Annotated in this window: 205 protein-coding genes and 7 pseudogenes (1 of these 212 cut by a window edge); 132 read left to right on the top strand and 80 right to left on the bottom strand. The window is 57.0% G+C overall.

What is annotated here, in order from left to right; genetic code table 11:
* The 4 genes from F6Y09_RS16815 to F6Y09_RS16800 all read left to right on the top strand — a co-directional run.
* Positions 1 to 1459, top strand: partial view of a TRAP transporter permease gene (locus F6Y09_RS16815; RefSeq protein ID WP_152208100.1) — the 3' portion only. 728 nt of this gene lie to the left of the window's left edge; the window shows 1459 of its 2187 coding nt (coding positions 729-2187); its start codon lies off the left edge, out of view; the stop codon is at positions 1457 to 1459.
* Positions 1460 to 1555: 96 nt separating this feature from the next.
* A complete protein-coding gene (locus tag F6Y09_RS16810; protein WP_152208099.1) occupies positions 1556 to 3373 on the top strand; it encodes a sensor histidine kinase in 1818 nt (605 codons plus the stop codon).
* Positions 3370 to 4722 (top strand): sigma-54-dependent transcriptional regulator, encoded by a 1353-nt coding sequence (locus F6Y09_RS16805; RefSeq protein WP_152208098.1) that lies wholly within the window; start codon positions 3370 to 3372, stop codon positions 4720 to 4722. Before F6Y09_RS16810 ends, F6Y09_RS16805 begins: the two co-directional genes overlap by 4 nt.
* 52 nt (positions 4723 to 4774) lie before the next feature.
* Positions 4775 to 5644, top strand: coding sequence for a diacylglycerol/lipid kinase family protein (locus F6Y09_RS16800; protein ID WP_152208097.1), 870 nt, complete (start codon positions 4775 to 4777; stop codon positions 5642 to 5644).
* Between the two features lie 18 nt (positions 5645 to 5662).
* Here the strand turns inward: F6Y09_RS16800 and F6Y09_RS16795 are convergent, their stop codons facing one another.
* The gene (locus F6Y09_RS16795) at positions 5663 to 5890 is read right to left on the bottom strand and encodes a hypothetical protein (RefSeq protein WP_152208096.1); all 228 of its coding nucleotides are present in this window, start codon (positions 5888 to 5890) and stop codon (positions 5663 to 5665) included.
* A 244-nt stretch (positions 5891 to 6134) separates the two neighbouring features.
* On the opposite strand from F6Y09_RS16795, the gene F6Y09_RS16790 reads away from it, so the two are divergent.
* Positions 6135 to 7811 carry a methyl-accepting chemotaxis protein gene (locus F6Y09_RS16790; protein WP_152208095.1) on the top strand — a complete coding sequence of 559 codons (1677 nt, stop codon included), beginning with the start codon at positions 6135 to 6137 and terminating at the stop codon, positions 7809 to 7811.
* A gap of 18 nt (positions 7812 to 7829) precedes the next feature.
* Here F6Y09_RS16790 and F6Y09_RS16785 read toward each other — a convergent pair whose 3' ends face one another.
* Positions 7830 to 9599: an ABC transporter transmembrane domain-containing protein gene (locus tag F6Y09_RS16785; RefSeq protein ID WP_152208094.1), complete on the bottom strand. Its 1770-nt coding sequence runs from the start codon at positions 9597 to 9599 to the stop codon at positions 7830 to 7832.
* A 189-nt stretch (positions 9600 to 9788) separates the two neighbouring features.
* Here F6Y09_RS16785 and F6Y09_RS16780 point away from each other — a divergent pair, with 189 nt between their 5' ends.
* Positions 9789 to 11885, top strand: coding sequence for a NosR/NirI family protein (locus F6Y09_RS16780; RefSeq protein ID WP_152208093.1), 2097 nt, complete (start codon positions 9789 to 9791; stop codon positions 11883 to 11885).
* A gap of 26 nt (positions 11886 to 11911) precedes the next feature.
* Here the strand turns inward: F6Y09_RS16780 and F6Y09_RS16775 are convergent, their stop codons facing one another.
* A complete protein-coding gene (locus tag F6Y09_RS16775) occupies positions 11912 to 12655 on the bottom strand; it encodes a sulfite exporter TauE/SafE family protein (protein ID WP_152208092.1) in 744 nt (247 codons plus the stop codon).
* A gap of 96 nt (positions 12656 to 12751) precedes the next feature.
* Here F6Y09_RS16775 and F6Y09_RS16770 point away from each other — a divergent pair, with 96 nt between their 5' ends.
* Complete coding sequence (locus F6Y09_RS16770) at positions 12752 to 13264, top strand: acyl-CoA thioesterase (RefSeq protein WP_246180575.1); 513 nt, start codon at positions 12752 to 12754, stop codon at positions 13262 to 13264.
* 95 nt (positions 13265 to 13359) lie between these two features.
* On the top strand, positions 13360 to 15600 hold the full coding sequence (locus tag F6Y09_RS16765) for a YgiQ family radical SAM protein (RefSeq protein ID WP_152208091.1): 2241 nt from the start codon (positions 13360 to 13362) through the stop codon (positions 15598 to 15600).
* Between the two features lie 308 nt (positions 15601 to 15908).
* On the opposite strand, the gene F6Y09_RS16760 is transcribed toward F6Y09_RS16765, so the two are convergent.
* The gene (locus tag F6Y09_RS16760) at positions 15909 to 17378 is read right to left on the bottom strand and encodes a DUF3336 domain-containing protein (RefSeq protein WP_152208090.1); all 1470 of its coding nucleotides are present in this window, start codon (positions 17376 to 17378) and stop codon (positions 15909 to 15911) included.
* Between the two features lie 313 nt (positions 17379 to 17691).
* On the opposite strand from F6Y09_RS16760, the gene F6Y09_RS16755 reads away from it, so the two are divergent.
* Positions 17692 to 18144: a YchJ family protein gene (locus F6Y09_RS16755; protein ID WP_152208089.1), complete on the top strand. Its 453-nt coding sequence runs from the start codon at positions 17692 to 17694 to the stop codon at positions 18142 to 18144.
* A gap of 11 nt (positions 18145 to 18155) precedes the next feature.
* Here the strand turns inward: F6Y09_RS16755 and F6Y09_RS16750 are convergent, their stop codons facing one another.
* Positions 18156 to 18623, bottom strand: a complete 468-nt coding sequence (locus F6Y09_RS16750; protein WP_152208088.1) for a universal stress protein — start codon at positions 18621 to 18623, stop codon at positions 18156 to 18158.
* A 147-nt stretch (positions 18624 to 18770) separates the two neighbouring features.
* On the bottom strand, positions 18771 to 20156 hold the full coding sequence (locus tag F6Y09_RS16745; RefSeq protein WP_152208087.1) for a CHAD domain-containing protein: 1386 nt from the start codon (positions 20154 to 20156) through the stop codon (positions 18771 to 18773).
* 153 nt (positions 20157 to 20309) lie between these two features.
* On the opposite strand from F6Y09_RS16745, the gene F6Y09_RS16740 reads away from it, so the two are divergent.
* Positions 20310 to 21224, top strand: coding sequence for a chemotaxis protein (locus F6Y09_RS16740; protein WP_152208086.1), 915 nt, complete (start codon positions 20310 to 20312; stop codon positions 21222 to 21224).
* Complete coding sequence (locus F6Y09_RS16735) at positions 21221 to 21439, top strand: hypothetical protein (RefSeq protein ID WP_152208085.1); 219 nt, start codon at positions 21221 to 21223, stop codon at positions 21437 to 21439. Before F6Y09_RS16740 ends, F6Y09_RS16735 begins: the two co-directional genes overlap by 4 nt.
* A 229-nt stretch (positions 21440 to 21668) precedes the next feature.
* Here the strand turns inward: F6Y09_RS16735 and F6Y09_RS16730 are convergent, their stop codons facing one another.
* From F6Y09_RS16730 to F6Y09_RS16710, 5 genes are all read right to left on the bottom strand, one after another.
* The gene (locus tag F6Y09_RS16730) at positions 21669 to 23576 is read right to left on the bottom strand and encodes a PHA/PHB synthase family protein (RefSeq protein WP_152208084.1); all 1908 of its coding nucleotides are present in this window, start codon (positions 23574 to 23576) and stop codon (positions 21669 to 21671) included.
* 16 nt (positions 23577 to 23592) lie between these two features.
* Positions 23593 to 24336 carry a 3-oxoacyl-[acyl-carrier-protein] reductase gene (gene fabG, locus F6Y09_RS16725; protein ID WP_152208083.1) on the bottom strand — a complete coding sequence of 248 codons (744 nt, stop codon included), beginning with the start codon at positions 24334 to 24336 and terminating at the stop codon, positions 23593 to 23595.
* A 121-nt stretch (positions 24337 to 24457) separates the two neighbouring features.
* Positions 24458 to 25675 carry a polyhydroxyalkanoate depolymerase gene (locus F6Y09_RS16720; RefSeq protein WP_152208082.1) on the bottom strand — a complete coding sequence of 406 codons (1218 nt, stop codon included), beginning with the start codon at positions 25673 to 25675 and terminating at the stop codon, positions 24458 to 24460.
* Between the two features lie 118 nt (positions 25676 to 25793).
* The gene (locus F6Y09_RS16715) at positions 25794 to 28061 is read right to left on the bottom strand and encodes an ATP-dependent DNA helicase (RefSeq protein ID WP_152208303.1); all 2268 of its coding nucleotides are present in this window, start codon (positions 28059 to 28061) and stop codon (positions 25794 to 25796) included.
* Positions 28062 to 28102: 41 nt separating this feature from the next.
* Positions 28103 to 29776: a VRR-NUC domain-containing protein gene (locus F6Y09_RS16710; RefSeq protein ID WP_246180574.1), complete on the bottom strand. Its 1674-nt coding sequence runs from the start codon at positions 29774 to 29776 to the stop codon at positions 28103 to 28105.
* A gap of 279 nt (positions 29777 to 30055) precedes the next feature.
* On the opposite strand from F6Y09_RS16710, the gene F6Y09_RS16705 reads away from it, so the two are divergent.
* Positions 30056 to 31165: a hypothetical protein gene (locus F6Y09_RS16705; RefSeq protein WP_152208080.1), complete on the top strand. Its 1110-nt coding sequence runs from the start codon at positions 30056 to 30058 to the stop codon at positions 31163 to 31165.
* Positions 31166 to 31201: 36 nt separating this feature from the next.
* Here F6Y09_RS16705 and F6Y09_RS16700 read toward each other — a convergent pair whose 3' ends face one another.
* Positions 31202 to 32119 carry a pirin family protein gene (locus F6Y09_RS16700; protein WP_152208079.1) on the bottom strand — a complete coding sequence of 306 codons (918 nt, stop codon included), beginning with the start codon at positions 32117 to 32119 and terminating at the stop codon, positions 31202 to 31204.
* A 166-nt stretch (positions 32120 to 32285) separates the two neighbouring features.
* Here F6Y09_RS16700 and F6Y09_RS16695 point away from each other — a divergent pair, with 166 nt between their 5' ends.
* Positions 32286 to 32528 carry a hypothetical protein gene (locus tag F6Y09_RS16695; protein ID WP_152208078.1) on the top strand — a complete coding sequence of 81 codons (243 nt, stop codon included), beginning with the start codon at positions 32286 to 32288 and terminating at the stop codon, positions 32526 to 32528.
* A 34-nt stretch (positions 32529 to 32562) separates the two neighbouring features.
* Here the strand turns inward: F6Y09_RS16695 and F6Y09_RS16690 are convergent, their stop codons facing one another.
* Positions 32563 to 34653: a catalase gene (locus F6Y09_RS16690; RefSeq protein WP_152208077.1), complete on the bottom strand. Its 2091-nt coding sequence runs from the start codon at positions 34651 to 34653 to the stop codon at positions 32563 to 32565.
* Between the two features lie 60 nt (positions 34654 to 34713).
* Positions 34714 to 35598: an SDR family oxidoreductase gene (locus tag F6Y09_RS16685; RefSeq protein ID WP_218944193.1), complete on the bottom strand. Its 885-nt coding sequence runs from the start codon at positions 35596 to 35598 to the stop codon at positions 34714 to 34716.
* 156 nt (positions 35599 to 35754) lie between these two features.
* Here F6Y09_RS16685 and F6Y09_RS16680 point away from each other — a divergent pair, with 156 nt between their 5' ends.
* A complete protein-coding gene (locus tag F6Y09_RS16680; protein WP_152208076.1) occupies positions 35755 to 36399 on the top strand; it encodes a hypothetical protein in 645 nt (214 codons plus the stop codon).
* 576 nt (positions 36400 to 36975) lie between these two features.
* Here the strand turns inward: F6Y09_RS16680 and F6Y09_RS16675 are convergent.
* Positions 36976 to 37581: pseudogene (locus tag F6Y09_RS16675) on the bottom strand (membrane-bound PQQ-dependent dehydrogenase, glucose/quinate/shikimate family); the annotation flags it as partial.
* Between the two features lie 102 nt (positions 37582 to 37683).
* Here F6Y09_RS16675 and F6Y09_RS16670 point away from each other — a divergent pair.
* The 4 genes from F6Y09_RS16670 (at position 37684) to F6Y09_RS16655 (ending at position 42962) form a co-directional block, all read left to right on the top strand.
* On the top strand, positions 37684 to 39063 hold the full coding sequence (locus F6Y09_RS16670) for an NAD-dependent succinate-semialdehyde dehydrogenase (protein WP_152208075.1): 1380 nt from the start codon (positions 37684 to 37686) through the stop codon (positions 39061 to 39063).
* Between the two features lie 479 nt (positions 39064 to 39542).
* Complete coding sequence (locus tag F6Y09_RS16665) at positions 39543 to 39773, top strand: ChaB family protein (RefSeq protein ID WP_152208074.1); 231 nt, start codon at positions 39543 to 39545, stop codon at positions 39771 to 39773.
* 933 nt (positions 39774 to 40706) lie between these two features.
* Entirely contained in the window at positions 40707 to 42122 is a 1416-nt protein-coding gene (locus F6Y09_RS16660) for a sigma-54-dependent transcriptional regulator (protein ID WP_152208073.1), read from the top strand.
* Positions 42123 to 42218: 96 nt separating this feature from the next.
* A complete protein-coding gene (locus F6Y09_RS16655; RefSeq protein ID WP_179959448.1) occupies positions 42219 to 42962 on the top strand; it encodes a Crp/Fnr family transcriptional regulator in 744 nt (247 codons plus the stop codon).
* Positions 42963 to 42972: 10 nt separating this feature from the next.
* Here F6Y09_RS16655 and F6Y09_RS16650 read toward each other — a convergent pair whose 3' ends face one another.
* The gene (locus F6Y09_RS16650; protein WP_152208071.1) at positions 42973 to 44649 is read right to left on the bottom strand and encodes a GMC family oxidoreductase; all 1677 of its coding nucleotides are present in this window, start codon (positions 44647 to 44649) and stop codon (positions 42973 to 42975) included.
* A gap of 61 nt (positions 44650 to 44710) precedes the next feature.
* Positions 44711 to 45709 (bottom strand): LysR family transcriptional regulator, encoded by a 999-nt coding sequence (locus F6Y09_RS16645; RefSeq protein WP_152208070.1) that lies wholly within the window; start codon positions 45707 to 45709, stop codon positions 44711 to 44713.
* A gap of 238 nt (positions 45710 to 45947) precedes the next feature.
* On the opposite strand from F6Y09_RS16645, the gene F6Y09_RS16640 reads away from it, so the two are divergent.
* The 15 genes from F6Y09_RS16640 to F6Y09_RS16570 all read left to right on the top strand — a co-directional run bounded on the left by F6Y09_RS16640 (position 45948) and on the right by F6Y09_RS16570 (position 63471).
* The gene (locus F6Y09_RS16640) at positions 45948 to 47087 is read left to right on the top strand and encodes an acyl-CoA dehydrogenase family protein (RefSeq protein WP_152208069.1); all 1140 of its coding nucleotides are present in this window, start codon (positions 45948 to 45950) and stop codon (positions 47085 to 47087) included.
* A 34-nt stretch (positions 47088 to 47121) separates the two neighbouring features.
* The gene (locus tag F6Y09_RS16635; RefSeq protein WP_152208068.1) at positions 47122 to 48570 is read left to right on the top strand and encodes a 3-oxoacyl-[acyl-carrier-protein] synthase III C-terminal domain-containing protein; all 1449 of its coding nucleotides are present in this window, start codon (positions 47122 to 47124) and stop codon (positions 48568 to 48570) included.
* Between the two features lie 29 nt (positions 48571 to 48599).
* Positions 48600 to 49799, top strand: coding sequence for an acetyl-CoA acetyltransferase (locus F6Y09_RS16630; RefSeq protein WP_152208067.1), 1200 nt, complete (start codon positions 48600 to 48602; stop codon positions 49797 to 49799).
* A gap of 23 nt (positions 49800 to 49822) precedes the next feature.
* On the top strand, positions 49823 to 51520 hold the full coding sequence (locus tag F6Y09_RS16625) for an acyl-CoA dehydrogenase family protein (RefSeq protein WP_218944192.1): 1698 nt from the start codon (positions 49823 to 49825) through the stop codon (positions 51518 to 51520).
* Positions 51521 to 51572: 52 nt separating this feature from the next.
* On the top strand, positions 51573 to 52478 hold the full coding sequence (locus F6Y09_RS16620) for an SDR family NAD(P)-dependent oxidoreductase (RefSeq protein ID WP_152208300.1): 906 nt from the start codon (positions 51573 to 51575) through the stop codon (positions 52476 to 52478).
* Positions 52479 to 52550: 72 nt separating this feature from the next.
* Positions 52551 to 53408, top strand: coding sequence for a MaoC family dehydratase (locus F6Y09_RS16615; RefSeq protein WP_152208066.1), 858 nt, complete (start codon positions 52551 to 52553; stop codon positions 53406 to 53408).
* A 2-nt stretch (positions 53409 to 53410) separates the two neighbouring features.
* On the top strand, positions 53411 to 54637 hold the full coding sequence (locus tag F6Y09_RS16610; protein ID WP_152208065.1) for a CoA transferase: 1227 nt from the start codon (positions 53411 to 53413) through the stop codon (positions 54635 to 54637).
* A 71-nt stretch (positions 54638 to 54708) separates the two neighbouring features.
* Complete coding sequence (locus F6Y09_RS16605; RefSeq protein WP_152208064.1) at positions 54709 to 55839, top strand: CaiB/BaiF CoA transferase family protein; 1131 nt, start codon at positions 54709 to 54711, stop codon at positions 55837 to 55839.
* A gap of 36 nt (positions 55840 to 55875) precedes the next feature.
* Positions 55876 to 56670 (top strand): enoyl-CoA hydratase/isomerase family protein, encoded by a 795-nt coding sequence (locus F6Y09_RS16600; protein WP_152208063.1) that lies wholly within the window; start codon positions 55876 to 55878, stop codon positions 56668 to 56670.
* A 38-nt stretch (positions 56671 to 56708) separates the two neighbouring features.
* The gene (locus F6Y09_RS16595) at positions 56709 to 58262 is read left to right on the top strand and encodes an acyl-CoA synthetase (RefSeq protein WP_218944190.1); all 1554 of its coding nucleotides are present in this window, start codon (positions 56709 to 56711) and stop codon (positions 58260 to 58262) included.
* Positions 58263 to 58709 (top strand): PaaI family thioesterase, encoded by a 447-nt coding sequence (locus F6Y09_RS16590; protein WP_152208062.1) that lies wholly within the window; start codon positions 58263 to 58265, stop codon positions 58707 to 58709.
* Positions 58710 to 58818: 109 nt separating this feature from the next.
* Positions 58819 to 60402, top strand: a complete 1584-nt coding sequence (locus F6Y09_RS16585; RefSeq protein ID WP_152208061.1) for a class I adenylate-forming enzyme family protein — start codon at positions 58819 to 58821, stop codon at positions 60400 to 60402.
* Entirely contained in the window at positions 60402 to 61565 is a 1164-nt protein-coding gene (locus F6Y09_RS16580; protein WP_152208060.1) for an acyl-CoA dehydrogenase family protein, read from the top strand. Before F6Y09_RS16585 ends, F6Y09_RS16580 begins: the two co-directional genes overlap by 1 nt.
* Before the next feature lie 18 nt (positions 61566 to 61583).
* A complete protein-coding gene (locus F6Y09_RS16575; RefSeq protein ID WP_179959447.1) occupies positions 61584 to 62672 on the top strand; it encodes an acyl-CoA dehydrogenase family protein in 1089 nt (362 codons plus the stop codon).
* 16 nt (positions 62673 to 62688) lie between these two features.
* On the top strand, positions 62689 to 63471 hold the full coding sequence (locus F6Y09_RS16570) for an enoyl-CoA hydratase/isomerase family protein (protein ID WP_152208058.1): 783 nt from the start codon (positions 62689 to 62691) through the stop codon (positions 63469 to 63471).
* Positions 63472 to 63545: 74 nt separating this feature from the next.
* Here the strand turns inward: F6Y09_RS16570 and F6Y09_RS16565 are convergent, their stop codons facing one another.
* From F6Y09_RS16565 to F6Y09_RS16555, 3 genes are read right to left on the bottom strand one after another with little or no spacing between them, the layout of a single operon-like run.
* The gene (locus F6Y09_RS16565; protein ID WP_152208057.1) at positions 63546 to 64508 is read right to left on the bottom strand and encodes an NAD(P)H-dependent flavin oxidoreductase; all 963 of its coding nucleotides are present in this window, start codon (positions 64506 to 64508) and stop codon (positions 63546 to 63548) included.
* Positions 64509 to 64547: 39 nt separating this feature from the next.
* Entirely contained in the window at positions 64548 to 65927 is a 1380-nt protein-coding gene (locus F6Y09_RS16560) for a hypothetical protein (protein ID WP_152208056.1), read from the bottom strand.
* 9 nt (positions 65928 to 65936) lie between these two features.
* Positions 65937 to 66617, bottom strand: a complete 681-nt coding sequence (locus F6Y09_RS16555; RefSeq protein WP_152208055.1) for a nitroreductase — start codon at positions 66615 to 66617, stop codon at positions 65937 to 65939.
* A gap of 261 nt (positions 66618 to 66878) precedes the next feature.
* On the opposite strand from F6Y09_RS16555, the gene F6Y09_RS16550 reads away from it, so the two are divergent.
* Entirely contained in the window at positions 66879 to 67082 is a 204-nt protein-coding gene (locus tag F6Y09_RS16550; protein WP_218944189.1) for a TRAP transporter large permease subunit, read from the top strand.
* Between the two features lie 77 nt (positions 67083 to 67159).
* Here the strand turns inward: F6Y09_RS16550 and F6Y09_RS16545 are convergent, their stop codons facing one another.
* Positions 67160 to 68929 (bottom strand): acyl-CoA dehydrogenase family protein, encoded by a 1770-nt coding sequence (locus F6Y09_RS16545; protein WP_152208054.1) that lies wholly within the window; start codon positions 68927 to 68929, stop codon positions 67160 to 67162.
* A gap of 163 nt (positions 68930 to 69092) precedes the next feature.
* Between F6Y09_RS16545 and F6Y09_RS20885 the strand changes: the two genes are divergently transcribed.
* The 6 genes from F6Y09_RS20885 (at position 69093) to F6Y09_RS16515 (ending at position 75574) form a co-directional block, all read left to right on the top strand.
* Positions 69093 to 69356, top strand: coding sequence for a type 2 periplasmic-binding domain-containing protein (locus F6Y09_RS20885; protein ID WP_152208053.1), 264 nt, complete (start codon positions 69093 to 69095; stop codon positions 69354 to 69356).
* A 296-nt stretch (positions 69357 to 69652) separates the two neighbouring features.
* A complete protein-coding gene (locus F6Y09_RS16535; RefSeq protein ID WP_152208052.1) occupies positions 69653 to 70804 on the top strand; it encodes a TAXI family TRAP transporter solute-binding subunit in 1152 nt (383 codons plus the stop codon).
* Between the two features lie 76 nt (positions 70805 to 70880).
* Positions 70881 to 72833: a TRAP transporter permease gene (locus tag F6Y09_RS16530; RefSeq protein ID WP_152208051.1), complete on the top strand. Its 1953-nt coding sequence runs from the start codon at positions 70881 to 70883 to the stop codon at positions 72831 to 72833.
* Positions 72834 to 72862: 29 nt separating this feature from the next.
* Positions 72863 to 73543, top strand: a complete 681-nt coding sequence (locus F6Y09_RS16525) for a 3-oxoacid CoA-transferase subunit A (protein WP_152208050.1) — start codon at positions 72863 to 72865, stop codon at positions 73541 to 73543.
* On the top strand, positions 73530 to 74171 hold the full coding sequence (locus tag F6Y09_RS16520; protein WP_152208049.1) for a 3-oxoacid CoA-transferase subunit B: 642 nt from the start codon (positions 73530 to 73532) through the stop codon (positions 74169 to 74171). The genes F6Y09_RS16525 and F6Y09_RS16520 overlap by 14 nt, the downstream gene beginning before the upstream one ends.
* Before the next feature lie 65 nt (positions 74172 to 74236).
* Positions 74237 to 75574 carry a hypothetical protein gene (locus F6Y09_RS16515; protein WP_152208048.1) on the top strand — a complete coding sequence of 446 codons (1338 nt, stop codon included), beginning with the start codon at positions 74237 to 74239 and terminating at the stop codon, positions 75572 to 75574.
* Between the two features lie 28 nt (positions 75575 to 75602).
* On the opposite strand, the gene F6Y09_RS16510 is transcribed toward F6Y09_RS16515, so the two are convergent.
* Positions 75603 to 76586 carry an aldo/keto reductase gene (locus F6Y09_RS16510; protein WP_152208047.1) on the bottom strand — a complete coding sequence of 328 codons (984 nt, stop codon included), beginning with the start codon at positions 76584 to 76586 and terminating at the stop codon, positions 75603 to 75605.
* Between the two features lie 168 nt (positions 76587 to 76754).
* Between F6Y09_RS16510 and F6Y09_RS16505 the strand changes: the two genes are divergently transcribed.
* The 8 genes from F6Y09_RS16505 to F6Y09_RS16470 are packed head-to-tail and all read left to right on the top strand — an operon-like array spanning position 76755 to position 84486.
* Positions 76755 to 77885 (top strand): ABC transporter substrate-binding protein, encoded by a 1131-nt coding sequence (locus F6Y09_RS16505; RefSeq protein WP_152208046.1) that lies wholly within the window; start codon positions 76755 to 76757, stop codon positions 77883 to 77885.
* A gap of 9 nt (positions 77886 to 77894) precedes the next feature.
* A complete protein-coding gene (locus tag F6Y09_RS16500; protein WP_152208045.1) occupies positions 77895 to 78767 on the top strand; it encodes a branched-chain amino acid ABC transporter permease in 873 nt (290 codons plus the stop codon).
* 9 nt (positions 78768 to 78776) lie between these two features.
* Entirely contained in the window at positions 78777 to 79658 is an 882-nt protein-coding gene (locus tag F6Y09_RS16495; protein ID WP_152208044.1) for a branched-chain amino acid ABC transporter permease, read from the top strand.
* The gene (locus tag F6Y09_RS16490; RefSeq protein WP_218944188.1) at positions 79655 to 80473 is read left to right on the top strand and encodes an ABC transporter ATP-binding protein; all 819 of its coding nucleotides are present in this window, start codon (positions 79655 to 79657) and stop codon (positions 80471 to 80473) included. Before F6Y09_RS16495 ends, F6Y09_RS16490 begins: the two co-directional genes overlap by 4 nt.
* A gap of 2 nt (positions 80474 to 80475) precedes the next feature.
* Positions 80476 to 81186 (top strand): ABC transporter ATP-binding protein, encoded by a 711-nt coding sequence (locus tag F6Y09_RS16485; RefSeq protein ID WP_152208043.1) that lies wholly within the window; start codon positions 80476 to 80478, stop codon positions 81184 to 81186.
* Positions 81186 to 82793, top strand: coding sequence for an AMP-binding protein (locus F6Y09_RS16480; protein WP_152208042.1), 1608 nt, complete (start codon positions 81186 to 81188; stop codon positions 82791 to 82793). Before F6Y09_RS16485 ends, F6Y09_RS16480 begins: the two co-directional genes overlap by 1 nt.
* A 9-nt stretch (positions 82794 to 82802) precedes the next feature.
* Entirely contained in the window at positions 82803 to 84005 is a 1203-nt protein-coding gene (locus F6Y09_RS16475) for an acetyl-CoA C-acetyltransferase (RefSeq protein WP_152208041.1), read from the top strand.
* Between the two features lie 16 nt (positions 84006 to 84021).
* Complete coding sequence (locus tag F6Y09_RS16470; protein WP_152208040.1) at positions 84022 to 84486, top strand: MaoC/PaaZ C-terminal domain-containing protein; 465 nt, start codon at positions 84022 to 84024, stop codon at positions 84484 to 84486.
* Between the two features lie 34 nt (positions 84487 to 84520).
* On the opposite strand, the gene F6Y09_RS16465 is transcribed toward F6Y09_RS16470, so the two are convergent.
* Entirely contained in the window at positions 84521 to 85438 is a 918-nt protein-coding gene (locus tag F6Y09_RS16465; protein ID WP_152208039.1) for a LysR family transcriptional regulator, read from the bottom strand.
* A 167-nt stretch (positions 85439 to 85605) separates the two neighbouring features.
* Between F6Y09_RS16465 and F6Y09_RS16460 the strand changes: the two genes are divergently transcribed.
* From F6Y09_RS16460 to F6Y09_RS16435, 6 genes are all read left to right on the top strand, one after another.
* A complete protein-coding gene (locus F6Y09_RS16460; protein WP_152208038.1) occupies positions 85606 to 86439 on the top strand; it encodes an HTD2 family dehydratase in 834 nt (277 codons plus the stop codon).
* Positions 86440 to 87603, top strand: coding sequence for an acyl-CoA dehydrogenase family protein (locus tag F6Y09_RS16455; protein ID WP_152208037.1), 1164 nt, complete (start codon positions 86440 to 86442; stop codon positions 87601 to 87603).
* A gap of 77 nt (positions 87604 to 87680) precedes the next feature.
* Entirely contained in the window at positions 87681 to 88838 is a 1158-nt protein-coding gene (locus tag F6Y09_RS16450) for a CaiB/BaiF CoA transferase family protein (protein WP_152208297.1), read from the top strand.
* A gap of 34 nt (positions 88839 to 88872) precedes the next feature.
* Entirely contained in the window at positions 88873 to 89730 is an 858-nt protein-coding gene (locus F6Y09_RS16445) for an HpcH/HpaI aldolase/citrate lyase family protein (protein ID WP_152208296.1), read from the top strand.
* The gene (locus F6Y09_RS16440; protein ID WP_152208036.1) at positions 89727 to 91397 is read left to right on the top strand and encodes a long-chain fatty acid--CoA ligase; all 1671 of its coding nucleotides are present in this window, start codon (positions 89727 to 89729) and stop codon (positions 91395 to 91397) included. Before F6Y09_RS16445 ends, F6Y09_RS16440 begins: the two co-directional genes overlap by 4 nt.
* Positions 91398 to 91629: 232 nt before the next feature.
* Positions 91630 to 92586, top strand: coding sequence for an AraC family transcriptional regulator (locus F6Y09_RS16435; RefSeq protein ID WP_152208035.1), 957 nt, complete (start codon positions 91630 to 91632; stop codon positions 92584 to 92586).
* On the opposite strand, the gene F6Y09_RS16430 is transcribed toward F6Y09_RS16435, so the two are convergent.
* The 7 genes from F6Y09_RS16430 to F6Y09_RS16400 all read right to left on the bottom strand — a co-directional run bounded on the left by F6Y09_RS16430 (position 92583) and on the right by F6Y09_RS16400 (position 99287).
* A complete protein-coding gene (locus F6Y09_RS16430; protein WP_246180571.1) occupies positions 92583 to 93548 on the bottom strand; it encodes an IclR family transcriptional regulator in 966 nt (321 codons plus the stop codon). The two genes, F6Y09_RS16435 and F6Y09_RS16430, sit on opposite strands and share 4 nt — an antisense overlap.
* Positions 93549 to 94262, bottom strand: coding sequence for an ABC transporter ATP-binding protein (locus F6Y09_RS16425; protein ID WP_152208034.1), 714 nt, complete (start codon positions 94260 to 94262; stop codon positions 93549 to 93551).
* Positions 94259 to 95026: an ABC transporter ATP-binding protein gene (locus F6Y09_RS16420; protein WP_152208033.1), complete on the bottom strand. Its 768-nt coding sequence runs from the start codon at positions 95024 to 95026 to the stop codon at positions 94259 to 94261. Before F6Y09_RS16420 ends, F6Y09_RS16425 begins: the two co-directional genes overlap by 4 nt.
* Positions 95027 to 95028: 2 nt before the next feature.
* Positions 95029 to 95985: a branched-chain amino acid ABC transporter permease gene (locus tag F6Y09_RS16415; protein ID WP_152208032.1), complete on the bottom strand. Its 957-nt coding sequence runs from the start codon at positions 95983 to 95985 to the stop codon at positions 95029 to 95031.
* A 12-nt stretch (positions 95986 to 95997) separates the two neighbouring features.
* The gene (locus F6Y09_RS16410) at positions 95998 to 96861 is read right to left on the bottom strand and encodes a branched-chain amino acid ABC transporter permease (protein WP_152208031.1); all 864 of its coding nucleotides are present in this window, start codon (positions 96859 to 96861) and stop codon (positions 95998 to 96000) included.
* 98 nt (positions 96862 to 96959) lie between these two features.
* Positions 96960 to 98135 carry an ABC transporter substrate-binding protein gene (locus tag F6Y09_RS16405; protein ID WP_152208030.1) on the bottom strand — a complete coding sequence of 392 codons (1176 nt, stop codon included), beginning with the start codon at positions 98133 to 98135 and terminating at the stop codon, positions 96960 to 96962.
* A 243-nt stretch (positions 98136 to 98378) separates the two neighbouring features.
* Positions 98379 to 99287 (bottom strand): LysR family transcriptional regulator, encoded by a 909-nt coding sequence (locus F6Y09_RS16400; RefSeq protein WP_152208029.1) that lies wholly within the window; start codon positions 99285 to 99287, stop codon positions 98379 to 98381.
* A gap of 164 nt (positions 99288 to 99451) precedes the next feature.
* Between F6Y09_RS16400 and F6Y09_RS16395 the strand changes: the two genes are divergently transcribed.
* The 4 genes from F6Y09_RS16395 to F6Y09_RS16380 all read left to right on the top strand — a co-directional run bounded on the left by F6Y09_RS16395 (position 99452) and on the right by F6Y09_RS16380 (position 103394).
* Complete coding sequence (locus tag F6Y09_RS16395) at positions 99452 to 99928, top strand: DoxX family protein (protein ID WP_152208028.1); 477 nt, start codon at positions 99452 to 99454, stop codon at positions 99926 to 99928.
* An 88-nt stretch (positions 99929 to 100016) separates the two neighbouring features.
* The gene (locus F6Y09_RS16390) at positions 100017 to 100982 is read left to right on the top strand and encodes a glutathione S-transferase family protein (RefSeq protein ID WP_152208027.1); all 966 of its coding nucleotides are present in this window, start codon (positions 100017 to 100019) and stop codon (positions 100980 to 100982) included.
* Between the two features lie 2 nt (positions 100983 to 100984).
* A complete protein-coding gene (locus tag F6Y09_RS16385; RefSeq protein ID WP_152208026.1) occupies positions 100985 to 101770 on the top strand; it encodes a dioxygenase family protein in 786 nt (261 codons plus the stop codon).
* A 400-nt stretch (positions 101771 to 102170) separates the two neighbouring features.
* Positions 102171 to 103394: a CaiB/BaiF CoA transferase family protein gene (locus tag F6Y09_RS16380; protein ID WP_152208025.1), complete on the top strand. Its 1224-nt coding sequence runs from the start codon at positions 102171 to 102173 to the stop codon at positions 103392 to 103394.
* A 226-nt stretch (positions 103395 to 103620) separates the two neighbouring features.
* On the opposite strand, the gene F6Y09_RS16375 is transcribed toward F6Y09_RS16380, so the two are convergent.
* The 4 genes from F6Y09_RS16375 to F6Y09_RS16360 are packed head-to-tail and all read right to left on the bottom strand — an operon-like array spanning position 103621 to position 107227.
* Positions 103621 to 104409 (bottom strand): alpha/beta fold hydrolase, encoded by a 789-nt coding sequence (locus F6Y09_RS16375; protein ID WP_152208024.1) that lies wholly within the window; start codon positions 104407 to 104409, stop codon positions 103621 to 103623.
* A gap of 15 nt (positions 104410 to 104424) precedes the next feature.
* Positions 104425 to 105630 carry a 3-oxoadipyl-CoA thiolase gene (pcaF, locus tag F6Y09_RS16370; RefSeq protein WP_281348229.1) on the bottom strand — a complete coding sequence of 402 codons (1206 nt, stop codon included), beginning with the start codon at positions 105628 to 105630 and terminating at the stop codon, positions 104425 to 104427.
* 5 nt (positions 105631 to 105635) lie between these two features.
* A complete protein-coding gene (locus F6Y09_RS16365; RefSeq protein ID WP_152208022.1) occupies positions 105636 to 106412 on the bottom strand; it encodes a CoA-transferase subunit beta in 777 nt (258 codons plus the stop codon).
* Positions 106412 to 107227 carry a CoA transferase subunit A gene (locus F6Y09_RS16360; RefSeq protein WP_152208021.1) on the bottom strand — a complete coding sequence of 272 codons (816 nt, stop codon included), beginning with the start codon at positions 107225 to 107227 and terminating at the stop codon, positions 106412 to 106414. Before F6Y09_RS16360 ends, F6Y09_RS16365 begins: the two co-directional genes overlap by 1 nt.
* A 197-nt stretch (positions 107228 to 107424) precedes the next feature.
* On the opposite strand from F6Y09_RS16360, the gene F6Y09_RS16355 reads away from it, so the two are divergent.
* Positions 107425 to 108204, top strand: coding sequence for an IclR family transcriptional regulator domain-containing protein (locus tag F6Y09_RS16355; protein ID WP_152208020.1), 780 nt, complete (start codon positions 107425 to 107427; stop codon positions 108202 to 108204).
* A gap of 42 nt (positions 108205 to 108246) precedes the next feature.
* Here the strand turns inward: F6Y09_RS16355 and F6Y09_RS16350 are convergent, their stop codons facing one another.
* Entirely contained in the window at positions 108247 to 109149 is a 903-nt protein-coding gene (locus F6Y09_RS16350) for a LysR family transcriptional regulator (protein ID WP_152208019.1), read from the bottom strand.
* A 106-nt stretch (positions 109150 to 109255) separates the two neighbouring features.
* On the opposite strand from F6Y09_RS16350, the gene F6Y09_RS16345 reads away from it, so the two are divergent.
* From F6Y09_RS16345 to F6Y09_RS16305, 9 genes are all read left to right on the top strand, one after another.
* On the top strand, positions 109256 to 110377 hold the full coding sequence (locus F6Y09_RS16345; protein ID WP_152208018.1) for a muconate/chloromuconate family cycloisomerase: 1122 nt from the start codon (positions 109256 to 109258) through the stop codon (positions 110375 to 110377).
* Positions 110378 to 110426: 49 nt separating this feature from the next.
* Positions 110427 to 110717 carry a muconolactone Delta-isomerase gene (gene catC, locus F6Y09_RS16340; RefSeq protein ID WP_152208017.1) on the top strand — a complete coding sequence of 97 codons (291 nt, stop codon included), beginning with the start codon at positions 110427 to 110429 and terminating at the stop codon, positions 110715 to 110717.
* A gap of 114 nt (positions 110718 to 110831) precedes the next feature.
* Positions 110832 to 111773: a catechol 1,2-dioxygenase gene (gene catA / locus F6Y09_RS16335; RefSeq protein ID WP_152208016.1), complete on the top strand. Its 942-nt coding sequence runs from the start codon at positions 110832 to 110834 to the stop codon at positions 111771 to 111773.
* A 32-nt stretch (positions 111774 to 111805) separates the two neighbouring features.
* Positions 111806 to 113197 (top strand): Rieske 2Fe-2S domain-containing protein, encoded by a 1392-nt coding sequence (locus tag F6Y09_RS16330; RefSeq protein ID WP_152208015.1) that lies wholly within the window; start codon positions 111806 to 111808, stop codon positions 113195 to 113197.
* On the top strand, positions 113194 to 113685 hold the full coding sequence (gene benB, locus F6Y09_RS16325) for a benzoate 1,2-dioxygenase small subunit (protein ID WP_152208014.1): 492 nt from the start codon (positions 113194 to 113196) through the stop codon (positions 113683 to 113685). The genes F6Y09_RS16330 and benB overlap by 4 nt, the downstream gene beginning before the upstream one ends.
* Before the next feature lie 20 nt (positions 113686 to 113705).
* Positions 113706 to 114734 carry a benzoate 1,2-dioxygenase electron transfer component BenC gene (benC, locus tag F6Y09_RS16320; protein WP_152208013.1) on the top strand — a complete coding sequence of 343 codons (1029 nt, stop codon included), beginning with the start codon at positions 113706 to 113708 and terminating at the stop codon, positions 114732 to 114734.
* The gene (gene benD / locus F6Y09_RS16315) at positions 114731 to 115510 is read left to right on the top strand and encodes a benzoate diol dehydrogenase BenD (protein WP_152208012.1); all 780 of its coding nucleotides are present in this window, start codon (positions 114731 to 114733) and stop codon (positions 115508 to 115510) included. Before benC ends, benD begins: the two co-directional genes overlap by 4 nt.
* 93 nt (positions 115511 to 115603) lie before the next feature.
* Positions 115604 to 116950, top strand: coding sequence for an MFS transporter (locus F6Y09_RS16310; RefSeq protein ID WP_152208011.1), 1347 nt, complete (start codon positions 115604 to 115606; stop codon positions 116948 to 116950).
* Between the two features lie 119 nt (positions 116951 to 117069).
* Positions 117070 to 118245 carry a benzoate/H(+) symporter BenE family transporter gene (locus tag F6Y09_RS16305; protein WP_152208010.1) on the top strand — a complete coding sequence of 392 codons (1176 nt, stop codon included), beginning with the start codon at positions 117070 to 117072 and terminating at the stop codon, positions 118243 to 118245.
* Positions 118246 to 118328: 83 nt separating this feature from the next.
* Here F6Y09_RS16305 and F6Y09_RS16300 read toward each other — a convergent pair whose 3' ends face one another.
* The 4 genes and pseudogenes from F6Y09_RS16300 to F6Y09_RS16285 form a co-directional block, all read right to left on the bottom strand.
* Positions 118329 to 119012 (bottom strand): type 1 glutamine amidotransferase domain-containing protein, encoded by a 684-nt coding sequence (locus F6Y09_RS16300; RefSeq protein ID WP_152208009.1) that lies wholly within the window; start codon positions 119010 to 119012, stop codon positions 118329 to 118331.
* A 119-nt stretch (positions 119013 to 119131) separates the two neighbouring features.
* Positions 119132 to 120448 carry a DUF3422 family protein gene (locus F6Y09_RS16295; protein ID WP_152208008.1) on the bottom strand — a complete coding sequence of 439 codons (1317 nt, stop codon included), beginning with the start codon at positions 120446 to 120448 and terminating at the stop codon, positions 119132 to 119134.
* 54 nt (positions 120449 to 120502) lie between these two features.
* On the bottom strand, positions 120503 to 121573 hold the full coding sequence (gene arsB / locus F6Y09_RS16290) for an ACR3 family arsenite efflux transporter (protein ID WP_152208007.1): 1071 nt from the start codon (positions 121571 to 121573) through the stop codon (positions 120503 to 120505).
* A gap of 10 nt (positions 121574 to 121583) precedes the next feature.
* Positions 121584 to 122080: pseudogene (locus F6Y09_RS16285) on the bottom strand (NADPH-dependent FMN reductase).
* Between the two features lie 240 nt (positions 122081 to 122320).
* Between F6Y09_RS16285 and F6Y09_RS16280 the strand changes: the two are divergent.
* The 3 genes and pseudogenes from F6Y09_RS16280 to arsJ form a co-directional block, all read left to right on the top strand.
* Positions 122321 to 122644 (top strand): annotated as a pseudogene (locus tag F6Y09_RS16280) (metalloregulator ArsR/SmtB family transcription factor); the annotation flags it as partial.
* A gap of 47 nt (positions 122645 to 122691) precedes the next feature.
* Positions 122692 to 123696: an ArsJ-associated glyceraldehyde-3-phosphate dehydrogenase gene (locus tag F6Y09_RS16275; RefSeq protein WP_152208005.1), complete on the top strand. Its 1005-nt coding sequence runs from the start codon at positions 122692 to 122694 to the stop codon at positions 123694 to 123696.
* Position 123697: 1 nt separating this feature from the next.
* Positions 123698 to 124891 carry an organoarsenical effux MFS transporter ArsJ gene (gene arsJ / locus F6Y09_RS16270; protein WP_152208004.1) on the top strand — a complete coding sequence of 398 codons (1194 nt, stop codon included), beginning with the start codon at positions 123698 to 123700 and terminating at the stop codon, positions 124889 to 124891.
* Between the two features lie 7 nt (positions 124892 to 124898).
* Here arsJ and F6Y09_RS16265 read toward each other — a convergent pair whose 3' ends face one another.
* The gene (locus tag F6Y09_RS16265; protein ID WP_152208003.1) at positions 124899 to 125525 is read right to left on the bottom strand and encodes a porin family protein; all 627 of its coding nucleotides are present in this window, start codon (positions 125523 to 125525) and stop codon (positions 124899 to 124901) included.
* A gap of 365 nt (positions 125526 to 125890) precedes the next feature.
* Between F6Y09_RS16265 and F6Y09_RS16260 the strand changes: the two genes are divergently transcribed.
* On the top strand, positions 125891 to 126205 hold the full coding sequence (locus F6Y09_RS16260) for a sigma factor (protein ID WP_152208002.1): 315 nt from the start codon (positions 125891 to 125893) through the stop codon (positions 126203 to 126205).
* Positions 126199 to 127104: a cation diffusion facilitator family transporter gene (locus F6Y09_RS16255; protein ID WP_152208001.1), complete on the top strand. Its 906-nt coding sequence runs from the start codon at positions 126199 to 126201 to the stop codon at positions 127102 to 127104. Before F6Y09_RS16260 ends, F6Y09_RS16255 begins: the two co-directional genes overlap by 7 nt.
* A gap of 168 nt (positions 127105 to 127272) precedes the next feature.
* On the opposite strand, the gene F6Y09_RS16250 is transcribed toward F6Y09_RS16255, so the two are convergent.
* The 5 genes from F6Y09_RS16250 to F6Y09_RS16230 are packed head-to-tail and all read right to left on the bottom strand — an operon-like array spanning position 127273 to position 131474.
* A complete protein-coding gene (locus F6Y09_RS16250; protein ID WP_152208000.1) occupies positions 127273 to 127965 on the bottom strand; it encodes a VIT1/CCC1 transporter family protein in 693 nt (230 codons plus the stop codon).
* An 18-nt stretch (positions 127966 to 127983) separates the two neighbouring features.
* Positions 127984 to 128214, bottom strand: coding sequence for a hypothetical protein (locus tag F6Y09_RS16245; RefSeq protein ID WP_152207999.1), 231 nt, complete (start codon positions 128212 to 128214; stop codon positions 127984 to 127986).
* Positions 128215 to 128263: 49 nt separating this feature from the next.
* Positions 128264 to 130012 carry an ArnT family glycosyltransferase gene (locus F6Y09_RS16240; protein WP_152207998.1) on the bottom strand — a complete coding sequence of 583 codons (1749 nt, stop codon included), beginning with the start codon at positions 130010 to 130012 and terminating at the stop codon, positions 128264 to 128266.
* A gap of 9 nt (positions 130013 to 130021) precedes the next feature.
* Positions 130022 to 130690, bottom strand: a complete 669-nt coding sequence (locus tag F6Y09_RS16235; protein WP_152207997.1) for a TVP38/TMEM64 family protein — start codon at positions 130688 to 130690, stop codon at positions 130022 to 130024.
* Position 130691: 1 nt separating this feature from the next.
* Positions 130692 to 131474, bottom strand: a complete 783-nt coding sequence (locus F6Y09_RS16230) for a glycosyltransferase family 2 protein (protein WP_152207996.1) — start codon at positions 131472 to 131474, stop codon at positions 130692 to 130694.
* A gap of 183 nt (positions 131475 to 131657) precedes the next feature.
* Between F6Y09_RS16230 and F6Y09_RS16225 the strand changes: the two genes are divergently transcribed.
* Positions 131658 to 132317 (top strand): energy-coupling factor ABC transporter permease, encoded by a 660-nt coding sequence (locus tag F6Y09_RS16225; RefSeq protein WP_152207995.1) that lies wholly within the window; start codon positions 131658 to 131660, stop codon positions 132315 to 132317.
* 27 nt (positions 132318 to 132344) lie between these two features.
* Here F6Y09_RS16225 and F6Y09_RS16220 read toward each other — a convergent pair whose 3' ends face one another.
* Complete coding sequence (locus F6Y09_RS16220) at positions 132345 to 133139, bottom strand: enoyl-CoA hydratase-related protein (protein WP_152207994.1); 795 nt, start codon at positions 133137 to 133139, stop codon at positions 132345 to 132347.
* 248 nt (positions 133140 to 133387) lie between these two features.
* On the opposite strand from F6Y09_RS16220, the gene F6Y09_RS16215 reads away from it, so the two are divergent.
* From F6Y09_RS16215 to F6Y09_RS16190, 6 genes are all read left to right on the top strand, one after another.
* On the top strand, positions 133388 to 134203 hold the full coding sequence (locus F6Y09_RS16215; protein WP_152207993.1) for an ABC transporter ATP-binding protein: 816 nt from the start codon (positions 133388 to 133390) through the stop codon (positions 134201 to 134203).
* Positions 134203 to 135081 (top strand): branched-chain amino acid ABC transporter permease, encoded by an 879-nt coding sequence (locus F6Y09_RS16210; RefSeq protein ID WP_152207992.1) that lies wholly within the window; start codon positions 134203 to 134205, stop codon positions 135079 to 135081. Before F6Y09_RS16215 ends, F6Y09_RS16210 begins: the two co-directional genes overlap by 1 nt.
* Before the next feature lies 1 nt (position 135082).
* On the top strand, positions 135083 to 136126 hold the full coding sequence (locus F6Y09_RS16205; RefSeq protein WP_152207991.1) for a branched-chain amino acid ABC transporter permease: 1044 nt from the start codon (positions 135083 to 135085) through the stop codon (positions 136124 to 136126).
* 83 nt (positions 136127 to 136209) lie between these two features.
* Positions 136210 to 137418, top strand: a complete 1209-nt coding sequence (locus F6Y09_RS16200; RefSeq protein WP_152207990.1) for an ABC transporter substrate-binding protein — start codon at positions 136210 to 136212, stop codon at positions 137416 to 137418.
* An 8-nt stretch (positions 137419 to 137426) separates the two neighbouring features.
* The gene (locus F6Y09_RS16195) at positions 137427 to 138236 is read left to right on the top strand and encodes an ABC transporter ATP-binding protein (RefSeq protein WP_152207989.1); all 810 of its coding nucleotides are present in this window, start codon (positions 137427 to 137429) and stop codon (positions 138234 to 138236) included.
* On the top strand, positions 138233 to 140035 hold the full coding sequence (locus F6Y09_RS16190) for an AMP-dependent synthetase/ligase (RefSeq protein WP_152207988.1): 1803 nt from the start codon (positions 138233 to 138235) through the stop codon (positions 140033 to 140035). The genes F6Y09_RS16195 and F6Y09_RS16190 overlap by 4 nt, the downstream gene beginning before the upstream one ends.
* A gap of 193 nt (positions 140036 to 140228) precedes the next feature.
* On the opposite strand, the gene F6Y09_RS16185 is transcribed toward F6Y09_RS16190, so the two are convergent.
* The 3 genes from F6Y09_RS16185 to F6Y09_RS16175 are packed head-to-tail and all read right to left on the bottom strand — an operon-like array spanning position 140229 to position 143006.
* Positions 140229 to 140522, bottom strand: coding sequence for a hypothetical protein (locus F6Y09_RS16185; protein ID WP_152207987.1), 294 nt, complete (start codon positions 140520 to 140522; stop codon positions 140229 to 140231).
* 19 nt (positions 140523 to 140541) lie between these two features.
* Entirely contained in the window at positions 140542 to 141627 is a 1086-nt protein-coding gene (locus F6Y09_RS16180) for a DMT family transporter (protein ID WP_152207986.1), read from the bottom strand.
* Positions 141624 to 143006, bottom strand: a complete 1383-nt coding sequence (locus F6Y09_RS16175; protein WP_152207985.1) for an NAD(P)-binding domain-containing protein — start codon at positions 143004 to 143006, stop codon at positions 141624 to 141626. The genes F6Y09_RS16180 and F6Y09_RS16175 overlap by 4 nt, the downstream gene beginning before the upstream one ends.
* A 628-nt stretch (positions 143007 to 143634) precedes the next feature.
* Here F6Y09_RS16175 and F6Y09_RS16170 point away from each other — a divergent pair.
* The 4 genes from F6Y09_RS16170 to F6Y09_RS20730 all read left to right on the top strand — a co-directional run bounded on the left by F6Y09_RS16170 (position 143635) and on the right by F6Y09_RS20730 (position 146021).
* Complete coding sequence (locus F6Y09_RS16170; RefSeq protein ID WP_152207984.1) at positions 143635 to 144228, top strand: outer membrane beta-barrel protein; 594 nt, start codon at positions 143635 to 143637, stop codon at positions 144226 to 144228.
* A 10-nt stretch (positions 144229 to 144238) separates the two neighbouring features.
* Complete coding sequence (locus F6Y09_RS16165; RefSeq protein WP_152207983.1) at positions 144239 to 144448, top strand: DUF3565 domain-containing protein; 210 nt, start codon at positions 144239 to 144241, stop codon at positions 144446 to 144448.
* 146 nt (positions 144449 to 144594) lie between these two features.
* Positions 144595 to 144897, top strand: coding sequence for a hypothetical protein (locus tag F6Y09_RS16160; RefSeq protein WP_152207982.1), 303 nt, complete (start codon positions 144595 to 144597; stop codon positions 144895 to 144897).
* A complete protein-coding gene (locus F6Y09_RS20730) occupies positions 144876 to 146021 on the top strand; it encodes a methyl-accepting chemotaxis protein (protein ID WP_152207981.1) in 1146 nt (381 codons plus the stop codon). Before F6Y09_RS16160 ends, F6Y09_RS20730 begins: the two co-directional genes overlap by 22 nt.
* 56 nt (positions 146022 to 146077) lie before the next feature.
* Here F6Y09_RS20730 and F6Y09_RS16150 read toward each other — a convergent pair whose 3' ends face one another.
* On the bottom strand, positions 146078 to 146965 hold the full coding sequence (locus tag F6Y09_RS16150) for a LysR family transcriptional regulator (protein WP_152207980.1): 888 nt from the start codon (positions 146963 to 146965) through the stop codon (positions 146078 to 146080).
* Between the two features lie 124 nt (positions 146966 to 147089).
* On the opposite strand from F6Y09_RS16150, the gene F6Y09_RS16145 reads away from it, so the two are divergent.
* The 24 genes and pseudogenes from F6Y09_RS16145 (at position 147090) to F6Y09_RS16035 (ending at position 171546) form a co-directional block, all read left to right on the top strand.
* Complete coding sequence (locus tag F6Y09_RS16145; protein ID WP_152207979.1) at positions 147090 to 148532, top strand: aldehyde dehydrogenase family protein; 1443 nt, start codon at positions 147090 to 147092, stop codon at positions 148530 to 148532.
* A gap of 10 nt (positions 148533 to 148542) precedes the next feature.
* Positions 148543 to 149544, top strand: coding sequence for a membrane dipeptidase (locus F6Y09_RS16140; RefSeq protein WP_152207978.1), 1002 nt, complete (start codon positions 148543 to 148545; stop codon positions 149542 to 149544).
* Between the two features lie 37 nt (positions 149545 to 149581).
* A complete protein-coding gene (locus tag F6Y09_RS16135; protein ID WP_152207977.1) occupies positions 149582 to 151204 on the top strand; it encodes a BCCT family transporter in 1623 nt (540 codons plus the stop codon).
* 3 nt (positions 151205 to 151207) lie between these two features.
* Positions 151208 to 152938: a hypothetical protein gene (locus F6Y09_RS16130; RefSeq protein ID WP_152207976.1), complete on the top strand. Its 1731-nt coding sequence runs from the start codon at positions 151208 to 151210 to the stop codon at positions 152936 to 152938.
* The gene (locus tag F6Y09_RS16125) at positions 152935 to 153702 is read left to right on the top strand and encodes a DUF3726 domain-containing protein (RefSeq protein WP_152207975.1); all 768 of its coding nucleotides are present in this window, start codon (positions 152935 to 152937) and stop codon (positions 153700 to 153702) included. Before F6Y09_RS16130 ends, F6Y09_RS16125 begins: the two co-directional genes overlap by 4 nt.
* A gap of 14 nt (positions 153703 to 153716) precedes the next feature.
* Complete coding sequence (locus F6Y09_RS16120; protein WP_152207974.1) at positions 153717 to 154106, top strand: RidA family protein; 390 nt, start codon at positions 153717 to 153719, stop codon at positions 154104 to 154106.
* Positions 154107 to 154672: 566 nt separating this feature from the next.
* Positions 154673 to 155725, top strand: coding sequence for a TRAP transporter substrate-binding protein (locus tag F6Y09_RS16115; RefSeq protein WP_152207973.1), 1053 nt, complete (start codon positions 154673 to 154675; stop codon positions 155723 to 155725).
* A 92-nt stretch (positions 155726 to 155817) separates the two neighbouring features.
* Positions 155818 to 156459, top strand: a complete 642-nt coding sequence (locus tag F6Y09_RS16110; RefSeq protein ID WP_152207972.1) for a TRAP transporter small permease subunit — start codon at positions 155818 to 155820, stop codon at positions 156457 to 156459.
* Positions 156449 to 157804 (top strand): TRAP transporter large permease, encoded by a 1356-nt coding sequence (locus F6Y09_RS16105; RefSeq protein WP_152207971.1) that lies wholly within the window; start codon positions 156449 to 156451, stop codon positions 157802 to 157804. Before F6Y09_RS16110 ends, F6Y09_RS16105 begins: the two co-directional genes overlap by 11 nt.
* Positions 157805 to 158040: 236 nt before the next feature.
* Entirely contained in the window at positions 158041 to 159429 is a 1389-nt protein-coding gene (gene atpD / locus F6Y09_RS16100) for a F0F1 ATP synthase subunit beta (RefSeq protein WP_152207970.1), read from the top strand.
* Positions 159426 to 159836: an ATPase gene (locus F6Y09_RS16095; protein WP_152207969.1), complete on the top strand. Its 411-nt coding sequence runs from the start codon at positions 159426 to 159428 to the stop codon at positions 159834 to 159836. Before atpD ends, F6Y09_RS16095 begins: the two co-directional genes overlap by 4 nt.
* On the top strand, positions 159833 to 160144 hold the full coding sequence (locus tag F6Y09_RS16090) for an AtpZ/AtpI family protein (RefSeq protein ID WP_152207968.1): 312 nt from the start codon (positions 159833 to 159835) through the stop codon (positions 160142 to 160144). The genes F6Y09_RS16095 and F6Y09_RS16090 overlap by 4 nt, the downstream gene beginning before the upstream one ends.
* Positions 160131 to 160427: an ATP synthase subunit I gene (locus F6Y09_RS16085; RefSeq protein WP_246180569.1), complete on the top strand. Its 297-nt coding sequence runs from the start codon at positions 160131 to 160133 to the stop codon at positions 160425 to 160427. Before F6Y09_RS16090 ends, F6Y09_RS16085 begins: the two co-directional genes overlap by 14 nt.
* Complete coding sequence (locus tag F6Y09_RS16080; protein WP_152207967.1) at positions 160427 to 161128, top strand: F0F1 ATP synthase subunit A; 702 nt, start codon at positions 160427 to 160429, stop codon at positions 161126 to 161128. The genes F6Y09_RS16085 and F6Y09_RS16080 overlap by 1 nt, the downstream gene beginning before the upstream one ends.
* Positions 161125 to 161412 (top strand): F0F1 ATP synthase subunit C, encoded by a 288-nt coding sequence (locus F6Y09_RS16075; RefSeq protein ID WP_152207966.1) that lies wholly within the window; start codon positions 161125 to 161127, stop codon positions 161410 to 161412. The genes F6Y09_RS16080 and F6Y09_RS16075 overlap by 4 nt, the downstream gene beginning before the upstream one ends.
* A 3-nt stretch (positions 161413 to 161415) precedes the next feature.
* Positions 161416 to 162183, top strand: a complete 768-nt coding sequence (locus F6Y09_RS16070; RefSeq protein WP_152207965.1) for a F0F1 ATP synthase subunit B family protein — start codon at positions 161416 to 161418, stop codon at positions 162181 to 162183.
* Positions 162176 to 163711, top strand: coding sequence for a F0F1 ATP synthase subunit alpha (locus F6Y09_RS16065; protein WP_152207964.1), 1536 nt, complete (start codon positions 162176 to 162178; stop codon positions 163709 to 163711). Before F6Y09_RS16070 ends, F6Y09_RS16065 begins: the two co-directional genes overlap by 8 nt.
* Entirely contained in the window at positions 163695 to 164585 is an 891-nt protein-coding gene (locus tag F6Y09_RS16060) for a F0F1 ATP synthase subunit gamma (RefSeq protein ID WP_152207963.1), read from the top strand. The genes F6Y09_RS16065 and F6Y09_RS16060 overlap by 17 nt, the downstream gene beginning before the upstream one ends.
* 84 nt (positions 164586 to 164669) lie before the next feature.
* On the top strand, positions 164670 to 165737 hold the full coding sequence (locus tag F6Y09_RS16055; RefSeq protein ID WP_152207962.1) for an efflux RND transporter periplasmic adaptor subunit: 1068 nt from the start codon (positions 164670 to 164672) through the stop codon (positions 165735 to 165737).
* On the top strand, positions 165734 to 168964 hold the full coding sequence (locus F6Y09_RS16050) for an efflux RND transporter permease subunit (protein WP_152207961.1): 3231 nt from the start codon (positions 165734 to 165736) through the stop codon (positions 168962 to 168964). The genes F6Y09_RS16055 and F6Y09_RS16050 overlap by 4 nt, the downstream gene beginning before the upstream one ends.
* 30 nt (positions 168965 to 168994) lie before the next feature.
* A pseudogene (locus F6Y09_RS20725) lies at positions 168995 to 169237 on the top strand (diguanylate cyclase domain-containing protein); the annotation flags it as partial.
* Positions 169211 to 170476, top strand: a complete 1266-nt coding sequence (locus F6Y09_RS16045; RefSeq protein ID WP_281348228.1) for an EAL domain-containing protein — start codon at positions 169211 to 169213, stop codon at positions 170474 to 170476. The pseudogene F6Y09_RS20725 and the gene F6Y09_RS16045, both read left to right, overlap by 27 nt.
* Before the next feature lie 86 nt (positions 170477 to 170562).
* Positions 170563 to 171381 (top strand): acyl-CoA thioesterase, encoded by an 819-nt coding sequence (locus F6Y09_RS16040; protein ID WP_152207959.1) that lies wholly within the window; start codon positions 170563 to 170565, stop codon positions 171379 to 171381.
* 3 nt (positions 171382 to 171384) lie between these two features.
* The gene (locus F6Y09_RS16035) at positions 171385 to 171546 is read left to right on the top strand and encodes a hypothetical protein (RefSeq protein WP_179959445.1); all 162 of its coding nucleotides are present in this window, start codon (positions 171385 to 171387) and stop codon (positions 171544 to 171546) included.
* A gap of 22 nt (positions 171547 to 171568) precedes the next feature.
* Here F6Y09_RS16035 and F6Y09_RS16030 read toward each other — a convergent pair whose 3' ends face one another.
* Both F6Y09_RS16030 and F6Y09_RS16025 read right to left on the bottom strand, forming a co-directional pair.
* Positions 171569 to 172306: an RNA methyltransferase gene (locus tag F6Y09_RS16030; protein WP_152207958.1), complete on the bottom strand. Its 738-nt coding sequence runs from the start codon at positions 172304 to 172306 to the stop codon at positions 171569 to 171571.
* On the bottom strand, positions 172303 to 173952 hold the full coding sequence (locus F6Y09_RS16025; RefSeq protein WP_152207957.1) for an NAD(P)/FAD-dependent oxidoreductase: 1650 nt from the start codon (positions 173950 to 173952) through the stop codon (positions 172303 to 172305). The genes F6Y09_RS16030 and F6Y09_RS16025 overlap by 4 nt, the downstream gene beginning before the upstream one ends.
* A 162-nt stretch (positions 173953 to 174114) precedes the next feature.
* Between F6Y09_RS16025 and rlmE the strand changes: the two genes are divergently transcribed.
* From rlmE to F6Y09_RS16010, 3 genes are all read left to right on the top strand, one after another.
* Positions 174115 to 174759 carry a 23S rRNA (uridine(2552)-2'-O)-methyltransferase RlmE gene (gene rlmE, locus F6Y09_RS16020; RefSeq protein WP_152207956.1) on the top strand — a complete coding sequence of 215 codons (645 nt, stop codon included), beginning with the start codon at positions 174115 to 174117 and terminating at the stop codon, positions 174757 to 174759.
* A 31-nt stretch (positions 174760 to 174790) separates the two neighbouring features.
* Entirely contained in the window at positions 174791 to 175552 is a 762-nt protein-coding gene (locus F6Y09_RS16015; RefSeq protein WP_152207955.1) for an FkbM family methyltransferase, read from the top strand.
* 191 nt (positions 175553 to 175743) lie between these two features.
* Positions 175744 to 176283, top strand: coding sequence for a cytochrome b (locus F6Y09_RS16010; protein WP_152207954.1), 540 nt, complete (start codon positions 175744 to 175746; stop codon positions 176281 to 176283).
* Positions 176284 to 176374: 91 nt separating this feature from the next.
* On the opposite strand, the gene F6Y09_RS16005 is transcribed toward F6Y09_RS16010, so the two are convergent.
* From F6Y09_RS16005 to F6Y09_RS15965, 9 genes are all read right to left on the bottom strand, one after another.
* On the bottom strand, positions 176375 to 177997 hold the full coding sequence (locus tag F6Y09_RS16005; protein WP_152207953.1) for an SLC13 family permease: 1623 nt from the start codon (positions 177995 to 177997) through the stop codon (positions 176375 to 176377).
* A 295-nt stretch (positions 177998 to 178292) separates the two neighbouring features.
* Complete coding sequence (locus tag F6Y09_RS16000; RefSeq protein WP_152207952.1) at positions 178293 to 178556, bottom strand: sulfurtransferase TusA family protein; 264 nt, start codon at positions 178554 to 178556, stop codon at positions 178293 to 178295.
* Positions 178549 to 178674, bottom strand: a complete 126-nt coding sequence (locus tag F6Y09_RS20720; RefSeq protein ID WP_281348224.1) for a hypothetical protein — start codon at positions 178672 to 178674, stop codon at positions 178549 to 178551. Before F6Y09_RS20720 ends, F6Y09_RS16000 begins: the two co-directional genes overlap by 8 nt.
* Entirely contained in the window at positions 178671 to 179843 is a 1173-nt protein-coding gene (locus F6Y09_RS15995; protein WP_152207951.1) for a formate dehydrogenase subunit gamma, read from the bottom strand. Before F6Y09_RS15995 ends, F6Y09_RS20720 begins: the two co-directional genes overlap by 4 nt.
* Positions 179844 to 179936: 93 nt before the next feature.
* On the bottom strand, positions 179937 to 180545 hold the full coding sequence (gene fdh3B, locus F6Y09_RS15990) for a formate dehydrogenase FDH3 subunit beta (protein ID WP_099617849.1): 609 nt from the start codon (positions 180543 to 180545) through the stop codon (positions 179937 to 179939).
* Positions 180546 to 180563: 18 nt separating this feature from the next.
* Entirely contained in the window at positions 180564 to 183449 is a 2886-nt protein-coding gene (locus F6Y09_RS15985; protein ID WP_152207950.1) for a formate dehydrogenase subunit alpha, read from the bottom strand.
* A 323-nt stretch (positions 183450 to 183772) separates the two neighbouring features.
* Positions 183773 to 184489 carry a TorD/DmsD family molecular chaperone gene (locus F6Y09_RS15975; protein WP_246180568.1) on the bottom strand — a complete coding sequence of 239 codons (717 nt, stop codon included), beginning with the start codon at positions 184487 to 184489 and terminating at the stop codon, positions 183773 to 183775.
* Positions 184490 to 184504: 15 nt separating this feature from the next.
* Complete coding sequence (locus tag F6Y09_RS15970) at positions 184505 to 185140, bottom strand: DUF3306 domain-containing protein (RefSeq protein ID WP_152207948.1); 636 nt, start codon at positions 185138 to 185140, stop codon at positions 184505 to 184507.
* Positions 185140 to 185718 (bottom strand): DUF3305 domain-containing protein, encoded by a 579-nt coding sequence (locus F6Y09_RS15965; RefSeq protein ID WP_152207947.1) that lies wholly within the window; start codon positions 185716 to 185718, stop codon positions 185140 to 185142. The genes F6Y09_RS15970 and F6Y09_RS15965 overlap by 1 nt, the downstream gene beginning before the upstream one ends.
* A gap of 137 nt (positions 185719 to 185855) precedes the next feature.
* Between F6Y09_RS15965 and F6Y09_RS15960 the strand changes: the two genes are divergently transcribed.
* From F6Y09_RS15960 to F6Y09_RS15945, 4 genes are read left to right on the top strand one after another with little or no spacing between them, the layout of a single operon-like run.
* Entirely contained in the window at positions 185856 to 187835 is a 1980-nt protein-coding gene (locus F6Y09_RS15960; protein WP_152207946.1) for a 4Fe-4S binding protein, read from the top strand.
* A 19-nt stretch (positions 187836 to 187854) separates the two neighbouring features.
* Positions 187855 to 188700, top strand: a complete 846-nt coding sequence (locus F6Y09_RS15955) for an Mrp/NBP35 family ATP-binding protein (RefSeq protein ID WP_152207945.1) — start codon at positions 187855 to 187857, stop codon at positions 188698 to 188700.
* Entirely contained in the window at positions 188697 to 189401 is a 705-nt protein-coding gene (locus F6Y09_RS15950; RefSeq protein ID WP_152207944.1) for a biotin/lipoate--protein ligase family protein, read from the top strand. The genes F6Y09_RS15955 and F6Y09_RS15950 overlap by 4 nt, the downstream gene beginning before the upstream one ends.
* A complete protein-coding gene (locus F6Y09_RS15945) occupies positions 189398 to 189874 on the top strand; it encodes a DUF6505 family protein (RefSeq protein ID WP_152207943.1) in 477 nt (158 codons plus the stop codon). The genes F6Y09_RS15950 and F6Y09_RS15945 overlap by 4 nt, the downstream gene beginning before the upstream one ends.
* Here the strand turns inward: F6Y09_RS15945 and F6Y09_RS15940 are convergent, their stop codons facing one another.
* From F6Y09_RS15940 to F6Y09_RS15900, 9 genes are all read right to left on the bottom strand, one after another.
* On the bottom strand, positions 189875 to 191122 hold the full coding sequence (locus tag F6Y09_RS15940; RefSeq protein ID WP_152207942.1) for a molybdopterin-binding protein: 1248 nt from the start codon (positions 191120 to 191122) through the stop codon (positions 189875 to 189877). It abuts the gene before it with no gap.
* Complete coding sequence (gene mobB / locus F6Y09_RS15935) at positions 191119 to 191610, bottom strand: molybdopterin-guanine dinucleotide biosynthesis protein B (protein WP_152207941.1); 492 nt, start codon at positions 191608 to 191610, stop codon at positions 191119 to 191121. The genes F6Y09_RS15940 and mobB overlap by 4 nt, the downstream gene beginning before the upstream one ends.
* Positions 191607 to 192194, bottom strand: coding sequence for a molybdenum cofactor guanylyltransferase MobA (gene mobA, locus F6Y09_RS15930; protein WP_152207940.1), 588 nt, complete (start codon positions 192192 to 192194; stop codon positions 191607 to 191609). The genes mobB and mobA overlap by 4 nt, the downstream gene beginning before the upstream one ends.
* 52 nt (positions 192195 to 192246) lie before the next feature.
* On the bottom strand, positions 192247 to 193116 hold the full coding sequence (locus F6Y09_RS15925; RefSeq protein ID WP_152207939.1) for a formate dehydrogenase accessory sulfurtransferase FdhD: 870 nt from the start codon (positions 193114 to 193116) through the stop codon (positions 192247 to 192249).
* On the bottom strand, positions 193113 to 193940 hold the full coding sequence (locus F6Y09_RS15920; RefSeq protein WP_152207938.1) for an ABC transporter substrate-binding protein: 828 nt from the start codon (positions 193938 to 193940) through the stop codon (positions 193113 to 193115). The genes F6Y09_RS15925 and F6Y09_RS15920 overlap by 4 nt, the downstream gene beginning before the upstream one ends.
* Positions 193941 to 193951: 11 nt before the next feature.
* Entirely contained in the window at positions 193952 to 194662 is a 711-nt protein-coding gene (locus tag F6Y09_RS15915) for an ATP-binding cassette domain-containing protein (protein WP_152207937.1), read from the bottom strand.
* Positions 194655 to 195350, bottom strand: coding sequence for an ABC transporter permease (locus F6Y09_RS15910; protein WP_152207936.1), 696 nt, complete (start codon positions 195348 to 195350; stop codon positions 194655 to 194657). The genes F6Y09_RS15915 and F6Y09_RS15910 overlap by 8 nt, the downstream gene beginning before the upstream one ends.
* A gap of 117 nt (positions 195351 to 195467) precedes the next feature.
* On the bottom strand, positions 195468 to 195689 hold the full coding sequence (locus F6Y09_RS15905; protein WP_152207935.1) for a hypothetical protein: 222 nt from the start codon (positions 195687 to 195689) through the stop codon (positions 195468 to 195470).
* Between the two features lie 713 nt (positions 195690 to 196402).
* Positions 196403 to 197083 (bottom strand): TetR/AcrR family transcriptional regulator, encoded by a 681-nt coding sequence (locus F6Y09_RS15900; RefSeq protein ID WP_152207934.1) that lies wholly within the window; start codon positions 197081 to 197083, stop codon positions 196403 to 196405.
* A 127-nt stretch (positions 197084 to 197210) separates the two neighbouring features.
* Here F6Y09_RS15900 and F6Y09_RS15895 point away from each other — a divergent pair, with 127 nt between their 5' ends.
* The 9 genes from F6Y09_RS15895 (at position 197211) to F6Y09_RS15855 (ending at position 206780) form a co-directional block, all read left to right on the top strand.
* Positions 197211 to 198761: a class I adenylate-forming enzyme family protein gene (locus F6Y09_RS15895; RefSeq protein ID WP_218944187.1), complete on the top strand. Its 1551-nt coding sequence runs from the start codon at positions 197211 to 197213 to the stop codon at positions 198759 to 198761.
* Positions 198758 to 199924, top strand: coding sequence for a thiolase C-terminal domain-containing protein (locus F6Y09_RS15890; RefSeq protein WP_152207933.1), 1167 nt, complete (start codon positions 198758 to 198760; stop codon positions 199922 to 199924). The genes F6Y09_RS15895 and F6Y09_RS15890 overlap by 4 nt, the downstream gene beginning before the upstream one ends.
* The gene (locus F6Y09_RS20880) at positions 199917 to 200264 is read left to right on the top strand and encodes a Zn-ribbon domain-containing OB-fold protein (RefSeq protein ID WP_152207932.1); all 348 of its coding nucleotides are present in this window, start codon (positions 199917 to 199919) and stop codon (positions 200262 to 200264) included. The genes F6Y09_RS15890 and F6Y09_RS20880 overlap by 8 nt, the downstream gene beginning before the upstream one ends.
* The gene (locus F6Y09_RS15880) at positions 200261 to 201058 is read left to right on the top strand and encodes an enoyl-CoA hydratase/isomerase family protein (RefSeq protein ID WP_152207931.1); all 798 of its coding nucleotides are present in this window, start codon (positions 200261 to 200263) and stop codon (positions 201056 to 201058) included. Before F6Y09_RS20880 ends, F6Y09_RS15880 begins: the two co-directional genes overlap by 4 nt.
* Positions 201055 to 202275 (top strand): ABC transporter substrate-binding protein, encoded by a 1221-nt coding sequence (locus F6Y09_RS15875; protein ID WP_152207930.1) that lies wholly within the window; start codon positions 201055 to 201057, stop codon positions 202273 to 202275. Before F6Y09_RS15880 ends, F6Y09_RS15875 begins: the two co-directional genes overlap by 4 nt.
* Positions 202276 to 202318: 43 nt before the next feature.
* Entirely contained in the window at positions 202319 to 203266 is a 948-nt protein-coding gene (locus tag F6Y09_RS15870) for an ABC transporter permease subunit (RefSeq protein WP_152207929.1), read from the top strand.
* A gap of 11 nt (positions 203267 to 203277) precedes the next feature.
* Positions 203278 to 205044, top strand: a complete 1767-nt coding sequence (locus F6Y09_RS15865; RefSeq protein ID WP_152207928.1) for a branched-chain amino acid ABC transporter ATP-binding protein/permease — start codon at positions 203278 to 203280, stop codon at positions 205042 to 205044.
* Complete coding sequence (locus F6Y09_RS15860; protein ID WP_152207927.1) at positions 205041 to 205763, top strand: ABC transporter ATP-binding protein; 723 nt, start codon at positions 205041 to 205043, stop codon at positions 205761 to 205763. The genes F6Y09_RS15865 and F6Y09_RS15860 overlap by 4 nt, the downstream gene beginning before the upstream one ends.
* A 72-nt stretch (positions 205764 to 205835) precedes the next feature.
* Positions 205836 to 206780: an NADPH:quinone oxidoreductase family protein gene (locus tag F6Y09_RS15855; protein WP_179959443.1), complete on the top strand. Its 945-nt coding sequence runs from the start codon at positions 205836 to 205838 to the stop codon at positions 206778 to 206780.
* A gap of 47 nt (positions 206781 to 206827) precedes the next feature.
* Here the strand turns inward: F6Y09_RS15855 and F6Y09_RS15850 are convergent.
* The 8 genes and pseudogenes from F6Y09_RS15850 to F6Y09_RS15810 all read right to left on the bottom strand — a co-directional run.
* A pseudogene (locus tag F6Y09_RS15850) lies at positions 206828 to 207268 on the bottom strand (IS30 family transposase); the annotation flags it as partial.
* Positions 207269 to 208637: 1369 nt separating this feature from the next.
* Positions 208638 to 208847 (bottom strand): type II toxin-antitoxin system HicA family toxin, encoded by a 210-nt coding sequence (locus F6Y09_RS20875; protein ID WP_152207924.1) that lies wholly within the window; start codon positions 208845 to 208847, stop codon positions 208638 to 208640.
* Complete coding sequence (locus tag F6Y09_RS15835) at positions 208834 to 209811, bottom strand: viperin family antiviral radical SAM protein (RefSeq protein WP_152207923.1); 978 nt, start codon at positions 209809 to 209811, stop codon at positions 208834 to 208836. The genes F6Y09_RS20875 and F6Y09_RS15835 overlap by 14 nt, the downstream gene beginning before the upstream one ends.
* Positions 209812 to 209936: 125 nt before the next feature.
* Entirely contained in the window at positions 209937 to 212153 is a 2217-nt protein-coding gene (locus F6Y09_RS15830; RefSeq protein ID WP_152207922.1) for a hypothetical protein, read from the bottom strand.
* Between the two features lie 256 nt (positions 212154 to 212409).
* On the bottom strand, positions 212410 to 213225 hold the full coding sequence (locus F6Y09_RS15825) for a hypothetical protein (RefSeq protein ID WP_152207921.1): 816 nt from the start codon (positions 213223 to 213225) through the stop codon (positions 212410 to 212412).
* 17 nt (positions 213226 to 213242) lie between these two features.
* The gene (locus F6Y09_RS15820) at positions 213243 to 213869 is read right to left on the bottom strand and encodes a helix-turn-helix domain-containing protein (RefSeq protein WP_152207920.1); all 627 of its coding nucleotides are present in this window, start codon (positions 213867 to 213869) and stop codon (positions 213243 to 213245) included.
* Positions 213866 to 214684 (bottom strand): TIGR04255 family protein, encoded by an 819-nt coding sequence (locus tag F6Y09_RS15815; RefSeq protein WP_152207919.1) that lies wholly within the window; start codon positions 214682 to 214684, stop codon positions 213866 to 213868. Before F6Y09_RS15815 ends, F6Y09_RS15820 begins: the two co-directional genes overlap by 4 nt.
* Before the next feature lie 788 nt (positions 214685 to 215472).
* The gene (locus tag F6Y09_RS15810; RefSeq protein WP_152207918.1) at positions 215473 to 216249 is read right to left on the bottom strand and encodes a hypothetical protein; all 777 of its coding nucleotides are present in this window, start codon (positions 216247 to 216249) and stop codon (positions 215473 to 215475) included.
* Between the two features lie 309 nt (positions 216250 to 216558).
* Here F6Y09_RS15810 and F6Y09_RS15805 point away from each other — a divergent pair, with 309 nt between their 5' ends.
* The 5 genes from F6Y09_RS15805 to F6Y09_RS15790 all read left to right on the top strand — a co-directional run bounded on the left by F6Y09_RS15805 (position 216559) and on the right by F6Y09_RS15790 (position 220345).
* On the top strand, positions 216559 to 217164 hold the full coding sequence (locus tag F6Y09_RS15805; RefSeq protein WP_152207917.1) for a DUF6088 family protein: 606 nt from the start codon (positions 216559 to 216561) through the stop codon (positions 217162 to 217164).
* On the top strand, positions 217151 to 218167 hold the full coding sequence (locus F6Y09_RS15800) for a nucleotidyl transferase AbiEii/AbiGii toxin family protein (protein ID WP_246180567.1): 1017 nt from the start codon (positions 217151 to 217153) through the stop codon (positions 218165 to 218167). Before F6Y09_RS15805 ends, F6Y09_RS15800 begins: the two co-directional genes overlap by 14 nt.
* A 173-nt stretch (positions 218168 to 218340) precedes the next feature.
* Positions 218341 to 218586: an AbrB/MazE/SpoVT family DNA-binding domain-containing protein gene (locus F6Y09_RS15795; protein ID WP_152207915.1), complete on the top strand. Its 246-nt coding sequence runs from the start codon at positions 218341 to 218343 to the stop codon at positions 218584 to 218586.
* Between the two features lie 323 nt (positions 218587 to 218909).
* Positions 218910 to 219500 (top strand): Nmad2 family putative nucleotide modification protein, encoded by a 591-nt coding sequence (locus F6Y09_RS20870; protein ID WP_179959442.1) that lies wholly within the window; start codon positions 218910 to 218912, stop codon positions 219498 to 219500.
* Positions 219497 to 220345, top strand: a complete 849-nt coding sequence (locus F6Y09_RS15790; RefSeq protein WP_152207914.1) for an Nmad3 family putative nucleotide modification protein — start codon at positions 219497 to 219499, stop codon at positions 220343 to 220345. Before F6Y09_RS20870 ends, F6Y09_RS15790 begins: the two co-directional genes overlap by 4 nt.
* A gap of 772 nt (positions 220346 to 221117) precedes the next feature.
* Here the strand turns inward: F6Y09_RS15790 and F6Y09_RS20605 are convergent.
* The gene (locus tag F6Y09_RS20605) at positions 221118 to 221261 is read right to left on the bottom strand and encodes a hypothetical protein (protein WP_246180566.1); all 144 of its coding nucleotides are present in this window, start codon (positions 221259 to 221261) and stop codon (positions 221118 to 221120) included.
* Between the two features lie 343 nt (positions 221262 to 221604).
* On the opposite strand from F6Y09_RS20605, the gene F6Y09_RS15770 reads away from it, so the two are divergent.
* Both F6Y09_RS15770 and F6Y09_RS15765 read left to right on the top strand, forming a co-directional pair.
* Positions 221605 to 222168 carry a hypothetical protein gene (locus F6Y09_RS15770; protein ID WP_152207912.1) on the top strand — a complete coding sequence of 188 codons (564 nt, stop codon included), beginning with the start codon at positions 221605 to 221607 and terminating at the stop codon, positions 222166 to 222168.
* 188 nt (positions 222169 to 222356) lie between these two features.
* Positions 222357 to 229637 (top strand): NHL domain-containing protein, encoded by a 7281-nt coding sequence (locus F6Y09_RS15765; protein ID WP_152207911.1) that lies wholly within the window; start codon positions 222357 to 222359, stop codon positions 229635 to 229637.
* Positions 229638 to 229788: 151 nt separating this feature from the next.
* Here the strand turns inward: F6Y09_RS15765 and F6Y09_RS15760 are convergent.
* Positions 229789 to 230201: pseudogene (locus tag F6Y09_RS15760) on the bottom strand (IS1595 family transposase); the annotation flags it as partial.
* Positions 230202 to 230408: 207 nt separating this feature from the next.
* Here F6Y09_RS15760 and F6Y09_RS15755 point away from each other — a divergent pair.
* Positions 230409 to 230564: pseudogene (locus tag F6Y09_RS15755) on the top strand (transposase domain-containing protein); the annotation flags it as partial.
* Positions 230565 to 230686: the final 122 nt, after the last annotated feature.

The raw sequence follows: 230686 nt of genomic DNA, 5'->3' as shown, positions 1-230686 counted from the left end.
TTTCGCAGGGCCCTATCTGCCGGGCTTCCTGGGGTATCCGGGCCTGTCGGTCCAGCGCTTCTTCAGCCAGGTCTACACAGATGCAGGCGTGCTCGGGCCAACCACAGCCGTGTCTTCCACCTACATTATTCTTTTCATTATTTTTGCTGCTTTTCTGCAGGCGTCGAAAGTGGGTGATTACTTCGTAAACTTCGCGTTTGCGGTAGCGGGCCGCTCCCGGGGTGGCCCGGCGAAGGTGTCGATCTTTGCGTCCGGCCTGATGGGTATGATCAACGGCACCAGCGCCGGTAACGTGGTGTCTACGGGTTCGCTGACCATTCCCCTGATGAAGAAAGTAGGTTACTCCAAGAAGTCCGCGGGTGCGGTTGAAGCGGCGGCTTCTACCGGCGGCCAGATCATGCCCCCGATCATGGGCGCGGGCGCTTTTATCATGGCCGAGATCACCGGTATTCCCTATACCGAGATTGCCATTGCAGCCATTATTCCGGCCATTCTGTACTTCGCCTCGGTCTACTTCATGGTGGATTTCGAAGCAGCCCGTACTGGCATGCGTGGGATGCGCAGGGATGAGCTGCCTTCGTTCCGACGCCTGATCAAACAGGTTTACCTGTTTGCACCGATCATCATCCTGATTGTTGCCCTGTTCATGGGCTACTCGGTAATCCGCGCGGGTACGCTGGCCACCGTCTCGGCGGTGGTGGTGAGCTGGTTGTCGCCCAACAAGATGGGCATCATGTCGATCCTCAGGGCGTTGAACCTCGCCAGTGTAATGTCGATCCAGATTATCGTGGTGTGTGCCTGTGCCGGTGTCATCGTGGGCGTTATATCGCTGACCGGTGTAGGTGCGCGATTCTCATCCCTGCTGCTCGGGGTGGCGGAAACCAGCCAGTTGCTGGCGCTGATCTTCGCCATGTGTATCTCGATTCTGCTTGGTATGGGAATGCCGACCACGGCGGCCTATGCAGTGGCTGCCTCGGTGGTGGCGCCTGGCCTGGTACAACTGGGTATCGAGCCGCTGACGGCGCATTTCTTTGTATTCTACTTTGCGGTAGTGTCGGCGATCACGCCCCCGGTAGCACTGGCGTCCTATGCGGCGGCAGGCATCTCCGGGGCCAATGCCATGGAAACCTCGGTGGCGTCCTTCCGGATCGGTCTGGCCGCATTCATTGTGCCGTTCATGTTCTTCTACAACAGCGCGTTGTTGATGGACGCCTCGGTCATGGAGATTGCACGGGCGCTGATCACCGCGACCTTCGGGGTTTATCTGTTGTCGGGATCGGTGCAGGCCTGGATATTCAATCAGCCGGCCGGCGCAGTCACCCGCCTGTTGTTGTTGCTTGCGGCCTTACTGATGATCGAAGGTGGGTTGATCACTGATGTAGCGGGTATTGCTGCGGCAATCGTTGCTTACCTGCTGCAAAAGCAGCGGGGTAAGCGCGAACCGCTGGCCCAGTCGTAGCCGGGGGCCAGGGCAGCCCGCGGGTTCTGAACTTGCGGGTTGTCCTGCCACCGATCCATGATTACCCTTGCGGCTGTTCTTTGTGAATGATTCAACATGACGTATCGGATCTGGACAGCCATCCTCTTTGTTACCACGGCCTTTCTGTCCTGGCAATCGGGCGGCTGGGCTGGATTCCGTCTGGTAGAACAGGAAGGTATCGAGGAGTCGTTCCGCTACAGTCAGTTGGTGGCCAACGAGCTCAAGCGCTATAGCCCGATTCCAGAGTTGATGGCGGAACATCCACTGATGCAACAGACGTTGGAATTTCCCTCCAGTGATAACCTGATTTTGCTTGCCAACGAAGAAATGAAGAGTATGGCAACGATTGTCGGCAGCTCTGATGTCTACCTGATGGATGCCGCCGGCCTGACCATTGCGGCCAGTAACTACGATCGCGAAAGCAGCTTTATCGGCCGCAATTTTGATTTTCGTCCCTACTTCTATGAGGCCCTGAATACCGGACGGTCCTCTTTATACTTCGCGCTTGGCACGACCTCTGACCTGCGCGGTCTGTATTTTTCACACCCGATCAGAGGCCAGGACGGGTTGGTCCTAGGGGTGATTGCGGTCAAGGTTCAGGTTGACGAGCTGGAATTGCAGTGGCAACGCCCTGCAAAATTCAACGAAGCCGAGATGGTGGTGCTCGACGGTGATGGCATCAGTTTTCTCGCCAGCAAGGAGCGTTGGCTCTACCGCAACTTTGAACCCGGTAGCGGCGAGCCGCCCGTCGACATTCGCATTCGGCAGCGCTACCCGTCCCGTACCCTGACCGCCATGGACATCAAAGATTTGGGTCACCCCCTGGGCAGCTCTGAAAAATCGAGGCGGATCCGCATCCTCGATGAGGGTGTCAGCCGGGAGTATCTGAGTATTCTTACACCCTTGCCCAAACTCGACTGGAGTTTGCAGGTCATGATCAGCATCCGGTCAGTGTTCTGGACCCAGGTGCGGTTTCTGATAGCCGGACTTGTCATCTTTCTGGGTTGCTTCCAGACCTGGCTTTACCTCCGCGAACGCTATCGCCGTGAGGCCGAACTGGCGGAACGGGGGGAGCAACTTGAGCGCCGGGTGACAGAACGCACGGCGGATCTTGAAGCGTCCAACCGCCAGCTGGTGGATCAGATCCAGCAACGGGAAAAAGCCCAGAACGAGCTCAAGGAAACCCAGCGAGAACTGATCCAGGCCGCCAAACTGGCGGTGTTGGGGCAAATGTCGGCGGGCCTGAACCATGAGATGAATCAGCCGCTGACCGCCATCCAGACTTATGCCCGCAACAGTCGACGTTTCCTGGAGCGGGGTGACACCGCAACGGTGGATGCCAATCTCGGGGAAATCACCAGTTTGTGTAACAAAATGGCCGAGCTGACTCGCCAGTTCAAGGTGTTCGCTCGCAAATCGGAAGGCCCGCCAAGCAGTGTTGATCTGCGCCTTGCGGTGGATGCCGCGCTGAAAATCATCACTGCCCAGGACAACAGCGAAGCAATCCGTTTTGAATGGCCGCGACCGGCAACGCCGGTGATGTGCCATGGTGACCTGATTCGTGTGGAGCAGGTCCTGGTAAACCTTATAGCCAATGCCATGCAGGCGGTTGAAGAGGTCGACAACCCGGTTATCCGGATCGAAGTGACCGAGAGTGCCCAGTGCTGGTCCTGCCTGGTTCGGGACAACGGCTCCGGGCTGCCCTCGGATACGGAGCAGATTTTCGAGCCGTTTTTTACCACCAAATCCATGAAACAGGGCCTCGGGCTTGGCCTGTCGATTTCGCGGCAGATCGTCGATGCGCTGGGAGGTCGCCTCACCGGCCGTAACCGACGTGATGGACCCGGAGCCGACTTTGTTTTGATGCTGAACAAACGAGGGACAGTGGAATGAGCCGATCCGATGTGATGTTTATCGATGATGATCCGGACATCCGGCAGGCCATCGCACAGACCATGGTCCTGGAGGATATCAGGGTCGAATGCTTTGCCGACGGCCGGTCCTGTCTTAACGCAGTCTCGCCAGATTTTGCCGGTGTGGTGCTGTCGGATTACAACATGCCGGGCATGGACGGGTTGGAAGTCCTGCAGGCGGTCCGGCAGGTGGATGACAGTATCCCGGTGATCATCCTCACCGGGCAGGGTGACATCAGTACTGCGGTAACCGCCATGCAACAGGGCGCTTACGATTTTATCGAGAAGCCGTTTGACCACGACGAGTTAATCGAACTGCTCCGGCGGGCTCTTGAGAAGCGCCAACTGGCCCTGGAAAACCGCCGCCTGAAAACACAGCTTCGTCTGATGGCCCGCCCGGGGCCGAGGTTATTGGGTGATTCACCGCCAATGCAGCGTTTGATGTCGACGATTGAGCCGCTGCTGGATATTTCCGCCAACATGCTGTTGCGGGGGGAAACCGGGGCGGGCAAAGACGCCATCGCCCGTTACATCCATGAGAACAGCCCCCGGGGCAAACATAACTTTGTCGCCATCAACTGCGGTGCCGTGCCGGAAAATCTGATCGAAAGTGAGCTGTTTGGCCATGAATCCGGCGCGTTTACCGGCGCCGAGAAGCGCCGCATTGGCAAGTTCGAGCATGCCCATCAGGGCACGCTGTTTCTTGACGAAGTCGAAAGCATGCCCTTGCCCCTGCAGGTAAAATTGCTACGGGTACTGGAAGAATTCAAAGTGGAACGGCTGGGCAGTAATACCCCGATTGATGTGGACGTGCGGGTGATCGCCGCCACCAAGGCGAATTTGAAGGACCTCAGCGACAAAGGTGAGTTCCGGCCGGATCTCTATTACCGCCTGAATGTAGTCCAGCTGGATATTCCGCCGTTACGGGAGCGCAAGGAAGACATCGCCATGCTGTTCCATCACTTTGTGCTGATTGCCGCCGCGCGCTACGAGCGCGAAAGCATTCCTCTCACCGCCGGTCAGGCGGCACGTCTGGTCCAGCATAGCTGGCCTGGCAACGTCCGGGAATTGCGCAACCAGGCGGAACGATATGTACTGTTGGGCCCGATGGCGCTGGCTGACAATCACGATTCGGAATCCTCGGACATTTCCGGTCGCCAGACGCTCACCGAGATGATGGACGCCTTCGAAAGGTCAGCAGTCGTTGCTGCATTAAATGCCTGTCAGGGAAGCATCAAGGATACGATGATACAGTTGGGGCTTGCCCGTAAAACGCTTTACGACAAAATGAAAAAGCACGGCCTCGACAAGTCCGAATTCAAGGACTGAATCAGAATCGGGGCCGAAGGGGCACTTCGCAAATAAAGGTAATGGAAAACCAATGACGGTCTGGTTGATAGCAAATCCAAAAGCAGGCGCTGGCGATCGAGGAGACGCTTTCTGGCGTTCTCATCTTGAAGTCTCGGGGCTCAGCGAACTGATCTCCTGCGATCTTGACAATGATAGCTGGATTGAGCGCATTGAGCCGGGAGACTGGCTGCTGGCCGCCGGTGGAGACGGCACCGTCAGCCGGACGGCGGAAATCTGTGTCGGCAAACAGGCAGTGTTGGGAGTGTTGCCTTCTGGCACCGCCAATGATTTTTGCCGCAACCTGGATTTGCCAGACGACCCCCAGGCGCTGTGCGACTTGATCGCAAGTGGTATACAGCAATCGGTGGATGTGGGCTGGATGAACGGGCAATTGTTTCTGAACGTCAGCCATATCGGGGTGGGTACCTGGCCGGTGCGGGGTGCGACCAGCGACGTAAAAAAACGTTGGGGTCAACTCGGTTACGCGCGGGTCCTGATCAGCAAGCTGTGGGCTTATCGTGGTTTTCAGGCAACCATCCGGTGCGATGGCGAGACCGCCCAGGGCCGCTGGTTGTCCATCGCCATAGCCTGCGGTGCTTTCTACGGCGGCGGCAATCCGATTCCCCGGGCCGCTGCCAATGACGGGCAGCTCGATGTGGTGGCGGTGCGGCCGCGGTCATTTGTGCATCTCTTGATGGCGTATACGCTGGTGAGGGTTTTTGGGCGGGAGGTTCGGAAAAACGCCACCATGGTCCATTTCAAGGGCAGCCATTGCAATGTTGCCACCCGGCGCCCGAAAACCATTACCGCCGATGGCGAAGTGGTCAGTGCCACACCATTGGAGGCACGCTGTGAAGCGGGGCGGCTTCAGGTGCTTTGCGAATCGGTGGTAAGCACCTGAAGGGCTCCCCTGAGGCCATTATGGCTGCCAGAAGTATTTGTCCATCTCTCGCCCGAGCGAGTCTCTGGGCACTCCGATGTCCAGCTCCAGGCGTTGAATCCGGTCCGCATCGCGGCCGACCTCTCGCCGCAGACGGCTACGCTCCTGCGACCGCCGCAGCCAGATACCGGGGAGACGCAGCAGTGGCTTAAGGCCGCCGGTCAGCCCCCTTATGTCGGTGCTCTGGTGTCTGGTGATTGAGCTCATATCATGTCCCTCCCGGGTCTGTTCTCTGTCTGACCAATGTTGCGCCCCCCGCTGAAACCGAAACAGACTCAGCTGCCCTGCAATTTCGTCAGTACAGATTGATCAGAATCTGTACTGTGCCGGTGCCGCTCCGGGGTATCTGTACCGCTCGTATCGCAACCTGCCTTTACAAAATGGAACTGCACCGGCTGCATTAATGAGGATAATAGCGACGATCTATCATGCTCATGGAGTCTCCCTGGAAATGCACCTGCTCAACCGCTTACGCATCCGCACCCGCCTTTTACTGGCGGTCATTATTCCCGTGCTGATCACGGCGGGCACCATCGCCTGGATTGCCCTGGCGCAGGTCGAGCAGAACGGCGAGCGAGAACTGGAGCGCCTTGAGGTGAACCTTCTCGATGCCCGCAAGGAAGGCCTCAAAAACGTGGTCGAAGTGGCAAGGTCCGTAATCCGGGAGGCGATGGAGAAGCGGGGCCTGAGTGAGCGGGAAGCGCAGACAGAGGCAAAAAACCGTATTCGTTCGATGAGTTTTGGCAGCAACAACTACGTGTTTTTATATGACCGGGAGCTGATGAATCTGGCGTACCGTCCCAAACCTTCCGCGGAAGGCCCCACCACAAACCCTGCGGTGCAGAAACTGGTCCGGGATTTGTTTGATGCTGCCGCCACAGGTGGCTTCTACGGGTACAATTGGCCGAATCCGGGCACCGGTCAGGAAGAGCCAAAAGTATCCTTTTCCGTTCTGATTCCCGAGTGGGACTGGATGCTGGGTGCCGGTGTGTACACCACGGATATTGACCTGGTGGTTGCGGCTGCCCGTGAAAAAGTAGATGAACAGGTCGCTGCCACCCTGGGTTTCATCCTGATGGTGACCCTTGTGGTTGTGCTGATTGCTCTTGGGCTAGGGATACTGGTTGGCCGAACGGTGACGGTACCGCTAAAACGGGTCAGCAGCATGATGCGGGAAATCGCCGATGGCGAAGGCGACTTGCGCCAGCGCTTGCCGGATGAGGGCGAGGATGAGCTGGCGGAGCTTGGGCGCCGTTTCAATGCTTTTGTGGTGAAGATCCAGACCACCATCCAGCAAGTCGGCACCACCACCGAACAGGTGGCCTCTGCCGCGGAAGAGCTCAGCCGGGTAGCCACTGAAACCCGGCATTCCGTGCAAACCCAGGGTTCGGAGACTGACCAGATTGCCTCCGCCATCAATGAAATGGCCGCCACCATTCAACAGATTGCCGGCAATGCCAACCACGTCGAGAGCGCGGCTTCAGACGCCGACCGACTGGCGCGAGAGGGCGGGCAGACTATCTCCAGTGCCCAGGCTTCGGTCAATGAACTGTCTGAAGAGATTGCCGGGAGTGCCAGCAGTATTGAAAAGCTTGCGGAGAAATCCGATGACATCCAGCAGGTACTGGACGTGATTCATGCGGTCACCGATCAGACCAACCTGCTGGCCCTGAACGCTGCCATCGAGGCAGCCCGGGCCGGCGAGCACGGCCGCGGTTTTGCGGTTGTGGCGGACGAGGTGCGCCAATTGGCCCGTCGCAGTGCGGAATCGGCCACGCAGATTCGGGAGATGATCGATGGCTTTGTATCCGAGAGTCGTGCCGCAACAGAGCGCATGCAGGCTTCCCGCAAACGCTCGGGCGAGACCGTTGATCGCATCAATCATGCCACCGATACCCTGCGTACCATCGAGAAGTCTGTTGGCACCATTCACGAGCAGGTCACCCAGATTGCGACTGCGGCAGAACAGCAAGGCCAGGTAGCAGAAGAGATCAACAAGAACGTGGTGCGCATTGTCGAAGCCGCGCAACACAGTGATACCGGTGTAACCCAGACCAACGAAGCCAGCGAAGAACTGGCCCGCCTGGGTGAGAACCTGCGGGACCTGGTGTCGCAGTTCAAAGTCTGAGGTTAGCCTGACGGGACACTAGGCCGCCGGTTCCCCGGTGACAACCCGGAACTGCAGCTCGGCCAGGCGAGCGTAGAGCGGGTTGTCCTGAATCAGCTCATCGTGGGTACCGACGGCCTCCAGTATCCCGTGGTTGATCACCGCGATACGATCGGCGTCGCGCACCGTCGCCAGGCGGTGCGCGATCACCAGAGTAGTCCGGCCCGCCATCAGCTCCGGCATGGCTTGTTGTATCAAATGCTCGCTCTCGGCATCCAGCGCGCTGGTGGCCTCGTCCAGCAGCAGAATGGGGGCATCCGCCAGCAGCGCCCGCGCAATGGCCAGTCGTTGCCGCTGGCCCCCTGACAGCCCCAGTCCGTTATCCCCTAACGGCGTGTCATAGCCCTGGGGCAAAGCCCGGATGAACTCGTCTGCGTGGGCAATGGCGGCGGCCTGTTTGACCTCCGCCAGGGTCGCTTCAGGCCGGCCGTAGCGAATGTTGTCTGCGATGCTGGCGAAGAACAGCGCCGGATTCTGCGAGACCAGGGCGAAACACCGCCGGAGATCCGCGGGGGCTATTTGTCGGCTGTCGATGCCATCAATCAGGATTTGGCCGGCCAGCGGGTCGTAGAATCGCAGCAACAGATCGAACAGCGTTGACTTGCCCGCCCCCGACGGTCCGACCAGTGCCAGTGTTTCGCCGGGTTCGACCCTCAGGTTGAAGCTCTGGATGGCAGGAATGTCTGGACGGGAAGGGTAGCAAAACTGCAGATTACGGAGTTCGATGCGCCCGGCAACCCGCTCTGGCAGTTGCTGGAGGTTGTCTTCTGGCGTGGTGATTTCATTCTCGGTACGGAGCAGTTCGAATATCCGGGCAGCGGCCCCGGCCGCTCTCTGTAGCTCACCAATCACCTCGCTCAAGGCCCCCGCGGACAGCCCGATCAGCAGGCTGTAGAACACAAAGGCGGCAAGCTCGCCGGCACTGATGCGGCCGGAGATCACATCCAGCCCACCAACCCAGAGCACCACGCCAATGGCCCCCATCACCAGGGTGATGGCGATGGTGGTGAGCCAGGCACGCTGACGAATCCTCACCCTTGCCACTGAGAAAGCTTCCTCGGCCACGTCCGCGAACCGGTTCCGGTCATGGGCCTGGTGGTTATAGGCCTGCACGGTTTTTATCTGGGTCAGGCTTTCGCCCACGTAACTGCCGACATCGGCAATCCGGTCCTGGCTCAGCCGGGACAGTTTGCGCACCCGACGCCCGAAAATCAGAATCGGCGCCACCACCAGTGGAAAGCCTAGAATAATAATGCCTGCCAGCTTGGCGTTAGTGACAAACAGCAGCACCACCCCGCCAATTAACATCAGGGCATTGCGCAGGGCGATGGACACGGTTGAGCCAATCACCGATTGCAGCACCGTGGTATCCGCCGTAAACCGGGACTGAATTTCCAGGCTGCGATTCTGCTCGTAGAAGCCCGGGTGCAGATCAATCAGATGATTGAATACCTGCTTGCGAATATCTGCCACCACCCTCTCACCAATCCAGGACACCAGGTAAAAGCGGGCAAACGAGCCGATTGCCAGGCCCAGCACCAAGACAAAAAACAGCCCGATGGACTGTGCCAGCATCTCCGGGGAGCTGGTGGCCAGCCCCTTGTCCACCAGGATACGCAGGCCCTGGCCGAGCGACAGCGTGACGCCCGCAGTAAAAATCAACGCCACCAGGGCACCCGCTACGGCATTTTTATAGGGCGCGATGAAATGTCGGGCGAGGGCAAGAGCCCGGTTCAGTCGGCTGGCGATGGTGAGCTCCTTGAGAGGGTTGGTCCGTCAAGCGGATCGGGGGAATGTGTCTTAAAATGGGGTGGCGATCCAGGGTTTACAAGCCACCACTCCACCTTTGGTAGCAGAAAACCCCGTCACAAGTACCGTTGAGAACCCCCACCGGCTAACGGACACTGACAGGCAATAACAAATCCTGGAGCACAGGCCATGGCCCGGTCTTTCGTGCTCCTGTTTTTTTGTCTGTTGATGGTAACGATGGCGCATGCAGAGCCGGATGAACAGCAGCGGGCATTGATTCAGGAGTTGTTTCCCAAGGCGACCCGTATCGAGAACAAGCTGTCCGATTACCCTGTTTACCCGGTGTATCAGCTCAGTCAACTGCTCGGCTACGCCTATGAAAGCAAATACATCACCAGCCTGACAGGGTACTCCGGCAAGCCCATCGACCTGATGATCGGTATTGATGTGGACGGCCACTTCACTGGCGTCCATGTGATCAACCACCATGAGCCGGTATTTCTCCACGGCCTGGGTGAAGCGCCGTTATTCGAGTTTGTGGATCAGTACAAGGGCCGTTCGCTGACTGAGCATATAGTGGTCAACAGCAGGAAAGCGGGCAGCGATGCGGGCGGAGACAACGGCGTGGTCTATTTTGATGGCGTTACCTCGGCCACCATTTCAGTCATTATCATTAACGACACCATTTTATCGTCCGCCCTGAAAGTGGCCCGCAACAAGCTGGAAGCCTTTGCCCAGGCTCCGGCCGCGCGGCCAAAGGCCGATCTCTATGAGCCCTTGACCTGGCAGCAGATGCTGGATCGGGATTATGTGGGGCGCTGGCGCATGTCTCTTGAGGAAGCAGAAGCGGAAATCGGCAGCAGCCTGGACAATTACCCGGAAGTCCCCCAGCCGGAGCCGGGCGAGGAGTTTACAGATATTCACTTCGCCTACGTCAGCGCACCGATGATCGGGCGTAACCTGCTCGGCGACGAACGCTTTCGATGGTTGACCGACAACCTCAAGCCTGGCGAGCAGATGCTGGCGGTGATGTCGCGGGGGTTGTTCACTCATGTTCCCGATGATTTCAGGCCGGGCACCGTGCCCGGACGACTTCTGCTGGAGCAAAGTGACCTGGTAGTGGAGTTGCGGGACATGAACCGGCTGGACAGCGAAACCCGGCTGATGGCCGAGGGTATGCCGGAGTTCGAAAAAGTCCACCTGTTCAAAATGGGCGGCAGCGGCGGCTTCAATCCGGGTGCGGAGGCGCAACTGGTGCTGACGCTCTCACTGCCCAAGAATCATCTGGTGGTCGACCGGGTGACCTTCAAGAAGTCGCTGCACTTGCCCCAGGAATTGTTCGAGCTTGTAGAGACCGAACAGCCGGTGGTTCGTCAGGCCGCCTGGGTTGGTTTGTGGCTGGACCGATGGGTCCAGATCACGATTCTGGTGATCAGCCTGGTGGTGCTGACGGTCTTTTTTGCGCGCCAGCAGTATTTCAGTCGCTACCCCAAACTGGTGCATCGTTTTCGCTGGGGTTTTCTGTTCTTCACGCTGTTTTTTATTGGCTTTTATGCCCAGGGCCAGCTTTCGGTGGTGAATATCTTCACCCTGTTCCAGTCGATCTGGGACGGCTTCGAAATTGGCGTGTTCCTGCTGGACCCGGTGATTTTCATCCTCTGGATTTACACCTTCATCAGCCTTTTTATCTGGGGGCGAGGTCTGTTCTGTGGCTGGCTGTGTCCGTTTGGCGCGCTGCAGGAAATGGCGTCCTGGCTGGGCAAGAAACTGAACATCAGGCAAAGACATGTGCCTGAGAACTGGCACCGTCGGCTCATCAGCCTGAAATATCTGATCCTGGTCGGCCTGCTGGGTACCTCGTTCTATTCCCTGACACTGGCGGAACAACTGGCGGAAGTGGAGCCTTTCAAAACCAGCATCACCCTGTTCTTCTGGCGCTACTGGCCGTTTGTGGTTTACGCGGTGGGGTTGCTGGTGGTGGGGATGTTCGTGCATAAATTCTTCTGCCGCTACCTGTGCCCGCTGGGCGCTGGTCTGGCGGTACTGGGACGGTTCCGGCTGTTCAGCTGGCTGGAGCGGATCAAACTCTGCGGCTCACCCTGTCAGCTTTGCAAGAAACGCTGCGAGATCAACGCCATCCGCACCGATGGCCGGATCGACTACAACGAATGCATCCAGTGCCTGGAATGTGTCGTGATCCTGAGGGATGACAGCCAGTGCGTGGACGCATTGGTGCGACAGAAACAACAGCGCCGGGGGGAGATTCTGGCGGTTGAAGTGGGGTGATAGTTCGGTGACCCGGTTTCAGGCTGCTAGAAAAACAGGCCTTTTATCACCAGCCCAGTACCGGACACCACCAGCAGCACTCGGCACATTCGGGTGAAGGTCTCGCCATCAAAGCGTTTTTGAATGGTGTGTCCCAACTGAACCCCGACCCAGGCCGCAGGCACCATTGCCAGGGCAATCCACAGCAGGCGCACTTCCCAGAAACCGTTAAGGCTGTAGGGCACCACCTTGACCAGATTCATCACCCCGAACAATACCGCAGCCGTGCCGAGCCATTGCAGTTTGGCCAGCTCCCGGCCCAGAAAATAGACATTGATGGGCGGCCCACCAGCATGGATCAGGGTGCTGGTAAGCCCGGAAACCACGCCCCAGAACCAGCCGGCTTGCTGGAACCGACGCAGGGTCCCGGAAACCTGCTGCCAACTGGCGAACACTATTGAAATTCCACCGGTGATCAGTTCCAGCGCGGAATTGGACAACATCCCCATGACCAGACCACCCAGTATGATGCCTGCCAGCGCGGCCGGTACAATGCGCTTGAGCGTCTCCAGGGACGCGTGTTTGCGATATATGTGGATGGTTTTTACATCCATGAACAACAGTACCGGCAGCATGATTACCGTTGCCATGGGCAGGGGAATCACCAGTGCCATTAATGGCACCGCAAGCACCCCGGCGCCACCGGCAAAGCCCGATTTGGAAATACCGGTAATAATTACCCCAATGACAGCCAGCAACCAGAATAAGAGTGAATCGAAGGGGGCAGACATCGCAGGGAGTCTCCAGGTGAGAGGGCGAAGGCATCGTCAGTCCAAAAGGGCGGTTATCCTGATGGATGGCAGGAGATTTGTCTATTGGAGGTTCTGATGGTTACTCTTGGAGGCAACAACACTCTGACAGGTCAGCAAACGATGACAGAAACCTCGGTCCAGCCGTTTATTTTCCGATTCCGCGTCCGCTATGGGGAATGCGATGCCCAGGGTGTGGTGTTCAATGCCCGCTACGCTGATTTCGTCGATATTACCGTCAACGAGTATATCCGGACCCTGTTCGGGGATTACCAGAATATGCTGGCTCAGGATCTGGATATCCAGGTGGTGAGCCTGACACTGAACTGGAAGGCCCCGGCCAGATTTGATGATGTGCTCGAAGCCCGGCTGTTTCCGGGGCGGGTAGGCAATACCTCGTTTACCTTACATCTTGAATTTTTCCGTTATAGTGAGTCCGATCCGGTGTTGGACGCGGATATAACCTATGTGCTGATCCGGCCTTCCGAGATGGCGAAAACGGCTATTTCAGACCAGGTTCGGGGGCTGCTTGAACAGGGTGGGCCCGGCGTCGTGATCAGTCACGCCGGTGAGGACATAGGTTTTGATTAAAAATTGTGCTATATTCCCCGCCGTTTTTGTGATAAATCAAGCCGCTGTCCCACTCACTCTGACGTCGGATGCGACAAGGAGCCCCGGTCACTACTATGCAGTCAGCCAAGCCGCTTTTTGATTACCCCAAGTACTGGGCCGAATGTTTCGGGCTGTCGACTTTTCTGCCGATGAATCGGGAAGAGATGGACCAGTTGGGCTGGGACAGCTGTGACATCATTATCGTGACCGGTGATGCCTACGTGGACCATCCTTCCTTTGGCATGGCGGTTATCGGTCGGTTGCTGGAAGGCCAGGGCTTTCGGGTGGGTATCATTGCGCAGCCGGACTGGCACTCGGTAGATGACTTCCTGAAACTGGGTAAGCCCAACCTGTTTTTCGGCGTGGCGGCGGGCAACATGGATTCCATGATCAACCGTTACACCGCCGACCGCAAAGTGCGCTCAGACGACGCCTACACGCCCGGCGGTATGGGTGGCAAACGGCCGGACCGTGCCAGCCTGATCTATACCCACCGTTGTAAGGAAGCCTACGGCGATGTGCCGGTGGTCCTGGGCGGCATAGAAGCCTCGCTGCGGCGCATTGCCCATTACGACTACTGGCAGGACAAGGTTCGCAAGTCCATCCTGATCGATTCCGGCGCGGATATCCTGCTCTACGGCAATGCGGAGAGGGCAATCGCTGATGTGGCTAACCGTCTGTCCCTGGGGCATCCGGTGGAAACCATCACCGACGTTCGCGGCACCGCGTTTGTGCGTAAAGACGTGATCGAAGGCTTTTATGAACTGGATTCCACCCGTGTTGACCGTCCGGGCCGGGTCGACAAGATTCTCAGCCCTTATATCAACACCCAGGAACTGGAAAGCTGCGCCTCCACCCAGGCCGACGGCCCGCAGATGGAAAGCGATGAGACCGTTGTGGTGGACTTGCTGCCGAGTTCGAAAGTAACCCGGGGCAATACCGTTATCCGCCTGCCGTCCTTTGAAAAAGTCCGCAATGATCCGGTGCTCTATGCTCATGCGAACCGGGTGCTGCATCAGGAGACCAATCCCGGCAACGCCCGGGCGATGGTGCAGAAGCACGGCGATCAGGACATCTGGTTCAACCCGCCGGCAATTCCGCTGACCACCGAAGAAATGGATTACGTCTTTGATCAGCCTTTTGCCCGGGTGCCGCATCCGTCTTACGGTAAGGCTAAAATTCCGGCTTATGACATGATCCGGTTTTCGGTCAATATCATGCGGGGCTGTTTTGGTGGCTGTACCTTCTGCTCCATCACGGAACACGAAGGCCGGATCATCCAGAACCGTTCGGAAGATTCCATCCTGCGGGAAATCGAAGCCATGCGGGACAAAGTGCCGGGCTTCACTGGCGTGGTCTCTGATCTGGGCGGTCCGACAGCCAATATGTATCGTATTGCCTGCAAATCCCGGGAGATCGAATCCGCCTGCCGCAAGCCGTCCTGCGTTTATCCCGGCATCTGTGAAAACCTGAACACCGACCATTCGGCGCTGATCCAGCTTTACCGCAATGCCCGTGAGTTGCCCGGCGTCAAGAAGGTACTGATTGCCTCCGGCCTGCGCTATGACCTGGCAGTGGAATCACCGGAATACGTCAAGGAACTGGTGACCCACCACGTGGGCGGGTATCTCAAGATTGCGCCGGAGCACACCGAAGAAGGCGTGCTGGATAAAATGATGAAGCCGGGTATCGGCAGTTACGACCGCTTCAAGCAGATGTTCGAGAAATATTCGAAAGAGGCGGGTAAGGAGCAGTACCTGATTCCCTACTTCATTGCCGCCCATCCTGGCACCACCGATGAAGACATGATGAATCTGGCATTGTGGCTTAAAGCCAAAGGCTTCCGGGCAGACCAGGTACAGGCGTTTTACCCGTCGCCGATGGCGACCGCCACTACCATGTATCACACCGCCCGCAATCCGCTGCGCAAGGTAACCTACAAGTCCGAGAAAGTGGGCTCGGTGAAAGATCCCCAGCAACGCCGCTTGCACAAGGCCTTCCTGCGCTACCACGACGCCAAGAACTGGCCAATGTTGCGGGAGGCTCTCATGGCTATGGGCCGGGCGGACCTGATTGGTGACGGCAAGCACCAGCTGATCCCGAAATACCAACCGGCCACCGAGGGTTACCACAGCGCCCGGCGCAAGAACTCTACCCCTGCTGGCGGCGGCAAAGCCGCTAAGCCGTTGCTGACCCAGCACACCGGGCTGCCGCCACGCTCCACCGATGGCAGCGCTCCGAGGCCAGCGCGCGGGCCTGTAAAAGCTCGCGGTAGAACAGGCAAGGTTGCGCGGCAGAAGCCGGTTCGTAGTTAATAACGGATAAACGGACTGGGCAAGGTAAAGTAGCTAAGCAAAGGCCGGTTCGTAGTTAATTGGTTTGAGTATCCAGCGTGCCGGGTTAAGCAGGTGGGTGAGGGTTTCCAAAACACGCTGTAAATACGTCCATGTACGCTTGGGCTCCGCCCCTCAGTGCTTATAGCTCCTGCATCGCACTGAGGGTCCAGGGCTGGCCATCCTTGGCCAGCCCGTGAAGATCTATCGATCTTCACCCATGGCTCCGCACGGTTTTGGAAACCCTCACCCACCTGCTTTTTGTCTTCCAGCTAAGGTGGCATATCTAGTCAGCCTGCAGTATCCAGCCGTTCTTTCCCCGCTTTCACTTTCAGTCTCTCGATACAGTCCGCAAACACCCGGCTGATTCGGGTCTGATCGTGGATCATTGCTATTTGAGGCCAGGTCGCCTGTTCACCCAGTTTGATAAACATGTTGAGGTCTTTCTGATCCGGATTCGACAGTACCTTGCGGTAGAGCATGGGCCGGAACGGAAACTGGATGTTGATGTCGCCCAGATAGGGTTGGGTCGCCATCGCATGCGCCTGCTCGAGAAACGGCCGCAGTACCCCGAGGGACCAGGAGTTGCGGGTCAGTTCCAGTGTTGTGGCGACCGGCGCATGCAGAAGTGACGCCGCCGCTTGCTTGAGAGATGCCTTGGCCCCCCGTTCGTGGTGGTGACTGATGAACGGCAGAATGTGCGGGTTGGCCTGGCTGACGATGGTGCGGTTGACGTTATGCAGTCGCGCCATGCGCATTAATGGTAAATCACCGTGGACACTGCCATCGATCCAGCGCTCGGTGGGCATGTAGGGTTTGCCCTCGCTGATACCCCGGCTGGCATTCCGGGCCTGGAGTGTGACCGGCGGGTACACCCCTGGCACCGCGCAAGACGCCAGAATGGCCGAATCAATCAACACTTCGGGCGACGCCATGTTGTTCAGCAGCCGGGGTTTCTGCCGGGTGCGGGTGGGCGATACCGAGATATTCAGGGTGCGCCCGCTATGCTCGAAAGCCTCCCGAAAGCTGACCTGGCCAATATTGGCATGGATGTGTTCCAGGAGCTGGCGTTGGTCCATCGCATGGCGCTTCTGCCAGATTCGGCCGGGTTCCAGCCAGCGGAACGCATCAAGATGAATGTAGCCGGGCTCGAAAAAGAAGCGTTCCAGCTCGGTGTTGTCACGGGTGCAGATAGCGCCAGCGACAATGGCGCCCATGCTGGAGCCGGCGATTACGTCCGGTAGCAGATTTTGCTGCCAGAGTGCCCGGGTTACACCGATGTGATAGATCCCGAAGGCCGCACCGCCGCTGAGCATCAGTGCGGGCTGGCCATACACCCGCTCGGCATCCCGGAAAAGAGCCAGTTTCTGCGCTTCGGAAACTCCCGGCATCGGATGGTCGCAGATAAAGTTCATGGAGTGTTCGACTTCGTCCAGAAACTCGCCGGCCAGATACTTGGTGCCGGTGCGAGCGACCGCGTACAGGTCGGGGTTGGCCAGCTCCCCCAGATGCCGGTATAGGCTTTCCTGCAGTACCCGAGTCAGAGCCCGGGTGTCTCCCCGTTCGCGACATTGGGCCATGGCCTGCATGTGCTCGCGAATCAGTGTGTCATGCAGTAGTTCTGTGCCGCCCGACTCCCGCCATTCGAGCAGTCCTTCCACCTCATCGAGCGCCTCTGCAGCGGCATACCACTGCTCGTAAGTGAGAGCCTCGGTGAGATGACTTTGTAGTTGCTTATGTTGCTTTTTCGAGTTTTTCATAACCGATACGATACATCAGATTGGGTGCAATCAGATATTAATGACCGCGGGAATACCCCTTTAAAGCTTCGCGACTGAAGTCGCTCCTACAGGGACCCCGCCAAGGTGCTTCGGTTGTGGTAGGAGCGGTTTCAACCGCGATCAGGGCAGCGCCTTCGCACCGATTCGCGACTGGAGTCGCTCCTACAGGGACCCCGCCAAGGTGCTTCGGTTATTGTAGGAGCGGTTTTAACCGCGATAATATGGCAATGCGAACAGATGCAGACGTTGGCCAAAGGCTTAAAAATATGTTGATCAAAAAAGGCGCCAGGCAATGTTAACGAAGGCGTCCGCCTGCATTTGCGGCAGCGGGAAATTGTATGCCGATTGCTGTGAGCGCTATCACCAAGGCGAGCCAGCTCCCACGCCCGAAGCTCTGATGCGCTCACGTTATTGTGCCTTCGGAAATGGGCTGGCGGATTATCTGCTGGCTACCTGGCACCCGGACACCCGTCCGGCGCACCTCGATCTCGCGGATTCACCCGATTGGGCATCGTTACAGATTCTGGCCGCTGATCAGGATGGCGATATTGGCAAAGTTCATTTTCGTGCCATTTACCGAACGGGCACAGGCTGGGGATATCTGGAGGAGCATTCAGACTTCATTCGTGAGAACGGCCGCTGGCTCTATGTAAGCGGCAGCCCTCGCGAAGGTCAGCTCAAACCGGGCCGAAACGACCTGTGTCCCTGTGGCAGCGGTCGGAAGTTCAAGGCGTGTTGCCTGTAAGGCGTCACCGGTTAGCGGGCCAGAAGGACCGGGCACTGTGCCTTGTGGATAACGCGCTGGCTGACGCTGCCGACAAAAATCTCCTTTACTGATGAAAGCCCGCGACGCCCGATGACGATCATGGCACCCGGTTCGCTTTTCGCGTGATCGACTATCGCTTCTGCGGGTTGTCCGGCGAGTACCTTATCTTCAATGGCAATATCGTTGTCGCCAATGGATTTTCGAGCGGCTTCAAACGTTCTTGCTGCGGCTTTATCCCGCAATTTTTCGAACTCGCCCGCAGCGAAATACTTCATTTCCTTGGGATTCATGACTTCGCTGGGTACGCCAAACATATCCATGGGTGTCGCAGGAAAGACGAAAAGCAGCCGCAGGGGGATATTCAATTTACGGGCAAAGCTGGCAGCCAACTGGGCAGCAGCGCCAGCCCCATTGGAACCATCCACAGGCACCAATAATAGCTTCGGAATCTCATTCATGATTTCTGATCTCCTATAATCACGGGCAGCTCATATCACGCCGGGAAAGTTCGTAGAGTGCGCTCTCCCGTAAAGTATAGGAAAGCACCTGTCACCGGGTATTGATCTGCAGCAAGTTGAGTCAGGTAGTTCACTTTTATATAGTAGTCAGCCTGCAGTGATAACTTCAAGCATTCGGATCTGGTCCAGAGTTTGCTGTTTTTCACTGCGCCATTGCCTGGAGATGACCTCAAGCTGTTTCATGGCTTCCTCCGGTACAGCTGCTGCCAGATAAGAGCGTGAAAATTCGTCGAGAAAGTTGATCTGGACGCAAAGATCCTGGAAGTGCCCTAGCATCTCCTGGCGCTTTTTCAGCTGTTTGAGAGTGGCTCCGAAGGCAGCTTTGTCGAGTTCCGCCAGATACCGGATTCGCTTGACCAATTTGCGTAGTTTATGGACTTCCCCGTCGGGCGACGTACTGGAAAGCTGCCGGAGAAGGGTATTGTGTTGATTTATCCGTTGCTCCAGCACACCCTGAACGGCGTCGCTGCCGAGATGGCCAAGCAAGTTCCGGAATTTATCTGATGTTATCAGGCTGCGCCATTGGGTCAGATCATCCCGGTAGGCCCGGGTATGCATCTGATCGCTCAGGTGTCTGTGTTCGTCATGAGCCCGGATTCTGAAAAACGTCATCACCCGCCCCTGACGCAGAGCCTCGGCACCACTCGGGTCCTGCTGTTGCCGGGACAGGACACCGAGGAATACATCCAGATCTCTTGACTGGCTGGTGGCCTGACCCCGACGCTTAAGAACTTTGACCGTCTTTTTCAAAGTTTTATCGCCGGTGATTTCAACCAGTGATTCAGCAATCGCCCGGCTGCGACGAATATTTATGCGGTACTGATGCAGGAATTCCGGGTCGTGGCCCGCCTTTACGCCGGCTTCCAGTGCTCTTATCAGGCGGTACTGATACTCCAGCACCAGGGGGATGCGGGACTTCAATGACGGATTATGGATTACTGGCGGCGCTGGCGCTTTGCGCTTGAACAGTGTGTAGCTGGCAACTTTGGGCGTGAGCTGATTCAGGACCTTGCCACTGTGCTTGCGGATTTTCTTCCAGGAGTTTGTCGGTAATTCAAGATGAAGAGCTCCACCGGTGGGTAGCCGTTTGGGGGCATCCCCGGCAAGGTGGCGTGCCAGCTCCAGCAGTGCCGGGTTGTGCCCGATGATGGTGATGCTGTGTCCCAGCTTGCCATGCAGCGCCAGCCATTTCAGCAAATCACTGGCCTCAAAGGTGTACAGGTCGTCTCGCAGGTGCACTCGCTGGGCCAGATTCTCCCCGGGTAACTGTTCCATCAGCCCCTCGATGGTTTCGCGTGCACGGCAGGCCCCACTGGCATAAACCGGACCATCAAGCGCTCCAAGCTTCAACAGGGGTGCTGCGATAGCTGCCACCTGACGGCGTCCGCGGCGGTTGAGTGGACGGTCCCGATCACCGAGGGTCTCGTCCGACCAGCTGGATTTGGCGTGGCGTACCAGGTAGAGGTGCTTCATCAAGGTGCTCGCTTGCAGAGAGTTGGCCCAAATGGACACTAGTGTCAGATGCTATACCCCAAAAGGCATGAACTGCCAGCAGTTGCTTGCGTGGGCGGCCTCTTGGTTTACACTGGAGGCCAGTTGTTAACTTAAACTTTTCAGAAGGGTCTGATTTTGGAGTCCAGCAAAGCGGCGCATTCCCAAAAACTCCTGTTGTTCAATCTTGCAGGCCAGAAATCCTTCGCCATTGGTACCCTGAAGATCCGGGAAATCATGCCTTTCGTCCGGTTGACCAGACTTCCTCACAGCCACTTTGCCGTTATCGGTACCACGTCATTCCGTGGCGCGGCCCTGCCGGTTATTGATATGGCTGCTGCGGTGGGTTACCCCGCGCTCAGCGATGAAGAGAAACGCAAGGGTTCCATCATTGTGACCGACATTCAGCGCAAGGAAATCGGCTTCCTGGTACGTAATGTCCGGAACATCGTGGAGGCCAACTGGAAAAACGTCATGCCCCCGCCTACGGCTCTGGGTAACCGGGCATTCGTCACCGGGCTGATAGATATTGAAGGCGAGATTATCCAGCTATTGGACGTGGAGCTGTTGTTGTCCATGGTTTACCCGGCGTCTGTAGATCTGACGGATGTGGTACTGACGGAGGTGCAAGGCGAGTCGTTGAACGCCCAGAATATCCTGCTGGTGGATGACTCACACGTAGCCCGAAAACAGTTGTCGGATTTGCTGGATAGCCAGAATATCGCCTATCAGGTAACCACCAATGGTCGGGAAGCGCTCAAGATCATGCTGGCCGCTGCCGAAGACAATAAGCCCATCGACATTCTGGTCAGCGACATCGAGATGCCGGAGCTTGACGGCTATGAGCTGGCCTTTAATATCCGTGACAACGCCTCCCTCAAACAGCCCTACGTCATTCTTCACACGTCGCTGAACAGTGAAATGAGCCTGAGCTACGCCAACCAGGTGGGTGCCAATGAGGCACTGACCAAGTTTGACGCAGAGGAGTTATTGCAGGCCATGCTCCGTGGTACACAAACGACGGCCAGGGACACGAGGGTGACGCAATGAATGCGTTGATGAAAACCGTGTTGAGTCTGCTGGCAGGATGTCTATTGGCTTTTCTGGCTTACTGGATCATCTCGCGGCCCGCGTTCGGAGAGCTACTGCCACCAGCGGCGCCGTGGTTGGCCGCTGCATTGCACTTTGTGATCGGGGCACTCTGGGCCCGCCAGAAATTATCTGGCGCACCCCAACCTGCAGAGGGTGGGGATCAAAATCTCTGAGAGCACATCCGTGTCGCCTTATCGCCAGGTTTCGGCCAGGCATCAAGGGAAACCGCTAGGATCAGGTGGGATGTCGTCATTCAGGGGTTCTTGATGAACGTGCCGACACCTTGATTCAAAGTGTCGGCAGTAGCCGTGACATCAGCGAGTCCCTGCGAAAGCAATCGATCTCCATGAGGCAACTGACGTCACGGTTTCACACCTCGGCCGACCAGGCCTGAGAACCCTGTCAGGCACTGGACGTTTTCCCGGTCTGTGCGCTTGGGGCGGTTTTCGTTGTCGCAGGCTTTTTCTGCACCGCTGCCGGTCTGGTTTTGTGTGAGATCGGCGTGGGTGGAGCCGGCTCATTTTTCAGGTAAGCTCCCGGGGCCGGTTCGATGATCGGCAACTCGCCTTCTCCCGGCTGACGGGCATCTACTTCGCCGCCGCCAAACTGCGCCACCCAATTGACCCAGTCCGGCCACCAGGAACCCTCGAATTCCGACGCACCTTTCAGCCAGTCCTCGGGGTATACCTCGGGTGCCTCGTTAATACGATAGCCGTACTTTTTCTGGGCTGGCGGATTGATGATGCCGGCAATGTGTCCTGACCCCCCGAGCACAAAGCGTACCGGCCCGCCCAGGTATCGGGAACCCTGGTAACAGGACACCCAGGGCGCGATATGATCCTCAATGGCAGAAGCAAAATAGCTGGGCACCTCTACCTGCCCCAGATCAATGGGAACGCCCGCCAGCTCAATGCCACCGGGTACTTTCAGCAGGTTATTGAGATACATGTTGCGCAGGTAAAAGCTGTGCATGGCGGCCGGTAGCCGGGTGGAGTCTGAATTCCAGTAGAGCAGGTCGAACGGTGGCGTGTCCCGCCCCAACAGATAGTTGTTCACAAAGAACGACCATATCAGGTTGTTGGCGCGCAGCATGTTAAAGGCAGACGCCATTGAAGAGCCTTCCAGGAAACCCTGTTTCTTCATGGCTTTTTCGAGTTTCTTTATCATGTCTTCGTCAATAAAGACGGACAGGTCACCCACGTCGGAAAAGTCCAGCATGCTATTCAGGAAGGTTGCGCTCTTGACCCGGTCGTCGCCCTTGGCGGCCAACCAGGCCAGAGTGCATGCCAGCAAAGTGCCGCCGATGCAATAACCGACAGTGTTGACCTCACGCTCCCCAGTGGCTTTTTCAATCGCGTCCAGAGCAGCGACTGGCCCCTCCAGCATGTAGTCCTCGAAGTGCTTATGAGCATGCGCTTTGCCCGGATTGACCCAGGAAATCACGAACACAGAATGCCCTTGCTCGACCCAGTAACGGATGAAGGATTTTTTCTCCCCCAGGTCCAGAATGTAGTACTTGTTGATCCAGGGAGGCACCACGAGCAACGGCCTGCGATGGACTTTCTCAGTCGTGGGCCGGTACTGGATCAGTTGCATCATCTCATTCTGGAAAACCACGTCGCCCGGGGTATTGGCGAGATTTTCACCTACCGTAAAGGCATCCGGGTCGGACATGCGGAACGAGACCTGGCCATCGGCTTCGTCCAGATCCCGCAGCAGGTTTGCCAGCCCCCGCAACAGATTGCGGCCCCGGGTGCGGACGGTTGCCCGCAGGACTTCCGGGTTGCTGATAATAAAATTACTCGGGGCCAGGGCATCGGTGACCTGGCCGGTAAAGAAGCGCAGTTTCCGTTTGTCCTGTTCGTCCAGATCCCGAACATCTTCGATGGTATCCATGATCCACCGGTTCGACATCAGGTAGGCTTGTTCGATGAAATTGAACACGCCAGGCTCATGCCAGGCCTGGTCACGGAACCGCCCGTCCCCCCGCTCGGGCGCCGTGATGCGCAAAGGCTCCTTGGCGACCAGGCTGGTGAGGGCTCCGGAACCGAGAATGGTGGCATTCTGAATCAGCCGCATTTGTGCGGCGATCAGAGTGTCGGGCTGGGTGGCCAGTTTTCCGGACAGCCGGAAGAACGGTTTTACAATGCTCTTGAGGCTGGCCGGGTTGGGGCGGCCACCTTTGAGCCGCCGAACTACGGATCGCGCCAGCAACCTGCTGCCATGGCGGCCGGCCCGTACGATGGATTTGCCCACAACGTTGGGTTCAAACCCGTCAGTGGTGGTGGTTTTGACAGCTTTTGCAGACATCGGGGTATGCTCCGCTTTACATGTAAACGCCGCCATTGACGTTAATTTGCTGACCGGTGATGTAATCACCTTCGGCTGCGATAAAGACCACAGCCCGGGCGATTTCCTCAGGTTGACCAAAACGCCCCATCGGCACCCGCTCCATGATCTTTTCACGGATATTTTCCGGCACCTGTCCAAGCATTTCGGTTTCCGTAAAGCCCGGGGCAATAGCGTTGACGGTGATGTTGTACTTGGCTGTTTCCAGCGCAAGGGTTTTGGTGAACGCGATGATACCACCCTTACTGGCGGCATAGTTGGCCTGGCCAAAGTTACCGGCCTGGCCGACGAAGGAGGTGATGTTCACGATACGACCGTATTTCTGCTTCATCATGATTTCCAGCACTTCGGAACAGGTGGCGTAAACGCTTCCCAGGTTGGTGTTGAGAACCTCGTTCCAGTCATCGTCAGTGAGCTTTTTCATGGTCTTGTCGCGGGTGATGCCCGCGTTGTTGACCAGTATGTCAACCCGGCCCCATTCCTCGTGCACTTTGCGAATCAGGTTTCTGGCCGCAGTCATGTCAGACAGGTCGGCCTGAATGGCCATCGCGCGAACACCTAATTCTTCGAGTTCCTTGATGGTAGCGTCCGCTTCTTCCTGGCGGGAGCGGTAGTTAATGGCTACATCCGCACCACGCTTGGCGAGCAGAAGCGAAATGTGCCGGCCGATACCACGGGAACCACCTGTAACAATCGCAACTTTTCCTTTGAGGTCCTGCATTTCATTCTCCCCTTTGTTATTTTTTGACAGCTTGGGGCAACGGCGATTAGTGGCCAGAAGCCCTCATTTCAAGCTAGCAGAGCAAAGGGGCTCTCACAAGGAGGTTGTGTGATATAGGTTGTTACGAAGCTCTAATAAATTTGTGAAGGCGAGGCGCAATCTCATTCCGCCAGCGACGCCCGTTGAAGACCCCGTAGTGACCGACCCCCGGTTGCAGGTGATGTACGCGCCTCGAGTCCGGCACACTGCTGCACAGTGCGTGGGCGGCTTTGGTCTGGCCAGGGCTTGAAATGTCGTCCTTTTCGCCTTCTATGGTCATCAGGGCAGTGTCCTGGATGGCGGCAGGGTTGACCAACCGGCCGCGATATTTAAAGCAGCCGCGGGCCAGATGGAATTCCTGGAAGACCCGCTGGATAGTATCCAGATAATAAGTCTCAGGCAGGTCCATGACCGCCAGGTATTCATCGTAGAAGTCCCGGTGACGGGTGACTTCCTCAACATTGTCATCACGGATGGAACGGAACAGCCCGCGGTAGGCATCCACGTGACGATCAAAGTTCATGTTGATGAACCCGGAAAGTTGCAGAAAGCCCGGGTAGACCCGGCGCATGGCGCCTGCGTAAGGCACGGGTACGGTGTAAATGAGGTTGCGTTTGAACCAGGAGAGCGGGTGTTTGGTTGCCAGCTCACAGGGGGCAGTAGGATCGACACGGCCGTCTACAGGCCCGCTCATCAGCGCCAGTGAACGTGGCGCAGCCGGGTGCTGGTCCTCCGCCATGATGGCGGTCGCAGCCAGCACCGGAACCACCGGCTGACAGACCGCCAGAACGTGGGTGTCCGGCCCCAGATGGGCAATGAAATCAATAACGTAATCGATATAGTCGTCCAGCCCGAAGCTGCCCTCGGTAACCGGCACCAGACAGGCATCGCGCCAGTCGGTAATGTAAACGTCATGCTCTGGCAGCATGGCTTCCACTGTGCCTCTGAGCAGGGAAGCGAAGTGGCCCGAAAGCGGCGCGACAATCAGCAGTTTCGGGTCGTCCGGGCGTTCGGTCTGGCGGTCAAAATGCTTGAGCTGACCGAAGGGCTTGCGCTTGGCAATGCGCTCTTTGACCTGGACGGTTTCGCCGTCACAGATGGTCGTATCGAGGTTAAACGCCGGCTTTGGATAGCGGCGGGTCAGGTCACTGAAAACGCCAAATGCTGACGCCACGCTCCGGCTGCCCGGGATGCGGGAGGCCGGGTTGAGCGGATGACGTAGCAAGGAGCTTTGAGCTTTGGCCATCAGACGCATGGGCGTCAAAGCGGCACGGCTCATTTCGTGGGCGTAATACATCATAGGCAAAATCCTGCTTATAAAATGAACAGTCTACGCTCATTTTCACCCCCTCACCAGAAGGCCCCGGGGTGCTAATGAGCATTTTGTGAAGCAGCCTGACGGTTTTGCGTTGCTTGCGCTAGCCGTCACCCGACGGACGGTCGGGTGCAAACCACCAGGCGGGCAATAGTCCCCGGACCTCCGGTTGCAGAAACCGATCATCAATCAACCAGATAACACCTTTGTCTTCCGGTGTGCGAATTACCCGGCCTGCCGCCTGGGCGACTTTCTGGATGCCGGGAATCAGGTAGGTGTAGGCGTAGCCCTCTCGGAACCGCTTATCGAGTCTCTGCTTGAGCACCTGGTGCCAGGCATCGAACGGCGGCAGGCCGAGGGTCGCAACGAAAGCGCCGATCAGCCGGTCGCCGGGCAAGTCGATGCCCTCACTGAAGATGCCACCCAGGACCGCAAAGGCGACCCCGCGGCTGCCAGTGGAAAACCCCTCCAGGAAGGCAGTCCGGTCCTCAGGGGACATCCCCGGTTGCTGGGCGCGCACCGGAACATCGGGTGCCTGTGCAGTCATTTCACCAAGCACGTCACGGAGGTAGGCAAAACTGCTGAAAAACGCCAGGTAGTTACCGGGCTGCTCACGATACTGCCGGCAGATCAGTTGGGCAACAGGTTCAAGCGATCGCTGACGGTGGGCCTGCCGGGTGCTGATGCCCGGGGTGAAGTTAACCGACAGCTGCTGCGCTGCGAACGGACTGGCAACAGCCTGGAAAAAAGTGTCTTCCGGCATGCCGAGCAGGTCCCGGTAATAGCGTCCGGGGGAGAGGGTGGCAGAGAACAGCAACACACTGGCGGCGGCCTCAAAACGCCCGGTCAGGAAATCCGCCGGTATCAGGTTCTGCAGGGTGAGCCTGGCTTTGCCGCGCGCCCGGCGTTGAAACTCGCACAGCGAGTGATCACCGAAGACATCCGCCAGCCGCCTGAAGGCGAGGCTTTCGAACATCAGCTCCTGCAGGGCCAGATCCGGGGGGTTGTCCGTGAGGTAATCGGTGAGGGCCGACACCAGCCGGTCAAGGCTGTTCAACAAAGCGCCGGGCAGAGCGTCCAGAAAGATCGCCTCGTGGTCTCCGGGTGGCGTCTCCCGGACCAGCGCCTGCCAGGCCCGGGCGGTGGTGTCCATAGGCTTTTTCAGTACCTTTGGCGCGTTGCGTCGGGTTTTCAGCAGCCGGGCCTGGCTGAGCTCCACCGAGTACATACCCCGGGCCCGGTCCACCAGGTTGTGGGCCTCGTCAATCAGTACGCTGGCCCGCCACTCGTTCTGTCTGATCAGGGCGTGGAGCAGGGCGGATTGATCAAACATGCGGTTAACATCGGTAATCACCAGGTCGCACCAGCGGGCCATTTCCTGGGCCAGGAAATAGGGGCACAGCTGATGGAGCCTTGCGATGTCTGCCAGTGCGGTCTGGCTGAGGATGCCGGGATGGCTCGCGGCAGACTGACGCGCGGCCGGCAAGCGGTCAAAAAAGCCTTTGGCCAACGGGCAGGCATCACCGTGGCAGGCTTTGTCCGGATGTTCACAGGCGTCATCCTTGGAGACCAACTCAAGGACCCGCAGAGGTAATGGCTCAGACTGCTTCGAGTTCAGCAGGGTGATGGCGTCGAGCGCCATGTGACGTACGGTATTGCGACTGGTGAGATAGTACAGGCGATCGTGCCCGGCGGTGGGCATGGCCATCAGCGCCGGGAACAGGGTGCCGAGGGTTTTGCCGGAACCGGTGGGCGCTTCCAGTAACAAGCGCTGGTTGCGAACACTGTTCTTGTAGACCGTAGCTGCCAGCTCCCGCTGTTGCGGGCGAAAGTTGGTGAAGGGAAACGTCAGGGTTGCCAGGGCGCAATCTCGCCGGAGTCGATGTTGCTGCTCCTGGGCCGCCCAGTCCCGGTAGCGGGCACACAGCGCTTCCAATTCCTGCCACAGCTCATCTGCCGTCGCGTGTTCTGCTATCGGGCTTTCCTTGTCCTTGCTGAGGTCGTAGTAAATCAGCACCAGTTCGAGCTTTCTGAGCTTTTCCAGGCGGCAGAGCAGCGCCCCATACGCTCTCAGTTGCGCCCGGTGCAATGCTCGCTGGGCGGGCCGCACCCGGGCCAGGTCACCGCGGTGGGTTTTGATCTCTTCCAGCCGTTTTTTATAGGGTTCATAGCCATCGGCCCGCCCGGAGACCAACAGCCCCCCGCACTGACCGGAAAGCGGGACCTCCGCCCGGTAGCCTGCGCCGCGCCGGTTTTGCACGGCGCTGTGGCCGCTGATGCCTTCCTCCGGCGTCGGGGCCGGTGTGTAACGCAAATCGAGATCGCCGCTCCGGGCGGCAAACTCGCACAGGGTGCGGACGGCAACTTTGATGGGTGCATCGATGGGTGCATCGGTCACAGACGATGTATTAGTCACGAGGTGGGTGCCCAGCGCACGTAACAGACGGAGACCGGGATATTCCGAGCCACGCAGAATTCCAGCCATTGTTGCTGGTGATCCTGGAGCCGGTCACCGGGGCCTTTGACTTCAATCATTTCGTAGCGTTGCCCCGGGTCGTCATTGCCGGGATCAAACCGGATCAGGTCGGGCAGGCCGCTGCGGTGTTCCCTCAGGTTGAGGAGCAGACGCTGAAACATCTGTTTCAGATGCGCCGCCGGGATGCAGGCCAGGGCAAGATCAATCAGATCTCGGGACAACACCGGCCAGACCAGAAACGAGCAAGCGATACCCTGTTTCTGCTGCCAGGTGGTCAGGATACGGGTTTGGTAGGCCCCGGAGTCCAGCAAGCCCAGGCAATCGCTGAACAGATCGGCCCTACGAGTGACAAAATCCTCCCGATACAAATCTACCGGCCCGATGTGAAAGGGATGGAAAAACGCTCCTGGCACGGGGGCGAACAGTGCCTCCCAGCACAGCAGCCCGAACAGGCCGTTAATCAGGGTATTTTCAACGTAAGCCACCGGACTGTGTGGGTCCTGGAGGGCTTCTGATACTGCCCATTCCACCGATTGCCCCGGCATGGGCGACAGCCGTAACGAGAACGCGGGTACGGATGGTCGCGCAGGCGGACTGACCAGCGGCTCGTGGAGTTTGGCAGCCAGGCGTTTGATGATCCGCTCCAGCCCGCGCGCTTCCCCGGGCCTGACGGTAGCTGTGGTAATGGCTTGCTGGGCGACTTGCCAGGCCTTTTGGTAAGCCTTCTGTCGCTCCAGCAAGCGCAGATATCGAAGACGGGCCTCGCGATGCCCGCTTGCATCATAGGCCTGCAGCGCCAGCTCGTGAACGTTTGCCCGTTCCGCCAGCTTGCCGAACTCAAAGAGCAGACGGCTGCGGCGACTCTCCAGCCAGGGGTTGTCGGAGTTGGAGGGAATATCCGGCCACACATCTGATGGATGTTCGCCGGCGTCCAGTCGCTCCCGGCAGTGCTGCATACGGAGGTAACAGTCCACATCGGCGCGTTCATCAAAGGCCCTGGATTCCGGCGAGAAGGCCACCGGTTCATAACGCTGGTGGCCGAGCTCAACCAATACAAAGTCCGACCAGGTCTGACGCAGATTGCCGAAAAACATCAGCCGCACCCGGTCAAACAGGGCCATGTCCAACAAGCGCAACACCTCGGTTGCCCGGGACAGTCCCCAGGCGTCAGGTGGTTGGGGATCTGGAACGATCGGAATAAGGGCCGTCCGCATGGCGGATTTATTGGCGTTGCGGGGTATACCGGCCTGTTCCAGCAGCGGTGCCAGGGCCTCGCGAAGCTCGGGCAGGGTAATCAGACGGAACAGCTCGTCGACGCTCAGGGGCGGGTTCTGCTGCAACCACCGGGCAGTGGTCAACTCCTTCGCTGCGCAGGTAACGGGGGCTCCCAGCTCGGGGTAGTTCAGGCGGTCAACACGAAAGTGCTCGCCCGAGCGCATCACCATCCGCGCCAGTAGTGCCCTGGCCGGTTGACTGAGGCTGTCCAGCGAGTCGAGTTTCTTGCGCTCCTCCGGCAATAACAAGTCAGCATGGCGAGAACGGACCCAGCCAATGAGCGTGTCAAAGTTTTCCAGATAGTAGAGCGGGTTGTCGAGATCAGCAGCTTTCAAGATTTTCCTGTCAAATCGTCCCGGTAACCGGTGTCAGTTATTGTCGCCATAGAGCTATTCGCCGCAGACGTGAATGCGCTTATCATGGTAACCATACTATCAGTAATTGCTTACGGTGCCGCTCGGCACCGTGCCTTTACGCCAGGGCAACGGTAGGGTTAATTTGATGGGTCTTTGCTCGCAGGCCAGGCTTGAGGCCTGTATGTTTGGATTCTGATACCCGGTTTGGCAGGGTGAGCGCTATTCAATGGCGGCAGAACAACTTTTGGTGGTGGGAATTTGAAAAAACTGATCCTGATTTGTGGTCTGGCCCTGCTGGTGGCGGCCATTATCAGCATTGTGTCCAGGCCAGTGCCGATTGAGCAGAAGCTGATACAGGTTCACGCCACGGATGTGCTTGAGGACTTCCCCGCCATTGAAGAGGAGCCTGTTGAGGTCCAGGCTGCGTTGCTGGACCTTGCCGATGATCCGGTGATGATGCTGAAAGCGAAGGCTGCTTTCCTGCGGCACCCGGAAATGGCCCGGGTGATTTTCCCGCTTTACGGCGCAGAACCGGAGTTTCAGGACATTCTCAGGCGTTATGGCGACAACATACTGCCGCCGATCCATCATTTTGTCAGCCGGCCTATTGGTTCGATCGAGCTCATGAATAACGTGGCCCAGAGATACCGTGCAGCGAAAGAGTTTTTCAACGAAACCCCGGAGGACTCCGGAACGCGGGCGCCGAACCAGCCGGGTGAGCTCTCCCCGGAAGAGCGTGGCTGGTATGCGGTCAACTTTATCCAGAGTGAAGGCCATGATTTCCTGGGTCAGTTCATTGTTGATGCCCAGGGCGACACGCAATGGGTAGGCACAGAGCGGGTATTGGAGGGTTTGAACCAGTTTTTCGCCAGCGGGGTTCGCAATCTGGAAGTCAACTACCGCTCCGGTGAAGAGATTACCGCCGGGGATATTGGCTGGGCTTCGGTTGATGTGCTGGTGTTTGCCAGCGCACTGAAAGTACTCCGTATGGGAAGGGCTGCTGCGGCGACCACAAAGGGCGCGAGCCGGGGTACCCGGTCAGCTGCCTTCGCCGCCCGTGTGACCCACAGTGGCAGAATGGTGCTAAACAGCGCCCGCTACGCCAAGTGGCCAGTGATTATTGGTGCGGGCTACCTCGTTATCGCTCACCCCAGCCTCATAAATGACGCGCTGGCGGGTATAGCTGACGTGCTCGGTTACCCTGCCTGGGCGATCCAGTTTCTGGGCTGGTTGCTGATCCTGATACCTGTACTCTACATTGGTAGCTGGCTGTTGTGGCTGATTGCCCCGATCGTTATGGCCTTCCTGCGCAGCGTTATTTTTCTGGTGGCCTGGTTGAGTGGCCGCAGCCGCCGCAGCTCGGGGTAGGGGGCCGTTGTGAAGCTGCATACGGACCCGGAATGCTCACCCCGGCAAGGGAATAAAGTCTTCCTCATCGCCCGGCACCTTCGGGAACCGGCCTGCCCGCCAATCTGCTTTGGCTTGCTCGATACGCCCCTCACGGCTGGAAACAAAGTTCCACTCAATGTATCGCTTACCTACAGATTCGCCGCCCACTAACGCGATCCGCGATTCTTCCTGCGCTTCAATGACCGCCTCCTGCCCGGGCGACAGGATCGCCATGGCATGTTCCGGAACCTCGGTGCCGGCGATGCGGATCTTGCCCCCGGCCACGTAGATGGCCCTTTCAGCAGCGTCTGGCAGGCGTAGGGTTTGGCCGGGTTTCAGATCCGCTTCGATATACAATGTGGGTGAGAAAAGCCTTACCGGAGAGGTGACGCCATAGGCGCTCCCCATCATCACGCGCACGGTCAACCCGGCCACGCTGAGTGACGGTATCTGGCCGGAAGGGTAGTGATGGAAGGCCGGATCGGCTTCTTCGTAGGCCTCAGGCAGGGCAAGCCACAATTGCAGGCCGTGGAGGGTATGTGACTCTCGGGTGATCTCCGGTCGTTCCCGCTCCGAATGCACAATACCGCTGCCAGTCACCATCAGGTTGATGTCGCCGGGACGAATGGGCTGGACGCTGCCAAGGGAGTCCCGGTGCAGGATTTCGCCTTCAAACAGGTAGGTCACCGTAGCGATGCCGATATGGGGGTGAGGGCGCACGTTGATGCCTTCACCAGCGGGGAAGCTCGCGGGTCCCATATGGTCAAAGAAAATCCAGGGGCCGACCATTTTGCGACCGGCCGTTGGTAGCAGGCGACGTACCGAAAATCCGCCCAGGTCGCGATCTGTGGGCGTCAGCAGCATCTCGATAACGTCGCAGGGATGCTCAGAGGTGTGGCAGGGTTGTTCGATCTGATCAAGTGTATTGCTCATAACGTGACTCCTCCTCGACAGGACGACTCAGATGGGTCCCTCAGTAAATAATAGGCGGAGCTGGCTGGCTTGAGTAGAGAGCGAAACTCATACTCACCAGCGCTGACGTCATCCATTCCTTCTGGGTGCCCCGACGGCGGCCAACCACACCTCGGTAGGGGCAGCAATGTACCTGGTGGCCACGACGATTGGCACCCGGGATCTGGTCTTCTCCCAGGTGAGCGCCCAGGGCTACTCCTGTTACCTGTTTGGCGGTGTGATTATTCTCTCCAGTCTGGTCCTGCAGGCTGCGACCAGCAAATTGGCGGGGTTGATCATGTGGGTTCTGGGGGCAATACCTTATTTGCTTGCCGCTGGCTGGATAGGTTGGCGGGGTTATTGGCAATGGCAGCGTCGATGGGGCGGCTGACCCCTTGCAGAGCCTGCCGCGTGGATATTGCTGTTTACAGTTTATCGACGGCGCTTTGACGCTCCCAGAAGCGCAGCTGTTTGCATTTCTTCAGGAAGCCGGCCACATCTTTTACCGCGTTGATGGGGATGCAGCCATCGTCCATCTGATCCTCAAGCCCGGTGGACTCGAACAGCGGCATGGCCTCTGTCGAGTAGCCAATGAACTTGCAGTGGGCGAAGGCATCGTTGACAAAATCCCTGGCCGGGCTGTGTGTCGCCAGCACCTTCACCTTGTCGGCGGATGGCATCAGGACCACCGCATCAAACAGCACCGAGGGTCCGCCATCCACTTTTTCATTCGCAGGGATGTGTGTGCCGTCACTGGCCTTGACGCCACCGATGGCGGGGGCAACCACTACCAGTGTTGCACCTTCTGCCTCCACGGCTTTTTTCAGGCCCGCAAACAGCTTGGCATCAACGCCATCCGTGGTCAGAACGCCAATTCTGCGGCCCTTGATACTGTCAGGACCATTTTTCAGAATGCTCAGTTTGTCGGACGCCGGCAGATCCTCCCGCGTCGGCATGGCCGCTTCGGCGGCCGGGGGAAGGTCTTTAATGCCGAGGCCGGTGGCTACAGTACGGGCAAGATCCTTATCCATGTTGAGCAGGTGAGCAACCATCCGGACACGGATATCTTCCCGCTCGACTTTGCTGAGCTCGAAGACAAACGCGTCCGCCATGTGTTCCTGTTCGGTCCTGGTCTGGCTGATGTAGAACTGCCGCCCCTGGCTGTAATGGTCGGAGAAGGTTTCCGAGCGTACTCGTTGTTTCTCGCCCTGGATCTGCTCCGGGTAGCTGTGAAAACCTGTTTCCGGGTTCTCCCTGGGACCGCCTTCATCGCCCCAGCTGTTGGGCTCGTAATTGGCCCGGCCCACCGGGTTATGCATCGCCATATGACCATCCTGCTGGAAATTCCACATGGGGCATTTCGGGGCATTGATGGGAATGTGGGTGAAGTTCGGCCCGCCCAGACGCTTGGTTTGGGTGTCCAGGTAGGAGAAGTTTCGGCCCTGCAGGAGCGGGTCATTGGATTGGTCAATGCCCGGCACCATGTTCTGGGTGCAGAAGGCGACCTGCTCTGTTTCAGCAAAGAAGTTTTCTACCGTCCGGTTAAGCACCATTTTGCCAATAGGCTTGATCGGAACCTGTTCCTCGGGAATCAGCTTGGTGGGGTCGAGGATGTCAAACTCAAATTGCTCGGCAAAGGCATCATCGAATACCTGAACCCCCAGCTCCCACTCCGGGAAGTCGCCACTCTGGATGGCACCCCATAAATCGCGGCGATGGAAATCCGGATCTGCTCCGTTGATTTTCAGAGCTTCGTTCCAGACGACAGATTGCATGCCCAGCTTGGGCTTCCAGTGAAACTTGACGAATTTTGATTCACCAGACTTGTTCACAAAGCGGAAGCTGTGAACGCCGAAGCCTTCCATAAATCTCAGGGAACGGGGAATGGTGCGGTCTGACATCGCCCACATCATCATGTGCATGCTTTCCGGCATCAGAGTCACGAAGTCCCACAAATTATCGTGAGCGGACTGGGCTTGGGGAAATCCCCGGTCGGGCTCCTGCTTGGCGGCGTGCACCAGGTCCGGAAACTTCATGGCGTCCTGGATAAAGAACACGGGAATGTTATTGCCGACCAGGTCCCAGTTGCCCTGTTGGGTATAGAATTTCACGGCAAAACCGCGGACATCCCGCGGGACATCCGCCGAGCCCTTGTTGCCGAGAACGGTGGAAAACCTGGCGAAGACCGGTGTCTGCTCACCGGGGCGCTGAAACAGGTCGGCCCCGGTAAGTTCTGCAAGACACTCGTAGTTCTCAAAGTAACCGTGGGCCCCCACCCCGCGGGCATGGACAACCCGTTCCGGGATGCGCTCGTGGTCAAAATGGAAAATTTTCTCCCGCATGACCTGATCTTCCAGCAGGGTCGGGCCTCTTGCCCCGGCCCGAAGGGAGTTCTGGTCGTCGGCAACGGGGGCACCCTGCTGGGTGGTGAGCGTATCGTCCTGGCCCTTGGCCTGTTGATGTATTTCTCCGCCGGTTCCGATGGCAAAGGGACAGCCGTGTTTTTTGGTCGTCATTGTTTGGCTCCTTGGTACGTTAGATGGCTCTAACTGCAGGATGAAAGCCATGGTTGGGTATTACATTTGCCTCCTGCCGCCAGTGGCGCCGAAGATTTCGCCGGTGACGTAACTGGCTTCTGGCGACGCCAGAAAGACGTACAGCGGGGCAAGCTCTGCGGGTTGGGCGGGACGACCTAGCAGGGTGTTGGCACCAAACTCCGGCACCTTGTCCTCTGGAATGGTTGCCGGGATAAGGGGCGTCCACACTGGGCCGGGCGCCACACCATTAACTCTCACGCCGCGCTTGATGCCTTCAGCAGCGAGGGACAACGTAAAGTTGGCAATGGCTGCCTTGGTGGCGGCATAGGGTGCCAGATGGATGCTGGGCGCGAAGGCCTGAATGGAGGTTGTGTTGATGATGCTTCCCCCCGGCGGAATATGGCCCAGAGCAGCGCGACAAAAATAGAAGAATGCTTCGATATTGGTACTGAAAGCATACCGGAGTTCGTCGTCCGGAATATCTTCCAGCTGGTTGTAGCTTTTCTGATAGGCCGCGTTATTAACCAGAATGTCGAGGTGCTTGAATTGGTTGATTACTGTGTCCACTACCTTGTCGCAAGCGGCTCTCGAGCTCTGGTCGAGTTTGATGGAGAGGGCTTTTGTCCCGGCTTCGCGAATAAGTCTTTCGGTCTCGCGGGCATCGCGATCTTCACTGAGGTAGGTAAATGCAACGTCCGCCCCTTCCCGAGCATAGGCAAGAGCGATAGCGCGGCCTATACCGCTGTCGCCCCCGGTGATCAGGGCGACTTTCCCCGCCAGTTTACCATTGCCTGCATAGCTCTCCTCACCGTGGTCCGGTTGCGGAGACATCTTCGACTCATGGCCAGGAAGGTTCTGGGGCTGGGTGTCAAAATCGGGTCTCGGATAGCGGTAACGGGGGTCATTGTCCATGGTTCTGGTCATGCCTGTTTCTCCCTGCCCAGTGAATTGACTACCGACGAGCAGGTCATTAGATCAGAGTCCCTGCAACCCGGACTTAACCTGTGTTAATTACCGATTGGCGGAAATTGTGTTTATTTCCTAGCTTTAATCTGACTGCCAAAAGGAGACTGGTTGGTCATGCTGGAGTGGCTGGGCGCTAATAAAGACTGGATCACAACGCTTACCAATATCGGAACGCTTCTGGTTTGGCTGTTCTACGCGCAATTGCTCTACAGTGGCTACCGCCGTCAGAGGCAACCCCGAGTATTGATCAATCAAGGTGTAGGTGGTGAAGGTCTGGATTCGCCCTGTCTGATCTGCAACATGAGCGAGGAAGCAGTTTACGTATATTTCATCCTGGTGATTCTCGAAACCTCGAAAGAACCCATCCTGGTGCCGGTGACTGACTGCGAAGTCGATGCCATGGGAGAAGACTCCAGTCCGCTGAGTGCCAGGACCAGGCAGGGGCCTGTCGGGTCGGGGAAATATCTCGAATTGCTGTCCTATCGCCTCCTCCTCGAGCGGGCTGCAAGGGAGGGGGGCATTGAGCTCAAGAACGCAAAGCCGGTAAATACCGATATTGAGCTCCGGGCACTTGAGTTTCACGTGGTGTGTCTCTATGGCTCAGACCGCAAGCCTTTTGGGGCCGTTAGGCGCTTCGAGTTGAGAACAAGTGATTCTGGAGAGGTCTCACTGGTGCCCGACTCAATTGACACCAGTCACAGGACCTCATTGTGGTACAGGCGTCAGATTCGCCAATGGCTGAAACGCTATTCAACGTGAAGTTACACCAGAGTGGGGTTAAAGCCACAGGGGGAGCAGGTGGGACTGATTTTATCCGGTCTTTTTATTATCGCTTTCCTCATGTCGGCAAACCCGCTACTCCCTGGGTCTTCAGGTGGCACGACTGGACGAGGCCTTGAGCCTGTTGGCATTCGGTATGGAGCGCGATTCGGGGTGGCAGTCTTATACTCTATTAAACGTGCGAGAGGTTATCGAGCAGTATCTTCACAGGGCGGCAGGCAGCCAGTCCGGCGCGGGGGCTAGCGTTCCGCCTTTTCCTGAAACAGGCGCCTTGTCAGATCACCGATTATCGGTGTTGCGTGCTGAGGAAATGGGAAATAGGTTCGAGCACATGCGGGACCGAAGGCATAGTTTGCACCGGCTGGTGCTGGGGGAGGGATGGACGTGGCCGATGGTTGAGCGGGGAGAACTGGTGGGCGACAGGATCTGACGCCCGCCCACCTGCGTCATTGGGCCCGGAGCGTGCCTGGCTGGTAGTTTGGGGGCTATCGCTACCCATGGATGCGCTATCTCTTACCCATGACGCCGTCAAAGGTACGTGGGATGGTGATATGTCTATTTCAGTTTGTAGGCCAGCACATATTCTCCGATGGTGGTCCCAATGGAGCCGTGCCCACCGGCAACCTGCACTACTATTTGCTCGCCCTGGCTATTCAGGTACGTCATTGGTGTGGCCTGGCCCCCTGCTGGCAGACGGACCCGCCAGAGTTCCTCGCCATCGGTCAGGTTGTAGGCGCGAAGGTAGTCATCCACGGTGGCGGCAAGGAACACTACACCCCCGCGGGTGATGATGGGGCCGCCGATACCCGGTACACCCAGCTCCAGAGGAATCGGAACTGGGGCTATGTCTTCAACGGTTCCATTCACATCCCCTTGTTTGGTGGGCACCACCAGCGCCGGTTGCAGGCCTTGTGCGGTCTCGATATCCACAAGGCCGGGCTGGGCCGGGGTATCCATATCCCAGAGATCGTGCTGGACGAACTGCTGCACCCATTCTACCTGCCCGGTTTCAAGGCTGAGCGCGACCACCGAAGAGGAGTAGACCTCTTCCTCCGGGGTGCGGTACATGCCCAATTGGTCCGGTGTGCGATATCCCATCGGGAAATAGGCCAGTCCGAGTTCTTCGTCAGCACTGGCCACCGCCCAGTTGTTGGGGGAACTGGTATTGGTGGAGTTATACGGTTATGTAACCTTGCCCTGGAGGGCCAGGCGGCCATGGTACATTCGGCAGGTAGTGCCATTACCCATCAAGGAGGAAGCCTGATGTCAAACACCCATAAGACCATCAATCCCGCCACCGAAGAAGTTCTCGAGACTTATGCCCTGATGTCCCGGCAAGAGGCTGAAGGCATTATCGAGCAGACCCACCATGCCTTTCTTGGCTGGCGCAAAACCGCATTCAGCGAGCGTGCCGATATCCTGCGCAAGACCGCCAAGCTGATTCGGGAGCGTCAGAACGACTACGCCGCACTGATGACCCGCGAGATGGGCAAAACTCTGGCCGAAGGCAAGCAGGAGTGCGAGCTGTGCGCCGCCATTTGTGAGTTCACCGCCGAGCAGGGCCCAAAAGAGCTGGCGGACGAAACACGGGAACTTCAGGGTGGCCGTGCAGTGGTCTCCTATCAGCCCCAGGGTGTGATTTACGGTATACAGCCGTGGAACTTCCCGCTGTACCAGGTCATCCGTTACAGCGCCGCCAACCTGATGGCTGGCAACACGGTGCTCTTGAAGCACGCTGCCAATGTCTGGGGTATGGCGCTGGAAGTCGAAAAGCTGTATCGGGATGCCGGAATGCCGGAGCACGCCTTCCGCACCCTGTTGATTGACCACGACGTCTCGGATGCGATCATCGAGCACAAATTGGTGCGGGGCGTCACGCTGACCGGTAGTCCCAATGCGGGCCGTGCCGTCGCCCAGCGCGCTGCCAAAGTGCTGAAGAAAACCGTGCTTGAACTGGGCAGTAACGATGCGTACCTGGTGCTGGCGGATGCCGACGTGCAGAAGGCGGCCAAGATTTGTGTTCAGGGACGTACCTATAATGCAGGCCAGACCTGTGTGGCAGCGAAGCGCTTTGTTGTGGTGGAATCGGTGTACGAGGAGTTTCGGGATGCTTGTCTGGCCGAGATGAAGAAACTCACCTTTGGTGATCCTACCAGCAGTGAGACCCGAATGGGTCCCATGGCCCGCGAAGATCTCAGAGATGGCCTTCATGAACAGGTAAGAAAGTCACTTGACGCCGGTGCCACCTGTTCTCTGGGTGGTGAAATCCCGGCAGGCAAAGGTTACTTTTACCCGCCAACCGTGCTGGAAAATGTTGCACCGGGGCAGCCGGCCTACGACGACGAGTTATTTGGCCCGGTGGCTGCACTGATCAAGGTAAGGGACGCGGACGAGGCTATGCGGGTGGCGAACGACTCCATCTACGGCCTGGGGGGCGGCATTTTCTCCGCCAACGAAGGTGAGGCTGTGCGCCTGGCCCGGGATGAGTTCGATACCGGTATGGTCAATATCAATGGCTACAATCTGGCCCAGCCCAACCTGCCCTTCGGTGGGGTCAAGGAAAGCGGTTATGGCCGTGAGCATGGCGGTTTTGGCATGCACGAGTTCGTGAACGTGAAGGCGGTAATGGTGACCCAGTCCTGATTCAGGCCTCTGTTTTGAAGGTGCCGGGAAAAGTACCTGGAAAAGCGCCTCGATGAAAAATCAAGAGATGAAAACTGGGGAGGCCGATCCGGCTTCCCCTTTTTGCAGGTAAGACAACCGGTTGGCACCTGTTTATTAAGCGCCCAGATGGGGGAATGATTAAGTAGGTCAGACCCATGCCATCAGTATCCAGGATGGGGCCTGCTGACTGGCTGATACCTCGATTAAGTAGTTCCTTACCCAGCTTTGGAATGGAGTATCCGGGTGCTGGTGAGGTGGTCGAATTTACCGGTCTGATTGTATTTTTTACCGTTCTTCCGGGGTGGAATCAGAAGCTGGGCGCGGGCCTCTTTTTGGCGGGTTCGAAAGGGCGGCGGCGGGGTCACAGAAAGGCTTTGAAGACGTCGAGGAGGGAGCGGCATTGCTTTTGCTTGGCTCTCGGTTGGAGTACGAGCAACCTGGCAACAGAGGAAAACCCTATGCCATACGATCGTAAGTCCGAATTGCCTGACAGTGTGCGGGATAATCTGCCATCCCATGCCCAGGACATTTACCGCAAGGCCTTTAACTCCGCGTGGGATGAATACATGGATCCGGACGACAGACGGGGTAATGCCGGGCGTGAGGAAACTGCCCACAAAGTCGCCTGGGCTGCGGTCAAAAAGCTATATCACAAAGAAGGGGATACATGGGTGAAAGACGAATCCTGAGGTGTGGGCCGTGGCGGGCCAAGCGGCTTGCCGGGCAATCGGTGGCCAGGCGGGTGGACGGTAAACTTGGCCGCGCTGGATTCAAAAGCGCTTCTCTTTGCTTGTAGTCTCTCAGAATGATCGGTCAGATTTACCGGATTGGTGCTGATTCTGGGGGAACCTCGCTTCTACACAGCAGATGGGCTTAATTTAATCCTGCCAGATCAGCTGGGTACCTCTTATTCAAGTACTTATTATTTAAGTATTTCTTGTTCAAGTGTTTTTTGTTTGAGTACCAATTGTAGAATTATCTCGTTTTTTCCTGCCATGGTTAACCCCTGTGATGGTATTTCTCGCTGGTTTCACGCATCGTACATGAATATCGAATGTGGCTTTAGCACGAAAATATCCCAGATACATTAGCTTAAGATAAACACCCCGTATTTTTTTGCTGGTATATTCAAGTAATAGGGTTGAAAGGGTAAAAGTGTGTATGTAGTTATTTTAATCATGATCTGAATAATGACATGTAAAAAACAGTTATATGATTATGTTTTCTTACTTGTCAGTATTTCCAGGTTGATTTTATCCACATCCGATTTCATATTTAAAAGACAGGATCATAGGGGTGTCTTTACGGAATGCTTAACGTAAAGACGAAATGCCATTGGTAAACCCATGGGTAGTAAGAGGTCATGTGTTGTCACGTGGAGTACCCGGACCCAGTTTCACAGGACTCAAACGGGCGGATGTTGTGAGCCCATTTTTTTCATGCGAGTGAACGATTTCGGGCACTGCCTGGCATTGTCTGGAGATCGCTTCTATTGCCTGATGCCCTTCTGAGGGGGGTCTTTGACTGGGTTATCCAGGCACGCATGTTGTCGCCGCGGTAGCCTGAACCAAGCAATTGGACCAGTCGACATTGGGCCGCATTGATGTGGCAAGGAGCTATTTATGACATTGATGAGTGCAAAAAACATTCCACTCTCGATTAACGGCAGCATTGCAGAGCCTGCGCATTTGCTAATTGTCAGTTATAGCGAGAACGGTCAGGCTCTGACCGAAATGCTTGGCAGCCTTCACTTCACCACCACCTATACGGAGGTGGTGAGCCATGCCCAGCAGGTTCTCCGCACTGCACGCCCACCCTGCCTGGTGCTGGATATAGAACGGGAAACCATTGGCCAACTGCAGTTGATTAAACTGGCAGGGGAGTACTCGGCAACGGTAATAGTCATTGGTCCGGCCGAGAGCGACTCTTTTGCCAAGCAGTGCCTGAGCCACGGTGCAACCCACTATCTCGCCAGACCGGTCACCCGTGAGCGGCTTTACCAGGCGCTGGGGGTTAGCGTCCCAGGTACCGGTGACAATAAAGAAAAGGTGGCAGGTCCAGCCCAAGGGGCGTCCACTATTGCGCTTGGCATGGCTTACAGCACCTCAAGCAAAATGCAGGAGATAGCAGCCCAGGTCAGAAGGGTGGCTCCTACGTTAGCTACTGTCTTTATCAGAGGAGAGAGTGGAACGGGTAAAGAGGTTGTTGCCCAGGCCATCCATAGGCTCAGTGATCGGTGTGACAAGCCCTTTGTACCGGTGAATTGCGGCGCGATTTCCCCCCAGTTGATAGAAAGTGAGCTGTTCGGGCATGAAAAAGGCAGTTTTACCGGGGCCGTGAGAGACCACAAAGGCGTTTTTGAGCGTGCCTGTGGCGGCACGTTATTCCTGGATGAAGTCACCGAGATGCCGGTGGATCTTCAGGTAAAGCTGCTGCGAGTCCTGGAAACGCGGCGGTTTTCCCGCGTCGGTGGTGACGGTGAAATGGAGGCCGATGTACGTATCGTGGCGGCCACTAACCAATGCCCGGAAACCGAAGTGAGAGCAGGCCATTTCCGGGCCGATCTGCTCTACCGCCTGCAGGTTTTTCCCATTAATCTGCCTCCGTTGAGAGAGAGGGTAGGGGACGTTCGGGATCTTGCCAGGTACTTCCTGCTGGAACTCAACGAACAGGATGGCAACAAAATAGAGTTTTCCGAAGATGCTTTACGGACGTTGGAGAACTATTCCTGGCCTGGCAACCTTCGCGAGCTGAAAAACGTGGTCCAGCGGGCCTACATCATGGCGGACCGGATAATCACCAAGGCCGAGATTCCGGACGATGTGGTCAATCCCCCGCCTTTCCAGGGCGACCAGAGTTCGGGGCCGTGCGTGACGGTGAGCATTGGCTCATCGGTGGCCGAGGCCGAGAAGACTCTCATCTTTGCTACGCTGAATGAGTGCAAAGGGAAAAAGGAGAAGGCAGCAAACATTCTGGGAGTCAGCATGAAGACTCTCTACAACCGGTTACGCCAGTATGAACGTCGTAAGGATGCCTGACTTCAAGGAGGTAGCCTCATGGCTAGAGCGTTAATCCAGGCACTCTTCGGAAATGCAGAGTTTGGGTCGAGCCTGTCAAACCAGGAGCGGCTCTTGATGAGCAGCCTGCATCCTCAAATGCTGGAATTTGGCAGGAACACCGTGGTCTTCCGTGAGGGAGAGCCAGCGGATCATTTTCTGTTGGTGGAAAAAGGGATCTGTTTCACTCATCGGCACCTCGAGGATGGCTCTCGTCAGATCATTGATTTCTATTTTCCCAGAGAGGTGGTCGCCCTGGGCGAGCTTTCGAAGGCGTATCATATTGCTGGCTTGATGACCCTGTCGGAAACCGTACTGGCAGCCTATGACAAGGACGAGATTACCCAGGAGTTTTCCAGCTCTCCGGAGTTGTCCCACCTGTTCATTAATATGATTTCCGAGGCGCAGGCCAACCTCACCGAGAGATTGGTCGGGCTCACGCGTTACTGTGCCCGCCAGCGGATGGCCCACTTTCTCCTGGAAGTCGATTTCAGGCAAAGGCGAGCCGACGGGACAGAAACCCGCGACTTCTTCGGCAAGCTCAAGCAGGCGGGGCTGTTTGAACGGCCTGGCGGGAGCCGAAGCCAGATCAGGATGCCCCAGGTGATGATCGCCGATTCCCTGGGTTTAAGCATTGTCCACGTGAACCGCATTCTCCGTCAGCTGCGGGAAGAAGGCTGTATAGCAACCAGTGGTCAAGGCATTGACCTCCTGGATATGCAGGCGCTCAAAGAAATTGCCGGCTGGACAGTGGAGAAGTGTTCGCTCCCCACAGGGGCATCAATTCCGGTTCTTTCAACCGCTGCCCTCAATAGTGGCTGACAGCGGAGGTTCAACCCCCGGCCAGAATCCACTGGGCGGCTTTCTCTGCAATCATCAACGTGGGTGAGTTGGTGTTGCCGCTGGTGATGGTGGGCATCACTCCGGCATCGACCACCCGTAATCCATGAACCCCCCTTACCCGAAGATGAGAATCCACGACGGCCATGGTGTCGTCGGCAAGACCCATTCGGGTGGTGCCGACAGGGTGGAAGATAGTGGTTCCGATGTCCCCGGCCAGTCGGGCCAACTCGTCGTCAGTCTCATACTCAAGGCCTGGCTTGAACTCCTCCGGCCGGTATTTGGCAAACGCCTGTTGTTCGGCAATGCGGCGGGTAACCCGTAAAGAGTCTGCTGCTACCTTGCGATCTTCTTCGGTATTCAGGTAGTTGGGGGCAATGGCTGGCGCTTCCCTGGGGTCGCGGCTGCGAATGCGTACCGTGCCCCGGCTGCTGGGGTTGAGGTTGCATACGCTGGCGGTGATCGCGGGGAAACTGTGTAACGGCTGGCCGAATGCATCCAGGCTCAGAGGCTGCACATGATACTGGATGTTAGCGTGATCGTAGGCGTCCGAGCTGCGGGTAAACGCGCACAGTTGCGAGGGTGCCATACTCATGGGGCCTGAGCGTTTGAGCAGGTATTCCAGGCCGATCTGAGCCTTGCCAACCAGCGAGTTGGCCATGGTGTTCAGGGTCTTGGCACCGTGGACCTTGTAGACGGAGCGAATCTGCAGGTGATCCTGCAGGTTTTCACCCACCCCTGGCAAGTCTGCCACAACGGGAATGTCGTGTTGCTGCAGGAGGTCTGCCGGGCCAATGCCGGAGAGCTGCAACAATTGCGGCGAGCCAATCGAACCGGCGGACAGAATCACTTCCTTCGCTGCCAGAGCCTGAACTTCATCTCCGTCTGATCTTGCCACCCGGACGCCAGTGCAGCGGGGCTGCTCGCCCTCAACCGTTACCATGCTCAGACTCAATACCTGGGCGGAATGCCATAGCGTCAGGTTATCGCGTTTTTTGGCACTGCGCAGAAACGCCTTGGAGGTGTTCCAGCGCCAGCCCGAGCGCTGGTTCACTTCGAAGTAATCGACGCCTTCGTTGTCACCGCGATTGAAATCAAGGGTCCGGGGCACACCGGCTTGCACCGCCGCTTCGGCAAAATCCTCCAGCACCTGCCACTTCAGCCGCTGACGCTCGATACGCCATTCTCCACCATGGCCGTGGAATGCCTTATGTTCAGCGTCAGCATCACCTCCGTTGTCGAGTCGGCAATGATCTTCGTGGCGCATGAAATCCGGCAGGCAGTTCTCCCAGTTCCAGGCATCGTCTCCGGTCACCTCTGCCCAGTGGTTATAGTCCCGGGCCTGGCCGCGGATATACAGCATACCGTTGATGCTGGAGCAGCCGCCCAGGGTTTTGCCCCTCGGATAGATCAGCGATCGTCCGTTGAGCCCGGGAATGGCATCGGTGCGAAACCGCCAGTCGGTGCGGGGGTTGTCGATGCAGTACAAGTAGCCCACCGGGATGTGAATCCAGTGGTAATTGTCCTGTCCACCCGCCTCGATCAGTAACACCCGGTTAGCCGGATTGGCGCTGAGACGATTAGCCAGCAAACAGCCGGCGGTGCCGGCGCCGACCACGATGTAGTCAAATTCTGACGCTTGTCCTTGTGCTTTATTGTTTTCGGACATGCTTGATCCTCACTGTTTTCTGGCTACGCTGATCTGGCGGCAGCGGCTACTAGTCGGCCCTTCAGACATCTGCAAGCAGATCAGGGTGCTTGCTGGAGGGAGTGAGTTCTTTGGGGTCAAACAACAATTTGCCTTTCCAGGCGCCCGATCCCACCTGTTCCGCAACTTGCTGCATGATGATTTCTGCCAGTTTCAACGTCGCCACCGAAGACGGCAGATCGGTGGGTGTGACGAGAGAAAGTGTTCTTTTGAGTTCAGGGGAGGTGATGGGTATGGCGATGACCTCTTTTCGGGTCGTCATTTCATGCACCGCGGCGGACGATAGTATGGTGTAGCCGAGGCCCCTGCGGACCATGTCAGTCAGCATTGGCCAGGCACTGACTTCGAGAGCCAGATTCAGGGACTTGTTTCGCTCTGCGGCCTCTTTTTCCATGGCAACCCTCAGCCCGTGCTTCTCTTCCGGCATAACCAGAGGAAGTTCGAGCACCTCATCCAGGGTGATTTCAGAGCGGTTGGACACTTTTGTATTGGTAGGGGAGATCAGATAAAGACGCTCCTCAATCAAGGGGCGGTATCGCAGATTTTTATGGTTACTCTGACTATAAGAAATAGCGAGATTCAATCGATGTTGCATGACCATTTGCTGAAGGGTGCCACTCATGGCGGATTTGACCGCCAGGTTTACCTGCGGAAACCGCTTGCGGTATTCCTCAATAATGGCGCCCGAGAATGTATGTGCCACAGTGGGGAGCAGCCCAAGCACCACCTGCCCGGTCACTTCACCCGCCACTGCGGTGACATCGGCCTGAGTTCGCTCAAGACTCTGAAGCAGGGTTCGAGCGCGTTCATATAGCAATTCCCCTGCCGCTGTCAGCACCACACCACGCCCGTGACGGACGAATACATCTACGTTCAGGGCCTCTTCCAACATCCGGATCTGACGGCTCAGGGCTGGCTGGGCGACAAACAGTTTTTCAGAGGCGCGGCTAAAGCTGCCAGTGTCTGCAACCGTCAGGAAGGTGTTCAACTGGCGCAAGTCGACGTTCAGATTAAAGGGCATTGCAATTCCACCTATAACTTCGAAGTATCCGATTTTTCACTATATACCATTTGCGTCGATAACGGACGAGGGTTCCCTCCTGGAAGATATGCCCAAAAAAGATGGTTGATATAAAAAGTATATAATTGTTGTAGATTTTTCTTGCTGATACGGTTGAAACATAATCGGGAGCCAGCCGAGTTTCGCTCTCTTCTTTACCGGTGTTATCCGGCGTCAGGAATAATAAGGATTAACAAGTATGCAGGGCAGAGCCATCTACAGCAGCGAACACGAGCTTTTCCGGGAAAATGTCCGCCGTTTTTTCCGAACCGAGCTGGAGCCGAATATAGACGAATGGGAAGAACAGAGCGTGGTGCCCCGGTCGCTGTGGGAAAAGGCTGCGGAGAATGGCTTTCTGTGTTGTGGCGTGCCGGAAGAATATGGCGGCCCGGGTGCGGACTTTCTCTACAACATGGTGCTGTCAGAGGAAACCGGCTACGCCATTGGCGGCGCCAGTGTCGGCTTCTCCGTTCAGGCTGACATCGTGGCCTACTACCTGATGAATGCAGGCACCGAAGAACAAAAGAAGTATTGGCTGCCAAAAATGGTTACTGCCGAAAAAATTGCTGCCATCGGTATGACTGAGCCGGGTGTTGGTAGTGATCTCAAGAACTTGCGCACCAGCGCCGTACGCGACGGTGACGAGTATGTGATCAATGGCCAGAAGACCTTTATTACCAACGGCCAGAACTGTGATTTTGTGTTGGTGGCCTGCACCACAGACCCGAGCATGGGTGGTCGCGGTATCAGCATGATCCTTGTCGAATGTGATAGCCCCGGCTTCTCCCGTGGGCGTAATCTGGACAAGATTGGACAGAAAGCGGCGGACACGTCGGAAATGTTTTTTCAGGATGTCCGGGTGCCGGTAGCCAATCTGGTTGGTGAGGCGGGTGAAGGCTTCAAGATCATGATGCGGGAGCTTCCGCGGGAGCGCATTACCATCGCCTGTCGAGCCCAGGCCGAAGCCCAGCGTGCATTTGATCTCACCGTCGCCTACACCAAGGAACGCAAAGCGTTTGGCAAAACCATCGCCGAGTTCCAGAACACCCAGTTTGTGCTGGCGGATATGAAAACCAGTCTGGAGGTTGGCTGGGCCTACCTGGACCAGTGCATGAAAAAGTGTGATGAGGGGACTCTGACGCCTGAGGAAGGCGCGATGGCCAAACTCTGGACGACAGAGAATGAAGGCAAGGTAGTTGACCAGTGCCTGCAGCTGTTCGGCGGGTATGGCTACATGCGCGAGTACCCCATTTCCCGCATCTATGTGGATGCGCGGGTACGTCGGATCTACGGCGGCACGTCGGAAATCATGAAGCTGGTTATCGGTCGCTCCCTTTAGTCTCTCCCTTTAATAGTAAGAGGAAGGAAATCACATGTTTGGTATTACCGCCTACGGTGCCTATATACCGAGAAGCCGACTCTCAAGAGCCGCCATGGCTGACGCCAACGACTGGTTTGATACCAGCCTGCGTGGCCTCGCCAAAGGCGAGCGCAGTGTCTGCAACTGGGATGAAGACACCATCACCATGGCTGTGGAAGCAGGGCAGGACTGTCTTTCCCTGCTGGATGCCAGCTCGGTGGGCGCTCTTTATCTGGCTTCCACTACCATGCCTTTTCTTGATCGCCAGAACTCTGTGGTGGTCAGCCAGGCGCTGAATCTTGGCGACCATCTGCGCACCATGGATGTCAGTGCTTCCCAGCGCGCCGCGACATCGGCACTGATTGCGATGCTGGAAGCGGGCAGCTCGGATAAAGGGTCCGCTATGCTGGTGGCGTCTGAACATCGGCGCAGCAAGTGTGGCTCCCGGGCCGAAATGCTCTGGGGCGACGGTGCTGCTGCCCTGGGTGTGGGCAGTGACGGCGTGATGGCCGAATACCTGGGCTGCGAGACCTACGTCACGGACTTTGTGGACCACTACCGCGGAGAAGACTCCACCCTGGATTACGAATGGGAAGAACGCTGGGTCCGGGACGAGGGTTATCTGAAAAGTGTACCGCTGGCCGTTTCCCGGCTGCTGGAAAAAGCAGGCGTAAAGGCCGGTGAGATTGCTCACTTTGTACTGGCGTCCGATCAGGCTAAAACGCCGCCGGCGGTTGCCGAAGAGCTTGGAATTTCGGCGGAAGCCGTCGTTGACAACCGTATTGCTTCGATGGGTGTTTCCGGTGCAGCGCATCCGATTCTCATGCTGACCTCCGTGCTCGAAGCTGCCCAACCCGGTGATCTGATCATGCTGGCTGGTTTTGGGCAGGGCACCGACGTCGTGCTCTTCAGGGCCACCGACCAGATCAAGGACCGGCGCCCGAAAACCGGCTTTGCCGGCGCGCTGGAGCGCCGTCGACCGGATACCAACTACAACCGTTTCCTCAGCTTCAATAATCTGGTTGAACGTGAAACCGGCAAGCGTGGGGAACTGGACAAGCAGAGTTACCTGGCGGCGATGTACCGCAAAAAGGACCTGTTGACCGGATTTATCGGTGGCAAGTGCAGGGAATGCGGCACCATCCAGATCCCGAAGGAGAACTATTGCGTGAATCCGGACTGTGGCGCGTTGCACAGTCAGGACGATTACCCCATGTCCGGCTTACCCGGCCGGGTGAAAACCTGGACTGCTGATCGTCTGACCTTTGACTGGAACCCGCCCGCCTACTTCGGGCTGGTCGAATTCGAGGGTGGTGGTCGGTTGATGATGGACTTTACGGAAGTGGAGGCGGGCAGTATCGAAACCGGTGTTGCCGTCAGTATGCATTTCCGCATCCGGCAGTTCGATAACCAGCGGGGCTTCCGGAAGTACTTCTGGAAAGCGACACCGTCCGGGCAATAACAGGCGCAGCTGACAACAGGTGATTGAATATGGCTAGTGGAATCAAAGACAAAGTAGTGATCCTGGGAATGGGTTGCAGCAAGTTCGGTGAACGCTGGGATGCCAGCCCCGCTGACCTGATGGTTGAAGCCTTCGAGGAGTGTCTTGCTGACGCGGGTATCGAGAAGAAGGACATCGAAATGGGCTGGTTTGGTGCCGGCATCGACGCCTACAACGTGGGGTCCAGTGCGCTGCCGCTTTCCCTCGCTCTGAGGTTGTCGAATATTCCGGTCACCAAGGTTGAAAACATGTGCGCGACCGGTACCGAAGCGTTCCGGGGTGCGGTCTATGCGGTGGCCTCCGGGGCCTGTGACATTGCCCTGGCCCTGGGTGTGGAAAAGCTGAAGGACGTCGGCTACGGCGGTTTGCCCCAGCGCACCCGCGGTGTGGAAAACGACATGTTCTGGCCCAACCTGTCGGCGCCCGGCTCCTTTGCCCAGCTGGCCAGCGGCTATCGGGCCAAGCACGGTATTGACAGGACTGAACTGAAGCGGGCTATGGCGCATGTGTCAGTAAAAAGCCACGCCAACGGCGCGAAAAATCCGAAAGCCCATCTTCGTCGGGAAATCACTGAAGAGCAGGCCATCAACGCGCCTTACATCGCAGAACCGATCGGGTTGTATGACTGCTGTGGCGTGAGTGATGGTTCTGCCTGTGCCATCGTCACCACGCCCGAGATCGCCCGGCGGTTGGGTAAAACGGATCTGGTGTCGGTCAAGGCTGTGCAACTAGCGGTTTCCAACGGCGATGAGGCCAGTTTCAGTGACTGGGACGGTTCTTACCTGAAGACCACCCGGATTGCGGCCCAGCGTGCCTATAACGAAGCAGGTATCAGGAAGCCCCGGGAAGAAATCAGCATGACGGAAGTTCATGACTGTTTTTCTATTACCGAGCTGGTGACCATGGAAGACCTGCAACTGTCTGACGAGGGACAGGCGGTCCGGGATGTTCTGAATGGCGATTTTGATGCTGATGGCCGAATCCCGTGCCAGATTGATGGCGGACTGAAATGCTTTGGCCATCCCATCGGCGCCTCGGGCCTGCGGATGATTTACGAAAATTATCTGCAGTTTCAGGGCCGGGCCGGTGACCGGCAACTGCCGAATGCACGCCTGGCCCTGAACCACAACCTCGGCGGCTTCCCGCACCAGAATATCTGCAGCATCTCGATTATCGGGCGTTACGAGTGAATGTCGAAGGAACAGGTGACCGGATGAGCCACACACAAGAAGCCGTTATGCCGTCGGGCAGCGACGCCGAGTCGCTGGCACTGGCACTGGCCCAGCGCAGTCTCGAGAAAGTCAGGCAGCAACTGGGGCTGGCCCTCAAGAACCTCAAGGGCTTTTGCACCGTTGATGGCCATCTGAGCGCAGGTTTGCTGGACCGTCACCAGTTGAGCTGTTACGAGGCGGCCTTCTGCGCGGCGGAATTGTCGGCTTGTGATGCGGTTTGTCATTACGCAGCGGAGGCGGGCGTAGAAGATGAGCTTGCCCGGGAAGTAGCGCTGGCGTTCTGCGCAGAGGCGGTACCTTCGGCGATTCAGCGTTTGCTGGCCCGAGCCGGAGATACCGGGCTTGATCGCGCTGCGGTCATTGGTTTGTACAGCGATAATGATATTCAGCAGTTGATTGAGGATTTCGCTAGCAGCGACTTTCTGGCGTCTATCGGAGCCACTGTGGCGGCAAGGGGTAGTGCCCGTCTGCCGTCCATGCTCGGGGAAGAAAAAGAAATGGTGCGGGACATGTTCGCCCGTTTTGCTACCGATGTGGTGATGCCCCTGGCGGGGGAAATCCATCGGCAGGACCTGGATATCCCTGATGAAATTCTCAAGCCGGCGGCAGAACTTGGCTGTTTCGGCATCAGTATTCCGGAGCGCTTCGGTGGCTTGTTGCCCGATGACAAACCGGACAGCCTCGGCATGATCGTCGTGACCGAAGAGCTGTCACGGGCCTCGCTGGGGGCGGCGGGCAGCCTGATTACCCGTCCGGAAATCGCGGCCAAGGCACTGTTGCAAGGTGGTACCGCCGAACAACAGCAGGAATGGTTGCCGCGCATAGCCTCTGGCGAAACCCTGTGTGCGATCGCCATCACCGAGCCCGATTACGGCTCTGACGTGGCTTCGCTCGGGTTGAAGGCGACGCAGGTCAAAGACGGCTGGGTACTCAACGGTAGCAAAACCTGGTGCACCTTCGCGGGCAAGGCGGGCATGTTGCTGACCATGGCCCGGAGTGAACCGGACCCGGCCCTGGGTCACCGGGGGCTCAGTCTGTTCCTGGTTGAGAAACCACCCGCCTCGGGCCATGAGTTCCACCATCAGCAACCGGCCGGAGGCGTAATTTCCGGCAAGGCCATAGCCACCCTGGGCTATAGGGGCATGCACTCCTACGACGTCTTCTTTGAGGATTATTTTGTTCCCGCCGACGGCCTGATTGGTGGTGAGAAAGGCCGTGGTCAGGGGTTTTACTTCACCATGGCCGGGTTTGCGGGCGGGCGAATCCAGACTGCTGCCCGGGCAACCGGTGTGATGCAGGCGGCATTCGAAAAAGCGCTCAGCTACGCCAAAGACCGTAAGGTTTTCGGCAAAGCCGTGGGCGATTACCAACTTACACAGGTGAAGCTGGGCCGAATGATGTCGACCCTGACCGCCTCCCGGCAGTTCAGCTACGCAGTCGCCCGTCTGATGGACGAAGGCGGCGGCCAGGTGGAAGCCAGCCTGGTGAAACTGTTTACCTGCCGTTCAGCAGAGCGGGTAACCCGAGAAGCCATGCAGATCCATGGTGGTATGGGCTACGCCGAAGAAACAGATGTCAGTCGATACTTTGTGGATGCGCGGGTATTGCCGATCTTCGAGGGGGCTGAAGAAACCCTCGCTTTAAAAGTTATTGCCAGAAATCTGGTTGCTCAGGCCTGAAACAATAAATCTACAAGAGACCTTTAAGGAGGATGTTGTGAGCGATAAAAAAATGTTGGATGGAAAAGTCATTGTTGTCACCGGCGGTGGTCGCGGTATCGGCCGCGCAACCTGCCTGATGCTTGCGGAGCACGGCGCCAAAGTGGTGGTCAACGATATTGGTGGCGGTGCTGACGGTGCCGGTAACGATCAGGCCCCGGCTGACGAAGTCGTAGCTGCGATCAAGGAGGCAGGCGGCGAGGCTGTGTCGAGCTTTGACAGCGTGACGGAATGGGACGGTGGTCAAGCCATCATCCAGACCGCCATTGATACCTTTGGTCAGATCGATTGCGTCGTCAACAACGCCGGAAATCTTCGTGACGGCATTTTCCACAAGATGACGGAGGAGGATTTCGAGTCGGTTCTGGCCGTGCATCTCAAGGGTACCTTCAACGTCAGCCGGGCGGCGGCGCCCCACTTTCGCGAGCAGGGCAGTGGTACCTTTGTGAACATGACATCCACCTCCGGCCTGATTGGTAATTTTGGCCAGGCCAACTACGCCGCCGCCAAGATGGGCATTGTGGGTCTGTCCAAATCCATGGCACTGGATATGGATCGATTTGGCGTCACCTCTAACTGTATCGCTCCGTTTGCCTGGAGCCGTCTGATTGGCAGTATCCCGACTGATGATGAGGCCCAAAAAGCGCGCGTGGCCAAGATCCAGAAGATGACTCCGGACAAGATCTCCACCCTGGTGGTGTCATTGTGCAGTGACCAGGCGAAGCATGTGACCGGTCAGATCTTTGGTGTGCGCAATAACGAGATTTTCCTGTTCAGCCAGCCCCGCCCGATTCGCTCGGCTCACACCTCCGATGGCTGGACCCCGGAGACCATACTGAGCAGGGTGATGCCCGCCTTTGAAGCAGATTTCTACCCACTGAGTCGGTCTGCGGACATCTTCAGCTGGGATCCGTTCTGATCGATCCCGGGTAGCAATGAGCCCGCTCGGTATTGCCGGGCGGGTGCTGTTTCCGGACACAGGAGGATGCACATGGCCATCAGTTACGAGAAGCTGCTGAACCGTAAGTTCGAGCGGATCGAGCAGAAATATACCGAGAAAGATACCATCCTTTACGCCCTCGGCGTGGGTATGGGGATTGACCCCCTGGACAGAGACTGCCTGCCGTTTGTTTACGAGAACGGTCTCAAGGCACTTCCCAGCATGGCGGTGGTTATGGCTTATCCGGGATTCTGGGCCAAGGAATCAGATACCGGAATCGACTGGGTGAAGGTCCTGCACGCCGGCCAGGAAGTGGTCATGCACAAACCGTTGCCTGCCTCCGGCCATGTCTATGCCACCACCCAGGTGACTGATGTGATCGACAAAGGGGAAGGTAAGGGTGCGCTGATTCTTTCCGAGCGCACCGTCCGGGATGGGGATACCGATGAGGCCTTGTGCACATTGTCCATGACCACCATGGCCCGGGGCGATGGCGGTTTTGGTGGTTCCGGCGCCCAGTCACCAAAGCCTGACCCGCTCCCCGAACGGGAGCCGGACTTGTTGTGTGAGTTACCGACCCTCCCCCAGCAGGCACTGATTTACCGGCTTTCCGGTGACTACAATCCGCTTCATGCGGATCCGGAGGTGGCCATCAATGCTGGCTTCAAGGCACCCATCCTGCACGGTTTGTGTACGTTCGGTGTCGCCTGTCACGCGCTTCTGAAAACCCTGTGTGACTACGACCCGGCCCGCTTTCACCGGATGCGGGTGCGGTTCTCGGCGCCGGTTTATCCGGGGGAAACCATCCGCACCGAAATCTGGCGCGAAGGCGATTCCGTGGCTTTCCGTTGTCGCTCGGTGGAACGGGATCTGGTGGTCATCAACAACGGCTACGCTGAGGTGAGCTGAACATGCAGAACATTCTTTCCGGACTAAGAGTCGTTGAGGGCAGTGCCTTTGTGGCGGCGCCCTCGGGCGGCATGACCCTGGCGCAACTGGGGGCCGATGTGATCCGTTTCGACCCCATCGGCGGTGGCATCGACTACCGCCGATGGCCGGTGAACAGTGACAACCAGAGTCTCTACTGGCACAGCCTGAACAAGGGCAAGCGATCCATTGCGGTGGACATCCGTCGTGCGGAAGGCCAGGAAATTCTTTCCCGGCTGATTACCCTTCCGGGGGACGATTGCGGCATGTTCCTCACCAACTTCCCGGCCAAGGGCTGGCTGTCCTATGAGCGCCTGAAAGAACTCCGGGAAGACCTGATCTATATGAACCTCACCGGTGACCGCCACGGCAAAAGTGCCCTGGACTACACCGTCAACTGCAAGGTCGGCTTTCCATCGATTACCGGGGTCGGCAAGGCCGGAAAGATTCCGCCCCTGAACAATCCCATGCCGGCCTGGGATGTCATCACCGGCCAGCAGATTGCCCTGGGGTTACTCGCTGCAGAGCGTCATCGTTCCCGTACCGGTAAGGGCCAGTTGGTAAAAATTGCCCTGGCCGATGTGGCCCTCGCCACCCTGGGAAATCTGGGTTACATCGCCGAGGCCATGGTCAACGACGCTGATCGTGAGGCCATTGGCAACGATATCTTTGGTACCTATGGTCACGACTTCGGGTGCAGCGATGGCGAACGGGTCATGGTCGTCGGGGTCAGCCCGAATCAGTGGCAGGCTATTGTTGCGGTGACCGGCACCGAAACCCAGATCCACGAGTTGCAGCAGCGCATGGACCTGGACTTCCGCAAAGAGGGTGACCGCTATAAGGGCCGTGCGGAAATCACCGCCATCCTCCAGCCCTGGTTCATTCAGCGCCCTTACAGCCAGGTCAGCACTGAGCTTGATAATGCCGGAGTTTGTTGGGGTAAGTACCAGACGATCCGTGAAACGGTCAATTCCGATATCGACTGCTCCACCGACAACCCCCTGTTCCAGATGGTAGACCAGCCCGGGATCGGTGAGTACCTGATGCCGGATCATCCCCTTCGGTTTACCGGCATGGACCGGGAACCGGTTCTGCGGGCACCGAAGCTGGGCGAGCACACCGAAGAAATTCTGGCCCAGACCCTCGGGCTGTCCAGCGGTGAGATCGGCAAACTGTTTGACGACAAGATTGTGGCCAGCAGCAATCAGTAGCGCCCCGAAGGACGCCTGAACAACAAAGACAAGAGCGCTGAGTAATCATGCCTCGGCCACAGGAGAGCAAGATGGGACCGTTGAAAGGTATTCGGATTATTGAACTGGCCGGGATTGGCCCGGGGCCATTCTGCGGCATGGTATTGGCGGACCTCGGCGCAGAGGTGATCAGTGTCGAGCGGGTCGGAGCGCAGGCGCCAAAGCCGGAATTGGATTGCAGCCGCCGGGGCAAGCGCTCCATAGCCCTGAATCTGAAAAGTGAGCAGGGTGTCGAAGCGCTGCTTAAACTGGTGGAAACCGCCGACGTTCTGTTTGAAGGTTTCCGTCCGGGGGTGACTGAAAAGCTCGGTGTCGGTCCGGAGCCGTGCATGCAGCGCAACCCGCGGCTGGTGTACGGGCGCATGACCGGCTGGGGCCAATACGGCCCGCTGGCCAAAGTGGCTGGCCATGATATCAATTACATTTCCCTGACCGGTGTTCTTAGCGCTATTGGGCGCGCGGGCGAAAAGCCGGTGCCGCCCCTGAATCTGGTGGGTGATTTCGGGGGTGGCGGTATGTTCCTGGCTTTGGGCATTGTTTCAGCCCTGCTGGAAACCGCAAAATCCGGAAAGGGTCAGGTTATTGATGCCGCTATGACTGACGGTTCCGCTGTGCTCATGTCGATGTTCCATTCGGCCTATGAAATGGGCCTGAACTCCCTGGAGCGTGGCACCAATCGACTGGATACCGGTTCTCACTTCTATGACACCTACGAAACCGGCGACGGTAAATACATATCCATCGGCTCGATAGAGCCCCAGTTTTATACCCAGTTGATGGAGGTGGCGGGCCTCTCCCGGGAGGAGTTCGGCGAGCAGCAGGACCGCAGCCGGTGGCCGGAGCTGAAAAAATCCCTGGAGCAGGTGTTCCGCCAGAAAACCCGGGCCCAATGGTGTGACCTGATGGAAGGCACCGATATCTGCTTTGCACCGGTGCTGGATATCAAAGAAGCTCAGTCTCATCCCCATAACCAGGCCCGACAGACCTATATCGACGTGGGCGGCATGCAGCAACCGGCACCAGCACCCCGCTTCAGTCGCACTGCGCCCGGCATCCGTTTCGCCGCCCGTCAGTATGGAGCGGATACCGCAGAGGTACTGGGTGAGCTGGGTTTTAAACCTGAGCAGCTGGAAGTCATGCGTTCCGCAAAAGTCTGTGGCTAACCACAATCCGCTATTTATCCGACAGGATCAGACACTATGAGTGACTTGAACTATGAGATTGATGGCCAGGTTGCCTACCTGACCATGAACCGCCCGGAAGCCCGCAATGCGCTGTCGCTCGAAATGCGTACCGAGATCCGGGACCGCTTGCAGGAAGCAGAGCTTAACGACAATATTCGCTGCATTGTTTTGCGGGGTGCGGGTGAGCACTTTCTGGCCGGTGGCGACGTCAAGTCCTTCATGGCGTTCACCAAACTGCCACCGGAAGAGCGGCGGCTCACCTTTATCAATCGTATTCACGGTCTCAATACCATCATGTTAGCCATGCGGCGGTTGAACAAACCGGTGATTGCCAGTGTTCGTGGTGCGGCAGCGGGTGCCGGGGTCAGTCTTGCGCTGTGTTGTGACATGGTGGTGGCTTCGGAAGATGCGTTCTTTACTCTGGCCTATTCCAGAATTGCCAGTAGTCCGGATGGGGGCGCTACCTATTATTTGCCGCGCCTGGTGGGCACCAAGAGAGCCATGGAAATTGCCCTTCTGGGGGATCGCTTCAGTGCAACGGAAGCGCTGGGCATGGGCCTGATCAACCGCGTGGTACCTACTGAGGAACTGGCAGCCCGAACCAAGGAACTGGCAGACCGGCTGGCGAGTGGGCCCACCCGTGCCTATGGCAACATCAAGAAGCTGATTCTGGCCGCTTCCGATAATTCCCTGGAAGAACAACTGCAGGCAGAGGCCGAAACCTTTGGTGAAACGGCCATGTCCGAGGACTGGATCGAAGGTGTCGTCGCGTTTAACGAGAAACGCCATCCGGTTTTCAAAGGGCATTGATCCCGGCCGGCCCCGTCTGGTTTAAAAGAGAGGTTGCAGTGACAACTACAACAATCGACAAGACGATGTTTAAAGGCATTGTTTGCGGCTCCCGGCATCTCAGCCATGAAGAGTTTCAGCACGATGTAAAATGTGCTGCCAGCGTGTTCAGTAAAATGGGAGTAGGCGAGGGGGAGTGCGTGGGTATCTTCATGCGTAACGATATCCACTTCCTGATCGCCAACCACGCTGCCAATTACGTCGGGGCTTATGCGGTGCCCATCAACTGGCACCTGGCCGGAGAAGAGCTGACCTACATATTGAACGATTCCGGGGCGAGGGTTCTGGTTATTCATGCGGACCTGTACCGGAATGTGAAGGACGCCATTCCGGCCAGTGTCAGTTGTCTGCTGGTGGAAACCCACGAAGACATTCGCAGGCCTTTTGGCCTGCCGGCTGACCAGTGCGCCGTGCCGGAAGGGGAAGCTGACTGGCAGCGATTGCTGGACGCGGAGCAGCCATTGCAGAGCCCACCGGTTCAGGGCCCATCCTCCATGCTGTATACCTCTGGCACCACCGGACATCCGAAAGGCGTTCGCAGGATTCCGCTGAATGCCGAAGGCGCCGCCACCCTGCGGGACTTCCGTACCCGGGTATACGGCTGTGGTCCGGGCGCCCGCTGTACAGTACCGGGGCCGCTCTATCACAGTGCGCCCAATGGCTATGCCATGCAGGCTTCAAAAATCAGTGACTTGCTGTTGATTATTCCGAAGTTTGATTCCGGGGAGTTTCTCGCGTTAATCGAGGAATACCGGCTGACGGCGGCCATTATGGTGCCGATCATGTTTATCCGGCTGCTGAAGCTGCCAGACGATGTCCGCAATAAATTCGATCCCTCGAGTCTGGAATTTATTATCCACGCAGCGGCGCCATGCCCCGCGGATGTCAAACGCAGGATGATTGAATGGTTCGGTCCGGTGATCCACGAGTTCTATGGCTCCACGGAATCCAGTGCGGTCAGTGCCTGTAATTCTCAGCAGGCCCTGGCCAAGCCCGGCAGTGTCGGTAAGACGGTACCGGAGGCTGATATCCGGATCCTGGACGAGCACGGCAATACCCTGCCAGCCGGGCAAATCGGTGAGATCTATTCGCGGTTTCCGTTGATGGACTTTACCTACAACCGCAAACCGGAGGCCCGTGCCGCCATGGAAAAGGATGGCTACATTACCTCCGGAGACATGGGTTACCTGGACGAGGACGGCTTTCTCTACATAGCCGACCGGATAAAGGACATGGTGATCTCCGGTGGCGTGAATATATATCCCGCCGAGATAGAAGCGGTCCTGCACAACTACCCGGGCATCAAGGATTGCGTCATTTTTGGCATTCCCGATGAGGAATTCGGGGAATCGTTGATGGCGGTGGTGGAAGCACAGGAGAACATTGATCTGGATACCGACCATATAAAAAGTTATCTGCGTGAACATCTCGCCGGGTTCAAGGTTCCCAGGAAAATAGAGATCGGCATAAACCTTCCCAGAGAGGATTCGGGCAAAATCTTCAAGCGCAAACTGCGGGACAAATACTGGCAGCAGGCCGGTCGGAAAATCTGAATGTCTGACTCTGAGAACAGCAATTTCAAGACCGAATCCGAGAACATGGCGGGTTTTCGGGACGCGCTGGGATTTACCGTCACCGAATGGCGAAAAGATTTTTGTGTGCTGACGGTACCCCTGGGCAAGCAACACCTGAATCGCAACGGGTTCGTCCATGGCGGTGTCTTCATGTCGCTGCTGGATTCTGCCAGCGGCCTCTGTGGCACCTGGTGTCCGGTGCCGGGCAATGTCCGTAAGTGTATTACGGTCTCTATGAATACTCACTTTATGAATCCGGCCCGGGACGGGCTGATTCGGGTTGAAGCCCATCTCATCAGCCGCGGCCGCAAAATGTTCTTTGTGGAGGCGCGCATCACCCGGGACGATCAGCTCATCGCCACTGGAGCCGGCACCTTCCGGTATGTATTGGGTGGCGAGAATGAAGAGGGAGTTCCGTCAGTATGAGTCTACCTCCGTGCAGGCCCCTGTTATTTCACTGTTACTCCCCAATGCCATGTCGTGAGCTCTAATAAAGCAGTCCTCTGATGAACAAAACTAAAGAGAGAGGGTATAAATGTCAGTAGCAGGTACCAGGGTAGAAACCCCGGAAATATCCGCCATGGCCTGGCTGGGAAAGGCGGCGGATAGCTGGCCTGAAAAACCCTCGGTTTCCTGGCATGGAAAAACCTACTGCTGGCGTGAGACCTTTACCCGTTGCAAGGCCATGGCGGGAGCTCTGGAGCAGCAGGGAGTCAGCCATGGGGACCGCGTAGCCTACCTGGGCTATAACACCCACTGGGGATTTGAGCTGTTTTTCTCGGTGCCCTGGCTGGGTGCCATCATTGTGCCGGTAAACTTCCGGCTGTCCCTGGGGGAGATGGTGGAGTGCATTGAGGATTCGGAACCACGAATTCTGGTGGTGGATGAACATCACCTCGAGCAGGCTCGTGCGATCCAGCAGGCTTGTCCGTGGCTGGAAACACTGATCTATGCCGGCTCGGGTGAAGTACCCGACGGCATGGCATCCTATGACCGTCTGCTGCAAAAACAAGCAGTGCCTGAGGCAATTCCCGGTGGCAATGACGATACCCTGATTCTGTTCTATACAGGCGGCACTACCGGCCGGTCCAAGGGCGTGATGCTCTCCCATATCAATCAGTTCGCCAACGCCATGGGCGGCATATCCTTGTATCAGCTGCAGGAAGGCGAGACGCATTTGCTGGCTGGCCCGATGTTTCATACCGCTGCAGGTTCCCGGGTTTACACCGCGACGCTGATGGGCATCCACACGGTGATCCTGTCCCGGTTTGATGTGGTCTCGGTGATGGAACTGGTGCACAGGTACCGTATCAATACCACCCAGATCGTGCCCACCATGCTGCAGATGATCCTGGATCATCGCCGCTTTGCGGACTTTGACCTGTCCAGTCTGCGCCTTATCACCTACGGCGGGGCGCCGATGCCTGTCGCCTTGATGGAGCGGGCATTACGGGTATTGCCGGGCACCGGCTTTGGCCAGTCCTATGGCATGACGGAAGCGTCCCCGGTGGTGTCAGTGCTGAACACGGACGACCATTCCCTGGCACCGGAGCGGCGGGCACGGCTGGTTTCCGCCGGTCGCGCCGCCCCACACGTCAATATCCGGGTGGTCGGGCCAGACCGAAAGCGTCTGGGTAACGGTGAGGTCGGGGAGATCGCCGTACGCGGTGCCAATATCATGAAAGGTTACTGGCGCGCTCCGGAGTTAACCCGGGCGGTGTTGGAGGATGGCTGGTACTACACGGGTGACAGCGGGTTCCTGGATGACGACGGTTATCTGTTTCTGGTTGGCCGCATGAAGGACATGATTGTCAGCGGCGGTGAGAACGTTTATCCCATCGAGATCGAAAACATTCTGTCACGGCATCCGGAAATAAAAGAATGCGCCGTGATCGGTGTACCCCATGAAAAATGGGGCGAGGCGGTACACGCTGTTATCAGGGTCGCTGAGGACGCCTGCGTGACAGAACAGGACATTATTGATTATTGCCGGGAGCGGATTGCCCATTATAAATGTCCGTCTGCGGTCACTTTTATGGATCAGCCGTTACCGGTGTCCACGGTCAATAAAATCCTCAAAACAGAACTCAGAAAAATGATTGTCGGGGAGAATAAATAATGTCGGAAACCATCCGTTTCAACTTCCCCGCGCCGGTTATCGACGACAGCGTTGACCGCTTGCGTAAAGAAGTCCGGGCATTTCTGCAGGAAGAGATCCGTAATGGCGGCTTCCGGCCTGTGACCGACTGCTGGTGCTCCGGCATTGATCCGGAATTCAGTCGCAAACTGGGCCAGCGTGGCTGGCTTGGGGTTACCTGGCCCAAAGAGTATGGCGGCCGTGAACTGAGCGCGTTGCACCGCTACGTGATCACGGAAGAATTGCTGGTAGCCGGGGCACCGGTTCACGCCCACTGGATTGCCGACCGCCAGAGCGGCCCTTTGATCCTGGCCACCGGAACGGAAGAAATGAAGCGCACACTGTTGCCTCGCATTGCCGCCGGGGAATGCTTTGTGGCACTGGGACTGAGCGAGCCGGAATCCGGTTCGGACCTGGCTTCCGTGCGGACCAGGGCGTATCCGGTGGAGGGCGGCTGGGAAATTACCGGCACTAAATTGTGGTCATCCGGCGCCCAGATCTGCCAGTACATGACCGTGCTGGCCCGAACCAGTGAGCGGGATGACAAAAAACGTCATGAAGGTCTGACCCAGTTTCTGGTACCGCTGGATTCGCCGGGGGTCAGCGTGCGGGGTATTCGTGATATGAGTGGGGTCGAGCATTTTAACGAAAGCCACTTTGAACAGGTTTTCGTGCCGGAAAATGCGGTCCTGGGTTCGGTGGGGGAAGGCTGGACGCAGATTACCAGTGAGCTGGCTCTGGAGCGTGCTGGCCCGGAACGGCTGCTGAGTACTTTTGTGGTGCTGGAGAAGGCGTTCCTGCAAGCAGCGGCCACCATGAACGGACATCAGGCGACCGTGATGGGCGGCATGCTGGCCCGTATCCGGGCTTTGCGGGCGATGTCTCTGGGCGTAGCGGCGCTGCTGGAGCAGGGGCAGTATCCGGAAGTGGAAGCCTCGCTGGTAAAGGACCTCGGTACCCGGTTCGAGCAGGATATCATCGAGCGCCTGCGTGAATTCTGGCCCATTCAGCTCAAGCAGAGCTTTGGTGATGATCTCCATTACCTGCTCGCCGACAGCCTGTTGCGGCAACCCTCGTTTACCCTGCGCGGGGGAACCAATGAGGTGCTCAAAGGCATTATTGCCCGGGGCATGGGGCTGCGCTAATCAATCATGGGGTTTGAAATGGAGCAGACGGATCAACTGATTCTGGATACCGCACAACGGCTTTTTGCTGATCATTGTGGTGCGGACGTAGTTAACGCGACGGAAAACGGCACAGAGCCGACCAGGCTCCTGAACGCCATTTTCGAGGCGGGACTGCCGCTGGCGTGGGTTCCGGAGGCTGCCGGAGGCGTAGGCGGATCCCTGGCGCTGGGTTTTAACCTGATACGCAAGGCGGCAGGCTTTGCCCTGGCGGCACCCTTGGCAGAGACTATGGTAGCTAACCGGGTGCTGGCGGAAAGCGGCCTTGAGATGGAAGCGTCCTGGACGGTGCTGGTGTTTGATGGTGGCCCCTTGCCAACATTAGCTGACGGCAAGATCACCGGTCTGGTCGAGAACGCACCCGTGTACCCAGGGGTTGCGCGCCTGGTGGTGCCGGTTTCCGATCAGGGGATCATCCGTATTGCAACGTTTGTCCCCGATACCCTAGAGATAGAACACCGCGAAAGCCTGGCCGGGGAATCCAGGGCGCGAATTCAACTGAACAAGGCGTCGCCGCTGGAGCTATCGCCCGTGGTGGATGGCATGAGCGAGCACGGGCTGATGCAGTTCTGCGCCCTGGTGCGAGCCTGCCAGATTGCCGGTGCGATGGAAAAAATGAACGAACTGACCGTTGCTTACGTGAAAGAGCGACAGCAGTTCGGCCGCGCACTGGGCAAGTTCCAGGCCATTCAGCACAAGGTCGCGGATAGTGCCGGTGAAAGCGCGCTGGCAAATGCAGCGGTTGAGCAGGCGGTGCGGGAGTTGTCGGAGCACCCCCGGCCATTCAGTGGTAGTGCCGACTCTTTGCTCTCCGTAGCCACTGCCAAGGTGGTGGCGTCGGAGGCGGCGGGTACGGTATCGCGACTGGCGCACCAGTGCCATGGCGCCATGGGTTTCAGTTATGAATACCCACTGCAACAATACAGCCGGCGGATCTGGAGCTGGCGTGAAGAATATGGCTCGGAATTCTACTGGTCGGAGCGCATCGGGCTGGCAGTGGCCGAAGAGTTAAAACACAGCGCGCCCGGGCAGAATGACGGTCGGGTCTGGGAGATTGTTTCCCGTTAGCAAACAAGGACAACAGATGAATTCATATGATGATGTTGCGGTGCAGTGGCACGAACACGTGGCGGTGGTGGAAATTCAACGCCCGCCACTCAACTTTTTTGATGTGACGTTGATCGAGCATATAGCCGACACATTCGAAGCGCTCGAGCAGGAAGACCAGTGCCGGGCTATTGTGCTGGCGGCCGCAGGCAAGGCGTTTTGTGCCGGCGCCGACTTTTCCTCCAATGGCAGTGATCTGTTCAAGCCGGATGCTGCCAACAATGCCATTAGCCTGTATAAGGCGGCGGTACGATTATACGCCTGCAAAAAGCCGATAGTTGGCGCCATTCACGGTGCCGCCATTGGCGGTGGTTTTGGCTTGTCACTGGTGCCAGATTTCCGGGTGGTGTGTCCGGAAGCCCGTTTTGCGGCCAATTTTGTGCAGCTTGGAATTCACCCCGGATTTGGCATCAGCCTGGTACTGCCCAAGTTGATTGGCCAACAGCGGGCCAGTCTGATGCTGTTAACCGGGCGCCGGATCAAAGGGGAAGAAGCCTATGAGTTTGGCCTGGCCGACAAACTGGTTCCGGCAGAGAAAGTGCGTGAAGAAGCCATCGCCCTGGCGGCTGAAATTGCCCAATGCGCACCGTTTGCGGTTGAATCCACTCGCGCCACACTCCGACAAGGACTGGTGGAGGAGCTGAAACAACGGCTGGATCACGAGTTTGCCGAGCAGGTATGGCTGGCGAAAACCGCTGATCATAAAGAAGGTATGGCAGCGGTTAGTGAGCGACGCCCCGGGCAGTTCAACCGCAGGTAATCATCACTTACGTATCATCCCGAAGAGCACTGCCGCACCCAAAGTTCTGTGACCCTGGGTGCGGGCATCGCTCGTTATGTCATGATCTGTTGTCGTGCAGCTTCATATTCTTCCCGTAATTGGGCCACGGCTGTCGCTACCGGTACCAGTTCTGTAACGCCTCCCACGCCCTGGCCAGCTCCCCAGATATCCTTCCAGGCCTTTGGTTTGCTGCCTCCGGCCGAGCCAAACTTCATTTTGCTCTTGTCTGACACCGGCAGGTCTTCCGGGTCCAGACCGACTTTTTCGATGCTGCCGCGCAGATAGTTGCCATGAACGCCGGTAAACAGGTTGGTGTAAATGATATCGGACGCTGACGACGCCAGAATCATGTCCTTATAGGCCTGGTCGGCATTGGCTTCCTCGGTGGCGATAAAGCGGGTACCCATGTAAGCCAGATCGGCTCCCATGGCCCTGGCAGCGAGCACATGGCTGCCTTTGGTGATGGCGCCGCCCAGGACAACCGGACCGTCAAAGAAGCTGCGTATTTCCGACAACAGCGCGAATGGACTAAGGGTGCCGGCATGGCCGCCGGCGCCCGCGGTCACCAGGATCAGGCCATCAACCCCCATGCTCAAAGCCTTCTTGGCATGGCGGATATTCGTTACATCGTGAAACACCAGCCCGCCATAGCTATGGGCGGCTTCCACGATCATCGGATTGGCCTGCAAACTGGTGATGATGATGGGCACTTTGTGCTCCACACACACCTGCATGTCATGTTCCAGCCGGTCGTTGGTCGAGTGGGCAATCTGATTGACTGCATAGGGCGCGACCCTGGCATCCGGATTCTCGGCCTTATAGGTCGCCAGCGCCTCTTCAATTTCTGTCAACCATTCATCCAGCTTTTCCGCCGGCCGGGCGTTGAGAGCGGGGAAGGATCCGATAACTCCCGCCTTACACTGTTCGATCACCATCTTCGGGTTGGAGATGATGAACATGGGCGAGCACAGCACCGGAAGCGTCAGTTGGTCTTTGAGGTTATCGGGAAGGCTCATGGCAGTTTGCTCCTGCTTGGTGATGAATAAGACTGGGCGTTACAGCACCAGATATAGGGTCACATACATAATCGCCAACACACTGGCGCTGAACCACCCGTTCCACTCGATTCCGAAGCGTAAGGGTGAAATTCCGGAGAAACCGGAAATAAAACGCAATGACGCAGTGAACGGCGAGGCCCCCGCGAAGATCGCCCAGGTGATGGCAATAACCGAGGCCTGAACTTGCGGCTGGATATTGAGATCGGGCAGCTGCTGCAAGACCCCCAGTATCAGTGTCACGGTGATAATCGCATTAACACCAATGAACGCAAACATCAGCATCACCAGAGAAATGGAAACCATCAGGGTGGCGTTGCTGATATTGGCCTGGGCCAGAAACTCGCTGGCTACGACCGGGTCAATAAGTGGAATCAATATCACTCCGATAAACCCGGAAGAGGCGAACAACACAACTTCATTGCGCTGGTCGGTGAAGGTTACGGGGAAGGATCGCCCCATGCGTCTGAGTAGCAGACCTCGTTTTATCCGGGTCGGCCTGCCCTTGTATTGTACCCAGATCCAGGTCAGCCCAATAATCGGAGCACACATGAGCAACGCCGAAAACAGCGCCAGGCCGGTGATCTGTGAAACCACGAAAGCCAGGCTCGGAATCAGCGCTACCAGCGCCACCAGCGGGAGAAGATAGACCAGGTTGCCGCCGTTGACCGTATGTACCTTGGGCCGTTTGTAGGCCAGACGATCCAACACCGAACCCCAGAAAAGGAATAGCAGCGTCCAGAGCAGCCCGAGCGGCGCATATTGCTCCCAGCTCAATTCTGGAATGCCGGATAACACCAACAACATCGTGACGGACGTAGGGGCCCACAACGGCACCCCGCAAAAACCACGGATGGTGGCCGTTAACATTCGCTTACGGCGGATACCGGCGATACGTTGTGATTCCGGATCGGCGCCTGGGCGAATAGCACGGCGTACCATGGTGCCCAATACATTCAGCGCGCCAATATTCAGCATCACACCGAACAGGTGGGAGCCGAAAGACATTAACAGATAGCGACGCCCGGGCGGCTGGTTAACCAGAACTGTCCCGCAGCGACGCACCAGTTGGGACGTTTTTGCAGACTCCCGAAGGACCGCCAGAGAGGTCAGAAACAGGGTAAAAAAAGCTGATCGATCCACCGCGTCTGCCAGTACTTGTACGGAAACTGCATCATTAAACCAGAGCAATAGGCCAAGAGCAGGGGCAAGAATGGCAAAAATGCGATAGGTCAGGCTGATACCCGGCCATTGCAGAATAGCGAACAGCGCCAAAGCGCCGCCGGCCAAGGGACTGAACAGAAGCCAGTCACTGAACTCCCGGGCAAGGGCGCAAAAACAGGCGGTCAGTAAACAGAGTGTCGAGACGGTGCGGGCCACTAAAAGGCCCTACTGGCTCTTGAAAATCACCGTGTCAGACAACGGCTCCCGGGTCGTGCGGGTGCGGTTGGCCGGCACATCGGGATCTTCATAACCAAAGCTGATGCCCAGCAATATTCCGGTCTCCTCATCCAGCCGGAAAGCTTCCCGGACCAGGTCCGGGTAGGCACGCATACTGCCCATGGCACAGGTGCTCACGCCATAGGCATTCATTGCCAGCATCAGGGTCTGGGCATAAATGCCGACATCCAGGGCGATAGTGGAGCTGAACTGGCGGTCCATGCCGAGGAACAGGATATGGGGGGCGTCGAAGAACTCGAAGTTGCGACGCACAGCCCGGAGGCGCCCAGCCTTGTCATCCCGGGCGATACCCATTTCGTTATACAGAGCAACGGCGCATTCAACCTGGCGCTTGCGGTATTCGCCTTCAAACTGAGAGACGTAACCGAAATCGGGAGTACCAGGAACTTTATCTTCCTGTCGCTGCAGGAACTGCTCGCGCAAACGGTTTTTCAGATCACCGGAAGCGACGTAGCAGGTCCAGGGTTGGGTGTTGCAGTTCGATGGCGCTGTCCTGGCCAGCTCAAAAATCGCCTGCAGGACATCATCACTAACCGGGTCGGGAAGAAAGCCTCGTACTGAGCGGCGTGTCGTTATGGCGTCGACCAGTGTCATTGTTGGCGTAGTCATGGATTTCCCGAAGTTATCAGATGCATGGTTAAGACTGACACGGTAACAAGTTTTAGGTCAGTGGAGAAAAGCATATTTTCTATAAAAGCCATGCCGTTTGTGTATGGCTTTATGAGGCCTTCTGGCAGGGGGGGTCAGATACGATCAGTTTTTACCCAACGGCTCTTTGGTTCTTCCTATCGGCCTGATGCTGGTGACATTACCGGTGTTGGCACCATTTGTAATCGCGTTTGATATTAACATCATCTGGTTCGGGTGCAGGTGGTCAAATTCATTGAAATTGGCCTGCTGACACCGCCGATAGGACTCAACCTCTTTGTGGTAAGCGCCGGAGTGGGTGATGCGGTGCTGTTCAGTACCATTGTCCGGGGGACTCTGTGGTTTCTGGCAGCCGAAGCCGTAGTCGTGGCGCTGTTGATGTTCTTCCCCCAGATCGCCCTGTTTCTGCCTTCGCTGATGTATTAGTGCCCCGGGATCGTGGGGCGCCCCAGCGGCGCCCGCCGAGATCTATGATTCTGACACCGCTCAATGCTCCAGTGTGCTTATTCGTGGCTACCCTCCAGTCCATGACCACGAGCCAGTTCTTCTGTATTCACCAGCGCCATTACCTCTTCGTCACTCATCGGGGTTTCGTCGAGCAGCTTCGCAAGCGCTTCCGTCGACTCTCTGCTGACCGACAAAGGATCGGGGGGCAAGAGCTTGTGGCGCACAACCAACCACGCCAGTGCCTGTCGCCGCTTATCTTCCGGTAACCGAGAAGCTTCCCATGCCATCAGAATGGCTGAGGTTATGTGATACAAGCCGCTGGCGATCCGCCTGGCGTCATGCTCACAGGCAGAGTCCTGAGCCAGCGCTTCCGCACTCCCCACCGCCTTGTCAAGCAATGCCTGCAGCAGTCGACTCTCATGAGTCTCAAGTTCTGACTCTTGCAGTCGCTGGTGTAAATACTCAGCAAGCACTGGTAATGTCTTCTCCCGCCGGATCGACCGAAACACATCCAGAGCAACAATATTGCTGGTGCCCTCCCATATTGAGCCAAGATGTGCATCGCGAAGTACTCGGGCGTCCGACCACTCTTCGATGTAGCCGCATCCACCGCGCACTTCCATTCCATCCCCGGCCACCTTGCGTGCATCTCGTGTGGTTCGGAACTTGATCATGGGTGTGAGAATGCGTAATAACCTGGCTGACTGGTCATCACCAGCATCGGCACGCCGCAGGCAATCAGCCGTATGGAGGACCATCGTGCGCCCCTGCTCGGCGGTGACCATCATTTTGCTGAGCTGACGTTGCATAAGTGGCAGCTGGATGAGTTGGCTACTGAAAGCATGACGATGGCGAGCAATGAAAAGCGCCTCGTTGACAGCCCGCCGCATTAACCCCGCAGAACGAACGCCGTTCGAGAGTCGAGACATATTGATCATGTCCGTCATCTGTTTGAATCCCTGCCCGGGCTCACCTACTACATAGGCTTCGGCACCTTCGAGAAAAATCTCACCACTGGCCATCGAGCGCGTACCTAGCTTGTCCTTCAAGCGCACTATGCGATAGTGGTTGAGTTCACCGCTCTCTAAATACCGTGGCAGAAGAAACAACGTAAGACCCCGTGTACCGCTCTCGCCTTGTTCGGGGCGCGCCAGCACCATCGCCAGAGCGGCATCAGGGTTTGAGCAGAACCACTTTTCTCCGTAGAGGCGCCACGTGCCGTCCACCAATTTGGCTTCAGTAGTAATTGCGCCAACATCAGAGCCAGCATCCTGCTCGGTCATGAACATGGCACCCTGATAAGCCTGGTCCATATTCTGAGAGGTCAGAGCTTCAATATAGCGACTAACCAGAGTCTCGTCACCGAACTTGCGAAGTGTGCGGGTAAGTGCGTCCGTCATACTGAGTGGGCAACAGAGACCAAATTCCGCCTGAACGAACAGGTAAGTTAATGCGTACTTAACCACCGGGGGCATGGGCTCCGGCCAGTCAAGCACCCCGCCACGATGCGACATTGCCGCCAGGCCAAACTGGCCATAAGCATAAGCTTCCAGGCGTAGATAGGCAGGGTGCTTGTGAATCTCCTGAATTTCGGCACCATTTCTGCTTCGCAGGACCAGTTCAGGTGGGTTCCTGTCAGCGGCAAGTGCCAGCGTTTCGAGCTCACCACCAGCCAGAGCTCCCATCTCGGTAAAGTGAGTTTCCAGGTGGCGACGTAACGTCGCTGGCAAGTAGATGTCCAGGAGTTGGGATAGAGTCGGGTCGTTATGGTAGCTGTTCTGCCCCCAGGCATCAGGGATATTGCGGTATATATTTTCTTCACTCATTGCAGCGTACCTCTCGGACTTACTATAGGTTTCATCGTCACATTAGGCGGGTATGGGGGCAGCCTCCAATACTGTTTTAGGATTCATTGATACAGTTTTCTATATGATTGAAGGCAGATAGGCAATAAGAGGGGGGTAAAGTTTATGGCGCTGACTATGTTGCTTGCCTACTCACCACCACTTGGCAGCCCGGCGCAGTTTGGCAATTACGGAGCTTGTCAATGAGCCAGTTATCCTGTTTGGTCGCGATCTTGCTCCGCACTACTACGATAGGATTATCAGTCTCTTTCATCACACAGATGTAGAACCAAAAATTTGTCATGAAGTATCCCATTGGCTGATGAACTTCCTGAAAGAACAACATCATGAGCGAAATTGGGCTTTGGACCCCGGCACCTTTTGGCCTCACAGTGAACGATCAACCTGAACTGGATAACAGCTCGACGCATAAAATACCCGTCGCCAACATTACTGGCCCAGACCCCATTTTTGAGAGTCAGGTTTTCAGGGAGTTAGATACAAGCTATATAAAAATAGTATTTCTTATATAAAATAGTTGTTTATTCGATTATAGAAAAGTCATTGACTGGCTGGGATGGCAGGTTTAGTTTGAACAAGCTATCGGTCCAGCCGGTGGCCGTTTGCTCGTCATGACAAGATAAAATTCTGTAGTGAGCTAGGCTCAAGTAGCTACTTACAACAACAATTATCCGGAGAGTCACTATGAGATCCCGAACAGCAAAATTATTCCGCCCTCTAGCCAGTTCCGTATGCGCCGCCGCAATGGTCCTGGGCGTCAGTGCGACAGCCGCTGCCGAAACTGAGCTGCCAGATACGATGACATGGTCTTCCTACGATGTCGGGTCCGCAGGTTACGCTGAAGCCTCGGCCATTGCCGACGCCTTCGGCAAGCAGTATGGCACCCGGGTCCGTATCCAGCCCTCCGGTTCCGCCATCGGGCGGCTGCAGCCTTTGCTCAGTGGTCGCTCGGACTACGCCTTCCTTGCCACAGAAACCTTCTTTGCTGCTGAAGGTATTCATGACTTTTCCACCCGTCGCTGGGGTCCCCAGGATCTCCGGGCCGTCGCTGGTCGTCCGTCCTCGTTTGGTATCTTCACCGCAGCAGACGCAGATATTGAATCCCTCGAAGATCTGAAAGGTGTCCGCTTTGCCTACGTTGCCGGTAATCCCTCCGTCAACGTGAAATGCGATGCCTTTCTGGCGTTTGCCGGCCTAAGCAGGGATGACGTGGAAGCCATCATGTTCCCAACCTATGCCAACACGATGAGCTCACTGGCCCGTGGCGAGGCAGACGCCTCCTGCACCACTACAACGCCGAGTCACGTCTATGAACTGGCCGAATCGCCCCGTGGCATCCGCTGGCTGGAAGTGCCGAAGGACAACGAGGAGGGTTGGAAACGGATCCGCGAAGTGGCGCCTTTCTTCCAGCCCTACACGGAAACCGTGGGTGCCGGCATCAGTGAAGATAATCCGGTTGACATTCTGGCCTACCGCTACCCGGTTCTGACTGTTCGTGCCGACATGGACGAGGAAGCGGTCTACAACTACATCAAGGCGCTGGATGAGACGTTCGACATGTACAAGGACGCCACGGCGGTTATGCATCGCTGGGACCTGAAGGAAGCTGGCACTCCGGCCATTGATGTGCCCTTCCACGCGGGCGCCATCCGTTACCTGGAAGAGAAGGGTATCTGGACCGAGGAACATCAGGCCTGGAACGATGCGCGTACCGAGCGCCTCAACGCGTTGCTGGAAGCCTGGCCGAAAGCGGTGGAAGAAGGTGAAGGTAAAAGCGACGACGAGTTCGCTGAGATCTGGGAAAAACACCGGACCGAAGCGCTCAGCTCGCTGTAACCGTTTCTCAATGGCTTGAAGAAAAAAGTGGTGCAGCTGATGCACCACTTTACTTCGTAATTTTTTGGGGTATGGCATGACTTCTTCTCCGGGCACCTCTGCCCAGACTTCACCACCAGTTCCGGGCGAAACCAGCGGCGGTCGTCTGCACGGCGCCGGCTATTGGGGTGTTCTTATATTAGGCAGTCTGGGTTTGTTGATGGCAATCAACCAGACATTCAATCTGGAGATTCTCGGGTTCAAACCGCTGGGAAACTCCTACCTGTACTATCTGATCGGTATTTTTCTCGCCGCGGCATTCCTGTGTTTTCCGGCCTGGTCCGGCGCCCGCCACAAGGTACCCTGGTATGACTGGGTTCTGGGTTTGATGGCACTGGTGCCTTGTGGGTATCTGGGGTTTTATGGGTTGATCATGATTCAGGAGGGCTGGGAGTTTGAGGCACCGTTGGCGGCAACCATATCTTCAGCGGTTCTGTTGGTAGTGATCCTTGAAGGTGTTCGCCGATGCGGCGGCTGGCCGTTACTGTTCGTTTCACTGTTCTTTGGCACCTACCCGCTGTATGCCGGGAGTATGCCGGGGTTCCTGTGGGGCAATGAATACACCTTAACGGAGATTATCCGCGCCCATGTTATTGGCGTGGAGAGTGTTATCGGCATTCCGATGCAGGTGGTGGCGCAACTGGTCATCGGGTTTGTGGTGTTTGGCGCTGCGCTGACCATCACCGGCGGCGGTGAGTTTTTCATGAAATTTGCCACCGCCCTGATGGGCCGGAGCCGAGGTGGCCCGGCCAAGGTGTCGGTATTGTCCAGCGGTATTCTGGGCAGCCTGTCCGGAAGTGTTATTTCCAACATTCTCACCACTGGCCCGATCACCATTCCTACCATGAAGAAGTCGGGTTACCCGGCTCATTACGCTGCAGCGGTCGAGGCGTGCGCTTCCACCGGTGGTACCTTGATGCCCCCGGTTATGGGTGCGGTGGCATTTATCATGGCGTCGTTCCTGGGGGTGGCTTACGCCGAGATTATGATTGCGGCCTTCCTTCCCGCGCTGTTGTTTTACCTGGCGTTACTTTTCCAGGTCGATAACTACGCCGCAAAACAAGGCCTGAAGGGATTGCCGGACGACGAGATTCCGGGCCTTATAGAAACCCTGAAAGACGGCTGGCCCTACCTGTTTGCCCTCATCATGCTGATCTACATGCTGCTGGTCATGCGGCTTGAGGCCTATGCACCCTATTACGCCTCGCTGGTGCTGCTGGGGGTTTCGCTATTCAAGAAAAAATACCGCATGGATGTTTCCCGGGCCAAGCTGTTCATCCGGGATCTGACCACCAACGTGGCCAACCTGGTGGCGATTCTCGCGGGTATCGGGCTGGTGGTCGGCGGGCTTTCCTACACCGGTGTGGCGGGGGCGTTTTCCCGTGAACTGCTGTTGTATGCCGGTGGCAGTATCCCTCTGATGCTGGCGGCGGGCGCGGTAACCAGCTTCATCCTCGGTATGGGGATGACGGTCAGTGCCTGCTATATCTTCCTGTCCATCCTGCTGGCTCCGGCACTGGTTAATGCCGGGTTGAATCCGCTGGCGAGTCATCTGTTTATTCTGTATTGGGGCATGTTGTCCTACATTACTCCGCCGGTTTCTCTGGCCGCGATAACAGCCGCCGGTGTTGCCGGCGCAAATGCCACGAAGACCGGTCTGTATTCCATGCGTCTGGGAGGCATTCTCTTTGTGCTGCCGTTCCTGTTCGTAGTGAATCCGTCCCTGATCATGCAGGGCGATATAACGCGGATCCTGATATCGACAGTAACTGCCATCACCGCGATCTGGCTGATTGCCTCAGCGATGGAAGGTTATCTCTACCGGGTAGGCATTATTGCCTGGCCCTTGAGAGTGATGGCGTTGATCGCCGGTGGTCTGATGATCTATCCGGATCTGGTCACCGAGCTCGCGGGGTTGGGCGTTATTGTGGTGATGTATGCCGCAAAGGGGCTGCTGAACCGCAATGCCACGCCGGTGCTCCATCGCTAAACCCGGTTTCTTACAAGAGGTGATTTGCCGTGATTGATAAACGGGTTGCATCGTTCAAGGAGGCCGTGGCTGATATTCCCGATGGCGCTAGTGTCATGATTGGGGGCTTTGGCAGTTCTGGCATACCGCTAAAACTGATCGAATCGCTGCGCCAGCATGGAGCAAAGGGACTCACCATTATCTCCAACAACGCCGGTGTGGCAGAGGAGGGTATCGCCTCCCTGTTGAGAGACGGACTGGTGAGCAAGATTGTCTGCTCGTTTCCCCGTTCAGCGGGTTCCAAATGGTTCGAGAAACGCTTTGAAGAGGGCTCTATAGAGCTCGAACTGGTGCCCCAGGGCACTCTGAGTGAGCGCATCCGCATTGCCGGAGCCGGAATCGGGGGTTTCCTCACCCCAACCGGCTATGGCACCAGGCTGGCGGAAGGCAAGGAAACCAAAATCATCGATGGCAAGGGCTATGTCCTGGAGCTGCCTTTGCCTGCGGATTTCGCCCTCGTACGGGCAGAGTGCGGAGACCCCTGGGGCAACCTGATTTACAACACCGCCGGGCGGAATTTTAACCCGATGATGGCGAGTGCGGCCCGTGTAACCATCGTTGAGGTGAACTCCATCGTGGAAGTCGGGGGTCTCAATCCCGAGCATGTGGTGACCCCGGGTATTTTCGTCGATCGGTTGGTAGCCGAGGAGGTGCACCATGCTCAGGCTTAGTCCCGAACAAATGGCGGAACGGGTGGCCCAGGATATACCTGACGGTGCCTACGTAAACCTTGGTATCGGCATGCCCACCAAGGTTTCAAACTACGTGTCCGGTGACAAACAGGTTATCTATCACAGCGAGAACGGCATCCTCGCTGTCGGCCCGGCGCCGGCACCGGGGGAAGAAAATCCCAACCTGATCAACGCGGGCAAGCAATATGTAACCCTGCTTCCGGGTGGCTGCTATTTTGATAACGCGGAATCTTTCGCCATCATGCGCGGAGGGCATCTGGACATCGCCGTACTGGGTGCCTTCCAGGTGTCGGCCCGAGGTGATCTGGCAAACTGGGCGACCAATAACGACAAGTATCCGCCGGCTGTAGGCGGTGCCATGGATCTTGCCGTGGGTGCCCGCAAACTCTTCGTGGTGATGCGGCACACCACCCGGGATGAGGAACCCAAAATTCTCGAGGAGTGTACCTATCCTTTGACCGGAACCGGTGTAGTGCGGCGGATCTTCACCGACCTTGCAGTGATTGATGTGACGCCGGACGGACTCCGGGTGGTGGAGTTATTTGGCGAGAATACCTTTGAGGAAGTACAGGCTTTGACCGGTGCCCGGTTATTGCCGCCTGCCTGAGGGCAGGGATCGGATTAGTCAGAAGATCAACCAGATGGCTCAAGGCGATACGGAATGTCGGTAGTATGAAGTCTTTGTTGCATCCCGACAGCCTGCTACTGCCCCGGTCCATCCTGGCGTATCTTGCTCTGGCGGCCGGGGTCGCCACGTTTGTGCCGGGTCATACGATGGCCGCCACCGTGTTTGCCTGTCTGGCCATTGTGTTGGGCTGGGGTAACCTGCGCCTGGTGGGCAAAGTGATATTTTCACTGATCATACTGCTGACACTGGCGGCGTTGTTTCTCGAGCCTTCCGCCCTGCCCAGAGCAGCGGCTAACATGGCCCGCATTGGCGCTTTGATTATCACCGTCATGCTGTTATCCGCCGTGATGGGTCAATCCAATGATCTCAAAATCATTGCCCGCAGCCTGTTTGCGGGCAAGTCCCTGGTTCGCTATCTGGGTATGACTGTGGGCACCGCCTTGCTGTCGATCCCCCTGAATTTCGGGGCAGTGGGCGTGGTCGCCACCATGATCGGTGTTCAGATCAAGGAGCAAGGCGACAGCGCGCTGGGACGCAATGCCGCCCGGGCGGTGGTGCGCGGCTTCGGTGCCTCGCCCATGGCCTCACCCCTGTCGATCGCCATAGTGATGACGGTAACTTTCCTGCCGGGCCTGTCGAGCTGGAAGCTGATTGCCGTGGGCTTGCCAGTGGCAATTGTGTTTTTGCTGGCGGGTGCTTTTGCGAGGGAGCAGGAGCCTCCCCGTGCTGAAGCGACCGTGCTGCCGGACGATCATCAATCCGCGCTTTTCCCCTGGCTCCGTTTTGTCGCCATTATTGCGCTGATTTGCCTTGGCGCCTTTACCCTGAACGCCCGGGCCGGACTGGTTTACTCCCAGGCGGTCACCCTCAGTTGCCTGTCAGCGGTCATTATCGGTCTGGCTTATCGTCGCTTGGTGGACGGCGTTGTTGCCTTGCCATCACTGGCGCCGATGAATAATGAGCTGGTCATCATGGGCGGGTCTTCCTTTCTGGGCGGCATCATCGGAACTTTCGCATTGACCTGGTTGGGGATGGATTTCAGCTTGCCGGTGTGGGGCTATCCGCTGGTGGCAATTGCAGTGCCATGGTTGTTTTTCGCCGGTGGCGCGGTGGGCGTGAATCCGATTATTTCCGGAACGCTTGCGGGCAGTATCCTCGGGCCGATCTGGCCTGATTACGGTTTGTTGGGGCTCGGTCTCGGTATCACTACCGGCTGGGGCATTACCATTGCGGGCACGCCCTATTCCGCCAACTCGCTGCTACTGGAACGCTGCACCGGCTACAACCCCCACCGGGCCGCCTGGGAATGGAACCTGAGGTACTCGTTGGCCGCTCTGACTTTTTGCAGTCTGCTTTGCGCCCTGCTTACCCTGCCGTTCTGATCCGGGCCGGCAGGGCGTACCCATTAGCTTAACTGTGCCCGGCGATCCTATGCGGAACATAAGCGCTTTCAAGGGCCGATTTTTCCTCATCCGAAAGCGTCAGTTCCAATGCAGCAATAGCCTCTTCTATATGTCCGGGTTTGCTTGCACCAATGATAGGTGCGGTGACCGCAGGATTGGATATCACCCAGGCCAGGGCTACCTGAGCCATACTCGTGCCCCGATCCTTGGCAACCTTGCGGAGGGCGTCGAGTACCGGTTGGTCAAGGTCACTGCCAAGGCGCCATTTGCGGGTGTTCTCATCGGTTTTTGCCCGGGTACTCTCACCTCCTTCACCCTGCACTGTCTTGCCAGCGAGGATGCCCCTCGCCAGCGGGCTCCAGGGAATAACCCCCACTCCTTGATCCGTGCACAGGGGGAACATTTCGCGTTCTTCTTCCCGGTATACAAGGTTGTACATCGGCTGCATGGTGGCGAAGCGGGTCCAGCCGTGCATTTGTGCCGTGTGCTGGGCTTTGGAAAACTGCCAGGCGTACATGGAAGAGGCGCCGATATAGCGGGCTTTGCCGGCCTTCACCACATCGTGCAGGGCTTCCATGGTTTCCTCGATGGGGGTGTGGTAATCCCAGCGGTGGATCTGGTAAAGGTCAACGTGATCGGTACCCAGACGCTGCAGTGAGCTGTCGATGGCTGCCATGATGTGCTTTCTCGACAGGCCCCGGTTGTTGGGGCCATCCCCCATGGGGTTGAACACTTTAGTGGCAATCACCACGTCCTCGCGTAAGGCATAATCCAGCAATGCCTTGCCCACAACACGTTCCGACTCTCCGAGCGAGTACATGTCTGCAGTGTCGAAAAAATTGATGCCGGCATCCAGTGCCTGCTTCAGGAATGGCCGGCTGACCTGTTCGTCCAGTACCCACTCCCGCCACTTCGGCGAGCCGTAGGTCATGGTGCCGAGACACAGGGCGGAGACGTTCATGCCGGTGGTTCCAAGGCGGTGGTAGTTCATGGTTCTGCTCCTTTTATTCGTGGCTCAGACAAGAGTAAACGAAATGGCCATTGCCGGGGCCAGGTCCATATTCACATTGCCTTAACGGGGTCTTAATAAATGGCGAATTGTGCGTTGCTGAATCGGTGCTAGGTTTGAATGAGACAATAACAATACCGAGGATAGCTTATGTTACGTAAGACACTTTCTGCCATCGCTTTTGCCATAGGGCTCGCTTCTGCCGCTTCTGTTCAAGCGGATGACATCGAAATTGGTGCGGTCTTTCCGCTCAGTGGGCCTAACGCCACTTACGGCGACATCTTCATGTCTGGCGCAGAGTTGGCGGCCCGGCATATTAACGAAGACGGAATGCTGTCAGGGGATCTGAAAATTCTCTACGAAGACAGTCAGGCTTTGCCCCAGCAAGGGGTTGTCGCGATGAACAAGCTGGTCAATGTTGAGGGCGTCCCCTACGTGCTCTCGGCGTTCACCGGCGTTTCCAAGGCAATTTCGACGCTGGCTCAGCGCAGCCAGACGGTGGCGGTAAACGGTGGTGGTGTTGGCCCTGATCTGGCGGAACTGGGCGAATATTTCTGGAACGTTATTCCGTTGGCGAACAATGAAGTGGGGGCCTTGGCCAAATATGCTGTGGAAGACCTGGGCCATAAACGGTTTACGCTGGTGTACGTGGATGATCCCCTTGGAGAGTCGATTCTGAACGAGTTGGAGAAAACGTTGCCCCCACTGGGCGCCGAGCTTGTGGAGTCTCACTCCGTTGCTGCGTCAGCCCAGCAGTTTAGCGGGGTGGCTGCCCGGGTGCGTAGCGACAATCCGGATGTGGTCTATGTGGCTTCCTACGGCTCTCAGCAATTGCAGATTGTCAAACAGTTGCGGGATAACGGTGTAAAGGCGCAGATCGCCAGTTACTCGGCATTCTCGGTTCCCGAGCTGCAGGTGCAGGACGAAGCCCAGGGCGCATTGTTTACGACCCAGAGTATTGAGTGGGACTCGGAAGACCCGGTCACCAAGCGTTTTGTGGACGATTACAAGGCCGAGCATGACAAGAACCCGACCTCTTATATTGCCAACTACTACAATGCTGTGAGGGTGTTTGCACTTCTCGCCCAGGCTCTGGAAGCGCAGGACAAAGAGCTTACCGGTGCCAACCTGCTGGCCCAGCGTAAGGCCACAGACACGTTCGATCTGGTCGGTGGCGAGGTTTCGTTCCAGGAGAATGGCACCTTGTTGGCCCCGATCCAGGTGCTCGAGGTGGACGGCTCAGGGAGCGGCAAAGTGGTCTCTGTCAAAGCTTCGGATTAAGGGGCTGTCATGCTGTTCCTGCAACTCCTGGCCAACGGTTTGCAGGTGGGGGCGATTTACGCCCTCACGGCAGCCGGCTTTTCGCTGATCTTTGGCTCTACCAAGATATTCCATTTTGCCCATGGTGCTACGTTCGCCATTGCCGCTTATCTGTTCCACTTTGCACTGGCCGGACTGGGTTTGCACTGGACCTTTGCGGTCGCGGTGTCGGCCACCAGTGCGGTGGTGTTCGGTGTGTTGCTGGACCGTTTCATGTACGCGCCGATCCAGCGTCACGAAGGCTCATTCTTCACTGTATTCGTAGCGTCCTTTGGTATCGGTATTGTGGTGCAAAACCTGTTGGGCAGTGTGTTCGGCCGGGGCTTCATGTCTGTGGCCACACCCTTGAGCAACTCGGTGGAGGTGATGCCAGGGCTCTACCTGTCGCCCCTGAACGGGCTCGCTATCGTGAGTGCCATTATATGCTTCGTGGCGCTGCATTTTTTCCTGACTCATACCTTTGTCGGCAAGGGACTACGGGCCCTGAGTGAAAACCCGGAACTGGTGCGCACCTTCGGGCTCAGCCCCCGGCGACTCTCCACCTACGCATTCGCCCTCGGGTCACTGCTGGTGGTGCCTGGCGCCATTTTTACGGCTGCGGGTACCGGTATCAATCCGGCTGTAGGCCACCACGTTATGCTGATCAGTCTGGCCGCCACCATTGTCGGCGGCATTGGCAGCCTCCGAGGCGCAGCCTGTGCCGGTCTGCTGATCGGTGTGGCAGAGAATCTGGCGATGTGGAAGCTGGGCACTCAGTGGAGCGAAGCTATTACCTTCGCGATCCTGTTCTTCTTTATCATCTTCAAACCGTCCGGGTTCTTTGGGCGGGCGACGGTCTCGTGAGGCGCTGACATGACAGCTTATATACTGAACTTGCTGGTTCTGATCTCGGTTTACGCGATCCTCTCGACCACCCTGAATTTCATCATCGGCTACGCCGGTATCTTCTCGCTGGCCCACGCGGTGTTCTTCGGGATTGGTGGCTATACTGCCGCGTTGGTGGCAATGCATGTGACCCCGGAGTTTTTTGTGGCGGTGCCCGTTGCCATGGCGGCTGCCGCAGTAACCTCCCTGCTGCTGGCGCTACCGGCGCTGCGGGTGCGAGGGGAATATTTCGTGGCGGCTTCTCTCGGGCTGCAGGTGCTGGCAGTAACCCTGTTTTCGGAGTGGAAGAGCTTTACCGGAGGTATTGGTGGCGTAATTGGTATTCCCGCTGTCGAGCTGTTCGGTTATCCGGTTTATAAGCCCTGGCAGTTCCTGCTGATGTCGCTGATTTGCCTGACGATCATTATTGTCATCATCCGGACTCTGGTGCACACCAGCTTTGGCCGCAGTCTCAAAGCGATCCGGGACAGTGAATCGGCCGCGTTGGCGTCCGGCAAGAACATCACGGTGATCAAGACGCTCTCGGTGGTGCTGTCTTCGGCGCTGGCTGCGGTCGCCGGTGCGCTCTATGCCTTTTACATGAGCTTTATCAATGTCCAGAGCTTCATGCTCGACACCTCGGTACTGGTGATGGCGATGGTCATTATCGGAGGCACCGCCACTGTATCAGGCCCGCTGTTGGGTGCCGCCTTATTGATGCTTCTGCCCAGCGCCCTGACGTATTTGTCATTCCTTCCCCAGACCGAAATCGGTTCCATTCAGCAGATCGTGTACGGGATGGCCATGGTGTTGCTGATGATTTTCCGCCCTGGCGGCATCGTGAGTTCTCACCCGGGAGGTAGCAAATGAGCGAGCAGTTAATGACAGCTCAGGAGACCGAAAAGCCAGCTTCCGGTTCGGGTTTTACCGGGTCCACCGATGCCCAGGATGTATTGTTGGAGATCCGCAACCTGAGCAAGAACTTCGGGGGTCTGCAGGCAATCAACGATGTTTCCCTGAATCTCAGGGCGGGCATCATAACCACCCTGGTCGGCCCGAACGGGGCCGGTAAAACCACCCTGTTCAATATGATTACCGGCCATATTCCGCCCTCCGAAGGCGACGTGCGCTGGCAGGGCGAGTCGGTTATTGGCAAGGCGCCCTGGAAGATTGCCAGGGCAGGGATTGCCCGGACCTTCCAGGATCTGCGGCTGTTTACCCATATGACGGTGGAAGAAAATGTCCTGACCATGATGGAGTCCGGCTCCTGGCTCTGGCAGCCTGGCGGGAAATCCCGTAAGGCCAAGCGACTCGACAAAGTGAGTCAGATTCTCGAAAAAACCGGGCTGACCGACAAGCGCCATACCCGTGCCCTAGATCTGGCCTATGCGGAGCGCAAGTTTCTGAGTCTCGCCCGGATCATGGCGACGGACTCCCGCCTGTGGTTGCTGGACGAACCGGCATCGGGGCTTGATCCCAACTCCTATAACCTGTTCCTGCAGTTGCTCCGGGAAGAAGTCAAAGAGGGCATTACCGTCTGCATCATTGAACACAACCTGGACATTGTGGTGAATATTTCGGACCGCATTGCGTTCCTCGATCAGGGCAAACTGCTGGCGGATGGCGAGCCGCAAACCATCCTGAATGACCCGGCCCTGGCCGCCATTTACTTTGGGGAGAGGTGACCATGACAGACAAAATTCTCCAGGTTGAGAATCTGGTGGTCGGTTATGGCGGCCGGCCTGTGCTGACGGACATCAACGTTCACGTTAACAACAATGAGGTGTTGTGCCTGATCGGCCACAACGGTGCCGGTAAATCCACCTTGCTGAAATCCATTTTTGGTCTGGTGCCCCACGAGAGTGGCCGCATTCTGTTCAATGGTAAGGCAGCAGTCAGCGAGCCCCGGGCCATGACCATGGCGGGTATGTCGATGGTGCCGGAAGGCCGTGGTGTTTTCCCCGGCATGACTGTGGAGGAAACCATGAGTCTGGGTATGTGGGCGGCTGGTGTTCCGGAGAAGGAGCGGGCGGACAGAATCGATTGGGTGATGTCCATCTTGCCGATGATGAAAAAGTTCTACCAGACCCGGGCTGGTAACCTGTCGGGGGGCCAACAACAGATGGTCTCCATTGGCCGGGCGCTGCTCAGCCGCCCACGCTGCCTGCTGATGGATGAGCCATCCATCGGTCTGGCGCCTAAATTGTTTCAGGATCTCTGTGGCCCAATCAGGGAACTGCAGCAAAACACCGGGATGTCGATCCTCCTGGTGGAGCAGAACGTCAAGGAGGCCCTGAAAATCTCGGACCGGGTCGTGGTGATGAAATCCGGCCAGATGACCTGGGAAGGTCAGCCATCGGAGCTGAGTGATAACAAGAAACTGATGGAGCTTTACTGATGTCGAAGAAGCTGACTCTGACCGCCTTGGTGACAAGGCATGTGGAGCGGGCTCCGGCTTCCTGTGCCCTGTTAGTGGGTGATCGTCGTATCAGCTTTGCCGAGCTGGATCAGATGGGTCGCGCGGCGGCTGAATGGCTGCAAGAGCAGGGGATTGGCCACGGCGATCGGGTAGCGGTATGGCTGGTCAACCGGCCGGAGTGGCTGGCGCTGATGCTGGGTTTATCCCGCCTCGGGGCGGTACTGGTGGCGGTGAACACCCGTTACCGAACGGCGGAGCTACAACATATTCTGGCAGCTTCCGGCGCCCGTATGCTGATCATGCAGCCCCGTTTCCGGACTATCGACTTTCAGGCCTTGCTGGAAGATCTTGAGCCGGGCACCGTGCCGGATCTCGAGACCATTGCAGTTCTTGACCAGGTAGCAGCGATGCCACTATTGGCCGGGTGTTCATCGCTGCCGTTCCCGGATCTCGTAGCTCTCGATGCCCCTGATGCCCCCGATGTAGCTGACAATTCCAGCGAAAACGATCTGGCGATGCTGTTCACTACCTCAGGCACCACCAAACTGCCAAAACTGGTGATGCACACCCACCGCTCACTTGTCAGCCACGCAGATCGCGTGGCCCGGGCGTTCCGGTTCGAGCAGCCTGGAGCTGGTCTGCTGGCACCGTTACCATTCTGCGGAACCTTTGGGCTGGTGCCAGTGACGACCGCACTGGCGGCGGGCGTGCCCATCGCAATAATGGAGACCTTTGACGGGTGCCCTGCGGTAGAGTTGATCCTGAAGCACAGGCTGACCCACCTGTTTGGCAGTGATGAGATGTATAGGCGAATCCTGGAGGCGATGCCTGAAGAGTTCAGGTTCGATAGTCTCAGGGTGTGTGGTTTTGCGGCGTTCCAGACCGGTGCCGAGGAGCTCGCCAGGCAGGCAGATGCCCGGGGCATACCACTGGCAGGCGTTTACGGCTCCAGTGAGGTGCAGGCCCTTTTTTCGATCCAGTCCGTGCAGGGCGAGGTACGGGAACGCTGCAAGGGCGGCGGTTTTCCCGCTGACCCGGAAGCACAGGTGAGAGTTCGTCATACCGAGTCCGGAGCATTGCTGGAGCCGGAGCAGAGCGGTGTTCTGGAAATTCGCGCAGAGGGTAACTTTTCCGGTTATTTTAATAACCCGGAGGCGACCGCTGAGGCGGTCGATAACGACGGATTCTTCTCCACCGGAGACATCGGATACCTGCGTCGGGACGGCTCGTTCGTCTATCAGACCCGTGCCGGTGATGCGATACGTCTCGGCGGCTTTCTGGTCAACCCGGCAGAGATTGAAGATGTGCTGAGGGACTGCCCGGGTATCGCCGAAGCCCAGGTCATAGGTGCCGATGTGGATGGCAAGCCTGCCTGCGTGGCCTTTGTCATTGCGCAACCGGATACCGATATTGATGCCGAGGGCATACGTGCCTGGCTCAAGAACACCATTGCGCCGTTCAAGGTGCCAGCACGAGTCTGGTTCCTGGATGCATTTCCCGTTACTGAAAGCGCAAATGGCACCAAGATACAGCGCGCAAAGCTGAGGACGATGGCGGCCGAGCGCGACTCAAACACAACCCCTTGAGGTGACATCATGCAACAACGACGAGCAGCCATAGTCACTCCGGTACGTACCGGAGTGGGCGCGTTTGGCAAGGCATTGAGACCGGTATCGGTTGAAGATCTGATCGCCACGGTAGTCAAGGAAACCATCAGGCGCTCAGGGATTGATCCGGCCCTGATTGAGGATGTGGTGGTGGCACAGTCCTACGCCAACAGCGAAGTGCCCTGTGTCGGGCGTTGGGCCGCCTTGCAGGCCGGGTTGCCGGAACATGTGCCGGGTATGCAGCTGGACCGCCGCTGTGGCGGTGGCCTGCAGGCCGTTATCAATGCGGTGATGATGGTGGAGTCTGGCGCCTGTGATGTGGTTATCGCGGGTGGCGTCGAGAGCATGAGCAACATTGAGTACTACTCCACCGATATGCGCTGGGGCAAGAAGGCTGGCTCCTTTACCATGTATGACCGTCTGGACCGCGGACGGGAGCGCTCCCAGCCGGAGGACCGTTTCGGTTATATCTCCGGGATGATAGAAACGGCAGAAAATCTGGCCAAGAAGTACAGTATTTCCCGCGAGGAAGCCGATGCCTATGCAGCTCGCAGCCACCAACGGGCGGCGTCCGCCTGGAATGAAGGGCGCTTTGATGATGAAGTCGTCCAGCTCAACATACCCCAGCGCAAAGCGGACCCACTCCCATTCCTGCGGGACGAAGGCATCCGTCCCGAAACCACGATGGAATCACTCGCAAAACTGAACCCCCTTATCAAGGGCGGAACGGTTACTGCCGGCAATGCCAGTCAGCAAAGCGATGCGGCGGCGGCCTGCCTTATTGTGTCAGAGGACAAACTGGCGGAACTGAACCTTGATCCAATGGCTTTCATGGTGGGCTGGGCCTCGGTAGGTTGTCATCCCGGGATCATGGGTATTGGTCCGGTGCCGGCCGTCGAAAAGCTGTTCCGAAAGACCGGTCTGGGTTTCAATGATATGGGGTTGGTGGAGCTGAACGAAGCGTTTGCCTGTCAGGTGTTGTCGGTGTTGAAAGAGTGGGACTGGGACGATCATGACCGGCTCAACGTGAACGGGTCCGGCATCTCTCTGGGGCACCCAATCGGCGCGACCGGTGTCCGCATCATGACCAGCCTGCTCCATGAGATGAAAAGAAGAGAGTGTCGGTATGGGCTGGAAACCATGTGCGTCGGTGGCGGGCAGGGAGTCGCTGCGATCTTCGAGCGTGCCTGATAGGCAGAGGAAAATTATGGATAACTCATTGTATTTTGAGGACCTGAAAACAGGCGAAGCGTTTGAGAGTACCGGCAGAACCATAACAGAAACGGATATGACCATGTTCTCCATGCTGTCCGGCGACTGGAACCCGGTTCACTGTGATCAGGAATTTGCCAGTAAAACCCGCTACGGAGAGCGTCTTGTCCACGGTGCCTTCGGCATTGCCATCGCTACCGGCATGATGCATACCCTGGGCGTTTTCGAAAAGTCCGCGGTGGCGATGATGTCCATCAGCGAATGGAAATTCGTCAAACCCATTACGATCGGCATGACGCTTCGGCTGAAGCTGTCGATCCTTGATTTCGAAGAGGGCACCAGCAAACGTGTCGGACGGGTCAATCGGCGTTTGCAGTTGGTTAACCAGCACGACGAGGTAGTTCAGGATGGTATTTCCGACATGCTTATCCTGAAGCGAAGCGGAATCTCGGAGAGTTAGGTCGTAGTCCGAACAGAGCCCCTGAGCTGCGCCGCTAGTCGGCGCTCTCAGGCGCCTTCGCAAGGCTGGCTTGGGCGCGAATTTCCTCAACCAGCTCCTTGCCGCATTTCGGTAACGCATCCAGTTCTCTGACGATTAGGCTGCGTTCCCGTTCGGCCCAGCTTTCCTCAAGTTCGATAATCGAAATGTCCATGAACTCCGCGTAGCGGCGGGCGATAGACCCGGGCAGTATCCCGATCCCGACGCCACGGCTGACCATCCGGCAGGCCGACTCAAACCCGAAAACCTGTATCCTCATCTGCAGTTGTGAGTTGATTTCATTGGCCTGGCCCCGCAAAAAATTGAACAGGGTGCTGCCTTCCCGCAGGCCGATATGGGGGTAATTCAGGGTTTCCTGGAAGGTGATGCTTTTGCGCCCCGCCAGGAAATGATCGCTTGGGGTGACCACCACCAGCCGGTCAACGTTGAAGGGAATGATTTCCAGCTTTTTCGCCGTCACTGGTCCGGCGACGACACCAAGGTCGGTGGAGCCATCGATCACGCCCCTTACGATGTCATTGGTGAGGCGTTCCTGAAGGTCAACAGTGACGCCCGGGCGGGACACGAGAAATCGCGCCAGTACATCCGGCATGAAATCGCTCACGGCAGTGGTGTTGGCGAATATTCGGATATGGCCGGACTGACCTTCAGCGTATTGGGAGAACTCATCCTTGATGTAATCCACCTGACGCATGATGGCCCGGGCATGCACCAGCAGGTCGTGGCCTGCGGGTGTCAGCTCAACCCCCTGGCTGTCGCGGTAGAACAGGCGGCTGCCCAATTGGCCTTCCAGAGCCTTGATGCGCATGCTGGCGGCCGCGGTTGACAGGCTGGCTCTTCTGGCACCGCCGGTCAGGCTGTTAGCTTCAGCAACATGGATAAACAGGCGTAAATCAGGAATATCAAAATGCATAGTGGGATATCGGCAGCAAGCTAACTAAGGGATTGTCAGTCTAAACCACGGGGGTGTTCATGGAAACCAAACGCACCCTTGAGGAAAATCGAATTCACTCCGCGGTGATATACCGGCATTCTTACTAAAATTAAAAACCTAGAATACCTGTTGATAGAGGCAGTGTAATGGCACAAAGACCTGAGGACTGGATTGGCAAACAGGAATCCTGCGTAGATGCGCTTGACACCTCGCTCGCCAGCCGTATTGCCGCCATGCTGGCACGACCATTTCCGCGTGAGGGTGATGCTCTGGCCCCGCTTTGGCACTGGGCCTTTTTCCAGATACCCGTACCCCCTTCCGGCACCGGGCCGGATGGACATATAGCACCGGGTGAATTCTTGCCCAAGTCTGAGGGCAATACACGTATGTGGGCCGGTGGCCGGGTGGAGTTCTTTAAACCCCTGTTAACAGGCCAGCGCGCCGAGCGTCAGTCCCGCATCAAAGCGGTCACCGAAAAAACCGGCCGCTCCAGCAAATTGCTGTTTGTGACCGTCGAGCACCATTATCACCAGGATGGTGAGCTGTGTCTGAGTGAAGAGCAGGACATTGTTTACAAAGCGCCAGCCCCCCCGAAGCTGGCGCTGGATAAACCGGTGAACGATGCTCATTGGAGTGTCGCGATAACACCGTCGCCATTGCTCCTGTTCCGCTATTCAGCCGTAACGTTTAATGGTCATCGCATTCATTACGACCATCCTTATGCCACTAAGGTGGAAGGCTACCCGGACCTGGTGGTTCACGGCCCGTTGATTGCCACGCTGATGATGCAGGCTTTTATGGAGGCGAATCCGGGCCGCACACCGGTGCGGCTTTCCTACAGAGGATTAAGACCGTTGACGATGAACAAGCCTTTCAATGTGGAAGGCCGGCTCAGCGGTGACGGTAAAGCCATACTCTGGGCTGCCAACGAAGATGGCCCTGCCCACGAAGCAGAACTTCAATTCAAGGAGACCAGATAGATGACCAGCCCAGCCCTGGAGAAGTATGAGGACATCCGTGAAGGCGTCCGTGGTTTGTGTGCGGAGTTCGATGCCGCCTATTGGCGCGGTGTGGACGAGCGTAGAGCCTTCCCGGAAGAGTTCGTCGAGGCCATGACCCGTGCGGGCTGGCTGGCCGCGATGATTCCCGAGGAATATGGTGGCTCGGGTCTCGGCGTATCGGAAGCCTCGGTCATACTGGAAGAGGTCAATCTTGCGGGTGGTAACTCCGGAACTGTCCATGGCCAGATGTACAACATGTTTACCCTGCTGCGTCACGGCAGTGAGGAACAGAAGCAGAAGTACCTGCCAAAAATTGCCGCTGGTGAATTGCGTCTGCAATCCATGGCGGTCACCGAGCCTACGACGGGTACCGATACCACCAAGATCAAAACCACAGCCGTGCGCAAGGATGACAAGTACATCGTCAATGGCCAGAAAGTGTGGATTTCCCGTGTCCAGCACTCCGACCTGATGATCCTTCTGGCCCGCACCACGCCGCTGGCAGAGGTCAAACGCAAGGCGGAGGGCATGTCGATCTTTATTGTTGATCTGCACGATGCCATTGGTAACGGTCTGACCGTTCAGCCCATCGCCAACATGGTGAACCACGAAACCAACGAGCTGTTCTTCGATAACCTTGAGATTCCTGCCGAGAATCTGATCGGCGAGGAAGGCAAGGGTTTTCGCTATATCCTCGACGGCCTCAATGCCGAGCGTGCGCTGATTGCTGCCGAGTGTATTGGCGATGGTCGCTGGTTTATCGACAAGGCTCGAAAATACGCCTGTGATCGAGAAGTTTTTGGCCGCCCGATTGGCAAGAACCAGGGCATCCAGTTTCCCATCGCGAAGGCGCACATCAACGTCGAAGCAGCTGATCTGATGCGCTGGCGTGCTTGTGAGGAATACGACAACAGTCGCAACGCCGGTGCCAGCGCCAACATGGCCAAGTACCTGGCGGCGGAAGCCTCCTGGGAGGCTGCTAACGTCTGCCTGCAGACCCACGGTGGCTTCGGGTTTGCCAACGAATACGACGTCGAGCGCAAGTTCCGTGAAACCCGGCTGTATCAGGTGGCCCCGATTTCCACCAACCTGATTCTGTCCTATGTGGCGGAGCATTTGCTGGAACTGCCACGCTCGTTTTGAGCCATGCACAAAACAAGAAAAGGCGAGGAACTTTTGTGACCCACAGCAACAACAGGCCGCTGCCTCTGGAGGGCATAATGGTTGTCGCACTGGAGCAGGCGGTGGCAGCTCCGTTGTGCACCCGGCACCTGGCAGAACAGGGCGCCCGGGTGATCAAGATCGAGCGGCCCGGGCAGGGTGATTTTGCGCGCCAGTATGATGAACGGGTGAACGGTCTGTCGTCGCATTTTGTCTGGGTCAACCGCTCCAAGGAAAGCTTGTGCCTTGATCTGAAGACGGCAGAGGGGATGGAAATATTGCATCAGTTGCTGGCGGAGGCGGATGTTCTGGTGCAGAACCTGGCGCCGGGAGCAACGACCCGGATGGGGCTGTCATACGCAGACCTGCATCCGCGTTATCCGCGACTGACGGTCTGTGATATCTCCGGTTATGGCCAGGGTGGCCCCTATGAGAACAAGAAGGCCTATGACCTGATGATCCAGAGTGAAAGCGGTTTTCTTTCTGTCACGGGTACCCCTGAACCTGAGGGCATGGCGAAGGCGGGTTGTTCCGTGGCAGACATTGCAGCAGGTACCTCTGCCCAAGCCAGTATCTTGTCTGCGTTGCTACTGCGTGGACGAACCGGGGAGGGCAGCCAGATTGATATTTCCATGCTGGAAGCCCTGGTTGAATGGATGGGATACCCCCTGTACTACAGCTATAACGGCGCGCCTGCTCCGGTGCGGGCGGGTTCCTCCCATGCCACGATTTATCCATATGGGCCGTTTCCCGTTGGTGACGGTAACACCGTGATGCTGGGCCTTCAGCACGATAGGGAGTGGCGGGGGTTCTGTGAGCTGGTGATGAAGTCGCCCGAGTTGGCGGATGACCCGCGGTTTGCGACCAACCCCAGACGCTCCGCCAACCGGGTCAAGCTCAACGGGCTGATAAGCGATGTGTTTTCACGGCTTGCCCTGGCGGATGTGACCAGCCGCCTCGATGCCGCCGGGATTGCGAACGCTGCCGTTAATGACATGCGCCAGGTCTGGCAGCACCCGCAGTTGAGTGCGCGTGACCGCTGGTTTGACGTGATGACGCCAGCTGGCAAAGTGCCAGCGTTGAAGGCGCCCGGGCTCTGGTTTGCGGAAGCGGCATCGGCAGTACCTGCGGTGGGAGAACACACGCGGCCGATACTGCAGAGCCTGGGTTACAGCGATGAGCAAATTGAACAGTTTGAGCGTGTTGGTGTGGTGTGACCAGCAACAGAATGTCGACAGCAGGTATCTGACAATGACCAACGATAATCTGAAAACGATGTTATTTGTGCCGGCTTCGAGGCCGGAACGGATTGCAAAAGCCCTGGCTAGTGGTGCTGGCGCAGTCATTGTGGATCTGGAAGACGCGGTGCCTGTAAGTGCCAAGGAAAGCGGACGACAAGCGCTGGAGGATTTTCTCAATCAGCATGATGGCCCCGGTATTTATGTGCGCATTAACGCCCGTGACACCGCATTTTTTGATGAAGATCTGGCGCTATGCAGCCGTCAGGACAAGGTCATCGGCATCATGCTGCCGAAAGCGGAGTCGGCGGAAGACATCACCATCGTCGCGAGTGCCGGTAAGCCCGTGCTTCCCCTGATAGAGACGGCCAGGGGCCTGGTAGCAATCCACGCCATTGCCGCCTCGTCCGCGGTTAACCGTTTGAGTTACGGAGCGCTTGATCTCAGTGATGATCTGGGCATTGAGGGCAACACCGTTGGCGCCGAAACCATCCTGGACCAATGCCGGTATCAGATTCTGGTGAGCTCACGGGCGGCCGGGCTTCTACCACCCATCGATACGGTGTTTCCGGTCTTTGATGATTATGAGGCGGTGCTCGCCCGCGCGCGGCGGGCACGGAATATGGGCTTCTCCGGCATGTTGTGCATCCACCCCAAACAGCTTGGCCCTGTGCAGGCCGGCTTTGCGCCCGACGCTGAGCAGGTGCAATGGGCCGAAAAAATTCTGGCGGCGGCGGAATCCGGCGAAGGCGCTTTCAAAGTCGATGGGCAGATGGTGGATGCTCCGGTGATCGCGATGGCAAAAACCATCCTTGAGCGTGCTCAGGGTCACTATCAAAAAGCCAGGTCAGTAACAGGAGTACAGGCATGAGTTCCGCAAGCAAACAATACTGGCCCAAAGGGCTGCCGCAGACGCTTGACCTACCCAAAACCAGCCTATATTACAACCTGGAGGTGGCTGCGACACGCTACCCGGACAAGCCTGCCATCGTGTTTTACGGCTTCACCCTCAGCTACGCTGAATTTTTGCAGCAAGTGGAGGCTATGGCGGGCTACCTGCAGCAGGTCTGTGAAGTTAAACCCGGTGACCGGGTGGCCCTGTACTCCCAGAACTGCCCCCAGTACATGGTGGGGTACTACGCCATCCTCCGTGCCCAGGCCGTGGTAGTACCGATCAATCCGATGAACCTGGAGGATGAGCTGCGTTACTGTGTTGTGGACAGCGGGGCGAGGGCATTACTCGTCGCCCAGGAACTCTTCGAGTACGCCAACCCGTTGCTGCAATCCGGGGAGATTGAACATCTCATTGTGCATGCCTATTCGGATTATCTGCCCGCGACCCTGGAGATGCAGGTGCCCTCTGCGGTGAGTGCGCCCAGGCTAGGGCTGAGTACTACGAGTGTCACCCTCTGGCAGGATGCACTGGCGCAGGAACTGACGCCGGCACGCTTTAATGGCAAACACAATGACCTGTGCGTGATTGCGTATACCTCCGGTACCACCGGCCACCCGAAAGGCTGTGTCCATTCCCACGGCACCGTTATGGCCTCGGTCGCCGCCTCCGCCGTGTGGCGCGGGGGGTCACCCGCGTTTTCGTCCCTTGCAATCGCACCATTGTTTCACTTTCTGGGCATGCAAGGCGGTATGAATGGGCCGATATTCAACGGCTCAACGGTGGTTATCATGCAGCGCTGGGACCGTGAGGCCGCCCTGCTGCTGATTGAGCGTTACCGGGTGAACATGTGGAGTGCGCCGCCGTCGATGATTGTCGATTTCTTCTCCAATCCGGCCCTTGGTGATCACGATATTTCCAGCCTGCTCCGCTTGATGGGCGGCGGCGCCGCCATGCCCGAGGCGATCTCACGCAAGCTCAAGGACGAGTTCGGGATCGCCTACAACGAGGCCTACGGGCTGACCGAAACCGCCGCCTTTATCCTGGGCAACCCCGTGGAACGGGGCAAACGACAGTGCCTGGGCATCGCCAGTTTTGGCGTCGATGCGCGGGTGGTGGATCCGGCCACACTGGAAGACCTGCCAGAAGGCGAAACCGGCGAATTTATCCTCCACGGTCCGCAGGTGATGCTCGAGTACTGGAACAATCCCGACGCCAACACCAAGACATTCCTGGAACGGGATGGCAAACGTTTCCTCAGAACCGGCGATCTCGGCTACGTGGATGAGGAAGGCTATTTTTTCATGGTCGACCGCCTGAAACGCATGATCAATGCCTCGGGCTTCAAGGTCTGGCCTGCCGAGGTGGAAAGCATCATGTACGGGCATCCAGACATCCAGGAAGCCTGCGTGATTGGCGTGCCGGATGAGAAGCGGGGAGAAACGGCCCATGCGCTGGTGGTGTTAAAAGCGGGCGCCAGCAGCGCCCTTCATGGCGACGATATCCTTACCTGGTGTAAGCAGCACATGGCAGCCTACAAGGTGCCGACCGCGGTGGAACTCGTGGACGAGTTGCCGAAGTCCGCGTCCGGCAAAATCATGTGGCTGCAATTGCAGAAACAGGCCCGGGAACATTTTACAGGGTAGTGAACTTTGACCGCCCTGATGTGATGGCTGGACGATACGCATGAAATACACCAGCTGTCACCGCGGGCTTCCCGACTATTTCTCCCTGTTCCCCACTCCCTCCTTGTGCAGCTCCCCCACACTAACCTCCGGATCCGGTTTGTCGGTCTTTTGTTTGGTCTATTTGGTTATTGATTGATCATCTGAATTTATATAAGGTGAACGCATTAATAATAAGTAAATGAGGCGAGAGATGTTTGGTCAATCACTTGTGGGCGCTACCGTCCTTCAGGGGGCTCATCCGGAAGAGGTGTCTTCGTTCGTTAACCAGCATATCGGGCAGCATCGCCTGGAAATGCTCGGAGAGCAGAAACGGAAGTCCAGTCTCAGCTTCAGGGAGTTTGCCGGGTTTGGTTTGTCAAAACTCAGCTACGGCAATCATGTCCGGGTAAAGAGCCCCGAGCTGGAGTCCATCTACCATTTACAGGTTGTCACCCGGGGTGAGTGTGTCTGGCATCAGGCGGGCGAACCCATGAAAGTGAGCCGTGGTCAGGCCGTGATGGTGAATCCCTATGAGAAAATTGACCTGGAATATTCGGAAGAATGCGAAAAGCTGATCATCAAGGTGCCGGAGCATGTACTTAATAACGCCCGCGAGCTGGCCCATGGCCGGTTGCCGGAGGACGGCATTCGTTTCACCCGGGCGCCGGTGGAGCTCCGGTTGTGTCCGGCACTGATCAATATCATGGAGGCCGTACTCTCCGAGCTTGATGATGCAGAAGACGATGATATAAATCCGGTTTGCGCTCCCTATCGGGAAATCATCCTCAAGAAATTGCTGAAAGTGTTTCCCAGCAACTGGTCATGTCAGCAAAAGGGGCCGGCCTGTACGCCCTCGCTGGGTAAAATGCTTCGGTACATTGAACAGAATGTTCAGCGCACTATTGATATCGAGGAGCTTTCCACGGTCTCCAATATGAGCGTAAGGTCCATTTACAATGCCTTCGCCAGAGCTTTCGCGACCACACCCAAGTGTTATATCAAGCAGTTGAAGCTTCAGAAACTGCGGGAGGATCTTCTGCAGGGAAAGTGCCGGAGCGTTACCGAGGTTGCGCTGGACTATGGCTTTAGTCATCTGGGCCGGTTTTCGTCGGACTATCGCAAGACCTTCGGGGAACTGCCTTCTGAAACCCTGCGAATGGCCGGTTAATCCCGGCCATTGCTTTCTCTTTGTTGTCCGCAAATCTGCCTTGTTACCCGATCAGTGCATTCCCTGACCTGCTCGAACAGGAATGAGCCTTCGCTGATATCGGTATCCCGCTCCAGTCCCAGTAAGGTAATGACAGTGACGATGCTCCCATTGATGTCGAATACGGGTCTGCTCAGGACATTGATCTCTGGCAGGTAATCGCTGAAAAAGGCGCAGTAGTTATCCCGTTTAATGGCATCCAGGTGCGGTTGCAACTCTTCCCGGGTAACCGGTTTGCCCCGGTATTTGGGCAGTGTTCGCGAGTTTTTGTAGTATTGGTCCACCAGCGTCTTCCTTCGTTCCGCTGGCAGGTGGGCCAGGTATATTCTTCCGGAAGCGGAGTTCAGGGGCGATAATTCGGCGCCCAAACGAACGTTAACCGAGATCGGCTGGCTTGAATCCAGCCACTTGATAATCAGTGGTCCGGTTCCGTTCCAGACCGTGACGGACACCGTTTTATCGGTTTTCTCATTAAGTCGGTCGACGGCTTCGTAGCTGAGCTGAATAGGATTGATGCGCCGGAGCGCGGAAATACCCAGGGTCAGGCTGGAGTTGCCCAGGGTGTACTGAGTCTGATTGACCTGATTGATGAACCCTTCCCGCAACAGGCTGACCAGATATTTGTGGGCACGGCTGGGGGAGAGGTCCAGAGCCCCGGACAGTTCCTTGAGGGTTGGTGGTTTGGGTGCTGCCGAAATGTAGTTGAGGATATGCAATCCGATCTCTAGCGAGCCGATTCCCTGCCGCTTCGGGCTTTCTTCTGCCATGGAGGTCGCCGTTATAAGGTTGCTGATGGTGCCGTTGGCTACGGGGTAACAGGGGCCATCGGCGTCGGTGGACACTGTATCCGTTTGACGCAAGGTTACCAGTTCCGGGTGCTCAAATATCCGGTTAATGAACATCCCTATCCGTTTTTTGTACATTTAAACACTGAGTGCGGTTTCGACTTTTTCGAGATTCTGGTCCAGCTCTTCGGAGCTGCCGTCGAAGAGAACTTTGCCTTTCACAATAACCACATGGCGGTCACAGAGTTTCTTCAGGGCCTTGATGTTCTTGTCCACGATCAGGGTCGAAATGCCCGATTCTCGGATGCTCGCAATGACATTCCAGATGTCCTTGCGGATAAGTGGCGCCAGGCCTTCTGTGGCTTCATCCAGGATCATCAGGCGTGGATTGGTCACCAGGGCACGACCGATCGCCAGCATCTGCTGTTCACCGCCAGAGAGCTCAGTGCCGAGATTGGACAGCCGTTCCTGCAGGCGTGGAAAGGTCGCCATAACCCGGTCAAACTCCCAGCCGGATTTGCCGTTGCTGTCGGGTCGTGCCGCCATCTGCAGGTGTTCCTTCACCGTCAGGTTGTGGAACATGCCCCGGCCTTCGGGAACATACGCGATATCGCGGCGCATGCGCTTCCAGGTTGGCAGCTTGCTGATGTCCTCGCCGTCGAAATAGACATGGCCACTGCGTGGCGGAACAATGCCCAGGATGGATTTCAGCGTGGTGGTTTTTCCCATCCCGTTACGGCCCATCAGGCTCATGGACTCACCCTTTTCAAGCCGGAACGACAAATCGTGGAGGATATGGCTGCGGCCATACAGGGTGTTGAGGTTCTTCACTTCCAGAAGACTGGTGTTCATGCGGCTTCCTCGTCGTCATCCTTGCCAAGATAAGCCTCTTTTACCCGAGGCTCATTGCGAACTTCATCCACGGTCCCGGTGATCAGGTGGGTGCCGTTATCCAGTACCGTGAGCTGGTCGGACAGCTCGAAAATGGCGTCCATATCGTGCTCGACCAGCACAATAGAGTAAGTCTTCTTGAGCTCGTTCAGCAGTTCAATGATGCGCAGGGACTCTTCATGGCCCATGCCGGCCATGGGCTCATCCAGCAGCAGGATGCAGGGGTCGGTTGCCAGCACCATGGCCAGTTCGAGCTGCCGCTGTTCACCGTAGGAAATCTCCGCCGCGATGGTGTTCATCCGGTCGGCCAGGCCCACCTGGTGAAGCGCTTTTTCCGCGGCGTCCCTGACCGGCTTGTTGGCATGGCGTGATGCAAACAGGTTGAAGCTGCCGGCAAAGCGCCGCTGGGTTGCCACCGCGCAGTTTTCAAGGCAGGTGACATCCGTGTAGATATTGGTTTTCTGGAAGCTGCGCCCGATACCACGGCGCACGAACTTCCAGGGTTTCATGCCCTCGATCCGTTCGCCCTGGTGCAAAATGCAGCCACTGGTGGGCTTCAGCGTGCCACAGAGCATGTTTAGCAAGGTGCTCTTGCCAGCCCCGTTGGGGCCGACCACCCCGTGCAGTTGCCGGTCGTGGAACTGCAGCGAAATATCGTCGAGCGCCTTGATGCCACCCCAGTGCTTGCTGAGGGATTCGGTTTCCAGAAGGATGTTGTTGGCCATCATCATTTCTCCAGCAGCTTTTCAAGATAACCGGCCAGGCCCTTGCGCAGCAGCAGGACCATCAGGATGATGGCGCCACCCATAAACAGCATCCAGTCTTCGCTCATGTGCTCGAACAAATACTGCAGACCTTCGTAGGTGATCGTGCCGAGAATGGCACCGTAGATCGTGCCCAGGCCACCGAGGATCGACATCACCAGCGCGGTACCGGACATTTCCCAGGTCATGAATTGCGGGTTCACGTAGCCGTATTGCAGGGCAAACAACAAACCTGCATAGGCCGCCAGGGTGCTGCCAATGATGTAACTGATCAGGCGGAAAGCGAAGATGTTGTAGCCCAGTGCCTCGGTGCGCTCCGGGTTCAGGCGGCTGGCTTCGATAATACGGCCGAAACGCGAACGCAGGATGATCTTTATGACCAGCAGGGTAATCAGCACGGCCAGCAACGCCAGGTAGTAGAAGTGCGTCGGGTTGTCCAGGTTCAGGAAGCTTAGCCCGAAGATGCTGGTTTCCGGCTTCATGAAAATGAACAAGCCATCGCCACCCCCGAACGCCAGCGAGTCAAAGAAGAAGTAGTAGGCCATCTGTGAAATCGCCAGGGTGATCATGATGAAGTAAATGCCAGAGGTGCGGAGCACCACTGCGCCGATCACCAGCGCGATCAGGGCGCTGATCCCCATGACATAGACCGCGTAGATCCAGAAGTTGACCGCTTCATACTCGGGAGTAATGATAACGAACAGGTAGCCGCCCAGTCCGTAGAAGAGTGCGTGTCCCAGTGTTACCAGGCCAACACGTCCCACCAGGAAATCCAGCGACATCACGAAGACGGCCAGGATCAGAATAGTGGTGATTTTCCCCACGAAGAAGGAATTGTCTTCCAGGAAAAGGGGAATACAGAGGGCAATCAGGAAGAAGATCGCCAGGAAAATGCGTTCAGTGCGCTTTTCAAAAATCATGTTCGGCTCCGCTTACTTGGCGAACAGGCCCTGGGGTTTCACCAGCAGCACCAGGATCATAAAGATGTAGATAATCATGTTGGACATGGTGGGCATCAGTACCGCCGCAAAGGTGCTGACAATCCCGACCAGCAGGGCACCCACGAAGGCACCCTTGATCGAGCCCATGCCACCGATGACCACCACCACGAAACAGGTAATCAGCACACTTTCCCCCATGCCCGGAACAATGGAGCGCATGGGCGCGGCGATAATGCCGGAAATGGCGGCCAGCATTACACCAATGGCGAACACGATGGTGTAGAGGCTTTTGATATTGACGCCCAGGGCTTCCACCATTTCCCGATTGGATTCACCAGCGCGGATCAGCATGCCCAGGCGGGTTTTGCTCACCACAAAATACAGCGCCGCGGCAATGGCAATACAGATCAGGGCCGCGAAGATGCGATACACCGGGTAACTGGAGTTGTCTGTAAATGGCACAGAACCGCTCAGCGCCTCTGGAACCGCGACACCGTAGGGATCGTTGCCCCAGAGTATGCTTTGCAGGGAATTGAATACGAAGATCATGCCGATGGTCAGCAGCACCTGATCCAGGTGGTTGCGGTTATAGAGCCGCTGTATCAACACCCGCTCTATGAGTATGCCCAGTCCAAGAGCGACTACGGCCGAGAGAATGGCGGCTGCGGTAAAGCTGCCGGTGATGGCAACGAAGTACCACGCCAGATACGCACCCACCATATACATGGAACCGTGGGCCAGGTTGAGAATGCCCATGACGCCAAATACCAGAGTCAGGCCGGAGGCGATCAGAAACAGCAGCAACCCATACTGGAGACCATTTATAAGTTGCACAAAAAAAAGTTCGGTAGACATAGTGGTACCCAACGGTTTTACGGATAAGTCAGTTCAGAGGCAGGTAGGCAGCTTCGGGGGCGCCCCCGGCGGTTGCCGGGAGCTAACGGAACCGGTGCTCAGAGCTTGCAGCCGCGAGCCGGATCTTCAAGCGCTTCAGCAGCCACGCTCTGCACCATGTTCACGCCATCTTTCACTTCCCGCAGATAGATGTTCTGGATCGGGTTGTGAGCCTTGGAGAAGGTGAATTCCCCCCTTGGGCTGTCGATGGTCAGTTTCTCCATGGTGCTGATCACGGCCTGTTTGTCCGAAATATCACCCTTGAGCTGGTTGATGGTGCTGGCAATAGCCTGTCCGGCGTCGTATCCCTGGACGGCATAGATATCCGGGTAGTGACCGTATTCGGTATTGAAGGCTTCACGGAATTCCCGGTTCTTGGGAACATCAAGCTCTTCGGCGTAGTGCAAGCCAGTTACCACACCCTCGGCAGCCTCGCCCTGAGCCTGCAGCGTGCCCTCGGTGAGAAAGCCGGAACCCAGCAGCGGGATCTTGCCGCGCAGGCCCATGGCGTCGTAATCCTTCACAAACTTGATTGCACCGCCACCGGCGAAAAAGGTGAACACGGCGTCCGGATTCTGGTCTGCGATGTCACTGACGTGAGACTGGAAATTGGTCGACGGGAAGGGCAGCAACACTTCCTCGACAATCTCGCCGCCCCCGGCGGTAAACGACTCTTTGAAGGCATCCAGACTCTCGCGACCCATGCCATAGTTCCAGCTGATGGCATAAACCTTTTTATAGCCCTTCTCCAATGCCACCTTGCCCATGGGGTAAGAAGGCTGCCAGGACGAGAACGACGTGCGGAATATATTGGGAGAACACAGGGGGCCGGTTGCCGCAGCGGAACCTGCGTTCGGGACAATCATGATGGTGTCCTTGCCGCGCAGCATCTTGATCATGCCCATGGCAACACCGGAATGAACCGGGCCGACTACGAAGTCTGCTTCGTGCTGATTGAGCATCGAGGAGGCCAGCTCCGGCGCACGGGACGGTTTGGCTTCGGTGTCCAGCTCGATGAATTCCACCGGAGAGCCGTGCAGCTCGGAGGCATTTTCCTTCAATGCCAGCTTCAGGCCATCGCGACCGGCTTCACCGAGTTGTGCGTAAATGCCGCTGAAAGGCAGCATGATGCCAATTTTTACCGGGTCACCGGCGGCCGCCAGGGCGGAGGTAGAGAGCCCGGCGGTAAGGGTGGTTGCCAGTACAGCACTGGCAAGAATCTTGATCCTGCTCATTTCAACACCTCAGATTGTTGTTGTGGGTTCTGTCATTAGAGGCCTGAAGGCACTTTGGAAATATCCGTTTTCTGCACAGGGGTGTCCGGTGATTGCAGATGAATTATCCTGGTGTTTAAATTCAGATGGTTGGGAGATAAAAAAACCAAAAGGCTGTGAAAGCCCTTTGAGCGGATAAAAATCGTCCCGGAGACCCTGATCCGCCAAGCGCAGGTCGTTTTACCTCCCCCACGCTCTGTACCGTTATTCAAACTGATCCCAGTACGGGGGATCGCCAAAATAACCTCCCATAAAGTCGATAAAACTACGGACCTTACTCGCCAATAACTGCCGGTGTGCGTAAACCGCATACAGTGCCATGGGCTCTGCTTCATGGTCTGGCAGAACGACTTGCAGCTTTCCCTGCTGGATGGCAGAGCCAGAAATAAACGTAGGCTGCAGGGCGATACCTGCACCGGCTATGGCCGCTGCCACGAGCACATCACCGTTGTTGCTGACCATCTCCCTGTTTTTGTCACGGTCCGTGTTTTGCAGCCATCGGTACACTGTATGGCTGGCGTCCAACTCCATGTAGCTATAGCGCAGGTAACGATGGTCCCTGAGATCTTCCGGTCGTTCGGGTGTGCCGTGTTGTTTCAGATAGTCTGGTGAGGCGCACAGTACCAGTCTTACCGGCGCAATCCGTTTGGCAATGAGTGACGAGCTTTTCAGATGGCCGATCCTCAGGGCTATATCGAACCCCTCCTCCACAATGTCGACTTTGCGGTCGTTCAGTTGCAGATCGATCCCCACGGCGGGATGGACTTTCTGAAATTCGCTCAGCAGTGGCGCCATGTGATGAATGGCAAAGGATACCGGAGCACTGATTCTCAAAACGCCCCGGGCCTGGCCTTGCAGGTCACCTAACTGGTTCTCCATGTTGTCGATATCGTTAAGTACCTGCTGGGCAAGGTGCTGATAGCGAGTGCCTGCCTCCGTCAGATGGATTTTGCGAGTGGTGCGGTTGAGCAAACGGACGCCAAGATGTTGTTCAAGTTGGGAAACGTACTTGCTGACCAACTGTGGAGACATTTCCAGCCGGTCTGCAGCGCGGGTAAAGCTGCCTTCGTTCACCACAGTGACGAAGGCGTGCATGGCATCGATCCGGTCCATGGGACTGTCCTTTTGGCCGCGGGCTTTTCAAATTATCAACGTGGTGTTGGTAATTAAGCAACGCTAGCCATCTTAGTCCTTATAAAAAGTGATAGTACAGTGAACACATGATCTGAAGCGGGGCTTCAGGAAACATCAACCGAGAAAGGTTCAAGGTGATCATTATGAACTCAAAATTTGCACAGACGTTGTTCAACTCCGGCGGCGGTTATGCGGCGCTTATTCTACGGGTACCGGTCGGGCTGATCCTGGCAGCCCACGGTGCACAGAAACTCTTTGGCTGGTTCGGTGGCTATGGTTTGGAAGGGACCGGGCAGTGGCTGGCCAGCATCGGCCTGGAGCCGGGCTACCTGATGGCTCTGCTGGCCGGCGGTGCCGAATTCTTTGGCGGTCTGGCGCTGGTACTGGGCCTGCTGACACGACCGGCCGCCCTGGTTGCGGCCTTTGCAATGCTGGTGGCCATATTCTCCGTTCATATCGGTAACGGTCTGTTCATGGCCAACAACGGTTACGAGTATGCCCTGACCCTGTTTGTGGTCTCGCTGGCCCTCGCTGTACAGGGCGCTGGACGGTTTGCAGTGGACAACGTAGTGCTTGGTCGACTTGGTGGCGCCGGGAACCAGCAGCGCGCTAACGCGTAAATGTCTTTGGAATGAACGCATCCGTCTATTAGCGTTGACACTGGCGCTCCCGATGAGTGGGAGCGCCTCTTTAGCAGGAGAATGGATCATGTTGGTCAACGGTGAGTGGAAAGATAACTGGCAGCCGGTACAGGCGAAAGATGACGAGGGGCGCTTTATCCGCCAGACCTCGTCGTTTCGGAACTGGATTACGCCGGATGGCGCCCCTGGCCCGACCGGGTCTGGGGGATTCAAGGCGGAGACCGGGCGTTACCATCTCTATGTTGCGTATATCTGTCCCTGGGCCTCGCGGGCGCTGATGGCTCGCGAACTGAAAGGGTTGCAGGACGTCATCGGTGTCACGGTTGTCAATCCGCGGCTGACCGATCAGGGCTGGCAATTCGGAGGTTACCCGGGTGCCGATGAGGATGTGCTCAATGGTGCGCGCTACATGTATGAGCTGTACACCCAGGCTGATCCGGCGGTCTCCGGGCGTGCCACCGTACCGGTACTGTGGGACAAGCAGACCGGAACCATTGTCAACAATGAGTCCGCCGATATTCTCCGGATGCTCAATAGTGCTTTTTCAGGGATAGTGAATCAGGGCCCGGATCTTTACCCGGAGGACTTTGCCGCCGATATTGATGCCCTGAACGCCTACCTTTACACGGATCTGAACAACGGCGTGTATCAGGCTGGGTTCGCCTCCAGCCAGGAAGCCTATGAAGAGGCCTATGGCAAGGTGTTTGCCGCATTGGACGAAATGGAGACCCGGTTGGCGGACGGACGTACCTACCTGTTTGGTGACCGACTGACGGAAACCGACGTGCGCCTGTTCGTCACCCTGGTGCGTTTTGATGCCGCTTACCATGGGCTGTTCAAATGTAACCGTAATACCCTGCAGGCCATGCCGAGCCTACACACTTACATGCAACGGATTCTGGCGCTGGAGGGTATTGCAAACACTGTGAGCCTGGACCATATCAAGGCGGGCTATTACTCCATCAAGGCCTTGAACCCTACCGGGATTGTGCCGGCTGGGCCTTCCAGTAATCCGGACCCGCTAGGAGATTGACCATGGCGCATATGCCCACCCTTTTCATATCCCATGGCTCGCCGATGCTGGCGATTCAGGAGAGCCCTGCCCATCGGTTTTTGTTGGGGCTGGGAAAGGCCTTGCCAAAGCCGACAGCGATCCTGGTGGCGTCTGCCCATTGGGAATCTGTGGGCGGGCCAGCACTGTCCCTGACGCCCGATCCTGAAACAATTCATGATTTCGGTGGGTTTCCACGCGCCTTATCTGAGATTCAGTATGGCGCGCCAGGTGCACCCGAAACAGCTGCTCGTGCCACGGATTTTCTGCAACGGGAAGGCCTCACTGTCAAGACCAACGCCACCCGCGGGTTGGATCATGGCGCATGGGTGCCCTTGAGCCTGATGTACCCACAGGCTGACATTCCGGTTGCACAAATTTCTGTGGTGCGAGGCGCGACGCCAGAGGAACATTTGAGGATTGGGCGAGCATTAAGCCAACTTCGTGAGGACGGCGTGCTGGTGATGGGTTCCGGATCGCTTACGCACAATCTGTACGAACTCCGTGGTCACGACATCAATGCCCCCGTGCCGCCCTGGGTGACCGACTTCGCCACGTGGATGAACGAGCGACTGGAACGGAATGACTCGGAATCACTGGTCAATTTCTACGAAAACGCACCCTTCGCCAAACGCAACCATCCCTCCGGGGAGCATATATCCCCGCTGTTCGTGGCCATGGGTGCGGCGGGTGAAGCTCCAACGATCAAGCACTTGCACGGCAGTTATGAATATGGGGTGCTGGCTATGGATATTTACGGGTTCGAATAAAATGCATGGCGTCGTTTGCGATAATTTGTCACGGACAGGAGATCAACTCCTTTACAACGGGGGATGGTGACAAGCTTTCCTATTGGGAGACAGGCAAAGGGGAACCGCTGATCTCAAGGATTTTTTAGAACGCTTGGCATCTGGCAACTGCTTTAGGGATACTGTCTGCATCAAAGGGCTGGTGAGTACAGGATAATTTAAATAGCAATTTTTGGTTACAGGCGATGGTGAAATATAAGGTCTGGCGATTGACGAAAACGGTTTACCCCACTTGACCCCGGTATGTCCGGGAGCGCCTGGTTCCACTGGAAATGCGCCCCCGAGCAAAAAGCGAGCAATTGGTCATTGCGAAGCAGATGATCCGCAACGCTGAAAATTCACTCTGATTCAGGAGTCCGGTATGCCTGGTCCGTTAACAGGAATTCGAGTGCTTGATTTGTCTCGCGTCATGGCTGGGCCCTGGTCCACCCAGATAATGGCTGATCTGGGCGCTGAAGTGATTAAAGTCGAGCGACCTCAGTTGGGGGACGACACTCGTCATTGGGGGCCGCCCTGGCTGAAAGACCGGGAAGGTAATCCAACCACTCAATCAGCGTACTACCTCTCGGCGAATCGCGGAAAATACTCGGTTACCGTGGATATCGGCACGCCTGAGGGACAGGCTCTGGTCCGTGAAATGGCGGTACAGTGCGATGTTCTGGTCGAAAATTTCAAGACCGGAGGGTTGGCGAAGAAAGGCCTGGGTTATGCGGATCTCTCTGCGTTAAATCCGGGGCTTGTCTATTGTTCGATAACCGGGTTTGGGCAAACCGGCCCCATGGCAGATAACGCGGGATACGACTATCTGATTCAGGCGCAGTCCGGGCTGATGAGCATTACCGGCGTGGCTGATGGACAGCCAGGTGCCGGGCCTCAGCGTGTCGGTTTGGCGGTCGCTGATTTGACCACAGGGATGAACGCGACCATCGCAATTCTCGCTGCAATTCATCACCGTTCGAAAACGGGTGAGGGTCAACATATCGATATGGCTTTGCTGGATGTTCAGGTTAGCTGGCTGGCTAATCAGGCACTGAATTACTTTTGCAGTGGCTCGGTTCCGAGCCGAACCGGTGAGTATCACCCGAATCTTGCCCCCTATCAGCCGTTTCCAACCAAGGACGGGGAGGTCATCATTGCTGTTGGCAATGATGCTCAATTCCAGCGGTTATGCGGGATTATGGGATGCAAGGAACTGTCAGAGGACCCCCGTTTCGTCACTAACCCGCAACGAGTTGGTCACCGGCAAGAGCTGGTCGGCAAACTGTGTGAATACACACGCATGAGAACCAGTCGGGAGTGGATGGACTGTCTGGCAACCGTGCACGTGCCCTGTGGTCCCATCCAGAACATTGCCGAAGTGTTTGAGGATCCACAGGTCAAGGCCCGGAACATGAAGCTTGAATTGGAGCATCCGCTTTTGGGTAAGGTCCCGGGAGTCGCAAATCCGATCAAGTTCTCGAAAACCAGGCAGGACTACGAAAAAGCACCGCCTCTGTTGGGTGAGGACACCGTCACCACTCTGCAGAGAGTGCTCGGCAAATCCACCGACGAAATCCGGGATTTACAGGCCCGAGGTGTCATTTGACTCCTCGATGGCTACCGGCACCATCTGAACAGTCTGCAGCTTTAAGGCATATCTACTTTGCGGAGCGCCAGGCACCCAAGGTATCGGGAATGGGCTAATCTGTTGTTCCCCGCCCTATCCAGAGGGTAGGTATTATTGATGCTGGTACTTCTTCACGAATTGTGACAGTGGCCAGGCAGGGTAAATACCAGACCCGGAGGCACCGGGCCTGGCTCAGGACTGGGGTTCAGGCCAGGTTGTCAATCAACAGCTGGCTGAACGTCCCCGGGCATTCCACCGAGGGAACGTGGCCGATTTGCGCCAGAATGACCGGATCCGGGGCGCCACTGCATTGGGCCAGTGCTTTCAGCGTGTCCGGCGGTGTGGCAACGTCGTCGGAGCCACCAACCAAGTGGAGAGGTACGCGGTGTTCGCCGAGTTGCTCCCGGAAGTCCACGCGCCCCAACATTTCACACAGCAGGGCGTAACTGCGGTCATCACCACGCCCCATGATCACGCGCCATCCCTGCACCAGGGCCGGCTGCTGATTGCAGGCGGCAGGGCCGAACCAGCGCGGCACGATATCCACCGCCATGGCACCCAGACCGAGCTCCAGTACGTTGGCCGAGCGGGTATCCCAGGCTTCTGGCGTGCCAATAACCGCACCGGTATTGGTGAGCGTGGCCGAGAGCAACCTGTCGGAATGCTGGCTGATGAGTTGCTGGCCAATCACGCCGCCAATCGACGTGCCGACAAAATGGCAAGTCTCCGCATCCGCAACCGCTGCAAGCGCAAGCGCTTCCTGGGCCAGGTCTTCCGGTGTGATTTCGTCGGACTGGTCCGGCCAGGCAGCGCTGGCACCATGCCCTGGCAGATCCCAGGTCAGTATCCGGAATTTGCCCAGCAGTGCCGGGATCATGTCGTCCCACACGCCCTGGGTCATACCCAGGGGATGCGCCAAAACCAGCAGCGGTTTGGTGGGATCACCCAGCAGGCGGTAACAGATGGTGCGGCCGTTGTGTTTCAGAAACGCCATGCTCTCTCCTTAGTCTCAGACCCGTTCGATGAGTGTAGCAATACCCTGGCCGACACCCACGCACATGGTGCAAAGGGCGTAACGGCCTCCGGTGCGCTGGAGTTGGTGGGCTGCTGTCAGTAACAACCGGGCGCCAGACATGCCCAGAGGGTGACCCAGGGCGATGGCGCCACCGTTCGGATTCACGCGGGGATCATCATCAGCAATGCCCAGCTCGCGCAACACGGCCAGCCCCTGGGCGGCAAAGGCTTCGTTGAGTTCGATCACGTCAATGTCGTCAATGCTGACGCCTTGCTTCTCCAGCAGTTTGCGAACGGCGGGTACCGGGCCAATGCCCATCACGCGCGGCTCTACACCGGCGGTAGCCATACCCAGAATGCGGGCCATGGGCTTCAGACCGTGGGTTTTAACGGCGCTCTCACTGGCGACCAGCATCGCAGCGGCGCCGTCGTTTACGCCGGAGGCATTGCCGGCGGTGACGCTGCCACCGTCCCGGAACGGCGTCGGCAAAGCAGCGAGCTTACCCAGGGTGCTTTCACGGGGATGCTCGTCGGTATCGAATACCAGCGGATCCTGCTTCCGGCGTGCGATGGACACCGGCACGATCTCTTCGGCGAAGATGCCTGCCTGTTGTGCCCGGGCGGTTTTTTCCTGAGAGCGGAAGGCAAACAGATCCTGATCTTCCCGCGACACCTTATATTGTTCGGCCACATTTTCTGCCGTTTCCGGCATCGCATCGATGCCGTACTGCTTTTTCATCAGCGGGTTCACGAGACGCCAGCCGATGGTGGTGTCTTCAATCTTCTGGCCCCGGGAGAAGGCAGAGTCAGCCTTGCCCATGACATAGGGTGCGCGGGACATGGATTCCACACCTCCAGCCAGCACCAGGTCCATCTCACCGGCACGAATGGCACGAAACGCGGTGCCCACGGCATCCATACCGGAACCGCACAGGCGGTTGAGGGTGGTGCCGGGTACGGAGGTGGGCAAACCGGCCAGCAGCGCAGACATGCGGGCCACGTTGCGGTTGTCCTCACCGGCCTGGTTGGCGCAGCCCATCATGACTTCGTCGATGGCGGCGGGGTTCAGGTCCGGAGCTTGCTCCAGCACCGCCTTGAAGATATGGGCCGCCAGGTCGTCGGGTCGAACGCCGGACAGAGTGCCGCCGAAGCGGCCAATGGCGGAACGGCGGGGATGGCAGAGATAAACGTTAGTCATGATAGTCCTCACTTTTGGCCTGAATGATGAGTGTTGGTGCGCGCTTTCAGGTCCCGCAAGACCGCCAGCTCTTTGGTGCTCGGCTCGGGCGTGGTTTGCAACTGATCCGCAAACCGGATCTCCCAACCGGTGGCCTCGATCACCTCTGCCCGGGTGACGTTCGGGTGCAGGGAGGTGACCACCAGTTCTTTGGTGTCCGGGTCGGGCTTGAGAATGCACAGATCGGTAATCACCACGGTGGGGCCACGGCCTATATGGGGGACGTTGTCCCGGGCCTTGCCGTCACGGCCAAAGCCGACGGTGGTCACAAAGTCCACATCCTTAACAAAGGTGCGTTTGGAATGCTTGACGGTGATAAACACTTCCTTTGCACTGGTGGCTATCTCCGGCGCGCCACCACCGCCGGGCAGGCGGACTTTGGGCTCGCGATAATCACCAATCAAAGTGGTATTCAGGTTGGCGTAGCGATCAATCTGGGCGGTACCCAGGAAGCCGACGCTGACGTGGCCACCCTGCAGCCAGTAACGGAACATTTCCGGTACCGACACAGTTGTGAGGGCAGACTCGCACAACTCGCCGTCACCGATGGACAGCGGCAGAACGTCCGGCTTGGTTTGCAGGGTGCCGGACTCGTAAATCAGGGTGACATCCGGCGCGTGGGTCAGACGCGCCAGATTGGCGGCCTCACTGGGCAGGCCGATGCCAACGAAGCAGGTCATGTCATTGGTCAGTGCGCGGGCGGCAGTGACGCTCATCATTTCCGAAGAGGTAAATTCAAGGCTCATCACGCAGCTCCTTTTTCAAATACGTTTTCTTTCAGCCAGGCCTGGAAGGTCTCCCGGTCGCGGGCGATGTTATCCCACTCTTTATAGAAGGCATTGTCCCGGTCGTAATAACCCAGGGCGTAGGACGGGCTGGCGCCTTTTGGTGCCTCGGCAATGGCGGTGATGGCCCAGGACGGCAGCACGCAGGCGTTCACGCTCGCACCCAGATCATCCACGATTTCTTCGACGGTGACGATGCTGCGCTTGGCGGCCAGCACCACTTCCTTCTGGATGCCGACAATGCCCTCAATCAGCACGTTGCCGTTACGGTCGGCGCGCTGGGCATGAATCACAGCCACATCCGGGCGAATCGATGGCACGGCGGCCAGGCGCTCACCGGTGAACGGGCACTCAATGAACTTGATCTGGTCGTTGACCTTGGGCAGATCACTTCCGATATAGCCGCGAAAAATTGCCAGTGGTAAGCCTGCAGCACCGGCTTCATAGGCGTTGGCCATGGCCGCGTGACTGTGTTCGAGGATGTCCAGCTTGTTCGGCCAGCCCTTCTCAACGGCATCCCGCAGGCGGTGCAGCGAACCCACGCCGGGGTTGCCGCCCCAGGAGAAAATCAGCTTTTTGGCGCAGCCGGCGCCGATCATCTGGTCGTAGATCAGATCCGGCGTCATGCGGATCAAGGTCAGGTCACGCTTTTCCTGGCGGATGATTTCATGGCCTGCGGCGAACGGAATCAGATGCGTAAAACCTTCCATGCAGACCGTGTCGCCGTTATTGATGTGGCGACTCACGGCCTCTTTGAGTGAGAGGAATTCAGCCATCACAGTGTCTCCATTGAGGTGATTGTTGAAAAGTTCGATATACGAACATAAGTTTTATATGCGAACATAATGACTCGAAGGTTTTGCCGCCGTCAAGTACAAATTTTCACCAGTTGCCAAAAAATGCACGGATGTTCGGAGACCGAACGAGCTGATACCATGCGCCGAAACAGTTTTATGATGAGGAAGGAGCAGGCATGGACGATCAGATTCTCAAACCGGGCGACCGGGACTATGTAGGCGCCTTGGCCTCGGGGCTGGAGGTGTTGCAAGCTTTCGATGCCGAGCATCCCCGCATGACCCTGAGCGAAGTGGCGGCCTGTACCGGGATGGACCGGGCCAAGGCGAGGCGTTTCCTGCTCACCCTTCATTCGCTGGGCTTCGTGAAACGAAGCGGCCGGCAGTTCGAGCTCACGCCCCGGGTATTGCAGCTCGGCTATGCCTACCAGGCCTCGAACCGGTACCGGGCAGTCATTCAGCAATACCTGGAAGATATCACCGCCGAGTTGGGAGAGTCGTCCTCGCTGGCGGTGCTGGACGGTGATGACGTGGTTTACGTGGTGCGCTCCTCGGCGCGGCATCGGTTGATGGCCATCACATTATCGGTGGGCACCCGCCTGCCGGCAGCCTATACCTCCATGGGGCGGGTGCTGCTGGCGCAGTTGCCGGAAGCCGAGCTGGAAGCCTTCCTTGCCCGGGCGAAACTTGAGGCTTTTACGGCCTCCTCTGTGACCAATCCGGATGTGTTGAGAGACGAAATTCTCAAAGTCCGAGAGCTGGGCTATTCCATTGTGGATCAGGAGCTGGATTCGGGATTGCGTTCGGTCGCGGTGCCGGTGTTTGCCGGCAACGGAGAATTACTGGGGGCGATCAACATCAGCACCAATGCCGCGCGCGTGGATATGGAGACGCTGACGGGCGTGTACCTCCCCCGATTGCAGACAGCGGCTGAAGCGGTGCGTCGGACCACGCGATGAGGTTTCCATGGTCGGAGGAAGGAAATCCGATCCGGCTACGTGCTATGGATATCGCCCGGTCAACCGGTTCTCCACCAGCTCATCCAGAATGGTATTCGCCAGCCGCATCACCGCGTTTGGATTTTCTCCCCGCCGCCGGGAGGCGATGACCGGCGTGCTGATGTTGTCATCTTCCAGTGGCATGTAATCCACACCTTCGCGGTGAAGCTTGCGGACCTGCTCTGGCACCAGGGTGAAGCCCATGTCCGAGGCCACCAGCGACAGCGCAGTCTGTACGTCGTTCACCTGCTGGATGACATTGACCTTTAAGCCCCGGCGGTGGAACAGGCCCAGGGTGATGTCTGCAAAATTCGGCCCCGGCCCGGATGGAAATGTCACCATGGGGCAGCCAGCCAGCTCCGTCATGGATGGTGGCTGGCGGGTGAGCGGGTGCCCGGCGGGCAGGGCGGCAATCAGCGGTTCATCAAACAGCAGTTTCTGTTCAACATCCGGGTCTTCGATTCGCACCCGGCCAAAGCCAATGTCGATTTTGCCATTTTTCAGGGCGTCCACCTGCTCACGGGTTTTCAGTTCATGGAGGATGATTTCCAGGTTTTTGTTGCGGCGCAGGCGCCGGACCATCAGCGGTAGCTGGCCATAGAACACAGACGGCACAAAACCGATAGAGAAAACGGTTTTGCGATGCTGGGCAATACGGCGCGTGTCCTCCACGGTGGCCTCGACCTTGTGCAGGATCTGGCGTGCCTGCTCCAGAAAATATTCCCCCCCAGGCGTCAACTCCAACCCCCTGGGTTTTCGCAAAAACAGTTGGACGTGCAGTTCCTCCTCCAGCTGTTTGATGGCGCGGGTCAGGGGAGGCTGGGCGATAAACAGCTTTTCTGCCGCCCGGGTCAGGTTCAGCTGTTCTGCCACTGCCACGAAGTACCGCAAGTGTCTCAGCTCCATCCATACCTCCAGGGTATCGGTTAGTACTTAATCAATATTGGTTCATGTCCGTGAAACTTCGTACTGTTCGAATCACAGACATTTTAACTTGCGATTCGGAGAGCCCATGTCCGCAACCATTCAGTCCATCGAAGCCATTCTGGTCGACATCCCGACCATCCGGCCACACAAGTTGTCGATGACAACCATGGGGGTTCAGGCCATGGTGATTGTGCGCCTGAGGGATTCCGATGGGGTCGAGGGTCTGGGTGAAGCCACCACCATCGGCGGCCTGGCCTATGGCCCGGAAAGTCCAGAAAGCGTGAAACTTACCATAGACACCTATTTCAAGCCGCAACTGATTGGGCAGCGCTCGGACAACAGCAATACCCTGAGGGTAATGTTAAACCGCTCAACCCGCGGCAACAACCTGGCCAAGTCCGCCATTGAAACCGCGTTGCTGGATCTTCAGGGCAAGCGGCTGAACTGTCCGGTATCCGACCTGTTTGGTGGCGCGGTGCACCAGCATATTCCGGTGCTCTGGACCCTGGCCAGCGGCGATACCGCCCAGGATATCGCGGAAGCCCTCGGTCTGATCGAAACCGGTCGCCACTGTGATTTCAAACTCAAGATCGGCTCTCGTGGGTTGATGGACGACGTTCGCCATGTGGCCGCCATCAAGGATGCCGTGGGTGAAGCCGCCAGCGTACGCGTTGATGTCAATCAGGCGTGGGACGAAGCCACTGCCGCCAGGGGCATGGCTGAATTGCAGGCTGCCGGTATTGATCTGGTGGAGCAGCCCACACCAATGAAGGACTACGCCGCGCTGGTGCGCCTGTCCCGGAAGTTTCATCTGCCCATACTCGCCGATGAGGCGGTAGCCGATGCCAGCGATATATACAACCTGGCGGCCGCCGGCTTCTCGGGCGCCGTTGCCCTCAAGATCGCCAAGGCTGGCGGCCCGGCCCGGGCCCTGGAACAGGCTGCGGTTGCCCGGGCTGCCGGTATCGGCCTGTACGGCGGCACGCTGCTGGAAGGCACGATCGGCACCGTTGCTGCTCTCCACGCCTGGTCGACCCTGGAAACCCTGAGCTGGGGCACCGAGATGTTCGGCCCGTTACTGATGAAGGACGACATAGTGGTCAAACCACTGAGCTTCCATGACAACGGCGTGGACCTGCCGCAAGGCCCTGGTCTTGGCGTCGAGATTGATGAAGACAAGCTCGCGTTCTATCGCAGAAACGCTTGATGGGCCGGAAATTAACCGGCTGCAAAGATCACCAAACGGAGGAAAGCAGATGCTGTTCAAAGTCGAGATGAAGGTAAACATCCCCCACGACATGCCCGCCGACGTCGTTGCGGACATCAAGACCCGGGAAAAAGCCTACGCCCGGGACCTGCAACAACAGGGCAAGTGGCGCCACCTTTGGCGGGTGGCGGGCAGCTACGCCAATGTCAGCATTTTTGATGTCGAGGACAACGCCGAATTACAGGACCTGATCAGCAATCTTCCGCTGTTCCCTTATATGGACATCACCGTTGCACCCCTGTGCTGTCATCCATCCTCAATTCGTGAGGACGATAGCTGAGCAGGACCCGTTACACGATACCGGCCCGGCCAATGGCCAAAGGGCTGAACCTATGATGTTGCCAATTGATGGGATGTCTTGAGCAACAACAACAAAAGACCGAGGAGACCAACAATGACCGTAAAAACCATGCAATCCGCTGATGTGAAGGAACTGCTGGAGAAAGTGGCCGGCTTCAACAAGGACGGTGGCAACGAACGGGTGAAGAAAATCGTTCACCGTGTCATGCACGATATCTTCCAGATCGTGGAAGATTTCGATGTCACGCCCGAAGAGTTCTGGAGCGCTGTCTACTACGTCGGTGAACTGGGTGCCAATGGCGAGGCAGCTCTGTTGGCGCCGGGCCTGGGTATGGACCGCTATCTGGACATTCGCCAGGACGCGGAAGATGAGCAGGCTGGCCTGGCCGGGGGTACACCGCGCACTATCGAAGGTCCGCTGTACGTTGCGGGTGCGCCGGTAAGCGAAAGCTTTGCCCGTATGGACGACGGCTCCGACCAGGCCGCCGAAGTCATCCTGATCAAGGGCCAGATCACCGACGAAAGCGGCGCGCCGCTGGCCAACGCCATCGTGGATATCTGGCACGCTGACACCAAGGGCGCCTACTCCTACTTTGACCAGTCCCAAAGTGAATACAACCTGCGCCGTCGCATCAAGACCGATGCCGAAGGCCGCTATGCCGCCCAGAGCATCATGCCCTCCGGTTACGGTTGCCCGCCAGAAGGTTCCACCCAGCAGTTGCTGAACCACCTGGGTCGCCACGGCCAGCGTCCGGCGCACATTCATTACTTTGTGTCGAAGCCGGGTTACAAGCACCTGACCACCCAGATCAACATTGCCGGGGATGAGTACACCTACGACGATTTCGCCTTTGCAACCCGTGAAGAGCTGGTGGTGGACGCCAACCGCGTTGAGCAGTCCGGGACCGGCGCGAAGCATGGCGTGAGTGGTCCGATTACCGAGGTTGAATTCAACGTCACCCTGGTGACCACGGACAAGCCGGAACTCCAGGAACGCCATGCGCGTCAGCGCGCCCTGGAAACAGACGCTGCGTAAGTGCCACCCAAGAACAAGACGGAGTGAACCACATGAACAGCAAACTCGAAAAGCTCGCAGACAAGGTACGCAACGCGGTAATCGCCGACCCGAACACCGGCCGTTATCAGTGCGATCGTGGTGTCTTCACCGACCAGGATCTGTTCGACCTGGAAATGAAGTACATCTTTGAAGGCAACTGGGTTTACCTGGCCCATGAGAGCCAGATCCCGGAGCCGGGTGACTACTTCACGGTAACCGTGGGTCGCCAGCCGGTGGTCATCACCCGCACCAAGGAAGGTGGCCCCCAGGCCATTCTGAACACCTGTTCCCACCGTGGCGCCACCCTGTGTCGCAAGAAGCGTGGTAACAAGACCTCCTTTACCTGCCCGTTCCATGGCTGGACCTTCCGTAACGACGGTCAGCTGCTGAAGGCGAAGGACCAGAAGAAAGGCGGTTATCCGGAGCAGTTCAATACCGACGGCTCCCACAACCTGAAGCACATGGCCAAGTTCGAAAACTACCGTGGTTTTCTCTTCGGCAGCCTGAACGCTGATGTCCCGCCTTTGGACGAGCATCTGGGTGAAACCACCAAGATCATCGACAACATCGTCGATCAGTCGGAAGACGGCCTGGAGATCCTGCGGGGCAGCTCGACCTACACCTACGAAGGTAACTGGAAGCTGACCGCTGAAAATGGCGCAGACGGTTATCACGTCGGTACCGTGCACTGGAACTACCTGTCCACCATGGGTCAGCGCAACTACGACAAGGGCGGCACCGAAGCGGTTGACGCCAAGAGCTGGTCAGCCGAGGGCGGTTTCTATTCCTTCGAGAACGGTCACATGATGCTGTGGACCCGCCTGCTGAATCCGGAAGTACGTCCGATCTTCAGCCAGCTGGAGCGGCTGAAAGAGACTTACGGCGAGGCTCGTGCGGACTCCATCGTCCGCACCACCAAGAACCTGTGCCTGTACCCCAACGTTTACCTGATGGATCAGTTCTCGACACAGATCCGCGTGACCCGGCCCATTGACGTCAACAAGACCGAAGTGACTATCTATGCTTTCGGTCCGAAGAACGAGCCGGCGGAACTGCGCACCAAGCGTATCCGTCAGTACGAGGATTTCTTTAACGTGACCGGCATGGGCACGCCGGATGATCTGGAAGAATTCCGCGCCTGCCAGAACGGCTACGAAGCCCGTGATATGCGCTGGAACGACATGAGCCGTGGTGCGACGCACTGGATTGACGGCCCGGACGAGCACGCCAAGCAGATCGATATGAAGCCGATCATGAGCGGCGCAAGACCGGACGACGAAGGTCTGTACGTGAACCATCACAAACACTGGCAGGTTGAGATGACCCGTGCCATAGCAACCGAGCAGGCCCGTTTCATCCCCCTGGCTTCGAGTTCAACAGCGTCAGAGGAGGCGTCCGCATGAGCCTGAGTTATCACGACATCGAGCAATTCATCATTCGCGAAGCCCGCTTCCTGGATGACCGAGAGTGGGACAACTGGTTGGCGTGCTATCACGAGGACGTTACCTACTGGATGCCAGCCTGGGATGACGACGATGAGCTGACCGAGGATCCGCAAAGCGAGATCTCGCTCATCTACTATCCCAACAAGGATGGCCTGGAAGACCGGATTTACCGGATCAAGACCGAGCGTTCCGGTGCGAGCTCCATGCCGGAGCCCCGCACCACGCACTTCACCAGCAATCTGGAGATCCTGTCCCAGAGCGGCAGTGAAGTGACGCTGCGGTTTAACTGGCTGACCAAGGCTTACCGTTACAAGAAATCGGCCGAATTCTTCGGAACCTCCTTTTACACCCTGGATATCAGCGGCGAGCAGCCACTGATCCGGGAGAAACGGCTGGTTCTGAACAACGATTGCATCAATCAGGTGCTGGACGTTTACCACCTGTAATTGATGGGGAGAGCATCATCATGAGTTACAACATCGCGCTTAATTTTGAAGACGGCGTTACCCGTTTTGTATCCTGCAACGAAGGCGAAACGGTTCTCGATGCCGCCTACCGTGCGCAGATCAATCTGCCTATGGACTGCTCCGATGGCGTCTGTGGCACCTGCAAGGGTGCTTGCCATCAGGGCGAGTTCGACATGGGTGAGGAGTACCTTGACGAAGCGCTGTCTGACGAGGAAGCCGATCAAGGCATGGTCCTGACCTGCCAGATGGTGCCCTCCAGCGATTGTGTGGTGGAAGTGCCTGTGGCGTCCACTATGTGCAAGACCAGCAGCGCCGAAGTTACGGGTATCGTAGCCGAGGTGAACCTGATCTCGCCCACGTCGATCGAACTGAAAATCACGGCGGCGGCCGACCTGGCCTTCTTGCCTGGGCAGTACGTCAACATTCAGGTACCGGGTAGCGACCAGACGCGGTCCTATTCTTTCAGCTCCAAGCCCGGTAGCCGGGACCTGAGTTTCCTGATTCGCAATGTGCCGGGGGGGCTGATGAGCTCCTGGCTGGTGGGCAATGCCCGCACCGGGGACAAGGTCACCCTGACCGGCCCCATGGGCAGCTTCTACTTGCGCCCGATCGAGCGTCCGGTCCTGATGCTGGCGGGCGGAACCGGTCTGGCGCCGTTCCTGGCAAAACTGGAGCACATGAAGGCCAAGGGCTGTGACCTGCCCACGCATTTGGTGTATGGCGTAAGCAGCGAGGACGACCTGGTGTGCCTGGATAGTCTGGACCGCTTTGCCGCGGAGCTGGACAACTTCAGTTATGTCACCTGTGTGTCCGGCGAAGACAGCGATCATCCACGCAAGGGTTATGTCACACATCACATGGACGAAGCGCCACTGAACAAAGGGGATGTGGATGTCTACCTGTGCGGGCCGCCTCCGATGGTGGATTCCGTGCTCGGGTTCTTCCGGGAGCAGGGCATCAAACCGAACTCATTCCATTATGAGAAGTTCACACCAAGCGCTCCGGAATCCAGGGAGAAAGTCGCATGAAAGCCCGCTTCACCGACAAGATCATGGTGATTACCGGGGCCGCCCAGGGCATCGGAAAGCGTGTCGCCGAGCTGGCGGCCGCCGAAGGCGCCAGGTTGCTGCTGGTCGATATTGCGGATTACGTGCAGGGTGTGGCCGCGGAGCTGCGTGACCAGGGTGCCGATGCCGTCGCGATGCAGGCCGACCTGGAAACCTGGGTCGGGGCCGAAACCATCATGGCGGAGGCCCACAAGCAGTTCGGCCGCATCGACATCCTGATCAACAACGTCGGTGGGACGATCTGGGCGCAGCCGTTCGAACACTACACCCCGGAGCAGATCGAGAAGGAAATCCGGCGCTCGCTGTTTACCACCCTGTGGTGTTGCCGTGCGGTACTGCCCTACATGCTGGAGCAGAAGGGCGGGGTGATCGTGAACGTATCATCCGTGGCAACACGGGGATTGATGAGAGTGCCCTATGGTGCGGCCAAGGGCGGCGTTAACGCCATGACCGTGAATATGGCATACGAGTACGCGCCCCACAATATTCGGGTGAATGCCGCCGCACCGGGTGGTACTGAGGCACCCCCGAGGCTGACGCCACGCAACGCGAAAGCGCAGACCAGGCAGGAAAAAGCGTGGTACCAGACGCTGATCGACCAGACCACGGAAAACAGCCTCATGCATCGTTATGGCACCCTGGACGAGCAGGCTGAACCCATCCTTTTCCTGGCATCGGATGCGTCGTCCTATATGACAGGTACTGTCCTGCCTGTGGCCGGGGGTGATCTGGGTTAGGAATAATCCAGATCAAGAGAAACCCTGATCAAGAGAAACCCGGATTGCCCAATCACGCTGAGTCTTGATAAGAACAACATCGGAAGAGAAATCATGAGAAACATTGACGTAAACGACGTTATTGATAACGCCAAATTCAACCGGTTTCACTGGAAGGTGCTCTTCTGGTGCACCCTGATTATCATTTTCGACGGCTATGATCTGGTGATCTACGGCGTCGTGCTTCCTATCCTGATGGAACAGTGGAACCTGAACCCGTACGTGGCCGGGCTGCTCGGCAGCAGTGCCCTGTTCGGTATGATGTTCGGGGCCATGGGGTTTGGCATGCTGTCGGACCGGCTGGGACGTAAGAAAGTCATTATCGGCTGTGTGGTGCTCTTCAGTGTGACCACGGTAATCAACGGCTTTGCCACCACGCCCTGGCAGTTCGGCATCCTGCGCTTTATCGCTGGCCTCGGGATAGGCGGTGTGATGCCAAACGTAGTCTCACTGATGAGTGAATACGCACCGGCGCGCAAGCGCAGCACGCTGGTGGCCCTGATGTTCAGCGGTTACGCGGTAGGCGGCATGATATCCGCTGGCCTGGGCATCTGGATCGTGCCCAACTATGGCTGGGAGATCATGTTCTATCTGGCCTTTGTGCCGATGCTGATGTTGCCCTTCATGCTCAAGTTCCTGCCGGAATCGGTGGCCTTCCTGATGGCTCAGAAGCGCGAGGACGAAGCCCGTAATATCCTGACGCAAGTGGCTCCGTTCAGACACATCAAGGAGCACGACGTGCTGGTAGTACCGCCAACGACTAATAGCAAAGCCCCCGTGCTGGAGCTGTTCCGCGAGGGCCGTGCCATGAGCACCCTGATGTTCTGGACGGCCTTCTTCTGCTGCCTGCTGATGGTCTACGCTCTCGGTTCCTGGTTACCGAAACTGATGTCCAATGCCGGTTATGCCCTGAGTTCCAGCCTGATGTTCCTGATGGTGCTGAATATTGGTGCGATCATCGGTGCTATCGGCGGTGGCTGGCTGGCGGATCGGCTGTCGCTGCGCTCGGTGCTGGTGTCGTTCTTCATTCTGGGCTCTGGGTCGCTGGTACTGTTGGGCTACGACAACCCGATGTGGGTCCTGTATACGCTGGTGGGTATTGCCGGTGCCACGACTATTGGCTCCCAGATCCTGTTGTACGCTTACGTGGCCCAGTATTATCCCACCAGTATCCGTTCTACGGGCCTTGGCTGGGCATCCGGTATCGGGCGCAACGGTGCCATTGTCGGGCCCATGCTCGGGGGAACACTGCTGGCGCTGGCATTGCCGCACCAACTGAATTTCCTGGCCCTGGCCATTCCCGGTGCCATTGCCACCGTAGCCGTTGCCCTGGTAGGCCGCCGTTTTGGTGAGAAAGGCGTGCAACCGGAAGATGAGACCGTTCTGGCAGCGAGCAGCTGATCACTGGGATAAGGTGCGATCCTTAGGGATTGCAACTCGAATCCTTTATTACCCCGGCACTTGAGCCGGGGTCTTTTTTATTTGCAGTCTTTGGTAATGGTATCCACAAGGAGTCCGCTATGGCGCAATTTCTGAAAGACCTATCTTTGCCTGCAATCGTTGCCGGGTTTCTGGCGGTTCTGGTGTCCTATTCCGGGCCGCTGGCGATCTTTTTCCAGGCCGGCGCCAGTGCCGGTATCTCCACGGAAATGATGACCTCCTGGGTCTGGGCAATTTCCATTGGGGCCGGGATATCCGGCATTATCCTGTCGATCTGGCTCAAAGTGCCGGTGGTTACCGCCTGGTCCGCACCCGGCACCGCGCTGCTGGTAACGCTGTTTCCGGAGCTCTCCCTGAATGAGGCCATAGGCGCCTACATCACGGCTGCGATCATTATCTTTGTAATTGGTGTATCGGGGACCTTTGACACCATTGTCCGTGCCATTCCCAAGGGCATTGCCGCCGGCATGATGGCGGGCATCCTGTTCCAGTTTGGGGTGGGGGCATTTACTGCCATTGAAACCACCCCGGCATTGGCCATCGGCATGCTGGTTTCCTATGTGGTGTTCCGCCGCCTGGTCCCCAAATACACCCTGGTGCTGCTGTTGATTGTCGGCGTGATTCTGGCGGTGGTTCTGGAGGGCGCATCGCTGTCCGGTGTGCGCTGGAGCATAGCCGTTCCGCAATTCATACAGCCGGAATGGACCCTGGCTTCAACCTTGAGCCTGGCGATTCCCCTGGTGCTGGTGAGTCTGACCGGGCAGTTCCTGCCGGGCATGGCGATCCTTCAGGGGGCCGGTTATCGCGTCAGGGCTAAACCGATCATTAGCGTGACCAGCCTGGTGTCGTTGCCCATGGCGTTATTCGGGGGCATCACTACGGTGGTGGCTGCGATCACGGCGGCTATCTGCACCGGCAAGGATGCCCATGAAGATCCGTCCCGCCGGTATGTTGCGGGTGTGTTTAACGGAGTGTTCTATCTGGTCGGAGGCCTGTTTGCCGGCACCATCGTCAGCCTGTTCACGTCACTGCCTGCCGCGTTTGTTGCCGTGCTTGCGGGCCTGGCGTTGCTGGGCGCCATTGCTGGCAACCTGTTTTCCGCACTGGAAGAAGCCAGTCACCGGGAGGCATCGCTGATCACGTTTGTGGTGACTGCGTCTGGCATGTCCCTGTTCGGTTTATCCTCCGCGTTTTGGGGCGTGATTATCGGATACGGCTGCTACCTGGTTCTGAACGGCCGGGCGGGCAAAAAATAATCAGGAGCGGGAGTGGTTGATTTGGGACAGGAGCCCCGGCGTGCTGGTCAGCCACGCCGGGGTACAGCGGATTCAGGAGAGGTTCAGCTTTCCTGAAGAGCCTGAACGACCGCCTTGGCCGCGCCTTCGGAGGAGGCCGGATTCTGGCCGGTGATCAGCTTGCCGTCCACCACAATGTACGGTGCCCAATCATCACCTTTGGAGTAGGTGGCGGCATTCTCCTTCAGCATGTCTTCCAGCAGGAAAGGCACGATGTTGGTCAGGCCAACGGCTTCCTCTTCGCTGTTGCTGAAACCGGTCACTTTGCGGCCGCCGACAATGTTCTGGCCGGGCTTCACTTCCACGTTCCTGAACACGGCGGGCGCGTGACAGACCGCGCAAATGACTTTGTCCTGCTCGTAGGCGGTCTTGATCAGGGCGATGCTTTTTTCATTGTTTGCCAGGTCCCACATCGGGCCGTGGCCACCAGGATAGAAAATGGCGTCGAACTGACTCATGTCGACATCCGCCAGTTTTTTGGTGCTGGCGAGGGATTCCTTGGCGTGGGCGTCTTCCTCGAAACGGCGGGTGGTCGCGGTGAGCGCTTCCTCTGCTTCGCTGGCGGGGTCCACCGGAGGTTGTCCGCCCTTGGGGGAGGCCAGGGTGATGTCCGCACCAGCATCCTTGAACACATAATAGGGCGCGGTAAATTCTTCGAGCCAGAAACCGGTTTTGTTGCCGGAATCCCCCAGTTGGTCGTGGGAAGTCAGAACCATCAGAACTTTCATAGAGTCTTTCCTTGTGATCGATGGATTAGTGGGACTTCGAACAGTTATTGACTGCCTTGTTATAGGACCTTGTGCTTAGTCCCATTAATTTCAACCCACCGAGTCCACCGGCAGCGGGTTTATCGGGCACCAGAGTCTTCAGCATTTATGATCAGCCGTTTGATGCGTCGGGTTGTCCACCAGATGGCGCCAACAACCAAAGGAATGCTGGCCGCCGTCGCCCAGGTAGCATTGAACCCGGGCCAATAGCTTTGTAGCGCGTAAAACAGGTACCGCAACAGGCTGACGCTGTAGTAGCTAATCGCCGCTATGGATAGCCCTTCCACTGTCTGCTGCAGCCGCAATTGCAACAGCGAACGGCGGTTCATTGAGTCGAGCAGGTTGCGGTTCTGGGCTTCGAGCTTTAAATCCACTCGGGTTCGAATCAGGTCACCGGCCCGCTCGATGCGACGCGCAATATCTTCCAGGCGAATGCTGACCGCATCGCAGGTGTTCACCGAGGGGGTCAGACGGCGGTGGAAAAAGTCGTGCAGGGTGAAGTTGCGTCCGGTTTGCACTTCTTCCAGCTCGGTGAGCCTGCGTTGCACCAGTTCATAGTAGGCGCGGGTGGCCCCGAAGCGGGTGGTGGTGTGCGCCCTTTCCTGCTCGATGCGGGCTGCCATAGCGGTCAGCTCGGTCAACAGGGCCTGCTCTTCATTGAGCTCGGCTTCCTGGGACAGGCGGGTGATGATGTCCGCGAGCTGGCTGTCCATGGCACCGAGGACGGGCGCCAGTTCTCTGGCCATACGAGTGCTGAGCAATGCCATCAGCCGATAGGTTTCCAGTTCCAGCACACGTTGCACCAGACGACCCAGATGACTGGGCTTCAAGCCCTCGGAGTGCATCAGGAAACGCCCAAAACCATCGCCGTGCAAACGAAACGCACTGATCAGCGTTGCCGCGCCATTGGCAAGAGGCGCCTGAATCAACCGCTGACCTTCAAACGCGTCGGCCAGTGCTTCGCGACTCCAGTTGGCCTGTTCGGATGCGACCAGATCCAGATTGAAGGCCGCAACCAGCAAACCGGGGAATTGTGTTACCCAGGACTGTGGCAACAGGGCCCAGGCGCTGTTCTCAAACGGGGCGCCACTGGTCTCATCCCGCATGAAAGTGTAAGTGACGAATTCCAGGTGTCGTTCCCAGCGCAGTCGGATATCGCCGAGGGCCTGATTGAAACTGGTCACCCCGGGCTCTGGCGGGTTGACGCCATAATGATGGCACAGGTCGACTAAACGCCTGTAGTCTGCCTCGCGTTCAGACTCGTTAAGTAACAGCGCCAGGTGAGTGATGTGCCCGGTTTGCTCGATGATCGGGAATGGCCTGGCGTGAAGTTCCTGGTACAGGCTGGCCCGCTCAGGATGTAAATTGGCTTCGGGCAGGTTCAATGAATATGCCATGTACACACTCCGGTTAACCTTCTATTGAATTCGGTGGTGTTCAGTTCCGGGCGTTCAAGCCGGAAAATGGTCCCTGGTCTTGTTGGCAATGCGTACCAGCATCAGCATGATCGGCACCTCGACCAACACGCCAACCACCGTTGCCAGTGCGGCCCCGGATTGCAGGCCGAACAGGGCAATGGCTGCGGCAACTGCCAGTTCGAAAAAGTTACTGGCGCCAATCATGGCGCCCGGCGCTGCAATGCAGTGGCGTACTTTCCAGAGCCTTGCCCAGCCATAGGCGATGAAAAAAATCAGAAAGGTCTGAATGATCAGTGGAATTGCGATCAGCAGAATGTGCAGTGGATTGTTGAGTATGACCTCGCCCTGGAAGGCAAACAGCAGCATCAGGGTAACGATCAGTGCCGCAGGGGTGACCGGCCCGATGCGTTTCATAAAGACTTCATCAAACCAGCGCTGGCCGCGCCGGGCGGTCAGCGTACGGCGGGTCAGGTAGCCGGCGACCAGCGGGATGACGATAAACAACACCACTGAGAGGATGACCGTATCCCAGGGCACCTGGATATCGGAAATGCCCAGCAAGAACACCACGATGGGTGCGAAGGCAAAGAGCATGATGATGTCGTTCAGCGAGACTTGAACCAGGGTATAAGCCGCATCGCCTTTGGTCAGGTAGCTCCAGACAAACACCATGGCAGTACAGGGTGCAGCGCCCAGCAGAATCGCACCGGCAAGGTATTCGCTGGCCAGTTCCGGCGCAATAAACGGCTCGAACACGACCATCAGGAAGAACCAGGCGATGGCGAACATGGTGAAGGGCTTGATCAACCAGTTCACCACTGTGGTGATGGCTAACCCTTTAGGCTCTTTCCTGACATCCACGATGGCACCGAAATCAATCTGGGTCATCATCGGGAAAATCATCGCCCAGATCAGGACGGCGATGGGGATGGAAACCTGGGCATATTCGAAGCGGGACAGTGTCTCGGGTACCGAGGGCGCCAGCTGGCCCAGGGCCACACCGGCGACGATGGCCAGGGCGACCCAGACCGACAGATACCTGCCAAACAGGTCCATGCCGCCGCCGGTGTCTTCCGCTTGGGTGACTTCTGCATTGCTGCTCATTACCTACCTCTCACATGGAACGCTGGTTGACGCGTTTTGATACTTCCTCGGCACTTGCCACTCGCTCGGAATAGCGGTCCGTCAGATAGTCGCTGTGATCCCGTATCAGAATAGTGAATTTCACCAGTTCCTCCATCACATCCACGATGGGGTTGTAATAAGGCGACGGCATCATGCGGTCATTGTCATCGAATTCCGTAAACGCCTTGGGCACCGATGACAGATTGGTAATGGTCACCATCCGCATCCAGCAGCCGAAGCTGGTTCACCGCATTGAAGGACTGGGAGCAGGCCGCGCGGATTGAAGATGCGGGTTTCGGCGCCCATGACCGCCAGCAGCTGGTCAGCCTCCTGCACCGCCAGACGGCTGAAAGAGCGTTCCCGGAGCGAGCCATAAAGCAGAAGAATCCGGGGTGGGTGGGTGGACGGTTTGGATTCGAAAACGTTGTCGGCTGTGGGGGCGGCGAACAGCTCTGCATCAATGTTTGGTAGATCTGGGTATGTCATGTTGCTCCACAAGGTGCGGACCTGGATTGAAGTGCAGAGGATAACTGGAAAGCAGACGAATGAAAGGTATTAAAGATACAGCGGTTTTTGTTCCTGTCGCACCGGGTGATTTTTATCGATCAGGGGTTTACTTTGCCGTTACCCATTTTAATATCCGAAAAACCACATATTTATTAATAAGCATATGGCCGGGGACCGTTTTGACGTGGCCAGCGCCAGCACTGAGCCAACCCGCTCACCGTTTTCCGGGCGCTTGGCGATGAGTTGCGGCTGGCCATCATGATGCTGATTCGAGACCAGAAAAAACTCTGTGTGTATGAGCTGACCACGGCGCTTGATTCGTCCCAGCCAAAAGTCAGCCGACATCTGGCAAACCTGAAAGAAGCGGGCCTTCTGGACACGGAGCGCCAGGGCCAATGGATCTATTATTTTCTCCACCCGCAGATGCCGCAATGGCTGACCAGGGTGCTGAATGGGACTTCAGACAGCAACACAGCGCTGGTAGAACAGGAAATGGAGAGGCTGCGTGCGATGACCGACCGACCTGTTGTACGTTTACTGTGAAGTCAGTTTGATTGGACAGCTTGAAGACTTATTCAGGAGCACAAGAGATGAGCAGGATCAAAGTAGGAATAAACGGATTTGGTCGCATTGGCCGCCTGGCTCTGCGGGCCGCCTGGGAATGGCCGGAGATGGAATTTGTGGCCATTAACGATCCGGGTGCTGACGCCGGTACCCTGGCGCACCTGCTGAACTTCGACAGCGTGCACGGCCGCTGGCATCACGAAGCCGGCGCGGATGGCCAGGATATGGTGATTGAAGGCCAGCGCATCCGCGTCACCAGGAACAAGGTCATAGGCGACACCGACTGGTCCGGCTGCGATCTGGTCATCGAAGCCAGTGGCAAGATGAAGACAGTGGCGGTGCTGCAGGGCTATCTGGATCAGGGTGTGACGCGTGTGGTTGTGACTGCCCCGGTCAAGGAAGCCGGTGCCAAGAACATCGTGCTGGGCGTCAATGACCATATCTTCGACCCGGCCAAGGACCGTATCGTCACCGCGGCTTCCTGCACCACCAACTGCCTGGCCCCGGTGGTCAAAGTCATTCACGAGAAACTGGGCATCAAACACGGCTCCATCACCACCATTCACAGCGTGACCAATACCCAGACCATCCTGGATGCGCCCCACAAAGACCTGCGTCGGGCCCGGGCCTGTGGCAGTTCATTGATCCCGACCAGCACCGGTTCTGCGACGGCGATTATCGAGATCTTCCCGGAACTGAAAGGGCGGCTGGATGGCCACGCGGTGCGCGTGCCGTTAACCAACGCTTCGCTGACCGATTGCGTGTTTGAAGTAGCAACGCCGACCGATCGCGACACCGTGAACCAGCTGTTGAAAGCAGCGGCCGAAGGTGAACTGAAAGACATAATGGGCTACGAGGAACGCCCGCTGGTGTCCATCGATTATAAGACCGACCCGCGTTCGTCCATCGTCGATGCCCTGTCCACCCTGGTGGTCAACGGCACCCAGGTGAAAATCTTCGCCTGGTATGACAATGAGTGGGGCTACGCCAACCGCACCGCCGAGCTGGCGCGTAAGGTAGGTTCCGCCTGATATGACCGCCGCCATCCGTCAGTACCTGGTCATCACCGGCAATTACTGGGCCTTCACCCTGACGGATGGGGCTCTGCGGATGCTGGTGGTGCTGCATTTCCATCAGTTGGGCTATTCACCGCTGGAAATCGCCCTGCTGTTCGTCTTTTACGAGTTCTTCGGGGTGGTGACCAACCTGGTGGGCGGTTATCTGGGCGCTCGCATGGGCCTGAACCGCACCATGAATATCGGGCTGTTTCTGCAGATCCTGGCGCTCGGCATGCTGGCGGTACCGGCGGCCATGCTCACCGTACCCTGGGTAATGGCGGCGCAGGCCATCTCCGGTATCGCCAAGGATCTGAACAAGATGTCCGCCAAGAGCGGCATCAAGTTGCTGGTGCCGGACGAGCAGCAGGGCACCCTGTACAAGTGGGTGGCGATCCTGACCGGTTCCAAGAATACCCTCAAGGGCCTAGGTTTCTTCCTCGGTGGTGTGCTGCTGGTGGCCGCTGGCTTCACAGGAGCGGTCATTATCATGGCCGTTGCCCTTGCCGTGGTCTGGCTGGCGAGCCTGTTCCTGCTCAAACAGGAGCTGGGTAAAAGCAAGGCCAAACCGAAATTCAGTGAGATCCTGTCCAAGAGCCGGGCCATTAACGTGCTGTCGGCGGCGCGAATGTTCCTGTTCGGCGCCCGGGATGTGTGGTTCGTAGTGGCGCTCCCGGTCTATCTGCACACGGTGTTTGGCTGGGATTTCTGGAAAGTGGGGGGCTTCATGGCCACCTGGATCATTGGCTACGGTTTTATTCAGACCATTGCGCCGCGCATTACCGGCACCATGGAAGGCAAGCAACCTGCGGTGCTCTGGGCGGCAGCGCTGGCGGTGGTTCCTGCGGCCATTGCCGGTGGCCTGATGGCGGGGTGGTCGCCACAGCTGGTTATTGTCGGCGGTTTGCTGCTGTTCGGGGTGCTGTTCGCCATCAATTCCTCCCTGCACAGCTACCTGATTGTCAGCTTTGCCCGAGGGGATGGCGTGTCCCTGGATGTGGGCTTTTACTACATGTCCAACGCCGCCGGCCGGCTGCTGGGGACGATTCTGTCCGGCTGGATCTACCAGGCCTTCGGGCTGGAGGCCTGTCTGTGGATATCATCGGGTTTGGTGGCCATGGCATCGTTACTCTCGGTATTGTTGCCCGAGCGGCGGCAAGTGGTGGCGTGAGCCGGCGTCAGAAACGCATGCCCAATCCTGCGCCAGCTTCCACCTGCAGGTAGCCGTCGCTGCGAAATCTAAGCTCGCATCCGCCGGAACAGAACACTGAGCCTCCCGAGTTCAGGACGGTATAAACGCCGCGAAGATCCAGTCTCAGGCGCAGATGTTCGGTCAGGAAAAACTGATAGCCGCCACCGAGCGACAGCGCTGCCCGGTGGTGGGAATCGTATCTCGAGTCCTCCGGCTCCAGGCGGGTAACGCCCAGTACGCCGGAGACAAACCCTCCGTAGCTCTTCCCGCCCGGAAAATAGAGCCCGCCGAACTGGAGTTGGTAAATCGTAAGATCAATGGACTCGATGCCCGGGGCGAACAGGCCGTTGTCCAGCCTGGCGGAGGTACTTTGCCGGCTGAAGTAAAGTTCCCCCTGTTTGCCAGGTTCGGCCAGGTCAAAATTGAGTGCCAGCCCCTGGCTCGGGGAATCCCGGAAGTGGATCTGATCGTCGGCGCTGGCACCGGCCGTCTCGATATCCACGGAACTGCTCATGCGAAAGCCTGCAAACGGCGACAAGCCAACCTCCGCCGCCACCGGTGGCGCGGGCAGGGTTAGGGCGGACAGGACCGCTGTGAGGGTTCGAAGGTTCATACATACCCGCTCTGTGTGGCTGGTTGCTGGCAAGATCCTCTGCAATGGTGTCACCATTATGGATTCTGCCGACCCTGGTATACCTATTTTGACAGAACTTTTGCTGGAAAACGTCAGTGTTGGCGCCCTGAGTGAGGTATCGCCAGTGGTGCCTGCCGGGCAAGTCGGAGGAGTTCCAGCATGTTTCGAGAGCAACCCTTTTGAGAGGTTATCAGGATATCTTGGAAGGAAGACGAGAGAACTCAGGAAAAGATACTTGTTTCTGGCTGAAACAGTGAGTCGATGAGCGGTGTGGGTCCGCGCGCCTCGTGACGGGGACAGTGCATAGGTTATTATGGCAGCAGAATAAGCGCTGAGGCGGAGATATGACCTTTGACTGTGTACTGAAGGCCTGGCACGAACATCAGGTGGAGCTTCGCGGATTCCTCTTCGGCCAAATGAAGGAGCCGGCGATGGCCGACGATGTCCTGCAGGACGTGTTCTTCAAGGCCATGCGCGAGGGGATGAATATCTATGACTTGCAGAGCCTCCGGGCCTGGCTGTTCCGGGTCGCCCGCAACGCGCTGACCGACAGTCATCGTCTGCGCAAGCAGCGGGTACCGGTGCCGCGTTGTGATGTGGTGTTGGATGATGCGGGCAACGTCTGTTGTCACGGCGAATCGGATGGTTCCAAATGCTGAGCACCCACCAACACGATCACGCACCCCGGAATTTTGGCCGGGCGTTTGCCATTGGTGTGACACTGAATCTGGCTTTTGTGGTGATCGAGGCCTTTTACGGCTGGCAGGCCGGATCGCTGGCATTGCTGGCGGATGCGGCCCACAACCTCAGTGATGTGGGCGGTCTGTTGCTGGCCTGGGCCGCGTTTGGTGCGGCGCAGCTGCACCCCAATATGCGCCACAGCTATGGATGGCGCAAAGGCTCAATCCTGGCCAGCTTTGTCAATGCGGTGATACTGCTTGCCGCCATGGGGTACCTGGCGTGGGAGGCGATTGAACGTTTGCAAACGCCGTCTCCGGTGGCGGCGGTTACCGTTATGGTGGTTGCCGGTATGGGTGTGGTGATCAACTCGGTGACCGCCTGGCTGTTCCTGGCCGGCAGCAAAAGCGATCTCAATATCCGCGGCGCCTTCCTGCACATGGCGGCCGATGCGCTGGTGTCCCTGGGTGTGGTGGTCGCCGGTGCGGTATATCTGTGGCAGGGCTGGGGCTGGATTGACCCGGTTATGAGCCTGGTGATCGCACTGGTGGTCGTGGTGGGCACCTGGTCGCTGTTCCGGCGTTCCCTGCACCTGCTGTTTGATGGCGTACCGGAGGAGATTGATCTGTCAGAAGTGCAGGCCGCGCTGCTGGAGCTGCCCGGGGTGGTGTCCGTTCACGATCTCCACGTTTGGGCCATGAGCACCCGGGACAACGCCGTAACCGCTCACCTGGTTATGGCGGACGGCGACATCGGCCATGACCGGCTGCTGACGCTGGCGACAGAGATGTTGCGCGAGCGTTTCGAGATCGATCACACCGTGCTGCAGCCGGAGAGCGAGGCCTATGCGGCAAACTGTCCCACCGCTTGCGGCTGTTAGCAGCTCCGCCCAGATACAAAACAGTCTGGTGGTTTAAAAATTCACCAATGTTTACAAAGCGAGGATTGTTGACAGACTTTAATGCTGAGGCCATCCCGCAACATAACTAATACTACTGTTAATCATAAAGAATCCACAAACCCAGCCGGAACTGGATGGGCTGGAGCCTCATCCAGCAACCACCCCGAATAGCGCTCCAACCCCGGCTGTGAGCGCCATTGCCAGAGCTCCCCAGAAGGTCACTCGTCTGAGGCTCGAAAACACAGGGGCTCCGCCGGCTTTTGCTGACAGCGAGCCCAGCAGCGCAAGAAACAGCAGCGAACTCCCCGAGACGGCCCACATGAGGAGGGAAACCGGCAATAATACAACGATCAACAACGGAAGGGCGGCACCCACGGCAAACGTGCCGGCCGATGCAAGTGCCGCCTGCACCGGGCGTGCAGCCAGGGCCTCGGAAATACCCAACTCATCCCGTGCATGGGCACCAAGTGCGTCGTGCTCCATCAGCTGGGTAGCAACCCTGGAGGCCAGCTCGGCATCCAGTCCGCGCCTGACGTAGATCGCCGTTAATTCCGCCTGTTCATGCTCCGGATTGTCTTCCAACTCCGTTTGCTCCCGAATTAGATCGGCGCGTTCGGTGTCGGCCTGGGAACTGACCGAGACATACTCTCCGGCGGCCATCGACATGGCACCGGCAACGAGGCCCGCCACTCCAGCGACCAGGATGTTTTCGACGCTCGCCCCCGTGGCAGCAACACCAAGAACAAGGCTCGCAGTGGAGACTATGCCGTCATTTGCACCGAGTACAGCGGCTCTGAGCCAACCTGTCCGGTGGGTTTTATGGTGCTCCGTATGTTTTATGACGATCTCCTGTCTTGATCAAAACAGAATTTCCGCGCGTGCAAATCCCAACGCATCCAATGTCTCGACTGCCGCGTCCAGAGTTACGTAGCTACACACCTGATCTTCGTCAGAGATCAGGAAAAAGCTTTTCCCTTCAATTTCCTTGAAGAGCACAACCCATTCGCGTGCATTTGAAGGGGATCTCACGATTTTCACCGCGTCAACGCGGTTGTTTTCCCGAAGGGCTTCTATTTCGTGTTTTTTCATGGTCCACTTTTTTGTTGATGCTAGGGGTCAGCCTTAATACGCTGCCAGATCAATCCAGCCAGGTGCCGGGAGTTGGAGTGGTATACCATTTCATCTTATCCGGAGGCGCACAGCTGGTCTTCATTTGTTCATCACCAAATAAAAGATAGCTGTCCCTGTGAGCTGTACCCAGAAAAATCGCTCCATTTCTGGTGAAGCATTGATAGCCAGGTTGGTCTTCGACAATAAGGTAGCTGCCCGCTGTTTTGGCCATCCACAGCCACGCGTTGCGCTCTTCCTGCTCACGGTTGCTGAAATAGCTGAAGTGAGTGAAGTCGAGTCTGGAGAACAGGATGAATTGTTCCTTAAAATCAATCATACCCAGCTGCGCATCGGAAGGAGCGCTTTGTTCGGCTGCTGCGAGAATATTACGTGGGGTACGCAGGGGTTCCAGAATGCGGTAACCCCAGGTTGTGTAGAGCAGCCAGCTGATCATTAGAGCAATAAAGAAACGTCCCAGCGCATAAGTGCGCCAGAGCACAGCAAGACTCGCCAGCCATACCATACCAACGCTGAAGACCATTGTTCCGGCTTCATGCAGGCGCGCCGGGTCTTGGCTATAGTCAGAAATTTTTTCGACCAGCTTGGGATGATCGCTCCAGGCCATGATACCGACGGTTATCAGGGCTATGGCAAACAGCAAATGCAGGCCAGTCAGAAGTGGGGGAAACCATCGGGCTGGCCGGTGGGCGCTGAGTGCCGGAGCAATGGAAAGGGCGAACATGGGCAATGCCGGCAGCAGGTATACCCCACGCTTGCCGGGGCTGATGCTGAAAAACACCACCACCAGGGCCGTCCAGGCCAGCAGAACCAGAATGACCGGGCGCTGCCGGATGGCTTCTTTAACTGGCCGAATCAGGGCCAGAAACAATAACGGCAGCGGGAACCAGAGGGACGGAATGACGCTGACCAGATAGTAATGCCAGGGCTGAATATGGCCCCAGGAGTCGGCATAGCGTTCCCCGGTTTGCTTGAAGAGTATGTTGTTTCTGTAGGCGAGCGCTTCTTCAGTGCCCAGGTTGTTTACATAAAGCTCCATAGGAACCAGCCAGGCCGCGACCACGGCCATCATGGCGAATGGCCCCAGCGCACAGCGCCAGGTGAGGGTGTCTGCAAAAAGCTGGCGGTCCCGTAGTCCGAGTACCAGAATCGGGATAACCATGAGGGCGGGTAGAAACCCGACACCCTTGGTGATAATCCCCAGCCCCATAAAGGCCCAGGCTGCAAAGTACCAGCCCCAGGCCGGTCCGGTAAAAAAATGCCGGATCAGGCCATAACAGGCGACGGTAATCCAGCAGGCGACCATGGCGTCTATCTGGGCCGTCTGTGCCTGGATCAGGAATTGGGGCGCGATCATGAGCAGCAACACAGCGATAGTGCCGGTACGCTGATTCCATAACCGCGTGCCCAAATCAAAAACCAGCCCCAGGGTCAGAAGACTGCAGAACGCACTGGGCAGCAGGAAGGCGACTTTCAGATTTCCGGTTAGCCAGTAAAACAGGGCAATGCTCCACATGAAAACCGGAGGTTTGTCCGGATAGAACTCGCCACCTCTCATGGGAATCAGCCATTGTCCGGACGCCACCATTTCCCGGGCGACCTCGGCAAAGCGGGGTTCATCCGCCGGCCACGGGGATCGCAGGCCGATACCGGTGAAAATCATCACGGCGGCAAACGCCAGCAGTAACAGAAGCAGTTGGTTACGGTGAAGGCTGAACAGATCTTCAGGGAGATGGCGAACGAAGGGTGATGCAGGCATGGTTCGGTCTCAGGGATGATCGTAAACGGAATTGGCCAGAGTTCGGGCTCTTTGATTGTGGTAGAGCAGAGCACCGATCATCGAAGCCACGATGAACAGCCCAACGCTCAGGATCAGCTGATATTCGTCGGCGGTGCCAATGCCGGCGCCCGCCAGTGCGAACACCAGCATTTGCGGAAGGTATCCGAGCGTGCTGCCAGCCAGGAACGGCAGAAAACGGATGTCAGAACAACCGGCAACGAGGTTGGTCGCCAGGTTGCTGCCGACGGGGAGCAAGCGGACCATGAGCACCTTCAGCAGGGTCTGTTCCCGGAACAGCTCGTCGAACTGGCGCATGCGCCGACCGAACCGGCGGGTCAAGGATGTCCGCAGCAGCCAGCGTGCGGTGAAGAAGCAACCTGTGGCGCCTATTGCGGCTGCCAGCGTTGATGCCAGGGTGCCGTTGATGCCCCCCAGTCCAAAACCGAGCACAAAAGCAAACAGCTGGCGGGGTGCGCCTATGCCGGTAAACAGTGCGCCTGCCAGGATGATAGCCATAAGGCCCTCAAGCCCGTGGCTGTGTATGTAGTTGGCTACCTGAGCTCTGTCCGCTATAAAATCGAACCAGCCATTGTGAATGGCCATATAGCCGATCAGAACCAGCACGGTAAACACCAGCCAGCGGGACCAGTTGAACATCTCAGGACCGCTCCGTTACCGATGAGCGGGTGTCGGAATACACAGGCTCGGCGATGACAGGGTTGGCAATGACAGGAATGCGCGTGCGGTGCAGCAGCCATAACACGCCGAACAGGTCGAGTATTCCGGCCCAGGTTCTGTTCCACGCGTTGTACTTGGAGACCCCGGCTGCACGTGGCCGGTGGTTTACTTCCACGATCGCGATCTCGCCACCAATACCCCGAACCAGCGCCGGTATAAAGCGGTGGCCATGGTCAAACCAGGTCAGCTTGAGAAATGTGGAGCGGGGGAACAGCTTGAGACCACAGCCGGTATCCGGCACGCCATCGTGCAGTAGCGCATCGCGAACTCGATTGGCCAGTCGCGACTGGAACCGTTTCCAGGCGGTGTCTTTGCGGCTCTTGCGGTAACCGGCGATGCAGAAATCCGAAGCGCGGATCGTGTTTGCTGTTTGCAGCAGTGTCGGGATGTCCGCGGGATCATTCTGGCCGTCGCCATCCATCGTCACAATGAGATCGCCTCTGGCCTGCCTGATGCCTGTGGCCAGGGCGCCACTCTGGCCGATGCTCTGATCATGGCGAACCGCAACAAGACGGCCACCTATGGCCCTGGCCGTCCGCACAGCGGTGTCCAGTGTCTGGTCTCTGCTGCCGTCATCCACCAGAACCACCTCGAAGCCAGGGTAATTCCCCATAACGTCAAAGGACTCTGTGAGCAGATGACCGATACTTTCCTGTTCATCCTTGGCTGGAATCACCAGCGACAGTGTTTTTTCCTTGCCCATATCAAGACATCCTCAAACGCAGAACATCAACGGGGCGGGTTGCAGGCCCTCAGTGATCTGGACCCGCAGTATTGGCGTGTAACCTTAAATTAACCTTAAGGGCGGGGGTTGGGAAAAGTGGGCGGTGAGGGGAGTACCCCGTTATGATGTCAGTTCCAGAACCGATTGCAGCGGTACCTTGCCATGGGTATGACTGACAACCTGCTGTCCACCAGCCAGTGGCTGGTTACTCTGGTCCTTTTCCTGGTGATTCTGGCCCAGGCCCTGCGTGCCATTGACTGGCAGGCACTGCGCAAGGACAACGCACTGCAGCACTCCTTTTTCGGCGCGGCGGTTGTGCTGGGTTTTGCCTGGCAGTTACGTGCGGGCATTTCCCCGGGCCTGGCCATCCATATTTTCGGTATCACTGTTTTAACGCTGATGCTGGGCTGGGCATTAGCCGTAATGGCGGGTCTGCTTGCTCTGGTGATAACGGTGATTACCGGTCGGGAGCCGTTGCTGATGTTTGCCGCAAACGGGTTGGTTACTGTGATGGTGCCGGCACTCGTCAGCCACTGGATCATGCTCTGGGAGCGTCGGAGAGATTTCCGGAATTTCTTTGCATATATCTTTTTCTGCGGTTTTTTCGGTGCCGGCATTGCGGTGGCCGTCGCGGGAACCGTCATGTGCCTGATGCTCTGGTCCAGCGGCGTTTACACCTTTGACGAGCTGGTGCACGACTACCTGCGCTATCTGCCACTGTTCATGATTCCCGAGGGCTTTGTGAATGGTGCCTTTGTTACCGGCCTGATGGTGTTCCACCCCGACCGGTTAACAACACTGGATCAAAGGCGTTACCGCTAGCGTTCCGTCTGATTCAGTAAATCCCGGTCACCGCCCGCGAAAGTCCGGGGTTCGCTTGGCTAGAAAGGCCGCGACACCCTCTGCAAAGTCCGCGGTACGGGTCATTTCAAGGAACGCCGCCTGCTCCGCTTCCAGGTGTGCGGCGAGCTGATTGCCGTTTGCCCTGTCCGTAAGCCGGCGGAAAGCGCCAAAGGCCCGGGTTGGGCCGCTGGCCGTCCTGGTGATGATGTCGGCCAGCAGTTTTTCGTACTGGTCTTGTGGAGCAAATTCGGTGATCAGGCCCCAGACTTTGGCGTCGGCGGCGCTGAGCGTGCGGCCCAGCAGCATGAGTTCCGCCGCCCTGCCGGCGCCAATCTTGTGAGTAAGAAACCAGCTGCCGCCACAGTCGGGAACCGCGCCGATACCGTTGTAGGCCACCAGAAATCTGGCATCCTCCCGGGCCACAACCAGGTCCGCCATCAGTGCCAGACTCAGGCCCGCGCCGGCGGCAACCCCCTTTACTGCAGCGATCACCGGAGCGTCCATGCTGCGCAGCAGAAGGATGGCCGGGTTGACCGCATTCAGGATGGCGCTGATCGACCTGCCCGCCTGCTCCGGTGTGCCGGCCATGCTGGATACGTCACCACCGGCCATAAAGGCGCGTCCCGCCCCTGTCAGAACCACACAACGCACTCCGGTCTGGTTTTTAAGCTTCTGGACAGCGGCCAGAAAGGCTTCCGCCATAGGCACATTGACCGCGTTCAGGGCCTCTGGCCGGTTGAAGGTAAGGGTTGCCACGCCGGTTTCGGCGTCCAGTCCGGTGGTGACCAGTTGATCTGTCATGGTTGCGTGCTCCCCTGCAGCCGCAGGTCTGAAGGCCAGCGCCCTGCGTAGCATTTGTGGCTATTGGTCAGGTAACAGGATAGAGCGGTTTGCCTATTGTTGCCTGAATGGATTACTTTAAGCTTGGTTCGGGGTGAACCCCGGCGTCAGAAAAACAAAAATTACAATCATCTTTGGGCGTAGGGTGGGTATGAGCATAGTGTCTTCGGATGCCCGTGTGTCCGGCGCCAAGGGTGCCGGGAGGTGAAGTGAGCATCCTCGAGATCAACAACCTGTCTCTGTCTTTTGGTGGTGTAAAGGCCCTGCAGGACGTCAGTTTCCGCGTGCCGGAAAATACCATTACGACCATCATCGGCCCGAACGGTGCCGGCAAGACCTCCCTGTTCAACTGCATTTCCGGATTCTACAAGCCCCAGCAGGGTACCATCCGCTATCAGGGTCAGGTGCTTTCAAACGGGATCAAACCGCCCAAGCGGGCCGCGCTGGGCCTGTCCCGCACCTTCCAGAATATTGCCCTGTTCCGGGGTATGACTGTTCTCGACAACATCAAACTCGGCGCCCACGTTCACATGAAAAGCGGCCTGCTCAGCGCCCTGGCCTATTTCGGCCCGGCCCGTCGGGAGGAGATGACCGTCCGCAAAAATGTGGAACAGCGGATTATCGACTTTCTGGAAATCGACCATATCCGTCGCCAGCCGGTGGCGAGTCTTTCCTATGGCTTGCAGAAGCGGGTGGAGCTGGCCCGGGCCCTGGCCATGCAGCCGAAAGTGCTGATGCTGGATGAACCGGTGGCTGGCATGAACCGGGAAGAAAAAGAAGACATGGCCCGCTTTATTCTGGATATCCGGGAAGAGTGGGGCATTACCGTGCTGATGGTGGAGCACGACATGGGCATGGTGATGGATATTTCAGACCACATTGCAGTGCTCAATTTCGGCCAGGTGATTACCGAGGGCTTGCCGGCCGAGGTCCAGAAAAATCCGGAGGTGATCAGGGCCTATCTGGGCAATAGCGATATCGACAGTTTGCGCAAGAAACTCAATCCGGAAGGGGAGGCTGCCTGATGGATTGGTTGTTCTTCGGCGAAATCAGCCTGGCTGGCCTGGCCATGGGTGGCTTGTATGCCCTGATTGCCCTGGGTTTTGTGATCATCTATAAGGCCACCCGGGTAATCAATTTTGCCATCGGCGAAATCATGATGTTTGCGGCCTACCTGTTCCTGGCTTTTGCCGGCGGTATGGAAATGTCGGCCTGGATCGCACTGCCGCTGGCGGTGATCGGTGGCAGCATACTGGGCGGCGTGATCGAGAAAACCATGATTCGGCCAATGCTGGGTGAATCCCCCATCTCGGTGGTGATGGTGACCATCGGCGTTGCCAGTATTCTGGTCGGCCTGGTGGAGTTCATCTGGACTGCCAACCCGCAGCTGCTGCCCAGCTTCCTGCCCCGGGAGCCGGTGTTTATCGGCCCGCTCTATCTCGCTCCCAAGATTGCCTATGGTTTCCTGATCGGTTCCGCCCTGCTGATTGTTTACCTGCTCTATTTCCGGTTCTCCCGGGGCGGTATCGCGTTGAGGGCGACTGCTTCGGATCAGGCCGCCGCTTATTCCATGGGCATCAACGTGAGGCGGGTGTTCAACATGGCCTGGGTATTCGGTTCGCTGGCGGCGTCACTGGCCGGTGTATTGGTAGCCGCGACCGGCGGCCTCAGTCCCCAGTTCGGGATTATCGGGCTGAGTGTGCTGGTGGTGGTGATTGTCGGTGGCCTGGACAGCATTCTGGGTGCCCTGGTGGCTGGCGTCTTTATTGGCTGGCTGGAAACCGTGGCCGGCGCCTACCTGGGCGGCGAATACCGGATGCCGGCGACCTTCCTGGTGCTGGCCGTGATTCTGGTGATTCGCCCCTACGGCCTTTTTGGCACCCGCGAAATAGAGCGAGTGTAAGATGCGCATCGGTGACGCAAAACAGAGCTACGGGGCCGATGAGGCGATCTGGACCAGCCAGACCCAGAAACTGTGGTTCGGGCTGCTTCTGGTGATTCTGTTGGTATTCCCGTTTATGGCCGACTCTTACCTGCTGTACCTCGGGTGCCTGGTAGGCATTGCGGTGATCAGCACCACAGGCCTGAACATTCTGACCGGCTTTACCGGCCTGATTTCCCTGGGGCAGGCGGGGTTCATGGGCGTGGGTGCCTACACCGTGGCCTGGCTCTCCCTCAATACGGGTCTGCCGTTCCCGGTAACCCTGATGCTGGCAGGGCTTATGGCCGCCGCGGTGGGGATTCTGGTAGGCCTGCCTTCGCTGCGGGTCAAGGGACTTTACCTGGCCATCGCCACCCTGGCGGCCAGTGTGTTCCTGCATTTCATCTTCGCCGAGTGGGAGTCGGTCACCGGCGGTATGGGCGGCCTGAGCCTGGAGCCGGCGCATCTGTTCGGGTGGGCCTTCCAGAGTGATTTCATGATGTATTTCATCATCGTGCCGCTGTCGGTGCTGATGGTGTTTGCCGCCCGCAACGTGTTCCGTACCCGGATTGGTCGGGCGTTCATTGCCATCCGGGACCGGGATATTTCCGCTGAGATTCTCGGCATAGACCTGTTGCGCTACAAGCTCATGTCCTTTGCCCTCAGCTCCTTCTATGCCGGGGTGGCCGGTGGCCTGTTCGCCTATTTCTTCCGGGTGGTGACGCCGGAGAGTTTTCCGCTGTCGATGTCGATTTTTTATCTCGCGGCGGTGATCGTGGGAGGGATGGGCAACCTGCTTGGGGGCATACTCGGCGCCGCCTTCATGACCCTGGTGCCGGAAGCCCTGAAACTGCTGACCGCAGCCCTGACACCTTTCTACCCCAATGCGCCTGTGTTCATGTCGCCGATGCTGGAGATTATTTTCGGTGCCCTGATTGTGGGCTTTCTGATTTTTGAACCTCATGGCCTCGCGGAGATCTGGCATCGCATTCGCCGTTTTTTCCGCCTGTGGCCCTTCCGGAATTAACGGTTTTCCAGCGAGAATTTCAACGGGCCTTTCACCAAGAAATCGCGCAACACCAACAACAAGAAGCAGCAAGGAGAACAAACATGTTCAGAAACATCCTCGAAAAAGGTCGCCGGCTCGCCGGCCTTGGCAGCCTGGTTGCGGCGTTAACCCTGGCCGGACCAGCCATGGCCCAGGACAAGGAACCCATCGTGTTCGGTGGCTCCATACCGCTGTCCGGTGTGTTCGCCTTTGCCGGCATTCACATCCATGCCGGCCTGACGGACTACACAAGCTGGATCAACAGCCAGGGTGGTATCAATGGCCATCCGGTGAAGTATGTGATGGAAGATACTGCCTATGAGGTGGACCGCTCGGTGGCGGCCTTCAAGAAGATTTCCGGCAGTGATTCACCGGCCACCTACTACGGTGACAGTACCGGTTTCATGAAGACCATCGCCTCGGAGCTAAACAGCCAGGGCACCACACTGATGAGCGGCGCCTCCTTTGCCACGGCACTGACGGATAATGAGCAATACCCCTACCAGTTCATTCCCGGCCCCAACTACAGTCAGATGTTCGGCATCATCCTGGAGTACATAGCTTCCCAGGGTGAGGGTGGAGACATGCCGACGGTGGCCTTCGTCTATAGCGATACCGAGTTTGGCAAGGACCCCATCGAGAACGGCAAGGCCCGGGCCGCCGAACTTGGCATTGAGGTGGTTGAGGCGATCGTCACCAAACCCGGCAGCGTGGACGTGTCGGCAGAAATTTTGAAGCTGCGCCGGGTGCGCCCGGATTACGTAGTATTCCACGGCTACGTGCTGTCGCCGATCAACGAGTTCATGGTGCAGATGCGCCAGATGGGCCTGGATACCCGGTTCATGGGTACTTTCTGGTCCTCGGACAAGCTGATTATCGACAAGATGGGTGCGGATGCGGACGGCTACATGGGCGTGATGCCCTACAACTACTACGACAGTGAGGAAAGCGGGCCGATGCTGGATGCCCTGAGGGCGCAGGCCGAGAAGAGTGATCCGGAAGCTGGCTATCGCCCCACCGGTTACATGCAGGGCTGGTTCAATGCCATGGTCTGGACCGAGGTGATCAAGCGCACCCTGGATGCCGGCAAAGAACTGACGGCTGACAATATGGCCGCCTCCCTGGCCTCCATCAAGGACTGGGACACCGGTGGCATCATCGGTATTCCGGTCACTGTCCGGGACATGTCTTTCCCGGTTGGCCGTATCTGGCGGGTCAATGCCGAAGAAGGCCGTTACGAGCCGGTATCGGAGTGGATTCACCTCGACTGAGGGGCAGTATGGAAGCCTTACTGGAAATCGATAACATCGAGGTGGTTTACAACAAGTCGGTGCAGGTCCTCCGGGGCCTGTCACTCCGGGTGCCGAAGGGCGCTATTGTGGCGCTCCTCGGCTCCAACGGCGCCGGCAAATCTACCACTCTGAAAAGTGTTTCGGGGCTATTGACGCTGGAAGACGGCGAAGTGACCGCCGGGGAAGTGCGTTTCCGGGGCAAGGATGTGAAGGGCACGCCGCCCGAGAAACTGGTGCGCAACGGGCTGTTTCATGTGATGGAAGGTCGTCGGGTGTTTGAGGATTTGACCGTTGAGGAAAACCTGATTGCCGCCACCTATGCGCTCACGGGCAACAAGCCATCCCTTAGCGACAGTTATGAGATGGTTTACAACTACTTTCCAGCCTTGAAGGAACGCCGAAAACAGCTGGCAGGTTACCTGTCCGGCGGTGAGCAACAGATGCTGGCTCTCGGCCGGGCGCTGATTGCCCAGCCGGAACTGATCATGCTGGATGAGCCCTCGTTGGGCCTGGCGCCGTTGCTGGTGGAGGAAATCTTCACCATCGTGGCCCGGATCAACCGCGAGCAGGGCACCGCTATTTTGCTGGTGGAACAGAATGCCGCGGTGTCGCTCGCGATTGCCAGCTACGGCTACATCATGGAGAGCGGCAAGATCGTGATTGACGGCCCGGCCGACAAACTCATGGCCAACGAGGACGTGCAGGAATTCTACCTCGGCGTTGGCGGCGCCGGAGGCGAGACCCGCAGTTACCGGGATATCAAGCACTACAAACGCCGTAAACGGTGGCTTTCATGACAACACCTTTCATCCCCGATCTTACTCTGACGCAGATGCTGAGGGCCCATGCCAAAGCGCGGCCCGAGGCGCTGGCCCTGCGCCAGAAAGACTTCGGTATCTGGCAGGCCTATTCCTGGCAGGATTACTACGCGCGTGCCCGGCATTTCGGGTTGGGGCTGCGTGCCCTTGGCCTGCAACAGGGCGGCCATGTAGCCATCATCTCGGAAAACCGGGTGGAGTGGGTGATCGCCCAGATGGGCATAGGAATTGTCGGGGGTATCTGTGTGGGCGTGTACCCGACCAGCCCCTGGCGTGAGGTGGCCTACGTCCTTGAGCACAGTGATGCGGAATTTGTGGTGTGCGAGGACCAGGAGCAGACCGACAAGGTGCTGGAAGCCTGGCCCAGGCTGCCCAAACTAAAGCATAGCATTGCGATGGATATGAAGGGCCTGCGCTATTATCCGGAGCCACCGGCGGCGTTCGAGGACATCGAAGCCCGGGGCCGGGAATATGAGACGGCGCACCCCGGACTGGTGGATGAGTTACTGGACGGCCAGCACATGGATGACACCGCCCTGATGATCTACACATCGGGATCGACCGGGCGGCCCAAGGGCGCCATGGTCACCTGGGGCAATCTCCACGCGGCGGCGCCCGGACTGATCGATCTGTTGCGGGCCGATGAGCATGGCTCCAGCCTGTCCTACCTGCCACTTTGCCACGTAGCGGAACAGGCATTCACCAACATTGCGCCAGTCTACGTGGGTAGTGCAGTCAGCTTTGGCGAGAGCCTGAGGACAATCCAGGAAGACTTGAGGGAAATTGCCCCGACCTTTTTCCTGGGGGTGCCGAGAATCTGGGAAAAGCTGCATTCGTCCATCTATATCAAAATCCAGGAAACCGGCCGGTTCCGGCAGGCGCTGTTTAACTGGGCAATCCGGGTCTGTACCCCCATGGCCACCAAGCCCCGAACGCAGTGGAGCCTGAAAGAAAGATGCCTGTTCGGCCTCAGTTACTTTCTGGTGCTCCGGGCGCTGCAGAACTTCATCGGCTTGCGTCGCTGCACCATTGCACTGACCGGCGCTGCGCCGATTTCCACGGGCATTCTGAAATTCTTCCGGACCATCGGCATTCCCCTGGTGGAAGTCTATGGCCAGACCGAAAGCACCGGCGTCGCCACCGCCCAGCGAGTGGATGACGTGCATCTCGGAACCGTGGGTGTCGCCGTTTCCGGCGTCGAGGTCAAGCTCGGTGAACACAATGAAATCATCATGCGCGGCGGCAGTGTGTTCAAGGGCTATTACAAGAACGACGAAGCCACCGCTTCAACCCTGAAAGACGGTTGGCTGCACACCGGGGATGTGGGCGAATGGCGGGATGGCCAGCTAAAAATTGTCGACCGCCTGAAGGACATCATGATCACCGCAGGTGGCAAGAACCTCTCACCCACCGAGATCGAAAACACCATCAAGGCCAGCCCCTATATCAAGGAATGCATCGTGATTGGCGAGGCCCGGAAGTATGTTTGCGCCCTGATCCAGATTGATTACGACACGGTTGCCAAATGGGCCGAGCAGGAGCGGATGGCCTACACGACATTCCGCAGCCTGACCGAGCAGGAGCGGGTGACCGAACTGATTCAGGCAGAAGTAAACAAAGGCAACGATCAGCTGCCGCCGGTGGCTCAGATCAAGCGTTTCCATTTGCTCACAAAGGAACTCGACCACGACGACGACGAGGTGACGGCTACCATGAAGGTGCGCCGGAGCAAAGTCTACGAAAAATACTCCGACGCGATTGAATCCCTTTACGCCTGAAAAGCCGGTAATCAGTACCGGCCTTTTTGCCGTATTGCCTCAGATCTTGGTGACGAACGTGCGGGCCTGGTATAAAGCCAGGCCACTCAAGACAATGATTACCGTTACAGCCAGGATATCGGCACCTGGAAATCCCCAGAATTCAGACATGTTATTTCCTCGTGAAGTTGAATGATCAGGCAAAGCCCATCTGTCAGGCCAGTTCGGTGTCCAGCATGCGCTGCCGGCCAAAGGCATTGAGCCGGAACTTGAACAGGACCCGGCCGACGCCGAAGTAGCCCTGATCGTCCAGTTTTTCTTCCACGCTTTCGATAATGCCGGTGGAAAACAGGTCCGTCAGGGTCACCCGTGTGTTGCCCCGCCAGTAAGGACCGGCGAGGCCGTACTCACTCATCAGAGCGTCTGTCAGCTCCCAATCCCAGACGCCTTCATCGTGTCTGGCGCTGATGAGCTGGAGGATTCGGCCTTTCATGTGTAATTTTTTCATGGGTTGGTACTCCGGTACATCAATGAGCGGGCGAGGGGGCAGGCACGGCGTCGGTGTTTTTCGACACGGCGCGAACGACTTCAAGAACCTCGTCGTTCTCGGTGTACATCACGAAGCCGCCGGTTACGAACAGCGCCAGCCCGGCCAGAAAATTCCACTCTGGAAGCTGCAGGGTAAAGGCAGCCAGGAAGATCACGGCGAAGAGACCATACAGCGCGGCAATGGCCTGTCCGCGACCCACACCAATGAGCGGGAAGGACTTGTACCAGGAGACATAACAGAAGGCGAAGGTGACCCCGGCCAACATCAGCCAACCCATGGCGGCCCAGTTGAATGTGGCTACAACCAACTCGACAACGGGCTGGTCGGTGAACAGGTAGATAGCCGGCAGAATGAGCGCGACCCAGTAAAGTACCTCGGCGGAAAAGCGCACGGTGATACCCACATCCGGGTCGGCAACATCCAGGCCTCGTCCGGCAATGGCCCCCTCAACGCCCCAGCCCAGGGCCGCCATGGCGCCGCCGACGTAGCCGAGCCAGCCGCTTTCGCCGGTACCGGTCAGCTCGCCAATGATCCCCGGCGCATAGACCGTTACACCGCCGGCGAGAATGATGAAGATACCGATGGCCGCCCGCTTGGTAATTTTTTCCTGATACCAGAGACGTGCCAGAGTGGCGCCGATGATCGGATACATTAACGCGGCGATCGCCGCGAAGGCCCCGCCAATGTAGCCGATGGCCAGATAGGAACCGAATATGGCCATGGGGCCGCCAAAGATGGCACCGATAAAGAACCATTTGGAGATGTTGCGCATCTGCCGAATGGTGCGGCCGTATTCACCCCATTTACCCAATACCCCATTCCAGACGAAGAGGAAAAACAGTACGGCAATGGCGTTGAACGTCGTCAGCACCGCTGCCGCCAACAGAAATTCGGCATTGGTGTCGTAGCTCAGGTTGACGTAAGGCGCTTCAAACCAGACCGCGGAGCCGGGTATGTACCAGGCGCCCCAGAGCACGGCGCACCAGAGGGCCCACATAAAGCCCCATCGGATGCTGCTGGCGGTAAAGCGTGAACGAGCCTGGGCCAGGCTGGTATTGGTCATGACGTTTCCTTTATGGCGGTCCGACGTTCGGTTTCCGGCTCTTCGCTGAGGAAGGTTTCGAGGGAGTCGTCCATGGCCTGCATCCACGGCGTATGGTGGGTCGGCGCCAGGGTTCCTGTGAGAGTTGAGCGATAGCTCTGATTGCGATAACCGAGAATGTCCGCCTCTTTATGGTGCTCCCATTGCTTGAAGATCTCCGCCACGCCCTCGACGTCGAAGGTGGGGTAATCGGTGGGCTGCAACAGATCACGGATGTAGGCGGCCTGGAAGTCGATTGCCTGGAACGGATTTTCGACCTTTTGTTCCTGGCTGACCCAGTGCGCTCTGTCGGCGGCCATGGCTGACTCATCCGGCCGGGTGATCCGGTCGAGTATGACGTCCCGCGCGTACCAGGCCTGGGCATCGAACATATTGAAGGTGTAGTACTGGTCCTGCATTCCCAGGAATACCAGCTTCGGGTTTTGCTCCAGGAAGATGCCCTTGTACAGACCCTCTGGATAGAGCCGATTGTGGGTGTTCAGGGTCAGCTCGTCCGGCAGGAACGGGAAATGGTGTTGGTAGCCGGTGCAGAGAATGATGGCGTCCACATCCTGACTGCTGCCGTCCTTGAAGTAAGCCGTCTTGCCGACCACCTTGGTGAGCAGTGGCACTTCCTTGAAAGAGTCCGGCCATTCAAAGCCCATGGGCTGGCTGCGGTAGCTGAAAGTGACCGATTTCGCGCCGTATTTGTGACACTGGGTGCCGATGTCCTCGGCGGAATAACTGCTACCGATCAGCAGCAGGTCCTTGCCAGCGAATTCACAGGCATCGCGGAAGTCATGGGCATGCATGACGCGGCCCGGAAACTGGTTGAGACCCTCGAAATAAGGCGCGTTGGGCGTAGAGAAATGACCGGTGGCCACCACCACATAATCGAACTCTTCGGTGCAGAGCACGTCCTCTTTGAGATCTCTGACCGTGACCGCAAACTTGCCGGTGTCCTCCGTATAGTCCACCCAGTGAACCGCGGTATTAAAGCGGATGTACTGTCGCGCACCACTTTTCTCGACGCGCCCCATGATGTAATCACGGAGCACCGCCCGGGGCGGGTAGGAGGGAATGGGCCGGCCAAAATGCTCCTCGAAGCTGTAGTCCGCAAACTCCAGGCATTCTTTCGGTCCATTCGACCAGAGATAGCGATACATGCTGCCGTGCACGGGTTCACCGTAGGCGTCAAGGCCGGTGCGCCAGGTGTAGTTCCATAATCCGCCCAGATCACTCTGTTTTTCATAGCAGACGATTTCGGGAATATCGGTGCCGGCGAGGCGTGCCGCTTCAAAGGCACGTAGTTGGGCAAGTCCGCTAGGGCCGGCCCCAAGGATGGCGATTCTAAAGCTCATAGTGTTCCTCTATTGTCAGGATGTGCGTCGTCCGAACGAGCGAGAGCGTGCTCGTTCGACGAAAAAATAGTTGTGGCTGGGCACCGCTCCGTCAGGAATACGGTCCCATCGCCCGGTGAAAACGGTCCACGCAGGCGCGCGCCAAATGCAGGATTAACTGCGGGCGTAAAAATAAACCGGAGGCTCCGTTTGCCAAGGACTGCAGGCAATTCGCTTCAGGGCGGAAAATCGTCGTGCTAGCCGTGTTGGCTGTACTGCAAGGTGTCGAAGCGTCGCCAGAAAGGGGAGCGCTCGAAGTGGTCGGGAAAGGCAGCGCGTTGCTGTCTTTTGGACTGCTTTGGTAAATCAGAGACGGGACCTTAACACAAATCTGATGTTCTTGCGGTTTGTTAGCCAGGATCCGGCGGATTCTGGCTCTGAACGCCGACCGGACGCCGTAATGAAAAGAGCAGGCGAATGCCCGGATCCATGAGACAGATCCAGGCAGGTTTCAGGTGTGCTAAAAAGCCTGGTTGACTCAAATGTTAAGAATTGCAAAAGCTTGCCGATGATTTACCTCAAGCGAGTTGCTCCTCTGTAATATCCAGTCAAGACGTTCAAGATCTTCGCCAACACGAGGAAATTCAGGATGTTGAAGGCAGGAAATGCTTTGTCTTGTGTGTTTGCGGTTGGCTCATTGCTGGCTCTGGCCAGCATCGCACCTGCGCAGGGTAGCCACACAGGGCTCTCTGTGGGGCAGGCAGAGATGAATGACTTCTGTGACGACGTGTTAATCGAGTGTGATGACTTCGCTTTGACCGGGCGCATATACGCGGGCGGATTCTTTGACAGGTACCTGGCGTTCGAGGGTGGTTATCGCTTCGTTGATGACACCACAATAAAGAGCAGCGCAGGCTCTATCGACGTTGGTTACCATATGTTTGACAGTTCTCTGCTGGTGTTCACACCGGAGCTTGGCCCGGTGCGCCTGTTCGCGAAGGTGGGTGATCAATTCTGGCGGCAGGAAGGCAGTTTCACGATCAACGGTCTTGGCAGTGCCAGCGATCACGAAAGTGGCCTTTCGTTCCGCACCGGCGCCGGCGCCAAAATCGGTGTTACCGAATCTTTCGGTCTTCGCCTGGAATGGGATTACCTGCAGGATATTGGTGACGACAGCTCAGGCGTCCAGAATCTGAAATCCGATGTACACGTGTTCTCGGCAGGGCCGGAATTCCGGTTCTAGACTGGGGTGTATGATGCAACCCATTACCGGCTACCACAAAGATCAAGAAAACCACTGGGTCGCCCGGTTGGCCTGTGGTCACAACCAGCACGTGCGCCACACACCGCCTTGGGTGAATCGCCCGTGGGTTACCACAGTGAAAGGCCGGGAGTCGATGCTGGGGTTTGAGCTGGACTGCCGGAAATGTGATGAGGGCACGCCGCCCGATGACCGGCCCTGAACTCGATCTCGCTCGTGGGCGTTCTGCCCCGCAGATTCCCCGGCGCACTTCTTGAGGCCACACTCTAAAGCAGGAGAACTTTTCAAGGGTATCTGCGTATACTCCAAGCATTAAATAATTATCATATTTACTAGAGGTCAGAACCAATGCCGGCATGGTTATCCTGGGGACGTGAAAGAGCAGTCTCATCCGTAGGCGTTGAACCGGGCCAGGACAATCGCGACAAGCAATCGTCAACATACATCTCAGCCCGCCTTGCAGAACTGCTGGCCGATGTATCGGAGCCTTTTGTCACAATGGATTCCCGCCAGAGCGTATTGCTCATGAATGAGTCAATGCGCAAACGATTCGGCATTGGCTCCGGGGTCGTAGCGGGTCAGCCGATGACGTCGGTGTTCGGGGCTGACCTTGTGCCAGGCAGCTGGCTATGGCGGGAGACCATTGCCTGACAGACAACGGCGGCCGTGAATGGCGATGCCGGGTTACCCTGCTCGGGAGCAAATTTGATGGCCAACGCTATAAGACCATGATTCTTCAAGATCTTTCCGCTTTGCCCCAGCCAGATCCGGAAGAACAGTTACTGGCCGCGGCTGCGAGGGTGACTGAAAACGCTGTCGTGATTACTGACCCGAATGGCAAGATCGTTTTTGTGAACCGGGGATTTGAGAAGCTGGCCGGATATCGGCTTGAGGAGGTCAAAGGGACCAAACCGGGGGACCGGCTTCAGGGCCCTGACACCAGCGAAGAAACCCGACGCCGTATCCGCCAGCACCTGGATGCGCGCACGCCGTTCTATGATGAAATTTTGAACTATCACAAGAACGGTGAACCTTACTGGATTTCACTGGCCATCAACCCGATTGTGGATGGTGCCGGTAAACTGACGCACTTTGTGGCACTGGAGGCCGACGTCACCACCACAAAAGAGACCGGGCTGGCCAACGCCCGGCGCTTTGAGGCTATAGGTCGTGCAGCCGCCATCGCTGAGTGGAACCGCGACGGCCAGCTGATCGCAGCCAATCATTACCTGGTTGAACGCCTGGGATTCGGCAGTGAACAGGAGTTACTGTCCCAGCGGTTAACGCTCCCACAGCTGTCCGGTGGCGACAACTTCAAGCAGATCCTGGCAGGCAACGACCAGAAAAACACGGTGCAACTGGAAACCAAAACAGGGAAGTCTGTGTGGTTGGAAATGTCATCCTGTGCGATCCGGAACTTCTCTAATGAGGTTCGTCTGGTGGTGTCCTACGGAATTGATATCACCGACAAGCGTCTTGCGACTCAAGTGACCAACAAAGAAATGGGTGAGGTTCTGGAGTCCAGTAAGGAAATCAGCAACATCATCAAGGTCATCAACGCAATTGCCAACCAGACAAACCTGCTTGCGCTGAACGCGGCTATCGAAGCTGCAAGGGCCGGGGAGTCGGGACGGGGCTTCGCGGTGGTCGCCGACGAAGTCCGCAAATTGGCGAAGCGATCAAGTGATTCGGCCGGCGAAATCAACGAGCTGGTGACCGCATCCAATGAGCGGATCGAGCGTTTGTCCGACTCTCTCAGTAATCTGAACGAGTAGTTGTGATTGGGCCAGCTCCAGTCGGATCAGTTTATTGAGCTTAATAGACTGTCTGGCTATAAAGCAGTCGCTCCCTTCAATCGCCTGAGAATAACCTGCTCCAGGGCCTGGGCCGACGGTGACAGCGACCGGTTGGCCAGCTTGATGATGCCGATCTGGCGCACCAGTTTGGGCTCGCGCAGAGGGATAAAACGCAATTTCTGGTTATCGACCGGAAAGGCCAGACTGGGCAGAGTGGTAATGCCACTGCCCGCTTCCAGCATGGCGAGCAGAGAGATCATGTTGGAAATATAGAAGTCGTTGTTATCCACGAGGCTGGCGGCTGCGGTTTTTTTTAATAGCCGCGAAGTGCCGTTGGCGATAAACCGCTCTTTCTGCAGTTCCTGCCACTGCAGGCTGTCACAATTTGCCAGCCGGTGGTCGCGATGCAATACAACCCCTATGTTGTCCTCAAACAGGTGGGTATAACTCAGGTGTTCATCCTGTGCCCAGACGCTGCTGATCCCCAGATCGACCTCGCCACTAGCGACCATCCGGCAGACGAACTCCGCGTTTTCGTCGTGCAGGTTAATGTTGAGGTTCGGAAACTCGGCAATGAACGCCGCCAGGACTTCCGGCATCAACCGACTGGCAACCGATGGCACCGTCGCCAGGGTGACGCGCCCCTGCTGGCCCAGGGCGACATGCTGTAAATCGTTGGCGAGCCGGTCGTGCTGCTTTATCAGTTCCCGGAATCGGGGCAGACAATACTCGCCGTAGGGGGTTAGCTGCCCCTTCTGGTTCTTTTCGAATAGCGGCTGTCCGAGCCGCTCCTCCAGATCCCGTATGGCCATGGACAACGCCGGCTGGCTGCGGTGCAGTTGTCGGGCAGCGCCATGGAAGCTCCCTTCTTCGTGCACCGCGAGCACATAGCGCAGCGGTTGAGTCTTGAGTTCGAGCGACATTCGTTTTCCGTCCGTTTCTGATCAGCAATGAAGTATAAGAATAACTTATCAAAACTGCGATATTTTTGATTACCCTTATAAATTAAAAGCGTCTAGGCTATGGGTAATCATTAAGGAGGAACCCATGTCACAGTCACACGCACTCTACATCGGTGGAGAGTGGGTCAAGGGTGAACCGTCTGCCCAGCCCAACCAGAATCCGTCTGATCTCTCCGATACCATCGGCCATTATGACCAGGCCAGTGCCAGGCAGGTGAAGCAGGCCATTGACGCCGCCCGGCAAGGCCAGAAGATATGGGCCGAAACCGGGCTTGAGGCCCGCTACAGCGTGCTGATGGCCATCGGCAATGAGCTGATTGCCCGCAAGGACGAACTGGGTGAGCTGCTTTCCCGCGAGGAAGGCAAGCCGTTGGCAGAAGGCAAGGGCGAGGTGTATCGCTCGGGCCAGTTCTTCCATTACTACGCCGCCGAAGTGCTGCGTCAGATCGATGACCGGGTGGCATCGGTGCGCCCGGGTGTTGAGATCGAAACACGTCGCGAGCCACTGGGCGTTGTCGGGGTGATCAGCCCCTGGAATTTCCCCATGGCGACCGCCGTCTGGAAGATCGCCCCGGCCCTGGCGTTTGGTAACGCCGTGGTTTTCAAACCCGCCAATCTGGTGCCGGCAAGCGCCTGGGCGCTGACGGAAATCATCAGCCGCCAGAGTCTGCCCCCGGGTACCTTCAACCTGATCACCGGCAGTGGCCGTGAAGCGGGCGAGGCATTGATCACCAGCCCCCATGTTCAGGCCATCACCTTTACCGGGTCGCTGGAGGTTGGACGCCGTGTCGCTGCCGCGACTGCCGCCAACCTGGTGAAGTGCCAGCTGGAAATGGGCTCCAAGAACGCCCTGATCGTGCTGGACGACGCTGATCTGGATGTGGCGGTTGAAGCGGCGTTCGCCGGTGCCTATTCCGGCTCCGGGCAGAAGTGCACGGCGTCCTCACGGTTGATTGTTACCGATGCGGTGCACGATCAATTCGTGGCGAAGCTCACTGAAAAACTCGCCGCAGCGACGGTGGGCCCGGCACTGGCGGACGGTACGGTCATTGGTCCCATTGCCAGCGACAGCCAGTTGGCAGCCAACCGTCGCTGGGTGGATGTGGCCTTGCAGGAGGGCGCCACGCTGGTGTTCGGCGGCAAGGATGTCAATGCCGGCAGCGAGGGCTACTACATGCAGCCGGTACTCTTTACCGATACCACCAACGACATGACCATCAACCGGGATGAAGTGTTCGGCCCCGTGGCCTGTGTGATCCGGGTTCCGGATTACGAAGCGGCGCTGGCGGCCCTGAACGATACCAACTATGGCCTGACCGCCGGTCTGATCACCCGTTCCCTGCATTGGGCGACGGATTTCAAGGCCCGTGCGGAGACCGGCTGCGTGATGGTGAACCTGGCTACCGCCGGTACGGATTATCACGTGCCCTTCGGTGGTCGCAAGGACTCCAGTTTCGGACCACGGGAGCAGGGCCGAAACGCCCGCGAGTTCTACACCGTGGTGAAAACCTGTTACACCAAGGCCTGAGGACTCTGCCATGTCACAGTCTGTTCTGACCATTGATGGGCTGCAGTACTCGAACTGGTCCCGGACTATCTTCGAGGAAATGCGCGAAGGCGGCGTTGATGCGGTGCACGCCACCCTGGTGTACCACGAGAACTGCCGTGAGACTTTGCTTCGTTTCGGGGAATGGCAGCGTCGATTCGAGGCGCATGATGACCTGATCATGCCGGTGCACCAGGCCAGCGATATCGAACTGGCTCGGGAAAGCCATCGCGTGGGTATTTTCTTCGGAGCCCAGAACTGCTCGCCCATCGAAGACGATATTGATCTGGTGGCCATTATGCGCCGGCTGGGGTTGCTGATCATGCAGCTCACCTACAATAACCAGAGTTTGCTGGCTTGCGGATGTTACGAAGCCGAAGACAGTGGCGTCACCCGTTTCGGCCAGCAGGTGATTCGGGAGATGAACCGGGTCGGCATGTTGATCGATATGTCTCACAGCTCAGAGCGCTCTACGTTGGACGCTATTGAGCTATCGGAGCGGCCGGTGATTATCTCCCACGCCAATCCGGCCACCTTTCATGCCGCCAAGCGCAACAAGTCCGATGCGGTGTTGCGTGCGGTAGCGCAAAGCGGCGGCATTCTGGGATTTTCGGTGTACCCGTTCCACCTCAAAAATGGCCCGGACTGCACGCTGGATGAGTTCTGCGGCATGGTGGCCGATACCGCGGAGCTGATGGGAGTCGATCACATAGGCATGGGCACCGACCTGTGCCAGGCGCAGCCGGAGTCAGTACTGACCTGGATGCGCAATGGCCGCTGGACCAAGGCCACGGACTATGGCGAGGGCGATAAGGCGAATGCCGGCTGGCCAAAGCCGCTGTCCTGGTTCAGCGATAACCGCCATTTTAGCAACATCGCCGACGGTTTGCGCCTGAAGGGGTTCAATCACGACGAGATCGAAAAGATCATGGGCCGAAACTGGCTCCGGCAATTAACCGAGGGTACGCGGCCCCAGCCAGGCGCCGTGTTCTGAGTCATCACTGTTCCGACAACAAAAACAGGTAAACGCCATGACAATCTCAGCCAGTTCTACCGCGACTCCGGAAGTGGGTATCAAGCGCTTGGGGGACCCAATCGTGTTGGGCCTGAGCGTGGGTTTCATACTGCTCTTTCTCGGCCTCTCCCTGTATGACATCGAGTGGACGGCCGGGTTGATCTCCAGCGGCTTCGCCTGGACGGCCAAGACCCTGGGTTCCTACTTTCAGCTGCTGCTGTTACTGACCTTCCTGATTGGCATGGGCGTTGCCGTCTCGCCTGCGGGCAGTGCCAAGGTAGGCAACCGGAGTACTCCGGAGCTGAGCACCTTTAAATGGCTGTCCATCATCATGTGCACGCTCCTGGCCGGCGGGGGTGTTTTCTTCGCAGCCGGTGAACCGGTGTATCACTTCGTGGTGACGCCGCCGGTGTTCGATACTGAGGCTGGCACGGCGGAAGCCGTTGCGCCTGCCTTGGCGCAGTCGTTCATGCACTGGGGATTTCTGGCGTGGGCAATCCTGGGCACATTGTCGGCCATCGTGCTGGCCCACGCCCACTATGTGAAAGGGCAGCCACTGCAGCCCCGAACACTGCTTTACCCGGTGTTTGGTGATCGGGTGATGCACGGCTGGTTTGGCGGCCTTGTGGATGCCGCCTGTGTGATCGCGGTGGTTGCCGGTACCGTGGGGCCGATCGGATTCCTGGCCACCCAGGTCAGCTTTGGCCTTCATGAACTGTTTGGATTTCCCCAGGGTTATGGTACCCAACTGGTGATACTGGTGGTGTTGGCGGCGGTTTACGTGACCTCGGCCATGACGGGGATCCACCGGGGCATCCAGTTACTGAGTCGGTTCAATGTCTTTCTGGCACTGGCTATTGCGGCGGTGATTTTTATCTTCGGTCCTACGCTGTTCCTGACCAATTCCTATACTCAGGGTTTCGGGGAATACGTCAGTTCCTTTTTTGCCATGGCAACGGTGACTGCCGGCACTGCCGAAGGCTGGTGGATGCAATGGTGGACGGTGTTCTTCTTTGCCTGGTTCCTGGGTTACGGGCCTTTGATGGCCATTTTCGTTGCCCGAATCTCCCGCGGCCGGACAATCCGCCAGATGATTCTTGCGGTGGGCGTGATGGCGCCGGTGGCGACGACCATCTGGTTTACCCTGCTGGGTGGCTCTGGCATTTTTTACCAGTTGACGGGTGCCATCGACCTGACCGAAGCCCTCAACAATTTCCAGTTTGACGTCGCCACGCTCACCATCGCCCAGGCGCTGCCCGGCGGATCGCTGATGGCACTTGCCATTCTGGTGCTCACCACCATTTTTGTGGCGACCACGGGGGACTCCATGAGCTACGCCATCGCCGTAGTCAGCGCTGGGCATGATGACCCTGAACCGGTTGTGAGGGCCTTCTGGGGCGTGGCCATGGCGCTGATGGCCGCTGTTCTGCTCTATATGGGAGCCGGTCAGATCAGCGCGCTGCAACAGTTCATCGTCATCACGGCGATACCTGTCTCGCTGATTCTGCTGCCGTCGCTGTACCTTGGCCCGAAATCCGCCTTTGCCATGGCAAGGGAGCAGGGCATTGTGCCGCCCAAGGGCGAAGTGGCCCTGGTGGGTCAAACCACCAGCTCGGCTGACTCAATTTCGGAGAACTAGGAGATGGCTACCCAGTTGGACGTGCAACCTCAGCTGAAACTGCGCCCCGCCGCCAGGGTCATGAACCTGGTACGATTGGGTAGCCTGCACGCCAGCCGCCTGAGCTTCGCGCGCAGCCTGGTTCGCCAGATGGCACGAGAGGACTGGACGGTCACCACCGTCCGAAGCGAGCTGGATGACCAGGGGCATGGCGTAGTGATCTACCGTTTGCAGACGCCCCACCACACTTACCACGGTGTGGTGTTTTCCCAGCATCTGGACCCCGAACGCCGATCCGACCGTGTGATCGCGGAGGCCTGGGACGTCACCTTTGCGCTGGTTGAAGGTGTGGTCGAGGACAGCTTGCTGGCCCAGATGGCTGCCAACGTACCATTGCAGGAGGCCGGCCGGCAGCACCCGAGGCTGCTGGTGCTGTCGCGGGCCAACAAGAGCCTGCGAAACTTCGACCACTTTGTCGAAGCTCTGGCGTCGGGGCGCCAACCGGATCCTGCCTGGCTTACCCGGGTGGGTTATCTGTACCGCACCACAGCGGTCTACGGAAACGGAAAGTTTGGCATTGCAGATTACGCCCGCCTGCAGAAAAATCCGGACTTCAACCGACCGTTTTCGGCCCAGATGTTTGCGGTATATCTGCTGCGCCATTTTTCCATTCAGCAGGTGGAACACCTCGCCCAATGTCGCTCGCAGGAGCATGCGGTCAGCCTGGCTCCGGCACTGCAACGTTATCTGGGCGTTGGTAACTCCACCGGTTTGGGCATGGCGCCTTTCCTGATCAATCATCCGCAGCTGATCCAGCAGTGGGTCTATTGTCGCGAGCGCGCTCTGGCCTGGGCCCGCGAGCAGCCGCCCACCGAAAGCTCTCGCCTGGAACTGATGACGCTGTTGCGCCGGGCTCACCAGCATTTTGTGGAGACCGTGACCGAGAATGCCGAGCAGACCCGGCGCAATGCCGCCACTGTAGACTCCATCGACGCAGTCATTCGCTGGCTGGACCAGACACACGCCACCTCAAACCTCTGGGATGACTTGCTGGATTGGGCCGACGACCACTGTTCGCTGGAAGCCCAGGAGCTGATCAACACCCTGCTGATCGAACTCTATCCCGACCTTATTGATGCGGCGGAAGACGAGTTGGGCTGTGAGGAAATACTGGAATTGCAGCCGGAAATGCGGGCATCCGCGCTAAAACAGATGATCGAATCCAGGTTTGCCTGGGCGCTGGATTACGACCCCAAGAATCCGGATCATCAATACTGGTTCTGGTATCGCTCGGCGGAAAAAGAGGAGCCCCGGTTGGGCGTGCGTGCCGCAGAACCCGGTGCCGAAAAGGAAGTGTCGCTGGCCATCGGCCCACGGATACACCGCACACACCGGTTGCTGGATGCATTCCTGGATCGCAGTCCCCGCGGCTCGGTGGTGGAATTTCTGATGGCGCACCCGGGGCAGAAGGAATGTGTCCGACGTATCCAGACCATGGGTGCTACGCCCTATGGGGAGATCCAGGCCAACCTCTGGCACCGGGATATGAAACCCATGCACCTGCTGCGCACCAAACTCTCGTTTTTCGGTGCCAGCCGGTTTGATCCCAAGTCCGATCGTTGGGTACGGATCACCCTGTTTCAGGGTGCGCCGTTGTTCTGTGAGCTGTTCAGCGATCACGGCACCGACAAGGCCCGGCTGGCGGCACTGGACGACTGGAGCTTCCCCGTTCAACCGGATTCGGGAGCGTTATGAAAGTTTCGTTCAACGAGCTGCAAGGGATGGGCCGCAAGGCGTTCATGGGTATCGGTTTCGCCGAGGGTGATGCCATTGATGCGGCCGAAATGGTTGCCTGGATGGAAGTCCATGGCCTCGGTGGTGTCGCGGCTCTCAAGAAAGGCCTGGATTATCTGCTGACCGAGAACCCCGGCGAAACCCCGACCCTGGTGTATCAGGACGCCGACTTCAGTGTGCTGGACGCCCACAACCACAGCATTCTCGGCAATGCCAGCCTGGCGGTGGAACTGGGATATGCCAGGGCCCGGGCACGGGGGTTGTCGATCACCAAAATCCGGCATTGCCACAACCGGGTATTGGTGATCGGCTACCTGTCCCGGCTGGCACGCCGGGGTATGAACGTCACCGCTTTCTGGCGCAACTCCCACGAGCCGTTGATTGAGCAAGTGGTTGGATTCAAAGCCGGCCACCCGGTTCCGGAAATATGCGTCTACAGCCTGGAGGATATCCCCGACGATACTGAAAAGAACGATGGCATTACCCTGATCATGGCCAACCATGTCGACCTGCTGCCGAGCCTGCGCTCGGACTATGCCCTGACCAACCTGATGCGGCAAACCGAGGAGGACCTGGAACAGCAGCGGGACCGGGCCCTGGTGGAGGGGCTGGAGGTGGACGAGCAGCTTTGGAAAACCCTCAAATCCCTGGCCGACCGGTTGCTGGTTGAAGCCTCTGCGGCCTCCCGCAGCGGCGCAGGCGCTGGTGCCAGCGATAATGATTGACCGGAGAGAAACGGATGACGACTGCACCGACCATTACACCCATTGCAACAGAGCTGCCGCGCTCTAAAGCGCCCTTGGAATGGGCTGTCTCTGCCAACGGTATCCTTTTTACTGCGCAGATTCCGATTGACGCCAGTGGCCGAGTTGTCTCCGGGGGCATAGAGGCCCAGGCCAGACAAACCATGACCAACCTGAAGCACACTCTGGACTGCGCCGGAACAGGCATGGCAGGTCTGACCCAGGCACTGATTTATGTGACTGACCGGGAGCACCTGACCGTGGTCAACCAGATTTACGCGGAATATGTGTCAGAACCCTATCCGAATCGCGCGGCGATCATCGTCTCAGGATTTGCGCGGCCGGAGATGCTGGTGGAAATCGTGGCTTATGGCGCGGTGGCCTGACCCGGTCTGAAATGCCAGATTGGTTTAGGCGTCTGTCCGGGGAATTTGGCACTCGCCAAATGATCTCCGACGTCGCTTATGCCAGAATTTCAACAGGGTAATTGCAGGTCGCTGTCAGCGTCGTTCAGCAGAAACTCCCGTTAATCTCCACGGCATACCTCAGAAACTCCCAGAGCAGCGTTACTCGCGTCAGAGTGGCGGGATGTGATCAACCCTTCCACCTGGGAAGTGGTATGCCGGGTGCCCTTTGCGACAGTGGCTGAAGTCGACACTCTTGAGGAGGTTATCGACTTCGTCAATCGAACCCCCCAATGGTAACGGCTCTTCCATCTTCACCGGTTCCCCGGGGATCAAAACGGGGAGATCATGGCCCCGGCGGCAAACAGGCCATTCAGTTCCGGACCCACACCAAAAAGGTAACCGCCCGCTGGTTTGAACCTGACAATTTGTCGAATGAGGTCAATACTACTATTGCAATGAGCTAGATAAACAATGCGCTCAACGACCGGTGCAAGGCTTCATGTTTCGAAAACCACCGAAAACCAAACAAGAAAGGAAGAGAAACGATGAGTCGAAATTTTGGAATGCCCACTCTGCTGGCAGCAGGTTTCACCGCGCTGACACTGTCCTCTGCCATTCATGCTGCTGGCCCCGCGAAGCTCGATGTGGCCAGCACTTTCAACACCAATATTTTTATCGGCGAGGGCGCTCTGCGCTTTGCTGAAGAACTGAACACGGTTACCGATGGCAAGGTCGAACTGGATGTGCACAACCCCGGAGACCTGGTGCCGGCGTTTGAAGTCTTCAACTCGGTTTCGTCCGGCGCCATTCCCGCGGGTTGGGACTGGATCGGTTACTGGGCCGGCACAGTGCCGGTAACCAATCTGTACGGTGCGCTGCCTTTCGGCCCGACGCCCGAGGCGTTCGCGTCCTGGATGTGGTCCGGCGAGGGCACTGAACTCCTCCAGAGCGCCTACGATCAGTACAACGTCAAAGTCCTGCCGTGCTTTATCTCACCGCAGGAGACTGGTGGCTGGTACAACAAGGAAATCAACAGCATCAAGGATTTTGATGGTCTGCGGATCCGGATTTCCGGTCTGGGCGCGAAAGTGCTCAACAAGTATGGCGCCTCCACCCAGCTGATCCCCGGTGGTGAAATCTACCTGGCTCTTGAGCGCGGACGTATCGATGCCACCGAGTTCTCGGTGCCCCAGGTGGATCAACTCATGGGCTTCGAGGAAATCACCAAATACTACTACTTCCCCGGTTGGCATCAGTCCGCCAGCTGGTTCTCATTCATCATTAACCAGGATGTATGGAACGAGTACGACGACGCCACCAAGGCCAAGTTCGAAACGGCGTGCCGGGCCACTCTGCAATGGTCCATGGCCGAGGCTCCCCCGGAGCAGATGCGCGTGATTGCCAAGCTCAAGGAGAAAGGTGTTGAAGTCAAACGCTTCCCGGACGAGGTTGTTTCAGAGCTGCGCACGGGCTGGAATGAAGTGCGTGATGAGGAGATGAAGAACGACCCGATGTTCAAGAAAGCCTACGAGTCATTGATGGAACACACCCAACTGGTCGATGACTGGTACGAACTGCAGGCCATTCCCCGTGAATGAGGCTGTAATTTAAAGGGGTACAAGTGCCGGCGGTGGCAGAGACCATCGCCGGTTTTCCATCCGGACTTTGATCTGACGGATATCGCAGCCGTATGAACTCCAACGCTGGTCGTCTATCGCACTCCCTTCCTCCCTGGCGAACCGGACTTGCCAGAATTCTTGCCACCATTGCCATCCCCTTGATCGCCATCGGCAACTGGCTCGGCCGGGTTTCCAGCTGGCTGGTGCTGGCGATCATGTTTGTAGTGCTCACCACAGTGCTGATGAACGCCTTAGGCTGGAACGAACTGCTTCATTGGGAAAATAAAGTCCTCCTACTGGGCAACGCCCTCACCATTAACTCGGTTACGGAAATGCAGTGGCACCTGTTTGGCTTGTTGACCCTGATTGGCGGCAGCTACGCCCTGCATTCGGACACCCATGTGCGGGTGGATATGGTGCATCATCATCTCAGCCCCATCGGTAAGCATTGGGTCGATATCATCGGGCATCTGGTATTCCTGATTCCCTTCTGTGTACTGGTGGCCTGGTTATCCAAGCACTTTGTGAGCATGGCTTATGTGTCCGGGGAACAGTCCAACTACGGCGGGCTGACCGACCGCTATCTAATCAAGGGCGCGCTACCGGCGGGGCTTGTACTGCTCGCCCTGAGTGCGCTGGGGCAGGTATTTGACCGCCTGGCCAAAATCCTCGACCCACGCCGCGAGGCGAAGGAGCCCCACTATGCTGGATGAATACGGCCTGGCCATCGCCATGGTGCTTGCCCTGCTGGTGGGCATTTTCAGCGGATATCCGGTGGCTTTTCTGTTGGGCGGGTTGGGTATTCTGTTTGCGTTTATAGGTGATGTGCCCGTCGGTTACCTGGGCCTCATTTCCTCTCGCATTTTTGGCGGGGTGATGGAAAACTGGCTGCTGATCGCCATTCCCCTGTTTGTTTTCATGGGCCTGATGCTGGAGAAATCCGGTGTGGCCCGAAATCTGTTACTGACCCTGCAACGGCTGTTTGGACGGGTCCGTGGCGGGCTGGCCATTTCAGTGGCTTTCCTGGGGATCGTCATGGCGGCCAGTACCGGCATTATTGGCGCTTCGGTGGTTATGCTGGGGCTGCTGGCGCTGCCGGTAATGATGCGCCAGGGCTACAAACCGGAAATGGCCTATGGGGTGGTCGCCGCCTCGGGTACCCTGGGAATTCTGATTCCGCCCTCCATCATGCTGGTGCTGATGGGCTCGATCATGAACCTGTCGGTGGGTGATCTGTTCAAGGCTGCCATATTTCCTGGCCTGCTGTTGGGCGGCCTTTACGTGATTTATCTGCTGATCATCTCGCACCTGAAACCGGAATGGGCACCGTTGGCCAGTGAAGGCGATGAAGCGCATCTGATAGGGCAGCATTCGCCGCTGGCCATCGCCCTGTTGCGGGATCTGTTCGGCCCCGTGGTGCTGATTGTCGCGGTGCTTGGCTCCATAATGGCTGGTATCGCTACTCCGACCGAGGCCGCCGCCATTGGTGCCGCCGGCTCACTGATACTTGCCCTTGGCCTCAGGCAGCTCAACATCCAGGCGCTGCGGGAAGTCTGCCGGGACACCTCCCGAACATCGGCGATGATCCTGTTCGTGGTGATCGGCGCCACCTGCTATAGCCTGGTGTTCAAGCGCCTGGGTGGCGACGACATGATCGTCGATATCATTACCGGTACTGGCCTGGGTCCCTACGGCTTGCTGCTCCTGCTGATGGCGCTTATCTTTGTCCTGGGCTTCTTCCTGGAGTGGATTGAAATCAGCTTCGTGGTGCTGCCACTGCTGATGCCAGTGGTGGAGGGGCTGCAGTTTGACGGTGTCAGCAGTTCGGGGTTGATGTTGTGGTTCGCGATTCTTGTTGCCATTAACCTGCAAACCAGCTTCCTGACGCCACCGTTCGGCTATGCGCTGTTTTATCTCAAGGGCATCGCACACGGTGATGTCAGTATCGGCGTTATCTACCGGTCGATCATACCGTTTGTGCTGCTGCAACTGACCGGGCTGATCCTGTGCATCCTGTTCCCCGCGATCGCACTCTGGTTTCCCGGGAAGATGGAGTAGGAGGCGCCGTGTAATGGTAATTGGGTAAGCCTTGCTCTATCTCAAATCCCGGTAGGACTTCATGAGCTATTCTGTTGCTATGCAGATCTGAGCCAATGCGCCCAGCGACTGAGGACAGGAGACGGATCGTGACTGAAGACGAAAAGCCGCCAGAACATCCCGGGAATAATGTTGCCTCCCGGTTTCTTGGAGGATCGGCAGGCACTCGCGTGTCTGCCGGGTAACCGGTCGCTGTTATGAGTCAGAACAATCCGGATGCGTGGCCGGGTGCTGTTATCGGCACCATCGTTGCCATCCGGGGCGGTGTGGTGAGCGTCCGGTTTCCGGAGCCGGTGCCCCGTATTCGCGAGCTCTTGTACGCCGGCAAGATTGCTCTGGAGGTGGCCGCGCTCGAGGACAAGGGCGTGGTCCGTTGCATGGCATTGGCGCCAGTGAAGGGGCTGGGTTTGGGCATGCCGGTTCGGGCGACCGGTTCGTCGATCACCGTGCCGGTGGGTGATGCCATCCTTGGCCGCATGCTGAATGTGTTTGGTGCGCCTGTGGATAACAAACCGGCGCCGGCCACCAGTGAACGCCGCGCCATTCACCAGCTCCCGCCATTGCTGGAAGACCGTGTGGTCCGAAGCCAGATTCTGGAAACCGGTATCAAAGCCATTGATCTGCTGTCCCCCATCGAGCGCGGCGGAAAAACCGGCCTGTTCGGTGGAGCCGGTGTGGGAAAGACGGTGCTGATTACCGAATTGATCAATAACACCGTGCAGCAACACAAGGGCGTCAGTCTTTTCTGCGGCATTGGCGAACGGTCACGGGAGGCGGAGGAGCTCTACCGGGAAATGGGCGAGGCCGGTGTGCTCGATAACACCGTCATGCTGTTCGGGCAGATGAACGAGGTTCCGGGCGTCCGGTTCCTGATCGGTAAAACCGCACTGACCATGGCGGAACATTTCCGCGATGAACAACGCCGGGATGTGTTGTTGCTCATCGACAATATTTTCCGCTTTGTCCAGGCCGGCTCCGAAGTGTCCGGGCTGCTGGGCCGTATGCCCTCCAGGGTTGGCTATCAGCCGACACTGGCCACTGAACTGGCCGAACTGGAGGAGAGAATCACCTCAACCCGCAGTGCGGCGATTACCTCGGTTCAGGCCGTTTACGTGCCGGCCGACGATTTTACCGACCCTGCTGCCGCCCATATCTTCTCCCATTTGTCCGGCTCCGTGGTGCTGTCCCGTAAACGCGCCAGCGAAGGCTTGTACCCGGCGATAGATCCTCTGGCGTCGTCGTCAGTCATGCTCACGCCTTCAGTGGTCGGACAGAGACATTACGACATTGCCCGGGCGGTGCGCCGCACCCTTGCGGAATACGAAGAGCTGCGGGACATCATCGCCATGCTGGGTATTGAGGAGCTGTCGGCGGCTGACCGATCGACGGTTGCCCGTGCCCGCCGGCTGGAAAGATTCCTCACCCAGCCGTTTTTCACCACCGCGGCATTTACCGGTACCGAGGGCAAGCGTGTGACCATCGCCGAAACGCTCAGTGGCTGTGAAACCATCCTTGAGCAGACAGCCTTCGAGCAGAACGAAAGTGCGTACTACATGGTTGGCGCGCTGCCCGAGGCGGTGGCATGACTTTGGCGGCGGAGATGGACGTCTGCCTCAGGCTGCCGACCCGGGTGCTGTATCAGGGTATGGCCCGCAAGCTGTTCGCCGTGGCGGAAAACGGGGCGTTCGGAATGTTGCCCAATCACATTGATTTTGTCACTGCGCTGGTCCCGTCGGTGCTGATTCTGACACTGGCAGATGGCCGTGAGCAGATCTTCGGCATTGACGAGGGCATTCTGGTGAAAAAAGGCCACCAGGTCGATATTGCAATCCGGCGGGGGGTCCCGGGTGAGGATCTTGATTCGTTGCAGGAGAGCGTCCGGAGGAACTTTATCGAGGTGGATGAAGATGAACGCGTTGCCCGATCTGCCCTGTCCAGGCTGGAGGCCGGTATGGTACGCCGGTTTGCTGATCTGCAGCGGCCCAAGCCATGAGCCAGGGGCGTGGATCACCGGAGGACGATATCGGCCGTCGGGCAAAACGGATGAAGAAGGCCCGAGAGAATGCAGGCCTGAGCCCACTGCGCGGTTTGGGCGCTTTCGGCATGATCGGCTGGGCCATAGCGGTTCCGACCGTCGGTGGCGCCTTTCTCGGACTTTGGCTGGATCGCGCCATGCCCCAGGATTTCAAGTGGGTTATTGCGCTGATTCTGGGGGGTGTCGTCCTGGGCGGCTTTATCGCGTGGGCCTGGATCGGCAAAGAAAGCAGGGAAGATGAAGAGGATGATAATGATGATCGTTGACTGGCCGGGCGCGCTGATGGGCTTTGGTGTCGGTGTGGCGGCAAGCACTCTGTATTTTGCCGGCCTGGCAGTGAGTGTGCGTGTGGCAATGACCTCATCCCGCCCCACTGCGGTCCTTCTGCCCAGTGCCCTGGTGCGCATTGCACTGTTATTGGCGGTCGGGTGGCTGGTGACTGGCGGGGCCACCCTGGTTTGGGCTTTTGCCGGCTACGGCCTGGCGTTTTTTCTGGTGCGCTCCCTGGCCACCATGCGTGCTCGCATGCCGCGCCCGGAGGATGTCTGATGGAACTGACCCCCGATGAAACAACGCTGTTCACGATCTGGAACGTTGGGATCAACGAGACGGTCGCCAATACCTGGATCGTGATAATTTTACTGACGGTCGCATCCATTGCGATTACCCGCAATTTGCGGCCGGATGTGCCGCCGAATCGCTGGCGCACCACCCTCGAAGTGATTGTGACGGCCATCCAGAGCCAGATCGAGGAAATCTCACCGCGTGCCTCGCGCCATGTGCTCTATTTTTCCGGAACACTGTTCCTGTTCATTGCGTTTTCGAACCTGCTACTCGTCGTGCCGGGCTTCACGCCGCCTACTGCCTCGCTTTCCACCACCGCCGCCCTGGCTTTCTCAGTACTGATTGCAGTACCGCTGTTCGGGATTACCCGACAGGGCATCGGCGGTTATCTGAAAACCTACGTCCAGCCATCCGTCATTATGCTGCCATTCAATATCATCAGTGAGTTCTCTCGCGGCATATCCCTGGCTATCCGTCTGTATGGCAACGTCATGAGTGGTGCGGTTATCGCAGGCATCCTGCTGGGTGTTGCGCCGTTTTTTTTCCCTGTCGTGATGGACGTACTCGGATTGCTGACGGGCCTGATTCAGGCCTATATATTCGCCATCCTGGCGACGGTTTATATCTCATCGGCGACGGCCACCGCCAGCGCTGGACGGCCCTTGAGCAAGGAGAAAGACAAATGACAGATCTTGCACTTATTGCCGCGGTCTCGATTCTGACCGCTGGCCTGAGCGTGGCCTTTGGTGCAATCGGCCCTGCTCTGGGAGAAGGCAGGGCCGCAGCGGCGGCCCTTGCCGCCATCGCTCAGCAGCCGGATTCGGCATCGACACTGTCGCGGACCCTGTTCGTCAGCCTGGCAATGATCGAGTCCACGGCAATCTACTGTTTTGTTGTGTCGATGATCGTGCTGTTCGCCAATCCGTTCTGGGATCAGGCTCTGCAGGCCGCCCAGTCAGCTGCAGGCTGAGCCATGTCTGTTGACTGGGTTACGGTCGTTGCGCAGATTGGCAATTTTCTGGTGCTGGTCTGGCTGCTCAAGCGCTTTCTGTACAAGCCTATTCTGAACGGTATTGACGCTCGCGAGGCCGAAATCGCAACACAAATGGGTAAGGCGGAGGTTGCCCAAAAAAAGGCCGCTGCAGCAGAAGCCCGGTTTCTGGAACAGAAGCAGAAATTACTGGCCGATAACTCCGTTAATGCAGAGCGGGTTCGCGAGCAGGCGGAACAAGAGAAAGATGCCCTGCTGGCCGCCACCCGCGAGAAGCTGGAACGGGAAAAACAGGACTGGCAGGCGCACCTGGAGGCAGAGCGGGAAAGGTTCATCAGGGAGTTGCACCTGGCCAGCGCTGAAACCCTCTATCAGCTGGTCCGCCGGGCACTTCGTGATCTGGCGGATGAGGACCTGGAAGAACACATTGCGTTGAATGTGATCAGCAAGCTGAAGCCGATGTCGCAAGAGCTGATCTCAGCTGCTGATCATGCTGAACACGCCGTGGTCACTACTCATGCGCCTCTTCCGGAGAACACACAGGCAAAAATGAGGGCTTCGCTCGAGCGGCTGGCGCCGGGACTTCCCTTGAGTTTTACCACAGATGCCCGTCAGGCCCCGGGCCTGATTCTGCGTATTGGCAGTGTCCAGGTGGCCTGGACAGTCGACAGTTACACCGACGAGCTGATTGGTCTGTTGGCCGACCGGCTGGCCGCCGGTGGATCCGGCAGGGTAAACAATCATGGCTGAAGAACCGGCATTGATCCCGGCGAAGAAGTTTATTGGTGCCGTGCTGGACAGCCCGACCCCTTCACTGGCATTGACCGAAGTGGGCACGGTTACTGAGGTGGGAGATGGTATCGCCGTAGTGTCGGGTCTGGCCCGGGCTCTGGCCGATGAGCTGTTGGTCTTCGCGTCGGGCGTCCGGGGTGTGGTGCTTGATCTGGAGCCAGGCCGGCTGGGTGTTATCCTGCTTGGGCCTTCGGAGCGGGTGACGTTCGGGGAGGATGTCTGGCGTACTCACAAAGTGTTCAGCGTGCCGGTCGGGCCAGGCTTCATTGGCCGTATTGTCGACGCCACCGGAGAGCCCCGGGACGGAAAAGGCAGGGTGGCATCGACTGCGGAAAGACCGGTGGAAGCCAGTGCGCCGGGGATACTGAGTCGTGCCCCGGTCACCCGTCCCCTGGCCACCGGCATCAAGGCCATTGATGGCGCGGTGCCGGTCGGGCTGGGCCAGCGGGAACTGATTATCGGTGACCGGCAAACCGGCAAAACGTCCATTGCTGTCGATACCATTCTCAACCAGGCCCGCACGAACGTCCTCAGTATTTATTGCGCCATCGGCCAGCGCGGAGATGCGGTTGCCCGGGTCATTGAAACCCTGCGGCAAAGCGGTCAGATAGCCAACACCATCGTGGTCGCGGCCGGCGATGAGGACGCACCCGGTCTGGCCTACATCGCACCTTATGCGGCGATGACCATGGCCGAATACTTTTCAAATCAGGGGCGGGATGTGCTGGTCGTTCTCGACGACCTGACGCACCATGCCCGCTCTTATCGCGAACTGTCCCTGTTACTGCGCCGTCCGCCGGGGCGGGAAGCGTTTCCGGGTGACATCTTCTATGTGCACGCCAGGCTACTGGAGCGGGCAGGCCAGTTCACGCCGGAAGCCGGGGGTGGCTCCATCACCGCGTTACCCGTGGTAGAGACACAGGCGGAAAACCTGTCAGCGTACATCCCGACCAATCTGATTTCGATTACGGACGGCCAGATCTATCTGTCGCCTCGGCTGGTGCGCAAAAACCAGTTTCCGGCGGTGGATATCGGGCTATCCGTATCGCGGGTAGGGGGTAAGGCGCAGCACCCGGCATTCCGGGATGTGGCAGGCAATCTGCGTGTCACACTGTCCCAGTTTGAGGAACTGGAGGATTTTGCCCGTTTTGGTACCCGCCTGGATAATAACACCCGGGCCCGCCTGAACCGCGGGGCTGCCGTGCGCGCCGCGTTGCGCCAGCCCGAGCGGGATCCGGTGCCGGTGGTGGAGCAGCTTTTGATCCTGATGGCCGCAATGGAGGGGCTGTTCGACGACCTGTCCGAAAGCGAGATTGTTACCGCTATGGCCAGGATGCGCAAAGGCGTTGGTGACTCCCTTAAAGACGTTGCCGAGAGCATCAGGCAAAACCGTGCGCTGGAGGACGACGAAAAGGCCGCCATCCTGCAGGTGGCTCGTACTGCGCTGAAGTTGCCTGGAGAAGATGCCCGTGACCCAGACGCTTGAAACACTGTCCCGCCGCACCGCCACTCTCACCAGCATTCGCGGAATTGTTCACACCATGAAAACCATGTCCGCGATCAACGCGGTGCCTTATGAGCATGCGGCGAAGTCTATTGAGTCCTATCACCAGACCGTGCTGAGCGGTCTCCGGGCATTTGTTGCCAAAACCGGACCCATTGCGATGCCTGTCGCGGTGCAGGCTGAACAAATTCTGGTGGTGTTTGGCTCGGACCACGGCCTGTGTGGCAATTACAACGAGGTGCTTGCTTTGAAGGCAGGGACCGAGGCTTCGAACGCGGGGAGTGGCAACCGCGTATTGTGCGTCGGTTGCCGAATGAATGACGCCCTCAGCGATCAGGGGCTCAGCCCGGAAGTTACCTTCCTGCCCCCGGCGTCGGCCGATGGCATCGGGCGCCTGGCGAGTGACATCGTGACCCGGCTGGACGAGATCGGGGGCGGCGATGTGCACAACCGGATTGCCATTACCCTGGCGTTCACCCAGCGGGCCGGGAAGGGGCAGCGCGAACCGGTACTGATTCCATTGTTGCCGTTGGCGCCCTCGCTGCTGTCGGACGCCGGCCAGGTTGGCTGGCAGTCCCGGTCCCTCTCCGACTATACGATGCAGGCAACGCCGCTGCTTGCAGCGCTGCTGCGTAACCATATCTTTGCCAGTGTATTTCAAGCCTCTGCGGAAGCGATGGTCACCGAGAACGCGGCCAGGCTGGCATTGATGCAACAGGCTGAGCAGGCCGTCGATGAACGTCTTGAGGCGGTTGGAGGGCAGTTCAGGCTGGTGCGCCAGGATGAGATTACCAACGAGCTTATGGACATCATTATCGGTTTTGAGGCGCTGAAAAAGAGATCACCTGCGTTATGAGCAACCCTCGCATGTTTTCAGGGAAGATTGCTGATAACCTTTAATTATTAGCTAATAACCATTGTGTTATCCCGGAGGTGCATCATGGGGCGGATTGCTGCTGCAGGTTTTATAATAGCTCTGGGACTGTTGGCCGCAATGGCCCAGGGACAGGACAGCGATCGAGCGCCGATGACGGCGGTCGCAGAGCGCAGCGAGTTTCATGAAACCGTCCATCTTGATGGTGTTATCGAAGCCGTTCAGCAGAGCACGGTATCTGCCCAGACCAGTGGCACGGTCCAGAGCCTGCCCTACGATGTTGATGATTCGGTTGCCGCCGGTGACCTGATCGTCCAGCTGGAGGACAGTGAGCAGCGCTCCCGGTTGCGCCAGGCCCAGGCCGGGCTGGAAGAGGCGGAAGCGGCGCTCTCGGATGCGCAGCAGCGATTCCAGCGCATCGAGGCGGTGCACGAACGGGGGTTGGTGTCCCGCCAGGAGTTTGATCAGGCCCGCAACAATCTGGCTGCCGCCAGGGCCAGGATGGAGCATGCCAGGGCGGCGGTTTCCGAGGCACAGGAGCAGCTGTCCTATACTCGGGTGGTGGCGCCTTATGGTGGCATTCTCACCGAGCGCCACGTGGAGCTGGGTGAGTCCGTGAGCCCTGGCCAGCCCCTGCTCAGCGGGTTGTCCCTGGAGCAGCTCCGGGTCGTGGTTGAGCTGCCGCAGAAGTACGCGGAACTGGCCCGTACCGAGCGCCAGGCCCGGGTTACCCTGGCAGACGGCCGGGTGCTGGAAACCGGCGAGATGACCTTCTATCCCTACGCCAATCCACAAACCCATACTTTCCGCCTGAGAATGCGTTTGGATGAACCCGGCAGCTCCCTGTTTCCCGGCATGCTGGTGAAAGTCGGTGTACCGGTCACCAGTCGCGAGGCTCTCTGGGTGCCCGCCAGCAGCCTGATCCACCGTAGCGAACTGAGGGCGGTGTTTGTGCTTGATGATCAGGACCGACCCCGGCTCCGCCAGGTGCGTACGGGGGTCAGGGACAATGGCCGCTTAGAGATTCTGGCGGGCTTGAGCGACGGTGAACGGGTGGTGGCCAACCCCTCGGAGCTGGTTGGCAGTGATCGACTGAATCTTGTCACCGAGCCGGACACGGAGGCCAATCCGTGAGCCGGGCATTGCCGCCTGTGGGGCCATCCGGTGCCATTGCCCGGGTTTTCCAGAATAACCATCTCACGCCATTGCTCGCTATTCTGGCGATTATTCTGGGCATTCTGGCCGTGGTGGTCACCCCGAAAGAGGAAGAGCCCCAGATTGACGTCACCATGGCCGACATCATGGTGGCCTTTCCCGGCGCCAGCACCCGCGAGGTGGAAAGCGCCATTGCCACACCCGCCGAACAGGTGATGAGCGAGATCCAGGGCGTGAAGCATGTCTACTCGGTGTCGCGGCAGGGCCAGGCGGTCATCACCGTTCAGTTTGAAGTGGGCGTGCCCCGCCAGGAAGCACTGGTGCGGTTGTATAACCAGGTCTATTCAAACCAGGACTGGTTGCCAGCCAATCTCGGCGCGACTCAGCCGGTGATCAAACCCAAGGGAATTGATGATGTTCCGGTAATGACCCTGACCCTCTACGACCCGGTCAACGGACACACCGGCGAGGACCTTACGCGCCTGGCCCATATGCTGGAAGTCGCCCTGAAGCGGGTTCCGGGCACCCGGGATGTCTATACCACCGGCGGCATTCCTGACCGGGTCGATATCCGTTTTGATCCGGCCTTGCTGGCGGGTTTCAATCTGACCATCGACGATTTGCGCAACGCCCTGGCCGCTGCCAATACCAGCAGCCAGGAGGCCCGGGTTACCCGGAATAATCTGTCGATTCCGGTGCAGGTCGGCACTCTGCTGAAATCCGTAGAAGATGTCCGCCGCCTGGTGGTGGGCATGCACAATGGCTCGGCGGTGTACCTGGAGGATGTGGCCGACATCGGCCGGGGCGGTACCGTGGCTGATCAGAGCGTGATGACCGGTTTCGGGCCGGCCCACAAGGCCGGGAAAGCTGGCCAGCCCGGCGAAGTGTACCCGGCAGTGACCCTGGTCATCGCCAAAAAACCCGGTGAAAACGCGGTCAACATCACCACCGCCATTGAAGAGCGGCTGGCGCAGTTGCGTAATCGCGCGCTGCCGGAGGGGGTAGTGGTGCTGGTCACCCGGGACTACGGCGACACCGCCTCCCAGAAAGCCCGCAAGCTGATCACGGACCTGATCTCCGCGACCCTGTGCGTGGTGCTGCTGGTGCTGGCAGCCATGGGCTGGCGCCAGGCCCTGATTGTGGGTCTTGCCGTTCTGATTACCCTGTTGCTGACCCTGGTGTTTTCCTGGGCCTGGGGTTTTACCCTCAACCGGGTCTCCCTGTTTGCGCTGATTTTCTCCATCGGCATACTGGTGGATGACGGTATCGTGATCACCGAGAACATCAACCGCCGGATCCAGAATTCCCGGTGGCCGGTGAAAGACATTATTCCGGTAGCGGTAGACGAGGTGGGTACACCTACCATTATGGCGAGTCTGACCATCATGGCGGCGCTGATTCCCATGGCGTTCGTCAGCGGCCTGATGGGGCCCTACATGAGCCCGATTCCGATCAATGCTTCGGCGGGTATGGTGTTCTCCCAGATCGTTGCCTTCGTGGTAGCGCCCTGGCTGGCCTTCCGGTTACTGAAACACAAGAAGGGTGAGTTGGCCGCCGAAGCCGATGCGGCTTCCAGCTCTGCGGACGGCGTCAGCCCGTTGTCCCTGCGCATTTTCCGCACGGTGCTGGGCCCGTTCCTGGGTGATCACCCCTGGCGCCGACGCCTGCTTGGGCTGGGTGTGGTGGGGCTTACTATCGCCGCTGCGTCATTGCCGGTGTTCCTGGCCGTGATTCTGAAAATGCTGCCATTCGACAACAAGTCCGAGTTTCAGGTGGTGGTGGATATGCCCGAGCGCACCCCGATGGAGCAGACCCAGCGGGTGCTGATGGAAATGGGTAGCTACCTGGAAACGGTCGAGGAAGTGGCCAACTGGCAGAGTTATGCCGGCACGGCATCCCCCATCAACTTTAACGGCCTGGTGCGCCAGTATTACCTGCGCAGCGATCCTTACCAGGGCGATATCCAGGTCAACCTCAGCCACGAGGAAAACCGGGATCGCCAGTCCCACAACATTGCCCAGTCCTTACGGGCGCCGTTGACCGAGATTGGTGACAGGTACGGTGCCAGCGTGAAAATCGTGGAGGTGCCCCCGGGACCTCCGGTGCTGTCGCCGGTGGTGGCCGAGATTTACGCCGCGGAAGAAGCCCGCCGGGCGGAACTGGCCCGCCAGGTGGCAAAGGGTATGGCGGAAGTTGACGGGCTGGTGGATATCGACACCACTCTCGAAGCGCCGACACGGCAATGGGAAGTCGTGGTGGACCGGGACCGCGCAGCGCGGCTCGGGGTCTCCCAGGCCCAGGCCGTCGGTGCCTTGCAGACGGCTCTTGGCGGAACCAACGTCAGTTTCCTGCACGATGATCATGCCAAGTATCCGGTGCCGATCCGGGTGATTCTGGGGGAAGGGGACAAGGCTCAGCCATCGGTGCTGCTGTCCCTTAATGTGCGCAGTCGCACCGGTAATCTGGTCCCGCTGGCAAGCATTGCCGAGGTTCGGGAAGCGGACTGGATGGGAGCCATCTATCACAAGGACCTGCTGCCGGTGACCTACGTCACAGCCGATATGGCCGGTGAGACCGACTCACCCCTGTATGGCATGTTTGACATGGTGGACCGCCTGAACCAGCAGGAAGGCGCTCCGGAGCAATACTTTATCGATCAGCCACCGCTGCCAGAAAAAGGCACCCTGAAATGGGGCGGTGAGTGGCAGATCACCTATGAAACCTTCCGGGATATGGGCGCCGCCTACAGTGTGGGCATATTCATGATTTTCGTGCTGCTGGTGGCGCAGTTCCGGTCCTACCTCCTGCCGCTGGTCATCATGGCGCCCATCCCGCTGACGTTGATCGGGATCATGCCCGGCCATGCCCTGCTGGGGCGCGAATTCACTGCCACCAGCATGATCGGCATGATTGCCCTGGCCGGCATCATCGTGCGCAATTCCATCCTGCTGGTGGTGTTTATCCGGCAACTGATCGAGGAAGGCGTGGAACTGGACGAGGCCGTGGTGCTGGCCGGCGCGGTGAGGATCAAACCGATTGCCCTGACGGCCATCTCGGCGATGGTGGGTGCTTACTTCATCCTGAACGATCCGATATTCAACGGTCTGGCCATTTCGCTGATCTTTGGTCTGGCCATGTCCACCTTGCTGACCGTCCTGGTGGTGCCGTTGCTTTACTACACGCTGGCCCGCTGTAAATGGGTTTAACGGGAGGGTCGGGGTCGTGCCCGGCCTCGGGCCCAGAGAATCAGTGGTGACGAGTTCATTATTTTACTGCCGGATCTTGCCAAAACCGAAGATGCCATCAGCGTCGTGGAAACCGTCATCACCGAAATTGCAGCCCCCTACTATCTGGACTCTGAAACCATTCATCTCACCGCCAGTATTGGAATTTCGGCCACAGAGGGCAATATTGATAAACCCATGAGTCTGTTACAGCAGGCAGACCTGGCGATGTACCAGGCGAAACAACATGGCCGCAGCTCCTACCGATGGTATTCTCAGGAACTCAATGAGGAAGCCAGCTATCGCGTTGAGTTGCGTAATGAGCTTCAGAATGCCATCGACCATGAACAGCTCTCGGTGTATTACCAACCGCTGGTCGATGCCCGCTCCGGACGAATTCGCAACGTTGAGGCGCTTGCTCGCTGGCAACACCCGACCCAGGGGCTGATCTCTCCCGCCGACTTTATACCGCTCGCGGAAGAAACAGGGCAAATCAACGCGCTTGGTGAGTGGATCCTCAAAAAGGCCTGTCGCGACGCTGTGCATCTGCATGCGCAGGGCTTCCGACAGTGCTCGGTCTCGGTCAATGTGTCGCCGATCCAGTTACGCAAGGACGGTTTTATCAATACCGTTGCTGACGCGCTCCGGGCCTCGGGTCTTCCTTCAGAATGTCTGGAACTGGAAGTGGTTGAGTCCGTGTTGCTTATGGACACTGACCAGGTGATCAGCACGCTCCATGCCATTCGGGAACTCGGCGTTCATATTGCCATTGATGATTTCGGCACGGGTTTTTCCAGCCTCAGTTACATCAAGCTGTTACCGGCGAACAAGATCAAGATCGACCGTGCCTTTGTTAAAGATGTTATCGAAAACAGGAGTGATGCCGCGATCACCCAGGGCGTGATATCCATGGCACATCACCTGGGCCTTGAAGTGGTTGCCGAGGGCGTAGAAACCGAGGCTCACGCGGCCTTCTTGCGGAAAAATCAATGCGACCTCCTACAGGGATTTGCCTTTGCGCGTCCGATGCCGTTCGACGAGCTGGTCACGTTTATGACAAAGCGTGCGTCTGACAATAAAGGCGAACTTGGCTCGGAAGTAAGCATTCAGCAAAAACCGACACTGCTGTTGCTCGATGATGAGCCGAACATTCTCAAAGCGCTTACCAGAGTGCTTAAGCGCGATGGCTACCGAATCCTTTCTACCACAAGCATTAAAGAAGCCTTCAGTCTGCTTGCCACCAACGACGTTCAGGTTATCGTCTCTGACCAGCGCATGCCGGAAATGTCAGGGACCGAGTTTCTCAGCGAAGTAAAGGCCATTTATCCGGGTACCGTCCGTATTGTACTGTCGGGTTACACTGACCTGAAGTCAGTGACGGACGCTATTAACGAAGGGGCCATATACAAGTTCCTGACCAAGCCGTGGGACGACGTACAAATTCGCGAACATATTCAGCAGGCGTTTCTGTACTTTCGTGCGGCCCAGGAATAAGGCGTGCAAAAGCCTTATTCAGCCAGCAAACCCAGTCGTCAAGACTCCGGCTCCGCATCGGCACACAATCCGTTCACGAGGCGCTCATGAAAAACAAGGAATCACCCCTTCATCCCCTTGATCAGGCGGTCGCCCTGCAGCCAATCGATCAGGGGCGCTGGCAGGGAACAACCAGCCAGACGTACGCCAATATGGTGGGACCGTTCGGTGGTACCACTGGCGCCACCCTGCTCCAGGGCGCGCTGTCCCATAATGAGCTTTTGGGTGAGCCGGTTTCCCTGACTGTCAACTTCGCAGCGCCGGTGGCTGACGGCAATTTTGAAGTGGTTGTCCGCCCCCTTCGAACCAACCGCAACAGCCAGCACTGGTGGGCGGAAATGGTCCAGGGTGGGCAAGTGGTGGCCTTTGCCACAGCGGTGACCGCTCGCCGGCGCGATACCTGGGAGCAGACGGAGGCCGCTTTTCCAGACGTTCCGCTGGCTTCCGACCTGCCGGCGTTCACGAGGGATGCAGCGCCACCCTGGACCCGGAATTACGACATGCGGTTTGTGGATGGTGAGCTATTGGGCGAGCCAGACAAGGACTATCCATCCAGGAGCCGGGTGTGGATGCGGGACCAGCCATCACGCCCGCTGGACTACGTGTCCCTGTCGGCGCTGTGTGATGCCTTCTTCCCCCGCATCTACATCCGCCGGCCGAAGCTGGTGCCTATTGGCACTGTCTCCCTGACCACCTATTTCCATGCAGGTGGTGAGCAGCTGGCCTCGGTAGGCAGTGACCATATTCTGGGTGTTGCCAGGGCAAATCACTTTGGCAAGGGCTTCTTTGATCAAAGCGCAGAAGTCTGGAGCAGGGGAGGAGCGCTTCTTGCCACGACGCACCAGGTGGTCTATTTCAAGGAGTAGCGCATGAAAGGGCGAGGGGGGGGGGTGGAGCAGAATATTCGTGAAGCCTTACCCGTCGCCGACAGTGTTTATATCTTTGCGGGTGGAAAGCGCAAATTTGCAGGCACCCAGAGGGACATCAGGGATGACGATCATTTGATGTCAATCTATATGGGCGGCCACTGAAGCACTCTATCCTCCCCAGCCCTTACCGACCCAGTCCCCGATTCAGCTCATACACAACCATATTAACGGCAGACGCCAGATTCAGGGATTCCACTGCGCGGGCGCCGGGGATGGTGAACCGGTGGGCGCTGAGCCTGGTCAGTACTTCGGTGGGTACACCTCGGGCTTCATTGCCGAACAGGTAGCAGTCATGGCTCTGGAAATCAGGGCTGGTGATCGCTTCTCCACCGATGTCCAGGCAGGCGATGTGGGGGAAACGACTGGCCAGCGTGTCCAGGCTGACCTCGGTTTCCACCGGTATATGGAAGATGGCACCCATGCTGGAGCGCACGACTTTGGGGTTGTAGGGATCAACACTGTCGGGGCTGAGCAGGCAGCGAAAGCCGCCGAACCAGGCCAGCGTGCGCAAAATGGTGCCGAGGTTGCCGGGGTCCCGGACTTCATGCAGATAGACGGCCTTTCCAACCCCTGCTGAGGCGCCGCTGGCCGCCGCTGGCAAGGGCGCGACCGCGAGTATGCCTTGCGGGGTTTTGGTATCGGCCAGGTGGGCCATCTGCCGGTCGCTAATGAGATGCCGGGGCCAGGGGCTGGGCCAGTCCTGATAGGCGCCGGTGACAAACAGTTGGGCCTGCTGCCAGTGGGGGTTGGCTTTTGCAGCCTTTTCCAGCTCCAGTACCAGGTGCTCGCCTTCCACCAGAAAGTGCCCGAGGGACTGGCGATATTTCTTCTGATGCAGCTTCCTGATGTCATCCAGCTTCACGGGTTGGTTCCCGTTTTGTTATCTGAACCCGCTTCAAGGTCGGCCAACATCGCTTTGGCGACGGCCTCCGCCACCTTGATGCCGTCCACTCCGGCCGACAGGATGCCGCCGGCGTATCCGGCACCTTCACCGGCCGGATACAGGCCGCGGGTATTCAGGCTTTGCAGGCTCTCGCGGTCCCGGGTGAGTCGGACCGGGGAAGAGGTTCGGGTTTCGACGCCGGTCAGCAGTGCATCAGCCCGATCAAAGCCCCGGATCTGTCGCCCGAACGCAGGCAGAGCCTCGCGAATGGCTTCGATGGCGTAATCCGGTAGGGAAGGCGCAAGATCGACCAGGCGGATGCCGGGCTGGTAGGAAGGCTCTACCTCGCCCAGTTTTTCTGAGGGTTTACCCGCGATAAAGTCCCCCACCAGCTGCGCGGGCGCACAGTAATCGCTGCCGCCCAGAACGTAGGCTTTGGCTTCAAGCTGTTCCTGAAGTTCCATTCCTGCCAGCGGGTCGCCAGGGTAGTCCTGCTCAGGATGGATGCTCACGACGATGCCGGAGTTCGCATTGCGCTCGTTGCGGGAGTATTGGCTCATGCCGTTGGTCACTACTCGTCCCGGCTCCGAAGTTGCGGCCACCACCGTACCACCCGGGCACATGCAAAAGCTGTAAACAGCGCGGCCGTTGCTGGCGTGATACACCAGCTTGTAATCGGCGGCTCCCAGTGCCGGATGACCGGCGTATTTGCCCAGCCGGGCATGGTCGATGAGGCTTTGTGGGTGCTCGACCCGGAATCCGATGGCAAAGGGCTTGGCTTCCAGAAAAACGCCACGCCGGTGCAACATGCGGAAGGTGTCCCGGGCGCTGTGACCCAGCGCCATCACCACATGGTGGCTCATCAGCTGTTCGCCACTGGCCAGCTCCACACCCCGGACCTGCCCGCCTTCCCGCAGCAGGTCAGTGACCTTTTGCTCAAAGCGGATCTCGCCCCCCAGGCTGATGATCTCCTCCCGCATGCGGGACACCACGCCGGTCAGACGGAAGGTGCCAATGTGAGGCTTGCTGACGAAAAGGATTTCTTCCGGCGCGCCTGCCTTGACGAATTCCGCCATGACCTTGCGGCCGTAAAATTTCGGGTCCTTGATCTGGCTGTAGAGCTTGCCATCCGAAAACAGACCGGCGCCGCCCTCACCGAACTGGACATTGGATTCCGGCGACAGCTGCTTTTTACGCCACAACGCCCAGGTATCTTTGGTGCGACGGCGCACGTCCTTGCCCCGCTCCAGCACGATGGGGCGGAAGCCCATCTGAGCCAGCAGCAGGGCCGCGAATAACCCGCATGGACCCAGCCCGACAACAATCGGTCGTTCCGACAATCCGGCAGGCGCCTGGGCGACCGGGTGGTAGGAGGTGTCCGGCGACGGGCGAACATGGGCATCGCCCGCAAACCGATCCAGCACCGCAGCTTCGTCGTTCACGGCCAGATCGACGATGTAGACGAACTTGATCTCGCTGTTTTTTTTGCGGGCGTCGTAGCTGCGTTTGAAGACGGTATAGTGCAGCAGTTCCGCATCGCGGAGTTGCAGGCGCTGCAGGATAGCGGGCCGCAGGGCTTGCTCCGGGTGCTCAAGGGGTAATGCCAGTTCGGTAACGCGAATCATGATATTTCCTGGCCGCCGGACTGAGGCCCGGCAGGTTGCGGTTGGAAAAGTGTGCCCATTGTACTGCCGCGCAGGGGGCTTGTCAGGCGCTGGGCTGCTTTTGCGGTAGGGCAGGCGGCGGCGTACAATGCGGTCTTTCCCGCAGTGAGCAAAAGGCACCCCATGGCCCGTTCCAAAAGCAGTAACCGCTGGCTCGAAGAGCACGTCAACGATCCCTTTGTGAAACAGGCGCAGCTGGACGGCTACCGCTCCCGCGCCAGTTACAAACTACTGGAAATCAATGACAAGGATCGTCTGATCCAACCCAGCGCGCTGGTGGTGGATCTGGGCTCGGCGCCGGGGGGCTGGTCCCAGGTGGCCGCCAGACTGGTGGGCCACAAGGGCCGGGTGGTGGCGTCGGATATCCTGCCCATGGACGCCATCGCCGGGGTTGAGTTCATCCAGGGCGATTTCACCGAGCAAGCGGTGTTTGACCAGATCATGACCACTCTGGATGGCGCCCTCGCGGACGTTGTCATCTCCGACATGTCACCCAACATCAGTGGTGTAAATGTGGCTGATCAGGCCGCGTCCATGTATCTGGTGGAGCTGGCGCTGGACATGGCCTGCCAGGTTCTCAAGCCCAAGGGCAGTTTTGTGGCCAAAGTGTTCCACGGTGAGGGCTATGACGACTATGTCAAAGCCGTACGCAAAGTCTTTGATAAGGTGGTGGTACGCAAGCCGGATTCCTCAAGGGCGCGGTCCCGTGAAGTGTATCTGGTGGCCAAGGGGTTTCGGGGATGTGCGCTGCCCGATCACTCCAGGTAAAGCCCGGGGCTGAAACCAAAAGGAGGCTAACTTGCGGGTTGCCCTTCTCGGTCAACTGAACCGCGGTCTGGGACTGCTACAGTCCTTTGTCATTTATCGACGTCCCGGCCGCCAGAGGTCTTTACGCCAACTCTACAGTGAGTTCATTCACCCTGGGGATCTGGTATACGATATTGGCGCCCACCTGGGGGACCGCAGCTCCGCGTTTGCCGCTCTGGGCGCACGGGTGGTGGCGCTGGAGCCGCAGCCACAACTGCTGCGGTGGCTGCGGTGGCTGACCCGACACCAACCCGGGGTAGTGTGCTTGCCACTGGCGGTAGGGCGGGCCCCGGGCAACGCCGAACTGGCGCTGAGCTTGCGCAACCCTGCGGTGGCCTCATTGGACAGCCGGTGGCGCCAGCATCTGGGCACATCCAATCCCGGTTTCCGGCATGTGCGCTGGGAGGACTCGGTCGTTGTGTCTGTTACCACCCTGGACGAACTGATACGACAGTTTGGCCAGCCCAGCTTCTGCAAGATTGATGTGGAAGGCTTTGAGGTGGAAGTGCTGGCAGGACTAAGCCACCCGCTGCCGGCACTGTCCTTCGAGTTCGTGAACGGCACTCTCGATCAGGCATTGCTATGCCTGGAGGAGTTGGAGAGGCTGGGCCGGCACGAGTTCAATGTTATTGTCGGCGAGCAACGCCGTTTTATCTGGCGATCTTGGCAAGATCCGGGCTCACTCAGGCAATGGCTTGATGCAGGAGCTGACGGGATCGCCTCGGGGGATATCTATGCCCGGCTTGCCTCCTGAGTCTCAGTCACTGCCCGTTAGCAATGCTCGTTAGAAATCACATTAATACGGCTCTTGCGGAGCACTCTAATAAATTCGATGATGGATTCAGCAGCGAAGTGACAGGAAATAACCTGGCTGTTTCAAGGGTATTGGATTAGCCCTACCTGATCCCGTGGCAGCTATGGCCAACCACAGTGGAGGGTGAGCGTATGCCGCAGATTCAGAAATACCCCGCAGGCTGGCGGGTACTGCATTGGGTAATGGCGCTGATGGTTCTGACTTTGATACCCATTGGGCTCTGGATGGCTTCACGCGCGGAGGCTGACATCTGGGGCGACCTGACGAATACACTGTTCAGTTGGCACAAAGCAATTGGCTTCAGCGTGCTATTACTGATGATCCTGCGGATCGCGATGAAAATACGGTTAAAGAGCCCGCCCTATCCGGATCACATGCCGCGCAAATTGCAGATTGCCGCCAAGAGTTTACATCACCTGATTTATATTCTGCTGGTGGTGACACCGTTGTTTGGCTGGGCCGGTGTGACGGCATATCCGGCTCTGGTCACGCTGGGTGGTTACCACCTGCCTGCCATGCCTTTCGTACCAGAGGACAAAGAACTGGCTGCCACCCTGTTTAATATACACGGATGGCTTGCCATCACCTTAAGTGTACTGATTGTCGGTCATATCGCGGCAGCTATCCGCCATATGCTCCGAAAAGATGGTATCGTCCGACGGATGGTTTAACAAAAATGTAATGGCCAGCACATGCGCGGAAACTGCTCCGTGCCCCACTTTAATGTGCCGGGCAAGGGCCCGGCACAGCACTGCCCGGGAATCAGAACTGCAACCCGAGGGCAATACCGCCAAGCATATAGCAGAAGAAGGTGATCAGGACGATCCCGACGATGTTGAGAACCACCCCGCCGCGGGCCATCTGGGCGATGGTGACCGCTCCGGTGCCGAAGACGATGGCGTTCGGCGGCGTGCCGACCGGCAGCATGAAGGCGCAGGTCGCGGCAAAGGCGGCCGGAATGAGGAGCGTCATCGGATCGGCGCCAATTCCGACCGCCACGCCTCCGAGCACGGGAATAAAGGTCGCGGCCGTGGCCGTGTTGCTGGTCACCTCCGTGAGGAAAAGCACAAGCGTGGTCACGGCGGCGACCAGCAACAGGATCGGCAGTACCTGCAGCCCGGTAATCTGCTCGCCGAACCAGCTGTCGAGGCCGGTTGATGCCACTGCACCGGCGAGGCTCAGGCCGCCACCGAACAGCAGCAGTACACCCCAGGGCAACCCATCCTCGGCGTCCTGCCAATTCAGTACCATTTCGCCCCGACCTCTGCCGGGCAGGATGAACATCGCAATGCCAGCGGCGATGGCGATGGCGGTATCATTGAGATTGCCGAGCGGCCCCAACAGATCTCCCACCCATGGGAGGGTGGCGAGCAGTCCGGGCACAACCCACAGGAACGCCGCCGAGCCGAAAACGATCATCACCATCTTCTCGCCCTGGCTGAGCGGCCCGAGCTTGTGAATCTCGCCCTCGATCATCTCCTTTCCGCCGGGAATATCCGCGACATCGAAACGGTATAGCACGCGTGTCATTAGCACCCAGCCTACCAGGATGAAGGCGACGGCCAGAGGTACGCCTACAATCATCCATTCGAGGAAACCGATGGTGCGACCCAGTTCGTCGGCGGCGTAGCCGGCAACGATGGCGTTCGGCGGGCTGCCGAGCAGGGTGCCGAGGCCGCCCATGCTCGCCGACCAGGCGATGGCGAGGAGCAGGCAGATACCGAATTGCTTGATGTTGTTGTCGAAGATGAAATCCACGTGGCCGGCCCGGTGGTGGTCGCGCGCGTGGCCTGCGGGGTCGTGACCGGGTGTCGCCGAAACCACGGACTCACCGCTGCGCTCCGCGACCAGGCGGAGTACGGACAGCCCGATTGGCAGCATCATCAAGGTCGTCGCGGTGTTCGAGACCCACATCGAGAGAAAACCGGTGGCGAGCATCATGCCGAGCACGATCCGCTTCGGCTCGACACCTACCTGGGCGAGCGTCAGGAGTGCAATACGCCGGTGGAGGTTCCATTTTTCCATCGCGATGGCGATCAGGAAACCGCCGAGGAACATAAACACGATGGAACTTGCGTAGGGCGCTGTGGCCTCGCCGACCGTTCGCGCCGTCAGCATCGGAATCAGCACAATCGGTAATAGGGAAGTGACCGAGAGCGGGATCGCCTCGGTCATCCACCAGATTGCCATCAAGGTGGCGATCGTTGCGACCCAGCGCGCGTCCGACGACAGCCCGTCGGCCAGGCCCATGGCGAGCCAGACCAGCAGCGCCATGAGCAACCCGAAGGCGCGCAGGCTCCATGTCATCGTGGCGGATCGACCGCCGGGCCCTTCAGCCCCGGCCAATTCATCATGCTCTTCCTGCTGGCGTGGTTGTTCGGCCATGTTTATGTCCTCCCCCAGCGAAAATTTCTTATCCGACGGACTGCCTAATTTTAAGCTAGTTGGTCCTTTTCCGCTGTCAAGCTATTTGAACCTCAGCGACTGTTAAACGGCTCTGAATCCATAAGGGGCGGGACGAAGTTCCATGCCTGCTCCAAATGGCCGAACTGACGAAGAACACTTCCGGGCGTGGGCAGGACCTGTACGAAGAGGAAGTGCTGTTCCCTAAGGGTAGTGACTCGGGACAGTCGTCTTATGAGCGTGAAGTTCGTTAGAGTTCGTTCTGGGGAGGGTGGGACTATGCTAAACAGATACGATAACGGAGGATGCCAGCATCTTCTTCGCGGATCCACTCAATCCTGTGACCGGTCAGCTCACACAGTAACTGTAAATCCCGGCGGCCGCTCGGGTCATCGGCCAAAAACTCGACCTGCGTGCCGCTAGGCAAATTCTGGATGCGTTTCTTTAAACGAAGAATGGGGAGAGGGCACACCAGACCGACGGCATCGATCTGGTGTACCTTCTGGTGTGCCTCTTGATCTGTGGCTGATTGATCAGTCAAGCCGCACGCTCTCACTGCTGTATTGCTCGGCTGAAGACCACCCGAACTGATCCAGAACTACCGGGGCGAGAAAGGCAATCACCAGGGCTGCGACGAATGCGGAAACCATAACTTTCATGATGATTCTCCTTTGCCCTGTTTAGCCTGGACCTCGTCCACCCACAGATCGTGGTGCTGGCGCGCCCATTCCAGATCAACCTGTCCGTTGCCCATGGCATCGTACGCACCTTCCATACCGACGGTACCGATATAAATGTGTGCGATGATAGCCACCATCATCAGGAACGCCACAACCGAGTGCCAGATGTTGGACAACTGCATCTCTTCATGCGGTGCCAGGGCTGTCGGGAAATTGGTCCCCAGGATACTGTTCATAAAGCCAAAGGTGTCAGCAAACATGGGCATTTGAAATGGAAACAACAGCGACAGGCCCGACAATGACACTGAAAAGCCCAGTATCATTACAGTCCAGAAAACAATTTTCTGGCCGGCATTGAACTTCTTTGCCGAAGGGTGGGACTTGGTAAAGATACCGCCGCCCGCCTTAAGCCACTGCCAATCCAGCTTGTTGGGGATGTTATGCACCACCCACATGCAGAACGTCAGCACCAGACCCAACATAAAGGCCCAGGAAATGTTGTTGTGAATCCACTTGGCGCCGACAGCCAGAGTAGAAAAGGCTTCGAGCCCGATGACAGGGATCAGGAAACTGCGTCCCATAAGGGTAATCAGGCCCGTCAGGGCCAAGGCGACAAACGAGCCCGCCAACAACCAATGGCCAAATCGTTCGATGGCCTTGAATCGTTCAATCTTGGTGCCTGAAGGGCCGCCGTCGATCCTGATTTTGCCGCGAACAAAGTAAAATACCACCAGTAGTAACACGAAGCCCAGAATTGCACCACCGCCATAGGCGATGACCGGCCCCTCCCGTAACTGATACCAGGACATGCCTCCGTCCTGGATCAGGACGTCGACCGCAGGACCCCGTACCTGCGTGCTGGGGTCAAGCTCGTTGTAGCGAATGCCGCGCCAGGCGTCTGCATCAGAGCGCCCTCCCAGAGTGCCCAGTTCATCACTGATCGGCGCCGCGTTGGCTGGATCCCCCAGGTTTTCAGATCGAAAGGTCTCGTCAACTTCCATCTGCGCCTGACGAGCCATTATATCTTCGAGGGTTTGAGCGCCCCCGGTACTGGTTCGATCAACCTCGGGGGCTTCTTCCGCCCAGCCAGGATTGAAAAGCAGTGTCGCCAGTACAAAAACGGCGGCACCGAATATTTTAAAGTTCATGAGAGCACTCCAGCGGAATCAACAGAAAGAACTCGTTGCCTGAAGGAATTCCGGGGCCCCTCTAGGCCTAGACCCCGGAACAATCAGGCGAGCTTAAGCGCCCTTCTTCTCGTAGGCTGTGCCCCATCCCCAGGCGCCGGAACCGAAACCCCGGTTCACCACGCGCTGGCGATAGATGTCCGCCACCTCATTGCCATCACCGGCCAACAGGGCTTTGGTTGAGCACATTTCCGCACAGATCGGCAACTTGCCTTCGGCAATACGGTTGCGACCGTATTTGGAGAACTCGGCCGTGGAGTTGTCTTCTTCAGGACCACCTGCACAGAATGTGCATTTGTCCATCTTGCCCCGGCTGCCGAAGTTGCCCGCTTGCGGGAACTGGGGCGCGCCGAAGGGGCAGGCATAGAAGCAGTATCCACAACCGATGCACAGATCCTTGGAGTGCAACACGATGCCGTCTTCGGTCTGGTAGAAACAGTCCACCGGACAGACGGCCATACAGGGCGCGTCTGAACAGTGCATGCAAGCTACCGAGATCGAACGCTCGCCAGGCTTACCGTCTTCGATGGTCACCACACGTCGACGATTGATGCCCCAGGGGACCTCATGTTCATTCTTACAGGCTGTAACGCAGGCATTACATTCAATGCAGCGTTCGGCATCGCAAAGAAACTTTGCTCGTGCTTGTCCTTCAAGTGCCATGTTGTACACCTCTTATTGTTATGCCGGCATAATCGCACACAGGGTGCACTTGGTCTCTTGCATCTGCGTGACCGAGTCATACCCGTATGTCTGAACCGTGTTACTGGATTCACCCAGGACGTAGGGATCCGCACCTTTGGGATACTTGTCCCTCAGGTCCTTACCTTCCAGGTGTCCCCCGAAGTGGAAGGGCATAAAGACCACACCTCTGCCGACGCGTTCTGTGATCATCGCCTTCACCTTGATGCGCGCGCCTTCAGGCCCGGAAACCCAGACGTCGTTGCCTTCACGAATGTTCAGGTTATTCGCATCGTACGGATTCACCTCGATGAACATGTCCTGCTGTAGCTCCGCCAGCCATGGGTTCGAGCGAGTCTCGTCACCACCACCCTCATATTCAACCAGACGGCCTGAAGTGAGAATGAGGGGGAAGTCCTTGCTGAAGTCCTTCTTCTGAATGGACTCGTACAGGGTCGGGACGCGCCAGAAATGCTTGTCGGCATAGGTCGGGTAATCTTCCACCAGATCGCGACGGTTAGTGTACAGTGGCTCCCGGTGTAGCGGTACCGGATCCGGGAAATTCCAGACCACCGTACGCGCTTTGGCGTTACCAAAGGGTGCACACTCGTGTTTGATCGCAACACGCTGTATACCGCCTGACAGATCTGTCTTCCAGTTGGTCTCTGGACCTGCAACGCCATCAATACTGGCACGCTCTTCGGCAGTCAGGTCCCCATCCCAGCCCAAATCCATCAACATCTGCATGGTAAACTCGGGGTACCCGTCTTTGATCTCCGAGTTTTTCGAGTAGACCCCTTCAGCAAGCAAGTTCTCGCCGTCGCGCTCGACACCAAAACGGGCGCGGAAGGTGAGGCCGCCCTTGGACACCGGCAATGACATATCGTACAGGTTTGGTGTTCCCGGATGGTTCATCTCGGCTGTGCCCCAGCATGGCCACGGCATACCGTAGATATCACCATCGCAGGGTCCGCCCACCGCACGCAGGCTGGTCCGGTCAAAGTGGTGCTGGTTCGCCATGTGCTTTTTGAGACGTTCAGGCGATTGACCGGTATAGCCGATGGTCCACATGCCCCGGTTGAATTCGCGAGTGATGTCCTCAATCACCGGTTCGTCGCCTTCAAGAGCAATGTTGCGGAACAGGCGATCGGTAAAACCGAACTTGTCAGCAAACAGCTTCATGATTTCATGATCGACTTTCGAGTCAAATAGCGGCTCGATGACCTTTTCACGCCACTGGAGCGATCGGTTGGAAGCGGTTACTGAGCCTAATGTCTCGAACTGGGTTGTTGCAGGCAACAGGTAGGCGCCGTCCTTACGATCGTGTAGCACCGCTGACACGGTGGGGAAAGGATCCACTACGACCAACAGGTCCAGCTTTTCCATGGCCTCCTTCATTTCCAGCATACGGGTCTGCGAGTTGGGTGCGTGACCCCACAGAACCATCGCTCGGGTGTTGTCGGGCTGGTCCAGGTTTTCTTTGGCCTCCAGAACACCATCAATCCAGCGGGACACGGGAATGCCTTTCTCGTTCATCATCGCGCGGGACTTGCCATCTTTGTCCCAAACCGCAAAGCGGCCTTTCAGCCAGTCCAGGTCTTCCTCCCAGACTCGGGCCCAGTGAGCCCAGGAACCAGCGGCCAGGCCATAGTAGCCAGGCAGCGTATCTGCAAGGACACCAAGGTCTGTGGCGCCCTGAACATTGTCGTGTCCGCGGAAGATGTTGGTGCCGCCGCCGGGGACGCCCATGTTGCCAAGTGCCAGCTGTAATACGCAGTACGCACGGGTGTTGTTGTTGCCATTGGTGTGCTGGGTACCACCCATGCACCAGATCACAGTACCCGGCCGGTTGTTGACCAGAGTACGCGCCACACGCTCGAGTTGCGCACCGGGTGCACCGGTAACACGCTCCACTTCCTCGGGGTTCCAGCGCTTCACCTCTTCACGGATGTCGTCCATGCCATACACTCGGGTGCGGATGAACTCCTTGTCTTCCCAGCTGTTCTCGAAAATGTGCCACAACAGGCCCCAGATCAACGCGACGTCTGAACCCGGCCGGAAGCGCACATATTCATCAGCATGAGCCGCAGTTCGCGTGAAACGCGGATCACAGACAATGAGCGGCGCGTTGTTCTGTTCCTTGGCTTTGAGAATGTGCAGCAGCGATACCGGATGCGCTTCCGCGGGGTTACCCCCGATCAGAAAGATCGCTTTGGAATTGTGGATGTCGTTGTACGAGTTGGTCATTGCACCGTAGCCCCAGGTATTGGCTACGCCGGCGACCGTTGTTGAGTGACAGATCCGGGCCTGGTGATCGACGTTGTTGGTGCCCCAGTAGGCGGCAAATTTGCGGTACAGATACGCCTGTTCGTTGTTGAACTTTGCGCTTCCCAGCCAGTAGACCGAGTCAGGACCGCTCTCATCGCGGATCTGCAACATCTTGTCGCCGATCTCGTTGATCGCCTGTTCCCAGGGAATCTTCTGCCATTGGCCGTTGACCATTTTCATGGGATATTTCAGGCGGCGTTCACCGTGACCGTGCTCTCGCACCGAGGCGCCCTTGGCGCAGTGAGCGCCCATATTAAAGGGACTGTCCCAGCCGGGCTCCTGACCTGTCCATACGCCATTCTGAACCTCAGCCTCGACCGTGCAGCCGACCGAGCAGTGCGTACACACTGACTTCTTGCGAACGACTTCGCCACCCCCCGTCGACGGGGTTGCAGCCTTGACGCGCGTGGACGGCAGCGATAAAGCCGCCAGGCCGCCCACTGCGACACCGGAGGCGGTCAGGAACCCCCTGCGGTCCATGGTCGTTGCAGCGAGGGATGAAAGTAAAGATCCCGCACGGGAGCCTTTCGCTACCCCGTTGGTTTTCTTCCTCAACATGTCTCGTACCTCTCTCTTTTTTTTATTCTCGTTTTCCCGGAAATGCGGTCACCCAAGAGCCTTTCGCAACCTTGAATGACTCACGCTTCCTCAGAAGCGAGCCGATTCCAGATACTTTCGTGTGTGCTCAGTGTCACGTAGACCGCGGCTTTTAGGGACGTCTTTGACAACGACCTCGGCTGCGGCGTGCGGTGCTACTGCCAAGGCAACGGCAGCCGGCACTGCTGTTGCTGCCATCCGCAGGAAACGGCGACGGCTGTTTTCACGCTGTTGGTTGTCCATCGGACACCTCCACCTGGGTTAAGGGATCGGGCAGATCCCGGTTATTGAAGTGCAAACGCATCGGCTTCTATGTCCATGAAAGCCCGACCCAGCGAGCCCACAGGAGTGTAGAAAATCGCGGTTTGCGCTGTCTCCAAATCGGTAAAAAACAACGCCGCCCACTTTGCCAGGTGCGCGTCAAAAAAGGCTTTTTGAGAAGACAAATCACTGTCACATTCGAACGCGCCCGTAATGATGCCCGCCATGATTTCACACAGCGTGCCCATATGATCCTCTGGTTCTTTAACGTCGTCACTGGCTTTGATGCCCCTGGCCATCAGATCGCCACGCAAATCCGCAAGGGGCTTCTCGTTCAGAAAACCGGTCAGATAATAACTGGCGAACGGGAGCAGTTCACCACGGCCGACTCCGACGAACAGATTGTTGTACTCCTGCCTGGCGTCATCTGGCGCGGTGCGTTTCGCAAGAGCGGCCAGATTTTTAGAGGCGGTCCCCAAAACGGTGTCATCACCTTGCAAGGATGCCAAGCCCCGGAGTAGCTCACTTGAAGGTGGGCCGCCCAGCAAGACACCCAGCAACTGATACATTTGGGCGCGCGAGCGATCTTCGTCGGTGATAGAGCGAGGGCACTGGATTTCTGCGGCGTTGGCCAAGTCGTTGTCCTTAGCATTATTGTTTGACGTGTTATGGTTTGGCGTTTTCAGTATTAATAATTTTTCATTATTGTTCTTTATAGCCCCGATCTGATTCTGGCGCAACTGTGCTTCCTGACACTAACAGTCAAAACGCATCCGGGGACGATAGCGCGGTGCAGGTTCCGCCTCAGCCTCGGCAACCACAGGTTCGACATGGCGAGTTGTGGACTCAACAGTGACTAAGGATTCAACAGCGATTTCGGGCTCTGATCTCTCAGCTACTCTCTCGGGTATTCTCTCGGTTTCCACTGCAGGGGCAATAGTTTCCGAAGTCTCGGCCTGCTCCTGAATCTGATCCTCGACTTGCTCGTCAACCTTTGGGGTTCTGTCAAAACCCTGGCCTACCTTGTACAAGGTCTTTATGACCCTGGGTGCAGTCGCAGCGTCAGTGAAATCTTCATCGTAGTCATTGAGCCCGTCCAGCACCGCCAGAACGGGATTGGATTTCCAGAGCGAGCGCAAGGCCCGGCGGCGCAAGAGTTCAGGAATCTCTTTTCGCATGAACCCTGTAATGTCGGTACCGAGCTCGATGGCATCCGGGTCCGGCAAATCGTACTTCTCCAGCACCTCGTGCTCAGGCAAAGCCTCATTGATGGTGAGGTCTCGTTCTTCGGATGATGGCTCGGTCTCAGTAGTCGAAGGAGGGGCAAGCTCAACCTCTTTGCTGGCTTTGGTTTTTTTGCGCGACCAACGCTGTAAGCGTGACTCAGCCATCAGTGCACTCTCGGTTTTTTACTGTTGGGAGGGGGCCGGTAAACGTCGCTATCCTGACGGATGCGTGCATCGCCCTTGCCGTCCTCGATACCATCAACACTGATCTCGTCACGACGGCGTTTCTTGAAAGGCTCTTCGATGTAGTGCATGTCGATAAATTCTTTGATCCAGGCCGCCAGGGACTCCGGAATCGGAACAGCTTCGACGATGCTCTCGCCACTGTCCAGAGCATCAAGCGCCTCATGGGCACTGGCCGTAATGGTGCTGACAACCCATCCTGATGGAGAGCGGCTGGACTGATCCTTATCCATCACGACCCAGACGGAGGGAGCGGCCATATTCAGGGATACAAGGTAACCTTCTACATCGGCGCGAAATAATTCCATCGCAACAGTGCCCGCGTGATAATCGACCACCTCGCCCTCGCGGACCAACTCTTTCCAGAACGCCTCGGGCGCGCCGGGTATAACAGCCACCGGCTTCCAGATATACCTTGCCCATTGGGTTACACCGGGCGACCGGCGAACGACGGCACCGATTTGTAACTCGCGCTTCCAGCTTTCGATGTTTCGGCTCATGACAGCTCTCTTTTTTCATTAAGTTAGCAGAGCGCAATCAATTATCCAATTGTCGAACGGCAAACGGGTGTGGCATGCTCGACAATCGGTAACTGAAGCGTATACGTATAAAAATAACTAAAAGAGTCAATATTCTGATGACGGCACACAAAACCCTACTGTTATGCACCTGCGATAAAACCCAGTCTTTTAATTCCAAGGCACTGCAAACGGCCGCAGCAGCGGCGCAGGTGATCACGGTGGATCAACTGTGCGGCAACGATATGAAGACGGCTGCCGAACACCTGGGCGGCAGTAACGAATTGCTCATTGCTTGTGGCCAACAGGCGGCCTTGTTCGAGCGGTTAAGCGAGGACGTACACGCTGAAATTGAGCATTCCGCACCGCTGAGTGCCATCGACATCCGGGATCGCGCTGGCTGGAGCGCATCAAGCGCAAAGCCCAAGCGCGTGCACGCCAAGCAGGCGGCCCTGATTGCCGCGGCCCAGTTACCGGCTTCCATGGCGCCGGTGAAAACCATTCAGTCCAGCGGGGTGTGTTGCATTGTCGGCCCCACCGAACAGGCCATCAGGATGGCCGAGCTGGTACAGGACGAGCTGGGCGTCACGTGTATCGTCAATGATGCGGGGCCGATACAACTGCCCTCCGCCGGTTACAACATGGCCAGAGGCCGATTGACCACCGCCCAGGGCGCGCTGGGCTGCTTCAAACTGGAGTTTGCTCAGTTGCAAACTCTGAATCCCGCTGGCCGCGGCGCACTCGGTTATGGTGAGGTTAGCGCCACCGCCCGCAGTGAGTGCGACGTGTTCATCGACCTGCGCGGCGGCGAGCCAGCGTTTCCCAGTCATCAAAAACGCAACGGCTACTTTTGGGCCGACCCGACCAAAACCGGAGAGTTAGAGCGTATCGCTCTGACTGCCAGGGACCGGGTCGGTGAGTTTGAGAAAACCGTGTATTTCAGGTTGGAAACCTCGTTGTGTGCGCACTCCCGAGCGAACCAGACCGGTTGCACCCGCTGTCTGGACGTCTGCCCCACCGAGGCCATTTTTTCCGCTGGGGACCACGTACAAATCGACTCAGATATTTGCGCCGGTTGCGGGTCCTGTGCGGCGGTCTGCCCAACTTCAGCCGTGACCATGAATGAAACTCCCTTCGAGGCCCTGACCCAGGTCATGGCCGTTATGACCAGGGTCTATCGCGAGCATACCGACGAATCCCCGCGCCTGGTTTTTCACACCTTGGGCGCTGGTACTGATTCCATTGCCCACCTGGCACGATACGGCGATGGACTGGCGGACGATCTGATCCCGCTGGGGCTGGAGCATGTCGATCGTGTCGGCCATGCCGAGATAATGGCCGCATTTGGCGCGGGCTACGCCGAAGTCCTGATCCTGGCGGACAACGAGACCGACCGGCGGGCCGTTACCGCGGAAGTTGAACTGGCTCAGGCCCTGCTTAAGGGCACCCATAACGCCCCCAGCCGAGTCCGGGTGATCGCAGCCGACGAACTCAGCGCCGCTGGAGACAACGCCGGGCGAGTCTGCGAACCGGTTCTGCTGGTCGGCGGCCGCCGGGACATCACGCGGGTCACCGTCGGTGCAATGGCTGACAGGATCGAAGCGCCGATCCCCCTGCCAGTGGGCGCACCTTACGGCGCGATCGAGATCAATTCCGACCAATGCACGCTCTGCCTGGCCTGCGTATCACTTTGCCCCACCGGTGCTCTCGGCGACCACCCTGACCGGCCAGAAGTTCAATTCACGGAAAACGCCTGCGTTCAATGCGGCGTTTGCGAAAGTACCTGCCCGGAGACGGCCATCACGCTGATACCCCAGCTGGATGTATCAAAAGACGCCCTGAGTGCCCGGGCGCTGCATGGTGAAGACCCTTTCGAATGCATAAAATGTGGCACGCCCTTCGGCGTCGCCAGCACCATTAACCGAATCGTTGAAAAACTGGAAAACAAACACTGGATGTACACCAAGTCTGACAATGTTCAGCTCATCAAGATGTGTGACGACTGTCGAGTCAACGCCCAATTCCATGGGGACAATGCGCCCATGGCGGGTGGCGAGCGTCCTCGGGTTCGCACCAGTGACGACTACCTGGACAGCTAAAAACCAAACAGGACACAACATGGATCAATATACTGAGGTTGGAAAACCCAACCTGATCGGTACCGACGCGCCCCGGCCACAGGACAAAAATCCGAAGGGCATTGACCGCATCATCGCCATCGCCTCGGGCAAAGGCGGCGTCGGCAAGTCGACAGTGGCCTCCAATCTGGCGGTTGCGCTGGCCTCGAAAGGTCTTAAAGTGGGTCTGTTGGACGCCGACGTCTACGGACCCAGCCAGCCTCGCATGCTGGGTGTTTCAGGCCGCCCGTCCAGCCCCGACGGACATACCATCCTGCCCCTGCGCAATCATGGCGTGACTTTGATGTCCCTGGGTCTGATGACCCCGGATGACGAAGCCATCATCTGGCGCGGGCCTATGCTGATGGGCGCGCTGGAACAGATGATGAATCAGGTGGACTGGGGCAGGCTGGACGTGCTGCTGGTGGATCTGCCCCCGGGTACCGGTGACGTCCAGATGACCCTGAGCCAGAAATTCTTTGTTGCGGGCGCCGTTGTGGTCTCGACACCCCAGGATATTGCCCTGATGGACGCGCGCAAAGGCATCGACATGTTCAACCGGATGGACGTGCCGTTGTTTGGCTTGATTGAAAACATGGCATCGTTTGTCTGTGACGGTTGCGGTAAAGAACACCACCCCTTTGGATCTGGCGGCGCCCGGGCTGAAGCAGAAAAGCTCGGAGCGCCCTTCCTGGGTGAAATCCCCCTGGATCTGGATATTCGTATCGGTTCGGACGGCGGCGTTCCGATTGTGGTGTCAAAGCCGGATAGCCCTCAGTCCCGATCTTTCCAGCGCATTGCCGATGAAATTGTCGCCTCTGACGTTTACGCCCGAGCCATCCTATGATCGAGTCACCCCATTTCCCGCCGCTACTCTCGGGCGAAGCGGTGCCCAAGCACACGGATCCTTTTGACAAGGCCGTCAGCCGAGCCATTGCAGGGGTCGATTCCGGCACGATTCTTTACTCCGAGGCGGGGGACATCTTACGCGCGGCCCTGGTGCTGGCGCCGGAAACACCTCTGGAAGAGGCTATTCAAGCGGTCTACGTTGCCCAGATAGGCCTGGCCGAAAGTCTGGGCGCACTGGCCCCACCCGAAGTGCCCGTGCATTTTCAATGGCCCAATCGCATCAAGGTCAATGGTGCGGTCTGCGGTGGCGTTCGCTTTGCAGCGGATGTATCAGATCCTGAGGCGCAGCCCAGCTGGCTGGTCATCGGCATCGATGTGCCTTTTATACCTGTTAGCGACGAGCCAGGAAAAAACCCGAATGAAACCTGTCTGCTTGACGAAGGTTGCGGCGAGATCGAGCCCATGGCGCTACTGGAAAGCTGGTCCAAACACACGCTTTTGTGGCTGACCTACTTCATGGACAGCGGGTTCGAGCGCGTACACAATGAATGGCGACCACGCTGCGACACCCTGGGCAAAATGATCGAGCAACCAAGGCCCGGCATTTTTGTCGGGCTGGATGAAAAAGGCCGGATGCTATTGCGCCAGGGTGCCATGACCGAAACAGTGAGTTTGATTGAATTCGCGGAGCACACATGAAACTGGCACGAACCCTGCGATTGGATATATCCGATGAAAATGTCTACGAAGTGCCGGCCCCCAGCGGCGAATGGGCCATCTCGGGCGGATTCGAATTCTCCAACTGGGCCGAAGCGGACCTGAAGGGCAAGGCGCGTCAGGCCTTTACCAACGGCTGGTACAGCATAGAATCGGGTGGCCGCGCCAGTTTCGTTGGTGTCTGCAACATCACCGAAGCCGAACTGGAGCAGCTGCAGCAGACGCTGGCGCAAACCTTTGTCGAGTTCTACGGCGCACCGGATATCGACGCAGCCTATCCGGTTGCCTGCGAAGAAATCGACCAGATGCGCCGGATGTGTGAAGACTTTGAAGAGAACACCCTGATGATGGTCAGCCGTACGCTGACCGAGCTGGGTGTAGAGGAAACCTACCGCTCCCGCGCCCCGCAAGACGCTTCATTGGAGGCCTTTGCCGTACATGGCGGCTATGAATGACTACAGCCCGAAGCTGGAGTAGGGGATAAAGCGCACCGGGGTTCCTGACTCGATCAGCTGAGCACTCTCATCCAGTTCCACCATACCCTCGGACCAGGCCAGGCCGGTCACCCGGCCCGAGCCTTCAGAGCCGAATACTTCAACCTGCCCGTCACGGACCCTGGCGCGCAACATCTCGCTGCGCCCCGGTTTCTTGTTTTTGGAAAAGTTGGCGGGCATGACATAGCCCTGGGGTTCGAACCACTCCCCCCCTGCCAGCAGTGCCATCGCCGGAGCGCCAAATCGCAGCGCGCAGACCCAGGCCGCAACCGGATTTCCCGGCAAACCCACCACCGGCGTGCCCTGGAACATGGCCAGCGCCAGGGGTCGACCCGGTTTGATCGCGATGCGCCAGTTGCTGATGTCACCATGGGCTTTTAGTGTTTTCGACACATGATCCTCGTCCCCTGCGGAAACACCGCCACTGGTCAGGACCAGATCGCACTGCTCAGCGCCATGCTCTAACGCCGCTCTGACGTCCTCGGCTCGATCGAGTACATGGCCCAGATCTACCACCTGATAGCCAAGCTGTGCGACCAGAGCGCTCAGCATCGGGCGGTTCGCATCATAAATTTGCCAGTCGGTGACAGCAGAACCGACCGGCTTCACTTCATCACCGGTGGACAGGATTCCGACGCGAAGCCGCTGATAGACATCGACCGACTCGACTCCGACACTGGCGAGAACTGAAATCTGGGTAGGTGTCAAGCGGGTTGCCACGGTGAGGATTCGATCTTGTATCTTGATGTCCTCACCGGCTTTGCGTGCGTTGGCGCCGGCTTTCAGGGTGCCGTTCAAGTGTAGCTGTTGATCTATGACTTCGCAGTCCTCTTCCAGGACCACCGTATCAGTGCCGGCCGGCAGGACCGCGCCGGTCAGGATGCGAATTGCGTGACCCTCGGCCACTTGACCGAGGTACGGCTCCCCGGCGGCGCTCCGGCCATCAACCAGGGGCATGGTGCAGGGCACTTGGGTCAAAGGTCCTGCAAAAGCATAGCCATCGACTGCAGAATTGCTGCAGGGGGGATGAGCGCGAGGCGCATAAACGTCGCTCGCCAATATTCGGCCGTTCAGCTGTGAGAGCGGGACAGCGCGATCTACGCCCACCACTGGATGCAGACGTGAACGTAACCGCTTCAGGGCCTCGTCCACCGGTGTCCAATTCACCCCGGGGGGCAGGGCAAAGCAGTCGTTACGGAGTTCGTTCATGACTCTCCTAAACTTATAACAAAGTCAGCGATCCCGGGTATGTCGTTCAAATCAAAACCGGGGCCCGCAAAATCCGAAGCATAGTCCGCCGCCACCGCAATAATGCTGGCGTCGATCGGATACAGGGGCGCGCGTTGGCACACCCGCCTGTGCACTTCAATCTTGGGATGTGAATGTGATTTAAATCCCTCTACCACGACCCAATCACAGGTGCCCAGTCGGGCCAGCAATTGATCGAGTGTCGGCTCGTCGGCGCCCCGCAGTTCGTGCATGATGGCGAAGCGCTGTCCACCTGCCAGAATGACCTCCCGGGCGCCGGCGTCACGATGATGGTAGCTATCGGTACCGGGCTGGTCCACATCCACCCCATGATGGGCATGTTTGATCGAGTTAACCGTAAAGCCTCTGCTGGATAGCTCACGGATCAGTGCGCTTGCCAGGGTGGTTTTTCCGCAGTTTTTCCAGCCCACAATGCCGATGACGTTCACTTCAGGTGCTGCTCCGCCCAGGCCAGATCTTCCGGCGTGTTGATATTGAAAAAGTCGTCCGGTCCAAACAGCACCAGCGACTCGCCCTGGGCCTGAGTCCATTGACGAATCTTGCGCACACCGTCGTTCAGGGCAGCTCTCAGATCATGCCGCAACGCGACCTGCCAACGGCCAAAGGTTGGCTGGGGCAGTCGGCCGCGCTCCGGATCCGGCGTGGCCGCCAACACCACCGGGGTATCGCACTCGGCCAGTCTTTCAGCGAGGTCCAACGGGAACGACGGGGTATCCGCAGCGACACTGATCAGCCACTCATGCCCCTGCTCGGCGGCCCAGTCCATGCCCGCCAGCACACCCGCCAGTGGGCCGGGAAAATCGGAGATAGAGTCAGCCACCACAGGCAAACCCAGATCGTCAAAACGACACAGGTCCCCGTTGGCGTTCAACACCACGGCGTCGACCTGCGGCGTGATTCGATCGATGACACGCTGGATCAATGACTGATCACCCAGCATCAATCGTCCTTTGTCACCACCGCCCATCCGGTTTGCCTGGCCGCCCGCCAGAATGACCGCACACTCAGTCATGCTCCGTCTCCCTCAATAACGTAGAAGCTCTGTCAATCATGCTGAAGCTCCGTCAATCATGCTGAGCGCCTTTGCGCCGCATTTTTTTGTCGTCATCCGGAATCTGCGACAAGTCCTGGTCGAACACCAGGCGATGCTGGCCACTGAGGCAGGTGAATTTCTTGCCTCGCATCCGTCCGATCAGTGTTAATCCGACCTGCTGGGCAATATCGACGCCCCAGGCCGTAAAGCCTGACCGGCTGATCAGGGTCGGGATGCCCATCAGGGCCGTCTTGATAACCATTTCGGAGGTCAAACGGCCAGTGGTGTAGAGGACCTTATCGGCCGACGGGATGTCATTCAAGTGCATCCAGCCTGCGATCTTGTCGACCGCGTTATGGCGTCCGACATCCTCCATGTAGGCCAGGACCTGAAGCCCCTGACACAGAGCACTGCCATGGATGGCACCGGTTTCCATATACAGGCTGGGAGTGTGGTTAATCTGATACGAGAGGTTGTAAAAGGTACTGGTGTGCACCGGTGTATCCGGCAATGACAGCCCCTCAAGCCCGGCCATCATATCGCCAAACACAGTGCCCACGGCGCAGCCCGAGGTGCGGGTTTTCTTTTTCAGCTTGTCCTCTACATCAGTGACACCCTTGGTGCGGACCACAGCGACTTCCAGCTCTTCGTCGTAATCAATCCCGGTGACCTGGTCGGTCTCGCGCAGCATGCCCTGATTCAGGAGAAAGCCGAGCGCCAGGTACTCCGGGTGATCGCCAATGGTCATTGCCGTGACGATTTCCTGGCTGTTCAGATAGATGGTCAGAGGACGCTCTTCGATTACGCTGATCGACTTCGATTGACCGGTTTCATCAACGCCCTCAACAGTGCGGGATAGCCGAGGATCGTTAGGGTTGGGCAGAAGGGGTTCAATCATCATTTCAACTCAATCGAACTGTTGAGCCTATCGTTGGCGTTCGGGAAAAAGAGCTGTTTGCCGTCAACCTGATAGGCAGCAATAGCGGCTTGTCCGGTTTCGGACAATAACCACCGTGCAAAGGTCTCCGCCGCCTCTCTATTCACGTTGGGACACTTGGCCGCACTGACGGGGATAACACCGTACTGGTTGAACAGGGGGGGAGCTCCCTCAAATAAAATGGTGCTGTCTTGTTTGTTGGCAAATGACATCCAGGTGGCTCTGTCGGTCAACACATAGGCGCCGAGGCCCACGCCGGTATTCAGGGTTGCGCCCATGCCGCTGCCGGTCTCAAGGTACCATTGACCCGATCCGGCGACAGGGTCGATAGCTGCTTCTTGCCACAATGAGCGTTCTTTTTTATGTGTCCCGGAATCATCACCGCGTGAGGCGAATTTAGCACCGGCTTGCCTGATTCGCTGCAAAGCGTCAGTGACGTCGCGGGCTCCGGCCACATTTGCCGGATCGGCTTTGGGTCCAACGATAACAAAGTCGTTGTACATCAGGTCGCGGCGGTATTCGCCATAGCCGTCAGCAACGAACGTTTCTTCGGCAGACCTGGCGTGGACCAGAAGCAAATCACCATCACAGCGCCTGGCATTATTGATCGCCTGTCCGGTACCCACAGCTACGATATTGGCCTGAATACCGGTATCCTTTTTCAGTATCGGTAACAGGTAATCATACAGGCCACTATTCTGGGTCGAGGTGGTGGACTGAACGATGATGGTATCGGCCTGTGTGTGAGCGCTAAAAGCTAAAACAACGAAGACTAGAAAGGGTTTCATATTAGCTGCCTCTACAACAAGAGTTCACCGGCTAGATAAGCTTTAGCCGCCGGGGTTTGGGGCGCAATAAAAAATTGATTCGCCGGACTTCGCTCGGCTGCCTGCCCAGCCGATATAAATACGACATCATCGGCCAAACGTCGAGCCTGACCTTGGTCGTGACTGACTAAAATAACCTTGGTCCCCTGGGTGCTTTGGGCCTTGACCAGGGCTTCAATCACCTGAACCGATGCGGGATCCAAACTAGCCGTCGCCTCGTCCAAAAGCAATAACGCAGGCTTACTCAACAAGGCGCGCGCCAGGGCCAGTCGTTGTTGCTCTCCACCTGAAAGCATACGAGCCGGTTGGTCGGCTCGGTCAGCCAGGTGGACGGACTCCAGCGCCTCAATCAATCGCTGCGGTTCGGATCTGGCAATCCCGGGGGCCGCAAAGGCTAAATTCTGGAGAGCCGTTCGGCGCAGCAATACCGGGTGCTGGAAGACCATGGCCTGCTGATCGCGACTATCAGCCACGGTCAGATCACCCAGTGTAATCTGGCCCTGATCCGGGTTGATCAGTCCGTGTAAACAACGAAGCAGCAAGGTCTTGCCCGCGCCGTTAGGGCCCATAAAAACAGTGATGCCGGGTTCGTCAATCATCAGGTTCACACCGGCCAGCACGGCTCGATCACCTTTAATCAGGCGCAGATTGCTGATGCGTATGGGCAGGAGTGGATTAGGCATATTGGCGCTTCGCAGCGTATTCACGAACGCCTATCACCAGTGAATTGACCAGCAATGACAGCGCTAGCAAGACCGTGCCCAGGCTTAAGGCCAGGGACAGGTTGCCCTTCGAGGTTTCCAGTGCGATGGCGGTGGTCATGACACGGGTCAGATGATCAATATTGCCTCCGACGATGATGACGGCGCCAACCTCGGCGATGGCTCGACCGAAGCCCGCCAGAATGCAGGTGGTTAGCGCATAGCGCGCATCTACCAGGTAGGCCACCACTGCACGGCGTCCGGTGACACCCATCGAGTAAAACGTATCGCTGTACTCCTGATGGAGATTCTCAATCACCTGATTCGACAGAGCCGCGATAATCGGGGTGATCAGCACCACTTGCGCGATGATCATGGCAGTTGGGGTGTACAGTAGCCCCAGCCAACCCAGCGGACCAGATCGTGACAGCAGCAAATATACCATCAATCCCACGACCACCGGGGGCATCCCCATCAGGGCGTTTAACAAAAGGATGCAGAATTTCCGTCCCGGAAATTCAGTGATCGCCAGCCAGGTCCCCAGAGGTAAACTGATTACAGCGGAAATGGCCAGTGCGATCACGCTGACACGAATGGACAGCCAGAGAATTTCGAATAAGTCTGCGTCCAGCGCAATAATAAGTCGAAAGGCTTCAGTCACAGCGTCCATTTATCGTTGGAGTCCTGAAGTAGTGAATCGACGATTGAACGCTCTTTGCCTCAGATTCGCAAGGGTTTTGGGGCGGAGTCTTGACCAGGACTCCATGGATACCATTTGGACACAGCATCACCCGGTTGCTGCTGAGTTACGCCCGCTTTGCACCAGAACAATTTGCGAAGCAAACGGCCCTTTTTTGGAGCCCTTGGGGCGGAAGTTAACCTCGTCACCAGCCCGGATGTCCTGGCTGCTGGCCACCTGGTCCTCGGAGAAAGGAAATTCTGCGCCTCGATGATCTTCTATCAAACCGGCTCGGGTATCCGTATCGAATTTTAAAACCTTTCCTTTCATAGACTGACTCCTCGTTCTGGTCGGACGATGTTTCATTCATAGCAGGCCAGCTGTTCCGAGGGCGCGTGGCCATGGGGATTGACTACATCAACGGAAATCCCGTCTCCAGTCAATGAAGTTATCACCCATCCATTTTTCCGAACGTAACGTTTTGTCCTACTTTTGATTCCTGCCCACTTCACGATCCGTTCGCATGGTTGTCTTCAGAGGCGGGGTAACGACCATGAAATCTGTAGCAGGCATCCCTGGGGACAGGTTGGATTAAGTCTCGGGGCACAAGCAATAAAAAAAAGATTTGCGCTCCGATAGGGCCTGATTCAGGGATTTGAGAAAAGAAGGGTGGGCTCAGAGCCTTGTGGGCCGTCGTCACTGCGCCGAACATTCCTGCGTTCTACGAAAAGCGTACTCGATTGCAAAATTCAGCTGGGGAGTAGCTGGTGGGGAAGAGGATGGACTCAGATCACCTTGGGGGCGATCTTCGGGGCTTTGCCCCGCCTTCGCTTTGCTGCGGCGCCCAAATCGCGTTCGCGATTTGTCGAACCTCTGACTCCGAAGGCGCCGCTACTACCCGATAGCAAGCGGTCTTGTAGTGGTTGAACACAATCATCCATATGATAACCGGTCACCCCTTCACCTTCGAAGAACTCCTCTACTAATACTAAAGTATTGAACGTAAAGCTGAAAAATTTGTCAGGGTTCTCCCGCATTCCCAGTCAGCTGCTGGAGTCCGCAAGCGAACGCTGGCGAGTTACTGGCTTGGCCAGTGTACGCTCGAAGAGTCCTACAAATTCGTCAGCGACCTGTTCGGCTGTTTTTCTCCCGTCTTCGCGATACCAGAGCGGCATCCAGTTGAGGGCGCCGAGTGTGTAAAGCGCAGCGAGCTGGGCGTCGCACGCGTCAATGCTGCCGTCGGCGATTCCTTCCTCAATAATCTCCACAGTCGCCTTTGAGATCTTTGCGCGCCGCTCGATCACATGCCCCTTGTCGGGATTTTTCAGCGAGTCGACATCCACCAGCACCGGACAGGTGCCAAATTCTCCGAAAATACCCTGCATATATCGCCGGCAGTAAATCAAAAACTTCTCCAGGCCGTTGGAGCCGGTCGCATGCGCTAGCCGCAATGCTTCCTCACCGTGGTTCATGGCATGCATGTGGAGCTCGAAAAGGATCTGCTGCTTGTTTTTGAAGTACCGATAGAGAGTCGGTTTGGTGATTTGCAATGCTTCCGCCACGTTATCCATCGATGTATTAGTGTAGCCCCGGCGGTTAAAGGCCGATGCTGCAACGTGCAGGACGGCATCACGCTTGCTCTCTCGCAACTGCTCCCGGTCGAAGGGGGACCGGTTTGCTTGATTTTGAGTGAGGTGCCGCTCTATTTTTGGCTTGTTCGCCATGTCTACAGTCCCCTGAGTCGCTCTCGGCTTAAAAATATTATGCTTATACAGAATTTCCTTGCCATCAGAAAATCTCTGGACTACGTTCTAGTAGTGGAATGTTACTAACAAGTATAACAACTGACTAATGAGTAAAGAAGCAATGAACCTTGCTACTACATTACTAACGGTTGCAAAGCGCCTGCCCAGCCAACCAGCTGTGACAGAGGATGAAATCACTCTGACCTATGAGGAACTAGCGACGCGAGTACTCGCAATCGCAGCTAGTCTCCGTGAGAGGGGATTTGCACCCGGCGATCGGATCGTATTGTGCATGGAAAACTCCACTGAGTTTTTCGAAATGCTTTACGGTATTTGGGCTGCAGGGCTTTGCGCCGTGCCGGCTAACGCGAAGCTCCATCCGTTGGAAGTGCGTCACATCGTGGAGAACGCCGGCGCGCGAATTTGCGTGACCAGTCCTTCCTTGGAATCTGGCATGCGCCCGGCGATGCCCGAAGGCGTTCAAATCATCGTCACCAGGGGAGCTGACTACCGCAATCTTTTGGACGGAACGGCGACGGGTATTGTCGAGTGTGCGCCGGAAGATCCGGCTTGGATTTTCTACACCAGCGGCACCACCGGCAGGCCAAAGGGCGCGATACTAACTCACCGAGCACTGCTCGCCATGTCTTACTGCTACTACGCCGACATCGACTATCTGGATGAACGCGACACAAAACTGCACGCAGCGCCGCTATCTCACGCCTCCGGACTTTATGCCCTACCTCATATCGCGCGAGGAGGCCATCAAGTCATACTGACCGGCGGCTTCGACCCAGCGCGTATTTTCGAGGCGCTCGAGAAATATGAAAACGTCACGCTATTCGGCGCGCCGACGATGGTTTCGCGACTCGTCACCGCGGCAGAGACGATACAATTAGACACTAGAAACCTGAAAACGCTCTATTACGGCGGCGGCCCGATGTACCTTGCAGATCTGAAAAAAGCCCAGTCGGTGTTCGGCTCCAAGCTCTTTCAACTGTTCGGTCAAGCGGAGTCCCCCATGACAATTACCGGGCTTTCGAAGGCCCAACACGCCGACACGACGCACCCCCGTCACGAAGCACTCCTCGCATCGACTGGATTCCCACGCACCGGCGTCGAAGTACGCGTGGTCGATGAGAACAACCGAGACCTGCCCTATGGAGAGATTGGGGAAATCCTGACGCGTAGCGACTGCGTTATGCTCGGCTATTGGGGTAACCCCGATGCCACTGAGAACGCACTGCAAGATGGCTGGCTTCATACTGGCGACCTAGGGACGCTGGACGAGAGCGGGTTCCTGACCCTACGCGATCGCTCCAAGGACATGATTATCTCCGGCGGCTCCAATATCTATCCGCGCGAGGTCGAGGAGGTGTTGCTGCAGGATCCAGGTGTCGTGGAGGCTTCTGTGGTAGGCCGCCCGCACAAGGACTGGGGCGAGGAGGTGGTGGCTTTCGTCGTAACCAACCCTGGTGAAGGCGTGACGCCGGAACGCCTAGACGCGATCTGCATTGAGCACATTGCCCGTTTTAAGCGGCCTAAGGATTACCGGTTCGTTGGGAGCCTTCCGAAAAATAATTACGGCAAAGTCCTGAAGACGGAACTGCGAAAGCTTCTTCAGGAGGGTGCAACGCACCAGGAGGAGTCCCCATGACCCAGCGGGTTAGCATCGTAGGAATCGGCTCTACCCGGTTCGGCCCACAACCGGGCAAAGGAATCGTACAACTTGCCGTCGAGGCAGCCGAAGCTGCCATCCGCGAAAGCGGCATCGAACGTGAGCGCATTGGCGCGCTCTACTTCGGAAACTTCATCAGCGGACCACTTACGGGGCAGGAGGTCTTGGCAGGAATCGTTGCGGACCATCTTGGTCTCGCGAATATCCCCTGCACCAAGGTAGAGGGCGCATGCGCATCGGGCGGTATCGCTTTCCGACACGCGAAGCTTGCCGTGGAAAGCCGGCAGTGCGATGCCGCCTTAGTCGTGGGTGCAGAGAAAATGACACAAGCGTCTACTGAAATGATTACGGCAGCGCTGAACTGTGCAATGGACAATCTCAGTGACGGCGTCTCAGGACTGACTTTCCCTGGGCTTTTCGGTATGGCATGGCGGCTTTATGAGCAGAGATATGGGCTGACGCGCGCCCAAGTATCAGCTGTCGTTCGCAAGAACAAAGCTAACGGTTTGCTCAACCCGCTTGCTCAGATGGGGCGCTATCTAACCGATGATGAGATAGAACAATCACCATTCATCTGCGATCCGATGCGCCTGTTCGACTGCTGTCCAACGTCTGATGGTGCTGCAGCTCTGGTGCTTGCCGCAGATGAACTAATTGAAACGGGCGGCGCGGTGCCCGTGCGCGTGCTTGCCTCGGCGCAGACGCGTGGTGCAGCCCGTATTGCCGGGCACAGCGACCTTTGTAGCTTCGACGCAACCGTGGCGGCTGCACATCTTGCCTTCAAGGAGGCTGGAATCGACCGTTCGGACATCGATGTAGTTGAACTGCACGACTGCTTTTCGATCGCGGAGATCCTCGACAGTGAGGATCTGGGGTTCATGCCTCGCGGCCATGGGGCGCATTGGGCCAAAGAAGGCAGGACCGCCGTTGGGGGCGATCTACCGATCAACCCGAGCGGTGGCCTGCTTGCCAAAGGCCATCCCGTCGGGGCGACTGGGGTCGGGCAGATCTATGAGACGGTCCTACAACTGCGCGGCGACCATCAAAATCTGGTGAAAGACGCAGCTTTTGGTCTGACACATAACCTGGGTGGAACTGGCGTTGCATGCACCGTCAACATCTTGGGGAGGTACGATGCCTAAGCGGGAGATAGAAGACTGCCAGATCAACGTGCTGCACTGCGAGAATTGCGGGACGCTCGACCCGGGCCCGCGCAGTTTATGCCCAAAGTGCCATTCTGCGGAACTGGCTGAGATTGCCGTTCCGGGGGCTGGAACATTGCTTTCTTGGACCACCATCCGACGCCCTCCAACTGCTTTCCGCGAAGAAGGTCCATATCACATCGCCGTGGTTGATTTGGATGCGAAACTGCGGGTGACGGCGCGACTGACGGCGCCATCGCCCGGAATCGCGCCTGGTGCTCGTGTTCTATGCGTCGGCACCAGAAACGACGTTCCGGTTTTTCAGGAGATTGATGCATGAGCGAAGACATTCTTTTCGAGCGTGACAACCGCGTTGCGATCATCACGATTAACCGTGCGGACAAGATGAACTCCCTCGACTTTGCAGCGAACGATGAGCTGGTCGAGGCTTGGCGCGAGTTCAATGCTGATGACGGCTTGCAGGTCGCGGTTGTGACCGGGGCGGGTGGCAAGTCATTCTGCGCCGGCGCCGATCTCAAAACCTACACCATGGATTTCGCTAATCGACCCGCCCCCGAATTTCGCTCCCGCTATACTAATGGGCTCGGAATTGGCGGCATCACTAGGGGCATGGAAATCTACAAGCCGATCGTGGCGGCCATAAACGGCTTTGCGATCTCAGGCGGCCTCGAGCTGGCCTTAGCTGCTGACATCCGCTTTTGTTCTCCGAACGCCGAATTCGCTCTGCAGGACGTCAAGTGGGGTTTTCATGCCTGCGATGGTGGCTTGATCCGGTTGCCGCAAATCGTCGGACACGGCAATGCAATGGAGATAATCCTGTCGGGTGAGCGCATCAATGCGGAGCACGCGATGCGCATCGGGCTCGTAAATAGGATCTATCCGCTGGATCAATTGCTGCAGGAGGCCCGCCAGTACGCGCAAATGCTGGCTAAACGGGCCCCCTTGCCGCAGCGGTTTGCAAAGGAAGTAATGAAGCGATCTGTTGGCCTGCCGATGGAAGAGGCTCTTCGAATGGAATCGCGCTCTTTCTATGATCTCGGTGGAACCGAGGACATAGCTGAGGGCACGGCCTCGTTCCGTGAAAAGCGGGATGCGAACTTCCAAGGTAAATGAATTCCACTGATTTTGTGCTTGTAATCCTAAAAAAGCTCGTGGAGCAGAAGCGTCCAAGAGACAAACAACAAAAAAGGGAGAAAAATATGAAGTCAATAGTGAAATCAATTGCTATCGGCGTTGCCACAGTCCTGGGTTCAGCTCAGGTGCTGGCAATGGACGTCAAAGTAGGCGTCATCCAAGGCCTTAGCGGCCCCCCGGCGATTGTGGATTTCGGCGAAAGTTACCTGCAGGGAATCCGGATGGCTCTCAAGGAATACAAAGCAGCAGGTGGTGCTGTGGATGTTGAGTTGATCGTCTATGACGACGAAGCCAATCCGCAGCGAGCTGTGAGCTATGCGCAACGCCTTATCCAGTCCGATAATGTCTCGGCTGTGATGGGAACGGTCAGTAGCGGCAACGTCATGGCATTTGCCCCGATCCTACAGCGGGCTGGCATTCCGCTCATCGCTGGTCCCTCAATCGCGACGGGTATCACAGCCGAGTTTATCGACGAAGACCCGAGCTACATCTTTCGTTGCTCAATGGTTGAGAAGTTCCAGATCGACAAGATGCTCGATTGGGGTATAGAGAACTTTGACAAGATCGGCCTGCTCCATTCGACTACTGGCTACGGCAGCTTCGCCGCTGACGAGATCCAGAAAGGTATGAAAGAGCGTGGCGAGGAATTGGTTGAGATTCAGGCGGCAGCTCCCGGCATTAACGACCTGACACCACAGATGATCCGCCTACGTGACGCAGGTGCGGGCCTGGTGTTGAACTTCCACGAGTCCTTTGAACTTCCGTATCGCGCTTTGCCCCGCATCGATTACAAACCAACCTTCGCGGGCAACTGGGGCCTGTCGTCTCAAAAAGTCATCGACATTGTTGGCCAGGACGCGATCGAGGGTACGGTGATGGGGCAGGCGCTAGACTTGAGCGATCCCGAGGCCGCTGCGTTTGACGAACGGATGCGAGCAGAATTCGGCGATGCCTATCGCTGGCCTGTGCTGGCCGCCCTCGGCTATGACAGCGGTCGCATCATGTTTCAGGCGATTGAAAATGCCGGCTCAGATGATCCGGAAGCGATCCGTGACGCTATCGAGTCGATTCAGGACGTCGAGGCGGTCTCGTCGACTCCAGCCGAACCCTTCTCGGCCGACGACCACGAGTGCCTTGATGCTGAACACGTCTTCCTCGGCGTGTGGCGAGACGGTCGGGTCGTCCGACTCGAATAAGCTTGCAAGTTTCGGCTGATCGGCCCTGCATCGGGTTCGCCCGATGGGGGCCCTATCGACTTCCCTGTCAATGAATCGATTAGCGTGGGCGCAGATGCTAGATACATATCTTCAGATTTTGGTTAGCGGGTTGGCTATGGGGGCAATCTATACACTCACGGCCAAGGGCCTTTTCATTGCGCATCTTGCCACGCACAAGCTGAACTTCGGCCAGGGGGATTTCCTTATGGTCGGGGCTTTTCTCTCCATGTCGCTCATCATCGCGGGGATTCCAGTGCTGCTCGCAGCTCTGTTGGTGCTTATTGCTTTGGGCCTGCTAGGGTGGGGTCTCGAGCGGTTGGTCATTCGCCCGCTGGATCGGTTTGGCATAAGTGGGGGGAGCACCTACTCTTGGATTTTGACGACGGCAGGTGTTGCACTCATCCTGCAAAACATTGCTGAGTTGGTCTGGGGGAAGTCGTCTCATTACTCGCCGCCACTTTTCTCAGAAGGACGGGATAACGTCATCGAGATCGCTGGGATCAACATGTTTGTCGAGGAAATTCTCGTCATCGGTTTCGCCGCGGTGGTGGTTGCTTTCTTTTACTATATGTTATTTCGCACCCGTTGGGGTCGCGCCGTTTATACCGTCGCCTTCAATCCAGAGGCAGCGATGCTCCTGGGTATCAACGTTCGGCGCACGGTGGTCCTCGTCTTTGTATTGGCGTCGCTGCTCGCCGGCATCTCGGGAATACTGGTTGGCCCTTTGATCACTATTCACCCCCACATCGGACTGATGTTCACGATCAAGGCGCTTGCGGTTGCGGCGATTGGCGGCTTTTCGAATCCGCTCGGTATCTTGATTGGAGGCGTATTGTTCGGTGTGGCAGAGGCCTTTTCCAACTATTACGACTCCGCCTTTGGTGACCTTTATCCGCTAATCTTCGTCCTCGTCTTCCTCGTTTTTCGGCCCAGCGGGTTGTTCAGCGAGGCACAGGCCGACGTCCGCTAAGGGAGATTCGGATGAAGCGTTACGTTTACATATTGATGGCAATCGCGATCGGCGTTTTTCCATTGGTTGTTGAGAACACCTTTTACATCTATCTGGCTCAAACCGTTGCTTTTACTTCGATCGCGGTTATTGGGCTGAATATTCTGCTTGGCCTGTCGGGACAAATGTCGCTCGGACAGGCGGGCTTTTATGCGGTGGGCGCTTATGCCAGCGCCATTCTCGCTACCAACTACGGCTGGCCGCTCTATGCAGCGATCCCGTTCGCACTGATAGTGTCAGGAATAGCTGGCACGCTCGTAGGGTTAGTGGCCTTGAGAACGCGTGGGCTCTACCTTGCCATGGCAACGCTTGCCTTCGGCTTTATCGTCGAGATCCTGAGCCAGCGTTGGGTGGACCTGACCGGTGGCACGATGGGGCTCATGGGCGTGCCGACTCTCGACTTCGGTAATTTCCGTATGGGTCCGATCTATTTCTTCTGGGTGGCTGGTTTCACATGGTTGTTCGTCCAAATTGGGAGCGATTACGTTTTTTCTTCTCGGTGGGGTCGTAGTCTGCTAGCCATTAAGGATAGTGAGAGTTTCGCTCAGACGGTCGGCTTGAATGTGCCAATCTGGCGTACTGGGGTGTTTGTTCTCAGTGCCGTTCTGACGGGCTTGGCGGGAACATTTTTCGCCCATCAGAACGGCTTTATCAGCAGCGACGCCTTTTCCATCCAGCTGTCGATCGCCCTGCTGGTGGCAGTCGTGATCGGTGGTCTGGGGCGAAGCTACGGTCCTGTGCTTGGCACGCTCATCTTGTTGGCGATCGATGAAGGAACGGCCTCGTTACATGATGTTAGTCTGATGATCTACGGTGGTATCCTCCTGTTCGTCCTCTTGGGTTTCCCTGAGGGCGCGATAGGCCTCGTCCGCAAGCTTATGCCGTCGATTCTGAGTCGCGCGCTCATGGCAGTTCCAAGTTCCCCCGCGGCTGCGCCCCTGGAAGAGGTGTTTTCCCAAAATCGACGCCGCGAATCCGTCGGCCTGTCAATAGAGGCTATATCCAAGTCTTATTCCGGCATCCTTGCCGCTCAGAACGTCAACCTGTCTGTCGCACCCGGCACGATCCACGCCCTGATCGGACCGAACGGCGCGGGCAAGTCAACAGTGATTAACGTGATTGCAGGGCTTTACGGCGCCGACAGCGGGCGGATTCGTCTTGGTGAGACGTATCTCACTAAGCTCCCGGCGCACAAACGGGCGCGACTTGGCCTTGCACGGACATTCCAAAATCTTCAGTTAATCGGAAGTCTTCCGGTGCTCGACAATGTGCTTCTTGGAATGGAACGTAATGTCCCCCGCGCCGGCGGCTTCTGGCGCTGGCTGGTCGATACGAACCACGAGCGCATTGCACGCGGGCAAGCGATGTCGATTTTACAGTTCTTGGGCATCGAAGAACTTGCCGGTCACTATCCCGCTGATTTGTCCTACGGTCACCGCAAGCTGGTGGAGTTGGCCCGCGCCGTCGCCCAACAACCAAAGGTGATGTTGCTCGACGAGCCGGTTGCCGGGATCAATACCCATGAGGTGAAGGAGATCGGGGAGGCGATTCTGAAGCTGCGCGAGTTAGGGATAACCGTGCTTTTGGTGGAGCACAATATGGACTTCGTTATGCGTATATCGGATCACATTACTGTGCTCGACTATGGCCTGGTGATCGCCGATGGCGATCCGGCCGAAGTTAGAGCTAACCCAAAAGTAATCGAAGCTTACCTAGGAGTGGAAGAGGAGACGACATGAGTTCAACACCGCTTCTACAGGTGGACGCGATTGACGCCTCCATCGGTGTGATCAATATTCTACATGGCGTCTCACTGTCGGTTTCATCTGGTGAGTTGGTAACCGTCATTGGCGCCAATGGCGCTGGCAAGACGACTCTTCTACGGGTGATTTCCAACCTCCTGAAGCCGAGCGTAGGCCTGGTTCAGTTTGATGGTGCACCCACTACTGCAGTTGAAGCGCATCGCTTGGCTCGTCGCGGACTTATCCACGTTCCGCAGGGCCGACAGATTGTCCCAACACTAAGCGTGCTCGACAACTTGATCATCGGAGCCGAACGCTCGGAGATCGTTGATTCCGAGACCCTCGTCGAGAACCTGGAACGGGAGTACTCCCGCTTTCCGGTACTGCGGGAGCGAAAAGATCTAGCTGCTGGTTCCCTTTCCGGCGGCGAGCAGCAGATGCTTGCTGTCTCTCGGGCCCTGATGATGCGACCCAAACTCCTTATGCTTGACGAGCCCTCGCTCGGTCTCGCGCCGCAAATCGTCAAGACTATTCTCAACGCGTTGCGTCAACTTGCTGACGAGGGGCTCGCGGTTCTTTTAGTCGAGCAGGTGGCCATGGCCGCGCTGTCCGTTGCCGACAATGCTCACGTTCTGCGGAACGGTGAAATCGCGCTTTCCGGTACTGCCTCTGAGTTGCGCCGGGACAAGGCGTTGGTTGAAAGTTATCTTGGCTAACATAAGGAAGCAGGTAATATGAACGCGTGCGGGCTTTTGGTGAAGGCGTTTGGTGACTGGAGAAATGTTGAGATGGGTAACATCGAATTGTCACCAGTCGGACCTTGCGACATCCTAGTTGATGTAGAGGCGGCATCGTTGAACTTTCCTGACCTTTTGCTTATTGAAGGGAAGTATCAGACCCGACCTCAGGTGCCATTTATCGCAGGGCGCGATGCTGCGGGTGTGGTGCGTGAATGTGGGGCGGAAGTCACCCGTCTTAGCGCGGGCGATCGTGTTGCAGTCCAAACCCCGCACGGCGCCTTCGCCGATCGGGTCGTGGTGGCCGCCAACCGAGCGGCGCGCCTTCCCAATGCCTTGAGTTTTGCGGGTGGTGCGGCTTCGGGGACCATTTTTGCTACGGCGCATGTGGCGCTCGACATTCGGGCCCGCTTGCAGCCTGGCGAACATGTCTTGGTCACCGGTGCGGCTGGTGGGGTCGGCACTGCGTTGCTGCAGCTCTGTCGGCTGCGTGGCGCTATACCAATTGCGTTGGTATCGTCCGAACAAAAGGCGGCGTTCGCCCGGAGACACGGAGCCGAAGTGGTCATCCGCTCTGATCTTATTGACGACCTCCGCGATGGCCTGCGATTAGCGCTGAGCGACGAGGGCTTCGACGGGGTCGACGTCGTTGCGGATGTAGTTGGCGGTGATGTGTTCGACGCCAGCTTGCGTGTTCTGCGGCCCGAAGGGCGCCTTGTTGTGATCGGTTTCACCTCTGGGCGCATTCCCGAAATGCGGGCAAACTATGTCCTGCTCAAGAATATCGCAATTTTGGGTTCGCCCCTCGAACACTATCTAGAGATTTCGGGTGCTGGCGTGATGCAAGCGCTTGAGCAAATCCTTCTTGAGATACCGACTGCCGATCTCGAAGCTATCGTCACCGCCAGATTTTCCCTCTCGGAATTTGAGCAAGCTGCTGAGCAAGTGATTGCGCGCAAGGTTCTCGGCAAAGAGGTCTTGACACTAAAGGAGTAGGCTGATTGGTAATCCTCCCTTAAAACAACGGGGACGCATTCAACCGGTCACGACAACACCTCGGTCAGCTTATCCGCTGGACTGCAAAAGCCCAGAGTTTTTCTGGGCCGATGGTTAAGTTTCGCGGCAAAACGATCTAGGTCAGTTTGAGAATAATCTGAGAGTCCGCTGCCCTTGGGAAAGTACTGCCGCAGAAGCCCATTGGTATTTTCGTTGGTTCCACACTGCCACGGGCTCTGGGGGTCACAAAAGTACACGGTCATCTTGGTTGCCACTGTAAATGCGCGATGGCCCATCATTTCTGTTCCTCGGTCCCAGGTCAGGCTCTGTTGGAGCAAGTTTGGCAACTTGCCCATCTACTGAGCTAGAGCATTAACAACAGCTTTTGTTTCCTTACCATCCACTTTCACCAAAACGGTGAACCGTGTCTGGCGCTCAACGACAGTGGCGATAATGCTATTAGCCGAACCACATATGAGGTCTCCTTGTAGTGAAAATCGAAGAACAGTTTTTGCGTAGATTCACGCACTCGGATACTACCCATTCATACGTCCTACGTTAGCCATTGGAATTACAAGCGTTTGATTGCCCACTGTGTTCCCATGTCGCGCTCGATTGGCTCCCACATGTATAGGATTTTTCGTCCCCCCAAAAGGACGAATGTAGTGGATCCTCTCTATCAGAACGGAATCCTTTAATCGCTCCCGTAGGTTCGCGCGTCATAGCGAATTCGATCAGCAAACTCATCTGTTGTTAGGTATTCGGTTGTCGACATCTCTGAGAGCGGAGATATGTAGGTATAAATAAATCCCCACCTTTTTTCAAGCGTGACCTTTTCGCTGCCCATGCATGCTACCTCAGAGCTTTCATTTCTTTTGGATGTTTTAAAGCGTCTCCTGATCAATAGTGTAGAGAGTTTGCCAGTTGTGGGTGGCGACGGGGCAGTATTTTTTGAGTTAAACGAGAGGATGCCGAATACGGCTAAAGGTCATTTTGTTTGTCAGCTAATCATAAACCTGAAAAACATGGGCACTTTCAGGGCACAATTTGGACACGGCCAATAAAAAAGGACCGTGCTCCGATATGGTCTGATTAAGGGGGCTGCGAAAAGAGGATGGACTCAGATCGCCTTGGGGGCGATCTTCGGGGCTTTGCCCCGCCTTCGCTTTGCTGCGGCGCCCAAACTGCTGGCGCAGTTTGTCGAACCGGAGGTTCTGTATCTGCCCTCGAGCAAACAAGAGTTCCACAAAAAAGCCCACTATGAAAGTGGGCTTTTTTGTGGAATATGGTGCGCCCGAGAGGATTCGAACCTCTGACCTCTGCCTCCGGAGGGCACCCTCTCTCCCCGGTGGTAAACGGTCGTAATCGGCGAAAACCTGTATGTTCAATTACTTAATCCAAAAATATGAACGCTAAAAAAATCCGATATATCAATATTATGACCGATTAACGACGACTTTGGGCACAAGGCTGATAAGGATTCAGTGTCCGGAAACCGGACTTTGATCGTTGCCCTAAGCACGCTTTTGATCATGAATGCGCTGATTTTACGCGTTGGATATAAGTCCGCAACTGTTAGGAAATGCGTGTCCGAAATCCGGACATCGGTGAAATCGGATGTGCAGCTTTTGGTTAGAAGGAAATAACAATAGTGGGCTAATAGCCCCTTAATTTTATTAGCATTACAGGGCTGAAAACGGCCGGAAAGAAGCTGGGAGTCGAGATTGACTCTCAATGAATTGGGTTGCGTCAGTACTCTCAGCGAGTTGATCCATTGATAAGACCTCGATCGCAAGCTGCCGCTGGACCTCCTCCAAAATGAGGTCCAGCGAGCTTTTTGTTAAATGCAGTTCTTGCCTATGCCTGCGTAACCCGAGTCGACCTGACCGTTCGCATGAAGTTCTGCAAACTCCGGTGGTCACTCGGTGAAACTGGAATGATGAGTGTTCGAGAGCAGTCGGGGTGGGTTAGTCGACCGTGCTTACCACCGCGTCGATACCTCCACCCGAGCTTGACGAGACGTCTGATGACGACGTTCCAGTCTTTGTTCGAACTAAACCTCTTCATGACTTTCTCCCAGCTCACCTGTATAGCGGGATTGAAAGCTGGTCGAATTAAATGCCATTTCGGAGAATGCGGTGCCGGCACCAACGGATAGAATGGGTTTGCTGTATTGGTATCCGCCGGTTAATGAGGGGTGATTTTGGAAGAAGCGTCCGAATGGGTCGACCATAAGGTAGGACTCGCACATATCCTGATTGTCCTCGACACATTGAACCGACTGGAAAGCGCGATGCTTTTGAACAAAGGCGGCAAACTCCTCGTCGCTTATCGCTAACGAGGCGTCAATAATCGGAAGCATGCGCAGGATCTTCCAGCGCTGGGGGCGGATCTCTTGAATCAGACCGCTCAGATCCTCTCCGGCATTCAGGAGGTTCACGACAGTATTGATTTTTACTGTGAGTAGCGGGTTGATCTTGCGAGCCAGATGCACATTGGCTGTCAGCTCTTGAAGGTCGAGCAGTTTCCCACTTTTAAGGGCTCGGCCAATCTCCATGTTCGTGGTCGGATCTGCTGAATCCAGGCTGATGCCGAGGCATGTCAAATGCGGCGCTAGTTCCTTGATCATGGAACGCGTCAGTCGTGAGCCATTGCTGATAATGGAAAGCTGAAATCCGACTTCCCGGGCTACTTGAACAATTTCCAACAAACGATCACCAAGGATCGAAGGTTCGCCGCCGGCGAGATTCAGGCGGAGTGCTTTCCAAGAGAGCTCTTCACGTAAAGGATTGCTGGTGTTCGTGGGTTGAAAGTAACGGAATAACTCGATCAGCAGATCGCGGGTGCGGCCGCGATCATGAAACAACTCTCGTGGATTGGGATAGTCCTTCCACTTTGCGTAGCAATACTGGCAGCGATAGTTGCAGGCTTCCGTAACGTGCCAGTTTATGGTGAGCTCATTTACCGCGGATATCTTGGCGGGAGGTTTCGCCGCTGAGTTTGTTGGAAAAATAAGGGCGTTCGTATGCATGCGTATACTCCTTGACGGAATCCGTTTAACGGACCGTGAAGTTTTTACATGGCGGACGCGGGCGTCAGGGGAGGAGCATCAGGCTCCAGTACACCACTTCGATTTGGGTTCAGGTTTTCGGTTTATTACGGATTGCGCAACGAGTTGCGCCGGGTCTTGAGTGCCTCCTCGTGGTTCACATCGAGATTGAGTTCGAGCCGTTGACTCATCAACAACCACCATTCAGCGGCAATCAGTCCACGTTTGAAATCCTGGATGCTTCGGTTCTTTTTGGCTTCTCGGCGGACAGCCCGGTAACACTCTTTGGCAATCGCTCGGACACTTTCATCAGGGTCGAACTGTTTGGTGAAGTGGACCGTTTTGTGGGCCTTCCCGCTTGGATCAAGGCCGAGTTCCAGTAGTGCTTTCAAATATCCCTGGCGCCAGGTGGGTGATGGTTCGGTTACCTGGGTAGCATCGTACTTGCCATTATTGGGCTTTTCTCCTTTCCGGAGACGAAGGCGGCTCAGGCAGAATTCGACCAATTCGAGTGCAAAAGACTCGTAGCACGCCAATTCGGCCTGCTCGCTTTCTTCACGGCTCTGCGGACGCCTCAAGTGCAGGGTTTTAGAAAGCCGATCCCTAGCAACGTCCTTCAGAGGGCAGTACCAGCTAATAGTTTTCTCTCTGTTCACTGAGTTGAAGGGAGAAACCGACTCGTCAGAAAGTGGGATGTTTGACGAACGCATTAGCATGAGGCGATGCCGCAGTGCTTTCGAAGGTTTGAAAAAGGACAGTTTTTTCAACAACTCCTCAAGCTGATTGTGATGGTAAGGCTGAGCCCCACTCGACAGTTCACCACGAAGCAACCCTAGGCTTTTATCGATGTAGGGGGTCACTAACTCTTTATCCAATCTATCAGCGGCAATAATCGCCCACTGAGGGATTAGAGAAGGCGGGAACTCGGGGTCGTGAATCAGGCCTTCGAGCAGCCCGTCCCACCACGCCAGGTATTCACGAGCAGCGGCCTCATGAGGTAAGCGGCATAAAGCACCTGAGAGGATTGTCAGTTTAGTCTCGATATCTCGGCTGTTGAGCTCTTCTTCGAATCTAGCTTTCCAGAGGGCCGGATATTCCGAAGCCCACCACTTCCTGCTTTTGTCACCAGGGAATTCCCTGCTGGGGAGCAGCCCGCCGGATTGTGACAATACTGACTCAATATCTCTTCGGATTGACCACTGAATCCAGGCCTCGATCTGGTGGTCAGTGAGTTGTGAGCAGAGAAGCTTTAGGTATTCGCTCTCAGTGGCGTCTCGTTCCTCCGGAGATTGCTTCAGGATGTCAGGGTCACGAAAGCTGAGAGACTGAAAGCAGGTGTTCAGTTGTGAAGCCCACCGTTCAACCTGAGTGGCATCAGCCGCCGCCAGATCCACGTGGATGTAGAATGTCTCCTCAAGTTTGATCTTGACTTTATCTATCCAAGCGGTGGCGGCGTCCGACTGCTCTCGTAGAGCGCAATTCGATGAACCTATCAAGCGTATCCTCGAACAGAGTTTCGACCGCTCGAAATCCAGTTTATCGAACACTCCCTCATTTACACTGCTCAATCTGCCGGCTGCGGCATCGGATGCGACCCACGCTTTTAGGAGCCTGATTCCCTGCAGGAACTTGTGTGAAGCGAGGGTTGGCGGGCCTTCATGAAACTGCAGCGAGGCAACGGAAATCAGGTTCCTGATTTGGGTTTCACATATGCCCGCCAGCTCATTCTGGTTGCCATCGTCATGACGGGACAGAGTGTCGAAGAATCCCCAGAGCATGTCGTTTCTTGTTATTTCTCCTTCCGCGATGAGCGCAGAGTCGTCGAACAGTGAGCGGGAGAAGCAGAATTCTTCGCCGAAAAGTGCCGTTACAAACCAATCGAAGGACGGTGGTAAGGTAGCCGTTGCGCCAGAGTTCGTGAGGGCGCCATACAGTGCGTAGGGCGAATCTGAAAAGTACGTCTGCGCCACATCTTGCGCAAACTCGTACACTGCAGAATCACGATCGGCCACACGGATGTGCTGGGGCACGAAGGGGTGTCTTTCCAGTAATTCGATATTCAGCTTTCCTGCCAACGAAGTGGAGCGAAGGAATGACGTTCCCTTCTCCGCGTCGGAGGTTTCCTGCTGAACAGTATCTAGGTCATCTTCCAAGGCAGACACGCGCCCAAACACGCGCCACCAGTTTTCGCAAAAATGTTTAACAAGCAACGCCCGGAAATTACCGTCGATTTCGCGCTCATCTAGCGCCTGAATAAAGCGTTCAGTTGGGTCGGATTTTTCATCAAGGGAGCGATCGCCGTAGGGCGCATCAATCCTGCACATGGTTTTCTCCTCTCTGTAGGATGAGGTTTCACAATAGGGATCACGCACCAGACATACATCTGGCCTGCAGTTGAAACCTCCCGTGCAGCAGAGGGGAGCGGAAAAGTGAGCATCAAGCTCGGTAGCCGACCGCAGATAAGCGTTGGAATAGACTAGAGGCGTTTTCGTTACGAGTCAAATACAGGTTAGCCGGTGCATCTCTGCTCTAGAGAGTATCAGGAGGCCCGCGCCGCGGAACTCCTCATTCGAAGCGCCCTCAAGGCTCAAATTTTGCGGGAGTGTCTTTTTTAACGGATACTTGGTCAAACAAGCTCCATCGTTTCCAACCCATACGGAGCATTTTAAGTGTGACGGCGTCATCCGTGAGGACATCACATGACTCAAGATTGATGCCTGGTATGTCGTCCAGTATGTTATTCATGCGTTCAGCACAAATTTCTATGTCTTCTTCTTGCTCAGCATAGATCTCTTCAGAGTACACGATTAACACGGCTAGGCTGTAATCCGAATGCTCATCAAGTTCATCCCAGTAGTTGAGCTTCAAGTATAAATTTTCGCAGGCGTGACCAGGATTTTTGCTGAGGAGCTTTCGCAGTTTTTCCATGGGGCGCCCGTCTACGCGGTCGTTGAATGAGTCGGGGAGCGCGAGATTTGTAAAACGAAGCACTAGCCAATTTTTTATGGTTGTTAACCGCCCAGGTGGGATGTGAATTACAGGGTTGCTTTCAAACTCAAGTAGCAGCCTTCTAGGGAGGAAGAACCGGTCTCGGGCAAATAAATGTATCGGGTTTTCCTCTTCTGATATAAAGAGTGTGGTTGATAGGCGCCGAGTGTTTTTAAGGTTGGTATCTATGCCAACGGGATTATCTATGCGTCGTGCGGCAAGAACTTCAATATAGGGTTCTTCTTCAAAGTTTTCATAGACAACCGTACAGGCGTGAGTCACGACAATAAAAATGAACTCGTCGTCTTGATAGCAATCTGGGAGCACTGATGGATCGGGTAGGTCTCTGGTAGTGAAACACGCCCCTTGGGTCCACCCCTTCCTTTTAATGGCTGCTCTGGTGTTCATAGCGCTGCGGAGAACTCCTAGCCATGAATAAGGGGGTCGATCTCGTGATGCTGACTGGAAACCTGGGTGTTTTCACTCAGGCGCCGTGCTTTTTCAGCCATTTTCATTTTGCGGGAGACTGTTTTTACGACAGTATTTAATTCATCTTCCGAGGGGGTGGCGTCAGTAAGAGTGTTCCATAGGGCTTGGATCGTAGGATCTGCTTTTTGCTTAAGGAGCTTGCCTAAGTGATGAGTAGAGTCTCCGTCGAAATGTCCAAGCGCCCGAGTAAGCACCGCAAGTCGTTGCTCATGCTCTGGTCGAATTTGACGCGGGGTTTTCGCTTCCCAATCATAAATTGTTTGACGGGAAACAAGCAGCAATTTCGACGTTTGTAGTTTGCTCAAGCCAAATTTCTCACGCAGGGTCTGGATGTCGTGAACAAAGCGGTTGTGTCTGGCTGCATCTGATTCGAAAGGCACAATTCGGGCGCGTGTGGCCAGGTTTCCTGTGAACCCTTCCCAAACCGGAATTAGGCGGTCGTCCATTGTTGCGTAGTGCGCCGGTGGGGCACCTACGATTGCGTACTCAGATTGATCCCTGACGGGTTCCGGATGCATGGTTGCTGGGGCCGCTTCTGGTCCAATTGCTGCAAAAGCAGTCATACTTCCTCACCTTTCCATAGCCTGCGAGCATCAGGGGTAACGGCATTAAAGAATAGATCTCTGGCGCCTAAATGAAGCATCTGAAGTTGTTCCTTCATGTCTTCGAGGTCGAGTTCCTTCAATTCACCGTATTCAACAAAGTGGTCGATGTCCAGTAGAACAACCTCTCCAACTTTTTTTTGCTCTATTGGTGACAGAAGGCTCATCAGTAGGGGTTGAAGGCTTTCCGGAACAGAAGGGATAGAGCTTTCCTTATAGGAATATAAAGCTCTTAGCACGAGCCGTCCTATTTCGGTCCGGTAGTGGACTTCGGTTTGGCTAAAGTCGCTAGTAAAATCATCAAGTTCTTTTGGAGGTTGAAATCTGCTGTCGACAAGTTCGTCAATGCCATGCCCCCCAAATGGGCTGATGTTATCTATTTGACGTAGTCCGAACCTGCGATAGCTCTTTAAGCGGACAATTCGTGACACCTTTTCCAACATGTCGCTGAATCTCTCAGCAAAAATGGAAAATCGTTCGTAATTCGCGCTTGTCGCCATAGTCACATTATTTCGTCCGATGACGACAACCCAGTCGCGCTTGGCAGTAGCCATTTGCCAACTGTCGATTTCATAGGTTATTTCGGGAGGGGCGTCGTCACTATAACTTCTCTTTTGTACTTTCCGTGCGACGATTTCAGGATACTCATCCCTCAGTTCGTCTTGAATTTCAGGAATGTACTTTTCCATGTTCTTCACAGGCTGGATCTGAACTGACGCAAGAGTCAGTACCAGAGGAGCATATTTGAGCTTGCCTGCTGAGTTCTGAGTCGGCATGCCTGCGGGTCCATTTGTCGAGTTCGTGTAAAGTGTAAGGTAGCTGTTCCCACTTTACAAATTAACTCGGTGAACCGTCCGCTATCCGAAAGGTGGTCTGGCATGGCTAATCGTTACGACTTCGGGCGGGAGCTGCCAGGTCCCAGAGATCAACCCAAAAGAAGAGCGCCGCCTTCAGCCATGACGGCAAGCAGAGCGGCTGAGCTTACGTTATGCTTGACCGCGAGACCACCCAATCGGCGCAGTTGCTTGGAGCCTTCGAGGGTGAACTAGTTGATGGCCTGGGTGCTGGCTGGCGATCAGGTTGGCGAGATCCACTATAAAGGTCTGATCGTGAACCACCCTATCGTTCGCCCTCCTGGCGAACTATCCGGAGTTTCCGGATAGTTGAACGCTTTCTCCAATTCGCCCTTATCGAATACGTTGCCAGTGCGCTCATTGATGGTTTGGACATCCGTTCCAAACAGGGCGGTCGGCGGGTTCTGGCTCAGCCCAACAGTCTTCTGCTTCCGTGCCACTTCCTGCGGTGTCTGGCCATGCGTTCACTGTCAGCTGAGCCATTTCGGATCCCCTGTGCAGAATGACATCTTCATTACATGACTGCAGTGGATCCTGCTCACCCTCTTTGGGTGGGAGGAGGAGTCTGTTCAGGTTCAGCTCGCTGAGTCTGCAAAGTTCGGGAGGCTTATCTTTATCTGCCCAGCTTCCGTTTGAGCGCGAGGGGTTCAGGTCAATAAAGCTTGCTCGGCCTTGCATGGCATGACCGAGCCGCTGAGGTATGCCCACTTCTATAAATCGTTCCCCCTCTCGATGTTCCCTTCCCAGCCCTCCTCTTCCTCTGGGTCGAGATAGAAGTCATCTATATGTTCAGAACACGCCAACTGACCGCCAGGGATGGGTTTGAGGTCCTTGAGCTCAAACACTTCGGAACAAAGTGCGCAGGTCCCATAGCTTTCGCTGTGCTCCAGGCATCGGTCACAAATGTGTCTGGCAGTTGGCTCCCCGGAATCATCCAGGACAGTACTCACATTCATAACCGTCTCACAGTCAACGCAGATACCTTGTATTTCGAAACCCTCATCATCGGATAGAGCCCATTGATCGTTGGACTTACGAGCCCTGATCTCCGCATGCACAGGAAATGAATGGTCATGGTAAATGCGATCGGAATCTTGCTCACCGATGTAGTCGCCGCTGAAGCGAACTGTACCCACGCCGCTGCGTTGACAGTAGTTCGATTCAAGGACTTCCAGGTTCTCAAGGGTGAAGTTCGAAGCATTGGTCTCGGCGATTTCACCAGCCAGTGCCTCTTCGATCTCCTGTTCTACGGCAGCGTAGACCTTCTGCTCGTAGAGTATGTCCCCTGGTTCAGTAACACCCAGACCGGCTTTTGCTAGTCGAGGGTCCCCGGGTGAGCGCTTGGAGACAGTTTGCAACTCATGAAAGTCTGTAAAGCCGCTCTCTCTGGCCAATTGCTCCTGGGCGACCGACAGTTTGAGGTTTTTAGTTTGAGAAAATAGCTTCGCACGACGTTTGAAGAGATCGAGATAGGTATAGTTTGGCATAGCTCAGATTCCTACAACGCGGCATCTGATCTGGTTGCTTGCTCACCACGGCCGCGTCTTGGAATAAGGCCAGGGAAAAGAGTAGTAATGCAGGATGGTGCGGAGCTTCGCCAGTGCAAGCGGCGGGCGTCCATCGGCGCCGAGATAAAATCATACTTCGAACCGGGTGCTCCGTACAACCCAATTTGATTTGGGCAAGATTGGAGCCAGATGAACCGGGGGGCTAAGGCGGGGGCTGCTCCGTGGTCAAAACTTGAACGGTGTCAGAAAAAATGGTAGTTTTTCTGACAGTCAATGGAGATATGTTTCATGTCCGTTAAAGAGTCTGTCCAGCAGCAAATCGCGAAGGTTCCCCAAGGGGAACCGTTCACCAACAGCCGTTTCCTGAGGCTGGGGTCGCGTGCTGCTGTCGATAAGGCTCTCTCCAGGCTCGTAGAAGGAGGCGCTATCCAGCGGGTCGCACGTGGGGTTTTCGTCAGGCCCAAACAAAGCCGGTTTGTCGGCAATGTTATGCCGGATGTTTCGCGCGTGGTCGAGGTGATCGCGAGAGATCATGGAGAGACCGTTCAGGTCCATGGGGCCGAAGCGGCTCGCCGTTTCAAGCTCAGTACGCAGATGCCAACGACACCTGTCTACTACACCAATGGACCTACCCGTGAAATTCGCATCGGAGACCTTAAGGTGAAGCTCATGCACACTAGCAGTCAGCGGAAGCTTCAGCATGCAGGCAAGAGGCCTGGTTTGGCCCTCTCCGCGCTTTGGTATCTGGGTAAAAACAATATCAGCACCGAGGTAGTGAAGCGGATCCAGGAAGGGCTGAGCGAAGAAGAGTTCGAGACGCTGCTTTCCTCACGTATGCCGGCGTGGATGAGCGAGGCGTTCAGGCAATATGAGACAGGGCGTGTCCATAGCTGAGCAGGTGTTTCTCGAACTATCCGCAGAAGAACAAAGCGATATCCTTCAAACTGTTGCGCCTCAACTGGCTCGCGGAGCCTCGGTGCTGGAGAAGGATATATGGGTCTGCTGGACCTTGCAGGCTCTGTTCTCCATGCCCGGCGCACACCCTATGGCTTTCAAAGGAGGTACATCGCTCTCCAAGGTTTACGGTGTGATTGATCGCTTTTCCGAGGACGTCGATATCACGCTGGATTACCGGGCCTTCGATGAGGGCTTTGATCCTTTCGCGGAGGGAGTGAGTCGGACCAAAACCAAGCAGTTCAGTGATCGACTGAAAAGTTATGTCTTGGCCTATGCGAACGAAGTGGTCGTCCCATACCTCGAAAGTGAGCTGGCCAAATTGCCAACGGCTGAGCAGCATACCGTTGAGTTGGACGATGGTGGTGAAAAGATCTGGGTCACTTACCCATCCGTTGTAGAGCGTACGGGCGAATACATCCGGTCCCAGGTACTCATTGAGCTGGGTGGCAGGAACGTTATCGATCCCAACGAAACTCATACGGTCTCCCCGTACATCTCCGAGCTGACGCAAGGCCTCGTCTATCCGAGCAGTGAGGTCGTGGTTCTCTCCCCGGAACGGACATTTTGGGAGAAAGCCACGCTCATACATGTCGAGTGCAACAGGGGCAAGCTCAGGGAGAGTGCTGAAAGGCTTTCCAGGCATTGGTACGACTTGGTCATGCTTGCAGAGCATCCTGCCGGCCAGTCAGCCGTTGAAAACCGGGAGCTATTTGAGGAGGTTGTCCGCCATAAGAAAGTGTTCTTCCATACGGGCTACGCAAACTATGACGCATGTCTGGATGGGCAGCTGAAGCTATTGCCGCAGACGGGCACTCTGGAGATCTTGCGGGCTGACTATGAGAAAATGGTGGGTGCGGGCATGATGTACTCAGCACCTCCGAGCTTCAAGGAAATTGTCGACTCAATCCGGAACCTCGAAAACCGTGTTAATGCTCGTTGAGGGTCATTGTGCCTGTCGCGTGATTTATCAGCCCGTTTAAAGTGCGCTGATACGGACTGCAATAAATCTAGGCTTATGCTCAGAATTCGACGAGCGATCGCTGATAGCTGTAGCAGGTGACCGCCTGATAAAATGAAGGGTGTTGTATTAAGTCCCTTGACCGGGAGGGTTCTATGGACAAGAAAACGTCCACTGAGCAAGAGCTTTTCGAGGAGCCTGATGCTGAGTCGGTCCGCGCCGATAAGGTGGCCGAACCGCCCATGGATGAACTCACACCATTAGAGCGGCTCAAGGGTTCTGTCATAAGCTATGAAGGGCCGCTCGACTCTGTTTGGGATGACTATTTTGACTCAGACGACGGAGGTGTGACCGACGATTTCATGGAAGAACGGGACCAGCCACAGACAGGTCGTGAGTAGTTCCTTTTCTCTATTTCACTGTCAGATTCCATGTCGTCAGTTGCTGCATAGAAGTCTGTCTCACCTGGAACGGGAGACTAGGGAGTTAATGATCCAGGGCGCGAGTCTGACCTAAAAAAGGTGGGCTTACAGGCCTCGGTCGCTTCGTGATCTAGGTCTGGGCGTCCTTTGGAGCCGTCAATCTTGTGGGCTGGCATTATCCGGGTATGTATTTGAAGCAGATCTACGCGGATTATTCTACGGAGGAAAAGGATGCGTCTTTTCGCCTATAAGCTAGTCAGCGATACCGGTTTGCCCCTAACCCTTTTGGCAAAACGCTGACATTGGCGACGTGTAAACCCCAGATACGTCGGTGTAAGGGAAAGGGTGACTGGATAGCTGGATTTACTTCAGTATCGTTGGTGGGTGATCCAGTGGGTGAGGAGCGGCTTATCTACCTTATGCAGGTCGCTGAGAAGCTGCATATCCGTGAGTACTTTGAGGACCCTCGGTTCCAAAGCAAGATTCCTGATATGACCGCAAAAGGTCCGGAAGCTAAAGCAGGAGACAATATCTATCGGCCTTGCGTTGTCGGTGCCTTTGAAGGAGAGCATTTTGAACAACTCCCGAACGCAAATCATTGGGGGAACAATATGCCCAGCCAAGATGATTTGAAGCGCGACATATCCGGCCAGTACGTCCTCGTTGCAGGTGAGTTCTACTATTTTGGCAGGGATTCCCTGGTTGTCCCACCAGAACTCCGTCCAACTGTTCCCCGGGGACAATTTGCTCATGGTGCTCAGACGGAAGAATCGCAAGCACGAAGATTCATTGATTTTGTTCGAAGCCAATGCAGACCTGGCAGGAATGGAATGCCTCATAGCTGGCCGGCTAAATTAACTGCGCATAGGTCTTCCTGCGGAGCGCGCGGATGAAGCTGATCTTGAGCCGAAAGGGATTTGATTCATCCGCAGGTGGATGTCCCAGTCCGGTATTTCCCGACGGCTCTTTTTATGCATTACCTATCCCGGACAAGAAATCACGCATTACCTATCAAGAGCTGGACTATCACGGGATAAATATCGGTAAGCTCGTTGCTGACCTAACGAGCGATCCCCGGCGCGTCGCGCATTACGCCCACCTTGATCCTGATCTCATTCCAGATGTTTACCCGCGAGATACTGACTGGCGACCTCTGCTTGGGCAGTCGGGTAGCGCTCAAGGGCATCTGCGTAAGCAAGAAGTAGGCATGGGTGACGTCTTCTTGTTTTTCGGATTATTTAGACCTGTTGAGAAATGTGGTGAGGATTGGAGGTTCATCAAGTCGGCACCCCCGTTTCATGCGCTGTGGGGCTGGCTCCAGATAGAGCAGATCCACAAGGTTGACCAGTTAGCAGAGGAGGAGTTGGCCTGGGCCCGTTATCACCCCCACTTTCACGGTCAAATTGACGCAAGCAACACCCTATATCTTGCGTCTGAGACTCTCCGTCTGGGTGGAATGGATACTGGGTTGCCGGGGGCGGGAACATTCAGACAAATGCATGACCGGTATAGACTGACCGCACCAGGGATATCATCCCCAACACTGTGGCGCTTGCCGAGTTTCTTCTATCCCAATAGTTCCGGTTTCACATTGAGCTTCCATAGCAACCCGTCGCGCTGGACTAAGGCTGGGAAGTACTGTCACCTAATGAGTGCTTCTAGAGATCAGGAGTTTGTTCTTGAAACTGCCGCTTATCCCGAGGCGATTTCCTGGCTTAATGGGCTTGTGCGGCAGTAATGAGCGATTAATTAGTTTCACCGGCGTCTTCTACCCCCTTTGCCCAAATGGCAAGTATTTTTGCCATTGACCTGTGGTTAAACTAAGAAGTGTGCTCGCCACCGGTTGATTCGGTAATGTCACGTCGGCTGCAGGTTGCTGCTGGACCTACTTTAAAAGGATGCCCAGCGGGCGCCTGGTTGCCTTTTTTGTCAGATCTGGCTCTTGTCTATTCCAGCGTAAATTCGAGTTGACCTGAGAGTTTGCATGAAGTTTTGCAAACTTCGATGATCACTCGGTGAGATTGGAACGATGAGTGTTCGAGAGAAGTCGGGATGGGTTAGTCGGCCATGCTTACCACCGCGCCGATAACTCCAGCCGAGCTTGACGAGACCTTTAATGACGACGTTCCATTCTTTGTTCGAAATATACTTCTTCACTGCTTCCCTCCCAGTTCACCTGTATAGCGGGATTGAAAGCTGGTTGAATTGAATGCCATTTCTGAGAATGCGGCGTGTGCGCCAACGGATAAAATGGGATCGCTGCATAGGTACCATCCGGCTAATGAGGGGTGATTTTGGAAGAAGCGACCGAAGGAGTCGACCATGAGGTACGACTCACACATTTCTCGATGGTCTTCGATGCATTGGATCGATTCGAAAGAGCGATGTCTTTGAACAAAAGCGAAAAACTTTTTGTCGCTGATTGCTAAAGAATCGTCAATTACAGGGAGCGCGCGTAGGATTTTCCAGCGTTCTGGACGAACCTTTTCAACCAAACCGCTCAGGTCCTCTCACGCGTTCAGAAGGTTCACAACAGTATTGAGCTTCACCACGAGCAGAGGGTTGATCTGGCGAGCCATGTCATTGAAGACATGACCATTGACCAGTTGCTGGAACTGAACCGAATGATCTGCCGGCGCATTGATGAACTGCAAGACCAGGAAAGCCTGGAAGCCCTCAGCCAATTGCGAGTGGGACTAAAATTGACATTCGACGGTCGGGAGGGAGGGTCCGGTGTTGGGGATAGTTACCAAGATCAACCGTAAGAGCGCGATCGTTCTGGCTGAGGACGGCGCGAAGCAATACAAGGTCTCACTGAGATTCCTAAGATCGCTTATAGTAAAAAAGTGCGTGTCGAAATATTTTACAAACCGTGAGTAACAAAATAAGCAAGCTTATAAATATAGCCCCCCTAATGCCTTAGTATCAATTGCTTGTAACACGATGGAATAATTGTTGCTTTTTAAATGTATTCTCAACAAATGGATTTGAATAATAATGAGAACTTTAACCAGCAATAACTCACATCTTTTTCGCCCACATTGGGGCATCTGTTTTGGCTTTGTTTTATTGATTGGATTTGTATTCTCTTCCTCTACTCATGCGTATCTCGTCGATGTACAGATTGATACGTCGGCAATTTCCGGTGTCAATGGCGCAGTTGCGTTTGATCTGGTCGCAGGTGATGCCGGGATCGAGAATAAAGCCGTGGTTCAGAATTTCAGCCCAACCGAAGTCTTTGATAGTAGCTTTGCCACAGGGACAGTATCCGGAGCGCTGGACGACTCGCTGATTCTGACGAACTCAAGTTTCTTCAGCTCCTACACGCAATTCCTCACATTTAGCGACAGCTTAAATTTCTATCTCGATATTTCAGAGAATGATTCTTCCGCGGGTGTCTATCCCGATCGGTTTCTGTCTATTTGCTCGATAACTCGGGCTTCTCGTTCCTGGTATCTACTTCCGATCCAACCGACGCGGATGAACTACTTGGAGTTGATTACACGGGCAGCGCAGCGGGTGGCCTGGATGTATTTGCCGCAGAAGCTGAGCCTTTCGTGAACTGGAACGTGACATTGGCTGAACCAGTATCCGTTCCTGAACCGCAGAGCATAGTTCTCTTGTTCTACGGATTGATGTTGCTCAGAGGCTTTAAACGATACAAAAAGATATGACATAAAAAAGAAGCACTTGTCAGTGAACCTTGAGGCTGTAGGCAAGCGCCATACACCGTATCTGGAGGGTTTGAGATGAGTGCACGTCACTACCAACAACAACAGCGTATTTCCTTTTATTGGCTGGGCCTTTTTGATCAGTTTCGGCGGTGGTTCGCTGCGAACCTTTTAATGGGCTTGATTTTCACCCTGACGCTGGTCTTGGGCTCAGGTCCCGGTTTGGCGCAGGAAGGTATCAATATTGACGATCGCGTGGATGTCGCTTTCACAGGGCTGCGGCTCAATAATGCAACCCGCACTTTCGATACCGTCATGACCATGCGCAATGTTTCAGATCAGAGCATCCGCGAACCACTGACTGTAGTGTTTCTTGCGCCGGAGCCGGCTGTCACCTTCACCTTATTAAATGCCTATGGGAACACCGTTGCCGGGGACCCTTATGTTCTCTTACCCGTGCCTTCCGGCGAACTGCCTCCCGGCGAGGAGGTGCAGGCAGTTTTGCGGTTCCAGAACCCGAATCCCGTGGGGTTCGCGTTTGATTACATCCCAATGGGGGTCGTCCCACAGTCGAATACGCCGCCGGTTGCAGATGCAGGTGATGACCGAAGCGTATTTATTAACAGCAGTGTCGAACTGGATGGCAGCCGGTCAAGTGATCGGGACGGGGACCCCTTGACCTATGCGTGGACTTTGATCGATAAGCCTGCCGGCAGCACTGCTGAGCTGATTGATCCCACTACTGTTCGCCCTTCCCTGGAAATTGACTGGCCGGGAATTTACCTCGCCGAATTGTCAGTCAGCGATGGGCTCTTCAACAGCCTTCCGGACCGTGTTCGTCTGGTAACGGAAGATGTTCCCCCGACGGCCGATCCCGGGCCTGATCAGACCACCTTCATCGGCGACACTGTTGTTCTGGACGGCTCCGGGTCGACAAGTGCTGTGGGCCTGCCTTTGACCTACGACTGGACCCTGCTCCAACGGCCGACTGACAGTGTGGCCGTGCTGAATAACGCAGATTCTATTGCAGCCAGCTTTACTGTTGATCAGCCCGGGGTTTACCAGGTAAGACTGATTGTTAACGATGGTTTCCTGGACAGCCTCCCTGCCGTCGCGACCATCAGCACGAGCAACTCCCGGCCGGTCGCAAATGCCGGAGATGATCAGTCCGTCTCTGTAGCTGACCTTGTGCAGCTCGATGGCACTGGCTCAAACGATGCCGACGGTGATGACCTGAGCTTTGCCTGGTCAATTATGAGTGCCCCGCAGGACAGCAACGTCACCTTGACGGACCCTGTCAGTGCGCAGCCGAGTTTCGAGCCGGATATTGCGGGTCTCTATGTGCTCCAGCTCATCGTCAGCGACGGTATTCTCCTGAGCGATCCGGATTCAACGCAGGTGGAAGCCAGCGAAATTCCTCCGGTAAACGGAGATCCCCAAATCACTTCCACACCGGTGGTCACGGCAACTACCGGCCAACCTTATTCTTATCTTGTTCAGGCGATCGATCCCGATGGAGATCCGCTAGTATACAGCCTGGCTATGGCACCCAGTGGCATGGCTCTTGATAGTCAGTCTGGCGAAATCGCCTGGCTTCCCGAACAGGCCGGAACTGTGCCCGTCTCGGTTCAGGTCACTGATGGTCGGGGCGGGCAGGCCCAGCAGTCGTTTAGCATTGCGGTGGAAAGCTCCAATGAAGAACCAGAGGAGCCGCTGCCACCTGATCCCGGATCTATTGCGCCGCCTGTCGACACCACTGTTGCCAGCACAATACTGTCTGAAGCAACCGAGTTTCTCTATACCGGCTCAACCCCCATCCAAACCGGTGTCGCACCCGACACCATTGAGGCCAAACGTGCCGCCGTGTTGCGCGGAAGGGTGCTGAATCGCTCAAATCAGCCTTTGGCCGGTGTAAAGCTGACTGTTAAGGATCATCCGGAATTTGGCCAGACGCTAAGCCGCGCTGACGGAATGTTCGACATGGCTGTTAACGGCGGTGGACTTTTGACTTTGCGCTACGAAAAGGATGGTTACCTTACCGCTCATCGCCAGATCCGCGCCCCTTGGCAAGATTTCGCGCTTCCGCCTGACGTGGTTTTGGTGCAGTTAGACTCGGAGGTAACCTCCATTATGCCCGGATCCGATACCCTGCAGATTGCAAGGGGAGGGACCGTTAACGATTCAGACGGGGCAAGGCAGGCAACCCTCCTTTTCCAGCCGGGATCGACGGCGACGATGACGCTTCCTGATGGCTCAGTCGTGCCGCTAACGGCGATGGATGTACGTGCCACCGAATACACGGTCGGCGACAACGGTCCTGAGGCTATGCCTGCGGCATTGCCAGCGAATTCGGGTTACACCTACGCGGTGGAGTTTTCTGTCGACCAGGCGATTGCCGCCAATGCCACCCGCGTCGATTTTAACCAGCCGGTCATTTTTCATCTGGAGAACTTTCTGAATTTCCCGGTCGGCGAGGCTGTGCCTGCAGGCTATTTTGATCGTCAGCTCGGTCAGTGGATTGCATCGGATAACGGGCTGGTGATCAAATTAATCAGTATAAACGGAGGGCTGGCGCAGCTGGACCTCGACGGCAATGGCGAGCCCAATACTGCCGAAGAAGTGGCGGAGCTCGGCATTACAACGGTGGAGCAAGAACAACTTGCGAGCATTTACGAGCCGGGACAAACATTGTGGCGGGTACTCGTGCCTCACTTTACACCCTGGGATTACAATTGGCCTTTTGGACCGCCAGAGGGTGCAGTAAGTCCCAACCAAGCTTCACCAAGTCAGGACAATTCTCCCGATAACTCCTGCGAAAAACCTGGTTCGATTATAGAATGCGAAAGCCAGATTCTTGGGGAGCGAATTCCCATAGTTGGCACACCTTTTTCACTAAATTACCGAAGTGATCGAGTAAAGGGAAATGCCGCAGCCCGAACCTTAGATATTCCTCTGACAAACACTATTGTGCCTGCGAATTTGAGCAAAATAGAGCTTGAGATCCTTGTGGCTGGACGCCGGATCACGGAAACCTTTCAGCCTCAGCAAAATCTGAGGCATGTGTTTGTCTGGGACGGTAACGATGCCTACGGGCGACGAGTCCAGGGCTCTCAGCCCGTTACTGTTCGGATTGGTTACGTCTATCCGCTCGTGTATCTTGAGCCGGCTGAATTCCAGCAGAGTTTTGGAAGCTTCAGTGGCGCTGAAACACAGAGAGATATGAGCGCCGGGCGTGATAACGCAAACATTATCTATTGGCAGACACGGACCTTTAAGACTGGGTCCCAAGATCTCAGGAATGCTGCTGTTGGGGGGTGGAGTTTAGATCCTCATCATATTTATGATCCAGTAGGACAGGTTTTGTACTTAGGCGATGGAAAGCGCCAAAGCGCAGAGGAAGCGATTGGCAGAATTGAAGCTTTTGCAGGGTCTCCAGTTCAAGGGTCAGGAACTGTAAACGGCGGCGATGGAGGACCTGCAACCAGTAAAGATGTGAATATTAAGCCTGAAGGGCTTGCAGTGACTCCCGATGGGCACGTGCTGATATCTGACAGGGCGGTCATTCGTCAGGTCTCCCCCGACGGAATAATAACGACTATTGCAGGAATCTCTGGGCAACACGGATATAGCGGAGATGGGGGGCTAGCAATCGAGGCCCAGCTCAATCAACCTCATGGACTCGCAACTGCGCCCGACGGAAGCATTTTTATTGCGGACAGGGCCAATCATGTCATACGTAAAATCGACCCAGACGGTTACATAAGTACCGTGGCTGGAGGTGGTTTAACAGAAGTTGGAGATGAAATTCCGGCAATTGATGCATATGTGCGTAACCCGGATTCGGTCGCTGTCACCGATGATGGCAGTTTACTTATTGCAGAAAATGATGCTTCTCGTATTCGGCGAGTCAGTCCTGACGGCATCATTTCTACAATTGCTGGAGGGTTTGGTGCTGGCTTTTCTGGAGATGGCGGGCTGGCATCTAAAGCTAAGCTGTCTTCTCCTAAAGGTATTACCGTAACAGAAAACGGCAGGATTCGTTTCGCAGACGCTGGCAATAGCCGGATCCGGGAAATTGGAACCGATGGCATCATACAAACGATTGCAGGCTCCGTTTTGGGGTGTCAGTTTACTAGTAAAGAGTTTGTTAACGATGGATTTTCTGCGACGGACGCAGTGCTTAACTGCCCTAACGCAGTCGTTGAAACATCCCAAGGCACTCTGCTGATCGCGGATACAAATAATTTCCGTGTCCGCAAAATTGATCAGTTTGGAGTTATAGATACCATTGTCGGCACAGGCGTAAGCGGCTTCTCGGGCAATGGTGGCCCAGCTGGATTGGCAACCATAAAATGGGTGACCGATATGGCAATTATGCCAGACGGGAGGATTCTCTTGGCGGACAGGGGTAATGACCAAGTTCGCGAATTCGGCAATGGCATGCCGGCGTTTAATGCTGGTGATCTCGTACTGGCGTCCAGTAACGGAGAAAGACTTTACCGTTTTGATCCCTTTGGCCGTCTTATCAGTACCATCTCCAGCAGGACCCAGACCGAAATTTACCGCTTCAAGTACGACCTTGCAGGCCGCCTGGTTCAGATTGTCGATTTTGATAATAATATCACGACAGTCGAAAGAGATGATGATGGAAATCCTACCGCTATCGTCGCACCCTTTGGGCAGCGCACGGAGCTTGCCGTGAATGCAGACGGATATCTCGCCAGTATCAGCAATCCAGCTGGAGAAACGCACGCCATCGCGTACACAGAAGACGGACTACTGACCAGTTTCACTCACCCTCGCGGCAATGCCTCTTCTTACAGCTACAACGATTCAGGAAAGCTGCTGCAACAAATAAATCCCGAAGGTGGAGGGCAGACGCTTAGCCGGACGGAACTGGGTGATGGCAATTACACTGTCAGCCGGACAACGGCTCAGAACCGAGAAACTGTCTATAAAGTTGAAAATTTCGCGGCGGGCGCTAGCCGTCGGACCGTGACTCATCCTGATGGCAGCAAGGCTGTTGCCGATACTGAAACCACGGGGACTGTCACTTTAAAACTCGCAGATGGTTCAGTGGTCGAATCCGTGCCCGGGCCCGATCCAAGATTCTCCATGCAGGCTGCGTTTGCAGAGTCCACGGTGACGACAAATGGGAGCTTGGTTTCGACGGTGCAGCATAGTCGAAGTGTGGAACTTCTGGATGAGTTTGATCCACTCAGCCTTCTGTCATTGACTGAGACTAGGGGGGTCAATGGACGCATGACTTCCAGTAGGTATACAGCAGCTGATCGAACCGAGGTCATCACCACTCCAGCGGGTCGGCTCCTTACTGCGGCCAGTGATGCGCAAGGACGTCTTACGGAAATAAACTTTCCTGACCTCGCAAGTGTGTTCACAGACTACGATTCCCGTGGGCGAATATCCGCTATCCGCCAAGGCGCGGGAGCCAACGAGAGATTAAGCACCTACGCTTACAATGCCGATGGATACCTGGGTCAATATGCTGATGCGCTAGGCCACGAGGTGTATGAGTACGACCCTGCTGGTCGTATTATCAAACGGGTACTGCCAGGAGAACGGGAGATCCTGTTTGAGTACGATGCCAACGGAAACATTCAGGCACTGACTCCGCCAGGGCGTCTCGCTCATACCTTTACTTATACCGACCTGGATCAAAAGGCGAGTTACCAGCCTCCTGGCGGAGACGCGATCAACTACTTTTACAATCTCGATGGCCAGCTTTCTGAGATCATTTATTCAGCTTCAGAAAGCGTGATCTTCAGCAGGGATGGAGCAGGCCGGCTTGTTACTTTGAGTACGCCCAGTGGCGACGTCCGCTACACATATTCGGCACAAACTGGCGAAATTGCTCGAATCACAGCGCCCGGCAGCGTAACACTTGATTTTGGCTATTCTGGAAGTCTGCTGACGAACGTTGCGTTTGGTGGACCGGTAAATGGCGAGGTCAGCTTTAAATATGATAGTAGCTTCAGAATGATAGAGCAGCAGGTGAACTCCGGCGAGCCCGTAGTCTTCGGATACGACGAAGACAATCTATTGATCAATGCAGGAAGTCTCGATCTGAGATATGACAGTGGAAATGGTCTTTTGTTGGGTACCGTTCTCGGAATTGTTGAAGATCACTACGAATATAACGTGTTCGGCGAGGTTATCCGCCACAACGCGGACGCCAATGAAGGTTCACTATATCAGGTCGAATATGTCCGAGATGTGCTTGGCCGAGTTACCGGTAAGACAGAGATTGTTGATGGAGTGACAAGCACATACAGCTATCTCTACGACTCTGCTGGGAGATTGCAATCGGTAAATATTGATGGCGTTACAGCTTCAACTTACGCCTATGATAAAAATGGTAATCGAACGCTTAGGGTAACTCCCAACGGCAGCGAAACCGCAACCCATGACGAGCAGGACCGGCTGTTAAGCTACGGTGGAGACAATTATACCTACACCGAAAGTGGACAGTTACTCAGTAAGACATCCAGTTCAGGAGAGACATCTTATCAATATGATGTACTTGGCAACCTGCGAAAAGTAAGTCTGCCTGACGGTAAGCAAATCAGCTACCTGATTGATGGCGAAGGTCGAAGAATCGGAAAGGCAGTCAATGGAACGCTGGTAGAAGGATTTCTGTATCAGGATCAACTCAATCCTATCGCACAGACTGATGCCAGCGGAGCGATTGTCAGTCGCTTCGTTTATGCTGAAAAAAAGAATACACCAGCTTATATGCTTAAAAATGGAGAGGTATATCGCATTGTCAGCAATTCTCTCGGCAGCCCACAGATGGTGGTAAACGTGGTCACTGGTGAGATGGTTCAGCGTCTCCAATACGATGTTTTCGGGCGTATCATTTTAGATACCAACCCTGGCTTCCAGCCGTTCGGTTTCACTGGCGGACTTCATGATCGAGACACTGGCCTTGTGCGTCTTGGTGCACGAGACTATAGCCCGTTCTCTGGGCGGTGGACGACTAAAGACCCTTTGCTTTTGTTTGGCGATAGTCCAAACCCGTATCAATATGCACAAAATAACCCAGTAAATATGGTGGATCCCGAAGGGACTTGGCCGCAGATAATAATACCGATAGTCATATATGGGCCACCGACTGTCTCCTTTATCTTGGGATTTTGTGGAGGGCTCGGATTAGATTGCCCCACCGATGGACTACCTGATACTTTTGGTACTCTTGGTCAATTTTGTGGCATGGCAGTAAGGGCAGGTTGGGACGCGTTACCGGATACAAGAGATGATGACAATGGAATACCATCGCTGAACGAAATGATGCGCCAAGGGGAATGGTGTGCCCGTCATCCAAGACAATGCGGGTTTTAATCGGGGGAGCGTGAATTGGAAAGTTATTGGGCCATGCTAGCTTTCTAAGATCCGATTCTTTGTAGTGGTTTCACTGAACCACTCATCCCTGAATTGAGGAATAGATTTAACGGGGTGGACGGTTTGCTCCTCCACCCCTTACATTTTGTGGTCACCAGTTGTAGCCATGGATCACTTGCGCTTCCGTCACGGGCCCGGTGACAGCATTTTGTTCGAGCAGCCGACGGAATACGAAGCCGCGGCTAGCCGAGGTGCGGCGGTTGAACCGGAAAGTGAGTGCCTCCAGATATGCCTGTAGGTGGTCGGATGTGACCGAACGTTGGCGAGTGCCGAGGATCCAGCGCTTCAGCAAGCTGGCTACCCTATGGACACCCGGCATGGGGACCTGAGCCGGATCCCCGGACGATGAGACAGCACAGTCCGCTGTCGCGTGTAACCGTGCTTCGGCAGGTCGTTGTATCCACTCCAACCGTCAGTGCGAACAGTGGAACCTGGAGCTACGACGGTGCACACGTATGGCACGAGATGATAGTCCGAGGCATCGGAAATGCAACGCATCCTCAGGGCAAGCCCTTAAATTGACCCACTTGCATCACCCGCACTGAGATGTCAGGCCCGAACCAGCTCCACGTTCCAAGGCAACAGCGCTTCCAGTTTCTCCGCCGTATCCGCCTCGGCAATATGCGTGAGCAGGTGGTGGCGCTGGCATTTGCGCATTGGGTGGTGTCGGCAAATAACCATGCGCGGCGGTTATGGAAACACTTCCATAACCGCCGAAATCCGATGTTCTGCTGGACCGAACTGGACGCCGAACACCTGGGCATCATCCAGAGCCTGATCACGACCTGCAAACTCCATAGCCTCAACCCGTACACTTACCTGGTGGACGTGCTGCAACGCATCAGCCAACATCCGGCCAGTGAGGTAGTGACCTGCCCCCAATCACTAAACCACTCACTGCTTAGTAATGTCGGTTAATTTCGACCCTTTTCCCGTAGTCCGGTAGCCAGCGGCAAACTCCAGTGGTGTCTGGTAGCTCAACGCTGAAT

Origin of the sequence: Marinobacter changyiensis, from assembly GCF_009193265.1 — a bacterium.
Taxonomy (GTDB): domain Bacteria; phylum Pseudomonadota; class Gammaproteobacteria; order Pseudomonadales; family Oleiphilaceae; genus Marinobacter; species Marinobacter changyiensis.
This window is presented reverse-complemented; position numbering and strand designations above follow the sequence as displayed.

Bases quoted from the DNA above. Each gene is read 5' to 3' on its own strand.
- F6Y09_RS16810 (WP_152208099.1), top strand. From the start codon at position 1,556: ATGACGTATCGGATCTGGACAGCCATCCTCTTTGTTACCACGGCCTTT.
- F6Y09_RS16805 (WP_152208098.1), top strand. From the start codon at position 3,370: ATGAGCCGATCCGATGTGATGTTTATCGATGATGATCCGGACATCCGG.
- F6Y09_RS16800 (WP_152208097.1), top strand. From the start codon at position 4,775: ATGACGGTCTGGTTGATAGCAAATCCAAAAGCAGGCGCTGGCGATCGA.
- F6Y09_RS16795 (WP_152208096.1), bottom strand. From the start codon at position 5,890: ATGAGCTCAATCACCAGACACCAGAGCACCGACATAAGGGGGCTGACC.
- F6Y09_RS16790 (WP_152208095.1), top strand. From the start codon at position 6,135: ATGCACCTGCTCAACCGCTTACGCATCCGCACCCGCCTTTTACTGGCG.
- F6Y09_RS16780 (WP_152208093.1), top strand. From the start codon at position 9,789: ATGGCCCGGTCTTTCGTGCTCCTGTTTTTTTGTCTGTTGATGGTAACG.
- F6Y09_RS16775 (WP_152208092.1), bottom strand. From the start codon at position 12,655: ATGTCTGCCCCCTTCGATTCACTCTTATTCTGGTTGCTGGCTGTCATT.
- F6Y09_RS16770 (WP_246180575.1), top strand. From the start codon at position 12,752: ATGGTTACTCTTGGAGGCAACAACACTCTGACAGGTCAGCAAACGATG.
- F6Y09_RS16765 (WP_152208091.1), top strand. From the start codon at position 13,360: ATGCAGTCAGCCAAGCCGCTTTTTGATTACCCCAAGTACTGGGCCGAA.
- F6Y09_RS16760 (WP_152208090.1), bottom strand. From the start codon at position 17,378: ATGAAAAACTCGAAAAAGCAACATAAGCAACTACAAAGTCATCTCACC.
- F6Y09_RS16755 (WP_152208089.1), top strand. From the start codon at position 17,692: ATGTTAACGAAGGCGTCCGCCTGCATTTGCGGCAGCGGGAAATTGTAT.
- F6Y09_RS16750 (WP_152208088.1), bottom strand. From the start codon at position 18,623: ATGAATGAGATTCCGAAGCTATTATTGGTGCCTGTGGATGGTTCCAAT.
- F6Y09_RS16745 (WP_152208087.1), bottom strand. From the start codon at position 20,156: ATGAAGCACCTCTACCTGGTACGCCACGCCAAATCCAGCTGGTCGGAC.
- F6Y09_RS16735 (WP_152208085.1), top strand. From the start codon at position 21,221: ATGAATGCGTTGATGAAAACCGTGTTGAGTCTGCTGGCAGGATGTCTA.
- F6Y09_RS16730 (WP_152208084.1), bottom strand. From the start codon at position 23,576: ATGTCTGCAAAAGCTGTCAAAACCACCACCACTGACGGGTTTGAACCC.
- fabG (WP_152208083.1), bottom strand. From the start codon at position 24,336: ATGCAGGACCTCAAAGGAAAAGTTGCGATTGTTACAGGTGGTTCCCGT.
- F6Y09_RS16720 (WP_152208082.1), bottom strand. From the start codon at position 25,675: ATGATGTATTACGCCCACGAAATGAGCCGTGCCGCTTTGACGCCCATG.
- F6Y09_RS16700 (WP_152208079.1), bottom strand. From the start codon at position 32,119: ATGAGCAATACACTTGATCAGATCGAACAACCCTGCCACACCTCTGAG.
- F6Y09_RS16695 (WP_152208078.1), top strand. From the start codon at position 32,286: ATGTACCTGGTGGCCACGACGATTGGCACCCGGGATCTGGTCTTCTCC.
- F6Y09_RS16690 (WP_152208077.1), bottom strand. From the start codon at position 34,653: ATGACGACCAAAAAACACGGCTGTCCCTTTGCCATCGGAACCGGCGGA.
- F6Y09_RS16685 (WP_218944193.1), bottom strand. From the start codon at position 35,598: ATGACCAGAACCATGGACAATGACCCCCGTTACCGCTATCCGAGACCC.
- F6Y09_RS16680 (WP_152208076.1), top strand. From the start codon at position 35,755: ATGCTGGAGTGGCTGGGCGCTAATAAAGACTGGATCACAACGCTTACC.
- F6Y09_RS16670 (WP_152208075.1), top strand. From the start codon at position 37,684: ATGTCAAACACCCATAAGACCATCAATCCCGCCACCGAAGAAGTTCTC.
- F6Y09_RS16665 (WP_152208074.1), top strand. From the start codon at position 39,543: ATGCCATACGATCGTAAGTCCGAATTGCCTGACAGTGTGCGGGATAAT.
- F6Y09_RS16660 (WP_152208073.1), top strand. From the start codon at position 40,707: ATGACATTGATGAGTGCAAAAAACATTCCACTCTCGATTAACGGCAGC.
- F6Y09_RS16655 (WP_179959448.1), top strand. From the start codon at position 42,219: ATGAGCAGCCTGCATCCTCAAATGCTGGAATTTGGCAGGAACACCGTG.
- F6Y09_RS16650 (WP_152208071.1), bottom strand. From the start codon at position 44,649: ATGTCCGAAAACAATAAAGCACAAGGACAAGCGTCAGAATTTGACTAC.
- F6Y09_RS16645 (WP_152208070.1), bottom strand. From the start codon at position 45,709: ATGCCCTTTAATCTGAACGTCGACTTGCGCCAGTTGAACACCTTCCTG.
- F6Y09_RS16640 (WP_152208069.1), top strand. From the start codon at position 45,948: ATGCAGGGCAGAGCCATCTACAGCAGCGAACACGAGCTTTTCCGGGAA.
- F6Y09_RS16635 (WP_152208068.1), top strand. From the start codon at position 47,122: ATGTTTGGTATTACCGCCTACGGTGCCTATATACCGAGAAGCCGACTC.
- F6Y09_RS16630 (WP_152208067.1), top strand. From the start codon at position 48,600: ATGGCTAGTGGAATCAAAGACAAAGTAGTGATCCTGGGAATGGGTTGC.
- F6Y09_RS16625 (WP_218944192.1), top strand. From the start codon at position 49,823: ATGAGCCACACACAAGAAGCCGTTATGCCGTCGGGCAGCGACGCCGAG.
- F6Y09_RS16620 (WP_152208300.1), top strand. From the start codon at position 51,573: ATGTTGGATGGAAAAGTCATTGTTGTCACCGGCGGTGGTCGCGGTATC.
- F6Y09_RS16615 (WP_152208066.1), top strand. From the start codon at position 52,551: ATGGCCATCAGTTACGAGAAGCTGCTGAACCGTAAGTTCGAGCGGATC.
- F6Y09_RS16610 (WP_152208065.1), top strand. From the start codon at position 53,411: ATGCAGAACATTCTTTCCGGACTAAGAGTCGTTGAGGGCAGTGCCTTT.
- F6Y09_RS16605 (WP_152208064.1), top strand. From the start codon at position 54,709: ATGGGACCGTTGAAAGGTATTCGGATTATTGAACTGGCCGGGATTGGC.
- F6Y09_RS16600 (WP_152208063.1), top strand. From the start codon at position 55,876: ATGAGTGACTTGAACTATGAGATTGATGGCCAGGTTGCCTACCTGACC.
- F6Y09_RS16590 (WP_152208062.1), top strand. From the start codon at position 58,263: ATGTCTGACTCTGAGAACAGCAATTTCAAGACCGAATCCGAGAACATG.
- F6Y09_RS16585 (WP_152208061.1), top strand. From the start codon at position 58,819: ATGTCAGTAGCAGGTACCAGGGTAGAAACCCCGGAAATATCCGCCATG.
- F6Y09_RS16580 (WP_152208060.1), top strand. From the start codon at position 60,402: ATGTCGGAAACCATCCGTTTCAACTTCCCCGCGCCGGTTATCGACGAC.
- F6Y09_RS16575 (WP_179959447.1), top strand. From the start codon at position 61,584: ATGGAGCAGACGGATCAACTGATTCTGGATACCGCACAACGGCTTTTT.
- F6Y09_RS16570 (WP_152208058.1), top strand. From the start codon at position 62,689: ATGAATTCATATGATGATGTTGCGGTGCAGTGGCACGAACACGTGGCG.
- F6Y09_RS16565 (WP_152208057.1), bottom strand. From the start codon at position 64,508: ATGAGCCTTCCCGATAACCTCAAAGACCAACTGACGCTTCCGGTGCTG.
- F6Y09_RS16555 (WP_152208055.1), bottom strand. From the start codon at position 66,617: ATGACTACGCCAACAATGACACTGGTCGACGCCATAACGACACGCCGC.
- F6Y09_RS16545 (WP_152208054.1), bottom strand. From the start codon at position 68,929: ATGAGTGAAGAAAATATATACCGCAATATCCCTGATGCCTGGGGGCAG.
- F6Y09_RS16535 (WP_152208052.1), top strand. From the start codon at position 69,653: ATGAGATCCCGAACAGCAAAATTATTCCGCCCTCTAGCCAGTTCCGTA.
- F6Y09_RS16530 (WP_152208051.1), top strand. From the start codon at position 70,881: ATGACTTCTTCTCCGGGCACCTCTGCCCAGACTTCACCACCAGTTCCG.
- F6Y09_RS16520 (WP_152208049.1), top strand. From the start codon at position 73,530: ATGCTCAGGCTTAGTCCCGAACAAATGGCGGAACGGGTGGCCCAGGAT.
- F6Y09_RS16515 (WP_152208048.1), top strand. From the start codon at position 74,237: ATGAAGTCTTTGTTGCATCCCGACAGCCTGCTACTGCCCCGGTCCATC.
- F6Y09_RS16510 (WP_152208047.1), bottom strand. From the start codon at position 76,586: ATGAACTACCACCGCCTTGGAACCACCGGCATGAACGTCTCCGCCCTG.
- F6Y09_RS16505 (WP_152208046.1), top strand. From the start codon at position 76,755: ATGTTACGTAAGACACTTTCTGCCATCGCTTTTGCCATAGGGCTCGCT.
- F6Y09_RS16500 (WP_152208045.1), top strand. From the start codon at position 77,895: ATGCTGTTCCTGCAACTCCTGGCCAACGGTTTGCAGGTGGGGGCGATT.
- F6Y09_RS16495 (WP_152208044.1), top strand. From the start codon at position 78,777: ATGACAGCTTATATACTGAACTTGCTGGTTCTGATCTCGGTTTACGCG.
- F6Y09_RS16490 (WP_218944188.1), top strand. From the start codon at position 79,655: ATGAGCGAGCAGTTAATGACAGCTCAGGAGACCGAAAAGCCAGCTTCC.
- F6Y09_RS16485 (WP_152208043.1), top strand. From the start codon at position 80,476: ATGACAGACAAAATTCTCCAGGTTGAGAATCTGGTGGTCGGTTATGGC.
- F6Y09_RS16480 (WP_152208042.1), top strand. From the start codon at position 81,186: ATGTCGAAGAAGCTGACTCTGACCGCCTTGGTGACAAGGCATGTGGAG.
- F6Y09_RS16475 (WP_152208041.1), top strand. From the start codon at position 82,803: ATGCAACAACGACGAGCAGCCATAGTCACTCCGGTACGTACCGGAGTG.
- F6Y09_RS16470 (WP_152208040.1), top strand. From the start codon at position 84,022: ATGGATAACTCATTGTATTTTGAGGACCTGAAAACAGGCGAAGCGTTT.
- F6Y09_RS16465 (WP_152208039.1), bottom strand. From the start codon at position 85,438: ATGCATTTTGATATTCCTGATTTACGCCTGTTTATCCATGTTGCTGAA.
- F6Y09_RS16460 (WP_152208038.1), top strand. From the start codon at position 85,606: ATGGCACAAAGACCTGAGGACTGGATTGGCAAACAGGAATCCTGCGTA.
- F6Y09_RS16455 (WP_152208037.1), top strand. From the start codon at position 86,440: ATGACCAGCCCAGCCCTGGAGAAGTATGAGGACATCCGTGAAGGCGTC.
- F6Y09_RS16450 (WP_152208297.1), top strand. From the start codon at position 87,681: ATGGTTGTCGCACTGGAGCAGGCGGTGGCAGCTCCGTTGTGCACCCGG.
- F6Y09_RS16445 (WP_152208296.1), top strand. From the start codon at position 88,873: ATGACCAACGATAATCTGAAAACGATGTTATTTGTGCCGGCTTCGAGG.
- F6Y09_RS16440 (WP_152208036.1), top strand. From the start codon at position 89,727: ATGAGTTCCGCAAGCAAACAATACTGGCCCAAAGGGCTGCCGCAGACG.
- F6Y09_RS16435 (WP_152208035.1), top strand. From the start codon at position 91,630: ATGTTTGGTCAATCACTTGTGGGCGCTACCGTCCTTCAGGGGGCTCAT.
- F6Y09_RS16430 (WP_246180571.1), bottom strand. From the start codon at position 93,548: ATGTACAAAAAACGGATAGGGATGTTCATTAACCGGATATTTGAGCAC.
- F6Y09_RS16425 (WP_152208034.1), bottom strand. From the start codon at position 94,262: ATGAACACCAGTCTTCTGGAAGTGAAGAACCTCAACACCCTGTATGGC.
- F6Y09_RS16420 (WP_152208033.1), bottom strand. From the start codon at position 95,026: ATGGCCAACAACATCCTTCTGGAAACCGAATCCCTCAGCAAGCACTGG.
- F6Y09_RS16415 (WP_152208032.1), bottom strand. From the start codon at position 95,985: ATGATTTTTGAAAAGCGCACTGAACGCATTTTCCTGGCGATCTTCTTC.
- F6Y09_RS16410 (WP_152208031.1), bottom strand. From the start codon at position 96,861: ATGTCTACCGAACTTTTTTTTGTGCAACTTATAAATGGTCTCCAGTAT.
- F6Y09_RS16405 (WP_152208030.1), bottom strand. From the start codon at position 98,135: ATGAGCAGGATCAAGATTCTTGCCAGTGCTGTACTGGCAACCACCCTT.
- F6Y09_RS16400 (WP_152208029.1), bottom strand. From the start codon at position 99,287: ATGGACCGGATCGATGCCATGCACGCCTTCGTCACTGTGGTGAACGAA.
- F6Y09_RS16395 (WP_152208028.1), top strand. From the start codon at position 99,452: ATGAACTCAAAATTTGCACAGACGTTGTTCAACTCCGGCGGCGGTTAT.
- F6Y09_RS16390 (WP_152208027.1), top strand. From the start codon at position 100,017: ATGTTGGTCAACGGTGAGTGGAAAGATAACTGGCAGCCGGTACAGGCG.
- F6Y09_RS16385 (WP_152208026.1), top strand. From the start codon at position 100,985: ATGGCGCATATGCCCACCCTTTTCATATCCCATGGCTCGCCGATGCTG.
- F6Y09_RS16380 (WP_152208025.1), top strand. From the start codon at position 102,171: ATGCCTGGTCCGTTAACAGGAATTCGAGTGCTTGATTTGTCTCGCGTC.
- F6Y09_RS16375 (WP_152208024.1), bottom strand. From the start codon at position 104,409: ATGGCGTTTCTGAAACACAACGGCCGCACCATCTGTTACCGCCTGCTG.
- F6Y09_RS16365 (WP_152208022.1), bottom strand. From the start codon at position 106,412: ATGAGCCTTGAATTTACCTCTTCGGAAATGATGAGCGTCACTGCCGCC.
- F6Y09_RS16360 (WP_152208021.1), bottom strand. From the start codon at position 107,227: ATGGCTGAATTCCTCTCACTCAAAGAGGCCGTGAGTCGCCACATCAAT.
- F6Y09_RS16355 (WP_152208020.1), top strand. From the start codon at position 107,425: ATGGACGATCAGATTCTCAAACCGGGCGACCGGGACTATGTAGGCGCC.
- F6Y09_RS16350 (WP_152208019.1), bottom strand. From the start codon at position 109,149: ATGGAGCTGAGACACTTGCGGTACTTCGTGGCAGTGGCAGAACAGCTG.
- F6Y09_RS16345 (WP_152208018.1), top strand. From the start codon at position 109,256: ATGTCCGCAACCATTCAGTCCATCGAAGCCATTCTGGTCGACATCCCG.
- catC (WP_152208017.1), top strand. From the start codon at position 110,427: ATGCTGTTCAAAGTCGAGATGAAGGTAAACATCCCCCACGACATGCCC.
- catA (WP_152208016.1), top strand. From the start codon at position 110,832: ATGACCGTAAAAACCATGCAATCCGCTGATGTGAAGGAACTGCTGGAG.
- F6Y09_RS16330 (WP_152208015.1), top strand. From the start codon at position 111,806: ATGAACAGCAAACTCGAAAAGCTCGCAGACAAGGTACGCAACGCGGTA.
- benB (WP_152208014.1), top strand. From the start codon at position 113,194: ATGAGCCTGAGTTATCACGACATCGAGCAATTCATCATTCGCGAAGCC.
- benC (WP_152208013.1), top strand. From the start codon at position 113,706: ATGAGTTACAACATCGCGCTTAATTTTGAAGACGGCGTTACCCGTTTT.
- benD (WP_152208012.1), top strand. From the start codon at position 114,731: ATGAAAGCCCGCTTCACCGACAAGATCATGGTGATTACCGGGGCCGCC.
- F6Y09_RS16310 (WP_152208011.1), top strand. From the start codon at position 115,604: ATGAGAAACATTGACGTAAACGACGTTATTGATAACGCCAAATTCAAC.
- F6Y09_RS16305 (WP_152208010.1), top strand. From the start codon at position 117,070: ATGGCGCAATTTCTGAAAGACCTATCTTTGCCTGCAATCGTTGCCGGG.
- F6Y09_RS16300 (WP_152208009.1), bottom strand. From the start codon at position 119,012: ATGAAAGTTCTGATGGTTCTGACTTCCCACGACCAACTGGGGGATTCC.
- F6Y09_RS16295 (WP_152208008.1), bottom strand. From the start codon at position 120,448: ATGGCATATTCATTGAACCTGCCCGAAGCCAATTTACATCCTGAGCGG.
- arsB (WP_152208007.1), bottom strand. From the start codon at position 121,573: ATGAGCAGCAATGCAGAAGTCACCCAAGCGGAAGACACCGGCGGCGGC.
- F6Y09_RS16275 (WP_152208005.1), top strand. From the start codon at position 122,692: ATGAGCAGGATCAAAGTAGGAATAAACGGATTTGGTCGCATTGGCCGC.
- arsJ (WP_152208004.1), top strand. From the start codon at position 123,698: ATGACCGCCGCCATCCGTCAGTACCTGGTCATCACCGGCAATTACTGG.
- F6Y09_RS16265 (WP_152208003.1), bottom strand. From the start codon at position 125,525: ATGAACCTTCGAACCCTCACAGCGGTCCTGTCCGCCCTAACCCTGCCC.
- F6Y09_RS16260 (WP_152208002.1), top strand. From the start codon at position 125,891: ATGACCTTTGACTGTGTACTGAAGGCCTGGCACGAACATCAGGTGGAG.
- F6Y09_RS16255 (WP_152208001.1), top strand. From the start codon at position 126,199: ATGCTGAGCACCCACCAACACGATCACGCACCCCGGAATTTTGGCCGG.
- F6Y09_RS16245 (WP_152207999.1), bottom strand. From the start codon at position 128,214: ATGAAAAAACACGAAATAGAAGCCCTTCGGGAAAACAACCGCGTTGAC.
- F6Y09_RS16240 (WP_152207998.1), bottom strand. From the start codon at position 130,012: ATGCCTGCATCACCCTTCGTTCGCCATCTCCCTGAAGATCTGTTCAGC.
- F6Y09_RS16235 (WP_152207997.1), bottom strand. From the start codon at position 130,690: ATGTTCAACTGGTCCCGCTGGCTGGTGTTTACCGTGCTGGTTCTGATC.
- F6Y09_RS16230 (WP_152207996.1), bottom strand. From the start codon at position 131,474: ATGGGCAAGGAAAAAACACTGTCGCTGGTGATTCCAGCCAAGGATGAA.
- F6Y09_RS16225 (WP_152207995.1), top strand. From the start codon at position 131,658: ATGGGTATGACTGACAACCTGCTGTCCACCAGCCAGTGGCTGGTTACT.
- F6Y09_RS16220 (WP_152207994.1), bottom strand. From the start codon at position 133,139: ATGACAGATCAACTGGTCACCACCGGACTGGACGCCGAAACCGGCGTG.
- F6Y09_RS16210 (WP_152207992.1), top strand. From the start codon at position 134,203: ATGGATTGGTTGTTCTTCGGCGAAATCAGCCTGGCTGGCCTGGCCATG.
- F6Y09_RS16205 (WP_152207991.1), top strand. From the start codon at position 135,083: ATGCGCATCGGTGACGCAAAACAGAGCTACGGGGCCGATGAGGCGATC.
- F6Y09_RS16200 (WP_152207990.1), top strand. From the start codon at position 136,210: ATGTTCAGAAACATCCTCGAAAAAGGTCGCCGGCTCGCCGGCCTTGGC.
- F6Y09_RS16195 (WP_152207989.1), top strand. From the start codon at position 137,427: ATGGAAGCCTTACTGGAAATCGATAACATCGAGGTGGTTTACAACAAG.
- F6Y09_RS16190 (WP_152207988.1), top strand. From the start codon at position 138,233: ATGACAACACCTTTCATCCCCGATCTTACTCTGACGCAGATGCTGAGG.
- F6Y09_RS16185 (WP_152207987.1), bottom strand. From the start codon at position 140,522: ATGAAAAAATTACACATGAAAGGCCGAATCCTCCAGCTCATCAGCGCC.
- F6Y09_RS16180 (WP_152207986.1), bottom strand. From the start codon at position 141,627: ATGACCAATACCAGCCTGGCCCAGGCTCGTTCACGCTTTACCGCCAGC.
- F6Y09_RS16175 (WP_152207985.1), bottom strand. From the start codon at position 143,006: ATGAGCTTTAGAATCGCCATCCTTGGGGCCGGCCCTAGCGGACTTGCC.
- F6Y09_RS16170 (WP_152207984.1), top strand. From the start codon at position 143,635: ATGTTGAAGGCAGGAAATGCTTTGTCTTGTGTGTTTGCGGTTGGCTCA.
- F6Y09_RS16165 (WP_152207983.1), top strand. From the start codon at position 144,239: ATGATGCAACCCATTACCGGCTACCACAAAGATCAAGAAAACCACTGG.
- F6Y09_RS16160 (WP_152207982.1), top strand. From the start codon at position 144,595: ATGCCGGCATGGTTATCCTGGGGACGTGAAAGAGCAGTCTCATCCGTA.
- F6Y09_RS20730 (WP_152207981.1), top strand. From the start codon at position 144,876: ATGGCGGGAGACCATTGCCTGACAGACAACGGCGGCCGTGAATGGCGA.
- F6Y09_RS16150 (WP_152207980.1), bottom strand. From the start codon at position 146,965: ATGTCGCTCGAACTCAAGACTCAACCGCTGCGCTATGTGCTCGCGGTG.
- F6Y09_RS16145 (WP_152207979.1), top strand. From the start codon at position 147,090: ATGTCACAGTCACACGCACTCTACATCGGTGGAGAGTGGGTCAAGGGT.
- F6Y09_RS16140 (WP_152207978.1), top strand. From the start codon at position 148,543: ATGTCACAGTCTGTTCTGACCATTGATGGGCTGCAGTACTCGAACTGG.
- F6Y09_RS16135 (WP_152207977.1), top strand. From the start codon at position 149,582: ATGACAATCTCAGCCAGTTCTACCGCGACTCCGGAAGTGGGTATCAAG.
- F6Y09_RS16130 (WP_152207976.1), top strand. From the start codon at position 151,208: ATGGCTACCCAGTTGGACGTGCAACCTCAGCTGAAACTGCGCCCCGCC.
- F6Y09_RS16125 (WP_152207975.1), top strand. From the start codon at position 152,935: ATGAAAGTTTCGTTCAACGAGCTGCAAGGGATGGGCCGCAAGGCGTTC.
- F6Y09_RS16120 (WP_152207974.1), top strand. From the start codon at position 153,717: ATGACGACTGCACCGACCATTACACCCATTGCAACAGAGCTGCCGCGC.
- F6Y09_RS16115 (WP_152207973.1), top strand. From the start codon at position 154,673: ATGAGTCGAAATTTTGGAATGCCCACTCTGCTGGCAGCAGGTTTCACC.
- F6Y09_RS16110 (WP_152207972.1), top strand. From the start codon at position 155,818: ATGAACTCCAACGCTGGTCGTCTATCGCACTCCCTTCCTCCCTGGCGA.
- F6Y09_RS16105 (WP_152207971.1), top strand. From the start codon at position 156,449: ATGCTGGATGAATACGGCCTGGCCATCGCCATGGTGCTTGCCCTGCTG.
- atpD (WP_152207970.1), top strand. From the start codon at position 158,041: ATGAGTCAGAACAATCCGGATGCGTGGCCGGGTGCTGTTATCGGCACC.
- F6Y09_RS16095 (WP_152207969.1), top strand. From the start codon at position 159,426: ATGACTTTGGCGGCGGAGATGGACGTCTGCCTCAGGCTGCCGACCCGG.
- F6Y09_RS16090 (WP_152207968.1), top strand. From the start codon at position 159,833: ATGAGCCAGGGGCGTGGATCACCGGAGGACGATATCGGCCGTCGGGCA.
- F6Y09_RS16085 (WP_246180569.1), top strand. From the start codon at position 160,131: ATGATGATCGTTGACTGGCCGGGCGCGCTGATGGGCTTTGGTGTCGGT.
- F6Y09_RS16080 (WP_152207967.1), top strand. From the start codon at position 160,427: ATGGAACTGACCCCCGATGAAACAACGCTGTTCACGATCTGGAACGTT.
- F6Y09_RS16075 (WP_152207966.1), top strand. From the start codon at position 161,125: ATGACAGATCTTGCACTTATTGCCGCGGTCTCGATTCTGACCGCTGGC.
- F6Y09_RS16070 (WP_152207965.1), top strand. From the start codon at position 161,416: ATGTCTGTTGACTGGGTTACGGTCGTTGCGCAGATTGGCAATTTTCTG.
- F6Y09_RS16065 (WP_152207964.1), top strand. From the start codon at position 162,176: ATGGCTGAAGAACCGGCATTGATCCCGGCGAAGAAGTTTATTGGTGCC.
- F6Y09_RS16055 (WP_152207962.1), top strand. From the start codon at position 164,670: ATGGGGCGGATTGCTGCTGCAGGTTTTATAATAGCTCTGGGACTGTTG.
- F6Y09_RS16045 (WP_281348228.1), top strand. From the start codon at position 169,211: ATGTACCAGGCGAAACAACATGGCCGCAGCTCCTACCGATGGTATTCT.
- F6Y09_RS16040 (WP_152207959.1), top strand. From the start codon at position 170,563: ATGAAAAACAAGGAATCACCCCTTCATCCCCTTGATCAGGCGGTCGCC.
- F6Y09_RS16035 (WP_179959445.1), top strand. From the start codon at position 171,385: ATGAAAGGGCGAGGGGGGGGGGTGGAGCAGAATATTCGTGAAGCCTTA.
- F6Y09_RS16025 (WP_152207957.1), bottom strand. From the start codon at position 173,952: ATGATTCGCGTTACCGAACTGGCATTACCCCTTGAGCACCCGGAGCAA.
- rlmE (WP_152207956.1), top strand. From the start codon at position 174,115: ATGGCCCGTTCCAAAAGCAGTAACCGCTGGCTCGAAGAGCACGTCAAC.
- F6Y09_RS16010 (WP_152207954.1), top strand. From the start codon at position 175,744: ATGCCGCAGATTCAGAAATACCCCGCAGGCTGGCGGGTACTGCATTGG.
- F6Y09_RS16005 (WP_152207953.1), bottom strand. From the start codon at position 177,997: ATGGCCGAACAACCACGCCAGCAGGAAGAGCATGATGAATTGGCCGGG.
- F6Y09_RS20720 (WP_281348224.1), bottom strand. From the start codon at position 178,674: ATGAAAGTTATGGTTTCCGCATTCGTCGCAGCCCTGGTGATTGCCTTT.
- F6Y09_RS15995 (WP_152207951.1), bottom strand. From the start codon at position 179,843: ATGAACTTTAAAATATTCGGTGCCGCCGTTTTTGTACTGGCGACACTG.
- fdh3B (WP_099617849.1), bottom strand. From the start codon at position 180,545: ATGGCACTTGAAGGACAAGCACGAGCAAAGTTTCTTTGCGATGCCGAA.
- F6Y09_RS15985 (WP_152207950.1), bottom strand. From the start codon at position 183,449: ATGTTGAGGAAGAAAACCAACGGGGTAGCGAAAGGCTCCCGTGCGGGA.
- F6Y09_RS15970 (WP_152207948.1), bottom strand. From the start codon at position 185,140: ATGGCTGAGTCACGCTTACAGCGTTGGTCGCGCAAAAAAACCAAAGCC.
- F6Y09_RS15965 (WP_152207947.1), bottom strand. From the start codon at position 185,718: ATGAGCCGAAACATCGAAAGCTGGAAGCGCGAGTTACAAATCGGTGCC.
- F6Y09_RS15960 (WP_152207946.1), top strand. From the start codon at position 185,856: ATGACGGCACACAAAACCCTACTGTTATGCACCTGCGATAAAACCCAG.
- F6Y09_RS15955 (WP_152207945.1), top strand. From the start codon at position 187,855: ATGGATCAATATACTGAGGTTGGAAAACCCAACCTGATCGGTACCGAC.
- F6Y09_RS15950 (WP_152207944.1), top strand. From the start codon at position 188,697: ATGATCGAGTCACCCCATTTCCCGCCGCTACTCTCGGGCGAAGCGGTG.
- F6Y09_RS15945 (WP_152207943.1), top strand. From the start codon at position 189,398: ATGAAACTGGCACGAACCCTGCGATTGGATATATCCGATGAAAATGTC.
- F6Y09_RS15940 (WP_152207942.1), bottom strand. From the start codon at position 191,122: ATGAACGAACTCCGTAACGACTGCTTTGCCCTGCCCCCCGGGGTGAAT.
- mobA (WP_152207940.1), bottom strand. From the start codon at position 192,194: ATGACTGAGTGTGCGGTCATTCTGGCGGGCGGCCAGGCAAACCGGATG.
- F6Y09_RS15925 (WP_152207939.1), bottom strand. From the start codon at position 193,116: ATGATGATTGAACCCCTTCTGCCCAACCCTAACGATCCTCGGCTATCC.
- F6Y09_RS15920 (WP_152207938.1), bottom strand. From the start codon at position 193,940: ATGAAACCCTTTCTAGTCTTCGTTGTTTTAGCTTTTAGCGCTCACACA.
- F6Y09_RS15915 (WP_152207937.1), bottom strand. From the start codon at position 194,662: ATGCCTAATCCACTCCTGCCCATACGCATCAGCAATCTGCGCCTGATT.
- F6Y09_RS15910 (WP_152207936.1), bottom strand. From the start codon at position 195,350: ATGGACGCTGTGACTGAAGCCTTTCGACTTATTATTGCGCTGGACGCA.
- F6Y09_RS15905 (WP_152207935.1), bottom strand. From the start codon at position 195,689: ATGAAAGGAAAGGTTTTAAAATTCGATACGGATACCCGAGCCGGTTTG.
- F6Y09_RS15900 (WP_152207934.1), bottom strand. From the start codon at position 197,083: ATGGCGAACAAGCCAAAAATAGAGCGGCACCTCACTCAAAATCAAGCA.
- F6Y09_RS15895 (WP_218944187.1), top strand. From the start codon at position 197,211: ATGAGTAAAGAAGCAATGAACCTTGCTACTACATTACTAACGGTTGCA.
- F6Y09_RS15890 (WP_152207933.1), top strand. From the start codon at position 198,758: ATGACCCAGCGGGTTAGCATCGTAGGAATCGGCTCTACCCGGTTCGGC.
- F6Y09_RS20880 (WP_152207932.1), top strand. From the start codon at position 199,917: ATGCCTAAGCGGGAGATAGAAGACTGCCAGATCAACGTGCTGCACTGC.
- F6Y09_RS15880 (WP_152207931.1), top strand. From the start codon at position 200,261: ATGAGCGAAGACATTCTTTTCGAGCGTGACAACCGCGTTGCGATCATC.
- F6Y09_RS15875 (WP_152207930.1), top strand. From the start codon at position 201,055: ATGAATTCCACTGATTTTGTGCTTGTAATCCTAAAAAAGCTCGTGGAG.
- F6Y09_RS15870 (WP_152207929.1), top strand. From the start codon at position 202,319: ATGGGGGCCCTATCGACTTCCCTGTCAATGAATCGATTAGCGTGGGCG.
- F6Y09_RS15865 (WP_152207928.1), top strand. From the start codon at position 203,278: ATGAAGCGTTACGTTTACATATTGATGGCAATCGCGATCGGCGTTTTT.
- F6Y09_RS15860 (WP_152207927.1), top strand. From the start codon at position 205,041: ATGAGTTCAACACCGCTTCTACAGGTGGACGCGATTGACGCCTCCATC.
- F6Y09_RS15855 (WP_179959443.1), top strand. From the start codon at position 205,836: ATGGGTAACATCGAATTGTCACCAGTCGGACCTTGCGACATCCTAGTT.
- F6Y09_RS20875 (WP_152207924.1), bottom strand. From the start codon at position 208,847: ATGAAGAGGTTTAGTTCGAACAAAGACTGGAACGTCGTCATCAGACGT.
- F6Y09_RS15835 (WP_152207923.1), bottom strand. From the start codon at position 209,811: ATGCATACGAACGCCCTTATTTTTCCAACAAACTCAGCGGCGAAACCT.
- F6Y09_RS15830 (WP_152207922.1), bottom strand. From the start codon at position 212,153: ATGTGCAGGATTGATGCGCCCTACGGCGATCGCTCCCTTGATGAAAAA.
- F6Y09_RS15825 (WP_152207921.1), bottom strand. From the start codon at position 213,225: ATGAACACCAGAGCAGCCATTAAAAGGAAGGGGTGGACCCAAGGGGCG.
- F6Y09_RS15820 (WP_152207920.1), bottom strand. From the start codon at position 213,869: ATGACTGCTTTTGCAGCAATTGGACCAGAAGCGGCCCCAGCAACCATG.
- F6Y09_RS15815 (WP_152207919.1), bottom strand. From the start codon at position 214,684: ATGCCGACTCAGAACTCAGCAGGCAAGCTCAAATATGCTCCTCTGGTA.
- F6Y09_RS15810 (WP_152207918.1), bottom strand. From the start codon at position 216,249: ATGCCAAACTATACCTATCTCGATCTCTTCAAACGTCGTGCGAAGCTA.
- F6Y09_RS15805 (WP_152207917.1), top strand. From the start codon at position 216,559: ATGTCCGTTAAAGAGTCTGTCCAGCAGCAAATCGCGAAGGTTCCCCAA.
- F6Y09_RS15795 (WP_152207915.1), top strand. From the start codon at position 218,341: ATGGACAAGAAAACGTCCACTGAGCAAGAGCTTTTCGAGGAGCCTGAT.
- F6Y09_RS15790 (WP_152207914.1), top strand. From the start codon at position 219,497: ATGAAGCTGATCTTGAGCCGAAAGGGATTTGATTCATCCGCAGGTGGA.
- F6Y09_RS15770 (WP_152207912.1), top strand. From the start codon at position 221,605: ATGAGAACTTTAACCAGCAATAACTCACATCTTTTTCGCCCACATTGG.
- F6Y09_RS15765 (WP_152207911.1), top strand. From the start codon at position 222,357: ATGAGTGCACGTCACTACCAACAACAACAGCGTATTTCCTTTTATTGG.